Raw genomic sequence first — 183,121 nt, forward strand, 5'->3', positions numbered from 1 at the left:
GAGCCGTCCCGACGCGGCGGGGGCCGCGGACGCCCTCCCCTCGATCGTCGGCGCCGCGGCCGGGGCGGTGGTGCTGTACGTCCTCGCGGGCCGTCTCGTGCTCCGGGCCCGCGGCACGGCCGCCGTGGACGGTCCGCGACCGGCCGACGCCACCGTCGTACCGGACCCGGGCCCCTCGCGGACACCGGCGACGACCCACCGTCCCGCGCAGGCCCCCGCGCCCGGTTCCACGGGTGCGGCGGATCGCGGGCTGCCCGAGCCCGGTTCCACGGGCGCGGCGGATCCCGGGCTGCCGGGCCCGGAGCCGCGGACCGTGGCGGCCGCTGCCCCCGACCCCGGCCGCGCGTCGGTGCCCGAGCCTGGTTCCACAGGTGCGGCGGGTCCCGGGCTGCCCGGACCGGGGTCGCGGACCGTGGCGGACGGCGCCCCCGACCCCGGCCGCGCGTCGGTGCCCGAGCCCGGTTCCACGGGTGCGGCGGGTCGCGGGTTGCCCGGCCCGGGGTCGCGGACCGTGGCGGCCGGCGTCCCCGGCCGCGCGTCGGTGGCCGCCGGGGCGCGGGACTGGGACCGGCGTGGGTTCGTGCTCGCGGCGGGGGTCACCGCCGTGGCCTCGGCCGGGGCGGGCCTGCTCGGCCGGTCCCTGAGCGGTGCCGGGAGCCGGGACGCGGTCGCCTCCCGCAAGGCCGTGGTGCTTCCCCGGCCGGCCTCCCCGGCCCCGCCCGTCCCCAGGGGCGCCGCGCTGCGGATCCCCGGGGTCAGCCCGTTCGTCACCCCCGACGGCTCCTTCTACCGCGTCGACACCGCCCTCGTCGTGCCCAAGGTGGACGCCGGTTCCTGGCGGCTGCGCCTGCACGGCGAGGGAGTCGCCCGCCCGCTCACCCTCTCCTACGACGACCTGCTCCGCCGTGACCTGGTCGAGCGCGACATCACCCTCACCTGTGTCTCCAACGAGGTCGGCGGCCCCTACGTCGGCAACGCCCGCTGGACCGGCGTACGACTGGCCGGGCTGCTGGCCGAGTGCGGGGTCGAACCGCCGTCCCGGGGCGGCCCGGCCGACCAGATGGTCGCCCACTCGGTGGACGGCATGACGATCGGTACCCCGGTCGAGGAGGTCATGGACGGCCGCGACGCGCTCCTCGCCGTCGGCATGAACGGCGAGCCCCTGCCCTTCGCCCATGGCTTCCCGGTCCGCATGGTGGTGCCCGGCCTCTACGGCTTCGTCTCCGCCTGCAAGTGGATCGAGGACCTCGAACTCACCACCTTCGACGCCTACGACCCCTACTGGGTCAAGCGCGGCTGGGCCCGCGAGGCGCCGATCAAGACGCAGTCACGGATCGACACCCCCAAGCCGTTCGCCCGGCCGGAGGCCGGCACCGTCATGGTCGCCGGGGTCGCCTGGGCCCAGCACCGCGGCATCGGCAGGGTCGAGATACGCGTCGACGACGGCCCCTGGCAGCAGGCCCGGCTGGCGGCCGAGGACTCGCGCGACACCTGGCGCCAGTGGTCCTTCCCGTGGCGGGCGACCAAGGGCGGCCACACCCTCACCGTGCGCGCCACCGACCGCACCGGCGCGGTGCAGACGGACAGACGCGCCCGCACGATCCCCGACGGCGCCAGTGGCCGGCACTCCGTCGTGGTCACCGTCGAGTGACCTCCCCGAACCACCTTCCGCACACCGACACCACGCAGTTCGAACCCCTCAACAGGAGAACCGTCATGAACACCCGTATCCGCCGTACCGCCGTCACCCTCGCCGCCGCGGCCGTCCTGCCGCTCGCCCTGAGCGCCTGCTCCGACAGCGGCGACGACTCCACCAAGTCGGACTCCTCGTCGAAGTCCTCGGCGTCCGCCTCCGCGTCGGACGACAGCATGGCGGGCGCCGGCAGCACCGTCTCCGCCGACCAGCCCTTCGGCTCCGCCTGTTCCGCGGTGCCCGCGAGCGGTGCCGGCTCCTTCGACGGCATGGCCCAGGACCCGGTCGCCACGGCCGCGTCCAACAACCCCGCCCTGTCCACGCTGGTGACGGCGGTCAAGAAGGCCGGACTGGTCGACACCCTCAACAACGCCCAGAACATCACCGTGTTCGCGCCGACCAACGACGCCTTCGCGAAGATCCCGAAGGCCACGCTGGACAAGGTCCTCAACGACAAGGCCCAGCTCACGAAGATCCTGACCTACCACGTGGTCGGCCAGAAGCTCACGCCGCAGGACCTGGAGAACGGCTCCTTCGACACCCTGGAGAAGTCGAAGCTCACCACGTCCGGCTCGGGCGAGTCGTACACCGTCAACGACTCCGCCAAGGTCGTGTGCGGCAACGTGAAGACCGCCAACGCCACCGTGTACATCATCGACAGCGTGCTGATGCCGACCGGCTGACGTCAGCCGTCCTCCGGGCCCCACTGGTCGGGCCCGCCTCCCCGCCAGTCGATCCACGCCGACTGCGCCACCTCCGCCGGGTCGATCTCCAGTCCCGCCCGGCGGAGGAACTCGGCGACGTCGGTCAGGTTGTGGGCCAGGCCGAGGATCTCGCCGTCGACGCGGACGCGGCGGCCGCCGGTGGGGGACGGGGGGTGCACGATCACGCGGATCGGTCCGGACATGTCCTCAGGATCGTCCGCTGCGTACGGTCCCGCATGTCGGTCCGTCATCGGGAGGGCCGTTCGGTGTCGTCGAGGGGCGGGCGCAGGTCGCGCAGTTCCCGCCACTCGGCCGGACGGGGGCGCCCCCGCTGCCAGTGGGGATGGAAGAACACCTGCGCCGACAGCCGGTACAGGCGTCGGCGCAGGTCCGTACGGCCGGGGCACTCGGCGAGCTGCCGGTAGGCGGCACTCCACTCGCGCTGGGCCCGGGCGAGGTCGTCGGGGAACGATCGCATGCCCGGATTCAATCATGTGTTCGATTTTTAGGGCCATGGCGATGAGTTCCCGAGCCGTCGCCCGGCGCAAGCGGGAGTCGGAGGTGCCCTTGCGTTCGCACGGCAGCCTGGCGATGAACCGGGCGCTGATGGACGCGGGTCTGGTCGACCGCGTGCAGGTGACGGTCTTCCCCGTCATCACCGGCCGCATCGGGCTGGACCCGGTCTTCCCCGAGGACCGCCGCACCGAGGACCGGTGGGAAAACGCCGGAAGGCCGCCCGCACCGCGAACGGTGGGACGGCCCTCCAGGAGCGGATCAGGCGCGCGAGGCCTTGCGGCGACGCGTGGCGAGCACGATGCCCGCGCCACCCGCGAGCAGCACCGCGGCACCGCCCGCGATCAGCGGGGTGTTGCTGCTGGCGCCGGTCTCGGCGAGGTTGTCACCGCCGCCGCCGTTCGGCGTGGGGGCGGCCGGAGTCGTGGTGGACTCCGAGGCGGACGGGGTCGGGGTGTCCGTGCCCGGGGTCTCGGAGGCCGGGGGCGTGCTCTCGGACGCCAGCGGAGTGGACTCGGACGCCGGCGGCGTCGACTCCGAGGCCGGCGGAGTGCTCTCCTCGGCCGGCGGGGTCGCCGGGGGCGTGGTCTGCGTGGTCGTGCAGTCCTTCGTGCCGCCGTTCCAGGCCGCGATCAGCTTGTCCTTGATGACCGGGTGGTCCGGGCCCTTGGGCAGGTCGCCGTGGGGAAGGCCGTCCTTGGCGTCGAGCTTGCCGTCGAACTTGGTGTTGCCCCGGTAGAGGTCGATCTGCGCGTAGCAGCCGAGGTCCGGGATCGAGATGTCGAGGGAGTCGACGGCACCGGCCTTGACGGTCACGGTGTCGAAGTCGTGGAAGACCTGCTCGCCGGAGGTGGCGAACGTCGGGCCGTGCGCGAGGTAGGACGCGAGGGAGGCGGTGCAGGTGGACGCGTCGCCCGCCGCACGGACCTTGACGTGGACCTTGCCGTCGTCGGTCGGCTTCAGGTTCTGGTCGTCGACCTTGACCGAGGCGAAGAAGTTCTTGCCGTCGAGGGAGAACTCGCAGCGGTCGGTCTCGGTCTTCGAGCCGGCGCCCGTACCCGGCTTGTAGCTTCCGCCGTCCTGCCAGCCCTTGCCGCCGGGGCAGTCGGAGGCGGAGGCGACGGAGGCGAGGGCAGCGGAGAAGGCGAGCGTCGCGGCGCCCGTCCCCAACAGGCGCCGCATGGTGACACGTCTCGCTATGGACATACGTATCCCGTCAGGATGAGAGTGAGTGGTCTCAGAAACACTGGGCCCATAGGTCACATGCGCCACGGTGTTAGCACATCGTGGATCTCCTTGCGGAATGCTGTCAACCTGCGGTGATACAAGGCCCGTTCAAGGGTCATCACAATTTCGACACACAGGGAACGATCTGCTCCGGAAAACCCCAGGTTCATATTTCCGGTGAGGTGGACAGATATCCCCTTTGTCGCCTTCATGGACGGCACGTACCGCACCGGCATCGCAGAGGAGCCCGCGTGACCTCCCGCACCACCACGCCCGACCCCTCGCCCGACCTCTCCAGCAACGACCCGAACTGGTGGCGGCAGGCCGTCGTCTACCAGGTCTATCCGCGCAGTTTCGCCGACGCCGACGGTGACGGTCTCGGCGACCTCCGGGGCGTCACCCGGCGCCTCGCGCACCTGGCCGGCCTCGGCGCCGACGCCCTGTGGCTGAGCCCCTTCTACCCCTCCGAACTCGCCGACGGCGGCTACGACGTCGCCGACCACCGGGGCGTCGACCCCCGCCTGGGCACCCTCGACGACTTCGACGCCATGGTCGCCGAGGCCCACCGGCTCGGCCTGAAGGTGATCGTCGACCTCGTCCCCAACCACACCTCCCACCGGCACGCGTGGTTCCAGGAGGCCCTCGCCGCCGGACCCGGGTCGGCCGCCCGCGAGCGGTACGTCTTCCGGGACGGCCGCGGCGCGCACGGCGAACTGCCGCCCACCGACTGGCAGTCCGTGTTCGGCGGCAGCGCCTGGCAGCGGGTCGCCGACGGGCAGTGGTACCTGCATCTGTTCGCCCCCGAACAGCCCGACCTCGACTGGTCGCACCACGAGGTCCGCGAGGACTTCCGCACCACCCTGCGCTTCTGGTCCGACCGCGGGGTCGACGGCTTCCGGGTGGACGTGGCGCACGCGCTGGCCAAGGACCTCACCGAGCCGCTGCGCGACCTCGGCGGGCTGCCCGGCGTCGCGGAGGAGGCCCTGCACCACCTGCCGCCGGGCACCCACCCCTATTGGGACCGCGACGAGGTCCACGAGATCTACCGCGACTGGCGCACGATCCTCGACTCCTACTCCCCGCCCCGCATGGCCGTCGCCGAGGCCTGGGTGCCCGGCGCCCGCCGCGCCCGGTACGCCCGCGCGGACGAACTGGGCCAGGCCTTCAACTTCGAGTACCTCCAGACGGCGTGGGACGCCGGGGCGCTGCGCCGCGTCATCGCCGACTCCCTCGCCACCGCCCGCGCGGCCCACGCCTCGGCCACCTGGGTGCTCTCCAACCACGACGTCGTACGGCACGCCTCGCGCCTCGTCCTCCCGCCGGGCACCGACGAGAACGCCTGGCTGCTGTCCGGCGGCCGGGCCCCGGGGATCGACCCCGCCCGGGGGCTGCGGCGGGCGCGCGCGGCCACGCTGCTCATGCTCGCGCTGCCGGGGTCGTCGTACGTCTACCAGGGCGAGGAGCTCGGGCTGCCCGAGGTCGCCGACCTGCCCTTCGAGGTGCTCCAGGACCCGATCTGGGAACAGACGGGACGGGTCCGCAAGGGGCGCGACGGATGCCGGGTGCCGCTGCCGTGGACCCGGAGCGGTCCTTCGTACGGCTTCGGCGCGGGCGGGGCCTGGCTGCCGCAGCCGCAGTGGTTCGCCGAGTACGCCGTCGAGGCCCAGGACGGTGTCGAGGGCTCCACGCTGGAGCTGTACCGCACCGCCCTGCGCCTGCGCCGCAAGCTCCTCCAGGGGGAGGAGCTCACCTGGACGGACCCGGCTCCGGACGGCGTGCTGGACTTCGTCCGCCACGAGGGCTGGCGGTGTGTCGCCAACCTGTCCGAGGCCACCGTCCCGCTGCCGCCCGGAGAAGTGCTCCTGACCAGCGGCCCGTTGGAGGACGGGCTGCTGGGTCCGGACACGACGGCCTGGCTGGGCTAGCGCTATCCGACGGTCGGCGTCGGGGTCGCGCCCGCCGCCGGAGTGGCGCCGTTCGCGTTCTCGCCCGGGACCGCGAGCGGCGTCGACGTCGGGTTCGCCGGCGGGGTGAGCACGACCATCGGCGCGCCCGGCTGCGGGACCGGCGGCGTCAGGTCGCCGTCGGGCAGCTTCGGCGGTGTGGTCTGCATGAAGAGGGCCTGGTCGAAGTTGACGAAGCCGGTCTTCTCCATGACCGTCATGTGGTCGAGCACCGTGTCGTTGGCCATGTCGGCCAGCGACCGCACCAGCGAGTTCTTCGTGGTGGAGCGGACCTTCGAGATCGTGTTGAAGATCGAACCGTGCGTCACCCGCAGGATGTTGGCGAAGTTCGTGTCGAACTGCTGGCCGCTGCTCGACTCGATCTGGTTCACGAAACCGACCTGCTGCGGGCTCGCCACGTTCGGGATGGTGATGTTGAGCATCGGCGCGATCTTGCGGCACGCGGCGTCCAGGGCCGCGTGACCGTCGATGAGGTGGCGCCCGGCCTCCTTCACCTCCGGGGTCGTCCCCTTCTGCAGGGCGACCTGCCCCAGCGGGTACTCCCACAGACCGGCCGCCCGCACCTTGACGACGAAGTCACGGTCCAGTTCGGTCAGCGGGCCCCACTGCGTCTGCGCGATGACTCTGTCCTGCGCGCTGGAGACGGTGCTCACACCGAGCATCGACGGATACGCGAGAGCACCGAGGGTCAATGTCAGGGCTCCGCCCACAAACAGCGTTCCCATCGCGTTGCGCGAGAGTGGCACCGTGCCTCCTGCCCGGTCGGGGTCCCCGCCGGGAGGCGGGTCGGACGCACAGGAGTACGCACCGGGGGGCGCGGATGTTCATCGTCTCCCCACAGGATGACCGGGCTCACACCACGCCCCGTCAGAGCGGTGCCTCATGATGCCCGTTGACCGTTCGTTGACCGGTTCACGGGGAAGTCCGGGGGAAATCGCGGGAGAGACCTGACGGGCCCCGGACCTAGATTCGCAGCATGTCCATGCCACCACGGTCACAGCGGCCCCTGCCCGTCCTCCCGTACCGCAAGCCCACCAAGGGCCGCGACTACTGGGTGATCGACGACGTGCTCCCGGACGCCGACGCCGTACGGGAGCGCTGCCTCGCGAAGGACGACTGGGTGCGGGGACATCCGTACACCTCGGAGACCTGGCCGGGGCTGCGGGCCATGCCCGGGCTCGAACCCGCCGAACTCGCCGTGGTGGAGCGACTGGTGCGCAAGGCCACCGGGGCCGGCAGGCTCTGGGTGCAGCAGGTGCCCGGCGGCGGCACCCTCAACCACAACTGCGTCCAGGTCGTCGGGGAGGGCGAGAGCGAGCCCCGGCCGCACACCGACTCCCGGGCGCTGTGCCGGTACGCCGCCGTGCTGTACCTCAACCCCGGCGTGCCCAAGGACTGCGGCACCAGCTTCTACCGGCAGTCCCTGCCCGGCGGGCGGCTCGGCGGCAACGTCGTGCAGGCCCCGCACAACAACCTCGTCGAGGCCCTCGGCACCCGGTTCGTCGCGCCCGACGCCTTCGAGGAGGACGTACGGGTGCCGCACAGGCACAACCGGCTGCTCCTCTACCACGCCAACCTCCTGCACAGCGCGACCGGTTACTGCGGCGGCACCCTGGAGGAGAAGCGGATGACGGCCGTCTTCTTCTGGATGGCGTGACGCCCGCCGCGGGTCGCTGACGCCTCAGTGGCGCACCGCGCGGGACACCTTCGCCCGCACCTCACCCGACAGGTCGTGCGTACTGCGGGCGGTCGCCTTCCCGGAGCCGCCCGCCGGGACGTCCTGGACCGTCACCACCACGACGTCCAGCAGCTTGCCCGTCCCGTCGGTGAAGTCGACCTGCACGGCGAAGGACTTCGCCGAGCCCGCGCTGTTCGCCACGGTGACCGCCACCGTCGTACGGCCGTCGGAGGCGGTCGCGGGGCTGCCGAGCCGCACGTCGTCCTTGGCGTCGACGCCGTTCCTGATGTCGTCGAACCGCCTGCCCGCCTCCGCCGTCGCCGACGACACGGCGTCCCCGGCGCGCGAGGCGGCCGACGCGACCTTGCTCGCCACCGAGGACGGGCTGTCGTCGTCGGAGCAGCCGGTCAGGCCGGTGAGGGCCAGGGCCGTCAGCAGTGCGGCCGTCGTCCAGCGGGTCATCTCGCCTCCCGGGTGCGGATTACTCCAGTGAAGGTCCCCCGTGGCGCGGCCGCACGCCCCCTGTCACCCGTTCGGCCCACTCCCGTGGTGGCCGGACCCACCGCACCCGATGGTCGAAGCACATCGACCACGAAAGGTGGGACACGGCCATGACGCAGCAACCGCACGCCACCCAGCCGTCCGCCGGCACCACGCCGACGCCGACCCCGGGCCCCGGACCCACGCCGACCGAGGCCGCGTGGGCCTCCGGCGGAGTCGTCTTCGCCGGTGTGCTGATGCTGATGAACGGCATCCTGGCGATCTTCCAGGGGATCTCCCTGCTCGCGAAGGACGCCGTCTGGACCCGCGTCGGCGACTACGTCTACAAGATGAGCCTCACCGGCTGGGGCGTGGTCCTGCTCTGCCTGGGCGTCCTCGCAGCCGTCACGGGCGCGTTCATCCTCCGGGGCGCCGCCTGGGCGCGGATGACCGGTATCTTCCTCGCCTCGCTGAGCATGCTCGCCCAGTTCCTGTTCCTGCCCTACGCCCCGGTCTGGTCCGTCATCATGATCGGCCTCGACTTCTTCGTCATCTGGGCGCTGGCGGTGTACCGGCCGGGCATGCGGGCCTGACCCTCCGGGCGGGGGACCCGCCGGAGGACCCGGGGCCGGGGCGGCGGACGGCCGCCCCGGTCACACGTGCCCGAGGCCGCCGCTGCCGAAGCCGCCGCTGGAGCCGGGCAGCCAGCGTTTGCGGTGCTGGTCCTTTCCTCGTCTGCTTCCCGAGTGATGGAGCTGGTACGGCATCAGCCGTTCCTGCCCCTCCGCGGCGGCCGGCAGCTCGTCCGGCTCCCGCATCTCCCGGATCTCACGGATCGGTCCGGTCTCCGGGAGATGCGGCTGCTCGTCGCTGAGCGGCCGCGGCAGCTCCCGTTCCTGGACCCGCATGCCGAACTGCACGGCCCACACCAGCGCGCCGGCGATGAACAACCCACCGGCAAAGGCGGCGATCACGTTGAGTACCTCGCTCGACGTGGCCGCCAGGACATACGTCGCCGTACTCATGGACCGATTATCGCCGAATTTCACCGGAATGGCGCGAAGGAGTCGTCCCGGGGGACCACCGTGACCCGGTGGAAGTTGCATGCGGCCGGGCCGACCGGCGGGGGACCCGCCTGGTGGGCCTTGAGCGCCACGCTGACCAGGCTCATCAGCAGGTCGACGTCGGTCTCGCAGTCGAGGTGGACGGTGACCCAGCGGGAGCCCGGCAGCAGCCGCACCGCGGTCGACTCCCGCAGGTCGTCGTGGATTCTGCGGATGGCCGGCTCGGTGAGGTGCAGGTCCACGTCCCGCCCCGGGTGGAAGTGCACGATCTCGCTGTGCGCGGAGCGCAGTGCCAGGCCCGCTCCACAGCTCGGCAGGTCCGTACTGAGGTCGGACCACGCCTCCAGGCGCTCCAGGGCGCGCTCGGCCAGAGTCATGTGGCCATCGTCGCCCGCTCATCGTCCGGCAACCAGGGGTTGAGCGAAACGTAACCGGGGCGTGAGGTGGGCCGGCGCCCCGCAAGTGGCCGGTCCGCAACCGCACTTGCGGGCACCTCTGCGTGAACCGATCCCGGGGTTCGCGACGATGACGGGGTGCATCGGTTCTTTCGAAGGGGGACTCCGTGAGTGAGAACACCGTTCCGCCCGCCTTGTGCGGTGTGCGCGGCTCCGCTCGGCTCGCCGTCGCCGGGCTCGGGCTCGCCGGGGCCGCGTGGGCGTTGCGGGCCGTGTGGCACGTCCGGCTCGCGGTGGCGGGGGAGCCGGCCGCGGGGCCGCCGGACCAGGGGCAGGGCCGGCACCGGCCGCTGAATGCCCTGGAGGACTCGTACCACCTGGTCAGCACGGCTGGAAGCGTCCTCACCCTGCTGTGCGCGGCCCTGTTCGTCGGCTGGCTGGGGCGGATGCGGGACAACGCGCGGGCCCTGTCCGGCGAGCCCGCGCGCTACGCCGGGATCTGGGTCTACGCCTCCTGGGTCGTGCCCGTCGCCAACCTCTGGATCCCGCGCGGCCTCGTCGCCGACGTCCACCGCAAGAGCGCCCCGGGCCGGCGACTGCCCGCCGTCGTGAACGTGTGGTGGGCGCTGTGGCTGCTCGGCATGGTCACCGGGGTGGGGCTGATGTACGACGGCGACACCGACGACGTGATCGCCCGCGCCTACCACGGCGTGACCACGCTGCTGGTCGCCGACCTCGCCGTGGTCGGCGCGGCCGTGGCCGGGATCCTCATGGTGCGGGCCCTGACCGACGTACAACTTCTGCACATCGAGGGCCGGTTGCGTGCGCCGGGTGATGATCCCTTGAAGGAAGACGTCAGGGCGTTTGTTCGGGATTGAGGGCACTTACTGTTGCGCCTACGTGACAGCCCCCCACCCCCAGGATCGCCATGCGTACCGTCCCCTCCGTCATGGCCGTCTGTGTGTCGGCCCTTCTGCTCACCTCCTGCGGAGTGGGTGACAGCGACACCTCGGTGAGCCCCAGGAAGGGCGACGACATCACCCTGGGTCTGCTGCTGCCCGACCGGGACACCAGCCGCTTCGACCGGTTCGACCACCCCCTGATCAAGAAGGAGGTGGCGGCCCTCACCCACGGCAAGGGCAAGGTCAGCTACGCCAACGCCGGGGCCAGCGCGCAGCGGCAGAGCCGGCAGTTCCGGCAGATGATCGCCGACAAGGTGGACGTGATCGTGGTGGACGCGGTCGACGCCAAGGCGATCGGGCCGGACGTCCAGAAGGCGAAGGACGCGGGCATACCCGTCGTCGCCTACGACCGGCTCGCCCGGGGACCGGTCGACGCCTACGTCTCGCACGACAACGAACTCGTCGGCGAGGTGCAGGGCCGGGCCGTCGTGGAGGCACTCGGCACCAAGGCCGAGACCAGCAAGATCGTGATGATGAACGGCTCGCCCGCCGACCCCAACACCGCGCTGTTCAAGAAGGGCGCGCTGGACGAGCTGGACGGCAAGGTCGTCATCGCGAAGCAGTACGACACCCGGGAGTGGCTGCCGTCGGTCGCCAAGGCCAACATGAAGGCGGCGATCGCCTCCGTCGGGCTGAACCGCATCGCCGCCGTGTACTCGGCCAACGACGACATGGCGGGCGCGGTCATCGACGAGCTCAAGGAGGCCGGGGCCACCAAGATCCCGCCGGTGACCGGGCAGGACGCGAGCCTCGCCGCCGTGCAGCGGGTGGTCTCGGGCGAGCAGTACATGACCGTGTACAAGTCGTTCCTGCTGGAGGCGACCAACGCGGCGCAGATCGCGGTGTACAAGGTCCAGGGCCGCGACCTCCAGTTCGACGCGCTGATCCGAGACAAGGTCGACAGCCCCACCCAGCGGGACATTCCCTCGCTGCTGGTCCCGGTGGTCGCCCTGACCCGGGACAACATCGAGCAGACGGTGATCAAGGACGACGTCTACACGGTGGGGCAGATCTGCACGGCCGCCTACGCGGCGGACTGTGCGGCGATCGGCCTCGAGTGACGTTCCTCAAGGGCCGGTGCGCACCCGGCGTACGACGAGAGCGGTGGCCGTCAGCGCGGTGACCGTGCCGAAGGCCAGGTGGACGGTGGTGTCGGCCGGGGTGAAGGACGCCACCGCGTTGCCGAGCACGCTGAGGACGAGCAGGGGCCAGAGCAGAAGGTTCACGGGAACTCCCAGGACGGTCGGTCTCTCTTCGGTGGGAACGACGCTATGAGCCCCGTCCCGTGCGGACGATCCAGCTCTCAGCCCGGTCCGGGGTACAGCAGGCTGTACTTTCCGCCTCCCGGCCTGTCGGAGCACCCGGCCTCCGCCTAGGGTCGAAGTCCTCCGGCCCGAAGGAGGCACGCATGGCCACCGCCGACGTCAGGGGCCTCGTCGTGGGCACCGCGACGACCGCGGCCGCCGCACTCGGCCAGTTGGTCTCCGGACTCGGTACGGCCGTCCTCGCCCCGTTCGTGCTGCTGTGGCTGGTGCTGGCGCCCGGCGGGGTGCGCGTGCTGCACGCCCTGGCCGGCATGGAACGCGTCCGGCTCACCCGCCACGGCCCCGAGGTCATCGCCCCCGCGCCGCCGCCGGCCCGGCTGCGGGACGCCCTCGCCGACCCCGTGACCCGGCGCGAACTGCTGTGGCTGGTCCGGCACCTGGCGGTGGGCCTGCCACTGGGCCTGCTCGGCTTCGTGCTGCCGGTGCTCGCCCTGCGGGACACCCTGTTCCCGCTGTACTGGCGGTTCGCCCCCAAGGACGCGACCGCCACGTCCATCGGGATCGGGGTCGCGCACTCCTGGCCGGACGCCCTCGCGGTGTGCCTGCTCGGCGTCGGCTGGATCGCCATCATCCTGGGGCTCACGCCCGGCCTGGCCCGGCTCCAGGCGGACCCGGGGCGCCGGCTCCTGGCGGCCGGTCCCGACGCCGACCTCTCGCTGCGCGTCGCCGAGCTGACCGCGACCCGGGCCGCCGCCCTGGACGCCCACGCCACCGAACTGCGGCGCATCGAGCGGTCGTTGCACGACGGCACCCAGAACCGGATCGTCACGGTGACCGTGCTGCTCGGGGCCGCCCGCCGGATGGTCGCCCGCGACCCCGCGGGCGCCGACGAACTCCTGGAGCGGGCCCAGTCCGCGGCCGAACAGGCGCTGGCCGAACTGCGGACCGTCTCCCGCAGCATCCTGCCGCCGGTGCTCGCGGACCGTGGCCTCGCGGGCGCGCTCACGGGGCTCGCGGCGGAGAGCGCGGTGCCCTGCGCGGTCGACGTGGAGGTGCCACGGCGGTGTGCCGCCTCCGTCGAGGCGACCGCGTACTTCGTCGTCGCCGAGGCGCTCACCAACATCGCCAAGCACAGCGGGGCGTCCCGGGCCGCGGTCACCGTCCGCGCCCCCGGTCCCACGCTCCGGCTGCGGGTCACGGACGTCGGCCGGGGCGGGGCCGACGAGCACAGCGGATCCGGCCTCTCCGGCATCCGCCGCCGTGTCGCCGCCCACGACGGCACCCTCCGCCTGACGAGTCCGCCGGGCGGCCCCACGACCCTGGAGGTGGACCTGCCGTGCGGATCGTGATCGCCGAGGACGACCCCCTGCTGCGGGAGGGCCTCGCGCTGCTGCTGCGTGCCGAGGGGCTGGACGTGGTCGGCACGGCCGACTCCGCCGAGGGGGCGCTGGACGCCATCGACACGCACAAGCCCGACGTGGCCATCCTCGATGTGCGGATGCCGCCCACGCACACCGACGAAGGGGTCCGCGCGGCCGTCGAGGCCCGGCGGCGCAGGCCCGACCTCGCCGTCCTGGTGCTGTCCGCCTACGTCGAGCAGAGCTTCGCGACCGAGCTGCTGACCGGCGGGGTCGGCGGGCTGGGCTATCTGCTCAAGGAACGGGTCGGCCGGGTCGAGGAGTTCCTCGACGCACTGCGCCGGGTGGCGTCCGGCGGCACCGCCATCGACCCCGAGGTGGTCGCCCAGTTGTTCACGCGGTCCCGCAAGGACGTACGGCTGGAGCGGCTCAGCCCGCGCGAGAAGGACGTCCTCGCGCTGATGGCCGAGGGGCTCGGCAACAGCGCGATCGCGGAGCGGCTGTTCGTCACCGACGGGGCCGTCCACAAGCACATCCGCAGCATCTTCGCGAAGCTCGATCTCTCGCCGACGGACCAGGTCGACCGGCGCGTGGCGGCCGTACTGCACTACCTGGAGGACGCGCGGCGGCTGTCGTAGGGAGGCGATCCGCGGTCACCGCTCGCGAACGGGCTCCCGGGGCCTCCCTCGTCGTCCCGGGGGCCCGTCGCGGTGCCTCCCCTGGTGCTGTTCGTCGCCCGCCCCGGATCGGATGTCGTATCGCCGCGGAAAATCGTGAGGCTGCTCGCGGCTACTGCTGTGTGCCGCCCGCGAACCGCAGGGAGATGTGCCGCAGGACCTCCGCGGAGGTCTCGGCCCGGCCCTCGTCGTGGGCCTCGGCCAACTGGACGAAGGCGAACGCGAAGCAGTGGGCGATGCTCGCGATGGCGGGCCCCAGCTCCTCCACCACCGCGTCCGCCGCCGCGTGGCCGCTGGCGTCCGCCGGGAGCTGGATCCGTGGCAGGGTCTCCACGAGCAGCGCGGAGACGGCCCCGGTCAGGGAGACCTGCTGGTCGGGATGCTCGCGGACCTGCCGCCGCATCTCCAGTGCCTCGGTGAGGATGCCGACGACGTTCTGCATGACCTCGCGCTGTTCCATGGGACCGCAGCGTATGTGCTCCACGAAACCCGTCGTGTGATCCAGCGCACAGGAACTCGGTACAGGGGAGCGGAGCGTCACGGGTGTGAGGGAAACAGAGGCGGTGGAACCGTCACGCGCACGGATCCGGGACGGCGACCGGGCGGCCTTCGGGGAGTTGTACGACCTGTACGCGCGGGCCGTCCACAACCACGCCCTGCGGCTGACCGGGAACTGGGCGGACGCCGAGGAGGCCATGTCCGAGACCTTTCTGGCCGCCTGGCGGACCCGGGAGACCGTGGAGGCGGAGGGCGGCTCGCTCAAGCCCTGGCTGCTGGGGATCGCCACGCACAAGGCGTACAACGCCAACCGCGGGCTGCGCAGGCGGCTCGCCTTCCTGGCCCGCAGTCCGCAGCCGCGCCCGGTCGAGGACTTCGCGGAGGAGACCGCGGGCAGGATCGACGACGCCCGCCGACTGGCCCTCGTGCACCAGGCGCTGGGCCGGCTCAAGCGCCAGGACCGTGAGGTCCTCGCGCTGTGCGTGGCGGCCGGGCTCGACTACCGGCAGGCCGCCGAGGCCCTGGGCGTGCCCGTCGGCACCGTGCGCTCCCGGTTGTCCCGGGCCCGGGCCCGGCTGGCCCGGCTCAGCGCACAGGCGGAACCGCCGCCGTCCCACGGAGAGATGGAGAGCGAGGCCGCGCTCGCGGCCCTGTTCCTGAAGGAGGAGACCCCATGAACGAGGCCGAGGAACTCCTGGCCACAGCGGAGTGGGACCTCCCGCCGGAGCGTCACCGTCACTTCAAGGACGTACTGATGCAGCGCATCGACGACGACAACAACCGAGCCGCGAAGCCTTCCGTACGGCGTCGGCTCGCCCGGCCGGCCGTGCTGGTCCCGCTGGTCTCGGCGGCCCTCGCGGGAGCCCTGCTCACCACGCTGACCACGGGCGGACAGTCGCCGCAGGCCCCGGCCGCCGGCGCCTCCGGCACTCTGAACCGGATCGCCACGGCCGCGATGGCGAGCGACACGATCCGGGTGCGGGACGACCAGTTCGTGTACGTCAGGACCCTGGACCGCTCCAACACGGGCAGCTTCGGCGGCCCGGTGCGGCTCGGTGCCCTGCACACCGAGGAGAGCTGGACCGCCCAGGACCCCGGCCCGTTGAAGGTCACCGGCTGGCTCCGCGCCAGCGGCAAGGACGCGATCATGCCCGGCCAACTGATCCCGGTCGAGACCGCCGACGCCGTCCCGGCGGGCGTCTTCCATCCCACCTACCGGTGGCTGGCCTCGCTGCCCACCGACCCCGACGCGCTGCTGCACCGGCTCTACGAGGAGGCCAGGCCGGTCGAGGGCGAGTCGCGGGACCAGGCGGTGTTCTCCCTGATCGGCAACCTGATCAGCGGCACCGTCATGCCGCCCGCCAACACCGCCGCCTTCTACCGGGCGGCCGCCCGGCTGCCCGGGGTGCGGGAGATCCCGGACGCCGTCGACGCGGCCGGCCGGCACGGCATCGCCATCACCCTCGACGACACCGGCTTCGCGACCCGCGACGAGTGGATCTTCGACAAGGAGACCCTGGCACTGCTCGGCTCCCGCTTCTACATCACCGACCCGGACCGGGGCATCACGACCGAGACCCTCGCCGGGACCAGCGCCGTGATGGAGACCGCCGTCGTCGACAGGAAGGGCGAGGTGCCCGCCCGGGCCGCGTCCCGCTGACGTCCCGTTGATGCCCCGCGGCGCACAATGGCTGCCATGAGCATCGTCAAGATCAACGTACTCACGGTCCCCGAGGAGCAGCGCGAGACGCTGGAGCAGCGGTTCGCCTCCCGGGCGGGCAGCGTGGAGAACTCGGACGGCTTCGAGTGGTTCGAGCTGCTGCGTCCCGTCGAGGGCACCGACACCTACCTCGTCTACACGCGCTGGCGCAGCGAGGAGGACTTCCAGAAGTGGATGTCCGGGATGTCGCAGGCCGCGCACGGGGGCGGCGGCGAGCAGGGCCGTCCCAAGCCCGCCGCCACCGGCTCGACGCTGTGGAGCTTCGAGGTCGTGCAGCAGGCCGCGCCCAGGCAGTGAGCTGAGCGGACCCCGGGCACACCGCCCGGGGTCCCGCGTCCTACAGCGTGACCTGCTTGCCGCCGAAGGTGACCACCAGGCTGCCGTTCGAGGCGAAGGACCAGCCCAGGGCGCCCGAGTAGGAGGAGCAGCGCGATCCGTTGGTGCCGGACCAGAACTGGTTCGAGCTGTCGGAGTCGCCGATGATCCGGTCGTTCGTCCCGCTGCTGAAGCGGCACGAGGTGTTGTTGCGGAACACCGAGGTGCCGCCGTCGAAGTTGAAGTTGCGCTCGGTGTTGTCGACGGACACGTTGTTCGACACCGTCATGGTGCCCGGGTTGCTGTTCCACGTGAAACCGTGCTTGCCGTTGGCGTAGGCGATGCTGTTGCGCACCACGTGGTTGACCGCGATGTCGTCGCCGCCGAGCTTGTACCCGTTGCGGTCGCCGTTGCCGGCCTGCGAGCCGTCGCTGAGCGTGCCGTTGTCGTAGGACAGGGAGTACTCGACGGTCACCGGGCCGATCGCGCCGGTGTCGGTCTTGGTGTAGAGGTCCCAGCCGTCGTCGATGTTGTGGTGCGAGACGGTGTAGCGGAACACGTTCCCGGTGCCGGTGGTGAGCTTCGCGGCGAAGCCGTCGGCGTCCTCGCCGTCGGAGTCGGCGTTGTCGTGCGACTCGGAGCTGAGGATCAGGTTGTTGGCGGGCCACTGGGCGGCCGGCGTGGAGGAGGCCATCCGCCCGAGCTGGAGGCCGGTGTCCCGGTTGAAGCGGGTCACCGTGCGCTCGACGACGTTGTTGCTGCCGCCGATGTAGATGCCGTTGTCCCCGGCGTGCTCGACGACCAGGCCGTAGATCTTCCAGTGGTCCGCGTTGAGCTGGATTCCGCGGTTGGACGAACTCTCGCTCTGCGCGGCGAAGTTGAGCACCGGGGTCTCGCCCGGGTAGGCGGAGATCGTGGTGCGCGCGGCGGAGGTGCCGTTGCTGCCGGCCGGGACGGTCACCGTCGAGGAGTAGGCGTACGTCCCGCCGCGCAGGTAGATCGTGCCGCCGGCGGAGATGCGGCCGATCGCCGAGGTGAGCGTGGTGGGCGCGGTCACCGTACCGGCCGCGCTGTCGGTGCCGCTCGGTGAGACGTACAGGGCGCCGCTCGCCGGCGGGGTGGTGGTGCCGGACGTCTCGGCGTCCAGGTAGTCGACGTTGGGCAGGCCGTTCGCGCCGGTCGGGTTGAGCCGGACCGTGTTGCTGCCCGCGGTCAGCGGGACGGTGAGGGTCTTGGTGGTCCAGGCGGTCCAGGTGCCGGTGGACTCGAAGGATGCCGACGACACCGTCGACCCGTTCACGATGATGTCCGCGGGGCGTGCGGTGGTGGTGCCGTTGGCGAAGCGGACGCTCAGGGTCGCGGTCTGCGCGGCGGAGGCGGACACGGTGAACTGGGCGTAGGCGCCGGTGGCGTTGGTGCCGTTGCAGAATCCGCTGCCGGAGTAGCCGGCGTACTCCGTCTCGACGGCTCCGGTGCAGATGGCGGGGGGTGTCTCGGCCTCGATGGGGGTCCCCCCGCTCGAACGGAGTTGAGAGTGGGGGAGGGTTGTGGCGGCTTGGGCGGTGGTGCCGGACAGTGCGACGAGCGTGCCGGCGATGAGGCCGACGGATGCGATGACTGGTCTCAGGTGCATCGTTCGTCTCCATGGTGTGCGGCGACGGGGGCACGTATCGTTCGGAAGGTAAGCGCTTGCCATGGTCGCGTCAACGGTTGTGTATGTGATCGTTGTTCACACATACGAATTGGATACGGTGGGCGGCATGACGCTCTTCGTGAAGATCTGCGGCCTGAGGACCGAGCAGGACGTCGACACGGCCGTCGAGGCCGGCGCCGACGCCATCGGGTTCGTCTTCTCCGACAGTCCGCGCCGCATCGACCCCGCCACCGCGGCACGGCTGGCCGCCAGGGTCCCCGAGAGCGTCCTCACGGTCGGGGTGTTCCGCCGTGAACCCCTCGACCACGTCCGCTCCGCGGCCGTCGAGTCTGGCATCGGGGCGGTCCAGCTCCACGGGCCCGAGGACCGCGACTACTACGCCGAACTCGCCGGTGGCGGCTGGACGTTGATCCGCGCGGCCGCGTTCGGCGACTCCGTACCGCGGTGCGGGGAGCTGGGCGAGGACATGCTGCTCCTCGACGCGCCGGTGCCGGGCTCTGGCATCGCGTGGGACTGGTCGCGCAAGCAGGTCGCGGGGGCGGGCGAGAAGTGGCTGCTCGCGGGCGGGCTCACGCCGGAGAACGTGGGCGAGGCGGTGGATGTCACCCGGCCCTGGGGTGTCGACGTGTCGAGTGGCGTGGAGGCGAGCCGGGGTGTGAAGGACCCGGCCCTGATCACGGCGTTCGTGGAGGCGGCTCGGGCGGGTGCGGCGACGGGGTGAGTTGATCGCCGGGTGCCGGGTGCCGGGTGTGTTGTGGCTGGTCGCGCAGTTCCCCGCGCCCCTGAGGGCGGGACGTGGCAGGGCCCGGGCCTCCCCCAAGAGACCCGGGCCCTCTCACGCGGTCAGCGCAGCGAGCCGATGTGGTCGACCCGCTCGCTCACGCCGTTGCGGAGTTCCGTGAGCGTGGTGCCGGGCGGCGCCACCGTGGGCTCGGACGACGGCGGTTGGGTCTCGTCCGCGCAGGTCGTGCCGCGGGCCGGGACCTTCAGGTCCACCAGGTAGTCCGTGATCGCGTCCGTCGCGCACGCACTGCGGTTGAAGGCGGTGTGCCCCTCCGCGTCGAAGGTGAGCAGACGGCCGTTGTCGAGCTGACGGGAGAGCGCCACCGCGTCCTGGTACGGGGTGTCCGGGTCACCGGTGTTGCCGACGACGAGGATCGGCGCGGAGCCCTTCGCGTGGAAGTTCCCGGCGTAGCGGCTGGTGTGCTCGCCCTTCCACTGCACGCACGCGGTGGCGTGCTGGTGGTCGTAGGTGGGCGGGCCGTACGCCATGGCCGGGCCCAGCAGCGGGGCCAGCCTGGCGTTGGTGGTGACCTGGCGCTTCAGCAGGGCCGGGTCGGACGGGTACTTCTTGTCGACGCACTCGACCGCGACGTTCGGGTTGAGGAAGTCGAAGCTGGCCGGGGACGGCGGCCGCAGCAGGAACGAGGTGGTGTCGCGCTGTTGCGCCTTGCGCAGGGCCTCGCCGAAGGACGGCCAGATCACCTTGCCCTCGTTGATGTTGAACATCAGCCGGTAGACCAGCGTGTAGCCGTTCGCCTGCCCGCCGTTGGCCGTCGGCACCGGGTTGGCGTCCAGGTCGGCCTTCAGCTTCTCGAACGCCCCGCGCGGGTCGCCGTCGCCGAAGCCGCAGGTCGCCTGGTCGGCCTTGCACCAGTCCAGGAAGCGGCTCATCGCGCCGTCCAGGGCGAGGTACTGCGGCCGGTCGTAGGCGTAGGGCCGGTTCGTGTAGTGCTCCGGGTCGTACGCCCCGTCGAGCGCGAGCGCGCGGACCCGCTTGGGGAACATCGCGGCGTAGACCGTACCGATGTAGGAGCCGAACGAGCGCCCGTAGTAGGTCAGTTGCTTCTCGCCCAGGGCCTGGCGCAGCAGGTCGATGTCCCGGGCCACGTACTGGGTGCCGATGTACGGCAGCAGGTCGCCCGCGTTGTCCTGGCAGGCCTGGTCGAAGTCGGCGGCCTGCCGGACGGCCGGCTCGTAGGCGTCGGGGCCCGGGACGCCCCTGGCGGCGGTGACGGCCGCGGTGTAGGTCGGGTCGTCCCAGCACACGACCTGGGAGCTGCGGCCGACGCCGCGCACGTCGTAGCCGAACACATCGAAGTCGTCGCGGAGTTCGGCCGGGAGGTCGGCGTAGTTGTTGCGCACGAAGTCCACACCGGAGTTGCCGGGGCCGCCGGGCTGCAGGAACAGCGTTCCCTTGCGCCGGGAGGGGTCGGCCGCCGGCTTGCGTATCACGGGCAGGGTGAGGGTCCTGCCCTGCGGATCCCGGTAGTCCAGGGGCACTTGGGCGTTGGCGCACTCGAAGCCGCCCTGGCAGTCCGACCAGGTCAGGGTCGGCACGGTCGGGGGCGGCACGGTCGGGGTGTCCTGCGCGGCCGCCGACACCGGCGACGCGGTCCAGGCCACGGCGAGCGCGCTCACCACGGCTCCGGTGAGTCTGAGTCGTCTGAACTTCACTGCTCTTGTTCCCCCTTGGGCTGGTCAAGCCTCAGAGAATCGGTCGTCTCACTGAGAACACACAGAAAAACGACCGCCCCGGTTCCCGCCGGCCGGCGGTAGTCCCGGCGGCCTACCCGGGAGGCGCCGCGTACTGCGTTCTGAGTACGGGGATGTGTCGGCAGGCGCATGACGACATCGGCGCCCTCGTCCGGACAGCCTGGGGGGACCGTTCGGCACCAGATGTGGAGATCCCCCGCCGTGGCTACTTTCCTTTACCGCGTGGGCCGCCTGGCCTTCCGGCGACGCTGGTACGTCGCCCTGGTCTGGGCGGCCGTCCTGGCCGCCGTCGGCCTGGGTGCCCTGAAGGCGCCCGGCGCGGCCGACGAGGGGTTCTCGATGCCGGGCATCGAGTCGCAGAAGGCGTTCGACCTCATGGAGGAGCGCTTCCCCGGGGCCACGGCCGACGGCGCCACCGCCCGGGTCGTCTTCGTCGCGCCGAAGGGCGAGAAGGTCACCGCGGCCGGCCACAGGAAGGCCGTCGAGGAGACCGTCGCCGACCTCGCCGACGGCTCGCAGGTGGCGTCCGCCGTGAACCCGTTCCAGGCGAAGGCGGTGAGCGCGGACGGCACCACGGCGTACGCCACCGTCACCTACGACGTCGCCTCCAACGACCTGACCGACGCGAGCAGGCACCACCTGGAGCAGGCCCTCGACCGGGCCCGGGACAGCGGACTGACCGTCGACGCCGGCGGCACCGCCATGGACGACGGCGGGGGCGCGGGCGGCGCGGCCGAGGTGATCGGGGTCGCCATCGCCGCGGTCGTCCTCCTCGTCACCTTCGGCTCCCTGGCCGCCGCCGGACTCCCGCTGCTGACCGCGCTCATCGGCGTCGGCGTCAGCATGGCCACGATCCTCGCCCTGTCCGACGCCCTCGGACTGTCCACCACCACCGGCACCCTGGCGATGATGCTGGGCCTCGCGGTCGGCATCGACTACGCCCTGTTCGTCGTCTCCCGCTACCGCGAGGAGCGCGCCAACGGCCGGGCGCCCGGGGAGGCGACGGCCCTCGCGGTCGGCACGGCCGGCTCCGCGGTCGTCTTCGCCGGCCTGACCGTCGTCATCGCCCTGGCCGGGCTCTCGGTGGTCGGCATCCCGATGCTCACCAAGATGGGCCTGGCCGCGGCCGGCGCGGTCGTCGTCGCCGTACTCGTCGCGCTGACCCTGGTCCCGGCGGTCCTCGGCTTCTGGCCGAACGCGGTACTGCGTCGCAAGGACCGCAGGGAAGGCCGCCTCGGAGCGGAGGACAAGGACAACGGCGGCACCCGCTGGGCCCGGTTCGTGCTGCGTCGCCCGCTGCCCGTGCTGCTGCTCGGCGTGGTCGGCCTCGGCGCCCTCGCCCTGCCGATGACCTCCCTCCAGCTCGGCATGCCCGGCGACGAGGCCAAGCCGACCTCCACCACCGAACGCCGGGCCTACGACGCGCTCGCCGAGGGTTTCGGGCCGGGCTTCAACGGCCCGCTGACCGTCGTGGTGGACGCGAAGGGCGACGACGACGCCAAGGGCGCGGCCTCGACGATCGCGAAGGAGATAGGCGCGACCGAGGGGGTCGTGTCCGTCACCCCGGCGCGCTTCAACGCGACCGGGGACACCGCCGTCTTCTCCGTCGTGCCGTCCACCGCGCCGACCGACGAGAGGACCAAGGACCTGGTCACGACGATCCGCGGGGAGCGCCCCGGCGTCGAGTCCGCGACCGGCGCCACCTTCGAGGTCACCGGCACCACCGCCCTGAACATCGACATCTCCGAGAAGGTGCAGTCCGCGCTGGTGCCGTACCTGATCGTCGTGGTGGGCCTCGCGGTCGTACTGCTGCTGGTGGTCTTCCGCTCCCTGCTCGTCCCGCTGAAGGCGGCCCTCGGCTTCCTGCTCTCCGTCCTGGCCTCCCTCGGCGCGGTCGTCGTGGTCTTCCAGGAGGGGCACGGCGCCGGACTGCTGGGCGTGGAGACCACCGGCCCGATCATGAGCCTGATGCCGATCTTCCTGGTGGGCATCGTCTTCGGCCTCGCCATGGACTACGAGGTCTTCCTGGTCTCCCGGATGCGCGAGGCGTACGTCCACGGCGAGACCTCCCACCAGGCCGTCACCTCGGGATTCCGGCACAGCGCCCGGGTGGTCGTGGCCGCCGCCCTGATCATGATCGCGGTCTTCGCCGGCTTCATCGGCGAGAGCGACTCCATGATCAAGATGATCGGCTTCGGCCTGGCCGCGGCCGTCCTGCTCGACGCCTTCGTGGTCCGGATGGCCCTGGTGCCCGCCGTGCTCGCGCTGCTCGGCGACCGGGCCTGGTGGCTGCCCACGTGGCTGGACCGGATCCTGCCCCGGGTGGATGTCGAGGGCGAGGCGCTCACCCGGGCCGCCGACACCCCCGAGGCCGCGCCCGCCGGCCAGGAACCCGGGTCTGACCCACCCCCCACCAGGGGCCGCCCGTGTCGCCGTACGACACGGGCGGCCCCGTTCGCTCACCATGGGTCCCTGACACCACCCACCGGAGAACACCATGACCACCAGCCCGGAACGGCGCTACACGGACCGCCTGGAGGAGTTCTCGGAACGCCATCCCTTCCTCGTCGACCTCTCCCTGGTCCTCGCCCTGATGGGTTCCGCGACCCTCGGCGCCTCGCTCACGATCCCGGGCGCCGCACCACCGGACGACGACAAGGTCGCCGTGATCCTCATGGGGGTGTCCTGCCTCGCCCTGCTCAAGCACCGCACCCACCCGCGCAGCACGGTCGTGGTGAACGCGGTCTGCGCCACGGTCGTGATCGCGCAGGGGTACCTCCTCACCCCGCTGCTGCTGGGCCCCGTCATGGCGGCGCTCTACTGGCTGGCCACCCTCACCGAGCGCACCACCATCCGCGCCTACGGCCTGCCCACCATGGCGATGCTGACCCTCGCGGCCGCCTTCTCCGACTCCATGGACCACGTGTCGCTGATCCTGCGGACCATCGGCCCGGTCTTCTGGCTGCTGCTCCCGCTGGCCGCCGGCACCATGACCCGGCTGCGGCGCGCCTACCTGGAGGCCACCCAGGCCCGCGCCGAGCACGCCGAGCGCACCCGTGAGGAGGAGGCGCGGCTCAGGGTCACCGAGGAACGCATGCGGATCGCCCGCGAGCTGCACGACGTCGTCGCCCACCATCTGGCCCTCGCCAACGCCCAGGCTGGCACCGCCGAGCACCTCGCACTCGCCAACCCGCGGCAGACCCGGCAGATCCTGCACGACCTCACCGGTACGACGTCCTCCGCGCTCCGCGAGCTCAAGGCCACCGTCGGGCTGCTGCGGCGGACCGGCGACGAGGGCGCGGCCCCGCTGGAGCCGGCGCCCGGGCTCGCCCGGCTGCCCGAACTGGTCTCCGCGTGCGCGTCCGCGGGAATCACCGTCACCGTCGGCACCGAGGGGGAGCCGCAGCCGCTCTCCCCGGGCGTGGACCTGACCGCCTTCCGGATCGTGCAGGAGGCGCTCACCAACGTCACCAAGCACGCGGCCACCCAGACCGCGCACGTCCGCTTCGTCTACTCCGGTGCCCGGCTGCTCATCACGGTCACCGACGAGGGCCCGCCCGTCCCGCTCGTCGCCGGCCCCCCCAAGGGCTTCGGCGTGATCGGCATGTGCGAGCGCGCCTACTCCGTCGGCGGCGAGTTCCGGGCCGGGCCGCGGCCCGGGGGCGGCTTCGAGGTGCGTACGGCGCTGCCGCTCCAGCCTTCCGTGAGCGGGGACGAGCCGGAGTGAGGGGCGGCGCGGCGGGCCAGGGATCATCCGGGGTTCACCGGAAGGTCGCCGGACACCGGGCCCGGCGGCCGTAGGGTGGCCGGCATGGCTGACGTGGATCTCGACCGGGCACTGGAGGTCGCGACGGAACTCGCGGCCTGGGCGGCGGAGACGATCCGGCGCCCCCGCGACCCGGGTGCCGCGGTGCGGGAGAAGGACGGGCCCGCGGACATCGTGACCGCCACCGACGAGGCGGTCGAGACCCACACCCGCGAGGTGCTCCGGCGGGCCTTCCCCGACCACGGGATCGTCGGCGAGGAGTACGGCACCACGCAGGGCGCCCCGGGCGCCCCGCACTGGGTGGTCGACCCGGTCGACGGCACCACCAACTACGCCCACGCGCTGGGCTGGTGCTCCTACTCGCTGGGCCTGGCCGCCGCCGACGGCACCCCGCTGCTCGGTGTGGTGGCGGACCCCTGGCGGGGCGAGACGTTCACCGCGGTCCGGGGCGGCGGGGCGTATCTGAACGGCACCCGGGTGCACGCGGCCGCCCACACCACCCTCACCGGCCATGTCTTCCTCACCGAGTGGGCCGCGCACGCCCATTGGCCCGGCCTGGACGCCCTCCTCGCCGAACTCGCCGACCGGCACTGCACGGTGCGGGTGATGGGATCGACGGCCCTCTCCCTCGCGCAGGTCGCGGCCGGCCGGGCCACCGCGGCGGCGATCGGCGGGTTCCACGCGGTCGACGGACTCCCGGCGCTGCTCATCGCCCGGGAGGCGGGAGCGGTGGCGCTGCCCGAACTCCCCGCCCACAACCAGCCGTTGCTGCTGGTCGCACCGGGCGCCGCCGAGGAGACGGCCGACCTCTGGCGCCGGACGGGCGCGGAGGCGGGCTGACGACCTCCTGGACGAGACCTGACCAGGAGACAACCGTCGGCGAGGCATCATCGGGCCGATCGCGGCACATACTTCAGCAAGCGGGAGAGTCCCGGGGGGAACTCCGACGGGGAGCGGCTTGATGCATGGCGATGGCGCGGGTCTTGGCAGGGTCCAGGTACGGCTGAAGTGGGACCCCAGCCCCTACGGGGAACCGGCCCGGCACCTCGACATCATCGCCGCGACCTACGCGGCGGGCGACCCGTACGGGCCGCCGGAGTACGTCGTGCACACCGAGAGCCGCTCACCCGACGGCACCATCAACATGACCCGGCACAGCGAGACCGGCCTCGGCCTCGGCTACGTCGAGGTGATGGAGCTGGAGTTCGAGCGGCTGTCGTCCGCCTACGGCCGGGTGGTGGTCGGCGTCGCCATCCACCAGGACGGCGGGCCCCGCACCTTCGGCGACCTGTCCCACGCCGGGGTGCTCGTCGTCGAGGGCTACCGGCGACTGCTGAGCGACGACTTCACGGCCGTCGCGGACGCCACGGCCGCCACCGTCGCCGAGTTCACCAGGGACTCCTCCGGCGCCTGGCACCACGCGGCACTGATCCATGGCTTCGACAGCAACCCGGCGGGCTTCATGGCACAAATGGGCGCCCCACGACAATAAGACGCACCTGACACGGGCCCGCCCCGGGTGCCCGAGCCCTGTCGGCGGCCCTCAGTACGGGCGCCGGATCCCGTGGTCCGCGAGCGCCGCCTCGTAACCGGCCAGGAGATCGTCGAGGCCGCTCAGGAGCAGGCCGGCCGTGTCGGCGGCCTCTCCCGGCTCGCCCCGCTCGCACGCCGCGAGGATCTCGGCCACCTCGCCGCGCAGGACGCGCAGGGAGTCGCCCTGCACGAGGACCCCGGGGAAGTGACGGCCGGGCAGGCGGACCACGGCGTTGTTGCCGCCCGGCGTGAACAGTTCCGCTTCGACGCGCTCCATCGGGTCATCCAACCCCGGCACTCGCCTGCGCTCAAGAGCGAGGCTCGGCCGGGCCCCGAGGGCGGTCGTGGTGCCCCTGGCGCGGCCGTCCACGGTGATCTCCGGGGGGTGCGGCCCGTTGCGTGTTCGTATCGGTCCTGGGCGGACGGCGCGGGGCGGGCGGCCTTGGGCGCATACTGAGGAGGATGACAAAGCCTGCTGCACCGAAGCGTCACTTGCCCACCAGCCCCTTCAAGGCACCGGTCGCACCCGCTCCCAAGCACTTCGCCGTGGGCGACCAGGTCACACACGACATGTACGGTCTCGGCCGCGTGATCGGCGTCGAGGACGGAATCGCGGTTGTCGTCGATTTCGGCTCGTCGCAGATGCGGATCCTGAGCCCGTACTCGAAGATGACCAAGCTGTAGGAGAAAGGACTCCCTCTCATCGATCTGACCTCGCTGTTCTCCGCCCCCGAAGGGCAGCCCCAGCGCACCCCCGCGGCCCTGCCGCCCCCCACCACGAACCCCTTCCAGGCCCCGGACTTCGGGGACGACGAGGACGAGACCTTCCCCCGGCCGGAAGCGGCCTAGCTTCCCCTCGCCCGGGTACGACCCTCACCGATGGTGCGGTGAGGTTGGTCAGTGCTGCCTGATGAGCCCCTTTCCGTAGTCGTTTCCGTTCGTGCTTCCGGGTTCGCGCCGTCCCCCTGGCTCGCGCCGTACGCGCCGGCCAGGGGCCCGGACCCCGCCGGTGCCGCCGGGTCGTCGACCGACCCGCCCGCCCAGGTGACGCACCCGCCCGACAGACGGGACCGCACCTCCGCCGGCCGCCTCTTCGCCGCGCCCGCCTTCCCCCGCCCCATGCCCCGGCAGCACGCCTGTGCGCACCCTGTGACGAAGCCGTGCTCCGGCACAGCCGTTGCCCAGAGACGCATGCGAGCGTGATTTCCGGTTAGGCGCACCGGGATTACTCGATTCAGCGGGCAGGTGAGAAGAGATCTCTTTCATGGCGAAGGCACCGGACTCGACAGCCGTGGCGGAAACGGAGCAGGAAGGACAGGGGAAAGCGGACACCGCGGCAGGCGTCCGCAGACCTCCGGCCCCGGTCGCACCCCGTGCGAGCCGGGGTTTTCCGTCCGCGGTCTCCCGCACCGGCCGGGTGACCGGCCTGGACGGACTGCGCACCCTCGCGGTCGCGCTGGTCATCGTCCACCACGTCGAGCCCGACGTGCTGCCGGGCGGCGCGGTCGCCGTGGACGTCTTCTTCACCATCAGCGGCTTCGTCATCACCCGCCTGCTGATCGCCGAGTACGTCCGCCGCGGCGGCATCTCCCTCATGTCCTTCTACCGCCGCCGCTGGCTGCGGCTCGTGCCCGCCCTGCTCGCCCTGTGCGCGGTCTGCGCCCTGCTCGGCACGGTGACCACCCTGTGGGGCTTCGACGGCTCGCTCCAGGCGGCGGGCCTGTCCGCCCTCTTCCTCACCAACGTCGTACGGGCCACGGAGTCCGGCCCCTACTCCGACCTCACCAGCCCGCTCGCGCACACCTGGTCCCTGGGCGTGGAGGAGCAGTTCTACTTCCTGTGGCCGCTCGTCCTGCTCGTCCTGCTGCGGTGGGCGCGGGCCCGCACGGTCCTGCTGTGCACGGCGGCCCTGTGCGTGCTCCCCCTGCTCTGGCGCTGCGTCCTGTGGACCCCGGAGGCCGCCCACCGCATCTACAACGGCACCGACACCCGCGCCGACCAGCTCCTGGCCGGCGCCCTGGTCGCCGTGGCCCTCGCCCGACTGCGCTCCGACGACCCGCGCCTCGCCCTCCTGCGCACCTGGTCCGCCCGCCTCGCCTGGCCGGCCCTCGCCCTGCTGGGCCTGGTCGCCTGGCAGGTGCCGGTCACCGAGGACCTCGGCCCCTGGACGGCCGCGTGGTACACGGCCGGCTTCCTCGCGGTGGCGGCCCTCTCCGCCACCCTGGTCACGGCCCTGGAACTACGCCCCGACGACCGCCTGTCCCGCCTGCTGGCCCTGACCCCGCTGTCCTGGGTGGGCCGCAACCTGAGCTACGGCATCTATCTCTGGCACTACCCGGTCGTACGTCTCCTCGCCTCCCTCGGCGTCAAGGAAGGCCGCCTGAGCGCCACGGTGCTCCTGACCCTCCTCATGGCCCTCCTGTCCTACTACGCGATCGAAAGGCCGTTCCTGCGCAGGGCCCACGCGCCCCGAACCCGGGGCCCGGTACTGACGCCGACGACGGCGACGGCGACGTAGGGGCCGGACGCCGGGCGGAGTGCCGTAGCGCTCCTCACACGGCCACCGCGGCCCCGGCGGGAGCCGTCCGTCCCTCCCGCCACCAGGACGCGCCCCAGGCCAGCACCGCTCCGCCCACCGCGTACGCCACCAGGACCCACAGGGCCTTACCTGTCGCGTGGCCCGAGAAGTACACCGTGTTGCGGACCAGTGTCGTGCCGGCGCCCGGGGGCAGGGCCTGGCCGATCGCGCTCCAGAAGGGCGGGAGCAGCGGGGCCGGGTAGACGCCGCCGGAGCTCGGGTTGCCGAGGACGACGAAGAAGAGGATGACGAGGCCCGTGCCGAGCAGGCCCAGCAGGGTCTGCAGGGCCAGTGCCGTGGTCGCCGAGGCCAGGACGGTCAGCGTGCCGATCGCGCTCAGCGCCCAGAAGTGGCCGCCCAAAGCGTCGAACACCGGACCCACGATCACCGCTCCGGCCACGCCCGACACCACCGCGTACGGGATCAGGACGGCCAGGCGGATCAGGGTGCGGGGCCTGTTCGCAGGGCGGGAACCGGACGCCATGCCCATGATCGTCGCGGTGAGGTAGCCGCCGATCACCCAGCCCAGGACCAGGTAGAAGGACGTCATGCCGCGGCCGTCCCCGGAGTTGGGCGGGCGGAGGTCCGTCACCGTGATCCGGCGCTGCTGCGAGGCCTCGATCCGCTGGGCGATCTGCGTGGCCGTCTGGGACACCGACGGGCCGCCCGCCGACGCGACGAGCAGCGTGTCCTCGGTGCCCCCGGGGTCGAGGACGAAGGCCGCGTCCGTGCGGCGCGTCATCACCCACTCGCGCGCGACGGCCGTACTGGAGGCCGCCGTCGCCTTCACGGGATCACCGGCCAGCCCGTTGAGCTGCGCCACGATCTTCGCGGAGGCCTGTGCGGGAGCCACCACGGCCACCGGGATGCCCTGGGGCGTGGGGGAGTGGAAGGCGCCGACGTACGAGACGACGAAGGCCAGTTGGATCAGCAGGCCGCCGAGGACCAGGCCGAAGGCCCGCAACGTCACGGCGTCCTTGAACTCCGCCGCGAAACCGGGGGACTTGGGAGCCGGCTCGGTGGCGGGCCGGCCGGGGGAGGGGCTGGAGGGTGCGTTCACGGGCGCATCGTCGCACAGGCGGATTAATCCACCCTTCCATTTGCTGTCCCACGCAAACCGGACACCCCGAGCAACCTAAAGACCGGGCAACCCCAGCTCCGCCCAGATCGTCTTCCCCGTCGCCGTCTGCCTGCTCCCCCACCGCTCCGCCATCTGCGCGACCAGCAGCAGCCCCCGCCCGCCCTCGTCGAACACCCGCGCCCGGCGCAGGTGCGGAGCCGTACTGCTGCCGTCGGAGACCTCGCAGATCAGCGCCGAGTCCCGGATCAGCCGCAGGACGACGGGGTTGTCGCCGTAGCGGACGGCGTTGGTGACCAGCTCGCTGACGACGAGCTCCGTCGCGAAGGACGCCTCCCCGAGGCCCCAGGCCATGACCTGCTCGCTCGCCGCCTTCCGCGCCCGTGCCACCGCCGCCGGATCCCGCTCGAGGTGCCAGGTGCGGACCTTCCCCGCGTCCAGCGCCGAGGTGCGGGCCAGCATCAGGACGATGTCGTCGGCGGGACGCGTGGGCAGCACCGTCCGCAGGACCTGCTCGCAGGTCTCCTCCAGCGGGCCCCCCTTGTCGGCGAGGGCCCCGCGCAGCAGGTTCAGGCCGACCTCGATGTCCCGGTCGGCGGCCTCCACGAGGCCGTCGGTGTAGAGGGCGAGCAGGCTGCCCTCCGCCAGCTCCACCTCCACGGACTCGAAGGGCAGACCGCCGAGGCCGAGGGGCGGTCCGGCCGGGAGGTGCAGGAAGCGGACCTCGCCGTCGGGGGTGACCACGGCCGGTGGCGGATGGCCGGCCCGGGCCATCGTGCAGCGGCGCGAGACCGGGTCGTAGACGGCGTAGAGGCAGGTGGCCCCCACCTCGCTCGGGGTCGAGGCCTCCGCGGCCCGGTCGCGGGTGTCCGGCCCCTCCTCCCGGTCGAGCCTGACGACGAGGTCGTCGAGCTGGGTGAGGAGCTCGTCGGGGGCGAGGTCCACGTCCGCGAGGGTGCGTACGGCCGTGCGCAGGCGGCCCATCGTCGCCGAGGCGTGGATGCCGTGGCCCACCACGTCGCCCACGACCAGGGCGACCCGGGCGCCGGACAGCGGGATGACGTCGAACCAGTCCCCGCCCACGTCCGCGCCGGAGCCCGCCGGCAGATACCGGTACGCCACGTCCATGGCGGCGAGGTGCGGCGGCCGCTCGGGCAGGAGACTGCGCTGGAGGGTGAGGGCGGTACGCCGTTCGTGGGTGTAGCGGCGGGCGTTGTCCACGCTCACCGCGGCCCGCGCGACGATCTCCTCCGCGAGCAGCAGGTCGTCGTCGCTGAAGGGCTCCGCCGTCCGGTGCCGCAGGAAGTGCACCAGGCCCAGGGTGACCCCGCGGGCGCGCAGCGGCACCATCAGCACCGAGTGGATCAGGAACCTGGCCACGGACTCGGCGCGGGCCGGTGAGGAGTCGACCCACTCCCGCATCCCGGGGTCCCAGGCCACCGGCCGGGTGCCGCGGCCGGCGATCAGGGCCCGCATCGGGGGTGTGTCCAGCGGGTAGAACGTCGTCTCGCCGGTCGGCACCACCGACTCCGGGCAGCCGTCGAGGACGGACCGCTGGGCCGTACGGCGTACCGTGACCGGCCGGTCCGGCAGCACGGGCTCCGGTTCCTCGCCGAGGGCGACCGACTCCAGCAGGTCCACGGTGACGAAGTCCGCGAAGCCGGTCACGGCCACCTCGGCCAGTTCCTCGGCGGTCCGGGTCACGTCGAGGGTGCTGCCGATGCGGAGACTGGCGTCGTTGAGGACGGCGAGCCGGCGGCGGGCCCAGTACTGCTCGGTGGTGTCGAAGACGGCCGCGGACATGCCCCGCACCGCCCCGCTCCCGTCCTTCAGCGGGGAGAGGAACATCGACCAGGCATGGCCCCGGACCTCCCCGGGTGCCTGGCCGTAGTTCTCGTGGAAGATCGCCTCGCCGGTGCGCAGCACCTGTCGCTGGAGGCGGTCGTACTCGTCGAAGGGCGGGTTCGGCTCGATCTCCCACAGGGTCAGCCCGCGCATCTCGGCCACGCTGCGGCCCATGATCCGGGTCATGACCTCGTTGGCCGACACCAGCCGGGCCTCGGTGTCGTAGACCGCCACCGGGACGGGCAACTGCGCGAGCGTGAGGTCCCACAGGGCCTCCGCGTCCGGTTCGCCGGGGCCGGCCATGTGCTCGGGGGCGACGGCGGTCACCAGCCACGGCCGCGCGCCGGCGCCGTCCGCGAGCGGTGTCGCCTTCAGCCGTACGACGACCCGGCCGCCGCCCCGGTGCCGCAGCGCGACCTCGGTGGCCCAGCTCCGGCCCTCGGCGACATGGCGGCGCGCGGACTCGGGCAGGTCGGCGGCGAGCAGTCCGGCCGCCGGCCGCCCCACGACCTCTTCGGCCTCGTATCCGAGGAGCCGGCGGGCCCCGGCGCTCCACACCGTGATCGAGCCGTCGGCGTCGACGACGACCGCGAGGTCCTCGGGTACGCGCTCCTCCACGGTGCCTGCGGGCGTGCCGCCCCTGCTGTCCATGCTCCCAGCGTCGCGCCGCACGGCTCCCGGCTCAAGCGAGGGAGGGCACCGGCAGACACGGACACAGGCACGGACAGGCACCGACAGGCGGTACAGGGCGGGTCCGCGACCGCCGTGCCGTGCGCCCGGTGACGTCAGCCCAGCGGGGTGTCGGCCCAGGGAAGGGACGCGGCCGGGTCGTTGAAGGCCTCCTGGCGGGGCGGCTGGACCTCGTGGCAGGTGAAGCCGAGCCGGGTCAGGGCCCGGCCCACCTCACTGGCGGTGAAGTCGCGGCGGTCCTGGCGGGTGATCACCTGACCGACCTGCTTGACCGGGTAGACGTGGGGGCCGACGGTCACACACAGGCCGGTGGCGGGTTCGGGCTCGACGCCGTCCATCGACCTCTCGACCTCGCTCATGGTCAGGTCGAAGGGAAAACGTGCGATGACGATGCGCATGGTGCCTCCACGGGGAGCGGTCGGGACGTGACGGTGGGAACGGCCAGGGAGCGGCCCTGTTCGTCTCCTCCTCGACGGGGACGCCGGCGGCGCGGCCACCGGCCCCGTCAGTCGGTCGTACGGCTATCGGCTGGTGGGCGTGGAGCGGCGGCGGCCCCGCGCGGAGCGGCTGCTGCGGTTGCGGCCCGCGGACCCGGAGCGCTTCGGGGCCTCGGCGGGGGCGGGGGCCGGCAGGGTGACGGGCACGCCGGAGGGGGTGCGGGCGCCGGTGATGCGGTTCAGCTCCGCCTCGCCCGGGCGGACCCGGGTGGTCTGCGCGGTGACGCCGGCGTCGGACATCAGACGGTCCACCGAGCGCCGCTGGTGCGGCAGGACCAGGGTGACGACGGTGCCGGACTCGCCGGCGCGCGCGGTACGGCCGCCGCGGTGCAGGTAGTCCTTGTGGTCCGCGGGCGGGTCGAAGTTGACGACGAGGTCGACGTCGTCGACGTGGATGCCACGGGCCGCGACGTTGGTGGCCACCAGCACGGTCACCTGGCCGTCCTTGAACTGGCCGAGGGTGCGGGTGCGCTGGGGCTGGGACTTGCCGCCGTGCAGCGCAGAGGCCCGCACACCCACCGACAGCAGGTGCTTGGCGAGGCGCTCCGCCGCGTGCTTGGTGTCCAGGAACATGATCACGCGGCCGTCGCGGGCGGCGATCTCGGTGGCGGTGGCGTGCTTGTCGTCGTCCCGGACGTGCAGCAGGTGGTGGTCCATCGTGGTGACGGTGCCCGCGGAGGGGTCGACCGAGTGGACGACGGGGTCGTGCAGGTAGGTGCGCACCAGCCGGTCGATGTTGCGGTCGAGCGTGGCCGAGAACAGCATCCGCTGGCCGTCGGGGCGCACCTGGTCGAGCAGGGCGGTGACCTGGGGCATGAAGCCCATGTCGGTCATCTGGTCGGCCTCGTCGAGGACGGTCATGGTGACCTGGCTCAGGCTGCAGTCGCCGCGCTCGATGAGGTCCTTGAGCCGGCCGGGCGTCGCCACCAGGACCTCTGCGCCGGCCCGCAGCGCGGACGCCTGGCGGCCGATCGACATGCCGCCGACGACGGTGGCCGCGCGCAGGCGCAGCGCCCGCGCGTAGGGGGTGAGCGCGTCGGTGACCTGCTGGGCCAGCTCGCGGGTCGGTACGAGGACCAGGGCGAGCGGGTGCCGGGGCTCGGCGCGCTGTCCGTCCAGGCGGGCCAGCAGCGGCAGACCGAAGGCGAGGGTCTTGCCCGAGCCGGTGCGGCCGCGGCCGAGGACGTCACGGCCGGCCAGGGAGTTCGGCAGGGTCGCCGCCTGGATCGGGAAGGGCGTGGTCACTCCCTCGGCGACGAGGGCGGCCTGCAAACGCTCGGGCAGGTCGAGGTCGGCGAACGCCTCCACCGCGGGCAGGGCCTCGGTGACGGTGGTGGGGAGGGTGAACTCGCCGCGGGGTGCGGCGGCCGGGCGGGAGCGCTGGTGGCTCGCACCCCGGGAGCGGTGGCGGGACGTGTTGTTCCCGGTGTTCCCGGTACGGCGGGTGCGGTTCATGGGAGGGAACCCTTCCTCGATGCGTGCGGCACGTGTCGAGGAATTCCTCCGGGGCGCGGCGAAACCGCACGAGAATTCGCAAGAAAGAGCCGGGGAGAAACGAAGAAAATCAGATTCTTCGGGACTGTCAGATTCTTGGGTGCCGGCAGGTGCGTCGACCTGGCGGGTTCTTCGGGGCAATGGGACAGGGCCCGCACCCCAAGAGTGCGGGCCCCAGCCGTGAAGATACGCGTCAGCGTCAGGCGGGAACGATGTTCTCGGCCTGCGGGCCCTTCTGGCCCTGCGTGACGTCGAAGGTAACCTTCTGGCCTTCCTGAAGCTCGCGGAAGCCGGAGGTGGCGATGTTCGAGTAGTGCGCGAACACGTCGGCGCCGCCGCCGTCCTGCTCGATGAAGCCGAAGCCCTTTTCCGCGTTGAACCACTTCACGGTGCCAGATGCCATATTGAATCTCCCTAGGGGGCAGTGCCGGGACCCGCACTGTACGGACCCGAGTCGCCGCGATGGACTCCCCTCCGGAAGACCCGGAAAGACGCCGGAGAACTTCAGAAATTCTCCGGAAACCAAAACTGCAACTTTTATCACGGTAACACACGGTAGGTGGGCGGCTCTACGCCGTCGCGAATCCTGGTGGCGGCCGCCTCGAAAACTTCGCCGCGTCCCGCACGCGATTCTGTCGCGGTCGTGACAGTTATTCGTCCGCCTCCTCGGGGTGCCCCGGCCGCCGGGTGCGCGGACCGGGCGGAGACGGGCGGCCGGCCGGCAGGGCGGCAGCGGTGACCGCCCCGCGAGCACGGCAGGCGGATCACCGGGGTGTGCGCAATCCGACCTCCGACACATGAGGAAATCTCAGGCCACCGGATCAGACTTTCGTACTCGGTCGACGGCTCCCGAAAGGGCGCTCCAACGCCCATCGTGATCCACCACACGCTCGGACGCCCCGCGCCCGGGGAGGACAGCGGTCGACGCGCGGGGCCGGGGGAGCGGACCCCGCCACCCGCCCGCGACCGGTGCCGGATCGCGACGCCTGTGGGACGCACGGCTCGGTGTTCGATTACTGCCGCGATGTCATACCCTGCATCTTCGGTGAGCCGGGCTTCTCAGGGGGGACACAGGAACCCGGGCCGCGATCCTTCCCTCTTTCTCAGTCGGGCGGGCGGTTCTCTGACGAGCACTAGTGAAACTGGCTGGAATTGATACATATGCCACCGCAGATGCGTGCGCGGACGGGACTCTGGGCCGTGGCGGCCGTCGTGGGCCTGGGGTTCTTCGTCGCGATGGAGTGCGTCGCGCACCACTACGGTCTGCCCGGGCCGCTCACCACCCAGGCGCGGGAGTTCGTCCTCCCGCCCAAGTCGGGGCCCCTGCTGTACGCCGGCCTGGCCCTGATGATGGTGGTGCTGACCTGGCGGCAGCGGTTCCTCGCGCTCGGCGCCGCGATCGGTGTCGACCTCGTCCTCGCGGTGGCCCGGTGGGTGTTCGACATCAAGGTGGCCCACGGCCACCCCTTCGGCAGCGGTGCGCTGTGGGTGATCGTGGGCTGCGCGGTCGTCGCCCTCACCCGCCGCACCGGCCCGGAACGCGTCCTGCTGCTGAAGGGCGTCGGCCTGGGCCTGCTGCTGGTGGCCGGCCGCAAGACCGGTGACACCTGGCTCCTCATCACCGCGAAGAGCCGGCACCTGGTCCTCGACCCGTATCTGGCCAACGCCGACCACGCCCTGGGCAACCCCTCGTGGATCATGGGCCGGATCGTCACGGCCACTGGAGCGATCGGCTTCAACTTCCTCGACACCATCTACGGCCAGCTCGCGGTGGCCGCGGTGGTCGTGGCGCTGTACCAACTGCGCAACGTGGCGGCGGAACTCCGTTTCCCGCGCCACCACCTCGTGCGCACGTTCCTGCTGATCGGCCTCCTCGGACCGGCCATCTACATGATCTTCCCGGTGGTCGGACCGGTCTTCGCCTACGGCACCGGCACCGACCACTGGGCGTCGATCGCCCTGTGGTCCCCGCAGATACCCAGCGACGGGCACTGGGCGGTGGCGAACCTGTGGCCGCAGACCCCGCCGCCGATATCCACCCCGCACTCCATACCGTTCGACGGGATCACCCCGCGCAACTGCATGCCCAGCCTGCACACCGCGTGGGCCGTCGCGATCCTCATCCACTCCCGCCGGGGCCCCCGCCTCCTGCGGTACGCGGGCACCTTCTGGCTGGTCGCCACGCTCACCGCCACGCTGGGCTTCGGCTACCACTACGGCGTCGACCTCGTCGCCGGTGTGGTGTTCACCCTCACCATCGAGGCGGGACTGCGCTCGTTCGACCGCGGCTGGGACCGCTCCGGGCTCCGGCTGACCGCCTACGGGGCCACGGTCTTCGTCGCGCTCCTGGTGTCGTACCGCTTCCTGCCGGTGCGGATGGCCGAGTACCCCTGGCTGGCCGGACCGCTGCTCCTGCTGGCGATGGGCTCGGTGATCTACGGCTATCTGCGGACCGTCGCCCGCTGGGAACCGGCGCCCGCGCCCGCGCGAGCACCCCAGCCGCAGCCCGAACTGCTGTGAACGGCGGCCGGCGTCCCGGTCAGCCGCCGACCCGCTCGATCCACTCGCCGCCGCCCAGCGGATAGTCGTAGCCGGGGCGGCCCACGTCGGCGCTGGTGCGGAACGGCCGGCCGGTGTCGTCGATGTGCACGGTGCCGCTGCGGCCGCCGCTGGACCAGTCCAGGCTGAGGTCCCAGCGGACGTCGTGCGCCTCGGTGTGGGCGCTGATGTAGAAGACCTCCGGGTCGGACTCGCTCACCTTGTACGGGAAGTCGCGCTGGCCGTTCTTCACGGTGACCGTGGGACTGCCGTGGTCCAGATCGACGTCGAACGACTTGGTGCCGACCCCGCCCCCGCAGCCGACGCCCATCGAGTAGTCGTTCCAGGCGAGCGGCGCTCCCTTGGTGAGGAAGCGGACGTGCAGGGCGTTCAGTACGACGGTCTCGGCGCCGGTGCCCTGCACGGTGAGCGCGATCCGCTGCTCGCCCGAGGAGACCGCCCCGTACGCGCCGGCCCAGCGCCGCGCGTCCTGCTCGGTGGCCGGCGGACCGACCTGTTCGGGCTCGCTGTCGACGAGGAAGTGCTGGCTGCACGGGTTGTCGTAGACGTAGGGGCGCACGCCGACGGTCAGTGGGACGGCGTCGGTGGCGCCGGTGGACCGGGTCGCACCCGGTTCGTCGTCGCTATGGGAGGTGTCGGCCCCGGCGTGTCCGGAAGCGGCGGTCGCGGTCGGGGAGCCGGTGGCCGAGGGGGAGGGATCGTGTCCGCCGCCGTCGGCGGAGGGGGCCGCGGAGGGCCGCCCGGCGGCTCCGGCGCCCAGGGTGCCGCTGGATGTCGGCGCGGTGGTGTCCCCGGCCCCGAGGAACGTCGGACGCAGGGCGAACGCGACGGCACCCAGTGCGGCGGCCACCGCGACGGAGGCGAGCAGCGCGGTACGGCGACGGCGGAGCCAGGAGGGCCGGTCGGGCGGGGCGGCCCCGACCGCACTGCTGTCCTCGGGGGCGTCGGTCCGGTCCGGCCCCTCCGTGCTGTCCGCACTCGTCTCGCCCGCCGCCTCGTCCGCCGGAACCTTCGCCGCGGGCTGGTCCGTCCTGCGCCCCCGTTCGGCGTCCGCGAGGATCCAGTGCCGGTGCAGCTCCACCAGCTCCTGCGGAGTGGCCCGGCAGACCCGTGCGAGGCGCTCCACCGGGGCGTACTCGACCGGCACGGCGGTGCCGTTGCAGTAGCGGTGCAGCGTCGACGTACTCATGTGCAGACGCTTGGCGAGCGTCCCGTAACTCAGCCCCGACCGGTCCTTGAGCTCCCGCAGCCGCTGCGCGAACGCCTGGGTCCGCTCGGTCCCCGTTGCCCCTGACACCTGTTCCCCTCAACCCCGCGCATCCCGGTCACGCATTCCAGGGTGAGCGCGTTCCCCCTGGTCAGAGCCCGTTTCGGCGTTCCAGTGTCCCCAACTGCCCGCTGTGCGTGGCGGTCGGGACGGATCACCTCACAAGCTTCGGTCATCCAATCACCACCGCCACCCGAACTCCGAAGGGGCACAGCACCATGTCCAAGACCTCCCGCGCCCGTCTCGTCGCCGCCGCCGCGTCCACCGTCATCGCCGCGCTCTCGCTGACCGCGTGCAACGACGGGACGGGCACCCAGGACGAGGGGCGCGCGACCGGCCCGAGCTCTTCCTCCGCGGCTTCCTCTCCGGACGCGGACCCGGGCTCCCCGGCCCCTTCGACCGGCACGGACCAGTCGGACTCGACGGGCTCCACCGGCTCCTCGGGCACCACGGGCTCCTCGGGCGCCGGGTCCGCGGGCGGCACCGGGACGTCCACCGCGCGTACCCCCGCGACCAAGGCGCCCGCCGGCTCCGGGAAGCCGGTCACCTGCGAGGGTTCCACCACCAGGACGGTCGCCGCGCCGCTGACCCGTCCCGTGAACCACATGCTGCTCACGGTCACCAACACCGGCAGCAAGAGCTGCTACCTGTACGGCTACCCGGCCGTCCGCTTCGGCGAGGCCCAGTCCGTGCCCCCGGTCATCGAGGCCTCGCAGCCGCAGGCGGTCGTCACGCTCGCGCCGGGCGAGTCCGGCTACGCCTCGGTGAGTCTGTCCGCCACCGACGGCAGCGCCGCGAACGGCCGCACCGCCACGTCCCTGACCGTCTACTTCCAGGGCCGCTCCGGCAGCGGGAGCGTCGGCGGCGGTGCCCGTCCGGCACTGCCCGCGAAGGGCGTCTACGTCGACGACTCGCTGAAGGTCACGTACTGGCAGCAGTCGATGGACGACGCCGTGAACTGGTGACACCGGGCCTGCTCCGCCCCGCGTGTCCCCGCGGGTCCCGCGGTCAGCTCGCGCGCGACTCCGAGTTGTCGGATGCCGCCTTCGCGGCACGGCGGTACTCGGCGTTGATGCGCTGTGCTTCCTCTAGCTGGTCCTCGAGGATGACGATGCGGCAGGCGGCCTCGATCGGGGTCCCCCGGTCGACGAGTTCCCGGGCCCGGGCGGCGATCCGCAGTTGGTAGCGGGAGTACCGGCGGTGCCCCCCTTCCGAGCGCAGCGGCGTGATCAGACGGGCCTCGCCGATGGCACGGAGGAAACCCGGGGTGGTCCCGAGCATCTCCGCGGCACGGCCCATCGTGTACGCGGGGTAGTCGTCGTCGTCCAGGCGATCGCCGAGTGGGTTATCTGCTGCCATGTCACCTCGTTGTGCAACGCGTCGAGGGGCCCCGATGCCGTACGGCACCAGGGCCCCGAAGGGAATTCAACACCATCTGTCGGCCCTCATGCTGTGCCGACCTTCTGTTTCCGCTGCCCGGCCCGGTGACGGGCGGGGTGCGGGGATCGCGGCTGCGTGACCGGGGACCACCATCCAATCCGGGGTCTTGCGGTACCCGGGCCGAGTACATCGGGCCGGGCGATCCTGATGGCGTCTGCTCCTCCGTCCTTGCTTCGAACTTCGTCTACGAGAAGAACCGTAACTCTGCCAGGAGCCAATGTCTACTCTGGCAAGAGGAGATTTTGGTGTTCGAGAGCCGCAGAGATTTTTGGTCCCGGAGATACGACGAAGGGGCCCCGCCGACGCGCGTCGGCGGGGCCCCTTCGGGCCTGGGGCGCGGACCGCAAGGGGCCCGCGGGGGGACGGATCAGCAGGCGGGACTCATGACGTCCCGCAGTCGGAGGCGGTCCGTGTAGGCGGCGCTGTCCCGGAGGACGGCGAGCCCGGCCAGGGTGACCAGACCGGTGCGCTGCTCGTCCCCGTCACACAGGACGAGGTGGTCGACACGGGCGCCGGCCATGAGGGACAGGGCCACCTCGACCGTCATGTCGTCGCAGACCCGGGGTCCGGACCCCGGCCTGTCGAGGACCGCGTGCTGCGTCCGGGTCGGCGTCATGGGTGCCTCCTGCTGGGAAAGGGGGGTGGGTTCGTGGGCCGTCGGCACGGTCGCCTAGGCGGCGGAGCCGAAGCCGGTCCGGCGCGGCGCGCCACGGCGTGCCGCCTCGCCCGCGGGACGCCCCTGGCCCGCCTGGCCCCTTCGTCCCCGACGCCCCCGGGACGAGGACGAGGACCCGGAGGGCGCGCGGCGCGGACGTTCCGCCTGCGGGGTGGTGATGACGACGGGGACGCCGGACGGGGCCTGGGCGCCGGTGATGCGGCTCAACTCCGCCTCGCCGGACCGCACCTGGGCGATGTGCGGGGTGATGCCCGCCGAGGCCATCAGCCGGCTCATGCCGCGACGCTGGGCCGGGGTCACCAGGGTGACGACGCTCCCGGACTCGCCGGCGCGCGCGGTACGGCCGCCGCGGTGCAGGTAGTCCTTGTGGTCGGTGGGCGGATCGACGTTGACGACCAGGTCGAGGTTGTCGACGTGGATGCCGCGGGCCGCGACGTTGGTCGCCACCAGGACGGTCACGTGCCCGGTCTTGAACTGGGCGAGGGTGCGGGTGCGCTGGGGCTGGGACTTGCCGCCGTGCAGGGCCGCGGCCCGCACACCGCTGCTCAGCAGGTGCTTGGTCAGCCGGTCCACCGCGTGCTTGGTGTCCAGGAACATGATCACGCGGCCGTCGCGGGCCGCGATCTCGGTGGTCGTCCGGTGCTTGTCCGTGTCGTGCACGTGGAGGACGTGGTGCTCCATCGTGGTGACCGCGCCGGCGGACGGGTCGACCGAGTGGACGACGGGGTCGTGCAGGTAGGTGCGCACCAGCCGGTCCACGTTGCGGTCCAGGGTGGCCGAGAACAGCATCCGCTGCCCGTCGGGGCGCACCTGGTCCAGCAGGGCGGTGACCTGCGGCATGAAGCCCATGTCGGCCATCTGGTCGGCCTCGTCCAGGACCGTGATCGCCACCTCGTCCAGTCGGCAGTCGCCCCGGTCGATGAGGTCCTTGAGCCGTCCCGGCGTCGCGACGACCACCTCGACCCCGGCGCGCAGCGCACCGGCCTGGCGACCCAGCGACATGCCGCCGACGACGGTGGCCAGCCGCAGGTTCACGGAGCGGGCGTAGGGGGTGAGCGCGTCGGTGACCTGCTGGGCGAGCTCGCGGGTGGGGACGAGGACGAGGGCCAGCGGCTGCCTGGGCTCGGCACGGCGTCCCGCCGTACGGGCCAGCGTGGCGAGGCCGAAGGCGAGGGTCTTGCCCGAGCCGGTGCGGCCGCGGCCGAGGACGTCACGGCCGGCGAGGGAGTTCGGCAGGGTCGCCGCCTGGATCGGGAACGGCACGGTCACGCCCTCGCGGCCCAGCGTGGCCAGCAGCCCCGTCGGCATGGCGAGGTCGGCGAACGTCTCGACCGCGGGCAGCGCGGGTGTGAGCGTCCTGGGCGGTGCGAACTCGCCCGAGACGCTCTGCCGGCCGGTGCCGTGGGGCCGGGAAGCGCGGCGCGGACCGCCGGAGCGGCCTCGGGCGGGATTGGAGCGTGTGCGATTCATACGAGAGAAAACCTTCCTTGATGCGGCACGTATCAAGGAAGTCCCGCAGCCGGTGAGCGGCGCAGAGAATCGCGAGAACGAGCCGGAGGCGATGTGTGATGCGCCCGGAAAAACAGTGCCCGGCAGTTGCTGCCGGGAAAGAGGCGCCTGGAAAAGGTGCCCTGAAAAGCCGCGAGCTGGGGCCCGCACCCCAAGGTGCGGGCCCCAGCTACGAAAAGATGCGCGGCGGTGCCGGGGTCAGGCCGGAACGATGTTCTCGGCCGTGGGGCCCTTCTGGCCCTGCGCGATGTCGAACGACACCTTCTGGCCTTCCAGCAGCTCACGGAAGCCCTGGGTGGCGATGTTGGAGTAGTGGGCGAAGACGTCGGCGCCGCCGCCGTCCTGCTCGATGAAGCCGAAGCCCTTTTCCGCGTTGAACCACTTCACGGTGCCAGTAGCCATGTCATATCTCCTTCGGAGGCGTTTTCGGAACGCACCCTGCGTGCATTCCGTGTCGCCGTGCTGATTAGCCCGTCGGAAATAAACCTTGTGGCAACCACACCTGCAACTGAGATCGACAGTAGCACGGTGTCATCGGCCCGGCGTGGGCGTTGTTTTTCGATTCGACCGGTGTTCGGGGAATACGGGTCGCGCCCCGGTCCTGTATCTCATTTTGCGGGCACAGATATTGCGCGCCCCGGGGCGCGGCCTACCTCCCGTGCGGGTCCTCCGCACCCCTGTGACCTCCCGTGACGGGTGTTCCGCCACCGTCACGGGCGCCGGTGGCCGGCGTGGCGGTGGCGGCCCCGGAAATCCGCCGGCACGACGAACGTCACATCGTGGCGTCGCCCGCCGGACCGGTCAGCCCCTCCAGTTCGGCGGCGTAGTACCGCGCGGGGTCGAAGCCCATGCCGGTGAAGTGGCCGGCGAGCTCCAGGGACAGGGCGCCGTGCAGCCGGGTCCAGAAGGTCAGGGCCCGGTGGAGGACCGGAGCGGGGGCGGGGTGGCCGCCGGCCCAGTCCCGGTGCTCCTCCAGGTGGGCGTCGAACGGGGTCGCCGGGCCGCTCGACGGCAGCCGCGCGAAGGCGTCCAGGAGCGTCGCCATGATCTCGGACGCGATCACGGTGATGTCGTCGGGCGCGTGATAGCCGGGGACGGGGGTGCCGTAGACGAGGAAGTAGCGCTGGGGGTCCGCGAGAGCCCAGGACCGCAGGGCTTGCGCCAGTGCGGGCACGTCGGCGCCGGGCCGGGCGGCGACCGCGCGGAAGGCGTCGGCGAGGCTCCGGTACGCGTCCCTGACGAGTTCGGTGATCAGCTCGTCACGGCTCGCGTAGTACCGGTACAGCGCGGGTCCGCTCATGCCGAGCTGCTTGGCGATCGCGTTGAGGGAGAGCGCGGACGCGCCGGCGGTGGCGATCTGCTCCCACGCGCGTTCCTTGATCTCCGTGCGCACCTGGGCGCGGTAGCGCTCGCGGGGGGTCTTCGCTTCCGGGTTCACCATCGTTAGAGGGTATCACTGAAGTTATTGACACTTCCGTTCTCGTGCAGTTATAACTTCTAACGAACGCGAAGCCAAGTAACCAACCGCGTGCCAGCCGTCTGTGTGGAGGTCGTCATGAACACCGAAGAACTCGTCGAGGTCGTCCTGCCGGGCAAGGTCGAGCCCGAGGGGCTGCGGATCCGGCACGGGGCCGTCCCCGCCGCGGGCCCGGGCCAGGTCGTGGTCCGGATGGAGGCCACCGGCGTCTCCTTCGCCGAGCAGCAGATGCGCCGCGGTCGCTACTACGACCAGCCGCCGTTCCCCTTCGTCCCCGGCTACGACCTCGTCGGCACGGTGCTGACGACCGGCGAGGGCGTCGATCCGCATCTGGCCGGCACCCGTGTCGCCGCCCTGGTCAAGGTCGGCGGCTGGGCCAGCCACGTGCTCGTCGACGCCGCGGACGTGGTGCCGGTGCCGGACGGGATCGGTGCGGCGGAGGCCGAGACCCTCGTCGTCAACGGCGTCACCGCCTGGCAGATGCTGCACCGCAAGGCCCGCGTCCGCGCCGGGCAGACCGTCGTCGTGCACGGCGCGAACGGCGGGGTGGGCTCAGTCCTGGTCCAGCTCGCCCAGGCCGCGGGCGCCCGGGTGATCGGTACGGCGTCCCCGCGGCACCACGAAGCCCTACGCGAGAAGGGAGTCGCGCCCGTCGACTACCGCGCCGGCGACCTCGCCGCCCGGATCCGTGAACTCGCCCCGCGCGAGGGCGTCCACGCCGTCTTCGACCACGTCGGCGGGCGCGGCATCGTCGACTCCTGGCGGCTGCTCGCCCCCGGCGGCACGCTCGTCTCGTACGGCAGCGCCGCCACCCGCGACGCCGAGGGCTCCAAGCAGTGGCCGGTGCTCAAGCTCCTCGGCCGGGTGTGGCTGTGGAACGCCCTGCCCAACCGCCGCCGCGCGTACTTCTTCAACGTGTGGGCCGGAAAGGCCCTGGCCAGGAACCGCTTCCGGGCCCGCCTGCGCGCCGACCTCACCCAGGTCTTCGCCGCCCTCCAACGCGGCGAGGTCACCGCCCAGATCGCCGCCCAGCTCCCGCTGGCCCGCGTCGCCGACGCCCTGCGGCTTGCCGAGTCCGGCACCGTCGCCGGCAAGGTCGTCCTCAACCCGTAGCGAGCGGCGCAGACCCGAACCGACCGTCACCACGAGAGGAACCCCATGTCCCGCATCTCCCGCCGCCGCGCGCTCGCGGTCTCGCTCGCCGTCGCCGGCGTCCTCACGGGCACCGTCCCGGTCGCGCAGGCGGCCCACGACAGTGGACCGTCCCGGTGCGGAGGCCGTGGCGTCGACCCGGACGCCCGCATCCGCTACGCGTCCGACGTGCTGGTCAGGGCGCCGCTGAGCACCGTCTGGAAGCTCCAGACCGACGTGGAGCGCTGGCCGTCCTGGCAGCCCCCGGTCCGCACGGCCGAACGGCTCGATCCCGGCCGGCTCACGAAGGGGTCGCTGTTCCGCTGGACGACCCCCGCGCCGGCCACCCCGACGACCCCCGCCACCACCCTCGACATCACCTCCACGGTCCGGGAGTTGAGGGCCCGCGACTGCGTCCTGTGGAGCGGGCCCGCGGTCGGGCCGGGGCTGCGCATCGACGAGGGCGTGCACCTGTGGACCTTTCGGGAGGTCAGGGGCGGGGTGCGCGTCCACACCGAGGAGACCTGGACCGGCGCCCAGGTCGAGGCGGACGTCCCCACCGCGACGGCGGCCCTCGGCGCGGGCCTGGAGGCATGGCTGCGCGACCTCGCGACCGCCGCCGAGGACCGGCACCCGGCACGGTCGTAGCCTCCCGGCGGCCCGCACCCGTGACACGCCCCCGGACGGTCTATCCCAGACATTTGCGACCTTTCAGGCCGTACGGTACCGAATATGATGAGATTTCATATCTCCCGCCTGGCATGCACCGTGGCGATCATCGGGGCGGTGTTCGGGGCCGCCCCGCCCGTCGCCGCCGCCGACCAGATGACCCACGTGGTCTTTCCCGGAGAGTCGATCCAGCGGGCGGTGGACGCCGCCGAGCCGGGTGACACCGTCCTGCTGACCCCCGGCACCTACCGCGAGAGCGTCAAGGTGAGCACGCCCGGGATCACCCTGAGCGGCATGGGCCGCAGCACGGTCGTCGAGCCGGGCACGAAGAAGGCCGGCAACCCCTGCGCCGAGGCCGGCAACGGCATCTGCGTGCTCGGGACGAAGGACCACGACGTCGAGGGCGTCACCATCGCCTCCCTCACCGTGACCGGCTTCTCCGGGTCCGGGGTGTTCGCCATGGCGACCGACGGGCTGACCGTGCGGAACGTGACCGCCGTGAAGAACGGCGTGTGGGGGATCGCCCAGGAGCGCTCGGTGCGCGGGGTGTTCCGCAAGAACACCGCCAGGGACAACGGCGACGCCGGCCTGTTCCTCGCCAACACGATCAAGGAGGAGGCGGGCGCCGCGGACACCCGGGGAACCGTGGTCGCGCACAACCGCCTGGAGGGCAACCGGATCGGCATCACCGTCCGGCGCCTCAGGAACCTCACCGTCGCGGACAACCACCTCACCGGCAACTGCGCGGGCGTCTTCGTCGTGGGCGACGAGAACAAGCCGCGGGCCGGCGCGCTGACCGTGCGCGGCAACACCGTCGTGAAGAACAACAAGTCCTGCCCGAAGACCGCGCGGCTCGACGCGCTGCAGGGCTCCGGGATCGTGCTGACCGGCGCCGAGGACACCCTGGTGACGCACAACCGCGTCATCGGCAACACCGGCAAATCCTCGCTGTCGGGCGGCATCGTCCTGTTCAAGAGCTTCGTGGGCACCCTCAGCGAACGGAACCGGATCACCGACAACGTCCTGGAGGGCAACGCCCCGGCGGACCTCGTCAACGCGGCCGCCGGCCAGAACAACACCTTCGAGCACAACTCCTGCCGGGCCTCCAAGCCCGCCGGACTGTGCTGACCGGCCGTGGTCACCCGTGAAATCGACGCAGAAGGACGGCCCATGACGACCACCCCGCCCCTGACGACCGCTCAGTCCGCCCCGCCGCCGTCCATGCGGTTCAGGGAACTCGTGTTCGGCGCGGCCTGCGCCGCCGCCCTCCGCGCGGCCGCCCGGCTGGGTGTCGCCGACGCCCTCGACGACAGGCCCCTGGCGGTCGAGGACCTCGCGGCCGCGGTGAAGACCGAGCCCGGGACGCTGCGCCGGCTGCTGCGGGCGCTGTCCTGCTACGGCGTCTTCGCCGAGCAGCCGGACGGCACGTTCGCGCACACCGACATGTCCCGGCTGCTGCGCGAGGACGATCCGAACAGCCTGCGCGCCATCGCGCTGTGGTGCACCGAGCCGTGGACCTGGGCCGCCTGGCCGATGCTGGACGAGGCGGTGCGCACCGGCCACAACGTCGTGGAGGACCTCTACGGCAAGGAGTTCTTCCAGTACCTCAACGAGGACGCCCCGGCGTCGGCGGACGTCTTCAACCGCGCCATGACGACCTCCAGCGTGCAGTCCGCGCGGGACGTCGCGCAGTTCCTCGACCTGACGGGAAGCGCCTCGGTCGCCGACATCGGCGGCGGTCAGGGACACGTGGTGGCGAGCCTGCTGGAGAAGTACCCGACGCTCCACGGCACCCTGCTGGACCTGCCGCGGGTGGTGGAGAACGTCGACCCGAGGCTGCGTCCGGGAGGCGCGCTCGCGGACCGGGCCCGCCTGGTGCCCGGCGACTGCCGCGTGGCCGTCCCGGTCCGGGCCGACGTGTACGTCATCAAGAACATCCTGGAGTGGGACGACGACAGCACGACCCGCACCCTGCGCAACGTCATCGAGGCGGGCGGACCCGGGGCCCGGGTGGTGGTCATCGAGAACCTCGTCGACGACTCGCCGTCGATGCGGTTCAGCACCGCCATGGACCTGCTGCTCCTCCTCAACGTCGGAGGGGCCAAGCACACCACCGGGAGCCTGACCCGCAGGCTGACGGAGGCGGGCCTGGTCATCGACGACGTGCGGCCGGTCAACCCCTACCTGCACGCCTTCGACTGCACCGTCACCGGCTGACCGGGGCGGGCACCCGCGGACAGCCGCGCGCCGGGCACGCGATCACGTGCCCGGCGAGCGGCGGTCGTACGGCGGGCGTACGGCGGTTCAGGCGCCGGCGTCCCGCTCCCAGCGGTAGAAGCACCGCGCCATCGCGTCCTTCGGTGACCGCCAGGTCGCCGGGTCGTACGCGCTGACGTACGCCGCGAGGCGCTCGCTGATGTCCCGGAACTCGGGGTGTCCGGCCGCCTTTGCGATGGCGGGTCCGGGGTCCCGCTCGGACTCGATGAGGTGCAGGTACACGTCATCGAACTGGAAGAGGCTGCGCCGGGCGACCCCGACGAGGTGCGGCAGCTCCCCGCGGTCCGACTCCTCGAACACCTTGGCGATGTCCAGGGCCGACTCCGGGGCCATGCGGGCGACGATCAGGGACTGATGCATCCTCAGGTTCTCCGTCCCGCTCAGTCGGACAGCATCTGCACGGGCCGGCGCTCTTCGGCGGCCTTCTCGATGCGGTCCCGGATCAGCGCCATCTGGACCTTGGAGTTCCGGTTGATGTTGTCCGTCATCCAGGCGTCGTCGACCGGAGCGTCCGGACGCATCGCGAAGTCCTGCGTCCACACCATGCGGGTGCCCTCGGGCACCTCCTCGTACTGCCACACGATGTTCATGTAGGCGAAGGGCCCGGTCTCGACCCGGCGCGCCCGCACGGTGAGGGTGTCGCGGTCCGGCTCCCGCTCCGAGACCCAGCTCCACACCTTGCCGTCCTGGTCGGGGTGCATGGTGAGCCGGAACGTGGTCCGGTTGCCCTCGCGGGACAGGATCTCGGCGGAGGCGTACTCGCTGAACAGCTCGGGCCAGCTCGCGACGTCGTTGGTCATCTCCCAGACCAGGTCGAGCGGGGCCGCGATGGTGACCTCGTTCTGCGTGTGTCCGGTCATGTCAGGCTCCTGCCAGAAGTGCGCTGTTGGCGAGTTCGAGGAACTGCCGGGGACTCTTGCTCTTCTCCGCGTCGGGCGGCATCGGGGTGCCGTACCGGTTCTCGAGCTCGCCCACGATGCCGAGCAGACCGAGCGAGTCGAGGCCGAAGGTGTCGAAGCCGGAGTCGGCGCGCTGCCGGAGCTCCTCGGGGGCGACGGTGACTCCGGCGGCCTTCTTCATGAGCTCGGCCAGCTCTTCCACGGTGATGCGGTCACTCATGGGGTTCCTCTCCTTCAGTCGTGATGTTCTTCGTGACGGGTGGTCACGAGACCTCGCTACGAGGCGCCGACGGCACCGCGCCGCAGCACCAGCGCCGCGTTCGACCCCATGAGCCCCCGGCTGAGGACCAGCGCCGTGCGCACCTCGGCGGCCCGCGCGCGGACGGTGACGAGGTCGAGGTCGTGGCAGATGTCGAAGACGTTGGGCGTGGGCGGGATCAGCCCGTGCTCCATCGCGAGCACCGCGGCGGCCACGTCCAGCACGGGAGCTGCGCCGTAGGCCCGGCCGACGGCGGTCTTCGGCGCCGTGACCGGCACCCGGGTGCCGTGCGGGCCGAGGGCGTCCGCGATCGCCAGGGCCTCGGCGCGGTCCGCCTCCGGCACCCCGAGGGCGTCGGCGAAGACCACGTCGATCTCCTCCGGCGCGCACCCGGCCTCGTCCAGGGCACCCCGGATCGCCTGGGCCAGCCCCTGGCGGGACTCCTGCCAGCGGGAGGCGCCGGTGAAGGTCGCCGCGTGCCCCGCCAGGGTGGCCCGCACGGGCACCCCCCGTTCCCGGGCCGCGCCCTCGGCCTCCACGACGAGCATGGCACCGCCCTCGGCCGGCACGAATCCGCAGGCCGCGGAGGTGAACGGACGGTAGGCGCGGTCCGGTTCCCCGACCGTGCTCAGCTCCTCGTAACCGAGCTGGCAGACCATCGAGTAGGGGGCCAGCGGCGCCTCGGTCGCACCGGCCACCATCACGTCGGTGCCGCGCCGCACCGCCCGCGCCGCGTGCGCCAGGGCGTCCAGACCGCCCGCCTCGTCGGAGGCGACCACCCCGCAGGGCCCCTTGAGGCCGCGCCGGATGGAGATCTGGCCGGTGCTCGCGGCGTAGAACCAGGCGATGGACTGGTACGGCCCGACGAACCGGCTGCCCTTGCCCCACAGTTGCTGGAGCTCGCGCTGGCCGAACTCGCCGCCGCCGGAACCGGCCGCGGTGACCACGCCCACGGAGAAGGGGGCGGCGTCGGTGTCGGACCGGCCGAGCCCGGCGTCGTCCAGCGCCAGGTCGGCGGCGGCCATCGCGAAGTGCGTGAACCGGTCGGTCTGGACGAGGTAGCGCTCCTCGATCGCCGACGGCGGATCGAAGTCCCGGATCTGGCCGGCCACCCGCAGCGGCAGGTGCTCGCACCCGTCACGGGTGATCCGGTCCAGGACGGGAACGCCTTCCACGGTGGCCTTCCAGAAGGCCTCGGTGGTGGTTCCGTTGGGCGCGACCACGCCGATTCCGGTGACGGCCGCGCGCCGGGGCTGCGGTGCGCTCATTCGGTTCCCTCCCTCGGCAGGGTCATGATCACCGCGGACTGGAAGCCGCCGAACCCGCTGCCCACCGAGAGCACGCTGCGCAGTCGGCGCTCACGGGCGACGCGCGGCACGTAGTCCAGGTCGCACTCGGGGTCCGGGGTCTCGTAGTTCGCGGTGGGCGGGACCACCTGGTGGGCCAGGGCCAGCGTGCAGGCGACGACCTCGATCGCCCCGATCGCGCCGAGGGAGTGGCCCACCATGGACTTGATGGAGCTCATGGGCGTGTCGTAGGCGTGCGCACCGAGCGCCCGCTTGACCGCGGCCGTCTCGTGCCGGTCGTTCTGGACGGTGCCCGAGCCGTGCGCGTTGACGTAGTCGATCGCCGTGGCGTCGAGCCGGGCCTGGCCGAGGGCGTCCTCGATGGCCCGGGCCATCTCCAGGCCCTCACCGGTCAGACCGGTCATGTGGTAGGCGTTGCCGAAGGTGGCGTAGCCGCCGATCTCGCAGTACACGTGGGCGCCGCGGGCCCGGGCGTGCTCCAGTTCCTCCAGGACCAGCACCGCGCCGCCCTCGCCCATGACGAACCCGTTGCGCCCGGCGTCGAAGGGGCGGGACGCGTGGGCGGGGTCGTCGTTGCTCGGGGAGGTGGCCTTGATGGCGTCGAAGCAGGCCATGGTGATCGGGGAGATCGGCGAGTCCGAGGCGCCCGTGATGCACACGTCGGCCCGGCCCTCCTCGATCGTGTGGAAGGCGTACCCGACGGCGTCGAGCCCCGAGGTGCAGCCCGTGGAGACGGTCTGCACCGGCCCGCGCGCCTCGAACCGTTCCGCCACCGCCGAGGCGAGGGTGCTGGGCGAGAACGCCCGGTGCAGATGTGCGCCGGCCTCCCGCGGGTCCACGTCCCAGCGCTGGCCGCGGTGGCTGACCAGGACGTAGTCGTGCTCCAGCCGGGTGGTGCCGCCGACCGCGGTGCCGAGCGAGACCCCGACCCGCCACGGGTTCTCCGCGGCGAGGTCGAGGCCGGAGTCCCGGACCGCCTCCTCCCCGGCGACCAGGGCGAACTGCAGATACCGGTCGCACCGGGCGATGTCCTCGGCGTCCAGTCCGTGGGCCGCCGGGTCGAAGTCGCACTCGGCGGCGATCTGTGAACGCAGCTCCGACGGGTCGAAGAACGTGATGCCGCGGGTCGCCGTACGACCGCTGGTCAGCAGATCCCAGAACGCCGGGACACCGATGCCGCCCGGGGCGACGATTCCTATGCCAGTGACCGCCACGCGCCTCCTCATGAGCGCAACCCGGATCGTTCGGCCGCCCCGCCGGCGTGGACCGCCTCCGGGATCGGCACACCGTCGGCGTCCTCGGTGTCGACGTGCCCGAGCGGCGGGCTCGGGGCCAGCGGGCCGAGGTGGAAGACCATGCGGGCCTCCACGTTGCCGACGTTGCGGAAGCGGTGCCGCATGTGGGAGGGGATCAGGAGCCCCTGCTCGGGCCGCAGTTCATGGGGCTCGCCGTCCAGGTCCACCTCGAGCTGCCCGCACACCACGTAGATGAACTCCTCGGAGTACGGGTGGTAGTGCTCGGCGATGCGGTCGCCGGGCTGCACGATGGCCACGCCCATGAAACCGCTGGTGGAGCCGACCGTGGTGGGGGTGAGCATGGCGCGCAGGTCGCCCCCGCGCCGGGTGTTGGGCTCGACCTCGCTGAGATCCACTACTCCGGGATGACGTTTGATCACGACGTTCCTCCGAACATGTGCTGCTTCGACATGAGGGCGTGGCCGGTCAAGGCCCGGGCCGGTGGGTCAGGCGCCGGGCGCGCGGCGGTCGGTGACGAGGTCCATGCGGGAGACCGCGAGGAGGTGGGCGGGGGTGCTGTCCCGCAGCGCCGGACCCGCCACCCCGAGGGCCTCGCCGTCGAGGAGCGCCGTCAGTTCGGCGGTGGCGGCCCCGTCCGTGAGACCGAGCACCGGGCCGGCGTCGCCGTCGAGGGGGCCGCGCACGTCGACCAGCCGCATCACGATGTCGTCGCGCTGGAAGATCGTGCTGCGCAGCACCGGTCCGCGCGGGTCGTCGGCGGCCGCCTCGTCCTGCCGGGCGAGCAGCTCGGCCAGTTGCATCCCGTACCCCTCGCGGGCCGGGTAGTACAGCGCGTGCCGCACCGCGTCCGGGCTCTCCTCACCCGACGTCACATGGTGGACGGCGGGCAGCGCGGCGCGGGTGAAGAAGAGCCGGGCGGACTCGGGGTCGTCCAGGTCCCGGTCCTGCTCCAGATAGGGGTTGATGGCTTCCTCGACGGCCCGCACCTCGGGCTGCCGGGACACGTGGCGCAGGGCGGCGAGCAGGTCGCCGCGCACCTCGATGGCCCGCACGACCCGGTTGCCGTGCATGAAGAGGGAGGTGCGGCACAGCCGGGTGGCGTCGTCGACCCGCGGCTCCGGCGAGGTGTAGCCGGCGAGGATCTTGGCGACGGTCTCCTCGCTGCCCGGCTTGACCGTGAAGGTGAGCGCGTGCCGGATCAGCCCGTCACCGATCCGGGGGGCCGCCTGGAGCCGGCGCTCCTCCGGGCCGGTCTGCGTGAGCGGGCCGCCGGTCTCGCGGACGATGTGGAAGCGCAGCGACCTGGTGTCCCGGACGCAACTGTGCAGCGGCTGCACCATCCGCACGTGCTCCTCGCTGTTGACCCAGGTGAGGAACGGCGGGGCGCTCTCCCACTCGCTGGTGATGAGCCACTGGGAGGGGTTCTCGATGGACTGGCAGAGCTGGTCACTGACGTGTCCGGGGACGGACGCGACCTGGCTGCACAGGCTCTCGTACGCCTCGAGGAACTGCTGTTGGGCCCCGTCGTAGACGTCCACCAGCAGGACGACACGGAGCCTGGAGCCGTCGAACACGGACTGGGAGACTCGCTGCGACGCCTGTTGCACAGACGCTTTCGAAACACGGTCGGACGTGGTGGTCATCCTGCGCACATCTCCTTCGGGGGCTGGGGCGGACGAACGTCGGCCACGGGGTATGACGTCGGCGTTCCTCGATCGTCAGGCCGCCCCGGGAAGCGCGCGACTCGGATGCACCGTGGGGGTGACCGGCGGCCGGGAGCCGGGCGGGCGGACTCAGAGGAGGTGGGCGAAGACCACGAGGTTGTCGGTGTAGTCCCTGGCCGAGCGGTCGTAGTCGCCCGCACACGTGATCAGCCGCACCTCGGGCCGGGCGGTGTCGTCGTACACGCGCCGGCTGGGGAAGTCGTCCTTCTCGAACGTCTCGACGCTGTCGACCACGAAGGACGCCCGGCGCCCGTCGGCCCGGTCGACGTGGAAGACGTCCCCCTTCGCCAGTTCGCCGAGGTTCACGAACACGGCCGCCGACGTGGCCGTGTCGACGTGCCCGGCGATGATCGCGGTGCCCGGTTCACCGGGGGAGACGCCCTTGGCGTGCCAGCCGACGAGGTTGACGTCATGGGCGGGAGGCGGTTCGAGACGTCCCGTGGGACCGATGGCGAGGTCCGTGAAGGGCGCGTCGACCGAGATCTTCGGAATGAGCAGTCGTACGGGCCGTGACCGCGGGAGCTGGCGGCCCGCCGGCTGCCCGGCCGCCTGTCCGGGCGGGGTGGCCGGAGCCGACACGGAGGGTGCGGCCCGGGGCGGTGGGGCCGCCGCGGGCGACGACCCGTCGTTCCCGCCGAACAGGCTCACGGCCAGTACCAGGATCGCCGCGGCGCCCACCATCACCTTGGTGGGAGGGCCGTCCCCGGTCGGGGCGGGTTCGTCCTGGCCGGGAGTTTCTGCGGGGGGAGAAGGACTGACTGCCATCGGGGACCACCTCACCAGGACATGGCAGATATCAGGCGGACGGGGCACGGGACGGGCCGGCCGGACCGCCACGCGGCTCGCGCGTGGCGGCCACGGCGGCTATCGCGTCCGGCATGGATCAGGCCAGGCTTCCGGCGACCCTCTTACGGCGTGCCGCGTACAGGCCGGCTCCGGCGACCACCAGCATGGCGAGCCCACCTGTGGTCACCGTCGGGGAGGCCAGACCGCCGCCGCCGGTGTGCATGCCGCCGCTGGGCTTCTCGTGGCCGCTCCAGCCGCCCTCGTGCTTGCCGCCACCGGAGTCCCGGCCGTGCTCGCTGTCCTTGTCCTTGTAGGTCTCCGGGTCGTACTTCGGGTTGGTGTGCTCCTTGCTGTAGGAGGAGTCCGACGAGTCCCAGCCGTCCCCGGCCGCGTGGGCGCCGGGCGCGCCGAGAACGAGGACGGCCGAGGCCGCCGCCGTGGTCAGCAGGATGCGAGCAGAGCGCATGTGTCGTTCCTTCCGCCGGCGGCCGGGCTGCTGGTGCTTCGTCAGCTTGGGTGGCCCGCCCCCGACGTGATCCACCGTCAGTCACGCGGCCGTCGGCCACCACTCAAGGCGGTCAGCCGGGTGAACGGGCCCCGGTCGGACGGACGTCAGACCGACCCCAGCAGGGCGTTCAGGACCTCGCGCAGCGCCGACTCGGCGTCCGGCACGGGCCCCTGCGACCGCCAGGCCACGAACCCGTCGGGCCGTACGAGTACGGCGCCTTCGGGCGTCGTCCCGTGGGCGGCAGACCAGTCCGCGTCGCCCTCGGGGGCCAGTTCGGCGTCCGGGCCCTCGCCCACCCGGTACGACGTCAGCGGGACGGACGTCCGCCCGGCGAGGCGGACCGCGGCCTCGTGCCAGCCGCTCGCCGCCCCGGCGCCGCTGAGCAGGACGAGCGACCTCTCGTACAGGTCCAGGGTGGAGATCCGGTCGCCCCGGTGCCGTACCGCCAGGTGGGGGGCCCTGCTGCCGGGGGCACCGGACAGGTCGAGGCGGTCCGGGACGACCGGGGTGTCGGGGTCGGCGCCCACGACGGCGCCCTGCGGATAGCGGTAGCCGAGGGCCACGTTGAGGATGCCGCGCTGCGGACCGCCGCCGGTGCCGGGGGCCGGGGCGTACCCGGGGTGGCTGTGCTCGGCCGACCGGGCGGCGGCGCGGGCACTGGTCGCCTCCGCGACCGGGCGGCGCTCGGCGTCGTACGAGTCCAGCAGCGACTCCCCGGCCCAGCCGCCGAGGACCGCGGCGAGCTTCCAGGCGAGGTTGTGCGCGTCCTGGATCCCGGTGTTGGAGCCGAACGCCCCGGTGGGGGACATCTCGTGGGCCGAGTCGCCGGCCAGGAAGACCCGCCCCGACCGGTAGCTGCGGGCGACGCGCTGGGCGGCGTGCCAGGGGGCCCGGCCGGTGATCTGCACGTCGAGATCGGCGACGCCGACCGCGCGCCGGATGTGCTCCACGCACCGCTCGTCGGTGAACTCCTCCAGCGTCTCGCCGCGTTCGGGGTGCCAGGGCGCGTGGAACACCCAGTTCTCCCGGTTGTCCACGGGCAGCAGGGCACCGTCGGCCGCCGGGTCCGTCAGGTAGCAGACGATGAACCGGCGCTCGCCCACGACGTCGGCGAGACGACGCGAGCGGAAGGTGATGCTGACGTTGCTGAACAGGTCGCCCGGACCGCTCTGGCCGATGCCGAGCTGCTCGCGGACGGGACTGCGGGGGCCGTCGGCGGCGACGAGGTAGTCCGCGAGGACCGTGGTGTGCTCGCCGGTCTCTCGGCTCTTGAGGATCGCGGTGACGCCCGAGGGCCCGCTCTCGAAGGACAGCAGTTCGGTGCCGTACCGCAGATCGCCGCCGAGCCGGCCGGCGTGGTCGAGCAGTACCGGCTCCAGGTCGTTCTGGCTGCACAGACACCATGAGCTGGGGCTGAAGCGGGCCAGTCCGCCGCCTTCGTCGATCTCCTTGAACAGCCACTCGCCCGCGTCGCCGACCAGGGTGGGGGTCTGGAGGATGCCGTGGTTGCCGGCCAGCGTGGCGGCGGCCTGACGGATCGTCGGCTCGACGCCGGCCGTCCGGAACAGTTCCATGGTGCGGACGTTGTTGCCGCGTCCGCGGGGGTGGATGGAGGTCCCGGCGTGCCGCTCGACCAGCATGTGCGGTACGCCCAGCCGGCCCAGGAACACCGAGGTCGACAGGCCGACGAGGGAACCGCCGACGATGAGGACCGGTACCCGGTGGGTCGTGGGGTCTGCCTGGGCCGCTCTTTGGTTCATCACTCGCCTCCAGCGCGTCGTGTCCGCCGACTCGTCCGGGTACGGCGGAGACGTTCATGCATGCCCCGCCCCGCGAACCCGGGCCCAAGCTTCACCCGCTCAACACGCCCGGTTCCCCGAGTCGGCGGGCACGCGGCCCGACCCCCGCGCGCCGAGCACCGTCACCGCCGCCGGGACCCGGGCCCCGCCCGGCGCCGGGACTGCATAGGATCTGCTCTCATGTCGAACCCTGACGAGCTGCTTGTCGCCCTCTCCGCCGCGGTGGAGAGCGAGCGAAGCAATCAGATGTCGTTGACCGTGGTCGTCGGCGGTGCCGTCATCACCGGCCGGCTGGCTCCTGAGGCCGTGTGGAGGGAGCGCGTCGCGGAGGTCCTGAAGGACTCGGACCGGCTCGGACCGTTCTCCGACGTCTTCGCCGGCGAGCCGCGCGGGGACCGGCCCACCCCTGTCGAGACGCCCACCCACCTGCACTTCCACCTCGCCCGGATCCTCCAGGGCAGCCTCGGCATCCCGGAGACGGGGGGCATGTACCGGGTCGCGATCAAGGACGTCAGCGCCTGGACGGTGGGGGACCTCAGCTACATCGACCAATAGGCCGCCGTAGTTCGTGTGCAGCAGGACACGTACCCCTTTTGCACTAATTGGGGAACGCGGAGCAACCCAGAGCCCTCCTTCTGTGTGAAGCAATCCGCACAGGCAGGGAAACTGGGGATCAACCGGTATGGGTCTGACCAGCGAGACAACCGTGTACGTGATGGCGGGGCTCGCCGCCGTGTGTGTGGCACTGCTGGTCTGGTGGTGGCCACGGTTCGCCCGGCAGGGACTGCTGCAGGTGCTCGGCCGCCTGGTGGCCCTCGGCACCACCCAGGTGGTGATCATCGCCGCGTTCGCGTGCTGGCTCAACTCGTCGTACCAGTTCTTCGGCTCGTGGGGTGAGCTCTTCGGCCGCGTGGAGACGGCCCCCGTCGGCGTGACGCAGGCGGGGGACGTCGGCGGCACCGGCACGGTCAACGGCGTCGCCGTGAAGGGGGCGCTGGTCCAGCCCGCCACCGACGAACAGCTCAAGCGGGTCAGCGGACTGCCCACCGGGCCCGCCGCGGTGACCGGGCGGGTGGAGTCCGTCAAGGTCATCGGCCGCCGCACGGGCGTGGTCGACCCGGCGTTCGTCTACCTGCCGCCGCAGTACTTCCAGAAGGCGTACCAGCGGCAGCGCTTCCCGGTGATCGTCGCGCTCAGCGGCTACCCGGGCAGCATCTTCAACCTCGCGCAGCACCTGCGGGTCTCGCAGACGGCCGGCGCACTGCAGAAGAGCGGTCAGATGCAGCCGACCATCATGGTGATGATCCGGCCCACGATCGCCCCGCCGCGCGACACCGAGTGCGTGGACGTACCGGGCGGTCCGCAGACCGAGACCTTCCTGGCCAAGGACCTCCCGGACGCCCTGAAATCCGCCTACCGCGTCGGCCACGACGCCAGTGCCTGGGGCGTCATGGGCTACTCCTCCGGCGGAAGCTGCGCCCTGCAACTGACCATGCGTGATCCGCACGTGTACACGACGGCCGCCGCCCTGTCGCCCGACTACAGGGTCAAGGACGACCCGACGACCGGGAACCTCTTCGGCAACGGTCCGGACCGCACCGAGCGGATCAACGGTCACGACCTGATGTGGCGGCTCAAGCACCTGCCCGCCCCCCAGGTCTCCGTCCTGGTGGCCGAGAGCAAGCACGGCGAGCGCGGCTATCCGCAGACGCAGGCCTTCATCAAGGCCGTCAAGGCGCCCATGCGGGTCGTGTCGGTCCTGCCCGAGCACGGCAGCCACAACTTCCCGACCTGGGTGCAGGAGATGCCCCCGGCCCTGAAGTGGATGAACCAGCAGCTCACGTTCCCCCAGGACGTCGTGCCCCGGCGCCACAGGAAGGGCACGGTGGTCGCCGAACCCTCGAAGCCCGGCCACGACCCGCTGCGCGCGGACGGCCCGGAGCCGACACCTACGACGACCAGGTCCAGGCCGTAGACGCGCTGCGGTGGGGTTGCGGCTCGGGTGGAGGGGGCTCGGCCCTCGGTGACGCGGACGCCGGCCGGTACACCGGTGGCGTCCGTTCCGTCCCGTCCGTGGGGTCAGCGCACGCCCGCCGCGTCGAGGAGGGTGACCACGGTGGGGGCGACGAGCCCCGTCAGCGTGTCCGCTCCGACCCCCGCCCGGGCGCTGGCTCCGTCGAAGACCAGGCTGAGCTGCCGGGCCAGCAGACCGGGATCGCTCGCCCCGCCCCGCTCCGCCTCGGCGTGGAAAAAGGCGGTCAGGTCGTCCTTGACCCGAAGGGCCACCCGACTCGCGGGATGGTTCCGGTCCTTGAGCTCGATCTGCGCGGCCAGGTAGGGGCAGCCGTAGTACTCGGGCGCTCCCGACCATGCCTCCACCTGCTCGAAGACGTGCAGGATCCGCGCCCGAGGCGAACGGCCGTCGTCCGCCGGGGGCAATAGGGTGGCCGCGAAGTCGGCGTTGCGCTGCTCCAGGCTCGCGGCGAGCAGTTCGTCCTTGCTCTCGAAGAGCTGGTACATGGAGCGCTTGGACACCCCCGCCGCCTTGCACAGCGCCTCGACGCCGATGTTGACGCCGTCGCGGTAGGTCAGCGTGGCCGCAGCGTCCAGCAGCCGCTCTCGGGGGCTCGGCTTCGCCTCGGTGGTCATACAGCGAGGTTAACGCGATTCCGGCAGAAAGAAAACTGATCGGTTTCCCGGGGGGTGGGGGGAATCCTTCGCTGTGCCCCGACCCGACCTGGTCCGGTTCGGCCCGCCGGCCCCGCTCGCTTCCTGTGGATGTGTCCCCGAAAGCCACCGGCGGCCACCGAAAGTCACCGAAGCAACCGATTGCCGCCCGCCCCGCCCCCTCCGCTTTTGGCGAACCTGTGGAGATTCAAAGGTGATGGACGACAGGTGGGTCACGACCCCGCTCGACTCCCCGTAAACGTCCGGGAGTTGCCGTTTCGCACCGGGAACGGCGACACCGCGCCTTTGCCCGTACTTTAGTCTGGTGGCGCGCCGGCACCATGGCGAGAACTCCCGTTCCGCTCTCCATGCGTCCCGTGTCGCCTCGTTCGCAGTCCAAGAAGGGGGTCGCCTCATGGCGGATGAATTTAAGGTCGACCTGAGCCAATTGAACTCTTTTGGCCGGGTGTTGAAGCAGTCCGTGACCGATCTGGAGGAAGCACGCACAGCGCTCTCCGCTGTCAGTGCCGAACAGATCGGAACCCCGCGGCTGGACGAGGCGTGCGAGACCTTCCAGAACAGATGGAAGTACGGAACGGGTCAGTTGAAGGACATGATCAAAGCGGTGGACGAGGGCGTGGAAAAGACCGCGCTGAGCTACCAGCAGTTCGAGGACAATCTCTCCCAGGCCCTCAAGAAGATGGAAGAGACCAACGCCGCGAACACCGGGGGGAAGTGACCGGTGGCTGACAACCCGTACCCGAGCCTCGGCTGGAACCCCGTACCCGGAGTCCCCGAGCAGGTCACCTCCCTCTACCGCAAGGTGAAGGCCGCGGCGGACACGCTCAACAACTGCCACCGCCAGATCGAGTACCTGCTCGGAGCGAGCTCGAGCTGGCAGGGAGACGCGGCGAGCGCGTTCCGGGACACCCTGGACGGCGACCTCAAGACCGCCATGAGGAACGCCGGTCAGTCGCTCGACAAGGCCGCCGGGGCGCTGAGCACCTGGGAAGGCGACCTGACCTCCCACCGCGACCTGGCCAAGAAGTACGACGACGCCGCGCGCGAGAACAAGGCCGACGCCGACAAGGCGCGCACCCGCTACGACGAGGCCAAGGGGAACCCGGACCTCAAGCTCGCCGGCAAGGAGTACCCCAGCCAGGCGGAGGCGGACGCCGCGACGGAGCGCCTGCGCGCCGCCGAGCGCGAACTGAACGACGCCACCACCCACCTCAACAACGCCAACAGCGCCTACAACGACGTCATCGCGAAGGCGAAGGAGCTGGAGGGCACCCACACCCACGCGGCCGAGGGCGTCGCCCGCACCCTCGACGAGGCCGACGACAAGCTGGCCCCCAAGGAGCCGGGGTGGTTCGACAAGGCCCTGAGCGCCATCGGCGAGGGCCTCAAGGCGGTCGGCGAGTTCCTCGTGGAGCACGCCGGCACCATCGGGGCCATCGCGGGCCTGCTGGCCCTGCTCCCCACCCCGCTGGCCCCGGTCTTCGCGGGCATCGCGGTCGCGGCGAGCGCGGTGTCCATGGCGAAGAACCTCGCCAGCGAGGACTTCAGGGACGCGCTGATGGGCAAGTACGGCTTCAAGGAGGGCGCGTTCGCCGCTGCCGCGATGGTCGGTGACGGCCTTGGCATGGTGCCCGGCGTCGGCGCCCTCGCCCGGGCCGGCAGCGAGGCGGCCCTCGCGTCGGCGGTCGCCCGGGAGGGCGGCGAGGCCCTGTCCCTGGGCTCGAAGCTGGGGACGTTCGGCAGGGAGATCGTTCCCGCGTTCAACTTCAAGGCGCTGGACGTGGCCACCGACCCCGCCACCGGAGTCCTCCAGTACGGCATCAACGGCGTCAACGTGGCGGCCAACATGGCGTCCTCCCTGGAGAACCTGGGCGTCTTCCCGAAGAACGGCCCCGGACACGACGCTTCCGAGATCACCAAGGGCGCGGCCGCGTCGACCGGCCTCAAGGGCGGCGTGACGGCGATCGCGAGGGACATCGGCGAACTGATGGGCGGCATCCGACTGTGAGCACATTCCTCGACTCGGTGGAGACCGAGCCGAAGCCGGAGTTCTGGTACGGGCTGCCCTACGGCTACCTCCAGATGGACCTCCGGCCCACACCGGAGGGCATCCAGGAGGTGGCCCGCCGGCTCGACGCCCTCCCCGAGGGCCTACGGGACCGTGCCGACCAGGTGTTCCGGCTCTACTGCGTCGTCCTGACGCTGCTGCGCAGCCAGGCCGTGATGGGGTGCGCGCTCGGCATGCACCCCGGCGAGGACGGCGAGCCCACCCTGTCCGTCCTCACGGTCTCCACCGTCCCGACCTCGGGAGCGCACCCCGAGGCCGTGCTGATCCAGATGCTGGGCGACGGCGGCACCGGAGCGGACGACGGCCTCGTGCCCGTGGAACTTCCGGCGGGCACCGGGTACGTGTGGGAGACGGAACGGACCACGGCCGCACCCACCGCTCCACCCGAGGGTGCGGACGGCCCCGCGCAGGGGACCGTCTGGCAGGGCACCGTGGCGATCCCGGTCCCACGCTCCGGGTCGATCGTCACCGTGCAACTCGTCACCCCGTCGGTGGAGCTCGCCGACGACTACCGCGGTGTGCTGTTGGGCGTCGCGCGTACGGTGACGTTCGAGGACCCGGCCGAAGAGGACGCCGGGACCGGGCCGTCCCCGGATGCCGGCTCAGGGGCGGACGAGAGGAGCCCGTTCGGATGACAGTGCCAGAGCGATGGAAGGACGGCCTGGAGTCGGACACCCCGGCCGCGCCGTACCCGACCGACGGATCGGAATACCGGGGTGCGGTGCGACACCACTACGGGCTCGCACTGAAGAAGTTCCTCAAGTTCTTCCCGGTGTTCGTACTGCTGTGGGTCCAGCTCTACGTGTTCCAGCTCGACTATCTCCTGCCGGTGGGCATTGTCGGAATGCTGGGCGTCGTCTGGACGCTCGTCCTTCTCGCCGGCCGCGTGAGTTCGATCCGGAAGTGCGCGAAGGTGTTCCGGACCTACCCGCTCGAATTCCGCACTCCCGTCGAGAAGATCGGCATGGAGTCGACCCACACGCTCTACCTCCGCCTCGGAGATCAGAAGGGCACCCCCTTCACCCTGCGGGCGAAGGACGCCCTGGGGCGTGGCCGGTGGCCGGCAGGCATCACCGACGGCGTCTGGTTCGCGGGCGACGAGCCGTTCGGCGGCGCGATGATCGTGCCGGGCAGCGGCGAACTCCTCTTCCTCCAGCCCAGGGACTGGAACGCAAGGGAACAGGACCGCACCACGGCAGCCCCGGAGCGCATCGAAAAGGCGAACCGAGCAGGAATCAAACGCCCAGCCCGCCGCTGACGACCTCCGGGCGCCGGCTTCTTCCCTCGCTTGCTGAGCCCGGCCACCGCGACAGAGCGTGGCCGGGCGCGAGAAGTGGGTACACACGACCGGTGGAAGGTGTGCCGTGTACATCAACCCGGTCCATGGGCCACCTTTGGTACATGCAGGACATTCACCTTGCGGCCATGGCGAACCGGGTCTGGGACGAGCCGCTGTTCTCACGTACCTTCGATGGGCCGGGGCGCACGCTGACCGAGTCGGAGGTCCGCGACACGATCGCCGACGCCGCCCGGCGTGAGACCGGCCCGGACTCCGGATCCGCCACGTGATCATTGTCATCGCCGATACGTCCGGCCTGCTGGCCGTGGAGCACGTGAGGCTGCCCTCAGAGCGGTCGACGACCTGCCACGGTGGATGAGCCGGGGTCGTGTCGTCCTGCCGGAGATCACGGAGAACCGTCCGGCCGCCGCCCGGTCCGTCCGCGTCCGCTACCGCGCACAGGACCTCGACCTCGCCGACGCGGTCAACGTGGCGCTCGCCGCCGACTACGACACAGACGCGATTCTCACCCTGGACCGACAAGACTTCCGGGCCGTACGCCCGCTCGGCCGTCACAAGGCGTTCCGGGTGCTCCCCGACGACCTCCCGCTCTGACGGGGGCATCCTCGGCGGTCAAGTGCCGTCTCCCGTAAGGACGGAGACTCCCAAACGCCGCAACGGCTCCCCCAACGAAACAAGCCCCAGGCCACTGACCTGGGGCTTCAAGAAGAGCGGGTGACGAGAATCGAACTCGCGCTCTCAGCTTGGGAAGCTGCGGGCATTTGAGGGCGGTTCTGGACTGACCTGGGGGAACGGTCGAGCGCGGGCCTCGGTGGGCTCAGTTCTTTCACCGTGGTTCCCCGCTGTTCCCCGCTCGTTCTGGTGCGGTTGTGGTGCGAAGGACCGTCATTCCTCGGGCTTGGGTGCCGTGAGGTCGACCCATATCCACGGCCTCCTGTGCCAGTCGCGCACCTCGCCTATGACCAGGTCGACGGTTGCCCCCACTGGCGGCAGCTCCTGCACGAGTTGCTTCACTCGCGGCTCGCTTCTGCGGCGAATCGTGTCCAATGAGGCGCCCACCGGGTCGTACTCGTCGAGCCTGCCGTGAGGCCCCATGGCTGGTGGCTAGTGATCGTTGCTTGGACTCTCTCGCCTTGGCGAAGCTCGCTGAGAGGGCGTCTCGGTTCATCTGCCATGGCAGCATCCTCTACCTCAACCCACCCCTCACCCTCAGCATCCCGTTTGCCGTCGACCCACACGCTTTCCAACTGTGGGGGTGCCACGCAGGCATGCATGCAGGGCCGTTCACCTGCGTTCATGCTCGACCGGATGCGGGAGCGGCCACCGCCTTCGGTCTCGTCTGAACGACCGTGAACGGAGCTGAATGAGACGGAAACTGAGACGGGCCCTCGGTGTGTTGACCTGGAGAGAGGCCAACGGGCTACAGACCGCGCAGCGCCTCGTACAGGTCGCCGTAAGCGCTCCAGCAGTCGACACTGCCATCGTCGTTCAGACTGCCCATGTACCAGTCCTCATCGCTGACCGGCTTCACCAGACATAGCCCGTGGAACCCCAAGATGATCTCGGGGTGGAGCCGTTCGTCTTCACCCGGCCGGCCCACCCACGTCACGATGCGATCGGTGTCGAGAGCCACAGACTCCTGATCGCCGGAGACCTTGCGGATCTCCTCCAGAGTCCACCCTGCCGGTAGCTGCCCGTCTCCCATCCCATGATGATGAGAGTCACCGCAGCATCTGAGTCGAGGCCCGGATGCCTTCTCAGAGCACCGCTTTGGGAGAGCGGCTGGGGTGTCGTGCCGGTGACCTGGGCTTCGATAACTGCCGAGATGCCCAGCAACTCGACTGCCAGACGCCCTCGTTGACCGTGGCTGACCGCTACATCTGGCACGACAGTGGCACGAACCTCAGCCGACGAAAGCCAGCCACGATGGCGGGTGCGTCGGCCGACCAGGCGCGTGTATGCCTCGCTGCACCCCCGCCAGCCTCAGCCACGCTACTGGCTTGCGCCGTTAACCAGAGCAACCCGCGACGGCCAGCTCCGTGGAGACGGAGCCGAAGCATCAGCTTGCGAAGCCGGAGCCTTTGAGAGGAAATCCGCTGGTTAATCAGAGGGCATGTTGCGAATCGCATCCAAAAGGTCTGTGAGCTCTGGTGGCTGCAAATCATGCCAGCGAATATCGTTATTCCCGTCACCTATCATGTGGTTGTAGATCGCAGCGCATGTCTCAAGAGTTTTTTCGGCAACGAATAGGAGCCCATCCCAGTTTTTGACGTCGATCAGACCGTTTGAATAGTCTTCGGCCTGGTCTAGAGGCCGGTAGGGTACAGGCCATCTATGGAAACTCGCCGCCTCAAGAGAATTCTTCAAAGTGCTCAGGCATACTCCTACCGCAATCGGTTCCTTCCGGCCAAAAACCTCGGGCCCCATATATCGCGCGTGGACCCTACTTCGCTCGGCCGTATCAAGGTCCCAAATGGAATGAAATTTGTTCTCAAGCTCCGCGATCCTTTTAACCAGGTCGCTCACCTTGATTGAGGAAAGTTCGTCTGCCGAATTGTTGACGAAGTCAGTGAGGTTGGTAAGAGTTATGCTGCTGTTGCGGGATGCGCGCACTGCGCCGGCCTGAAATCCCCCTTCCGCAAAGATTAGGCCGCGGTCCGCTCCGACGTCGTCAATAATTGAGGCAAAGGCTAGGACGCGCTCTTTCGGAACAGCTCGCTTCCACTTCTTGCACTCAACAATCCAGAGTTGCTCAATCCCGGCATATCGTATTCGTGCTGTGACATCGACTTCATGCCTCCCCCTGGCTCCTTCGATTACCTCTTCAACCTCTGTGGCGAAGCCGAACTCGGACAATACTTCAGATACTTTGATCTGATACTTTTCCCACTCTTTCTTTTGATTCACGAGACTCCTGTGAAATTAATTGACCGGCGGTATCGCATCCTCACACTTCACGCTCTAGGTCTGGGCAAGCATGTGCACTGCTATTACGCTTCCCCTGCGAGCCTGGAATGCGAGTCGGGGAGCTAACTGAGGCGCTGGACATACAGAAGATTAAACCGGTACACCGGCTTTAAGCTTGATTCTTGATGAGTAATTCGCGGCCATGGGCGCTTTCTGATAATGCGGGATGTCATCTCGATGATCGGTTGCGCTTGAGCCGGAAAAGGTCAAGTCACGACGGCGACTCACCAGCCGGTCCGGCATGCGCGTATCCCGCTGCGCCCCTCAATTCGCGAGCTCCGGTCACGAAGGAATCGTTGCGAGAATCTCTTGGATAATCTCACCCCGATTAATCCTACTGTTTCGATCGTTGATTCCAGACCTCACCCGTCGATAGTACTCGGCCGCTTCAGGTGAGGGATTGGGCGCGTGTGTGACATCCTCAACTTCCTCATAGAAGGCGATAAGTTTAGTCGCCACATCGGCGGAAGGTAGCGATCTCTTGTCGTAAATGAGTGTGCGGTAGAGTTCGACAATCAACGTAAACAAATCAGCCTTCTGCCACACCCGGCTCTTGGCGGGAAATTGGCATTCGTCAATGAATGAGAATACTTCCTCAAGCCCTTCTTTAACCTCCCGGGCCATGGGGAAGTCATCGTTGTACTGATCGAGGTACTGCTCGTGTTCCTCATCGCGCCTGAAGTACCCACTCATGACGGTAATGGTCAAAGTGAGCACAAAACGAATATCGTTCATGCGTCGACCGTCGAGCGACGTGAAAATCTTCCTACTCTGAAAGAAGGCGTGATTCGCGACTTCTTCGGAAAATCGCTTCAAGGCTCCATCGAAACGAGAATTGTTTACCTCCATGGCATTAAGTGAATAGTTGGTGGAGTTGATGCGATGGAAAATCTGTCGCGTCTCTTCTTCGGTAAGGGGGCCGAGGTCTCTAATTACTACTTCGTATTCGAGAAACTCGCGTTTCTTTTCGTCGGTGAGTTCTTTGTATGTCGGGATCGCGTTGTTAGTGATACGCAAGTCGGTCGAGCCCGTAAAGTACTGATGTAGTGTTGTGATCCGCTGCTGCCCATCCACGATCAACTCGGTTCCGTCACCAGTGTCCGGGTTTACATCACCGGCAGAGATGAAGATTTCAGGGAACGGAAGTCCGTCTAGCACGGTGGCGACGAATGCGACTTTGTGTTCGTTCGACCATACGAGACGACGCTGGAAGTGAGGATTGGGGATAAGCGTCTTGTCGCGAATCCCAGTGAGCAACATCCGCAGCCTTTTGTTCGTTGCTGAAGTCTGCATCACAAAACCTCCATAGCCTCGCGGCAGGATTTAACTGCTCGCTGCTGATACTGGGTCAGGAAGCGCATGTCGTGATACAAGGCTCCGGCGATCTTATACGGGCCAAATTTCCGGCTTTGTTGTAGTTCTCTGAAAAACTGACGCCAATCCTCAGAGAAAGGGAATGATGGGGATCTCGGTAGCATGTCCGGACGAATCCATCCCCAGGAAATGTACTGCTCGAATCGGTTTCGCTTTGGCCAATCAGCTCCTGAGTCCGCATAGGTGTGTGCTTCGTGCCAGACCTTCTCGTACAGATCGTGACTCACGATAGCGACATCAATATCTGATACATCTCCGAAGCGGCGATACCTCTTATGGGGGGCGATGCTGAAACCAAGTCTCGCTGACCCTACTAGAAAAATGTCTTGATGGGGTGCAATGGAGAATCGCTCCGAAATCGCTTCTTTGAGCGCGAAGTGCTGGTCGTCAGAGAGTGCGTAGCAGGCTCCGTGGAGAAGCTTTGAATTGACTAGGCGTTCATCGCTCGGCTCAGCCAGGAGGAAACTCTCAAAATGTTTCTTTGGGTCTGTAGCGAACTGTTCGGAGCTATTAGGCCCCACGGTCCCCCCATGGCCGGTACGAGTATGCTGCCGAGAATATACAGCCAACTCCGGCTGCTTGTCAGGAGATGTGTAAGATGTCCCGCTCGCGGACGTAGGGTCGGAGTCAGATGCCCCTGGCTGGAGAGGCGTGGACCCCTCAGGGACATTCCTCGTTGGCAACAGTTGGCTATGCATTGCTGCGCGCGGCACGGGCGCCGGCCGGGCTGGAGCGGGGCGGAGACAGGAGCGCAGGCCCGGCCGGGGGCCGGGCCGCGCGCGGGGAGCGGAGCGAGCCGCCTTGAACCAGTAGAGAAAGTTGTAACTCAGTCGGCCTGCTGGGGTGTGTGAGGCGCTGTATACGGTTTGAAGTCCTGAGCGCAGGACGGAAGTTCGGCCTCTTGGCGGTGGGTCAGCGGTAGGAAGATCACGGGTCGGATCGTCCAGTTGATGCGAGTACGGGCCTGGGTGAGCGTCACCGTGCAGGGCTCGGCGCGTAGGAGTGCCTTCCTCGTGGTGATGCGGCCGTCGTACAGCCACTCCCACGCCTCCTGGGATGCGTCGGGATCCAGTGCCGGTGAGATCGTGCGCAGTGCGACCGCTACCCATCTGTCGGCCTGTGGTGCCGAGTACGCGTCGAAGGATGCCCAGAGAGTCGGCAGTGTCTCGGCGGTGAGGTCTTCGGTCCAGCACTCGCACCAGTAGCCGCGCTGCGGCTTGTCCATCAGCACGGGTGCCCTCCCACTGGCGGGCCCGTGAAGAGCTCCGCGGTGACCGTGTGCCCGCCGTCGCTCTCGTGGACCACGACTCGGTGAGCGATCACGCTGACCATGCCCAGGCCCCGGCCGTGCTCGGCGTCCTGGTCCTGGCGCTCGACCTTCGGGGCGGTGCCGGCACCTCCGTCGTCCGTGACCGACAGCGCGATGGCCTGCGCCGATACCGCCAGGGCCAGATGGAAGCTGCCCGAGTTTTGGCCGCTGGCCGTGTGAAGGATCGCGTTCGCGCTCAGCTCGCTCACGATCAGTTCCGCGTCCTCGGCCCATGGCGACCCGCTGAGGATGTCGCGGGTCCAGCGCCGCGCCCGGCTGACCTCTTCCGGGAAACCTGGGCAAGTGAGTCCCCAGACCCGGGCTGTACTCGTATACTCGTGCATACAAGTTCCTTTATGCTGGTAGGCCGCCATGTGCAGCGGGTTCGGGCTAGACGAGTTTCACGCCGTCGTGGGCGCGGATGGCAGGTGGAGACGCCGCGTCCATCGCGTCCAGGACGCGGATGGCGTATGCCTCGTCGGCAAGCTCGGAGACTTCTTCGCGGGTGGCCCAGCGCAGTGCGCGGGTCTCGTCGCCGGTGGTGGGCGTGCCGTCGGCGGCCTGGCAGCGAAAGACCAGGGAGACGATCAGGCCCGTCATGTTCTTGTAGACGCCGGTGAGAGTTGCCGGAAGGGCGATCTTGATGCCGGTCTCTTCGAGGACTTCGCGTTGCAGGGCCTCGGGGATGGTCTCCTCGCGTTCGAGGACGCCGCCCGGGGGTTCCCACTTGCCGTTGTCCCGGCGCTGGATCAGGAGGGCCCGGCCCAAGTCGTCGACGACGACTCCGGCCACGCTCACGGAGTGCGGGCGTTCTGTGCTCACGTTCCTCGGCCCTCTCGGATGGCTAGGCTCTCCACCGTAGCAACAACGCTCGCCCACACGTCTAGATACCTAAAGGAGTGCACTCGTGACCCCTGCTCTTCCCTCCGGCCAACTCGGTGATCTCGACCCCACGAGCGATCGTGCGGTCTTCCGGCAGATCGCCGACCAGCTGCGCGAGGCCATCGACCGCGGGCGGTTCCGAGAGGGGGAGAAGCTGCCCTCCGAGGCGGAGCTTGTGGACCACTACGGGGTATCCCGGATGACCGTCCGCAACTCCTTCTCCATCCTCCAGGGCGAAGGACTCGTCCACGCCGAGCACGGCAAGGGCGTCTTCGTCCGGCCCCGCCCGCCCGTGCGGCGGCTCGCCTCCGACCGGTTCGCCCGCCGGCACCGGGAGCAGGGCAAGTCCGCGTTCATCGTCGAGGCGGACACGGTCGGCAGTCACCCCCAGGTCGACAGCCTTGAGGTCAAGGAAGAGAAGGCCAGTCAGGACATCTCCACGCGCCTCGGGTCTGTGCGGCGGGTGCTCGCCCGACGTCGGCGCTATCTCCTCGACGGCCGGCCGGTCGAGTTCGCCACCTCCTACCTCCCCCTCGACATCGCCCGCGGTACGCAGATCGCCGAACCCAACCCCGGGCCCGGCGGCATCTACGCCCGCCTCGAAGAACTCGGTCACCGCCTGGACCACTTCGAGGAGGAGATCCGGGCCCGGATGCCCTCGCCGGACGAGGTCAAGACGCTCCGGCTGGCCTCCGGCGTGCCCGTCATCCATCTCGTCCGCACTGCCTTCGACACCGAGGGACGGGCCGTCGAGGTCTGCGACACGGTCATGGCGGCAGACGCCTACGTCCTGTCGTACCAGCTCCCGGCGACCTGATCGTGCCGGTTTGAGATGGTGCGCGGGGTGCCCTCCCGAACTCGTACACCTCACCATGCATACTCGTATAGACGAGTGGGCAAGTTGTGTGGCAGGGTGATCGTCGTGAGTCCGGGAGATCGGGTTCGCAGATCGCTACATGTATAGATGAGTAGATAGGAAAACTGCCTTGCGCACCATCCGTGTTGAGACCTCCGCCGCCACGATCCTCCTTACCGAGGCTCCTGAGCCCAAGGTCCGCGACCGTCAGACCGGCGAGATCGCCAAGGACGCCGTCAGCGGTGAGGCGCTGATGACGCTCGGCGTCGTCTACATCGAGGACGGGGAGTCCTCGCTGATCAAGGTCACCGTGCCCGAGGGCGGTGTCTCCGAGGGCCTGAACCTGGGCGCTCCGGTCTCGCTGCCGGGGCTCGTCGCCCGGCCGTGGGAGTCGGTGTTCAACGGGCAGCAGCGTCACGGCATCGCCTTCCGGGCCGCCGCCGTCACCCCGGCCGCGTTCCCGGCCGCCATGGGGGCCACCGCCTGATGACCGACCTGACGACACTCCTGGAGGTGGGTGGTCCCCTCGCCGCGCTCGGCGGCGGGACCGCCTACACCCGGGCCAAGCACCCGGCGCTCTACTGGTCCGCCGTCGGCGGCCCGATATCCACCGCGCGCCTGCTCAGCTCGTACAGCTCCGTCATGGAAGCGTGCGGCCTGACCGTCGCTCCGTCCCGGCTGCGGGTCCTCGCCATCAAGGCCACCACTCGGCGGGAGGTCCGGCCGGTCCCGCCCCGCCGGGGCATCATCCGGCCCACCTCGACCGGGCTGCGCATCCGGCTGCGGCTCGCCCCCGGCCAGGAGCCCGCCGACGTCGCAGCCCCGGCCGAACGGCTGCGGCACGCCTGGGGCGTTCACGCCGTCTACGTCACCACGATCAAGCCGGGTGTCGTGGAACTGCGGCTCGTCGGCTACGACGTTCTGCGGCGGGTGCGTATGCCCCGCAAGACCGGCTTCGGGTTCCTCAAGGTGCCGGTTGCTCTGCGGGAGGACGCGACTCCCTTCGTGCGGGACTACCGGGCCGTTCCTCACCAACTCACCCTCGGCGCAACCCTGTCCGGCAAGTCCATGTATCTGCGCCACCTCATCGCCAAACTGGCTCCACAGCCCGTCGCCCTCGTCGGGATCGACTGCAAGCGGGGCGTCGAGCTGGCGCCCTTCGCCGCCCGCCTGTCCGCCCTCGCCACCGACCCGGACGAAGCTGCAGAACTGCTGCCCGTACTGGTCAAGGAAATGGAGGATCGATACGACCTGATCAAGGCCCGGCAGGGCATCGCGCCCGACACCCCGGACGAGGAGATCACCTCCGACATCTGGGGCCTGCCCGACAGCGAACGACCCGCACCCGTCGTCCTGTTCGTCGACGAGGTAGCGGAACTCTTCCTCACCGCCACACGCAAAGACGAGGAACGCCGCGACGAGATGGTCACCCAGCTCATCCGCCTCGCCCAGCTCGGCCGCGCGGCCGGCATCTACCTGGAGGTCTGCGGGCAACGCTTCGGCGCCGAACTCGGCAAGGGCGCCACCATGCTCCGCGCCCAGCTCACCGGCCGGGTCTGCCACCGCGTCAACGACGAAGCCTCCGCCAAGATGGCGCTTGGCGACATCGCCCCGGAAGCGGTCTCCGCTGCCTGCGCCATCGCCCCCGAACTGCCCGGCCTGGCCGTCGCGGGCGACACCTCCGGCGGCTGGTCCCGCATCCGCACGCCGTATCTCTCCCTCGGTGACGCCGCCGAGATCTGCCGGGAATCGGCGCACCTGGTGCCCGACCTGCCCGCGCTCAAGCCCTTCCGGCCCGACGTCCCCGTACGCCCCGCCGAGACCCCGGCCCCGGCAGTCCTGCCGCACCCGGTGACCGACTGACGCACCCCCTCTTCACCCGGCCGACGTGACCGCCTCGCGCCACGTCCCTACCCCTGCCATGCCCGAAACCGAAAGGAGCCGGACCGTGCGCGCCCATCTGGCCCGTGTCGACGCGGTGTTGGTCCAGGCGCTCATCGCTGCAGCACTCTCCTTCGCCCACATCCACGACATCGCCATGGCGGCCGGACAGGACGGATGGAAAGCGTGGGCCTACCCGATCAGCGTTGACCTGCTGCTCGTCGCCGCATGGCGTCGACTCCGCACCGGTACGGCCAAAGCGGCGGCCTGGTGCTGGTTCGTCATCGCCCTCACCGCCTCCCTCGGCGCCAACGTCGCCACCGCCGGACTCCTCGACATGACCGACGTGCCGGCCTGGCTGCGCATCCTCGTCGCGGGCTGGCCCGCGGTCGCCTTCCTCGGCGGAACTCTCCTCGCCCACTCGGCGCCGAAAACGGCTACCGACGAGAAGGGCACGGAACTCATCGAGGAACAGGAGGAAGAGCCCGTAGCCACCCCCGAAACGCCCGCCCAACCCGCCGCCATCGAGCCAGCCCCGTCCACCCCGCCCGTTCCGGTGCCGACCGCCCTGGTCGACCACGCCCGCAAAGTCGCTGCCGAACACCACACCCGCACCGGCGTCCGGATCGATACCCCCACCCTCCGCGCTCGCCTCGGTGTCCCGGCGCCTCTCGCCGAAGCCATTGCCGCCCAACTCTGATGGGAGAGCTCGCACATGACCGCCAACCGCCGCTTCCGCAATGTCACCCGCATCGGCCCCGTTCAGGTCGCCACCGCCTACGACGGCCGGGGCCGCGAGAAGCACACCGCCGCCTGCACCGCCCCGCGCTGCAACTTCTCCGCCGACTACGACAGCCGCGCCGCCGCCGAACTGGCCGCCCGCACCCACCGCTGCCCCGTCCGCTGAAAGGACCCTCACCCCGTGACCGTCAGCCTGCCCCTCGTCGTCGTCCTCGGCTTCTTCGCCTGGGGAGCGGTCAAGTTCCTCGGCGTCCGCACCTGGATCGTCGTCCTGATCGCCCTCTTCGGCTTCTGGCTCTCCCACACCTTCCTCGCCCCCGCCATCGAATCCGGCACGCGCTCCGGCGTGACCGTCATAAACGGCTAACACATCTAGACGAGTAGATAAGAAGGGCTCCGCCGTGCTCCTGCCCAAGTACCCCGGCAACCCCACCCCGCCGCCCGCACACACCCACACCCCAACGACCGACCCGGCACCCGCCCGCCGCTCGCTGCCCTCGGTGTCCATCGATCAGAAGACGGTCGTCGCCCTGGTCGTCGGCGGAGTCGTCCTCACCGCGCTCCTGGCCGCCGTCGCCGTCACGGCCATCTCCGTCGCCGTGGCCGCCGTGGTCCTGCGCTCCCTGCTCCGCGACCAGCACCGCCGCTAGACCCCGCCCGGCCTCCGGGGCGACGGCACACGACCAAGCATTACGCCGCCCCGGGGCCTTCCTCCCGACCGAGCCAGTCAGAAGGGAAACGCCATCTTCACCCGCACCACCCCGGCCCCCGTGCCGGAACTCGCGAACCTGGCCGCCCAAGGCACCCTCCCCGGTATCCTCCGCCAGCTCTCCGGCCTCGGCGGCTGCACCCACCCCATCCGCCTCGACGGCCACCGCACCGAATACGACCTCGACACCACCACCGGCGAGATCGGCCGCATCCTCCACCACCTCGACTCGACCACCCTCCCCGCCGGCCAACTCCTCGTCCGCTGCAACAACCGCCGCACCACCCGCTGCCCGGCCTGCGCCGAGGTCTACCGCCGCGACACCTTCCACCTGATCACCGCCGGACTGCGCGGCGGCAAAGGCACCCCGGAACAGGTCGGCACCCACCCCCTTGTGTTCGCCACCTTCACCGCCCCCGGCTTCGGCCCGGTCCACAACCGCCGCACCGACGGCCGCCCCTGCCGCTGCGGCCTCCACCACGACCAAGACGACGACACCCTCGGCACCCCGCTCAACACCGACACCTACGACTACGAAGCCGCCGTCCTCTGGAACGCCCACGCAGGCGCCCTCTGGCGGCGCTTCTCGATCTACCTCCGCCGGGAGGTCGCCAAGCGCGCCGGCATCTCACAGCGCCGATTCCGCGACCATGCCCGCGTCTCCTTCGCCAAGGTCGCCGAATACCAGAAGCGCGGAGCCGTCCACTTCCACGCAGTCATCCGCATCGACGGCCCGGAAGGCGGCAACACCCCACCGCCCGCTTGGGCCACGCCCGAACTCCTCACCGACGCCATAGAAACCGCCGCCGCCAAGGTCCGCGTCGACGGCCCGGTCATCGACGGCCACACCCACACCTTCACTTTCGGCCGCCAACTCGACGTCCGCACCATCCGATCCGCCGACTTCGACGATAGCCAGGAACTGACCGAACGAGCCGTCGCCGCCTACATCGCCAAGTACGCCACCAAGGGTGCCGAAACAGCGACCGGCGCCCTCGACCGTCCCCTCAAGTTCGTCGCCGAACTCGCCCAGCTCGACATCAGCGACCACGCCCGCCGGCTCATCCGAACCGCCTGGACCCTCGGCGCCCGCAAGAGCCTCGAACACCTCCGCCTGCGCGCCTGGGCCCACATGCTCGGCTTCCGCGGCCACTTCTCCACCAAGTCCCGCCGCTACTCCACCACCCTCGGCGCACTCCGCAACGCCCGCGCCGAATGGCGACAAGCACAGGCAGCAGCAAACGAACCGGGCCCCGAGACGACGTACGTACTCGCCCACTGGGTCTTCGCCGGAACCGGCCTCTCCGACACCGAAGCCTGGCTGTCCGCATCCCTCGAACCCGCCCCCGGAACGGAAGGAGAACCCACCGCATGACCGACCGCTACCTGTCCGTCGACCAGGTCGCCGAGCTGCTCGGCACCACCGCCCGCTTCCCCCGGCGGCTCATCGAGGAACGGCGCATCCGGTACGTGAAGCTCGGCCGGCATGTGCGCATCCCGGAGAGCGCGGTCGAGGAGTTCATCCAGTCCCGCACAGTCGAGCCGATCAGGCTCCGGCGCACCGCACTTCGGAGGGTCGCCTGATGGCCAACAAGAAGGGGAGACGTCGCCGCTTCGGAGCCGTGCGGCAGTACAGGTCGGGTCGCTGGACCGCGTCGTACCTCGGTCCTGACGGTGAACGCATCCGCGCAGAGCAGACCTTCGAGACCAAGAAGGACGCGGAAGTCTGGCTGTCCCAGGTAGAGGCAGACCTCAGCCGAGGAGACTGGCGCGCTCCCGACGCCGGAGAGGTCAACTTCCGCGTCTACGCCGAGAAGTGGGTGGAGGAACGAGAGCTGGCCGTGCGTACCGAGGACCTGTACAAGCACCTGCTTCGCCTGTACATCCTGCCTACCTTCGGCGCCCTCGACCTGGATGAGATCACAGCGCCCCGCGTCCGCGAATGGCGTGCCGAACGTCTCCGCACCACCAAAGCCAAGACGACTGTCGCCAAGGCGTACCGCCTCCTCAAGTCCATCCTTGAGACAGCCGTTGACGACGACCTGATCACTCGCAACCCGTGCCGAATCAAGGGCGCAGGCAAGGAGTCAGCCACCGAACGTCGTATTGCCACGGTCGCCCAGGTCGACGCCCTCGCCAACGCCATCGGCATCCGCTGGCGCCTCATGGTCTACCTCGGCGCGTATGGCCCGATGCGGCCCGAGGAACTGGCTGGCCTCCGTCGCCGGGACGTGGACGCCGACAACCTAGTGATCCGCGTCCGCGTCGCCGAACCTGAGCGCACGAACGGCAAGCGGGCTCCTGGTGAGACCAAGTCTGACGCGGGGGTCCGCGCTGTCGTCCTCCCGGCCTTTCTCGACAAGGAGGTGAAGCAGCACCTCGCCTGGTTCGCGGAGAAGGGTGATGACGGGCTGGTGTTCGTCGGCGAGAAGGGGGCTCCGTTCCGGCGTACTTCCTTCGGCCGGAAGTGGAGGCGGGCCCGTGCCACCGCCGGTCTCCCGGACGGCTTCCGGTTCTACGACCTTCGTCACACCGGACACACGCTCTCGACCCGCTCGGGAGCCACCCTCAAAGACACGATGGTCCGTGCGGGGCAGTCCTCCGAGAAGGCGGCGCTCATCTATCAGCACTCCGACGAGGAGCGGCAGCGAGACCTTGCCTCCGGCCTCGACGACATGGTCCGTGCCGAGCGTGCGAAGCACCACAAGCAGCAGGGGGAGCGTCCCGCACACCACAAGGGGAAGTCCACCGGAAGCTAGCCGAGTGCTTATGGTGCGGTTGTGGTGCGCGACCCGCCCACCGGTCTAGACAACAAAGAACCCCCGGGCCTCTGGCCTGGGGGTTTCGCATGGAGCGGGTGACGAGAATCGAACTCGCGCTCTCAGCTTGGGAAGCTGATGTTCTACCATTAAACTACACCCGCGAGGGACGCCGGACGGAACCGGTGTCGAACGCAACGTTACCTTACCTCATCCCAGGCCCCCGGCGCTGAAGCCGTGGGGCCTGAGTGTGTTCGGGGGGTGGGACGGGGCTGCGGGGCGCGGGAGTTGGGGCGTACGGTGGAGACGTGGGAGAGGGTCCGGGCGGGACCGGAGTGCCGCCTGGAGGGCCGTCCCGTCCATCCCGTAATGTGGCTTTTGTCGTCAGGCAAGTAGCAGCCGGACGCGGCTCTTGGGGAAGGGACTCTAGGACTTGATGGAGCGCACCGTCGTCCGTTGTGCCGATGGGCACGTGTTCAGCACCGCTTCGTTCCCGATGCAGCAGGCCGAGCGCCTCGGCCCCGGACGGCTCGTCCGCTGTCCTCGCTGTGCCCGGCTTCGCAGCGTCGTGCAGGTGACCTTGGAGAAGCACTAGAGGGAAGCGTAGGAGACCGGTACCAGGCGCGCGGGTCCGTCCGATGACGGTCGGCCCGCGCGTCTTGCGTATCCTCGGGGCGTGCTTCTCTCAGACAAGGACATCCGGGCCGAGATCGACGCCGGGCGGGTACGGATCGATCCCTACGACGAATCCATGGTGCAGCCGTCCAGCATCGACGTGCGCCTCGACCGCTTCTTCCGGGTGTTCGAGAACCACCGCTACCCCCACATCGACCCCTCCGTGGAACAGGCCGACCTGACGCGGCTCGTGGAGCCGGAGGGCGACGAGCCGTTCATTCTGCACCCCGGGGAGTTCGTCCTCGCCTCGACGTACGAGGTCATCACGCTGCCCGACGATCTCGCCTCGCGCCTCGAGGGGAAGTCCTCCCTCGGCCGGCTCGGTCTCGTCACCCACTCCACCGCCGGGTTCATCGACCCCGGTTTCAGCGGCCACGTGACCCTGGAGCTCTCCAACCTGGCCACGCTGCCCATCAAGCTCTGGCCGGGCATGAAGATCGGCCAGTTGTGCATGTTCCGGCTCTCCTCGCCGGCCGACTTCCCCTACGGCAGCGAGCGCTACGGCTCCCGGTACCAGGGCCAGCGCGGCCCCACCGCCTCCCGCTCCTTCCTCAACTTCCACCGGACGCAGGTATGAGCGCCGTACGGGAGAACCTGACCTACGAGGGGTTCGGCACCGCGGTCCGTGAGCTCGCGCAGACCATCGCCGACGACGGCTACGAGCCCGACGTCGTGCTCTCCATCGCCCGCGGCGGGGTCTTCGTCGCCGGCGGTCTCGCGTACGCCCTCGACTGCAAGAACATCCACCTGGTGAACGTCGAGTTCTACACCGGCGTGGGGACCACCCTGGAGATGCCGGTCATGCTGGCCCCGGTCCCCAACGTGATCGACTTCTCCGACAAGAAGGTCCTCATCACCGACGACGTCGCCGACACCGGCAAGACCCTCAAGCTGGTGCGGGACTTCTGCCTCGACGCCGTCGCCGAGGTCCGCTCCGCGGTCATCTACGAGAAGTCGCAGTCCCTGGTGAAGTGCGAGTACGTCTGGAAGCGCACGGACGACTGGATCAACTTCCCGTGGTCGGTCGAACCCCCCGTAGTCCGGCGTCAGGGGCAGGTCCTCGACGCCTGAGGTCGCTGGACAGAGGTACGAGGAAGGGCCCCCGACCTGCGTCGGGGGCCCTTCGTTGTGGTGAGCGGTGGGTGGTTACCGTGCCGCGTAACCGAAGCGGTCGCCCGCTGCCGGGAGGCCGCCCGTGCCGGGCTGGTACGTGGTCACCGGGGCGACCGTGCCGCCGGCGGTGACGTTGGACAGGGGCAGGGCGTACAGGGTGCCGTAGGTGGACGGGCCCAGGGGCAGGCCGACGTACAGCTTGGTGCCCGTGTAGTGGATGCTCGTGCCGAGCTGCTGGCCGGCGCCGGGGGCCGTGGGGATGCCGTCGCCGTCGCCCGCCTCCAGCCAGCGGTCGTTGGCGCCGGGGGCGCCCAGGAGCGAGAACGTGTGCAGCGCGCCCGCGTTGTCCGCGGTGTCGATGGCCTCGTTCGGGACGCCCACGGCCAGCTTCATCGTCGCCGTGGTGCTCAGCGCGCGCGGTGCCGTGTTGATCGCGGTCAGGGCGGCGCCCATGCGGTCGCCGGCCTCCGCGGTGCCGGTCACGTCGTCGTCGCCGGTGCCCTGGGCGATGTAGTTGAGCTGGCTGGCGGCGCCCGCGGCGGTGATGCGGAAGGTCATCACGTTTCCCGCGTCGGCCTTGGCGACGCCGTCGACGTCGAGGTCCTCACCGGGGGCGCCGACCGCGAGGATCGAGTCGGTGGCGGCCGCGGCGCCCGAGGGGCGGTACGGGGCGAGGGCCAGGGAGTAGGCGAACTGGTCGCCCGCCTCGGCGCCGCCGGAGACGGTGTCGAGGTCCTGGTCGAGCCCGAACTTCGGGGTGGGCAGGCCCGCCGAGGTCAGGGTGTGGCTGAAGACCGCAAGGTTGCCCGCGTTCTCGTCGGCGCCGATGGCCTCGCCGGGCGCGCCGACGGCGAAGAAGTTGGTGTCGGCCGCGACCGAGCCCCCGAAGCCGTCGTTCGCCTCGGCCGCACCGGGCACGTCGGCGCTGTCCTGGTGGAAGACGATGTTGGTGGTGCCGTGGAGGTAGAAGGCCGCGCCGGCCTTCGCCAGGCCGCTGACGCTCTCGCCCGGCGCGCCGCTGACAGTGAACGGCTCACCGGAGGCGGTCACACCGGCCGCGACGGAGTCGCCGAACCGGTCGCCGGCCTGGGCGACGGCGGTGGCCAGGGAGCCGGTGCCGGAGCCCTCCTCGAAGTGGGTGTTCTTCAGCGAACCGGTGCCGAGGCCGCCGGGCGCGCCGTGCAGGACGTCCACCATGCCGGAGTCGGCGGCGTCGCCGATGTCCTCGGCCGGGGTGCCCACGACGAGGTCGGTGCAGCCGTCCTCGTTCCAGTCGACGGTGGCCAGGGACTCGCCGAACCAGTCGCTGGCCTCGGCGGCGCCGGGCACCCAGTCGAGGTTCTGGTTGATCTCGGCGGTGCCCTTGCCGCCGCCGTACACGATCCGGACCAGGCCGGCCGCGCCGACGCCGCCGACGGTGGCCCGCGGGTCCGAGATCGCGATGTCCTCGACGCCGTCGCAGTTGAAGTCGGTGACGCGCACGGTGCCGACGGTCGAGCTCACCCAGGAGGCGAGGTCGTCCACGCGCGTGACGACGCCGTCGGTACGGGTCTCGGTGCTGTCGATGCCGTAGCAGCCGCCCTGGTACGACTGGCTGGCGAGCGCGGCGAGCTGGGCGGTGCCGCCCGTTCCGCGGACCAGGGGGCCGCCGGTGTCGCCCATGCACGCGGCCGTGCCGTTCGTGCCGGTGACCGCGGCGTTCGTGGCGGCGGTGGAGTTCACCGAGAAGGTGCCGGTGTGCAGGCTGAGCGGGGCCCACTCGGTGGCGGTGCGGCCGTAGCCGGCCAGGGTGAGGGTCTCGCCGGTCGTGGGGGCCGCGGTGGCCAGGGCGACGGGGGTGACGTTGGTGACCGGGCGGTTGAGGCGGGCCAGGACGACGTCGCGGTCGGTGCGCGGCACGAGTTGCACGATCTGGCGGGCGGCGCCCGCGGTCCCGGTCAGGTCGGAGCGGCCGACGACGGCGGTGGTCCGGGTGGCGGGCTTGCCGGCGGGCACGCTCAGGCTGGTCGCCGGGTCGGCGGCGAAGCAACTGGCCGCGGTCAGCAGCCATTCGCGGTCGACGAGGACGCCGGAGCAGCCGCGGTCGTGGTCGCCGACGGTGATCTGCGCGGTGTACGCGTAGGTCGTGTCGGCGGCGCTGACGGCGGGGCCGGTGACGGCGGCGGTGGGGCCTGCCGCGAGCGCGGCGGAGCCGAGGGTCAGGGTGGCGGCCAGTGCGGCGAGGCGCACGGGTCTGGCGTAGGTCATGGAGTTCGGTTCCCTGGTGGGTGGTGGGGATCGGGCAAGAGGGCTCGGCGGAGCGCTACTTGGCGGTGCGGAGCTCCAGGAGGGTCCACTCGCGGGCCTGTTCGTCCGCGCTCTCGCCCACCGGGGTCCAGGTGTTCTTGGCGATGTCGTACGACTGCTGCTCGCTGCCCACCGTCATGTCGGCCTCGGTGGTGTAGTCGTTGCCGCGGATCAGGTAGACCGACGGCAGCTCCAGGGTGAGCCAGCCGGAGGTGCCCTTGACGTCGAAGCAGACCTTGCTCTTGTCGCGCGCCTGGACCTCCAACTGGCCGGTGCCGCTCGCGCAGTCGGCCAGCACGATGTGGCCGTCGCCGCGCTTGAGCAGGATGTTCTTCTCGGCCAGGATCTTGTCGGCCTGCGGGTAGTCGAAGTCCTCGACGGCGTACCCGGGGGCCTCGCCGGCCACCGACACCGCGTCGGCGGGAGTGCCGCCCGCGGTCATGGCGGTCCATGCCAGGGCCCCTGCGGCCAGGGCGCTCACAACGGTGCCCAGAAGTCTTTTGCGATACGGCCTCGACGGCATGGGAATACGTCCCTTCATCACATTCGTCGATCCGACGAGGAATGCCGGGAACGCTTTTCGCGCACGGGTGTGAAGGCACGAGGAATACAGGTGCAGCCCCCCACTCCCGGCGATGAAATAGCCCCCCTGGCCACCTGCCGGAAAACTGCTTGAACGGCTATGCAACCCCGCGCTCGCGAACCTGTCCACTTCGTGAACTCCCCCAAATAGGGCGAGCGTTGACAGACCCAGGTGACCTCTGTCACGTGCGCAAACGGTTGTACGGAGCCTCATTGAGAAAAGGTAACGAAAATGTCAGGAGGATGCGCCACGAGTCGGGCATAAGGGTCCGTAAGCGCGTTTGCGAGGCAAGAATTCGGTGGGGGAAATGTAAGGTGCCGTTAAAGATTTGGCAGTCCGCACGGGGGGTCATGTGATGGCGTACGCAAATTTGTCACCGTTCTTGCTCCCTGTGCTCGGCGAGGGAGAAGCACGTTGAGTGTCAGATTGCGAGTCGTGCCCGGACGGCGCGGCTTCGTGGTGATGCTGATAGCCCTGGTGATGGCCCTGGGCATCAATCCGCGCCCGGCGTCCGCCGAGGACGAGACGTGGGTCTACTACAGATCCGATGTGCTGGAGGCATGGGAGTACGGCGGTCCGGGCGTACGCGCTGCGGCCGAGGTGGCGCTGGCCGGTTCGGACGCCGACATCCAGACCTTCATGAGCGTGGACATGCCGCGGCTGGAGGTGGAGGACCTACGGGTGCAGACGGCCACCTTCCTGGCCTCCGGCGGCCCGGCCGTGCGCGGCGCGGCCGACACCGCGCTGAGCGGCGGCGAGGAGGAACTGCACGCCTTCCTGGACAACGACTTCACCGCCGCCTACGAGGAGGACCAGCGCGTCCAGGTCAGCCGGATCATGGCCTTCGGTGGTCCGGGTGTGAAGAAGGCAGGCAACACGGCCCTCAGCGGCACCGCGGACGACGTGAGCGCGTTCCTCGAGGAGGGCCAGTACAGGGCGCGGGCCGACGACAACCGGGTCCAGGTCGGGAAGCTGCTGTACACCGGCGGCCCGAACGTGAAGCTGCTCGCCGGACAGGCCCTGGACGGTACCGACGAGGACGTCCAGGATTTCCTGGACGACGGCTGGGCCGTCGCGGCCGCGCGTGACCAGGAGACGATCACTGTCGCGCAGTTGGCCGAGCTCGCCGACACGGCGCAGAAGCGGGCCAGGGAACTGACCGAGACCGCCAAGGAGGAGGCGGCCAAGGCGGCGAAGGCCACGCAGGAGGCCAAGGCGGCGGCACAGGTGGCCGCGGCGGAGGCGCAGGAGGCCAAGGACTCGGCGGGCCGGGCCGCTGCCGCCGCGTCCCGGGCCGCGGCGGCGGCCGACCGGGCGGCTCAGGCAGCCCGCACGGCGGTCTCCGCGGCCGCGGCGGCGAACGCGACCGCACGGGTGGCCGCGACCGCGGCCGCGCAGGCGGCCTACGCCGCCAGCCGGGCCGGCGGCGCGGCGTCCGCGGCCAGGTCTGCCGCGGCGGCGACGGCAAGCGATGCCGGCCGGGCCGAGCAGGCCCGTATCGCCGCGCAGAAGGCACGGGACGCCGCTGCCGGCGCGGACAAGGCGGCGGACGCCGCCGACCAGGCGGGCATCGCCGCCGACAACGCGGCGACGGCGGCCTCGGCCGCTGCCAGCGCGGGAGTCAACGCGGCCGCCGCTGCCGCCGCCGCTGCCGACGCGGGCCGCTGGGCCGGCGAGGCCGGAGCCAGGGGCGAGCAGGCCGCCGCCGCGGCCGCCAAGGCCAAGCGGCTCGCCGACCAGGCCACGCGGGCGGCCAACTCGGCGCAGTCCAACGCCAAGCAGGCCGCCACCGCGGCCCGCCAGTCGCGTGACGCGGCCAAGGACGCGGCCGCGCACGCCAGGGCCGCCGCGGTGGCTGCCGATGCGGCGGCTGACGCGGCGGGTGAGGCCGTGGACGCGGCGGCGGCGGCCACCGCGGCGGCCGACGCGGCCACCACGGCGGCCAATCAGGCCACGACGGCCGCGGAGCGGGCCGCCGGCGTCATCGAGCTGGCCCGTACGGCGGACGCCGAGCGGTTGGCCCAGCAGCAGGAGGAGGAGGTGCTGTCCGCCGAGGAGGCGAGCCTGGCCTATGACTCCCGCGTGACAGCCGCCCAGCACGAGATCGGCCGACGGCAGGAACTCCAGGCGCAGACACGCCAGTTGCTGACGGAGGCGGCAGCCGCGACGGACCCCGCGGTCAAGGCGGCCAAGGGCCGGCAGGCCGCGGTCAACCTGCTGCCCGGCGCCGGGACCTGGGTGAGGCAGGCGGCCGGGATGGCCCTGCGGGGCACTGACGAGGACGTCGCCGAATTCGTGGACACCACGCTCGCCGTGGCCCTGGAGCAGGACGACCGGGCCAGCGTCGGCCACATCGCCGCGACCACCGCCATCCCCGCGCAGCAGCAGGCCGCGCTGGACACGATGGACAAGCCTGTCGACCAGGTCCGTGCGTGGCTGGCCACGCGTGACTACCCGGGCAAGGCGGACGACGACCGGGTCGCGGTCGCCAAGATCGCGGCCGACGGTGGTCCGGGGGTGAAGGCGGCCGCGAGCGAGGCGCTGGACGGCACGGCTGCCGACCTGGCGGAGTTCCTGGAGACCGGGCAGTACGAGGCGCGGGAGGACGACGACCGCGTCGCCGTCAGTGCGGCCCTCGCCACCGGAGGGCCGGAGGTCAAGGCCGCGGCGCAGGCCGTGCTGTCGGGTCCGCCGACCGGGCTGCGTCCCTTCCTGGACTCCGGTCTGTACAAGGCCCGTCAGCGGGACGCCAACGCCGCCGCACACATCGCCGAGGTCAACACCCTGCTGCAGGCCGCCTACAAGTCGGCGGCGCTCGCGCAGAAGGACGCGGCCGACGCGCAGAAGGTCGCCGCGCAGGCCCGCAAGGATGCGGCCAAGGCCACCGAGTGGGCCAACAAGGCCAACGAGTCCTCCAAGCAGGCGAACGCGTACGCCGAGCAGGCCGACAAGTCCGCCGACCAGGCCGAGGACTCCGCCGCTGAGGCGGCCGAGTCGGCGAGGACGGCCAGGAACGCGGCCGCGTCCGCACAGCAGGCCGCCCGGTCGGCCGCCCGCTCGGCACAGGCCGCGCAGCACTCCGCCGGGGTGGCAAGGGGGTACGCCTCGCAGGCGGACCAGTCCGCGTACCAGGCGAAGCTGTCCGAGATCGCGGCCGGGAAGGACGCCGTCGCGGCGGCCAAGGCCTACGGCGACGCGCTGACCATCGCCGCGGAGAAGCTCGTCACCGAGCTGAAGGAGCAGATCGAGCAGGAGCTCCAGGAGGCCAGCAAGCCGATCACGGACCAGGAGCTGCGGGAGGAGCTGGAGAAGCGGCTGGTCACGTACCGGCACGCGAACTGGGGTGACATCAAACCGGGGGAGACGCTCCTGGTCTGCGGTACCGACGGAGCCGGCGGCATGGGCTGCATCACCAGCACCTACCTGGACCGCCTCATCGCCTGGTACGTCGGCGCGGACGAGATCGAGAAGTGTCTGACCAAGCCGGACGTCTCGTGCTTCGAGGGGCTCGCGATGTCGGCCCTGCACATGAAGCTGAAGGGCTTGAAGGCGCCCTGTCTGAAGAGCCTGAGCGGCATGTCGACCATGTCGGTGTCCGCGTCGTCCGACAAGTGCAAGGTGTGGGACAACCTCGAACCCGACGACAAGATCATCCCGTTGGAGAAGGTGCCGCTGGAGAAGCTGGACGACCTGCACGAGGCGACCGGACGGTTCGTGTACGTGGTTCTGCCGGGCGGTGAGCTGCGGGTCACCCGGCTCGGCAGCATCTACGGACACATCGATCTGGCACAGGGCCAGCAGGTCGTCGCCGCCGGTGAGCTGAAGCTCTACCAGGGCAGAATCAAGTCCATCGACAACAGGTCCGGTCACTACCAGCCGAAGGGCGCGGAGGCACGGGCCGCCGCCGAGCAGGCCTTCCGTGACGCCGGGTTCGATGTCGGCGACAAGAGCTACAAGGAACGGTGGTGACAGTGCCTCGACCGGAGCCGCAGCGGCTGGACGAACTGCTCGTCGACGGGTTCCGTCAGGTGTCCGTGATCCTCGACGAGCGGAAGTCGACGCTCGTCGCGGATCCGGTGCTCGCGGAGCTGGCCGACCGGGTGGCGGCGGCGCCTGATCCGGAGTCGGACGAGGTGAAGCAGGCCCTGCTGTACGTCGTCGACTCCCGGGAGTTGTCCGGGGCCGCCGAGGCCGTCCAGTACTTCGCCCACCGGTTCCGGTGGGTCTGGCTGCGCGACGAGGTGGAACGGCGTCATCGCGACAGCCTTGCCCGGGTGGACCACAGGCTGATCCGGCACTACGAGAGGATGCTGGAGGCGTTCTCCCCGGAGTGGGAGGACAGGGACCTGTTCCCGAGCCTGGTGAGCTGAACACAGGAGGGGGGGCCGCGCCCGGTCACGGAGATCGGGCGCGGCCCCCTCTTGTTCGCCCTCGTCCGGAGCGTCGTACCGCCGCGAGGCGCTAGAACGTGCCCAGCTTCACGATCGACAGCAGGGCGATGAGCTGGATCGCGGACGCGCCCAGGGCCTTGGGCCAGGGCAGGTCGTGGGAGCGGGAGACCATCAGGGTGAGCAGGGCGCCGGCCGCCACCCAGGTCGCCCAGCCCAGGAGCTGGACGAAGGACGCGTCGCCGCCGAAGAACATGGCCACGATCAGACGGGGGGCGTCGGTCAGGGACATGATGAGCATGGAGAGTCCGACCGTGGGCTGCCACGCGCCGTCGCCGCCGAGCTGGCGGGCCAGGGCGTGGGTGACGACGCCCAGCACGAACGCCGACAGGACCATCGCCACGGCGGTCGTGAGGACGATCGGGATCGCGTTCGACAGGGTGGCGTTGATCGCGTCCTGGCGGGCGTCCTCGAAGCCGAAGACCGCGAGCAGGCCGTAGAGGAAGGTCACGACGAGGGCCGGGCCCCACATCGTGTAGTCCCGCATCTGGAGGAAGGTCTGCTTGGGCGAGAGCAGGATGCCCTTCAGCAGCTCCTTCCAGTGCAGTCGGGGGCCCACGGGTCCGGCCGGGGCCGAGCCCGCGCGGTAGGTGCCGCCCGGGCTGTAGGGGTCCTCGTCGACCGAGAACGCCTGGGTGTGGCCCGGGTTGTTGGCCGCGTACGGGTCATGGCCGCCCTGCGGGTGCGGGGCGCCCGAGCCGTCGCCGAAGTACTCCGGCTCGTCGTAACCCCCGCCGCCGCCCTGGGTCCACTGGCCCGGGTGGGGCTGCGGCGCGGGAGGGTAGCCGTACGGCTGTCCCTGGGGCGCCTGCTGCCCGTACGGAGGTTGTTGCGGTCGCGCGTGAGGAGCGCCGTTGTCCCGGCCGCGTCCGATCCTGAATCCAGCCACGCCTTCGAACGTACCTGGTCCCGGGGAACCACGTGTGCGCCCGGGGTTTCGGGAACGGCTTTGCTGCCGAGCTGTGACATCCCCTAAGGGGGCTCTCAGTCGTCCCCTACGGGGCTTGTCAGGAAGGCCGAGGTGGAGAAGGTGACGGACGGCTCGGCGGCGACCAGACCCTTCTTCGCCCCGGCGAACACCGCCACGGTGTCCTTCGTCTCGCTCCGGTAGGTCCGTACCGCGAGGTCCGCGCGGCCGTCACCGTCGAAGTCGGCGACCGCGACGACCCGGGTGGTGCCAGTGGCGGGGGGTTCGACGGTCACCGTCGCCTCGGTGGACGGGCCCGTCGTACGGCCCTTGAAGACGCGCAGGCGCGAGCCGCTGGAGACCAGTTCGCTCAGGCCGTCGCCGTCGAGGTCGGCGGCGTCCAGGACCGATCCGGGGGAGGCCAGGGAGCCCTTCGCGGCGGTCGGGAGGTCGTAGCGCAGGGACGTTCCGCCCATCGCGCCGACCGCCGCGTCCAGGGCCCTGCCGCGGCCGAAGGAGCCGAGCGCCACGTCGATTCCGGACGGCAGCACGGCTCCGGTGCGGGTCGGTCCCGCCGGACCGCCGAGGACCACGGCGGCGGGGCCGGTGCCCTGGGTCGTACGGACGACGAGGTCGTCGTAGCCGTCGCGGTTCACGTCGGCGGCCGGGCCCGTGGGGACCTCGCCCGGTGACCGGACGGGGGCGTCGGCCTCGCGTGGGGCGCCCTTGCGGGTGAACGGGCCGCGCAGGTAGGTGAGATGACCGCCGGTGGCGTGCAGGACGAGGTCCTCGGCGTCGTCGCCGTCGAAGTCGCCGCAGACCGGCTGGTCGGGCCAGTCGTTGCCGACGCGGGCGGCGGGCGGGACGGTGAGGTGAACGGCCCTGCCGGTCAGGCCGGTCGGGGAGCCGAAGAGGATCTGGAGCGGGACCGGGGGCCGGCCCTGGCCGTCGTAGGGCGGGTCGGTGGAGACGACGAGGTCGGTGAAGCCGTCCTGGTCGAGGTCGCAGGTGGCCTCCGCGTCGAACAGGGCGGGGAGTTGGCCGTCGGTGGCCGCGCCCTGCCGGGCCGGGGTGATCAACTGCCGGGCGCCCGGGACGAGTCCGCGCTCGCTGCCGTAGACGATGCCGATGCCGGGGTCGTCGGCGTGGGCCTGCGCCTTGACCAGGTCGCCCAGGACGAGGTCGCGGTGGCCGTCGCCGTTGAAGTCGTCCGGGGTCCTGCTGCCGTCGCCCTTCGGGACGGGCAGGCGGGCCGGGGCGTCGGCGATCCGGACCGGGGTGCGCTCCGCGGAGCCGGCGTGGTGGGTGGGGCCGCACCCGACGACGAGGAGGAGGGCGGCGGCGAGGGCGGAGAGGGCGGTGGGGGCGGTGAGCAGGGTGCCGCCCGGACGCTTGGGAACCGTCACGCGTCTCCTCGCCTGACCTGTCCGGCCTGCTCGGCCTGTCCGGCCTGCTCGGCCCGCGCGATCCGCTCGGCCTGCCCGACCAGTTCGGCCCGTACGATCCGCTCGGCCCGCTCGGCCCGCTCGGCCCGCTCGCCCTGCCCAGTCCGCAAGATCCGCTCGACCTGCCCGACCTGCCCGACCTGCCCGACCTGCCCGGCCTGCCCGACCTGCCCGGCGCGCTCGACCTGCCCAGCCCACACGATCCGCTCGACCTGCCCGATCCGCTCGGCCTGCTCGGCCCGCCCGATCCGCCCGACCTGCCCGACCCACCCGACCCGCACGATCGGTTCGGCCCGCCCGACCCGTACCGTCCGCACCCGCACCGCTCACCTCGTCAGCATCATCGACAACGACCCGGGTAATGATGCACGTGTTCGACAGGTGACGACAGCCCCGTACAGCCCTGGAGTCAAGTGGTGGACGCGGACGCGGTGTTGCACGTCCTGGACGTGTTGCGGCGGGCCGGGACCGAGGTCTGGGTCGGTGGCGGCTGGGGGATCGACGCCCTGGTCGGCGAGCGGACCCGGGACCACCGGGACCTGGACCTGATGCACCGGCGGGAGCAGGAGCCCGCCGTGCTGGCGGCCCTGGCCGGCGCGGGCTTCGTGGAGAGCCTCGACCTGCGGCCGGTGCGGTTCGTGGTCACCGACGGCGGCGGACGGGAGGTCGATCTGCACCCGCTGGTCTTCGCCGGCGACGGTTCCGCCGTTCAGGCGTCCGGGGTGCCGGATCGCCCCTTCCGGTACCCGGCGTCCTGCTTCGTGACCGGGACCGTCGGCGGGACGGCCGTCCCGTGCCTCTCGGCCGAACAGCAGGTCTACTTCCACCAGGGCTACGAGCCGACGGAACGCGACCGGCACGACATGGCCCTGCTGCGGCGCGTCTTCGGCATCGCGACCCACTTCTGAGCGGAGCCCCGGAACGACGCGGCGCCCTCCGGTCCGGTGGGACCCGAGGGCGCCGAACGGCACGGTGGCGACCGCTACTTCACCGGCTCCGGCTCCGGTGTGCTCTCCGCCTCCGGGGCGTCCTCCGGGTCGACCGGGGTCTTCACCGACTGGAGCAGGAGCTGGGCGACGTCGACGACCTGGATCGACTCCTTCGCCTTGCCGTCGTTCTTCTTGCCGTTCACCGAGTCCGTGAGCATGACCAGGCAGAACGGGCAGGCCGTCGAGACGATGTCCGGGTTCAGGGACAGCGCCTCGTCCACGCGCTCGTTGTTGATGCGCTTGCCGATCCGCTCCTCCATCCACATCCGCGCACCACCGGCGCCGCAGCAGAAGCCGCGCTCCTTGTGGCGGTGCATCTCCTCGTTGCGCAGGCCGGGGACGCCGGCGATGATCTCGCGCGGAGGCGTGTAGATCTTGTTGTGGCGGCCCAGGTAGCAGGGGTCGTGGTAGGTGATGATGCCCTCGACCGGGGTGACCGGGACGAGCTTGCCCTCGTCGACGAGGTGCTGGAGCAGTTGGGTGTGGTGGATGACCTCGTAGTCGCCGCCGAGCTGCGGGTACTCGTTGCCGATGGTGTTCAGGCAGTGCGGGCAGGTCGCGACGATCTTCTTCGCGGACTTGGGCTTGGCGGACTCGGCGACCACCTTGCCGTCGTCGTCCAGCTCCTCGCCGAACGCCATGTTCAGCGCCATGACGTTCTCCATGCCGAGCTCCTGGAACAGGGGCTCGTTGCCGAGGCGGCGGGCGGAGTCACCGGTGCACTTCTCGTCGCCGCCCATGATCGCGAACTTGACGCCCGCGATGTGCAGCAGCTCGGCGAAGGCCTTGGTGGTCTTCTTCGCGCGGTCCTCCAGGGCGCCGGCGCAGCCGACCCAGTAGAGGTACTCGACCTCGGTGAGGTCCTCGATGTCCTGGCCGACGACCGGGACCTCGAACTCGACCTCCTTGAGCCACTCCAGGCGCTGCTTCTTCGCCAGGCCCCAGGGGTTGCCCTTCTTCTCCAGGTTCTTGAGCATCGTGCCCGCCTCGGACGGGAACGCGCTCTCGATCATCACCTGGTAGCGGCGCATGTCGACGATGTGGTCGACGTGCTCGATGTCCACGGGGCACTGCTCGACGCAGGCGCCGCAGGTGGTGCAGGACCACAGGACGTCCGGGTCGATGACGCCGTTCTCCTCGGCGGTGCCGATGAGGGGGCGCTCGGCCTCGGCGAGAGCCGCGGCGGGCACGTCCTTCAGAGCCTCGGCGGACGCCTTCTCCTCGCCCTCCATCGTCTTGCCGCCGCCGGCCAGCAGGTACGGGGCCTTGGCGTGCGCGTGGTCGCGCAGGGACATGATCAGGAGCTTGGGGGAGAGCGGCTTGCCGGTGTTCCAGGCGGGGCACTGCGACTGGCAGCGGCCGCACTCGGTGCAGGTGGAGAAGTCCAGCAGGCCCTTCCAGGAGAACTGCTCGACCTGGGAGACGCCGAAGACGTCGTCGTCACCGGGGTCGGTGAAGTCGATCGGCTTGCCGCCGGAGGTCATCGGGAGCAGGGCGCCGAGCGAGGTCTCACCCGTCGCGTTCCTCTTGAACCAGATGTTCGGGAAGGCCAGGAAGCGGTGCCAGGCCACACCCATGTTGGTGTTCAGCGAGACGACGATCATCCACACGAAGGACGTGCCGATCTTGATCATCGCGACGAGGTAGACGAGGTTCTGCAGCGTGGCGACGCTCAGGCCCTTGAAGGCCAGGACCAGCGGGTACGAGGCGAAGTACCCGGCCTCGTAGCCGTCCACGTGGTGCAGCGCGCCCTCGAGGCCGCGCAGCACGTAGATGGCGAGGCCGATGGTGAGGATGACGTACTCGACGAAGTACGCCTGGCCCGCCTTGGAGCCGGCGAAGCGGGACTTGCGGCCGGGGCGGGAGGGCAGGCTCAGCAGGCGGATGACGATCAGCGCGAGGATGCCGAGGATCGTCATCACACCGATGAACTCGATGTACAGCTCGAACGGCAGGAAGTCGCCGATGACCGGCAGCACCCAGTCGGCCTTGAAGAGCTGGCCGAACGCCTGCGCGAGGGTCGGCGGCAGGGTCAGGAAGCCGACGGCCACGAACCAGTGGGCGAAGCCGACGATGCCCCACCGGTTCATCCGGGTGTGGCCGAGGAACTCCTTCACCAGCGTCACGCTGCGGGCGTAGGGGTTGTCGGTCCTGCTTCCGGCGGGCACCGGCTGGCCCAGCTTGAAGTACCGGACGAACTGGCCGATGGCGCGCGCGAGCAGTGCCACGCCGACCACGGTCAGTACCAGCGACACGATGATCGCGGCGAGTTGCATTTCGGGGCTCCTCGGGCCTGCGAGGGTTCTACGAGCGAGATTACTAAGCGGTAACTTATGCAGTCCGTCTGAGAGTACCCCCATCCTCCGCCGCACTGTAGCCGGGCACGGGGTGATCTGAATCGCTGAGGGTTACCTTAAAACCCGATCGTGTTATTCGTGATGAATTGGTACATACGGCGCTAATTTAGGCTCGTGCTCTACGGGATCCTCGCCGCCACCTCCGCCCTGCTCCTCGCCGCCGTGCTCACCGCCGTGCTGCGGGTGGCCGCCCTGCGCCTCGGCATCGTCGACCGGCGATGGCGACGGCCCGTGCCGCTGTCCGGCGGCGTGGCGATGGTGGCCGCCACCTGCGGCGTGGCGTTCGTCGGGGACTGGCGGGGCGTCACCCCGCTCGGCCCCGACGTCGGACGCCTGCTCGTCGCGGGGGCCTGCGTGGCCCTCCTCGGCCTGGTTGCCGACGTGCGACGGGTCAAGGCACGGTTCCTCGTGGGCGGTACGGCCGTGGCGGCGGCCTGTGTCGTGCCGTACGAGGAGACGGGGGTGCTGGCCGGGATGTTCGCGGTCGGCTGGATCGTCTTCGTGGCGCTCGGGTTCAAGGCGCTCGACCACGCCGACGGGCTCGCCGGGACGGTCGGCGTGGTCACCGCCTTCGGGGCGGGGGCCTGCGCGGCGGCCGAGGTGATGGACGGCCTCGCCGTGCTGCTGAGCGTGCTGGCCGCCGCGCTGACCGGGTTCCTGATGCACAACTGGCATCCCGCGCGCGCGGGACTCGGCGCCTGTGGAGCCCTGTTCACCGGGTTCCTGCTCGCGTCCGCGGCCGTGACGACCCGCGCGGGACAGGAGCTGGGCTCCAGCGCCGGGGTGCTGTCCGCGCTGACGGCGGTGGTGAGCGCGGACGTCCTGCTCGTCGTCCTGGCCCGGGCGCTGTCCGGGCGGCCGTTGCTGCGCGCCGCCCCCGACCATCTCGCGCACCGGCTGCGCCGGCTCGGGCTGACTCCTCAAGGAGCGGCCGTGGTCCTCGGTGTCGCGGCCTTCGGCGGGGTACTCGTCGGCGTGCTGGTGCACCTCGGGTGGATCGCCGCGACCGGTGCCCTGTGGGTCGCCGGAGGGGCCTTGCTGGTCGTGCTGGCACTCCTTCGTGTCAAGTGCGGTAGCGCACACCGTCCGGTATCGACGCAGGTCAGAGCCCAGTTGCGTGTAAGGAACGGATAAGAGTTGAGCCCCCATGACTCAGGTCTGTTGACCGAGCCGGAACCGTCGTGCACACTTGAGCCTGTTCCACTCAAGTCAGCCTGGAGGAATTAACCATGGCACGTGCGGTCGGCATCGACCTGGGCACGACTAACTCCGTCGTCAGCGTTCTCGAAGGCGGCGAGCCCACCGTCATCACCAACGCCGAGGGTGCCAGGACCACGCCGTCCGTCGTCGCCTTCGCGAAGAACGGCGAAGTGCTGGTCGGCGAGGTGGCCAAGCGGCAGGCGGTCACCAACGTGGACCGGACCATCCGTTCGGTGAAGCGTCACATGGGCACCGACTGGAAGATGGAGCTGGACGGGAAGCCCTTCAACCCGCAGCAGATCTCCGCCTTCATCCTCCAGAAGCTGAAGCGGGACGCCGAGTCCTACCTGGGCGAGAAGGTGACCGACGCGGTCATCACCGTCCCGGCGTACTTCAACGACTCCGAGCGCCAGGCGACGAAGGAAGCCGGTGAGATCGCCGGCCTCAACGTCCTTCGTATCGTCAACGAGCCCACCGCGGCCGCGCTCGCGTACGGCCTCGACAAGGACGACCAGACGATCCTCGTCTTCGACCTCGGTGGCGGCACCTTCGACGTGTCCCTCCTGGAGATCGGCGACGGCGTCGTCGAGGTGAAGGCCACCAACGGTGACAACCACCTCGGTGGTGACGACTGGGACCAGCGGGTCGTCGACTACCTGGTGCAGCAGTTCAAGTCCGGTCACGGCGTGGACCTCGCCAAGGACAAGATGGCTCTCCAGCGCCTCCGTGAGGCCGCCGAGAAGGCCAAGATCGAGCTGTCCTCCTCCACCGAGACCTCGATCAACCTGCCCTACATCACCGCCTCCGCCGAGGGCCCGCTGCACCTGGACGAGAAGCTCACCCGGGCTCAGTTCCAGCAGCTCACCGCGGACCTCCTGGAGCGCTGCAAGACCCCGTTCTTCAACGTCATGAAGGACGCCGGCGTCTCCATCAACGAGATCGACCACGTCGTCCTCGTCGGTGGCTCCACCCGCATGCCCGCCGTCGCCGAGCTCGTCAAGGAGCTCACCGGCGGCAAGGACGCCAACAAGGGCGTCAACCCGGACGAGGTCGTCGCCATCGGCGCCGCCCTGCAGGCCGGTGTCCTCAAGGGTGAGGTCAAGGACGTCCTGCTCCTCGACGTGACCCCGCTGTCCCTCGGCATCGAGACCAAGGGCGGCATCATGACCAAGCTCATCGAGCGGAACACCACGATCCCGACCAAGCGGTCCGAGATCTTCACGACGGCCGAGGACAACCAGCCGTCCGTGCAGATCCAGGTCTACCAGGGCGAGCGCGAGATCGCGGCGTACAACAAGAAGCTCGGGATGTTCGAGCTGACCGGTCTGCCGCCGGCCCCGCGCGGGGTCCCGCAGATCGAGGTCGCCTTCGACATCGACGCCAACGGCATCATGCACGTGACCGCGAAGGACCTGGGCACGGGCAAGGAGCAGAAGATGACCGTCACCGGCGGCTCCTCGCTGCCGAAGGACGAGGTCGACCGGATGCGCCAGGAGGCCGAGCAGTACGCGGAGGAGGACCACCGCCGCCGCGAGGCCGCCGAGACCCGCAACCAGGGCGAGCAGCTCGTCTACCAGACGGAGAAGTTCCTCAAGGACAACGAGGAGAAGGTCCCCGCCGAGGTCAAGACCGAGGTCGAGGCCGCCGTCGAGGAGCTGAAGGCCGCGCTCAAGGGCGAGGACACCGCGGAGATCCGTACCGCCACCGAGAAGGTCGCCGCGGTCTCCCAGAAGGTCGGCCAGGCCATGTACGCCGACGCCCAGGCCGCCCAGGGCGCGGGTGACGGCGACGACGCCGGTGCCTCCCAGGCCAAGGCGGACGACGACGTCGTGGACGCCGAGATCGTGGACGACGAGCGCAAGGACGGTGCCGCGTGACGGAGGAGACCCCGGGTTTCGACGAGAAGCCCGACGTCCCCTCCGGCGCCACCCCCGACGACGCCGAGCCGAAGGCCGCCCCGCAGGAAGGGGCGGCCCCGGCCGGGGACGCAACAGCGCAGATCGCCGGTCTGACGGCCCAACTGGACCAGTCGCGCAAGGCGCTCGACGAGCGCACCGCCGACCTCCAGCGGCTCCAGGCCGAGTTCCAGAACTACCGCCGCCGCGTGGAGCGGGACCGGATCACGGTCAAGGAGATCGCCATCGCGAACCTCCTGACCGAACTCCTGCCCGTGCTCGACGACATCGGCCGCGCGCGGGAACACGGTGAGCTTCTCGGCGGGTTCAAGTCCGTCGCGGAGTCGCTGGAGACCGTCGCGGCGAAGATGGGTCTGCAGCAGTTCGGCAAGGAGGGCGAGCCCTTCGACCCGACGATCCACGAGGCCCTGATGCACAGTTACGCACCCGACGTCACCGAGACGACGTGCGTGGCGATTCTGCAGCCTGGGTATCGCATCGGCGAGCGCACCATCCGCCCCGCGCGGGTGGCCGTGGCCGAGCCGCAGCCGGGCGCGCAGGCGGTCAAGGCCGAGGACGGGTCCGAGGCCGGCGACGACAAGGACAACGGCCCTGAGGAGGGCTGAGGTCGAAGAGATTGATCGGGACACCGGAAAGGGGGCGCGTCGAGGATGAGCACCAAGGACTTCATCGAGAAGGACTACTACAAGGTCCTCGGCGTCCCCAAGGACGCCACCGAGGCCGAGATCAAGAAGGCGTACCGGAAGCTCGCCCGCGAGTTCCACCCGGACGCCAACAAGGGCAACACCAAGGCCGAGGAGCGCTTCAAGGAGATCTCCGAGGCGAACGACGTCCTCGGTGACCCCAAGAAGCGCAAGGAGTACGACGAGGCCCGCGCCCTCTTCGGCAACGGCGGCTTCCGTCCCGGGCCGGGCGGCGCGGGCGGCTCCTTCAACTTCGACCTGGGCGACCTCTTCGGAGGCGGCGCCCAGGGCGGGGGCCAGGGAGCCGGCGGCTTCGGCGGCGGTCTCGGAGACGTCTTCGGGGGCCTGTTCAACCGGGGCAGCTCCGGCACCACGCGCGTCCAGCCGCGGCGCGGGCAGGACATCGACACCGAGGTCACCCTCAGCTTCACCGAGGCGATCGAGGGCGCGACGGTCCCGCTCAGGATGTCCTCGCAGGCCCCCTGCAAGGCCTGTTCGGGCACCGGTGACGCCAACGGCAACCCGCGCGTGTGCCCGACGTGCGTGGGCACCGGCCAGGTGGCCCGGGGCTCCGGGGGAGGCTTCTCCCTCACCGACCCGTGCCCCGACTGCAAGGGCCGCGGCCTGATCGCGGAGAACCCCTGCGAGATCTGCAAGGGATCCGGACGGGCCAAGTCCTCCCGCACCATGCAGGTCCGCATCCCGGCGGGCGTCTCCGACGGGCAGCGGATCCGGCTGCGCGGGAAGGGGGCGCCGGGTGAACGCGGCGGCCCCGCGGGCGACCTGTACGTCACGGTGCACGTCGACACGCACCCCGTCTTCGGCCGCAAGGGCGACAACCTCACGGTGACGGTCCCGGTGACCTTCTCGGAGGCGGCGCTCGGCGGCGAGGTCAAGGTGCCGACGCTCGGCGGTCCCTCCGTGACGCTGAAACTGCCCCCGGGCACGCCCAACGGCCGCACCATGAGGGCGCGGGGCAAGGGCGCGGTCCGCAAGGACGGCACCCGGGGCGATCTGCTGGTCACCGTCGAGGTGAGTGTCCCGACCGAGCTGTCGGGGAAGGCTCGTGACGCGCTCGAGGCGTATCGCGAGGCGACCGTGGGTGAGGATCCACGGGCGGAGCTGTTCCAGGCCGCGAAGGGAGCTTGATCTGGATGGACGGCCGTCGACGCAACCCGTATGAACTGACCGAGGAGACCCCGGTCTACGTCATCTCGGTGGCGGCCCAGCTCTCCGGCCTGCACCCGCAGACGCTGCGCCAGTACGACCGCCTGGGGCTGGTGTCCCCGGACCGCACCGCGGGCCGGGGCCGGCGCTACTCGGCCAGGGACATCGAACTGCTGCGCACCGTCCAGCAGTTGTCGCAGGACGAGGGCATCAACCTCGCCGGCATCAAGCGCATCATCGAGCTGGAGAACCAGGTCGCCGCGCTCCAGTCGAGGGTGGCCGAACTCCAGTCCGCCGTCGAGGGCGCCGCGGCGGCCATGCAGCAGCGCGAGGCGGCGGTGCACGCGTCGTACCGCCGCGACCTGGTGCCGTACCAGGAGGTCCAGCAGACCAGCGCGCTGGTGGTGTGGCGGCCGAAGAAGGCCAAGGACTAGCCAGGACAGCGGAAAGGGCCCGGAGATCTCTCCGGGCCCTTTCCGCTGTGCGGGCGGGCTCAGTACCAGGACTCCCACATGCCGTACGCCGCCGAGCGGGCCACGGTCTCGGCGCCCGCGGAGTCCAGGAGGACGACGCGGTAGTAGTACAGACCCAGCAGGTCCTCGTTGACCGTCGTGTCCATGTAGGAGACGGCGTCGCCCGCCGCCCCCTCGGTCAGCGTGACGTAGGCGCCCGTGGCCGGGTCCCAGCGCTCCACGCGGTAGCCCGTGAACCGGGCGCAGTCGCCGAGGCCGGAGCTCTCGGAGCAGCCGACGTACAGGTCCGGGTAGCTGTCCTCACGGACCTCGGTCCCCGTCCAGCCCGGCGGCCGGGTGTCGGGCAGGGTGACCTGGACGTCGGCCGTGTGGAAGAACTCCGGGCCCTCGTCGTAAAGGGCGTCTACGGCGGCCACCCGGTAGACGTGGGTCGCGCCGTCGGGGACGGTCGGGCAGAGGATCTCGGTCTCGGCGAGCGAGTCCCCTGTCCAGCAGTTGCGCTCCCACGCCGTCTCGCCGGTGTCCGGGTCCGTGACGCCCTGCCACACGTAGTACGTGAAGACGTCGTCGTCGGCGGGCGGTGTCCAGGTCAGGCGTACGCCGAGCGGGATCTGTTCGGCGGTCAGGTTCTCCACCGGGGCCGGGCGCTCGGTGTCCGGGGTGGTCGCGGTGGCCGCCGGGCCGGGCTGCGAGGCGTGCCCGTAGGGGTCGACGGTCACGACCCGGTACTCGTACGTCGTCTCGGAGGCGCCGGAGACCTCGTGGCAGGTGCCGCGCAGCACCTGGCGTCCGGCGTAGGCCGGGGCGTCGTCGTCCGCCCACCACCAGCTCACCGAGGGGTCCGTCAGCGGCCCGCCGGAGGAACTGCCCGGCTTGCACTTGTCCACGACGACGGTCTCGCCGGTCGCCGGGTCGGTCCGCTCGATCCGGTAGGTGAGCAGCGGGGCGCTGTCGTGGGTCCACGGGTCGGCGCTCGCCCAGGAGACGTACACGCCGTCGCCGTATCGGGTCGCGGTGGTCTCGTACGGGGCGACGGCCTCCGGCCGGTCCGCCATGGCGAGGGCGATCTCCACCGGCGCGGAGGCGTTGCCCTTCGTGTCCTGGGCGCGCACCGCGTAGCGGTAGGAGTCGGCGACGGCGGCCAGTTGGCGCGGTACGACGTCGGTCTGCGTGGTGGTGCCGGCCGCGCCGGGCAGCGCGTCGAGCCAGCCGCCCGTGGCCGGGTCGTACTGCAGGACCTCGTACCGGGCGGCCCCGTCGACCGGCGACCACACCAGGTGCGGAACGCCCGAGCGGTACTCGGCACGGGCGTCGGCGGCGGTCGCCGGCGGGGTCATGTCGAACGTGGTGAACGGGGTGGCCGCCGAGTACGCGGACCAGTTGCCCACGGCGTCCCGGGCCCGGCCCCGGTAGGTGACCTTGCTGCCGTCGGCGGGCTGCCCGGTGTCGCATACCGCGCCCTTGGCGCCGGTGTACACGGTGGCCCAGGTGTTCGTGGCCGGGGCGAGCCGCTGGAGCTCGTACCAGGCGATGTCGGCCCGGTTCTCCGCGGTGGTGACGAGCTCCGGGGCCGCGTAGGGCTGCTCGTCCGGGCACGCGTCCATCTCCAGGAACGGCGCCGCGGGCGGAGTCGTGTCCACGGTGGTCACGGGCTGGTCGGCGGTGCCCCCCGAGGTGTTGCCGGCCTTGTCGCGGGCGCGCACCTCGTAGTAGTACGTGGCGCCGGTGGGCGGCGGGCTGTCGGTGTACGAGGTGGAGGTGGTCGTCGTGAGCGGCCTGGTGCCGTACGACGTCCCCTTGAGCCGCCGGTACACCTGGTACCCGGCGAGGTCCATCTCCTGGTTCCTCGCCCAGGCGACCTTCGTCCTGCGGGTCGCCTTGTCGTACGTGACCGAAGTGCCGGTCGGGACGAGGGGCTTGACCTTGTCGACGTCGGCCGAGGTCCGGGGCGTGTAGGTGACCTTGACCTTGGCGGCGCCGGTCCAGTTGGCGTAGTCGATGCGCAGGGTGTGCCTGCCGGACGGGACGGTGATGTTGGCGGTCCTGCTGACCGTCGTCGAGACGTTCTTCCAGAGGTCGATCCTGCGGACGCCGTCGAGGTAGACGCGGATGCCGTCCAGGCCGGTGGCGTTGAGGGCGAAGGGGCCGCCGGAGCCGAAGTCGCGGGTCAGGCTCCAGCGGACGCCGAAGTTGTCCTTGGGGAGCCCGGAGACGGGGGCGCCGGTCCAGGTCTGGTCGATCGCGTTGTCGCAGTCGGTCTTCTTCGGGGTGCCGGAGAAGGACGTGTTCGCGTAGAACTGCCGCTTGAACACGGGGGAGGCACACGTGACGGCGGCCGAGGCGGGGGCCGTGGTCAGGGTGAGCAGGGTGCCGGCGGTGGCGAGGACGACCGCGGCGGCGGTCGTCCCTCTGGCTGACTTCATTCGATCCTCTGGTCGGGCGTGGAACAGCAGTTGTGGGGCTGCTGTGATCACGACTCACGAGGTGTGAAGTTGGTTGTACCGGTGTTCGCGCCAAGTCTTCACACCATCGGCGGAGAGTGGTGTTGCGCACTCGTTAAGTGATTCCGCTTGACGCCGGTGGTCGCCGCCGCGTTGGCTTTTCAGTCACATGGGCCGCAATGCCGCGCCCGCGTCCGGAGAGCATCAGAAGTGAGCAGCCCCATGCGTCGTATCGCCATAGCCGTGGCCGCGTCCACGATGACCTTCTCGCTGGCCGCCTGCGGCGCGCTCGGCGCCGCGAGCGGGAGCGAGGCGAGTCCGACGAAGGGCAACGACATCACCGTGGGTGTGCTGATGCCGGAGAAGACGAACACCCGCTACGAGGAGTTCGACTACCCGATCATCCAGAAGAAGGTCGCCGAGCTCACCGACAAGCAGGGCAAGACCGTCTACGCCAACGGCGAGGCCAACGCCAAGAAGCAGGCCACGCAGATGCAGCAGATGATCGACCAGAAGGTCGACGTCATCCTGCTGGACGCCGTGGACTCGCACGCCATCGCGGGCATGGTGGAGAAGGCCAAGGAGGCGGGCATCCCGGTCATCGCCTACGACCGGCTCGCCGAGGGCCCGATCGACGGGTACGTCTCCTTCGACAACGAGCTCGTCGGCGAGGTGCAGGGCCGCTCCCTCCTGGAGGCGCTCGGCTCGGACATCGACACCTCCGACAAGATCGTGATGATCAACGGCTCGCCGTCCGACCCGAACGCCGGGCAGTTCAAGGCGGGCGCGATGTCCGAGCTCAACGGCAAGGTGACCATCGCCAAGACGTACGACGTCGACGGCTGGAAGCCGGAGATCGCGCAGAAGAACATGGCCGAGGCGGTCAACGCGATCGGCAAGGGCAACATCAAGGCCGTGTACTCCGCCAACGACGCCATGGCCGGCGCCGCCATCCAGGCGATGGAGGACGCGGGCCTGACCAAGATCCCGCCGATCACCGGCCAGGACGCGGAGCTGTCCGCGGTGCAGCGGATCGTCGCGGGCGAGCAGTACATGAGCGTCTACAAGCCGTACCCGGACGAGGCCGAGGCCGCCGCCGAGATGGCCGTGACGAAGATCCAGGGCAAGGGCATCCAGTTCGACGCCCTCGCCAAGGACAGCGTCGACAGCCCCACGAACAAGGACATCCCGGCCCAGCTCGTCCAGGTCGTCGCCCTGACGAAGGACAACATCAAGAGCACGGTCGTCAAGGACGGCATCTACACCGTCAAGGACATCTGCACCTCGCAGTACGCGAGCGCCTGCCAGACGGCCGGCCTCAAGTAAGCCCGCCGACAAGGGCCGGAGGGGTTCCCCTCCGGCCCTTCGTGCTGTCCCGGTCCCCTTCGCGCGTCGGGCGGCGCCGGGCGCGACACCGTCAGCTTGTTGCAAGGGGGCGGACGGAGGCCCGCACATACCCGTCAATACCCGTCCGTATCCCCGGCCATGGCCCGGGGAGCCGTGTTGCGGAGCCGGTCCGGGCCGCGCATAGTTGCGGAGCCGAGGGGGCTTCGAGGCTCCGCTGGGGAAACAGGACAAGAGGGCGGTAGACGCTGGAACCGGGGGTGGGATGGGCAATGGCCGGGCTCGGGGCGGACAACCATCCACACGGCGCTGACCGGCTGTGCGAGGCCGGGGACCGGGTGTACTCCCGGGCCGTACGACGCGGCCGTGTGCCGCGCGCCGACGCCGAACCGGTGCCCTGTCTGCTGGAACTGGCCCTGCTGCACCCGGACCCCGACGACATGGACTGGCTGGTGCCGACCGCCCCGCAGGAGGTCATGACCCGGCTGCTGCGCGGCGTCCACGACGAGGTCAGCGCGAGCCAGCGGCGGGTGGGGGAGGCGGTCGCGGCGGTCGAGCGGTACGCCGGCCTCGGACCCAGTGTCGTGCCGGGCGCCGGTGAGGGGACCGCGATCCGGGTCCTCGACGGACTCTCCCGGATCCAGGCCGCGATGGACGAGGCGACCGAGGCGTGCACGACGGAGGTCCTCACCGTCCAGCCCGGCGGCATCCGCCCCGAGCACGAGCTGACGGAGGGCCTGCACCGGGCGCTGGCGCTGCGCGGCCGGGGCGTGCGGATGCGGGACCTGTACACCCATGTCGCCCGGCACGGCCAGGGCCTGCTGAACTACCTGGAGCTGATGGGCGGTTCGGTGCAGGCGCGGACGCTGGACGAGGTCATCGACCGGCTGATCCTCTTCGACCGCAAGGTGGCCTTCATCCCCGCCAACGCCGACCGCACCCTCGCCCTGGAGCTGCGGCACCCGGCGCTGGTGGAGTACCTGGTGACGGTCTTCGAGCGGCTGTGGCGCCTGGCGATCCCCCTCACCGCCCCGCTGCCCGACACCGGCATCGAGGGCATCTCCCACCGCGAGCAGTCCATCGCCGCCCTGCTGGCCGAGGGCCACCAGGACGCGGTGATCGCGGAACGGCTGGGGATCAGCGTGCGCACCTGCCGCGCCCACATCGCGCGGCTGTCGGAGACGCTCGGGGCGGCCAGCCGTACGCAACTGGGCGTCCGGATCGCGCAGGTGGGCCTGGACGGCCCGACGGCGGTGTCCTCGATCACGCTCCCCGGTCAAGAATCCCGGACCGTCCGATGAGGTAGCCGAGCTGGGCGCGGCTGTCGCTGCCGAGGGTGGCGGCGAGCTTGGCGATGTGGACGCGGACGGTGCGGATGTTCATACCGAGCCGGTCGGCGACGACGGCGTCGGTGTGGCCCTCCACGAGCAGTCCGGCGATGGCCCGTTGGCGGGGCGTGACGCCGTTCAGGCTCGGCCGGTGGACGGTTTGCGGGTACATGGGCGTGGCCTGCCACCACAGCCGGTAGAAGGTGGTGGCGAGGAACTCGACCAGGGCCGGGTGCCGGACCTCCAGCGCGACCGTGCCGTCCCCGTCGGCGGGGATGAACGCCACGGTGCGGTCGGCGACGATGAGCCGGTCGGTGACCTCGTCCAGGGAGCGCGCCTCGGCGTCGCCGCGCAGTTGCTCGTAGCGGGCGAGGACGAGCGGCATGTGGCGCTGGGTGTGCTGGTACAGGGTGCGGATGCGGGCGCCGCGCTCCAGCAGCGCCTGGTCCCGGTCCATCGCCACCACCTGGGCGGCGGCGCCCCGGCTGTCGCTGTAGTGGACGTTGGGCTGCACGCACAGGAGTTCGTCCTCGACCGCGGTCATGGCCTCGGTGATGGCCTCGTTGATGGGGCCGTTGCCGCTGACGAGCCGGATCGCCGGGTTCTCCGCGACCGCCGCGGCGCGCCCCTCGGTCCGCATCAGCGGTGCGAACGCCTCGGCGAGCCGCTGCTCACGCCGCCGCTCGTGCGCCACACGGTCCGTGGTGGCGCGGAGCATGCGGTGCAGGGCGAGGGCGGGCGGTACGGGCTCCAGCCGGCCGGCGTCCCGGGCGTCGGGGCGCAGCAGCCCGTTCCCCAGGACGCAGGGGACGGGCCCGGCGTCCCGGCTGTCCACCCCGCCCTCGCGCAGGGCCCGTGCGTAGAGCTCGACGCCCTCCCGGCACGGGTCCTCCGGGCCGTGCTCCGCGTGGGCTGCCGGCGTGCTCACTCGACCGTGTCCTCCTGGCCGAGAAGGCCCGACTGCCCGATGAGGTAGCCGAGTTGGGCGCGGCTGTCGCTGCCGAGGGTGGCGGCGAGCTTGGCGATGTGGACGCGGGCGGTGCGGATGTTCATGCCGAGCCGGTCGGCGATGACGGCGTCGGTGTGGCCCTCGACGAGGAGGGCGGCGATGGCCCGCTGACGGGGCGTGATGCCGTCGCGGGTGGGCTGCTGCACCGCCTCGGGGTACATGGGGGTGGCCAGCCGCCACAGCCGGTCGAAGGCGGTGACGAAGAAGGCGATCAGCGCCGGGTGGCGGATCTCCAGGGCGAGGGTGCGGTCCTTGTTGGCGGGGATGAAGGCCACGGCCCGGTCCACGATGATCAGACGCTCCGTCACCTCGTCCAGACTGCGGGCCTCTACGTCGCCGTTCAGGCGCTCGTAGCGGGCCACGACACTCGGCGCGTGGCGCAGGGTGTGCTGGTACAGGGTGCGGATGCGGCCGCCGCGGTCCAGCAGGGCCTGGTCGCGGGCGAAGGCCTCCGCGTGCACGGGCGGGGGCGGCTGGGCGTGCCGGTCGCTGGTGCTCGGCTGGACGGCCAGCAGTTCGGAGCCCGCGGCCACGGCCTGGCCGATGACCCGGCTGATCAGGTCGACCCCGCTGAGGACGCTGATCATGGCGGAGTCGTCGGTGCCGGTGCGGCCGCCGTCGATCCGCATGAGGGGCTCGAACGTCTCGGTCAGCCTGGCCTCGCGCCGCCGTTCGTCCGCGATGCGCTCCTCCGCGATCCGCAGCATGCGGTGCAGGGCGACCGCGGGGGCGACCGGCTCCAGCCGCTCCGGGTCGGTGACGGCGGGGTGCAGGAGCCCGAAGTCGAGCAGACAGGGCGCCTGTCCGGCGTCGACGCCGGGTACGTACCCCTCGCGCAGGGCACGCGCGTACAGCTCCGTCCCTGCCGCGCACAGGTTCTCCACGCCGTGCTCGGGGTGGGGCACCGGGGTCACTCGGTCACTCCCTCCTGCTTGAGGATTCCCGACTCCGCGATGAGGTAGCCGAGTTGGGCGCGGCTGTCGCTGCCGAGGGTGGCGGCGAGCTTGGCGATGTGGACGCGCGCGGTGCGGATGTTCATGCCGAGCCGGTCGGCGACGACGGCGTCGGTGTGCCCCTCGACGAGGAGGGCGGCGATGGCCCGCTGCCGGGACGTGACGCCGTTGAGGGAGGGCGGGGGGACGGCCTCGGGGTACATGGGGGTGGCGAGCCGCCACAGGCGGTCGAAGGCGGTGGCGAGGAAGTCGACGACGACGGGGTGGCGGATCTCCAGGGCGAGGGTGCGGTCCTCGTTGGCGGGGACGAAGGCGACCTCGCGGTCCACCACGATCAGGCGCCGGGTGACCTCGTCGAGGGTGCGCGCCTCGACGTCGCCGTGCAGGTGCTCGTAGCGGGCCAGGATGCTGGGCGCGTGGCGCAGGGTGTGCTGGTAGAGGGTGCGGATCCGGCCACCGCGGTCCAGCAGGGCCTGGTCGCGGGCCAGGGCGTCGGCCTGGAGTCCGGCGGGGGAGTGGGTGTGCCGGGTGTGCGGCTGGATGGTGAGGACCTCGCCCGAGGTGTCCGACACGGCCCGGTGGATGGCCTGGCCGATGCGGTCGAGACCGCTGAGGACGCTGATCGTCGGGGTCTCCGCGGCAGCGTCGTACCGGCTGTCGATCCCCGTCAGCGAATCGAACGCCGCCGCCAGCCGCTCCTCCCGTCTGCGCTCGTCCGCGATGCGGTCCTCGACGCCGCGCAGCAGCCGGTGGAGGGCGAAGGCCGGGGCGACGGGCCGCAGCCACCGCGGGTCCCCCACGTCCGGCTGGAGCAGCCCCAGGTCGACCGGACACGGCGTCCCCTCCGCGTCCTCGGTGCTCACCCGTCCTTCGCGCAGGGCACGGGTGTACAGGTTCAGGCCCGCCTCGCACAGTTCCTCCGTCCCGTGCGTGTGAGCCCCGGTCACGGGTGGTCCTCTCCCCCCGATACGGGCTGGTCGGGCTTGAGGATGCCCGACTGCGCGATGAGGAAGCCGAGCTGGGCGCGGCTGCCGCTGCCGAGGGCGGTGGCGAGCTTGGCGATGTGGGCACGGCAGGTGCGGACGTTCATGCCCAGACGGCGGGCGATCGCCTCGTCGACGTGCCCCTCGACGAGGAGCTTGGCTATGGAGTGCTGGATGTCGGTGATGCCGTCGGGGGCCGTCTCGTAGGGCGCGCCGGCGTTCAGCGGGACGGCACGGGTCCACATGAACTCGAACACCTTGATGAGGTAGCGGACCAGGCCGGGGTGGCGCAGCTCCAGGGCGACCTGCCGGTCGTCGCGCGTGGGGATGAACGCGACGGTCTCGTCGAGGATGATCAGCCGCTCGACCAGTTCGTCGATGGTGCGGTACTCCGCCTTGCCGTCGGCGAAGTGGTCCACCCAGGCCAGCCGCTCCGGGCTGTACCTGGCCGTGTGCTGGTAGAGCGTCCGGATCCGCACCCCCCGCTCGATGAGCGGTCTGTCGCGCTCCAGGGCCTCCATGAGCCGGTTCTCGGAGCTGCGGCGGCCGCTCGGCTGGACCGTGAGCATCTCGGTCTGGCACTGGGCGGTGGCCAGGTCGAGCGCCGCGTTGATGCGGTCGAGGCCCTCCAGCACGGTGATCGAGTGCGTGGAGGTGGTGTCCTGCGCGCTGAGGGCCATGAACGGCTCGAAGACCTCGGTGAGCGCGATCGACAGCCGCCGGTTCTCGCTGATCTCGTGCTCTATGGGGTGCAGGCGCTGGGCCAGGGCAACGGCAGGTGAGACGGGGCGCAGCCAGTTCGCGTCGTCGGGGTCGGGGTGCAGGAGGGCGAATTCCATCAGGCAGGGGGCGGGTTCGATGTCCGCCCGGAGAATGCGTCCCGTGCGCAGCGCGTTCGCGTAGAGGCGACTTCCCTCTTCACACAACTCGGTCATCGCATGGGGATGTGTCGCCTTAATCCCATTTGTTGCCAAATCTCCACCCCCCAGGGTCCTGAACATGCAGGAACATGATGCACCGATCGTGTGGCCATGACGTGCCTGAATGAGCCATCGTCTTACTCGACGGGGGAAGAGGGGACCTTCAAGTGAGGACGAAGCCGACTATGCGTAAGAGAATGCTTCGCTCGGTGCTTGTCGCCGCCTTCTCCGCCGTTGTGGCCTTCGGAGCTCTGAGTGGCCTCTCCGGTGCGAAGAGCGATGCGCGCGAGACGGGTGGTGTGCAGTCTGTCGTCGTCGCGGACGACGAGCTGGTCGCGGTCCCGGCCGACAGCAAGTGGGACTGAGGCCGATGACCACGCCACCCGACGACCGCTCCTTCCGCAGGGAGATGGCCACCGCCTACCGCTCCGGATGGCACTTCATCGATCTTGTCACCGCGATCCCCCACCCCGGTGACTCGTTGATGGTGACCGTCTTCGGCGAACCGGTGGTCGTCACCCGGGACGAGGACGAGGACGTGCGGGCGTACCGGTGTCTGCGGCGGCCTCGGGGGGCGCCGCAGCCCGTTCGGTGTGCCATCCGGTACGGAATGATCTTTGTGAACCTGGACCAACGAGACCATCGGCTGGTGGAACCGGAAACCCCCACCCCGCGGACCATCTCAGCCACCCCCCGCAGTGCCTGACGCGATTCCCCCGTCGTAACAGATCGCGCAGGTGCTTCCCCCCGCAGCGGCGTCACCGTGACCTGAACACGGTGACGCCGCTGCAGTTTTGGGCGACATTTCGGCGTATCGGGTGATCACCCCATGGCTGAAAAATGTCCCATCGCTCCCGTGAGGGAGATCTCGATGACCACCCGCTGCGGGTTCGGCGCAGGGGTGCGTTCGTAGCGCTCGGCGTACCGCCGCACCGCCTCCGCCACCCGTTCCGGTTCCGTGCGGACGTGCGCCCGCCCCTCCAGCGTGGCCCAATACCGCCCCGCCACCTGGCACACCGCCACCGCCGCGCCCTCCTCGCCGGCCTCCAGCACGTGCCGCACCTTCGCGCTGGTCCGGTTGGTGATGACCCGGGCGAGCCGGGCCTCGGGGTCGTAGGTCACCCCGACGGGCACCACGTGCGGGGTGCCGTCCGGGCGCGGGGTCGTCAGTGTGCACAGATGCCGTTCGCGCCAGAAGCTGAGGAACGACGGGTCCGGGGCACCCGGATCCTGGGCGTAGGAGGTCATGCCGGGAAAGCTAGTCCCCCCATCCCTCCCGTGGACCGCCTTGAGTGGAATAGACTCAACTTTATGTACGCTGACTGAGTCAGTGCAGGAGCCGGTACCGGAGCGACACCAGGAGGAGTACGGACACGTGGATGCCGAGCTGACCAACCGGAGCCGGGACGCGATCAACGCGGCCAGCAACCGGGCCGTGACCGAGGGACACCCGGACCTCACCCCCGCCCACCTGCTCCTCGCTCTGCTCCAGGGGCAGGACAACGAGAACATCGTCGATCTGCTCGCGGCCGTCGACGCCGACCAGGCCGCCGTGCGGTCCGGCGCCGAGAAGGCGCTCGGCGCGCTGCCCAGCGTGGCCGGGTCCACCGTCGCGCCCCCGCAGCCCAACCGCGACCTGCTCACCGTCATCGCCGACGCGCAGGCCCGCGCCAAGGACCTCGGTGACGAGTACCTCTCCACCGAGCACCTGCTCATCGGCATCGCCGCCAAGGGCGGACCCGCCGCCGAGGTGCTGACCCGCCAGGGCGCCACCCCGAACAAGCTGATCGACGCCTTCCAGAAGGCCAGAGGAGGGCGCAGGGTGACCACCGCCGACCCCGAGGGGCAGTACAAGGCCCTGGAGAAGTTCGGGACCGACTTCACCGCCGCCGCACGGGAGGGCAAGCTCGACCCCGTCATCGGCCGCGACCAGGAGATCCGCCGGGTCGTCCAGGTGCTGTCCCGCCGTACGAAGAACAACCCCGTCCTCATCGGTGAGCCCGGCGTCGGCAAGACCGCCGTCGTCGAGGGGCTCGCCCAGCGGATCGTCAAGGGGGACGTGCCCGAGTCGCTCAAGGACAAGCGGCTCGTGTCGCTCGACCTGAGTGCCATGGTGGCCGGCGCCAAGTACCGCGGTGAGTTCGAGGAGCGGCTGAAGACCGTCCTCGCCGAGATCAGGGACTCCGACGGGCAGATCATCACCTTCATCGACGAGCTGCACACCGTCGTGGGCGCGGGCGCCGGCGGGGACTCCTCCATGGACGCCGGCAACATGCTCAAGCCCATGCTGGCCCGCGGTGAGCTGCGGATGGTGGGCGCCACCACCCTCGACGAGTACCGGGAGCGGATCGAGAAGGACCCCGCCCTGGAGCGCCGCTTCCAGCAGGTGCTGGTCGCCGAGCCCACCGTCGAGGACACCATCGCCATCCTGCGCGGCCTCAAGGGGCGCTACGAGGCCCACCACAAGGTCCAGATCGCCGACAGCGCGCTGGTCGCGGCGGCCACCCTGTCCGACCGGTACATCACCTCCCGCTTCCTGCCCGACAAGGCCATCGACCTCGTCGACGAGGCGGCCTCCCGGCTGCGCATGGAGATCGACTCCTCGCCCGTCGAGATCGACGAACTCCAGCGCGGGGTCGACCGGTTGAAGATGGAGGAGCTCGCGCTGGACAAGGAGACCGACCCGGCCTCCCGCGAGCGCCTGGAGCGGCTGCGCCGCGACCTCGCCGACAAGGAGGAGGAGCTGCGGGGCCTGACCGCCCGCTGGGAGAAGGAGAAGCAGTCCCTCAACCGGGTGGGTGAACTCAAGGAGAAGCTGGACGAGTTGCGCGGCACCGCCGAACGCGCCCAGCGCGACGGCGACTTCGACACCGCCAGCAAGTTGCTCTACGGCGAGATCCCCACCCTGGAGCGCGACCTGGAGGCCGCCTCCGAGGCCGAGGAGGAGGCCGCCAAGGACACCATGGTCAAGGAGGAGGTCGGCGCCGACGACATCGCCGACACCGTGGCCGCCTGGACCGGCATCCCGGCGGGACGGCTCATGGAGGGCGAGACGCAGAAACTCCTGCGCATGGAGGAGGAGTTGGGGCGCCGCCTCATCGGGCAGGCGGAGGCCGTGCAGGCGGTGTCCGACGCCGTACGGCGCACCCGCGCCGGCATCGCCGACCCGGACCGGCCCACCGGCTCCTTCCTCTTCCTCGGTCCCACCGGCGTCGGCAAGACCGAACTCGCCAAGGCCCTCGCCGACTTCCTCTTCGACGACGAGCGGGCCATGGTCCGCATCGACATGTCGGAGTACGGCGAGAAGCACACCGTCGCCCGGCTCGTCGGAGCGCCTCCCGGCTACGTCGGCTACGAGGAGGGCGGCCAGTTGACCGAGGCGGTGCGCAGGCGGCCGTACAGCGTGGTGCTCCTCGACGAGGTGGAGAAGGCCCACCCGGAGGTCTTCGACATCCTGCTCCAGGTGCTCGACGACGGGCGCCTGACCGACGGGCAGGGCCGTACGGTCGACTTCCGCAACACGATCCTGGTGCTGACGTCCAACCTGGGCAGCCAGTTCCTGGTCGACCCGATCACCAGCGAGGCCGAGAAGAAGGAACAGGTCCTGGAGGTGGTGCGGGCCTCCTTCAAGCCGGAGTTCCTCAACCGGCTCGACGACCTGGTCGTCTTCTCCGCCCTCACCAAGGACGAGCTCGGCCGGATCGCGCGGCTCCAGATCGACCGGCTCGCCCGGCGCCTCGCCGAGCGCCGGCTCACCCTGGAGGTTACCGACGCGGCGCTGGACTGGCTCGCCGTCGAGGGCCTGGACCCGGCCTACGGCGCCCGCCCGCTGCGCCGCCTCGTCCAGACCACCATCGGCGACCGGCTCGCCAAGGAGATCCTGTCCGGCGAGGTCAAGGACGGCGACACGGTCCGGGTGGACGCCTTCGGCGACGGCCTGATCGTGGGACCGGCGAGCGGCAAGACGCTCTGAGGGGCGCGGTGACGAGGGGGCGCCGCCCCCTCGTCACGGCGTGAAGGCCACGAACCGCACCTCGGACCACCTGCGGCTGTCGTGGGTGACCTCGATCTGCACGGACGCCCCTTCCCCGGCGACCGGCCCCGCGCTCAGGCACGCGTCCACCTGGGAGTCGCCGCACCGCGTGGTCCGCAGCTCCGGCCCCTGCGGGAAGGTCGCGGCCACCCAGGCGCCGACCTCGGCGCGCGGCATCCCGAAACGTGCCTCGTAGCGGGGCTGCGGCCCGGCCTGGATCCCGCACCAGGCGTCGTTCGCGCCCGCAGGCAGCTTCGCCCCGCCAAAGGCCAGGGCCTCGGCGCACGAGGTCTTCCTGACGTCCGCGGCGACCGAGTCGTCCGTGAACAGCCAGGCGACCAGCAGCGCGATCACGGCCGCCACCACCAGCGTGGGCACGGCCACGATGGTCAGGAAGACCCCCCATCTGGTCCTGCCCGGCCCGCGCTCTTCCGCCACCGTCGCGATGTCCGTCCGTGTCATGTCTTCCCCCTGTGGTCGAACCCGTTTCTACCTGGGCTGACCGGATCATGTCAGCCCTGGGAGGACAGGGTCCGTCCGGGCTTGCCACCCCCCTCCCCGCATGGGGGAGGATGGCAGAATCCGTACGAAGGGAAATTCACGGTGACCATCGACCCGTCCTCGATTCCGAACTTCGGGGGCCAGCCCGAGCCGCAGCCCCAAGGACCGGCGGGCCCCGTCGTCCCGGATCAGGATCTCGTGAAGCAGCTCCTCGACCAGATGGAGCTGAAGTATGTCGTCGACGACGAGGGTGACCTCGCGGCGCCGTGGGAGCAGTTCCGTACGTATTTCATGTTCCGCGGTGAGGGCGACCAGCAGGTCTTCTCGGTGCGGACGTTCTACGACCGGCCCCACCAGATCGACGAGAAGTCCACGCTGCTGGAGTCCATCGACGACTGGAACCGGCGCACCCTGTGGCCCAAGGTCTACAGCCACACCCACGACGACGGCACCGTCCGTCTGATCGGTGAGGCGCAGATGCTCATCGGCACCGGCGTCAGCCTGGAGCACTTCGTCTCCTCCACCGTGAGCTGGGTGCGCGCCGCCATCGAGTTCGACAAGTGGCTCGTCGAGCAGCTCGGTCTCGAGCAGGAGGTCAACGACGCGGAGAAGCCCGAGGACGACGAGTAGGCGTCCTCGCGCCACCCGAGAGCCCGGCCAGGGCACCGGCCAGCACGGCCGCGTGCCGGGGCCGGGCTCTCGCCGTTGTGCCACCGGCCGCAGAGCCGAGCTCCGCAGGCGCGGCGGCCCGTCCGTCCACAGCCTGTGGGTAACTTTTCCGGCGCGACGGCGCTTCTCGCCCTGGTCCTCGCCCTGGTCCTCGCCCGCGCCTGCGACTCCCGGGCCGCCGGTCAGCCCGCGAGCCCCTTCAGCCGCTGCACGGCCTCCTCCAGCACTCCCGTCCGCTTGCAGAACGCGAACCGAACGAACGGCGCGCCCGCCTCCCGGTGGTCGTAGAAGACCGCGTTCGGGATGGCGACGACGCCCGCGCGCTCGGGCAGGGCGCGGCAGAAGGCGAAGCCGTCGCCCTCCTCGGCGAGGACACCGCCGAGGGGACGGATGTCGGTGGTGACGAAGTAGGTCCCGGCGGGCCGGAACACCTTGAAGCCCGCCTCCGCAAGGCCCGCCGCCAGCAGGTCCCGCTTGCCCAGCATGTCCGCGCGGAACGCGGCGAAGTAGCTGTCGGGCAGGGCGAGCGCCTCGGCGACCGCGTACTGGAACGGCCCGGAGGACACGTACGTCAGGAACTGCTTCGCCGAGCGGACCGCCGAGACCAGTCCGGGCGCCGCCGTGATCCAGCCGACCTTCCAGCCGGTGAACGAGAAGGTCTTGCCGGCGGAGCCGATCGTGACCGTGCGCTCCCGCATCCCCGGGAAGGACGCGAGGGGCAGGTGCTCGGCCTCGTCGAAGACCAGGTGCTCGTAGACCTCGTCCGTGACCACCAGCAGGTCCCGCTCCACGGCCAGCTCGGCGATCGCCGTCAGCTCCTCGCGGGTGAGGACCGTGCCGGTGGGGTTGTGCGGGGTGTTGATCAGCAGGAGCCGGGTCCGGTCGGTGACGGCGGCGCGCAGCTCGTCGAGGTCGAGGCGGAAGCTGCTCTCGTGCGGCCGCAGGGTGACCGGGACCCTGGTCCCGCCCGCCATGGCGATACAGGCCGCGTAGGAGTCGTAGTACGGCTCGAACGCGACGACCTCGTCGCCCGGCTCCACCAGCGCGAGCAGGGCGGCGGCGATGGCCTCCGTGGCGCCGGCCGTGACCAGGACCTCGGTGTCGGGGTCGAAGGCCAGTCCGTAGCGGCGCTCCTGGTGCGCGGCGACCGCCGTGCGCAGCTCCGGGACGCCCGGGCCCGGCGGGTACTGGTTGCCGCGTCCGTCGCGCAGCGCCCGCACGGCCGCCTCCCTGACCTCCTCGGGCCCGTCCGTGTCGGGGAAGCCCTGCCCCAGGTTGATCGACCCGGTCCGCAGGGCCAGGGCGGACATCTCGGCGAAGATCGTCGTCCCGAACTCGGTGAGACGGCGGTTCAGCAGGGGGCGCGCGCTGGAGGTCATGCCGGTCATCCTGCGCCCAAGCTCTGGAGTTCCTCAACTCTGCTTTGGCCCGTGACGCGGAAGGGCATCTCCTGCTCACGCAACCGGCGAGGCGCCCACGGGGGGTCGCTTCGGGGGGTAACGGAAGGAGGGTGAGCCATGGTCTTCGGCATCATCCTGGCGGTGTTCCTGGTCCTGTTCGTCGGGACCCTCGTGTCGGCCGCGAACAGGAAGAAGCGTGTCCGGCTGGTCAAGCGGGGCCGCGGCTCCGGGTACCAGGGGCACCGGGAGAGCTGGTGGGCCGGCGGTACGGCGGGGTCCGGGTCGACGTGCGGTTCGTCGGGCGGGAGTTCCGGCGGCCACTCCGGTGGGCACCACGGCGGGCACTCGTGCGGTGGCGGTCACTCCTGCGGCGGTGGGTCGTCCTGTGGTGGCGGGTCGTCCTGCGGCGGCGGGGGCGGATGCGGGGGAGGTAGCTGACACGGGGCAGCTCACCTCCACCAGGGGGAACCGCATCCGTGACGGGGGGAACGGGGGAAGCGGGGGCGTGGGGTCCGGACCTGGGTCGGGCCGCACGCCCCCGCTTGTCGCTTTTTCACTCCGGTGCTCCGGCGCACGCTCCGGCCGCCGTGGCGCGCGCCGTGGTTGAACAGATGAGCTGGGGAGCCCACGCAGGGATGGAAACCCCACGAAGTTGGGTAAAAACGCTGTGGTGGCGCCACCGTTCATGATTCCCTCTAACTCACCAACGCAGCCCCTCGGACGTCCTCCGGACACGTCCTGACCTCCCACTGGGCTGACCGGGCCGATCCCCCCACAGTCGCCCGGGTGCGCCGGAACCCCACACCACCCTTTCTTTGCGTGCTTGCGGAGCCGATCCATGCTCACGACCCTGAACACCTCGTACACCGACACGCGCGCGGCCGACCTCGCCTGGGCCCTGGGGCGCGAGCCGCTGCCCGCCCTCGCCGAGCTCGACCTCGACATCGCCGGGGCGAAGCTTCAGTTGAGACTCCTCGGCGCCTCCCACCAAGTGCTCCTCGAGGAGGACCGGGGCACCTGCTCGGAGACGGTGGCGTGCATCCCCGGCAGCAGCACACCGCTGCCGCTGGGCGTGGCCAAGCGGGTGGGGGACTGGGAGTACGAGTTCGCCGCGCGCGTCGAGGCCCTGTCGCCGGGTCAGTTCGCGGGCCGGGCACAGGAGTTGCTCGCGCTGGTGTCCGACCACCCGCACGGTCTCGCCGGCGTCTTCCCCGGCAGCCCGCACGCGTTCACGGCCCTGCTCGCCCAGCGGTACGAGGGCCAGGTGCACTGGCGGACCTGGCACGCGTACCCGCAGGACGGGCAGTTGGTGGCCACCCGGACCCGTGTCGGGGTCAGGGTCCCGGTGGGGACGTCGGGTTGAGCCGGGCAAACCCCTGTCCCCGGGTTCACTCCCAGTTCCACACGTGTGGGTGACGAAGCGTGCCGTGGCCGTGACGTAACGTCGCACCGTGATCGAGCCGCACGCCCCCGCCCCGCCCGGCGCTCCGCCGCCCTGGGCCGGGCCCGCGCGGCTCCCGGTCCGCCCCGGCGTCGGCCGGTTCCTCGTCCTGGCCTGCGTCTTCGTCTGCGCGGCCTGCGGACTGGTGTACGAGCTCGAACTGGTCGCCCTCGCCTCGTACTTGACCGGTGACTCGGTCACCCAGGCCTCCGTGGTGCTGTCCGTCATGGTCTTCGCCATGGGCATCGGCTCGCTGGCCGCCAAACGGCTGCGCCGGCTCGCGGCGGCCGCCTTCGGCGCGCTGGAGGCGCTGCTCGCGCTGGTCGGCGGGTGCAGCGCGATGGCGCTGTACGCCGTGTTCGCGTGGACCGGGGACTGGGGCGGGCTGTGGGCGAGCGGCCCGCGCTGGCTCCTGGTCGCCTTCTCCCTCGCCATCGGTCTGCTCATCGGCGCCGAGGTCCCCCTGCTGATGGAGCTGATCCAGCGCATCCGCCGCCAGGACGCGGGCGGCGCGGTGGCCGACCTGTTCGCGGCGGACTACGTCGGCGCCCTGGTCGGCGGCCTGGCCTTCCCGTTCCTCCTGCTGCCCCTGCTGGGCCAGTTGACCGGCGCGATGCTCACCGGCGCGGTCAACGCGGTCGCGGGCGGCGCCCTGGTCCTCGGCCTGTTCCGCGGCGACCTGACCCGCCGGGCCCGCCGGCTGCTGCTGGTCGCCAACCTCGCCGTGCTCGGCGTCCTCGCCACCGCCACCGTCCTCGTCGACGACTTCGAGCGGGCCGCGCGGGAGGCGGTCTACGGCCAGGACGTGCGGGTCGCCCTGCAGACCGGTGTCCGGGAGGTCGCCCTCACCGGCGGCACCGACGGCCGCCCCCTCGACCTGTACGTCGACGGCCGCCTCCGGGTCAGCGGCAGTGCCGAGGACCGCTACCACGAGGCCCTCGTCCACCCCGCGATGAACGGCCCCCACGCGCGCGTGCTCGTCCTCGGCGGCGGCGACGGCCTCGCCGCCCGCGAGGTGCTCAGGCACGCCGGTGTCCGTCGGGTCGACGTCGTGGCCCTCGACCCGGCCGTGGTCGGCCTGGCCCGCCGCGACCCCGCGCTCTCCCGGCTCAACGACCACGTCTACGGCGACGCACGCGTCCACGTCAGCACGGTGGACGCGTTCCGCCGGCTGCGGACATCGGCGCCCGGACCGTCGTACGACGTGGTGATCGCCGATCTGCCCGACCCCGGCGCCACCGCCGGCGGCAAGCTGTACTCGCAGGAGTTCTACGGCCTCGTCCGCCGCGCCCTGGCCCCCGACGGCCGGATCGTCGTGCACGCGGGCCCGGTCTCCTCCCGCCCCCGGGTGTTCTGGACGGTGGACGCCACCCTGCGCGCGGCCGGCCTGCGCACCACGCCCTACCGCGTCGACGGTCCCGGCACCGGCCCCGACAGCACGGCCGGGGTGTCCCGCGCTCCCCGCGACTGGGGCTTCGTGCTGGCGTCACCGGGCCGGCGGCCGGCCCTGGCCCTGGACCCCCGGGGGCCCCGGCCGGCGACCCTGACGGCGGAGTCCCTGCGGGCGGCGCGCAGAGCGGCACAGGCGACCCGGGTGGGCGGCCTGGCGGCGTCCACGTTGGTGCATCCGCGCTACTGAACCGTGCCACCGGGGCGTAAGGGCGCTGTCACTTTCGACCAACGGGGGTGCAGGGACGGCGCCCCTGGGTAGGCTCGGCAACCATGGAGCATGAGGTGTTCGTTCCGGTTCCGGTCGAGCGGCTGCGGGACACGCTGGGGGACCCCGTCAGGGTGGCCCGGGCGGTTCCCGGGCTCCAGCAGGACGCCGGTGCCGAGCCCGTCGCCGGGCGCCTGAAGGTGCGGGTCGGCAGCCACTCCATCACCTACCGGGGCGCGGTCCGCGTCTCTGTCCGGGACGACGGTTCCTACGGCGTCGAGGGCGAGGCGGGCGAGACCCGCGGCACCGGTTCGGTCAAGCTCGCCCTCACGGTCCGTCTGCGCGACACCGAGGGCGGCACGACCCTGACCTTCGACGGCACGGCCTCGGCGGACGGCCGCGTCACCGAACTCCCCCAGGACGCGGTGGGCGCCGCGGTCGTCCGCCTGCTGAACCGTTTCGCGGAGGCACTGGGCGAGTCGAAGCAGGAGACGGCGGAGGCCGCGGAGACGGCGGACGCCCCGGAGGCGACCGAGGCGGCCGCGGAGAGCCCCGAGACGCCGGAGAACCCCGAGACTCCTGAGGCCGTCGCGGCGCAGGAGGCCGTGGAGACCCCTGAGGAGTCACCCGAGCAGCCCCCCACTCCCCTCGTCGACGACTACACGGAACCCACCGGCCCCCCGGCCGAGGCGGCGCACGCCCGGCGCACGATGATCGGCCGCAGCGCGGAAGAGGTCGACCACGCGCCCCCCAGGGGCCGCTACGCCCCCGTCCCCGCTCCCCAGACGGTCGCCTCGGGGGTGCCCCTGCGCTGGGCGGCGCCGGCGGCGGCGGTGGCCCTGGCGTCGGCGATCGTGGTGGGAAGGGCACTGCGGAAACGCCGTTGACCGGCTGCCCAGTAGGGTCGTCCCGTGAGCCATGAAGACATCACACTGACCGCGGGCGACGCGGAGGTGACCTTGCAGCCGGCAAACGGCGGACGGGTCGGGGGACTTCGAGTCGGGGGCGTCCAACTGCTGCGCCAGGGCGACCGGTTCGGCTGCTTCCCGATGGTCCCCTGGTGCGGCCGCATCCGGGACGGACGGTTCCGTGACGGCGCCGACGTCCACCAGATGCCGCTCAGCTCCCCGCCGCACGCCATCCACGGCACGGCCCGCGACGGCGCCTGGAACATCGCCCGCACGTCCACCGACGAGGCGGTCCTCACGTACGACCTCGTCGAGCCCTGGCCCTACCCGGGCCGGGTCACCCAGGTCGTGGCGCTCACCCCGGACGCCCTGACGCTCACGATGTCCGTGGAGACGTACGACGCCTCCTTCCCGGCCCAGATCGGCTGGCACCCCTGGTTCAACCGCACCCTCGACGGCGGCGAGCCCGCCCGGCTCGACTTCACCGCCGCCTGGCAGGAGGAGCGCGGCGACGACCACCTGCCCACCGGCAACCGCGTCGACCCGAAGCCCGGCCCCTGGGACGACTGCTTCGGCATGCCCGGCGGCGTCGACGTCACGCTCACCTGGCCCGGGCGACTGGAGCTGAAGGTCACGAGCCGCGAGGAATGGGTCGTGGTCTACGACGAGCAGGAGGCCGCCGTCTGCGTGGAGCCGCAGACCGGTCCACCCAACGGCCTCAACACCCTGCCGCGCCTGGTCACGCCCCTGGAGCCGCTGGAGGCCTCGACGACCTGGAGCTGGCGGCGCCTCTAAGCTGACAGACATGACTGACGCACGCGCCGCCCTCAAGCAGCAGATTCTCGACAAGGCCGTGGTGCACGGCAAGGTGACCCTGTCGTCCGGCCTGGAGGCCGACTACTACGTCGACCTGCGCCGGATCACGCTCGACGGCGAGGCGGCCCCGCTGGTCGGCCAGGTGCTCCTGGACCTGACCGCGGACCTGGAGTTCGACGCGGTCGGCGGCCTGACCATGGGCGCCGACCCGGTCGCCGGCGCCATGCTGCACGCGGCCGCCGCGCGCGGGAAGCGCCTGGACGCCTTCGTCGTCCGCAAGGCGGCCAAGGCGCACGGCATGCAGCGCCGGGTGGAGGGCCCCGACATCGCGGGCCGCCGGGTCGTGGTCGTCGAGGACACCTCCACCACCGGAGGCTCCCCGCTCGAAGCGGTCGCGGCGGTGCGCGAGGCGGGCGCGGAGGTCGTCGCAGTCGCGACGATCGTCGACCGTGCGACCGGTGCCGCCGAGAAGATCGAACAGGGTGCGGGCGTCCCGTACCTGTTCGCATTCGGCAAGGACGAGCTGGGTCTCGCCTGAGTCATCCACAGGCTGAGACGGCTCGGGCGAAGCATCCGGGTGAGTCTGGAAAGATGGGGCCGACGATGACGTCGAACCCCCACACAAGGTCTAGGTCAGGGCCGTAAGCACGCAGTACGCCAACCCGCGGACACAAGGAGCGGACAGATGCCCATCGCAACCCCCGAGGTCTACAACGAGATGCTCGACCGGGCGAAGGCAGGCAAGTTCGCCTACCCGGCCATCAACGTGACCTCGACCCAGACCCTGCACGCTGCCCTGCGCGGCTTCGCGGAGGCCGAGAGCGACGGCATCATCCAGATCTCGACCGGTGGCGCCGAGTTCCTGGGCGGCCAGTACAGCAAGGAGATGGTCACGGGTTCCGTGGCCCTCGCCGAGTTCGCGCACATCGTCGCCGAGAAGTACCCGGTCACCGTCGCCCTGCACACCGACCACTGCCCCAAGGACAAGCTCGACGGGTACGTACGCCCGCTGCTCGCCGTGTCCGAGGAGCGCGTCAAGGCCGGTGGCAACCCGCTGTTCCAGTCGCACATGTGGGACGGCTCGGCGGAGACCCTCGCCGACAACCTCTCCATCGCCCAGGAGCTCCTGGAGCGCGCCCGCGCCGCCAAGATCATCCTCGAGGTCGAGATCACCCCGACCGGTGGCGAGGAGGACGGCGTCACGCACGAGATCAACGACTCGCTGTACACCACCGTCGACGACGCGATCCGTACGGCGGAGGCGCTCGGCCTCGGCGAGAAGGGCCGCTACCTGCTGGCCGCCTCGTTCGGCAACGTCCACGGTGTGTACAAGCCGGGCAACGTCGTCCTGCGCCCCGACCTGCTGAAGGAGCTGAACGACGGCGTGGCCGCCAAGTTCGGCAAGCCGGCCGGCTCCCAGCCCTTCGACTTCGTCTTCCACGGCGGCTCCGGCTCCACGGAGGAGGAGATCCGCACCGCGCTGGAGAACGGCGTGGTCAAGATGAACATCGACACCGACACGCAGTACGCCTTCACGCGTCCGGTCGCCGACCACATGTTCCGCAACTACGACGGCGTCCTGAAGGTCGACGGCGAGGTCGGCTCCAAGAAGACCTACGACCCGCGCACCTGGGGCAAGCTCGCGGAGGCCTCCATGGCCGCCCGGGTCGTCGAGGCCACGCAGAACCTGCGTTCGGCGGGCACCCGGATCAAGTAAGTCCTGAGTTTCCTGTGAGCCCGGTGCCTTCGCGCCGGGCTCACGGTATATCTGGGCCCATGCCCGACGTCAGGCTGGCCTCCCCGCAGGGCAAGTGGATCCTGCTCACCACCGTCCTCGGCTCCAGCATGGCGATGCTGGACTCGACCGTCGTCAACGTCGCCCTGCCGCGCATCGGCCGCGACCTGGACGCCGACCTCGCCGCCCTCCAGTGGACGGTCAACGCGTACATGCTCACGCTGGCCGGGCTGATCCTGCTCGGCGGCTCCCTCGGGGACCGGTACGGCCGCCGCAAGGTCTTCGTGGTGGGGGTGGTGTGGTTCGCGGCCGCCTCCCTGCTGTGCGGCCTCGCGCCGAACGCCGGTGTCCTCGTCGCCGCCCGGGCCCTCCAGGGAGTGGGCGGCGCCCTGCTCACCCCCGGGTCCCTGGCCCTGATCCAGGCCTCCTTCCACCCCGACGACCGGGGCCGGGCCGTCGGCCTGTGGTCCGGGTTCGGGGGCATCGGGGCGGCCGTCGGCCCCTTCGTGGGCGGCTGGCTGGTGGACGGGCCGGGCTGGCGGTGGGTGTTCCTGCTCAACGTGCCACTCGCGCTGGTGTGCGCGCCGATCGCCCTGCGGCATGTCCCCGAGTCCGCGGACGGACGGTCCGACCACGGCCGGTTCGACGTGCTCGGCGCGGCCCTCGGCGCACTGGCGCTCGCGCTGGTGACGTACGCGCTGATCGAGGCACGCTCCGGCTCCCTGCTGGTCGCCGTCACGGCGGTCGCGGGGCTCGCCGCCGGGGTGGCCTTCGTCCTCGTGGAGAAACGCCGTCGCGACCCGATGATGCCGCTCGACATCTTCGCGTCCCGGCAGTTCACCGCGGTCAACCTGGTGACCCTGTGCGTGTACGCGGCCTTCGGTGGGTTCTTCTTCCTGGCCGCGCTCCAGCTCCAGGTGGTGGTCGGCTGGTCGGCCCTCCAGGCCGGTACGGCCCTGCTGCCGACGACCGCCCTCATGCTGCTGTTCTCGGCCCGCTCGGGCGCCCTCGCCGACCGCATCGGACCGCGCATCCCGCTCACCGCCGGACCGCTGCTGTGCGCGGCGGGGATGCTGCTGATGCTGCGGGTCGGCCCGGGCGCGTCCTACCTCCTGGACGTGGTCCCGGCCCTCCTGGTCCTCGGCACCGGCATGGTCACGCTGGTCGCCCCGCTGACGGCGACCGTGCTGGGGTCGGTGGACGCCTCGCGGGCCGGGCTGGCCAGCGGCATCAACAACGCGGCGGCCCGGGCGGCGGGCCTGATCGCGGTGGCCGCGCTGCCGCTGGTCGCGGGCATGGGGGAGGAGGCGTACCGGTCGCCGACGGCGTTCGACAGTGCGTTCGGGCGGGCGATGGTGGTGTGTGCGGGGGTGCTGGTCGTGGGGGCGGTGGTCGCCTTCGCGACGGTGCGGTCGCTGCCGCCGGGGTGCCGCCGGCCGGAGTGCCGGACGCATGGGGCGGTTCTCGCGCCGCCGCTGGAGGGGGAGCGGGCTCGGGGGCGGCTGTCGTAGGCCGGCCGCGGGTGCGGTCGTGGCCCTGGGCGGGTGCGGTGCAGGCTGGTCGAGCTGTACCCACCTGTCCGGGGGCGCGGGGGACTGCGCGACCAGCCCCCTCGGACCCGCAGCCGAAAACCTGCCGTCGGCGAGGGAGACTGGACCCATGTCCATTCACGAGAACCTTCTCGGGGGCCCGCCCCCGACCCACCTCCCCGACGACCCGGAGCCCCGTGAGCTCCTGGCCAACGGCACCCCGCCGGCGGACGTCGCCGCGAAGTACCCGACCTCCTCCCTGGCCTGGGCCCAGCTCGCCGACGAGGCGTTCGAGCGGGGCAGCGTCGTGGAGTCGTACGCCTATGCCCGTACGGGCTACCACCGCGGCCTGGACTCGCTGCGCCGCAACGGCTGGAAGGGCCACGGCCCCGTCCCGTGGGAGCACGAGCCCAACCGCGGCTTCCTGCGCGCCCTGCACGCCCTCGCCCGTGCCGCCGGTGCCATCGGCGAGCAGGCGGAGTACGAGCGCTGCTCGCAGTTCCTGAAGGACTCCTCGCTCACGGCGGCCGAGACGCTGGGCTGATCGCCACCGCTTTTCCGGGCCCGCCCGCGTGACCGGGCGGGCCTTGCCATTTCCGCGGACCATGGAAGAAGATGCCCGGCGGGGACCGGGGCCCCGTGTCGGTAACGGCAGGGCGGACCGCTACCCGGAGTAACAACAGGAGACAGCGATGTCGTCCCATGAGGCTCAGGAAACGCAGGAGCCCGAGACCCCGCATCTCGACTTCCAAGGCACGACGCCGTACGAGGACTACGTCAAGGCGGACGTGCTCACCCACCTCCAGCACACCCTCTCCGACGATCCCGGAGAGATGGTCTTCCTGGTCACGACCCAGGTCATGGAGCTGTGGTTCACCGTCATCGTGCACGAGTGGGAGACCGCGGCGGCCGCCCTGCGCTCCGACGACGTGCCCACCGCGGTCGCGGCGCTGAAACGATCCGTCCGAGAGCTGGAGGCGCTGAACGCCTCCTGGAAGCCGCTCGGCCAGCTCACGCCCGCACAGTTCAACTCCTACCGCTCGGCGCTCGGCGAGGGCTCCGGCTTCCAGTCGGCGATGTACCGCCGCATGGAGTTCCTGCTCGGCGACAAGTCCGCGTCCATGCTCGTGCCGCACCGGGGCGCGCCCCGTGTCCACGCCGAGCTGGAGAAGGCGCTGCACGAGCCGAGCCTGTACGACGAGGTGCTGCGGCTTCTGGCCCGCCGCGGGCACGCGATCCCGGCCTCCGTCCTGGAGCGAGACGTCTCGCGTCGCTACGAGCCGTCACCGGAGGTCGAGGCCGCCTGGACGGCCCTCTACTCCGGCCCCGAGGACGCCGAACTCGCCCGCCTGGGCGAGGCGTTGACGGATGTCGCCGAGCTGGTGTGGCGCTGGCGCAACGACCATCTCGTCGCCACCCGCCGCGCGATGGGCGCCAAGGCCGGCACCGGCGGCTCCGCCGGGGTGGCCTGGCTCGAGAAGCGCGCGCAGAAGAACGTGTTCCCCGAGCTGTGGACGGCGCGGTCCCATGTCTGATCTTGCCCTGCGAGCAGAGAAGTTGGACGGCGCCGACGAACTGGCGGGCCTGCGCGCGCAGTTCGTTCTCGACGACGTGGTGTACCTGGACGGCAACTCGCTGGGCGCCCTCCCGGCCGCCGTCCCGGAGCGCGTCGAGGACGTCGTACGCCGCCAGTGGGGATCCCTGCGGATCCGGTCCTGGGACGAGAGCGGCTGGTGGAACGCGCCCGAGCGGATCGGCGACCGGATCGCCCCGCTGGTCGGCGCGGCGGCCGGACAGATCGTGGTCGGCGACTCGACAAGTGTCAACGTCTTCAAGGCACTTGTGGGCGCGGTGCGGCTGGCGGGCGGTCCTGACGCCGGGCGGGACGAGGTGGTGGTCGACGCGACCACCTTCCCCACCGACGGGTACATCGCCGAGTCCGCGGCCCGGATGACGGGCTGCACCCTGCGCGCGGTGACCCCGGCCGAGGTGCCGGGCGTGGTGGGCGACCGTACGGCGGCCGTGCTGCTCAACCACGTCGACTACCGCACCGGGCGCCTGTACGACCTGCCCGGGCTCACGGCGGCCGTGCACGGCGCGGGCGCGATCGCCGTCTGGGACCTGTGCCACAGCGCGGGCGCCCTGCCGGTCGGTCTCGACGAGCACGGCGTCGACCTCGCGGTCGGCTGCACCTACAAGTACCTGAACGGCGGCCCCGGTTCACCGGCGTACCTCTACGTCCGCCGTGAGCACCAGGACCGCTTCGACTCCCCGCTGCCCGGGTGGAACTCCCATGCGGAGCCCTTCGGGATGCGGCCGTCGTACGAACCGGCGCCGGGCGCGCTGCGGGGCCGTGTCGGCACCCCCGACATCCTCTCCATGCTCGCCCTGGAGGCGGCCCTGGAGGTCTGGGACGGGGTGTCGGTCGAGGCCGTGCGCGCCAAGTCCCTCGCCCTGACGGACTTCTTCCTGGAGTGCGTCTCGTCGTACGTCGACGAGGGCCGCGTCGAGTGCGTGACCCCTTTGGCGCACGCCGAGCGCGGCAGCCAGGTCGCGCTGCGGTGCGCGGACGCGGGCGACGTGATGAAGCGGCTCATCGAGCGGGGCGTGGTGGGCGACTTCCGGCACCCTGACGTGCTGCGGTTCGGTTTCACGCCGTTGTACGTCGGGTTCGCGGACGTGGAGCGGGCGGCGCGGGTGCTGGCGGGGACGGTGGGCTGACGGGGTCTGTCGAAGTGGGGCGGGCCGGATGTTCCGCCGTTCCGGTCGGGCTGAGGGAGTCCGCGGCTCTCGGTCCGGCCGGTCGGTGCCGCCGGTCTCAGGCCGCTGCGGCGGTCTCTACGGCGGCCTCCGCGGCGGCCTCTACGGCGGTCTCTGCGGCGTACTCAGTCCTGTACGGCGTACACGCCCGCCCGGGCCGCCGCGACCGCCGCGTCCGCGGCGCGTTCGGCGGCGGCCGGGTCGGGGGTCGTGCCGGTGGTGAGGAGGCCGTAGTAGAGGGGGGCCGAGACCGCCCGTACGACGGTCGCCGGGTCCGTGCCGACGGGGAGTTCCCCGCGTGTGACGCCCTCCGTCACGCAGGGGGCCCACTCGGCGACCCGTACCGCGTAGAAGTGCCGCAGCGCCTCGGCGGTACGCGGGTCGCAGGCCGCCGCGGCGATGACCGCGCGGAACAGCGCCCCCTGCCGGGGGTCGGCGAGCGTGCGCTGGACCAGCAGGGCGTTGGCCCGCAGGTCCTCGCGGACCGAACCGGTGCGGGTGCGGGGCAGCGACTGCTCGGCCATGTCGGCGAGCAGGTCGGCGACCAGCGCGGTGACCGTCCCCCACCGCCGGTACACGGTCGTCTTGCCGACCTCCGCGCGCCGGGCGACCTCGGCGAGGTCCAGGCGGTCGAAACCCTGCTCGACGAGCACGTCCCCGGCCGCCCGCAGCACGGCCGCACGGACACGCGCGGTACGCCCGCCGGGACGTACGGTGCCGGGTTCGGCGGACATATCGGCCTCCTCGGTGTGCATCGGATCCGCGGGGGCGGACCCGTCGCCAGCGTAACGAAACAGCAGAACCGTTTAACCCTCACCGAGCGTGACATCCCCGTGTCCGCGCACGTCATGGGCCTGATACCGTCCCGGCCAACGGCCGAATTCTCTCCCAGGATGCTTCACGGTCCGTCAGATCCGTTTCGTAGCTGAGAGGTTGGAGCATGCCGGACGACGCCGTAGCCCGTGCCGCCGCGGAGGCCCGTGCCGCGGAAGACCGTGTCGTGGCCGAGGAGACGTCGGCCTTCTCGCACCCGGAGGTCGACCCCGACGCCACGGCGGCGTACGGCGACGACCCCGACCAGGTGATCGACTTCTACGCCCCGCGCGTGGCGGTGTCCCCCGGGGGCGGGCTCGCGCCCCTGGTCGTCGTCCTGCACGGCGGGGCATGGCGGGCGCCCTACGACCGGCGGCATGTGACACCGTTCGCGGACTTCCTGGCCCGGCGGGGGTTCGCGGTGGCCAATGTGGAGTACCGGCGGGGTGCGGGTGCCGGGGGTGTCGGTGCGGGGGGTGTTGACGCGGCCGGTGCCGGGTCGGTGGCCGGGCGTTGGCCCGAGACCTTCGACGACGTGGCCGCCGCGATGGACGCGCTGCCCGGGCTGGTGCGGGAGCACCTTCCGCAGGCCGACCCGCGCCGCATGGTGGTCACCGGTCACTCCGCCGGCGGCCACCTCGCGCTGTGGGCCGCGGCCCGGCACCTCCTGCCGGCCGACGCCGCGTGGCGCATCGACCGGCCGGCGCCCCTGCGCGGGGTCGTCGCCCTCGCCCCGATCGCCGACTTCACGGTCGCCGACAAACTGGACGTGTGCGGCGGCGCGTGTCGTCAACTCCTGGGTGGGGAGGAGGGGTTCACCGCGCGCGTGCCCTACGCCGACCCCGCCCTGCTGCTGCCCACGGGCATCGCGACCACCCTCGTGCAGGGCCGCAGCGACACGGTCGTACCGCAGGCGGTCGCCGAGGCCTACGCGGACGCGGCGGCCAAGGCGGGCGAGGTGGTGGGCCTGACCCTGCTGGAGGACGTCGGCCACTTCCCGCTGATCGACCCGGCGGCGGACGCGTGCGCGGTGGTGGCGGAAGAAATCGCGCAGTTGGCGTGGTGAGGCGGCCCCGGGAGCGTCTTGCGGCGCCTCCCGGTGATACCCGTAATACCTGAGAGCTACGACCGTGAAGAGCTCCCTGGCGTGACGCGGACGAGAGCCCCGGCTCCGTAACTTCCTTCCCTGACAGGCCCGATGGCCGGCCGGACGGGGAGGGACGGGGACTGTGGGGAGCAGCGGGAGGGACGGGCACGAGCGCCGCGGCGACGCGTGGCGGCGGAGGGGTGAGGGCCGGGACGAGTGGGTCGGCGACGGGACCGATCCGGCTGAGCTGCGGGCCGAGCGGGGCATCCGAGGCGACCTCGACGCCCAAGGCGGCCGGACCGACCAGCGCGGCCTCGACGACCAAGGCGGCCGGACCGACCAGCGCGGCCTCGACGACCAGGGCAGCCGGACCGTTCAGCGCGACGTCGATGCCCAACGCGGCCGGACTGCTCAGCGGGACCTCGACGACCAGGGCAGCCGGACCGTTCAGCGCGGCCTCGACGTCCAAGGCTGCGGGACCGTCCAGCGCGGCTTCGACGACCAGGGCAGCCGGACCGTTCAGCGCGACGTCGATGCCCGAGGCGGCCGGACTGCTCAGCGGGACCTCGACGACCAGGGCAGCCGGACCGTTCAGCGCGGCCTCGACGTCCAAGGCGGCTGGACTGCTCAGCGGGACCTCGACGACCAGGGCAGCCGGACCGTTCAGCGCGGCCTCGACGTCCAAGGCTGCGGGACCGTCCAGCGCGACCTCGATGCCCAAGACGAGCAGCACCTCCGCAACAAGCCCACCCCCCGTCGCGCCCCCGCGTGGCGTCGCGCTCTTCTCGCCGCCCTGGTCACCGCGGCGGTGGTGGCCCCCCTCTCCGCGGCCGCCCGCCCCGAGATCCCGTCGCCGCCTCCCGCCACGCTTCCGCAGGCCACCCCGGCCACCCTCGACGAGATCTACGCCGTCAACAGCGCCAACGCCGCCGAGGCCGCCCGCGCGGCCGAGGCCCACGGTGACACCCACCGCGCCGCGGCGGACCGGAAGTTGGCCGGCCCCGCCCGGCATCTCCTCACCTTCGACGGCAGGGGCCCCGGAAGAGCGACGGAGGTCCTCGGCGACCTCGCCCACGCCGACCACGTGGCCGTCCTGGTCCCCGGCTCCGACACCTCCCTGGACACCTACGACCGTTTCCGGGCGACGGCCGCTGCCCTGCAACGGCAGCTCACCGCCACCGCCCCGCGCGGCACCCGGACCGCGGTGGTCGCCTGGCTCGGCTACCGCACCCCCGACACCGTCAGCACCACGGTCCTCACCACAGGCAGGGCCGAGGAAGCGGCGCCCGACCTGCGCACCTTCATACGCCGACTCAGAGGCGTCGTCGGCAGCGCCGGCACCGTCTCCCTGGTCTGCCACTCCTACGGCTCGGTGGTCTGCGCCCGGGCCGCCGCCCACCTGGACGTCGACGACCTGGCCCTCGTCGGCAGCCCCGGCACCGGCGCCGACACCGCCGCGGCCCTGCACACCCCCGCCCGGGTGTGGGCGGCCAGGGGCGCGGACGACTGGGTCGCCGAGGTCCCGCACGTCAGGACCGACCTTTTCGGCGTCACCGTCGGATTCGGCACCGACCCGCTCTCCGCGGCCTTCGGCGCCCACGTCTTCGCCGCCGGTGAGGGCGGCCACAGCGACTACTTCAGCCCGGGTTCGGTCTCCCTGACCAACCTCGCCCGGATCGTCCTCGGAGACACCACGGAGGTGACCCGTGCCTGAGAACCACGCCCCCCGGGCCGGCATCGGCATACGCCAGGGCCCGGACCGCGTACTCCGGGCCGCCGACCGGATCGACGCCGCGACACCTCCCGGACGGGACCGTGCCGTCGACGCCCTGCGCGCCTTCGCGATCCTCGGGGTCGTCCTCGGCCACTGGCTGGTGACCGCCCTGGTCGCCGACGGGGGTGTCCTGCACACCGCGAGCCCGCTCCAGCACATGCCGTGGCTGGCCCCGATCTCCTGGGCCTTCCAGACCCTGGCCGTGTTCTTCCTGGTCGGCGGCCATGTGGCGACCCGCGGCTACACCTCGGCCCGCGCCCGCGGGACGACGTACCGGCAATGGCTGACGAGCCGTCTCGCGCGGCTGTTCAAGCCGGTGGCCGCCGTCCTCGCCCTGTGGACGGTGACCGCGACGGCCCTGCTGCTGACGGGCGCCCCGTACGAGACGGTCCGCACCCTGGTCAGACTCGCCCTGTCCCCGATGTGGTTCCTCCTGGTGTTCGGCGCCCTCACGGCCGCGACCCCGCTGCTGCTGCGGCTGCACCCGCTGTGGCCGCTGGCCGTCGTCCTGCACGTGGACCTCGTGCGCTTCGGACTGGGCGGCCCGGACTGGCTCGGCTGGGTGAACCTGGCGGCCGGCTGGCTGGTCCCGTACACCCTGGGCGCGGCCTGGACCCGGGGCGAGCTGGAGCGGCGGCGCGCGGGGTGGCTCCTGCTCGCGGGCGGTGCGACGGCGACCGCGGTGCTCGTCACGTGGGCGGGGTATCCGGCGTCGATGGTCGGGGTGCCGGGCGCCCCGGTGTCCAACCTGAACCCGCCGACGCTGGCCGCCGTCGCCTTCGGCCTGGCCCAGTGCGGGCTGGCCCTGCTGCTGCGCGACCGGTTGCGCGGCGCGATGCGGCGCCCTGTGATGTGGGCGGCGGTGGCCCTCGTCAACCTCTCCGCCATGACGATCTTCCTGTGGCACCAGACGGCACTGATGGCCACCACCGCCACCGGCCTCGCGCTCGGCAGGCTCCCCGGTCTGCACACCGTGCCCGACGGATGGGGCTGGGTGGCGGCCCGGACGGCCTGGCTCCCGGTGTTCGTCCTCGTCCTCGCCGTCTGCCGGTCGGCCTTCCGGTCCTTCGAGCAGGGGCCGCGCCGGGTCGGGGGCCGTCCGTCCCGGGTGGTCCGGGTGCACCGCCGGACCGATCGCGCGGCAACGCAGGAGGCGCGTCGTGCCTAGGGTGGTCGGCGTGAGGGAGACGGGGGTCGGGCAGGTGGTCAAGGACCGGGTGCGGCGCTGGCTGGGAGTGCTGCGCGCCGACCTGTGCACGCTGCGGGTCGACCCACTGCCCCCGTCCGTCTGGTTGCGCTGGCTGCCGCACGGCCTGGCGTGCCTGGTCGCCTTCGGGGTCACGGTCGGCGCCGTGGCGCAGCTCCAGGACAACGGCGGAGTGGGCGCCAGCCTCGCCTTCGCGATCGGTCTCGCCCAGGGGGCCGCCGTGGTGTGCGCGCTGTGGCGGCCCGTCCCGGCGTGGTGGCTCTCGACCGCGGCCATGGTGGTCGGCGCCGTCGAGGTGCGCAGACAACTGCTGGCCGGCGGCGCGCACGACTTCACCTGGCCCTGGTCCGCCGGTGGAATCGTCGGACACATGGTCGTCCTGCTGCTGCTCGCCCTGCGGGTGCCCGCGCGCGTGGCCGCCGAGGCGCTGGCGGTGACGCTGCTTCTCACGTACCTCGTCGAGGGCGTGCTGGGCGCGGCCGACTTCCAGCCCACCGGGGTCCTGGCGGCCACCCTGTTCACCGTGGTGGTGGTGCTCGGCACCGCCCTGCGGGGGCGGCGGGAGGCCAGCAGGGCGCTCGTCGCGCAGACCACGCTGACCGCCGAGGAGCGGGCCCGGCGCACCCTGCTGGAGGAGCGCAGCCGGATCGCGCGCGAGCTGCACGACGTCGTCGCCCACCACATGTCCGTCATCTCGATCCAGGCGCAGGTCGCCCCGCACCTCGTCGAGAACCCCTCCGCGGAACTCCGGGAGAACCTCGACGGCATCCGGCAGAACGCGCTGGAGGCGCTGACCGAGCTGCGCCGGGTCCTGGGCGTGCTGCGGGCCGAACACCCCGACAGCGCGCAGGAGTTCGCCGACCCCGTCACCGGCACCGCCCCGCACGCCCCGCAGCCCACCCTCGACCGGCTCGACGCGCTGGTGGAGAACACCCGGGCGGCCGGACTGAGCGTCGAGGTCGACGTGCGGGGCGTCCGGCGGCCCCTGCCGTCCGGTGTGGAGCTGTCGGCGTACCGCATCGTGCAGGAGGCGCTGAGCAACGTCCTGCGCCACGCGCCCGGCGCGACCGCCTCCGTCGCGCTCGTCCACTACCGGCACGGGGTGGACGTGCGCATCGCCAACTCCCGTCCCACCCGCAGCGTGGCCACCTCACCGGGCGCGGGACACGGACTGCTCGGCATGCGGGAGCGGGCCGCCATGCTGGGCGGGACACTGCGCGCCGGCCCCCGCCCCGACGGCGGCTACGAGGTGGCCGCGTATCTTCCGACGGCGCCCCCGGGCGACCCCGACCAGGTCAGCGAATCCAAGGACGGCACCGCATGACGAGCAGCCCCATCCGCGTACTCATCGCCGACGACCAGCAGATGGTCCGGCAGGGCTTCAGCGTGCTGCTGGCCGCCCAGCCCGGCATAGAGGTGGTCGGGCAGGCGGTCGACGGCCTGGACGCCGTCGCCAAGGTCGCCGAACTCGTCCCGGACGTCGTCCTGATGGACATCCGCATGCCCGAGCTGGGCGGCATCGAGGCCACCCGCCGCATCACCGGCGAGCGCCCGGAGATCAGGGTCCTGGTGCTGACCACCTTCGACCTCGACGAGTACGTCTACGAGGCGCTGCGGGCCGGCGCCTCCGGGTTCCTGCTGAAGGACGCCTCCGCGGAGCAGCTCGCCGAGGCCGTGCGTGTGGTGGCGGCCGGGGACGCGCTGCTCGCGCCCGGCATCACCCGGCGGCTGATCGCCGAGTTCTCCCGTCTCGACAAGCGGCCCCGCGCCCCGCTCAAGAGCCGGGTCGGCGAGCTGACCGAGCGCGAGACGGAGGTCCTCGCGCTGATCGCGCAGGGCCTGTCCAACGCCGAGATCGCCGAACGCCTCGTCGTGGCCGAGCAGACCGTGAAGACGCACGTGGGCCGCATCCTGGTGAAGCTGGGCCTCCGGGACCGCACGCAGGCCGCGGTGTTCGCGTACGAGTCGGGGCTGGTGCGACCTGCGGGCTACTGATCGGCCGCCCCCCGGTACCCGTAGTACCTGAGAGGGACGCCGGAGGACCCGTCTCGCTGGTGACGACGGGGACCGCGGTCCCCGCCTACCGTTCTGAACGTGACCGATACGACCGAGACGCACATGACACCGCCGCGCGGCGGCAGCGGCGGGTACGACACGTACAAGTCCCGCAGCCCGGAGTTCAGAGCAGCCGTGGAGGCCCTGCGCGGCCTGCGGCACGACCTGATCAGTGACGCCCTCCCCTACCGTCCGCTGCCTCCGACCCCCGTCTCCAGGGGCCTTCCCCGTCTGCTGCACGGCCGCCTGCGGGAGTACGCGGTCTGGACGCCGCACGCGCTGATCACCGCTGCCGGCCTGCTCGCGATGGTCATCGGGGCGGACAACAGCGGCCGCGGTGCGACCACCAACCTCTTCGTCGGCCTGTGCGCCCTGGTTCCGGTCCTGCTGACCATGGTGCGGCCGGTCATGGCCTTCTGGGTGTCGCTGGCCGCGACCGCGGTCGCCTATCCGGTGGCCTTCGTCAACTCCTGGCAGCAGGGCTGGCCGTGGCTGCCGGGCGGCTTCGCCTGCCACCTGGTGGTGCTCACCGTGGTGGCGATACGCACCAGGCCGCGTACGGCGGCCTGGATGTGGCTGCTGACCGGGGTCTACGGGGTGGTGTGGCAGGGTGCCCTCGGCGCCGGTCACTACTACCGCTCCAACACCGTGGAGGTGCTCTTCGTCTCCGCGCTGTGCCTGCTCGCCGTGACCGTCTGGCACATACGCCGGGACGCCCAGCAGACGGTGACCGCCCAGCAGACGGTGACCGCCCACGAGCGCTCCCGCCGCACCCTCCTGGAGGAGCGCACCACCATCGCCCGCGAGCTGCACGACGTGGTCGCCCACCACATGTCGGTCGTCGCCATCCAGGCGGAGGCGGCCCCCTACCGGGTGGAGAACCCGCCGCCCGAGCTGGAGAAGGCGTTCGCCACCATCCGGGAGAACGCGGTGGCGGCCCTCACCGAGCTGCGCCGGGTCCTCGGCGTGGTCCGCGCCGAGGACTACGAGGCCCCGGACGCCCCGCAGCCCACCCTCGCCGACCTCGACGCCCTCCTCGACAACGTGCGGGAGGCGGGCCTGAGCGTCGACAAGGCGGTCACCGGAGCGGTCCGCGAACTCCCGCAGGGCGTGGAGCTGTCGGCCTACCGGATCGTCCAGGAGGCACTGAGCAACACCCTGCGGCACGCCCCCGGGGCGAGCGCACGGGTCGAGATCGGATACGTCCTGGGCGGCCTGGGCCTGCGCATGGTCAACGGCCCGCGCCCCGAGCTGTCGCTGCTGAAGCCCTCGCCCGGAGCGGGCCACGGCATCACCGGCATGCGGGAGCGGGTCTCCATGCTGGGCGGCGAGATGACGGCCGGCGCCACGGACGACGGCGGGTACGAGGTCACGGTGTTCCTGCCGGTGCCGCTCAGGGACGAGGGGGAGGCATGACGATCCGGGTCCTGGTCGCGGACGACCAGATGATGGTCCGCGAGGGATTCTCGGTGCTGCTGAACGCGATGCCGGACATCGAGGTGGTCGGCGAGGCCGTCAACGGCCGCGAGGCGGTGGACCGGGTCCGTGAACTCGCCCCCGACGTGGTCCTGATGGACATCCGGATGCCGGAGCTGAACGGCATCGAGGCGACCAGGGAGATCGTCGCCGCCGACAGTACGGCGAAGGTCCTGGTCCTGACCACCTTCGACCTCGACGAGTACGTGTACCAGGCCCTGCGCGCGGGCGCCTCAGGCTTCCTCCTCAAGGACGCCTCGGCCCGTCAACTCGCCGAGGGGGTGCGGGTGGTGGCGTCCGGTGAGGCACTCCTGGCGCCCTCGGTCACCAGGCGTCTGATCACGGAGTTCTCCAAGCTGTCCCAGTCCCCGAGGCTCATGGCCTCGGCCCACACGGCCTACGGCGACCTCACCGACCGCGAGACGGAGGTGCTGATCCTCATCGCCCAGGGCCTGTCCAACTCGGAGATGGCCGAGCGCCTGGTGGTGGCCGAGTCCACGATCAAGACCCACGTCAGCCGCATCCTGGTGAAGCTGGGCCTCAGGGACCGCACCCAGGCAGCGGTGTTCGCGTACGAGGCACGGCTGGTGACACCGAGGTAGGGGCCGGGCAGGGGAGCGCGGTGCCGTGACGGGCCGTTTCCCGGCAGGTGTCAGTCCTCCAGGCGGACCGGCATCAGGATCGAGAAGCCGCTCTCGTCGTCGGGGCGGCGGATCGCGATCGGGGCGGTGGGAGCCGTGAGCTCCAGGACCAGCCGGTCCCGGCCGCCGGCGGCCAGCGCGTTCAGCAGGAACCCGCGGTTGACCGCGACACGGTCCGGGCCGCCGGCGTCGCCGTTACCGTCACCGTCGGAGGCACCCTCGCCCTCACCCTCGCCGTCGCCGCAGAGGGTCACCGTGCCCTCGTCCGTCACCCGGAGCACGCTGAGGTCGTGCGTTCCGCTCTCGTCGCGGCGGACAGGGCCCGTCTCAAGGGCCTCGCGGAAGTCCGCGACCTCGACGAGGGCGCTGCGGTCGCCGGTCCGGGGGAGGAGACGACGGTAGTCGGGGAAGTCGTGGTCGAGGCACCGGCCGGCCGCCTGCCGGTCCCCGGCCTCCAGGGTCACGCGGTCCCCGTCGAGCGCGAGCCGCACGACTCCCTCGTCGTGCAGGAGCGCCCGCATCGCGTCGGCGAGCGGGCTGGGCACGATGACCTGGACACGGCTCTCGACAGCTCCGTCGACGCCGGCCCGTGCGACGGCCATGCGGTACCGGTCGGTGGCCACGACGTGGAGGTTCCCGCCCTCGATGTCGAACAGGACCCCGCGGAGCATCGGCAGCTCCGGGTCGGTGCCCGCCGCGAAGCGGACGGTGTCCAGTGCGGCCGCCAGCGCGGGCGCGGCGACGGTCAACCGGAGGGTGGCGGTACGGAGCGGTGTCATGAGGTTCTCCCGTCGGTCGAGCAGTGTTCGGAGTGCGGAGAACTCGGCGCGGGCGTCGGACAGACCCCGTTCGAGACGGCGCAGGTGTGCCGAGAGCAGGTGCCGGACCAGCTCGGTGTCCGCGCCGGACCAGGTGGCCAGCACCAGCCGGATGTCCGCCAGTGCCATCCCGGACCGGCGCAGCCGGGCCAGCAGCCGGGCCTCGTCGAGCTGCCCCGGTGCGTACCAGCGGTATCCGCTCACCGGATCCACCCAGGCCGGTACGAGCACCCCGGCGCGGTCGTAGAACCGCAGGGCGCTCACGCCCAGTCCGCTGTCGCGAGCCATCCCGCCGATGCTGCGCATGTCGTTCTCCACGCCCCGAACTCTGGGCCCTGCACAAGGTCGAGGGTCAACCCGCGCCCCGGACCCGAGAGAACCCCCCTGGTCAGAAGCCCGCCTTCCGGGCTAGCGTCCCCGCATGGCAGCCTTCGATCCCTGGGACCCGGCGTTTCTCGCCGACCCGTACCCCGCCTACGCCGAGCTCCGCGCCAAGGGCCGTGTGCAGTACTACGAGCCCACGGACCAGTGGCTCGTCCCGCACCACGCGGACGTCTCCGCGCTGCTCAGGGACCGCAGGCTCGGGCGGACCTACCAGCACCGGTTCACGCACGAGGAGTTCGGCCGGACGGCACCTCCGGCGGAGCACGAGCCGTTCCACACGCTCAACGACCACGGGATGCTCGACCTGGAGCCGCCGGACCACACCCGGATCCGGCGGCTGGTGTCCAAGGCGTTCACCCCGCGCACGGTCGAGCGGCTCAAGCCGTACGTGACCGGCCTGGCCGGTGAACTGGTGGACCGCCTGGTCGCGGCGGGCGGCGGGGACCTGCTGACCGATGTCGCCGAGCCGCTCCCCGTGGCGGTGATCGCCGAGATGCTGGGCATCCCGGAGGCGGACCGGGCGCCGCTGCGGCCCTGGTCGGCGGACATCTGCGGGATGTACGAGCTGAACCCTGCGCAGGACGTGGCGGACAGGGCGGTGCGGGCCTCCGTCGAGTTCTCGGAGTATCTGCGGGAGCTGATCGCCGAGCGTCGCAAGGAGCCCGGCGACGACCTGATCTCGGGGCTGATCGCCGCGCACGACGAGGGCGACCGGCTCACCGAGCAGGAGATGATCTCCACCTGCGTCCTGCTGCTCAACGCGGGTCACGAGGCCACCGTGAACGCCACGGTCAACGGCTGGTGGGCGCTGTTCCGCAACCCCGGCGAGCTGAGCGCGCTCCGCGCCGACCACTCCCTCGTCCCGGGGGCCGTCGAGGAGCTCATGCGCTACGACACCCCGCTCCAGCTCTTCGAGCGCTGGGTGCTGGACGAGATCGAGATCGACGGGACGACCGTCCCGAGGGGCGCCGAGATCGCGCTGCTCTTCGGTTCCGCCAACCACGACCCCGAGGTGTTCCGGGAGCCCGAGCGCCTCGACCTGGCCCGCGCCGACAACCCGCACATCTCCTTCAGCGCCGGCATCCACTACTGCATCGGCGCGCCCCTGGCCCGGATCGAACTGGCCGCCTCCATGACCGCCCTGCTGGAGCGGGCCCCGACGCTGACCCTGGCGGCGGAGCCGGAACGCAAGCCGAACTTCGTGATCCGGGGTCTGGAGGGACTGCCCGTCCGCGTCGGCTAGGGCCGCCGACGGTCCCGCAGCCGCACCAGCAGGGTGAGCACGAGCAGCGGCAGGAAGGCTCCGCCCAGCGCCACGAGCGGCAGCTCCGTGAGCAGGACCGTGACGTCCATGCCCTCGTTCTCGAAGCCGCCGCCCAGGTGGCGCCGGGTGCGGGGCATGGACAGCCACAGCAGTGGGGCCGCCGTCGCGCCCAGTGCCGACAGCGCGCAGCCCCCGCAGGTCACCGCGTCCGTGCCCGGTCTCCGCATGCCGTGAGGGACGCGCCGCGCCCCTCGGGCGGTTCACGTGGTCAGGTCACGGCGCCGAAGGCCCGCGAGGCCCGTGGCGACGAGGGCCGCCGCCAGCGCGGTCAGGGCCAGCACCGGCCCCCACCGCATCCCGCCGCCCGGCAGCTTCGGCAGGTGGCCGAAGGGGGAGAGGTCCAGCACCGTCTGCGGGACGTCCAGCGCCGGGCCGACCCAGCCGATCAGCAGCACCGCCCCGGCGACACCCCAGGCCAGCGGAGCCAGGCGCGGGGCGAGGCCGTACAGCAGGACCGTGAGCCCTCCGATCACCCACACCGCCGGGATCTGGACCAGGCTCGCGCCCAGGACGGGGCCGACCCGCTCGCCGTAGCCGGCGGCGAGACCGAGGCCGGCGAGCAGCATGACGAGGGCCGAGCCACCGAAGGCGATCACCAGGTGGCCCGCGGCCCATCGCAGCCGGCCCACCGCGTTCGCCAGCACCGGTTCCGCCCGCATCGAGGTCTCCTCGCCGTGCAGCCGCAGCACCGACGCGACGACGTACAGCGCGGCCACCAGGCCCAGCATCCCGGTCATCGAGGCGAGGAACGCGTCCGTGATCCCGGACTGTCCGCCCATCCGCTCGAAGATCTCGCGGGCCTTGGCGTTGTCGCCGACCAGGTCGGCGACGCCGTCGGTCAGACCGCCGTAGACCACCCCGGCGAGGAGGAAGCCGATCGACCAGCCGAGCAGTGCGCCCCGCTGGAGCCGCCAGGCCAGCGCGCCCGCGGTGCCGAGGCGGCCGGACGCGGGGCCAGGGCGCGTCGGCACGAAGCTCATGCCCACGTCCCTGCGGCCCGCGAGGACGTAGGCCAGCGCGCCCTGGACCGCCACGGCCGCCGCGAACAGCAGCAGCACCCACCAGCGTTCGCCGGCGAAGGGGCGGAGCTGCGACAGCCAGCCGAGCGGCGACAGCCAGGTCAGCACCGAGGTCCCTCCCCCGGAGCCGGACGCCTGGGAGGCGTCCCCGGGCGTGGCCGCGTCGCCCGCCGCCCGCAGCACGAACGCGACGCCCAGCACCCCCGCCGTCACGCCCCGCGCCAGCCGCGCGCTCTCCGTCACCTGCGCGACGATCGCGGCCGTCGTGGCGAACAGCATGCCCACCGCGGCGAGGCCCAGCCCGAGCGCCAGCGCGCCCGCGACTCCCCGGTTCGCGAGGCCGGCCGTCACCAGCAGGGCCAGCACCCCGTTCGCCACGGCCGCCGCGAGCAGCGCGGCCGTCAGCGAGGCCCGCCGGCCCACCACGCCCGACGAGAGCATCTCCTGCCGGCCGCTCTCCTCCTCGTCGCGGGTGTGGCGTACGACGACCAGGAGGCCGGTCGCGGCGGCGAGCGCCCCGGCGTAGACGCCGACGCGCCAGGCGGTGAGGGCGCCGAGGGAGTCGTCGAAGACGGGGCCGATCAGCGCGCGCAGGGAGGAGTTGGCGGCCACCTGGTGCAGCAGGTCGGCGCGCTCGGCCTCGGTGCCGTACAGGCCCTTGAGGGTGTTCGGCATGGAGAGGACCATGAGGGCGTTCACCGCCACCCACACCGGGATCATCAGCCGGTCGCGGCGCAGGTTGAAGCGCAGGAGCACGCCGGTGCCCGTCAGGGAGGTCATGACGCCGTGGCCTCGTCCTGGTAGTGCCGCAGGAACAGTTCCTCCAGCGTCGGCGGTGTCGAGGTCAGCGAGCGCACCCCGGACTCGCTCAACTGCCGCAGCACGCCGTCCAGTCGGTCGGTGTCCACCTGGAGCCGGACCCGGTGGCCCTGGACGTCGAGGTCGTGGACGCCGGGCAGGTGGGCAAGTCCGTCGGGGGCGCCCGCCAGTTCAGCCGTGACGCTGGTGCGGGTGAGGTGGCGCAGCTCGGCCAGTGAACCCGACTCCACGGTGCGGCCGCGCCGGATGATGCTGACCCGGTCGCAGAGTTCCTCGACCTCGCTGAGGATGTGCGAGGACAGCAGGACCGTACGGCCGCGCTCGCGCTCCTCCTCCACGCAGCGCTGGAAGACCTCCTCCATCAGCGGGTCGAGGCCCGAGGTCGGCTCGTCCAGGATCAGCAGGTCCACGTCCGAGGCGAACGCGGCGACCAGGGCGACCTTCTGGCGGTTGCCCTTCGAGTAGGTGCGGCCCTTCTTGGTGGGGTCCAGCTCGAAGCGCTCGACGAGCTCGGCACGCCTGGCGGGATCGAGTCCGCCGCGCAGCCGGCCGTAGAGGTCGATGACCTCGCCGCCGGAGAGGTTGCGCCACAGGGTCACGTCGCCGGGGACGTAGGCGGTGCGGCGGTGCACCTCGACGGCGTCCGCCCACGGGTCGCGGCCCAGGACCTGCGCGGCCCCGGAGTCGGCGCGCAGCAGGCCGAGCAGGACGCGGATGGCGGTCGACTTGCCGGCGCCGTTGGGGCCGAGGAAGCCGTGCACCTCGCCGGTCTCGACGTCCAGGTCGAGGCCGTCGAGCGCGTGGGTCCTGCCGAACGACTTGTGCAGTCCGGAGACGGTGATGGCCTTGGTCATGTTTCAGAACGTACACTTACTTCAGAAATTTGTGAAGTTACGGAAGCCTATGAAGTCCGGCTAGGGTGGAGGCATGACGGAGCCGAAGGCGGTGGAACGGGACCCGGAAGCGGTCTCACGGTTCGTGGAGCGGTTCGCGGCCCACCTGGTCGAGGCCGGATTGCAGAGGATGCCGGCCCGGGTCTTCGCGGCCCTGCTCGCCTCCGACAGCGGCGCCCTGACCTCCGCCGAACTCAGCGAGCAGTTGCAGATCAGCCCGGCGGCCGTCTCCGGGGCCGTGCGCTATCTCGCGCAGGTGCACATGCTGTCGCGCGAGCGCGAGCCCGGATCGCGGCGGGAGCGCTACCGGGTCCACTCCGACCAGTGGTACCACGCGCTCACCAACCGCGAGGCGATCATCAAGCGGTGGGAGGACGCCCTGCGCGAGGGCGTCGCCAGCCTGGGCGCCGGCACACCGGCAGGACACCGCCTGGCCGAGACCCTGGCCTTCTTCGAGTTCATCGAGAAGGACGTGGCGCAGATGATGGACCGCTGGAGAACCCACCGCGCCAAGCTGTTCGGCGCCTGACGCTCCGTCTCACCGGTGCCCGGGACGGCTCTCCAGGAGACCAGTGGGCCCCGAGCGAAGTCTTAAGCGGAGGTTAGATCCGGCCGCCCTGTCTGGTTGAGTCCGTGGAGTTCGGTCACGCTGCTGTGACCTGCGGTGATGTGGCATCGCCGCAGCCGTGCACCCCTCTGACGGACAGGAGACACCTGTGTCCACGAGCCCTCGGAACGGCCCCTGGAAAGCGATCATCGGCGGCTCGATCGGCAACATGATCGAGTGGTACGACTGGTTCGTCTACTCGACGTTCTCCGTCTACTTCGCCTCGGCGTTCTTCCCCGAGGGTGATGCGACCTCCCAACTCCTGCACACCGCGGGCATCTTCGCGGTCGGCTTCTTCATGCGGCCCGTCGGCGGCTGGCTGCTCGGCCGGCTCGGTGACCGCAAGGGCCGCAAGGCCGCCCTCAACGTCACCGTGCTGCTGATGTCGGCCAGCGCCCTCCTCATCGCCCTCGCCCCCACCCACGCCCAGGCCGGGTACGGGGGCGCGGCCGTGCTGCTGCTCGCGCGGATGCTCCAGGGCATGTCGGTGGGCGGTGAGTACGCGGCCAGCGCGACCTATCTCGCCGAGGCCGCGCCGCCCGGCCGGCGCGGCTTCTTCTGCAGTTTCCAGATGGTGTCCATGAAAGTCGGCCAGCTCATCGGGCTCAGCCTCCAGATCCTGCTCCAGCAGACGATGTCCGAGCAGACGCTGTCCTCCTGGGGCTGGCGCGTCCCGTTCGTCATCGGCGCGCTCGGTGCCGCGGTCGTGTTCTACCTGCGCCGCAGCCTGGTGGAGACCGAGGCGTACGAGGAGGCCGTCGAGGAGGTCGGTGCGGCGAAGGAGCGCGGCACCCTGCGCGGGCTGTGGGAGTACCGGCGCACGGTCGCCCTCGTCATCGGCTTCAGCATGGGCGGCACCCTGGCCGACTACACGTACTCGACGTACATGACCAAGTACCTGTCCAACACCGCGGGGCTCAGCAGGACCGACGCCTCTCTCGTGAGCTTCGCCGCGATCCTCGTCTTCATCTGCGTACAGCCGCTGGCGGGCGCGCTGTCGGACCGCGTCGGCCGGCGTCCGCTGCTGATCTCCTTCGGCGTCGGCGCGATGCTGTTCACGGTGCCGCTGATGACGGCGATGGGGCATGTGTCGACGTTCGGCAGCGCCCTGCTGCTGATGATCGCCGGACTGCTGATCATCACCGGCTACACCTCGATGAGTGCCCTGGTGAAGACCGAGCTGTTCCCGGCCCGCATCCGCGCCCTCGGCGTGGCCCTGCCCTACGCCCTAGCCAACGCCCTGTTCGGCGGCACCGCGGAGTACGTCGCCCTGTGGTTCAAGGACGCCGGGCTCGAATCCGGCTTCTACTGGTACGTCAGCGGATGCGCCGCCGTCTCGCTCATCGTGTACCTGACCATGCGGGAGACCCGGGACGTCTCCCTCGCAGGTGCCGAGGCGGTCACGAAGCCGGCTCTCAGGGTCGGGGCCTAACCTGCCCCGCATGCGCGTGCTGCTGATCGAGGACGACGTCCGGCTGGCCGACGCCCTCGCCACGGCCCTCTTCGAGCGCGGACACCTGGTCGAGCGGGTGTCCCGCGCCGACGAGGGGCTGCGCCGCAAGGACCGCGCCGACTTCGTCCTCCTCGACCTCGGGCTGCCCGACATGGACGGTCTCGACATGCTGCGGCGGCTGCGCCGGGTCTCGTCCGTCCCCGTGATCGTCCTCACCGCGCGCTGCGACGAACGGGCGGTCCTCGCGGGGCTGCACGGTGGCGCCGACGACTACCTCACCAAGCCGTTCCGGATCAGGGAACTGCTGGCCCGGATGGAGGCCGTGCACCGGCGCAAGCCCTGGAGCCCGCGGGCCGGCGGCGACGCGGGACCGCGTGAGGTGGACGTCGGGGACGTGCACATCGACCTGTCGGCCCGGGGTGTGACGGTGGCGGGGGTCGCCGTGGTGCTGACGGCCCGCGAGTTCGACGTACTGGCGCTGCTCGCCCGCAGTCCCGGGGTGGTCAGGAGCCGCGAGGAGATCCTGGACGCCGTCTGGGGGGACGCCTTCCTCGCCGCGTCCCGGTCGCTAGACGTGCATGTGCGGGGGATCAGGGCGAAGACGGGCCGCCCGGAACTGATCCGCACCCACCGGGGCGTGGGCTACCGGCTGGGGATCTGATGAGCGTTCCTCGCGGGCCGGTTCTCTGATGCGGCGTCGGCTCCTCGTCACCTATCTCGCCCTGATCGGCGGTGTGCTGCTCGCGCTCGCCGTCCCCCTGGGGCTGGCCTACGCCCAGGAGCGCACCGCCGAGCTGCTGCTGGCCCGGCGGGCGGACGCCACCCGGCTCGCGGATCTCGCCGAGCAGGCGATCCAGGAGAGCGACACCGCCGTACTGCGCGCCGAGGCCACGCGGTACGCCTCCCTGTACGGGGCGCCCGTCCGGATCGTCCGTGGCAGCGGCACCGTGCTGGCCGAGGCGGGCGGTGCGGTGCGCGGCGGTGCGGGTCCGCTGCGGCGGGCGCTGGCGGGCCGGACCACCGCACGGCTCCCGCTGGTCACGGTGTTCGGGCCGGACCGTGTGGTGATCGCCGAGCCGGTGGGCAGCGACGCGCAGGTCACCGGCGTCGTGCTGCTCGCCGCTCCGACCACCGACGCCCGCGGGGACGTGACCGTCGTATGGCTGGCGCTGGCCGGGGCGGCCGCCGCCGCGTTCGTCCTCGCCGTCGAGGCCGCGCGACGCCTGGCCCGGTGGACCCTGCGACCGGTGGCCGAACTGGACGCGGTCACCGAGGCCATCGCCCGCGGCCGGATGAGCGCCCGGATCTCCGGCACCCGGGGCGGACCGTCCGAACTGCGGCGGCTGGAGGAGCGGTTCAACTCCATGGCCGACGCCGTGGCCGCCGCTCTCGACAGACAGCGCGCCTTCGTCTCCGACGCCTCCCACGAGCTGCGCACCCCGCTCGCCGTGCTGTCGCTCCGCCTGGAGAACCTGCGCCCGCACCTCAGGGCCTCCGGGGCGGAGCGGTACGGGCAGGCGATGGAGGAGATGGACCGGGTCGGCGTGCTCCTGGAGGACCTCCTCACCCTGGGCCGGATCGAGGCCCGGGGCGCGGTCCCGGCCCGCCCCGTCGATCTCGTGGCGGAACTCGCCCCCCGGCTGCGGGCGTGGGCCGAGGTGACGGCCGCGGCCGGACCGCGTCTGCGGACGACGCTGCCGGACGCCCTGGTGGTGTGGTGCCCACCGGACACGGTGGGCCGCGTCGCCGACATCGCCGTCGACAACGCGGTCAAGTTCGTACCGGCCGACGGGCACATCGACGTCAGCCTGCGCACCGGCGAGGGCGGAGCCGTGGTGCTGCGGGTCGCCGACGACGGCCCGGGCCTCGACCCCGCGGAACTCACCGCCGCCCGCGCCCGCTTCTGGCGCTCCCCGCGCCACGGCGGGGTGGAGGGCAGCGGCCTCGGACTCGCCATCGCCGACGAACTCGCGCACGCGGCGGGCGGCACGCTGGACCTGCGGTCGGCCGAACCGAGGGGACTGATCGTGGAGTTCCGGCTGGGGGCAGAGCGATAACGAACCGAGGGACACCGGCCATGGCCCACCGCGCGGCGGGGCGGGGAGCAGGAGAGCGGTGGACGCCGGCCGTGGCCCGACCCACTACCACCCGGGACGCCCCCGGTCCCGCCCCTGCTGACCGAGAGCCGGCCACCGCGCCCGGCGGCCCGGCGGTGGGACGGGGAGCGGGAGAGCGGGACGCCGGCCCGGGTGACGGGCCGTGGCCCGACCCACTACCACCCGGGACGCCCCCGGGCCCGCCCCTGCTGACCGAGAGCCGGTCACCGCGCACGGCGGCCCCACGGCGGGGCGGGGAGCGGTAGCGGCGCCGACAACACCGCCAGCCGGGGCGCGGCCGCACCGCTCGGCCGGCGGCCGGCCAGGCGGTCGTAGAGCCGTCGGTCGGCGGGCGAGAGGCGGCCGGGGATTCGCAGAGGCTGTCGGCCCCCCCACCGCCTGTCGGCCCCCCACCGACTGTCGCCCCCCGCACCCGTCAGCCGTACACGCTCCGGTAGTACCGCACCGCCCCCGGATGCAGCGGTACCGGGTCCGTGCCGATGGCGTAGCGCTCGTCCAGGTACGCGCCCGGCACCTCGGGGCCCGGCAGGGTCTGACGGGCCCCGAAGATCGCCCGGGTCACCTCGTACGCCGGCCCGGCCGGCAGACCGGAGCGGGCCATCAGGTACGTCGGCACCCCGACCGTGGGTGTCTCGGCGACCTGCCCGTAGGTGCCGGCCGGGATGGTGACATCGACGTAGGCCGGGCCGTGCCGCTCGCGCAGCGCCCCGGCGAGGCCGCCCAGCGGGATCATCCGCACGGCCAGGTCCTCGGCCAGCTCGGTGAGCGCGTCGGCCGGCACGCCGCTGGACGCGAAGAACGCGTCGATCTCGCGGCGCCGCAACGCCGTCACCGAGTCGTCGAGGCCCAGATGGCGGGGCCGTACCGGCCGGGTCAGCCCCGAGGCGGCCAGGACCCGCTCGGCCACGGTGACGGTGCCGGAACCTGTGACGCCCAGGGAGACCCGCCGCCCGGCCAGATCGGCGACGGCCCGTATCCCGGCATCGGGGTGGGCCACCAGATGCGTGTAGTTCAGGTACATGCGGGCCAGCGCCATGACCGGCTCCGGGGAGCCGAACTCGCCGGCCCCCTCGAACGCGTCCGCCGCGCTGTCACCCAGCGCCAGCGCGAGATCGGCGCCACCGGAGCCGAGCAGCCGCAGGTTGTCCACGCTCGCCGAGGTGTTCACGACGCGCACCATGAGGGACGGCACCCGCCGGTCGATCTCCCCGGCCAGCCGCCTGCCGAAGATCCCGTACGGCGCTCCCGCCACGCCGGTGGCCAGGACGAGCCGCCGCGCCCGTGCCCGCCCGGGCCCCGCGACGGGCACCGAGGCGGCGAGACCGGCCAGCACGGCGAGCACCGCGCGGCGCGGGAGGCGGCGGTCCGGGCGGGAGGCGACGGTCACCGGGCGAGAATACGGCGGCCACCTGTGCCCCCGTACGAAACGGACCCGCGACCCCTGGGCACCGCTCACATCCCCGGCAGCACCAACCGCAGTGCCCGCTCCCGGACCGTCCACGTGCGCCTTCGTACCGGTCCCACCACCCCCGTGTCGGCCCGGTACCGGAAGTCCGTGCCCGTGACGGTGACCGTGCGGCCGGTGGCCAGCAGGGGGGACGCCTCCGCGCCCACCGACAGGGGGCGGACCTCCACTGAGGCGAGACCCGCGCCCAGGCCGGCCCCCGGCGTCACCCACACCGCCTCCAAGGGCTGGTCCAGGTCCACCAGGGTCACCCCGTCGACCTGCACCCGCAGCCGTGAGGGCCCGGGGACGGCGGGCGCGGTCTCCCGGGCGGGCCGGGCCGGCACCAGGGTGCGGACGAGGGACTGGCAGGTCCGCAGCCAGGGCCGCGCGGCCTCCGCGGGCTCCTCCCGCGCGGCAGGGGCGGGGATCCGCAGCGCGCCGAGGACCACCCCGTCGCTGTCGTCCACCAGCATGTCCAGCCGCCGCTCGGCGCCCTCCAGGACCGCCCGGGCGGCCGCCACCGCCCCCGTGGGCACGCCCAGCGCGTGGGCGACGCCGAGGACCGGTCCGACCGGCACCACCGACAGCGGGCATCCGGCCAGCTCCCGCTGCCGGTGCAGCAGCACCACGGTCCGCATCAGCGCGCGGTCGTCCCCGACCACCACCGGCCGCCGCGAGCCGCGCCGGGCCAGCGCCCGGGCGAACTCCTCGGGGCTGTCCGGCAGACACACCTTCGTCGCCGCACCCGCGCTGAGCACGTCTTTCACGATCCGTACGGACTCGCCGTCCGTCTGCCGGGCGACCGGGTCGATGACCACCAGTAGCTGATCGGACGTCGCGGAAGTCGCCACCTCGGCCATGCCTCGCTTCCTCGGGTAGCATCTTTGTGCAAGAGCCCCTTGCGCTATTGCGCCAGGGGCTTCGTCTATTCCGGGGCATCCGGGTCCGACGGGCAGCGGCCGACGACGGCCGTGGTGCACGCGACGGAGGAACCGTACGCGTACGCCCCCGACCTTGGACATGCCCCGCCCGGAAGGGGTGTACGCGCGTGCCCGCACTTGTGCTGCTCGGTGCTCAGTGGGGTGACGAAGGCAAGGGAAAGGCGACCGACCTGCTCGGTGGCTCGGTGGACTATGTGGTGCGCTACCAGGGCGGCAACAACGCCGGCCACACGGTAGTCGTGGGCGATCAGAAGTACGCCCTCCACCTCCTCCCTTCCGGAATCCTGTCTCCGGGGTGCACCCCGGTCATCGGCAACGGTGTCGTCGTCGATCCGTCGGTCCTGTTCTCCGAGCTGAACGGACTGAACGACCGCGGCGTCGACACCTCCAAGCTCCTGATCAGCGGTAACGCCCACGTCATCACGCCGTACAACGTCACCGTGGACAAGGTGACGGAACGCTTCCTCGGAAAGCGCAAGATCGGCACGACGGGGCGCGGCATCGGACCGACCTACGCGGACAAGATCAACCGCGTGGGCATCCGGATCCAGGACCTGTACGACGAGTCGATCCTGACCCAGAAGGTCGAGGCGGCCCTCGACGGCAAGAACCAGCTCCTGACCAAGGTCTTCAACCGCCGGGCCATCGAGGTCGGCCAGGTCGTCGAGGAGCTGCTGGGCTACGCCGACAAGCTGAAGCCGTACGTCGCCGACACGGTCCTGGTCCTCAACCAGGCCCTGGAGCAGGACAAGGTCGTCCTGTTCGAGGGCGGCCAGGGCACGCTCCTGGACATCGACCACGGCACGTACCCGTTCGTCACGTCCAGCAACCCCACCGCGGGCGGGGCGTGCACGGGCGCGGGCGTGGGCCCGACGAAGATCAGCCGGGTCATCGGCATCCTCAAGGCGTACACGACCCGGGTCGGCTCGGGGCCGTTCCCGACCGAGCTGTTCGACGAGGACGGCGAGGCGCTGCGCCGCATCGGCGGTGAGCGGGGTGTCACCACCGGCCGTGACCGTCGCTGCGGCTGGTTCGACGCGGTGATCGCCCGCTACGCGACCCGCGTCAACGGCCTCACCGACTTCTTCCTCACCAAGCTCGACGTGCTCACCGGCTGGGAGCAGATCCCGGTCTGTGTCGCGTACGAGATCGACGGCGAGCGGGTCGAGGAACTGCCTTACTCCCAAACCGACTTCCACCACGCGAAGCCGGTCTACGAGTACCTGCCCGGCTGGAGCGAGGACATCACGAAGGCCAAGACCTTCGCGGACCTCCCGAAGAACGCCCAGGACTACGTGAAGGCGCTGGAGGAGATGTCCGGCGCCCCGATCTCCGCGATCGGCGTGGGCCCGGGCCGGGACGAGACGATCGAGATCAACTCGTTCCTGTAAATCCCTTCCGCACGGCGGTCGTCGGGCCGGTCAAGGACTTCCTTGACCGGCCCATGGCCTTTTCCTGGTTCCCGGGCGCACGGGTGGGAGACCAGCATCTACGCGTGTAGTGCCCTCTCCCGCCCGCCCCTTGCCCCAGGAGCCCCGCCATGCCCGTCCCTCCCCTCAACCGCCGGGAGTTCGTGAAGAAGTCGGCCGTCACCGGGGCGGCCGTCGCCGCCGCGGGGACCGCCGCCGCGACGCCCGCGCAGGCCGCCGCCGGGCACAAGCCCGGCAAGGCCCCGAGGACCTGGTCGTTCTCCGTCCTCGGCACCACCGACCTGCACAGCCACGTCTTCGACTGGGACTACTACCTCGACAAGGCGTACTCCGACAGCAAGGCCAACTCGGTCGGCGTCGCCCGGCTCGCCACCCTGATCAAGCAGCAGCGCGCGGCCAAGGGCGAGGAGCACGTCCTGCTCGTCGACGCCGGCGACATCATCCAGGGCACCTCCCTCGCCTACTACTTCGCGCGCGTGCAGCCCATCACCGACAAGGGCGCCCCGAAGCACCCGATGGCCGTCGCCATGAACCACATGCGCTACGACGCCGCCGCCCTCGGCAACCACGAGTTCAACTACGGCATCGAGGTGCTCCGCAAGTTCGAGAGCCAGTGCCGCTTCCCGCTGCTGGGCGCCAACGCCCTGGACGCGAAGACGCTGAAGCCCGCCTTCCGGCCGTACACCGTGAAGCGGATCCGCGTGCCGGGCGCCCCCGACATCAAGGTCGGCGTCCTCGGCCTCACCAACCCCGGCATCGCCCTGTGGGACAAGGACAACGTCAGCGGGAGGATGGTCTTCCCGGGCCTGGTCGAGCAGGCGAGGAAGTACGTGCCCCGGCTGCGCGCCCTCGGCTGTGACGTCGTCTTCCTGACCGACCACTCGGGCCTGGACGGCAGTTCGTCGTACGGCGACTCGCTCCCGTACGTCGAGAACGCCTCCAACCTCGTCGCCCAGCAGGTCCCCGGCATCGACGCGATCCTCGTCGGCCACACCCACGTCGAGGTGCCGTCGTACACCGTGCGGAACGACGAGAGCGGCGAGGACGTCCTGCTCTCCGAGCCGTACTGCTGGGGCTACCGGCTCAGCGTCTTCGACTTCGAGCTGGAGCTGGTGCGCGGCCAGTGGAAGGTCACCAAGAAGACCGCGCAGACCCTCAACCCGAACACCGTGGACGAGGACCCGGAGATCAAAAAGCTCCTGGAGGCCGACCACGAGCTGGTGGTGCGGTACGTCAACACGGCCGTCGGCACCTGCACCGAGGACCTGTCCGCGGCGGACTCCTGCTGGAAGGACGTCCCGATCATGGACTTCATCCACCAGGTCCAGATGGACACGGTGAAGGCGGGGCTCTCCACCGCCGACGCGGCCCTCCCGCTGATCTCGGTCGCCGCGCCCTTCTCCCGCACCGCCGACATCCCCGCGGGCAGCGTCACCATCAAGGACATCGCCGGGCTCTACATCTACGACAACACCCTCTACGGCAAGAAGCTCACCGGCGCCCAGCTCAGGGACTACCTGGAGTACGCGGCGAAGTACTACCACCAGGCCCCGGCGGGCACGGCCGTGGACACCGCGACGCTGACCAACGCCAACAGCTTCTGGGACTACATGTACGACACCGCCGCGGGTGTCTCCTACGACATCGACATCGCGGCGGCCGAGGGCTCCCGCATCAAGAACCTGACGTACAACGGGACCCCGGTCGCCGACGACCAGGTCTTCGTCGTCGCCGTCAACAACTACCGGGCCAACGGCGGCTCCGGCTACCCGCACATCGCGTCCGCCGACATCGCCTACAGCTCCACCAACGAGATCCGCCAGCTCATGATCGACTACGTGACCTCCAAGGGCGCGCTCGACCCGAAGGACTTCGCGGCCGCCAACTGGCGGCTGACGCAGGGCGGGACCCCGGTCTTCGCCTGAGACCGCGATAAGCGAAACCTGTCAACAGGCCCTGCTTATTTCTTGAATACCTGCCTCAGGCCGCCCAAAAGGGACGAGGTCCGAGAGCGCGCGCATTGAGTTGTCAACAATTTTGCTGGTAGTTCTCTCGGCAGCGCGCGCGTCCATCTCGGTCCTCGTCCTCAGGGAGTTGCTCGTGAGCAGGGAAAGAACCAGTCAGGCGCGTAGGCGACGGACCTGGCGGGGGGTCGCCGGCGTGGCCGCCGGTGTCGTCCTCGTCGGTGGTGGGTTCGTGGCGGCGAACGCCGCGACCACCACCGACAAGAAGGCGGCGGCCCACTTCGCGGTCGACAAGAAGGCCACCGGCACCGCGGCCGTGGTCAGCGCCGCCAACGCGTTCCTCAACACCCTCGACTCCGACCAGCAGGCGGCGACGGTCCTGGACTTCAGCCAGGCCAACGCGACCGCCTGGTCGAACCTGCCGTGCGCCGGCACCTGCCGTCCCGGCATCGACTTCGGTTCGCTGAGCGACGAGCAGTTGGCCGCCGCCGAGAGCGTGTTGAAGGTCGCCCTGGGGTCCGGCAAGGACACCGGCTACGACCACGTCATGCAGACCGTCCTCGCCGACGACGTGCTCGCCTCGGCGGAGTCCACCTCCTCCGCCGCCCCGGCGCCGAGCCCGACGGCCACCGACACGGCGACGAGCACGGCCGCCCCGACGGACGTTCCGACGGACGTTCCGACGGACGTCCCGACGGGCACCCCGCCCTCCGGCGGCACCGGCGGCGGCCCGGGCGGCTTCTCGTACGGCAGCGGCTACTACTACCTGGCCTTCCTCGGCACCCCGTCGAAGACCGGCACCTGGCAACTGCACTTCGGCGGCCACCACCTCGCCGTCAACATCACCTTCAAGAACGGCAAGGTCGCCGGCGCCAGCCCCTTCTTCAGCGGCATCGAGCCCACGAGCTGGACCGCCGACGACGGCACGACGTACGAGCCGATGGCCGAGTTCCGCGACGGCATGCTCGCCCTCACCGGCAGCCTGACGACCGGGCAGCTCGCCACGGCCCGACTGTCGCAGTCCTTCGGCGACGTGCTCCTCGGCCCGGGCTCCGACGGCGAGTTCCCGGAGACCAAGCAGAGCCTGAAGGTCAGCGAGCTGTCCGCCAAGCAGCAGAAGCTGGTCCTCGCCGCCATCCACCCCTGGGTCGCGGACGTCGACGACGCCACCGCGAAGGCGCTGATGAAGACGTACGCCAAGGAGCTGAAGGACACCTACATCAGCTACTCCGGCGGCACCGGCCTGGACACCAACGGCGACTACGTCCGGATCGACGGTCCGAGCGTGTGGGTCGAGTTCATCTGCCAGACCGGTGTGGTGTACCGCGACAAGATCCACTACCACACGGTGTACCGCGACCACACCCGCGACTACGGCAGCGAGTTCTCCTTCTCATGACCGGACCGCGAAACTGGCTGACCGCAGCGCTGCGCCGGGCGGCCGGGATCGCGATCGCGGCAACGGCGGCGCTCCTCGTCGGGGCGTCGCCGGCCGCCGCGCATCCGATGCCGCACTCGGTGGTCGTGCTCGACGTGTACGAGCACTCCGTCTCCGCCCGCCTGGAGCTGCCCGTCGACGAGTTCACCCGGGCCAGCGGGATCGAGGTGTCCGCGAAGACGCTGGCCGCCCGCACCGGCGCCGTCCGCGCCTACCTGGTGCAGCACATCCACCCGACCGCCACCGACGGCAGCACCTGGCAGGTCACCGTCGGCCGCCTGGCCCTGAGCCGGGCCGTCCAGACCGACACCGGCGAGTACCGCGAACTGGTCGCCCGGGCCGTGCTCACCCCGCCCGCCGGCGCCGACGTACGGCACTTCACCTTCGGCTACGACGCCGTCGTCCACCAGGTCGTCACGCACACCGTGCTGGTGACGGTCCGGCAGGACTGGGCGGCCGGGAAGGTGGACGGCGAGGGCACCACGCAGGTCGGCACGATCCGTGTCGACACCCGGACCATGAAGGTCCCGGCACTGAAGGTGGACCTCGGCGCGGGCAGCGCCTGGCGGGGCTTCGTCGCCATGCTGAGGCTCGGCGGCGACCACATCCTCACCGGCACCGACCATCTGCTGTTCCTGCTCATCCTGTTGCTGCCCGCACCGCTCGCGGCGAGCGGCGGCCGCTGGCGGGGACTGGTGGGTCCCCGGAAGGCCCTGGCCCGCATCGGCCGCATCACCCTCGCCTTCACCGCCGGGCACTCCGCCGCACTGGCCGTCACCGCGCTCGGCCGTCTCGAGATCCCCGCCTGGCCGGTGGAGGCGTTCATCGCGACCAGCATCCTGGTCGGCGCGGTCCACGCGGTCCGGCCGCTCTTCCCGGGCCGGGAGGCGCTCGTGGCCGGGGTGTTCGGACTCGGCCACGGCATGGCGTTCTCCTTCGTGCTCGCCGAGATGCGGCTGACCACCGGCCAGTTGGCGACCAGCCTCCTCGGCTTCAACCTCGGCATCGAACTGGTCCAGCTCCTGCTGGTCTGCCTCGCCCTGCCCTCGCTGCTGGTCCTGGCCCGGCTGCGGGTCCAGCCCGTGCTGCGGCTGACGGGCGCGGCCCTCACCGGCACGGCGGCGGTCGGCTGGCTGGCCGACCGCCTGGGCCTCGCCAACCCGGTCGCCCGGGCCGCCGACAGCGCAGGTGCCCACACCACGCTGCTGCTGGCGGTCCTCGCGACGACCGCGGCGACCGCCACGGCCTGGACCCTGCTCACCCGCCGGCGGGGTACTGCTCATGGATGGCTCGTGGCGTCGTCCAGCCTGCGCGCACGGGACGGGAGCGGCATCGCACCGGGGGAGGCGGTCCGGCTGCTCCCGCCGGAGTAGCCAGGGAGAAATGCCCCGTCGAGGCATATTCTGGGAGCGTGCAATTCTGCGTGTCGATCCGGAGAAGGTGAGTGCGATGCGCGTACTGCTCAAGGTGTCCATGGACACGGAGAAGGCGAACGAGGCCATCAGCAACGGCACCCTGCCGAAGCTGATCGAGGCGTCGCTGGAACAGATCAAGCCCGAGGCGGCCTACTTCACCTCCGAGAACGGTCAGCGCACGGCCTTCCTGTTCTTCGACATGGAGGACAGCTCACTGATGCCGGTGATCAGCGAGCCGTTCTTCATGAACCTGGGCGCCAAGGTCAGCTACACCCCGGTGATGAACCGCGACGACCTGCAGAAGGGGCTGTCCCAGCTCGGACGCTGAACCCCCGCGGTCCCCGGCGGTCTCAACTGAAGATGATCATCGAGCCCTGGGCGAGGCTCCGGGTCGCCGCCGCGTGCAGCCCCAGCCAGACATGGCGTTCGCGGGCGAAGGGGCTGGGGTCGTACGGCGCGGGGACGGCCGGCTCCTCCAGCTCCGTCGGGGCGCGCGGCGGCTCCGGGGGCGCCGGCGGATTGGCCGGATCGATGCCGATCACCGGGGCCACGAACTCCAGTTCCCGCAGCAGCGCCTGCGAGGACCCCAACGGGCCGCCGCCCGCGAGGAGTTCGTCGTTGGCGAGAGGGTGCGGGAAGTCGACGGGGACGTACGCGCCCGCGTGGTCGTAGTGCCAGACCAGATGCGACTGCTGGGCCGTCGTCTCGAACATCTCCAGCAACTGCTCGTAGTCACCGCCCAGTTCGTCCACCGGGGTGACCGGGAGCCCGCAGACCTGGAGCAGGTAGGCGCGCCGCAGGAAGTGCAGGGCGTCGTAGTCGAAACCGGCCACCGGGGCGACCTCGCCGGACAGTCCCGGCATGTACTGGTACACCGGCACCGGCGGCAACCCGGCCTCGGCGAGCACCTTGTTGTATTGCGCGAGTTCCTCGGCGAACGGGTTGTCCGGGGTGTGGCACAACACGTCGACGAGCGGGACCAGCCACAGGTCACAGGCCAAAAGACAGCTCCTCGGATACGCGCGGTACGCGGATGTCGTCACACGGTGGTCAGGGAAGGGTAGTCGCTGGGATCCCCGGACGGGGCCCCTTGTGCGGGTCGTGGTGGTCCCTTACCCGTGCCGGGGGCCGTCAGTCGGCGGTGAGGCCCTCGATGAGGGTCAGATAATGGCCGTTGTAGGCGGTGAGGAGCGCGCGGGCGGTCCGGGTGTCCCGGTCGTACAGGGCGTCGGCGACCTCGGGGTGCCCGGACCACAGGCTGCCGCGCAGATCGGTGAGCCGGCGCAGGTGCTGGACCGTGCACACCCAGGTCTGCACGCGCAGCCGGTGCAGGAAGTCGGCGAGGTAGGGATTGCCGAACAGGACGCTCAGTTCCCGCCAGAAGCGCAGGTCGTAGCCGATCAGCACGGTCAGGTCGCCCGCGGTGGCGGCCCGCTGGGCCTCCTCGCCACGCCGGCGTACGCCCGCCACGGCCGCGGCGGTACGGGGTTCGTCGAGCTCCTGGAAGATGCGGTGGCCGGCGTCGAGGGCCTGGAACATACCGTCCGTGACCAGGCTGCGGGCCTCGATCATGCCGCGGAAGTCGGCGAGGGAGTACTCGTGCACATGGAAGCCGCGGTGCTGGTCGGCCTCCAGGAGCCCCTGCGCGGACAGGTCGACGAGGGCCTCGCGGACCGGGGTCGCGGAGACGCCGTACTGCTCGGCGATCTCCTTGACGGTGAACTCCTGCCCCGGCTGGAGCCGTCCGGCCAGTACCTCGTCGCGCAGCGCGTCCGCGATCTGCTGCCGCAGCGTACTGCGGGTGACGGCACCGTTGCCGCTGCTGCCGGGCATGGTCGGGGCGCCTCCCTCGCGCAGGTGCAGATGGCGTGCTCGTACATATGTCTACGAGCACGCCACCTTACGCGTTCGAAGGCGCCGGGGGTTTACTCCGTGTACTCGTCGGCCACGGAGAGCGCGGTGTCCAGGGCCGCGAGTCCTTCCTTGAGTTCGGCCTCGCTGATGTTGCACGGCGGGACCACGTGCGTCCGGTTCATGTTGACGAACGGCCAGAGGCCCTGCTTCTTCGCGGCGGCCCCGAACGCGGCCATCGGGGCGTTCGCCTCGCCCGCCGCGTTGTAGGGCACGAGCGGCTCGCGGGTCTCCTTGTTCTTGACGAGCTCCAGGGCCCAGAACATGCCCACGCCCCGCACCTCGCCGACGCTCGGGTGCCGTTCGGCGAGCTCCGCCAGCGCCGGCTCCAGGACGGCCGTGCCGAGGTTCTTGGCGTTGTCGACGACGCCCTCGTCCGCCATGACCTTGATGGTGGCGACGGCGGCGGCGCAGGCGAGCGGGTGCCCGGAGTAGGTGAGCCCGCCGGGGTAGGGCCGCTTGCCGAACGTCTCGGCGACGGCCCCGGAGATGGCGACCCCGCCGAGCGGCACGTACCCGCTGTTGACGCCCTTGGCGAAGGTCATGAGGTCGGGTACGACCCCGAAGAGATCGGCGGCGAACCACTCACCGGTGCGCCCGAACCCGGCCATGACCTCGTCCAGGACGAAGACGATGCCGTACTTGTCGCAGATCTCGCGGACCCCGGCGAGGTAGCCGGGCGGCGGCACCATGATCCCGGCGGTGCCGGGGACGGTCTCCAGGACGATCGCGGCGACGGTGGCGGGACCCTCGAAGGTGATGGTCGTCTCCAGGTGCTCCAGCGCCCGCGCGGTCTCCTGCTCCTCCGTCTCGGCGTAGAAGCGGGACCGGTACAGGAAGGGGGCCCAGAAGTGCACGACGCCGGCGGAGGCGCTGTCGGAGGCCCAGCGCCGCGGGTCGCCGGTGAGGTTGACGGCCTGCTGCGTACCGCCGTGGTACGAGCGGTAGGCGGAGAGCACCTTGGGCCGCCCGGTGTGCAGCCGGGCCATCCGCACGGCGTGCTCCACGGCGTCCGCGCCGCCGTTGGTGAAGAAGATCTTGTCCAGGTCGCCGGGCGTCCGCTCGGCGATCAGCCGGGCCGCCTCCGACCGTGCCTCGATCGCGAAGGCGGGCGCGAAGGTGGTCAGGTGTGCGGCCTGCTCCTGTATCGCGGCGACGACCTTCGGGTGCTGGTACCCGATGTTGGTGTAGACGAGCCCGCTGGTGAAGTCGAGGTAGCGGTTCCCGTCGTAGTCCCAGAAGTACGAGCCCTCCGCACCGGCGACGGCGAGCGGGTCGATGAGCTCCTGTGCGGACCAGGAGTGGAACACATGAGCACGGTCCGCGGCCTTCACGGCGACGCCGACCTCGGGGTGTGGCTGAGGGGTCATGCGAGCGAGCGTAAATGTCCGCGATACGGAAACGGAATCGGCGTCCTGTCTGTGGACGGGGGCTTTCCGCGACAGGTTGTCCAGGTTCCAGGATTGACAGCCTGCTGTCGAAATGACAGGATACTGTCATGAATACCAAGCCTGTGCACCACGCCGTGTACGACACCTACGCCGACTGGGAGACGGGCCATGCCACGGCCTACCTCGCGCGTGCCGGGTACGGGATCCGGACGGTCGGGCCGTCGTGCGAGCCGGTGACGTCTATCGGGGGTCTGCGGGTGCAGCCCGCGTGCGCCCTGGGCGACGTACGGCCCTCCGAGAGCTCCCTGCTGATCCTGCCGGGCGCCGATCTCTGGGACGCGGGCGACGACCTCGCCCCCTTCGCCCGCAAGGCACGGGAGTTCCTCGACGCCGGGGTCCCCGTGGCCGCGATCTGCGGGGCCACCGCCGGGCTCGCCCGCGAGGGGCTGCTCGACGACCGGGAGCACACCAGCGCCGTGTCCTTCTACCTGGCGGCCACGGGCTACGGCGGCGGCGAGCGGTACGTCGACGCGGACGCCGTGACCGACGGCGTCCTGGTCACCGCAGGCCCCACCGAGCCCGTCGCCTTCGCCCGGGAGGTCTTCCGGCTGCTCGGGGTGTACGAGGGCGAGGTGCTCGACGCCTGGTACCGGCTGTTCCACGACTCCGACCCCGAGGCGTACGCCGTGCTGGAGAAGGCGGCCGCGCAGTGAGCCGGGAGCGGCAGGACCTGCTCAGCCGCAGCGCGCTCGGGGTGTTCCGGCTCAACGGCCAGTTCCTCGCCGTGGCCGAGGAGCTGGCGGCCCCCGCCGCGCTCACGGCCGCCTGGTGGCAGGTGCTCGGCGCGGTGCTCCCGCGGCCGCTCCCGGTCGCCGGGATCGCCCGCGAGATGGGCATCACCCGGCAGAGCGTGCAGCGGATCGCCGATCTGCTGGTGGAGCGGGGGCTGGCCGAGTACCGGCCCAACCCCGCCCACCGGCGGGCCAAGCTCCTCGCCGCGACCGGGGAGGGGCTGGCCGCCGTGCGCCGGATCGACCCGGGGCACGCGGCCTTCGCCGACCGGCTCGCCGAGGCCTTCGGGGAGGACGAACTCGCCGAGGCCGTGGGGGTGCTGGAGCGGCTGTCGAAGGTGCTCGACCAGCTCTCGACGGGCGGCGCACCGACGTAGACACTGGTCTTCTGTCGCGCAGGTGTGCGGGCGCGCGGTCTCGGGGGAGGGCCTGCGATGGAGGAACACGGCGCCGCCGACCCGGCGGACGGCGAGGGGCGGGGGCATGCCCGGGAGCGGCGGTCGCCCGGCACCTATCTGACGCCGTACCCGTCCGAGCCGGGACCGGCGGCGGGGGACCGCAGCCGGGCCGTCACCCTCGCGCTCCTCGCGGCCGCGCTCGTGGTGGCGCTGGGCGCCGGCGGCACGGTCTACGCCGTCCTGGACGACGAGGGCCCCGGCACGGCACCGACGGCCCCCGCGGTCTCGCCCTGAAACCCCCTTCCGCGTACGGCGGTTGAACGCCCGGCGAACTTCGCCCCGCCGGCCCGCCGGGTCCGCTCGCACAGCCGTACGGTGGTCGGACGAGCGAACTGCGGGAGTTGCGGGGGCACCCACAGTGGAGTGGCTGAGCGCGGAGAACTTCGTGGCGGTGGGGACCGCCGTCCTCGGTGTCGTCGCGTCCGGGGTCATGGTCTGGTACGAGCGCCGGGTCCCGCGCCGCAAGCGCATCGGGTACCGCGTGCAGATGGACAACCCGATCGGCGACGACGTCCGAAGTGGCCGGGCCAACGTGCGGCTCGGGCTCTTCGACGAGGCCCCGGACATGTCGGACGCCACCCTCGTCCTCCTGCGCATCGAGAACGACGGCTCGCAGGGCATCGACCGGGACGACTACACGGGCCCCGAACGGCACGGTCTGACCGCGGTGTTCAGCGACCGGACCGTCCGCGGGGTCTCGGTCACCCAGCCGGTCGACACCGACCACCTCATGGACCACTTCACCCCGGAACGGGGCTTCGGCTACGAGGGCAACCGGCTGCGCGTCCCCCGCGTCCCCCTCAACCGCGGCGAGCACTACAAGCTCCTCGTGCTGCTGTCCGGCGGTGACGTGGGCCGTCCGATCCGGATGACCGGCGGCCTCCGGGACGGCGAGGTGCACCCCAACCGCAGCGCCACCCCGGACGAGATCCCGCCCGTCCTCAGCCCCGCGGCCCGCATCTTCACCGGCCTGCTCACCCTCTCCGTCCTGGTGCTCGCCACCATCGTGGTCGCCCGCGACGACACCCCGCCCCCGCTGGGCTGCGAGACGGGACACCTCACGGTCACCGGCTCCACCGCCTTCGCCCCGGTCATCGAGACGCTCGCGAAGGAGTACGAGAAGGACTGCGCGGGGGCCGACATCACGGTCGAGGCCCGCGGCAGCGAGGCCGGGGTGGCCGGGCTCGCCGCCACCGGTGCCCGTTCGGCGAAGGAGGCGCGGTCCGTGATCGCCTTCTCGGACGGCCCGATGGGCGACCGGCTGGGCCTGCACGGCGAGAAGACCGCCCTGTCGGTCTTCACCCTCGTCGTCAACGACGGCATCGATCTCGGGGCGCGCGGACTGACCCGGGCCGAGGTGGAGCGCCTGTACCGGGGCGAGGTCAGACGCTGGAAGGACCTGAACGCCGGCCGCCCCGCCGGGCTCCCGCGCCTGCCCGACCTGCCGGTCGTGCTGGTGAGCCGGGACGCCTACTCGGGGACCCGGCAGATCTTCCAGGAACAGGTGCTGGCGGGGGCCTGGGAGATGACCCCCACGACGTCCCTGGACTGCGACCCGCTGAGCGACAGGGCGGTGGCCGCGGCCGCCCGCCCGGCCGTCACCCGCTGCGAACTCGCCTCCACCGAGGACGTGTTGGACAAGGTCGCGGCCCAGCCCGGTGCCCTCGGCTACAGCGAGCTCACCCTGGCCGCCGGCCACAAGGGTGTGCGCCGGGTGCCGCTGGGCGGCGCGGTGGCCTCCATCGAGCATCCGGAGCGGTACCCCTACCGGGGGGTCGAGTACGCCTACACCTACCGGTCCCCGGCCCCCGGTTCCCTCGCCGCGGGCTTCCTGGCCTACCTCGACGAGGGCACGAGCCAGGACGTGATCAGGGCGCAGGGGCATCTGCCGTGCGGGCGGGCGGCGGGGCTGTGCGACTGACGGGTCGCGTCCCGGGGGCGGGCCCGAGCCGGTTCAGCGGGGCTCCGGCGGACGCTGGCGGGGCATGTTCGGGCGGGCCGGCGGTCCCGGCGGGAGCGGGAAGCGGCCCTGGGCGCCCCCCGGGTCCTGACGCCCCCCGGACGTGACCGCGCCCTGGATGCCCATCGGCGCGGACCCGTTGCGGAACTCCACGATCCAGTCGGCCGTCTCCACCCGGATCAGCTCCGTCACGTCCTCCGAGAACCGGCGCAGCACACCCAGGCAGCGCTCGGTGGCCTCGGCGGCTGTGCCCTCGGTGGGGCCGAGCACCTCGCGGACGCTCTCCGAGGCCCAGTCGAACTGCAGGGCCTGGAGGCGGCGCTGCACGGCCTGCGCGGTGGCCACGTCCCTTATCCAGCCGGAGGTCACCCCGAAGAAGCGGTCGACGGCCACGCAGGCCACCGCGAGGAGCAGGGCGAGATAGCCCCAGGGCGCGGCCCCGGCCCCCACCACCCCCGTCAGCCCCAGCAACGGCAGCACGGCCCCGGTCACCGCCCCGGCCGCGGCCCCGGCCCGCAGGGCCCGGGCACAGCGTCGTTTCCCCACCCGGTCCGCGAGATACCAGGACGCCGTCGCCAGCGCCCCGTGCTCCACCCACCGGTACAACTCGTCCAGCCGTACGGCGGGCTCGCCCCAGTCGCCGAGCGGAAACGTCCGCCCGGCCAGATCGGCCCGTCCGTCCTGAGGCGGGCCCTCGGGCTGCATCTCCGGCTGACCCACCCGGCGCTCCCTACTGATCGGTCACCCTGCGTGACGCCTGATGCTGATGTGCGGGGATCCTTCCTACCGCCCAATGGGTGGCGAAGGGGGTGCTTTGCTCGCTTTTCCGCTCGGAAGAGGGCCTTGATCAGGTATAGGACTCCAGGTCGACTCACTCGAAAGAGTGCTGCGGCGACGCCCGTCCCGACCACGTAGGCTCGTGCCAGGGAGGAAAAACCTCGCCCACGAAGCTGTACGGACACAGGAGCTGATCGTGATCCCCGGTGGTGGCCAGCCCAACATGCAGCAGTTGCTCCAGCAGGCCCAGAAGATGCAGCAGGACCTGGCGAACGCGCAGGAGGAACTCGCCAGGACCGAGGTCGACGGCCAGGCGGGCGGCGGTCTGGTGCAGGCCACCGTCACCGGCGCCGGCGAGCTGCGCGCGCTGAAGATCGACCCGAAGGCGGTGGACCCGGAGGACACCGAGACCCTCGCCGACCTGATCGTGGCGGCCGTCCAGGCGGCGAACGAGAACGCCCAGACCCTCCAGCAGCAGAAGCTCGGCCCGCTCGCCCAGGGCCTCGGCGGCGGCGGCAGCGGCATCCCCGGCCTGCCCTTCTGAGGGCCCGTCTTCCGGAGTCGGGTGTCGGCCAACTAGCGTACGTATCGCAAGGAACCCCAGGAAGGACGGCAGTCCGTTGTACGAAGGCGTGGTCCAGGACCTCATCGACGAACTGGGGCGGCTGCCCGGCGTCGGTCCCAAGAGCGCCCAGCGGATCGCCTTCCACATCCTGCAGGCGGAGCCGACGGACGTACGCCGGCTCGCGCAGTGCCTGATGGAGGTCAAGGCCAAGGTCCGCTTCTGCGCCACCTGCGGCAACGTCGCGCAGGAAGAGCTGTGCAACATCTGCCGCGACCCCCGCCGCGACCTCTCCGTCATCTGCGTGGTGGAGGAGCCGAAGGACGTGGTCGCGATCGAGCGCACCCGGGAGTTCCGCGGCAAGTACCACGTCCTGGGCGGCGCGATCAGCCCGATCGAGGGTGTAGGACCCGATGATCTGCGCATAAGAGAACTGCTGGCCCGCCTGGCCGACGGGACGGTCACGGAGCTGATCCTGGCCACCGACCCGAACCTGGAGGGCGAGGCCACGGCGACGTACCTCGCCCGCATGATCAAGCCCATGGGCCTCAAGGTCACCCGCCTGGCCAGCGGCCTCCCGGTGGGTGGCGACCTGGAATACGCGGACGAGGTGACCCTCGGCCGCGCCTTCGAGGGGAGACGACTCCTAGATGTCTGACGCCACACTGCACGCGACCGCCCCGGACCCCGACGACTTCGCGGTCCAGATCGCCGACCAGGTCGAGAGCTTCCTGGTGGCCGTCATGGAGGTGGCCAAGGGCGACGAACCCGACTCGGCCGTCCCCTTCCTGCTCCTGGAGGTCTCCCAGCTCCTGCTGGCCGGCGGCCGGCTGGGCGCCCACGAGGACATCGTCCCGGACGAGCGCTACGAGCCCGACACGGGTCCGGACGCCGACGTGGACGAACTCCGGGAGAACCTGGCGCGGCTGCTGGACCCGATCGACGTCTACTCCGAGGTCTTCGACCCCTACGAGCCCCGCAAGGCGCCGGTCCCGGCCCGGATCTCCGACGACCTGACCGACGTCATCACCGACCTGCGCCACGGCATGGCCCACTACCGCGCGGGCCGCACCAGCGAGGCCCTGTGGTGGTGGCAGTTCTCGTACTTCTCCAACTGGGGCTCCACCGCGTCCGCGACCCTGCGCGCCCTCCAGTCGGTGGTGGCGCACGTGCGCCTGAACCAGCCGCTGGAGGAACTGGACGGTCTCGACACCGACCAGGCGATCGGCGACGAGACGCTGGAGTTCGAGGCGGGCAAGGTGATGGTGGAGGAGATCGCGGGCCCGCTCGGGCTGCACCCCTCCTGAGCGTCCCTGAGCAGGGGTTCCTCGCCGTCGTGTGACGCGAGTCATACAGGCGGGTTTCGAGAACGGCGTAATGCGCGGGCACCTGGGGTGGTCTCAGTGCTTGACGGCCACACCCGGCCCGCGCCCCCGCCCTCTTGGAGCCCCTCATGCACGTCACCCTCCAGCAGCCGACAGGTGCCCGCCTGATCACGGCCACGGACCAGGAGATCGCGATCCCGGCGACCCTGCGCTACACCTCCGCCGACCCGCTGGCCGTGCACATCGACTTCCCGCCCCATGTCACGGTCGACGGCGAGGTCACGACGTGGACCTTCGCGCGTGTCCTGCTCGGCGAGGGGCTGCGCACCTCGGCCGGCATCGGCAGCGTCCGCGTCCGTCCGGCCGGCCCCGTCCACACCTGCGTCGAGTTCCGCACCGACCAGGGCGTCGCCGTCCTCAGCTTCACCACCGCGGACCTGACCCGCTTCCTGGCCCGCACGTACACGGTCGTCGCCCCGGACGAGGAAACGGTCGGCGCGGAGCTGGACCAGGGGTTGGTGGCGCTGTTCGGGGGCCGGGTGTGACGGGTGCGGCGGGCTGTCACGCCGTAGGGCGTCGGGCGCTCACAATCCCGGCGCTCACAGTCCCCACAGCCCCTTGCCCACGGCTGTGATCCCGCCCGTCAGGGCCAGGAGCAGGACGAGCAGGCGGGACCGGTTCTCCGGGATGCGGGGGGCGAGCCATCTGCCGGTCAGAGAGCCCGTGGCCATCGCCGCGCAGACCAGGAGCCACTGGGTGCGGCTCAGCCCGGGCAGTCCGTTCGACGCCACCGAGAACGCGTTCACGATCACGCCGTAGAACATCGCGTTCGGGACGAACTCCCGTACCGTCCAACCGGCGTTGACGGCGTAGAGGGAGAACGGCGGGCCGCCCACCCCGGCCGCCGAGTTCATGAACCCGCCTGCCGCGCCCGCGAACACGGCACCCCGGGTGCCGTCCAGTGCCGCCGCCCGCGCGCCCCGCATGACGAGCAGGACCGCCACCGTCACCAGGGTGCCCATGACCAACAGCAGCCAGGGCTGGGGGAGTCGGCGGGTCACCCAGGTGCCCGCCGGGACCGTGCAGGCCGCCGCGAGGCAGAACGGGAGCATCGCCCGGGCTCGCACCCGACGCAGGCCGCCCGCCAGTCCGACCAGACAGATCACCCCGGCCGCGCAGTTGGCGAGGACCACCCCCTGCGCCGGGCCGAGGAGGAGCACCAGCGCGGGCACCGAGACCAGGGCGAACCCCATCCCGGTGAGCCACTGCACGCAGGAGCCGAGCAGCACGAGCCCGGCCAGCAGCACCTCGGCCGTCACCGTCATGCCCACCTCACTGTCAGCACTTCACAGCACAGCCTCTCACCGCACCGGGGCACCACAGGGCCGTGTGACGCGGTGCACTTTTCCCGAGGTGCGCAGTTGGGCATGCGCTGACCTGGGCGTCCGAATCTCACGATGCGATACCGCGGAGGTGGAATTCGGGCGCTCGGTAAACTGAGCCGACACACACGGACTGAGCGAGGAGCGCACGTGGGCCTTGTCGTGCAGAAGTACGGAGGCTCCTCCGTAGCCGATGCCGAAGGCATCAAGCGCGTCGCCAAGCGAATCGTCGAAGCGAAGAAGAACGGCCACCAGGTGGTCGTCGTCGTTTCCGCGATGGGCGACACGACGGACGAGCTGATCGATCTCGCCGAGCAGGTATCTCCCATGCCTGCCGGGCGTGAGTTCGACATGCTGCTGACCGCCGGGGAGCGGATCTCCATGGCGCTGCTGGCCATGGCGATCAAAAACCTGGGCCACGAGGCCCAGTCCTTCACCGGCAGCCAGGCCGGCGTCATCACCGACTCGGTCCACAACAAAGCCCGGATCATCGACGTCACGCCGGGCCGTATCCGTACGGCCCTCGACGAGGGCAACATCGCCATCGTCGCCGGCTTCCAGGGCGTCAGCCAGGACAAGAAGGACATCACCACGCTCGGCCGCGGTGGCTCCGACACCACCGCCGTGGCGCTCGCGGCCGCCCTCGACGCCGAGGTCTGCGAGATCTACACCGACGTCGACGGCGTGTTCACCGCCGACCCGCGCGTGGTGAAGAAGGCGAAGAAGATCGACTGGATCTCCTTCGAGGACATGCTGGAGCTCGCCGCCTCCGGTTCGAAGGTGCTGCTCCACCGCTGTGTGGAGTACGCCCGCCGCTACAACATCCCGATCCACGTCCGGTCGTCCTTCAGCGGACTCCAGGGCACATGGGTCAGCAGTGAGCCGATCGAGCAAGGGGACAAGAAGGTGGAGCAGGCCATCATCTCCGGTGTCGCGCACGACACCTCCGAGGCCAAGATCACGGTCGTCGGCGTGCCGGACAAGCCGGGTGAGGCCGCGGTGATCTTCCGCACGATCGCGGACGCCGAGATCAACATCGACATGATCGTGCAGAACGTCTCCGCCGCCTCCACCGGGCTGACCGACATCTCCTTCACGCTCCCCAAGGCCGAGGGCCGCAAGGCCATCGACGCCCTGGAGAAGAACAAGTCGGGCATCGGCTTCGACTCGCTGCGCTACGACGACCAGATCGGCAAGATCTCCCTGGTCGGCGCGGGCATGAAGACCAACCCGGGCGTCACGGCCGACTTCTTCACCGCCCTGTCCGACGCCGGTGTGAACATCGAGCTGATCTCGACCTCCGAGATCCGCATCTCGGTCGTCACGCGCGCCGACGACGTGGCCGAGGCCGTCCGCGCCGTGCACAGCGCCTTCGGGCTCGACTCCGACAGCGACGAGGCCGTGGTCTACGGAGGCACCGGCCGATGACCGTACGTCCGACGCTCGCGGTCGTGGGAGCGACCGGGGCCGTCGGCACGGTCATGCTCCAGATCCTGTCCCAGCACGCGGACATCTGGGGCGAGATCCGACTGATCGCCTCCCCCCGCTCGGCCGGCCGCAAGCTGGCCGTGCGCGGGGAGCAGGTCGAGGTCGTGGCCCTGTCGGAGGAGGCCTTCGACGGGGTCGACGTCGCCATGTTCGACGTACCGGACGAGGTGTCCGCACAGTGGGCGCCGGTCGCCGCCGCCCGGGGTGCCGTCGTCGTGGACAACTCCGGCGCGTTCCGGATGGACCCGGACGTGCCCCTCGTCGTCCCCGAGGTCAATCCGCACGCGGCCCGGATGCGGCCCCGCGGGATCATCGCCAACCCCAACTGCACGACCCTGTCCATGATCGTGGCCCTGGGCGCGCTGCACGCCGAGTTCGGGCTGCGGGAGCTGGTGGTGTCCTCGTACCAGGCGGTGAGCGGTGCGGGCCGGGCGGGCGTGGAGACCCTGCGCCAGCAGCTCTCCCTGGTCGCCGGCACCGAGCTCGGCACGCACCCCGGTGACGTGCGGCGGGCCGTGGGCGACAACACCGGGCCGTTCCCGGAGCCGGTCGCGCTGAACGTCGTGCCGTGGGCCGGTTCGCTGCGCGAGGACGGCTGGTCCTCGGAGGAGATGAAGGTGCGGGACGAGTCCCGCAAGATCCTCGGTCTGCCCGCACTGCCGGTCGCCGTGACCTGTGTGCGGGTGCCGGTGGTCACCGTGCACTCCCTCACCGTCCACGCCCGCTTCGAGGGCGAGGTCACCGTCCGCAAGGCGCGCGAGATCCTCGCGACCGCCCCCGGGGTCGTCCTCTTCGACGATCCGGCGGCCGGGGAGTTCCCCACCCCCGCCGATGTCGTCGGCACCGATCCCACCTGGGTCGGGCGGGTCCGGCGGGCCCTCGACGACCCCACCGCGCTGGAACTCTTCGTGTGCGGCGACAACCTGCGCAAGGGCGCCGCGCTCAACACCGCGCAGATCGCGGAGCTGGTGGCGGCCGAGTTCCGGTGACCCCGTCCCGCGGCGAATCTGCTGTACGCAGTTGTGCCTACGGGAAAACTCCTGGCCACGGCCGGAAGCCTTTGTAGGATCTGTGTGCGACATGTGGTGCGACTAATGGTCCGTACCACTTGATCCCGGCGCTCGGACGTCCGAAGATTTTCCTCCCCGCTCTCCGCAACCGCGCGAAGGGCGGGGAGCGTCTTTGCGAACGCCCTTTCAGGGGTGCGGGGATGCGTGCGAGGCGTGGGGACGCCTCGGTCATTCAGGACACAGGGGAAGAGCGGGTAGGCATGAGCGCGTTTGACGCACGGTCAGTTGTGCTGCCTGAGAGAAGATGGACGGCCGCGTACAACCCTCACCGGGGTGAGCGTGTCCAACTGTCGTGGCTCAGGTACTCGACTTCCCTGCCGCGCCGAGCGGCGCGGCCGTCCTCAGGCCCCGCAGGCCCGGGGCGCCCGGTGGCATGCCGGTGATCGCGCCCATGCCCGCAGCGCGGCCCGCCCGCATACCCAGTCAGCGTGACGGAGCCGAGTACGCCGAGGACGGGACGGCCGCCGGTACCACCGTCGACCACCTCACCGAGACCTACCGGGCGCACTACCGCTCCCTGCTGGGTCTCGCCGCCCTCCTGCTCGACGACACCGCCTCCTGCGAGGACGTCGTCCAGGAGGCCTTCATCCGGGTCCACTCGGCGCGCAAACGCGTCCGCGACCCGGAGAAGACCCTCGCCTACCTGCGTCAGACGGTCGTCAACCTCTCCCGCTCGGCCCTGCGCCGGCGCATCCTCGGACTCAAGCTGCTGTCCAAGCCGATGCCCGACATGGCGAGCGCCGAGGAGGGCGCGTACGACCAGCTCGAGCGCGACTCCCTCATCAAGGCCATGAAGGGCCTCCAGCGCCGCCAGCGCGAGGTCCTGGTCCTGCGCTACTTCGCGGACATGACGGAGGCCCAGGTCGCCGATACCCTCGGCATCTCGCTGGGCTCCGTGAAGGCGTACGGCTCGCGGGGGATCGCCGCGCTGCGGGTCGCGATGGAGGAACCGGTGTGAGCGGCGAGGGCAACTCCGATGGACGGCGCCACGAGCCTTACGCGTGGCATGAGCCGACCGGGGAAGGCGAGCACGAGCCGACCCGGACGGCGAGGCAAGAGCACAAGCAACCGCACGCTGGGAACGGAACTGTGAATCAGGGCCCCGATGATCTGAGCTCCACGGGGGAGTTCGACTCGGACGAGCTGGCACTGCGACGGATGCTGCACCAGGCGGTCCAGGAGATGGAACCGCGGGACGGCACCCTGGACCATCTGCGCAAGGCGGTGCCCGCGAGACGGGCGCGCAAGCGGCAGGCCGTGGTCGGCATGGCGGCCGCCGCCCTCTTCTTCGGCACCGCCATCCCCGCCGTCGTGCACGTCTCCTCCACCGGCACCAGTGCCAACACCTCCAACGCCGGGCACACCTCCCAGATGCAGGGCGGCGCGGGCCAGGGCAAGCAGGAGAACGGCGGCGAGTCCACCTCCGGCGGCTCCGCGGGCAAGACCGAGGACAAGGACAAGGGCGAGCCGAAGGGCGACGACAAGGGCAGGACGGCGGGCGCCAGCACCGGCGCCGGCAGCGGCAGCGACCCCTCCGCCACGACCTCCGAGAACGCCCAGGTGTGCACGGCCGCACAGCTCGGCGCCCCCACGGCGAGCACCGCGGTGCCCGACGCCTCCGGGACGGTCTACGGCACCTTCCGCGTCACCAACAGCTCCTCCGCCGCCTGCACGGTCGCCGGTCCCGGCATCGTGACGCCGAGCGCGCAGGGCGCGGCCGACAGCAGCAAGATCGGCGGGCTCCGGCACACGTCCGGCGACGCGGCCTCGGCCGGGCTGCCCGACCCGTCCCAGGAGGTCTCCCAGCTCGTGCTCCAGCCGGGGTCCGCCTACGACGTGCGGTTCGCCTGGGTGCCGTCCGGGACCTGTCCCACCTCGGAACCCTCGACCGACCCGACCCCCGACCCGTCGACCTCCCCGGACACCTCCACCGGCGAGGGCTCCTCGACCGGCGGCGACACCGGCACCTCCACCCAGCTCGTCACGGAGGACGGCGCGGCCGACGGCAGCGTCCTGGTGACGTACACGACGGAGGGCGGCGGAGCGTCGGCGTCCACGACGGTGACCAACGCCTGTGCGGGGACCGTGTACTGGACGGGTGTGCTCACCTCGGCGTGACGGCGTGACGGCGTGACGGCGTGACGGCGTGACGGCCTGACAGGGTGCAGGGCCCCCGGTGGGGCGTGCGGGCGTCGGGGGACGCCCGGCTTCAGGCGGTCGCCTTCTCCTGCGCCTGCTCCGGGGACGGCTGCGCGTCGTCGTCCGGCAGGATGCCCAGCGCCGCGTCCCGGGCGAACTCCACCTCGCGGCGCAGCAGCCGGAACCACATGAAGACCACGAAGCCGGCGAAGACGAACCACTCGCCGGTGTAGCCGAGGTTCTGGAATGCCTTGAGGTCCAGCCCGCTGTCGGCGGGCGCGGTCGCCGGTACGGCCTTCATCCCCGCGTCACCGGCGTTGAGGGTGACCCACGCGTCGTACACGTCGTACGGCACCAGGTTGATCAGCGAGGCCGCGCTGATCGCCGCGGTCTGTCCGGCCGGGAGCCCGCCCCGCGCGCTGACGCCGTTGTCCCCCGGGGTCTCCGACGCCTGGAGCGCGCCGGTGACGGTGACCTCGCCCTTCGGCGCGGCCGGGACCTTCGCCGGATCGGGGGTGCCCGGCAGCCAGCCCCGGACGACGGGCAGGGCCCTGCCGCCGTCGACGCGCAGCAGCGTCAGGACGTAGTAGCCCTCGCGGTCGTCCAGTTGCCGGTCGGGGACCAGGAGCTGCTTGTCGTAGCGGCCGGTGGCGGTGACCTGCTTGCCGGAGGTCGCCTTGTCCACCGGCAGCAGCTCGGCCAGCGGCCGCGCGGCCTCCCGCCCGTCGGTGACGACCGACTGCTCGGCGTCCCGGCTCTCCGCCATCCGGTCCTCGAACCGGCTGAGCTGCCACGACCCCATGAAGAGGCAGAACGGGATGGCGAGCAGCACGAAGACGTTGATGCCGAACCAGCGGGGCGTCAGCAGAAACCGGTACACACCCCCACGGTACGGGGCCGTCCCCGTCGGGCCGGGAGCGGGGTCAGTACCGCTCGGTCCGCAGGTGCCGGTCGCCCGGGTACGCGCGGCGGAACCGGAAACTCTCCACGGTCCTGCGCGGATCGGTCATGCGGACGAGTCTGCACCCCGCCACTGACAACGGGTCCGCAACGGCCTCCCCGCCCTGGTCGCGGGGGGTTCGGGCAAGTGGCGGGCAGAAGTTGTCCACAGGCTGGGGACCTCGTCTGCGGATTGTCTGTGAGGGCAGGCAGTATGGGGTCATGACTGAGAGCAACGGGTCCGCCGCGGCCGAGCGGAACAACGAGATGCCGGACTGGGAGAAGCGCTTCCGGGCGCCCCGGGTGTCGCTGCCCGACTGGGCGGAGGACGCCCCCGACCGCTCCCTGTTCGTGTCCAACGCCACGGGGACGTACGAGCTGTACGCCTGGGACCGGGCCACCGGCGCCCAGCGTCAGGTCACGGACCGGCCCAACGGCACCACGGACGGCCTGCTCTCCCCGGACGGCGCGTGGATCTGGTGGTTCGACGACAAGGACGGCGACGAGTTCGGCGTCTGGCGCCGCCAGCCCTTCGAGGGCGGCCCCGACGAACTCGCCGCACCGGGCCTGGACGCCTCCTACCCGGCGGGCGTGGCCCTGGGCCGGGACGGCCGGACGGCGGTCGTGGGCCGCTCGACCGACGACGAGGGCACCTCCGTCCACCTCGTGCGCACCGGCGAGGAGCCGGTGGAGATCTACCGGCACCGTGAGTCGGCGGGCGTCGGCGACCTCTCCCACGACGGCTCGCTGATCGCGATCGAGCACACCGAGCACGGCGACGCCATGCACTCGGCGCTGCGCGTGCTGCGTCCCGACGGCAGGGCGGTCGCCGAGCTCGACGACACCCGGGACGGCACCGAGGAGCTGGGCCTGGAGGTCCTCGGCTTCGCCCCGGTGGACGGCGACACCCGGCTGCTCGTCGGCCATCAGCGGCGGGGCCGCTGGGAGCCGCTGGTGTGGGACGTGGCCACCGGCGAGGAGACCGACCTCGCCCTGGACCTGCCCGGTGACGTGGGCGCCGAGTGGTACCCGGACGGCACGGGCCTGCTCATCGCGCACAGCTTCGAGGCCCGCAGCGAGCTCTTCCGGTACGACCTGGACAGCGGCAAGCTCGAGAAGGTCCCGACCCCGCCCGGCTCGGTCTCCGGGGCGACGGCCCGCCCCGACGGCAGCGTGGAGTACCTGTGGTCCTCCGCCGCCGAGCCGTCGGCGGTGCGCTCGACGACGGGCGAGGTCGTCCTGGACCCGCCGGGTCTGAAGTCCCCCGGCTCGGTGCCGGTGGAGGACGTGTGGGTGCAGGGTCCGGGCGGCCGGATCCACGCCCTGGTGCAGAAGCCAGCGGGGGCGACGGGACCGCTGCCGACGGTCTTCGACATCCACGGCGGCCCCACCTGGCACGACAGCGACTCCTTCGCGGCGGGCCCGGCGGCCTGGGTGGACCACGGGTACGCGGTCGTCCGGGTCAACTACCGCGGTTCCACGGGGTACGGCCGCGAGTGGACCGACGCGCTCAAGCACCGGGTCGGTCTGATCGAGCTGGAGGACATCGCGGCGGTCCGGGAGTGGGCGATCGGCTCCGGCCTCGCCGACCCCGCCCGGCTGATCCTCACGGGCGGCTCCTGGGGCGGCTACCTCACGCTGCTCGGCCTGGGCACCCAGCCCGACGCGTGGGCCCTCGGGATCGCGGCGGTGCCGGTCGCCGACTACGTCACGGCGTACCACGACGAGATGGAGGCGCTGAAGGCGATGGACCGGACGCTGCTGGGCGGCACGCCGGAGGAGGTGCCGGAGCGCTTCGAGGCGTCGTCGCCCCTGACGTACGTCGACGAGGTCAAGGCCCCGGTGTACATCTCGGCGGGGGTCAACGACCCCCGGTGCCCGATCCGGCAGATCGACAACTACGTGAAGCGGCTGGAGTCCAGGGGGGCGGTGCACGAGGTGTACCGGTACGACGCCGGGCACGGCTCGCTGGTGGTGGACGAGCGGATCAAGCAGGTGAGGCTGGAGCTGGACTTCGCGGCGAGGTATTTGGGGTAGCGGGGAGGACTTCGGCTGCGGGTGCGTGGGGGGCCGGTCGCGCAGTTCCCCGCGCCCCCAGGTGGGTGCAGCCGAAGTCGGCCCAGCCGTACCCGTCCGAGGGGCGCGGGGAACTGCGCGATCAGCCCCCACCCGGTCGCAGCCCGCGACGAACGGCTATGTCCCCGTCCGCTCCCGTCCCCTGCGCCCCAGCAACTCCGCGAGCCCCCGCCGCGTGGCCGCCAGCACCACCCGGTCCGAGGCCTGAAGCAGATACGTGTCCGGCAGGTCCCACATCAGCCCCGGGGAGTCCCCGGACTCCTCCCGGGCCAGTACCCGCCAGGACCCCGCCCGGAACGCCTCGCCCACCGTTCTCCCCTCCAGTTGGGGATGCCCGGCCACGTCCACCGCGGCGAACAGCAGCACCCGCCGCTCCACCGGGAACGCCCCGAGGATCTGTCGTCCCATCATCGCCCCGGCGAAGGCGGGAGCCGCCAGGTGGGAGACGCTCCGGCTGCGCGTGGAGGCCCGGGGGTGCGCGGCCCGGAGGGTCCGGTACACGGCGGTCGCGAAGTCGTCGTCGTACAGCCGCAGCACCACCCGCAGGTCGGGCCGCACGGCCCGGGCGTACAGCACGGCCTCCAGGTTGGTGGTGTCCGCGCTGGTCACCGCGAGCAGGGCGTGCGCGCGGTGGATCTTGGCGGCCTCCAGGACCCCCTCCTGGGTGACGTCCCCGAGCACCACCGGCACCCGCAGCCGCCGCGCGGTGGCCAGGCCGCGGGCCTCGGGGTCGGACTCGACGCACACCACGGGGATGTTCAGCTCCCGCAGCCGGGTCAGCACCCGGGTGCCGATCTTGCCCAGACCGAGGAGCACGACGTGCCCGCCGAGGCCCCGGGGCGGTCTGCGCAGGGAGGACGTGGTGCGGAAGGTGCCGAGGGCCTCCAGGACCGCCGCGAGGAGGACCGGGAGGAGCAGCAGTCCGGCGAGCCCGGACAGGAGTTGGAGGATCTGCCGTCCGACGGACTCACCGATCGCGGGGTCGTCGATCGCGAACAGGTCGAGCAGGGTCAGGTAGAAGGCGCGCAGCGGATGGATGCCGGTCACCAGCCACAGGGCGACGGCGAGCGCGACCACGCACCCCACCATCCCGGCCAGCGACCAGCGCAGCCGGCGTGAGAACAGCGACGCGAACCAGGGCATCACACCACGCCCGTCGGGCAGCGCGGGTCCGGCGTACGACACCTGCTCCAGCACCACGGTCGCGCGTCCGCCGCCGTCCCGTACCGCCGCCGCGTCCGGCAGCAGGGTCGGGCCCTGGTCGCCGCCGGGCCCGGAGGTGTCGGTCGGCGAGAGGAGGGCGAGCGTGGCGAGGCTCGGATCGGCGCTCGCCCCGGCGCCGGCCGGCGGCCGTTCGACCGCCCGCAGCAGCAGGCCGCCGGTCTGGAGCACCTTGCTGGTGCCGGTCAGGGCGGTGGCGGCCAGTGCGGGGGCGGCGGTGTCGGCGTCGGAGAGCACGGTCGTGGAGGCGTCGAAGCCGCTCCCGTCGGCCGGGCCGCCGGCGGCCAACGCGGCGGCCTGGTCGAGGAGTTCCTCGATGTGCTGGCCGAGGCGCCGGTTGTAGAGGCGCAGGACGAGCCGCAGTCGGGGGTTGAGGCGGCGGGCGGTGAGGGCGGCGCGGATGTTGGTCTCGTCGTCGTCGTACACGAGCGCGAGGGCGTCCGCCCGTTCCACGCCGGCCTCGGCGAGCGCCGTCTCGTTCGGTTCGGCGGCCTCCATCAGCCGTATGCCGCCCGGGGGTTCGCCGGCGGCGGTGACAGCGGCGGCGCCGCTGCCGTTGCCGGTCAGCCCTGCCGCGGCGGTCACCACCCGGTCGAGGAGGGCGGAGGCGGCGCGGGCCCGTACCACCACCGGTGGCCGCACGGATCGTTCGGAGGCCGGGACGACCAGGGTGACCTGTTCGCCGTAGACCCCTCTGAGCTCGGCCGCCAGCCGGTGCGCGAGCCCGTCGTCCCCGCACACCACCATGTGCGCTGCTGCCGTGTCGCCCGGCAGTCCGGGACCCTGGTTCGGAACGCTCCCCACGAGGGAGAAGACTGCCCTACCGGGGCGGGTGGTGCCACGGCGCACCCACCGTCAAGAAATCCCCAAACCGCCGCGCACGCTGAGCAATCGGACCCTCCCGGCCGTACGCACCGGCAGGGAGACCAGCACCCCACCTCGGAGGGACCCCGGCCGTGGCCGTGACCAAAGCACCCCCGCCCACGCGGGACACCGGCGAGGAGCGCCCCCCGGACGTGCGGGGCGGGGCCGAGCGGCGCCTGAACTCGCCCCTCGTGCTGACCCTGTTGATGCTGCTCGTGGTGCTGCTCCAGGGGCCGATCCGCGGGGCGCTGGGCGCGCCCGTCATGCAGAGCTGGATGACGGTGTTCGTCGCCGTGCTCGTGCAGGCGCTGCCCTTCCTGGTGCTCGGGGTGCTGCTGTCGGCGGCGATCGCGGTGTTCGTGCCGCCGTCGTTCTTCGCCCGCGCCCTGCCGAAGAACCCCGCCCTCGCGGTGCCGGTGGCCGGGGTGGCGGGTGCGGTGCTGCCGGGGTGCGAGTGCGCGTCGGTGCCGGTGGCGGGCGCGTTGGTGCGCCGCGGGGTCACCCCGGCGGCGGCCCTCGCCTTCCTGCTCTCCGCTCCCGCGATCAACCCGATCGTGCTGACGGCGACCGCCGTGGCCTTCCCGCGCGACCCGGAGATGGTGGTGGCGCGGCTCGTCGCGAGCCTGCTGGTGGCGTGCGCGATGGGCTGGCTGTGGCTGCGTCTCGGCCGCACGGACCTGCTGAAGCCGCCGGCCCGGCACGCGTACGAGGGGCAGGGCCGGGGTGCCGCCTTCTGGGGTTCGGTCCGGCACGACGTGACGCACGCGGGCGGCTTCCTGGTGGTGGGTGCGATGGCGGCGGCGACCCTGAAGGCCGTCGTCCCGCAGACCTGGTTGCGTACGGCGGCGGAGAACCCGGTGATCGCGGTGCTGGCGCTCGCCGCGCTCGCGGTGGTGCTGTCGATCTGCTCGGAGGCGGACGCGTTCGTGGCCGCCTCGCTGACCCAGTTCTCGCTGACCGCGCGGCTGACCTTCCTGGTCGTCGGCCCGATGATCGACCTCAAGCTGTTCGCGATGCAGACGGGCACCTTCGGGCGGGCCTTCGCCCTGCGCTTCGCGCCCGCGACCCTCGTCCTGGCGATCGTGGTCTCGGTGCTGACCGGGTGGGTGATGCTGTGAACCGGCAGGCGCAGTCGGCGGTCCTGTTCGTGCTCGGCGCGGCCCTCCTGCACGCGGGCCTCACCGACCTCTATCTGCGGTACGTCAAGGCGGGCCTGCGCCCGCTGGTCCTCGCGGCCGGTGTCGTCCTCATCGCGACGGCACTCGCGACGGCCTGGTACGAGTGGCGGGCGGCGCCCGGGGAACAGGGGCACGCCCACCGCGAGCCCCGCGTCTCCTGGCTCCTCGTGCTGCCCCTGTTCGCCCTGATCCTGGTGGCCCCGCCGGCCCTCGGCTCCTACAGCGCGATGCGCACGGGGACGGCCCTGCAGCAGTCGTACGGCTACGCGCGGCTCCCGGAGAGCGGGCCGCTGCGGCTCGGCCTCGCCGACTACGCGGGCCGGGCCGTCTACGAGCACGGCAAGGGTCTGTCAGGGCGGCGGATCACCGTCACCGGGTTCGTCGCCCTGGACCGCTCGGGGGCGCCCTACCTGGTCCGGATGGCCCTCAACTGCTGCGCGGCGGACGCCCAGCCGGTCAAGGTCGGCCTGACCGGGCGGATCCCGCCGGTCCTCAAGCCGGACGGCTGGCTCCAGGTCACCGGCACGTACACGGCGAAGCGGACCAGGGACCCGGTGAACGGCGGCCCGATCCCCTACCTCGACATCACGGAGGCCCGGCCGGTCCCGACGCCGACCGATCCGTACGACGAGACCTGGAACAACTGACGTCCGGCCCTTCTGGTGCGCCGGGCCGACCCGTCCGGCCCTTGCCGATGCCGGTGGCTCCCCCTAGCCTTCGATCTGACGACCCATCAGATACCGGCTAGGGGGCAGGCAATGGCCGTCACCACCGAGAGCGGAACCCGGGACATCCCCAGAGTCATCAGCGTCGACGATCACGTGATCGAGCCCGCGCACCTCTTCGAGACCTGGCTTCCGGCGAAGTACCGGGACCGGGGGCCGAAGCCGCTCACCGCCGGCATCGGGGACCTCGCGTACGTGGGCGGGAAGTACCGGTTCAGCACCGATCCGGAAGGCCAGCTCACGGACTGGTGGGAGTACGAGGGCGAGCTCTTCCCGTACAAGCGGATCATCGCGGCCGTCGGTTTCTCGCGGGACGAGATGACCCTCGACGGGATCACCCGAGAGCAGATGCGGCGGGGCTGCTGGGACCCCAAGGCCCGGATCGAGGACATGGAGATGAACCATGTCGAGGCCTCCCTGTGCTTCCCGACCTTCCCGCGGTTCTGCGGGCAGACCTTCGCCGAGGCCAAGGACAAGGAGGTCGGGCTCGCCTGTGTGCGCGCCTACAACGACTGGATGGTCGAGGAGTGGTGCGGGGACAGCGGCGGCCGGCTGATCCCGCTGTGCCTGATCCCGCTGTGGGACGTCGAGCTCGCGGTCGCGGAGATCCGCCGCAACGCCGAACGGGGCGTCAGGGCCGTCACGTTCAGCGAGATCCCGACCTACCTGGGGCTGCCGTCGATCCACTCCGGCTACTGGGACCCGTTCTTCGCGGCCTGCGAGGACACCGGGACGGTCGTCAACATGCACATCGGCAGCAGCTCCCAGATGCCGGCCGCCTCTCCCGACGCCCCGCCCGCGGTCCAGGCATCCCTGTCCTTCAACAACGCCATGGCCTCGATGATGGACTTCCTCTTCTCCGGGGTCCTGGTGAAGTTCCCCCGGCTCAAACTGGCGTACAGCGAGGGCCAGATGGGCTGGATCCCGTACGCCCTGGAGCGCGCCGACGACGTATGGGAGGAGCACCGGGCCTGGGGCGGGGTCCGGGACCTGATCCCGGAGCCGCCCTCCACGTACTACTACCGGCAGATCTTCTGCTGCTTCTTCCGCGACCGGCACGGCATCGAGGCCATCGAGACCGTCGGTGTGGACAACGCGACCTTCGAGACCGACTACCCGCACGTCGACTCGACCTGGCCGCACACCGAGCAGGTCGCCCGGGAGCACGTGGCGGGACTGTCGGAGGACGTGACCTACAAGCTGCTGCGGGGCAACGCGATCCGGATGCTGCAACTCGACCTCGACCGGTAGGTGGGCGGTTCGGTCACCCGGCCTCTCACCCGCGGTGGAGAAGGCGGCAAAAGACCCGACCGCTGGCGACGGGGGATGCACCAGCGGTCGGGCTGTGGCCAACACTAACAAGGCCGCAGGAACAGCGGGAGCGGACTGCTCGGCTGCGGGGAGAAGTTGTGATCGGGATCACGTAATACGCTTCAGTCGCACGGAGGATCGTACGAGAGCCGCGGCAGGTACTCCTTCCAGGCCTCGCGCGTCAGAACGTTCGCGGTGGTGGCGCAGACGCGGTCGATGGCCTTGTCGACGTCCAGGTCCCACAGCCGGATGGTGTCCGCGCCGCTGGAGACCCCGAGCATGCGTCGGTCGGGGCTGAAGGAGAGGAAGCCGCCGGTCTTGGCGCTGGGGCTCATCGACCGTCCGATGGGGCCGGCCGCGGACGGGTCGGCCACGTCCCAGAGCCGGACCGTGTTGTCGTGGCCACCGCTGGCCAGCGTGGCGCCGTCGCGGCTGTAGGTCAGCGACACGACGGCCTCACTGTGCCCGGTGAGCGCCGCTCCCGTCTGCTCGGCGTGCCGGGGGTCGCTCACGTCCCACAGCCGGACCGCGGCGTCGTCGCCGCCGCTGGCCAGGGTGTGCCCGTCCGGACTGAAGACGAGCACGTTGACCGGCCCGGTGTGCCCGGTGAGCGGCGTGCGGAGCGGGGTCGGACGGGCCGGGTCCGTCACCTTCCACAGCCGGATCGTGCCGTCCGCGCTGCCGCTGGCCAGGGTCCGGCCGTCCGGGCTGAAGACGAGGCTGTCGATGTACCCCCGATGGCCGGCGATCGGGCCGTGCGAGACCGGGTGGGCCGGGTCGGTGACGTCCCACAACTGGAGGCGGCGGCTGTCGTAGGCGGTGGCCAGGGTGCGTCCGTCCGGGCTGAACGCCAGGGCGTCCGGACCCATGAACCGGGAGTGCAGGACGAGCGACGGACCGTAGGGGACGGGGTGGGCGGGGTCGGTGACGTTCCACAACTGGACCCGGCCGGTGGTGAGCACCGCGAGCGTGCGGCCGTCGGGGGAGAACAGCACCTGGGAGAACGGGTCGCGCACCACGGGGGTGAACGGCTTGCCCAGGGCCACGGGCCGGTCCGGGTCCGCCACGTTCCACAGCCGGATCCGCCCGTCCCGCCCGGCCGTGGCGAGCACGTCGCCGTCGCGTCGGAACGCCCCGCTGCTGCCCACCAGGTCCCCGGCCGGGATCGACCACAGGCGCACCTTGCTGTCGCCGCTGCCGGTCGCGAGCGTACGGCCGTCGGGGCTGAACCCCAGCGCGTACATCTCACCGCTGCTCCCGGCGAGGGGCTCGCCGACCTGTGAGGGGTACTCCGGGTCGCTCACGTTCCACAGGCTCGCCGTGCTGTCCGCGCTGGCGGCGGCGAGCGTGCTCCCGTCCGGGCTGAAGGCCACCGACCAGATGGGTCCGGTGTGGCCGGTGAGCGGCGAGCCGACCGGAGCCGGGTCGGCCGGGTCCCGCACGTCCCACAGCCGGACGCCGGCGTCCGCGCTGCCGCTGGCCAGTTCGGTGCCGTCCGGACTGAAGGCGACCGAGTGCACCAGCCCGGTGTGCCCGGCCAGCACCTTGTCGTACGCCGTCGGCCGCCGCGCGTCGGCGGTGTTCCACAGGCGGATCGTGTTGTCGTCGCCACCGGCGGCCAGCGTGCGCCCGTCGGGGCTCCACGCCACGGACCGCACGGCGGCCCCGGCCCCGGTCAGGACGACGGGCGCCTTCTTCGACCCGTCCGTGTTCCACAGCCGTACGGTGCGGTCCTCGCCGGCGGAGGCCAGCGTGCGCCCGTCCGGGCTGAACGCGATCAGATAGATGGTGCCCCGGTGACCGGTCAGGGGAGCGCCCAGCGGTTTCGGCCGGCGGGGGTCGGAAAGGTCCCACCGCCGGATCCTGCCGTCGTCGCCGGCACTGGCCAGGGTCCGGCCGTCCGGGCTGAAGACCGCACTGCTCACCCAGCTCGTGCCGCCGGTGAGGGGGGCGCCCAGCGCTTTGGGGTGCCGGCGGTCGCTGACGTCCCACAGCCGGACCGTCCGGTCGTAGCTGGCGGTGGCGAGGAGCTTGCCGTCCGGGCTGAACGACGTCAGGTAGACGGCCCCGGTGTGACCGGTGAGAGGGGTGGCCAGCGGCGCGTTGACGATGGAGATCAGCCGGGTGTTGGTGCCCTCGTCGTGGGGCCGGAGGCGATGTGCGACCAGGTCGATCCGGGCGGACAGCGACGGGTCCGTGTACTGGACGCGGTCCGCCTCCGCGACGACCTGCTCGAACACGGCGTCGTTGCGCTGCTGCCAGGCCACCACCGCCGAGCCGACGGCCACCAGCGCGAGGACGACCAGCGCCGACACCGCGCCCCGGGCGATCAGGACGGTACGCCGGCGCAGTCGGACCGAGGCGGCCAGGAACTCCACCGCGCTGCGGGTCAGATAGGTGTCCCCGGCGGACTTCGCCCAGCTCCGTGCCTGTTCCAGCCGCGAGCCGCGGTACAGCAGCGAGGAGTCCCGGTTCGAGCCCTCCCAGGAGCGGCCGTCCTCCTCGATGCGCTGGCGCAGCAGATGGTCGCTGCGGTCCTCGTCGATCCACTCGCGCAGCCGCGGCCACGCCGTCAGCAGCGCCTCGTGGGTGATCTCCACGGTCTCCGCGTCCAGCGTCACCAGGCGGGCCCGGACCAGGGCCTCCAGCGACTCCTCCGTCTTCCCCGGGTCGGCCGACTCCGCGGCGAGCTGGCGCCGGGTGCCGCGCCGGCGGGTGGCCTGGGTGTCCTCGTTGAGCCGCACCAGACGCAGCAGCAGCAGGCGGGCCGCCGTACGCGCGGCCGGGTCCAGCCGGGACCAGGCGCGCTCGGCGGTCGCCGCGACCGCGCCCTGGATACCGCCGGCCGCCCGGTAGCCGGCCACGGTCAGCCGCCCCGCCTTGCGGCGCTGCCAGGTGGCCAGCAGGGCGTGCGAGAGCAACGGCAGTACGCCCGCGTCATGCGCCCCTCGCGGGCCGTCGGCGCTCACCTCGCGCACGATCAGCTCCGCGAGCCCCGGCTCCAGCTCCAGGCCCACGGCCCGGGCCGGACCCGTCACGGCCTCGCGCAGTTCCCCGCCGGTGAGCGGGCCGAGCACCATGTGCCGGTGCTGGAGTGCGTCGGCCAGCTCGGGGTGGTCGAGACAGCGCTCGTAGAAGTCGGCGCGGATGCCGAGCAGGACCAGGGCGGGCGCCGGCGCGTCCGGGCCGGCGGGCGTGCACGCGGCGTGCAGCAGGCGGACGAAGGTACGCCGGACCGTCTCGTCCGAGCAGAGGGTGAACGCCTCCTCGAACTGGTCGACGATCACCACGGGCGGGGCGGTGGCGGCCTCGCGCTGAGCCCACGAGGCGACCGCGTCCCGGACGGTGTGCGCGAATTCGGGAGGGTGATCGATGTCCGGTCCGCCGGTCCGCGCGGCGGCGACGACCGGTTCCAGTTCGGGTATCCGGCCGGTCAGTTCGGTGAGCGGGTCGGCGCCCGGCACGAGCTGCAGGACCGGGCGGCCGCCGTCCTCGTCGGCACCGCCGAGCGCGCCCTCCTCCAGGGCGGTCACCAGACCCGCGTTGAGCAGCGAGGACTTGCCCGCGCCCGAGGCGCCGACGAGCATCACCAGGCCGCCGGTGCCGGTCTCGGCCGCCGAGCCGAGCAGGTGGACGAGGGCCGCCGTGCTCCGTTCCCGGCCGAAGAACCAGCGGGCGTCCTCCTGCCGGTAGGAGGCGAGGCCCCGGTACGGGCAGACCCCGGCGGGGGGTTCAGGCTGCGGGCTCTCGTCCTCGTCCGGCGCCAGCGCGCGCTCCCACAGCTTCTGCCACTGGCCGAGGTCGTACAGACCGGCCGAGACGGGGGTGGGACTGATCCGCCGGGCTTCGGGAATGAGGATGTGCAGCACGGCCGCGAGGGCGGTGAACTGAGCGGGTACGTTGCGGGCCCGCCGCCAGTCGCTGATGCGCTGCGCGGACACCCGGACCGGGCGCCCCCGCTCGTCCACGCGCTGGAGCCGGCCGACTCCCTCGGACACGCGCTTGAGGGGCGGATTCCCTGCCTCCCTGTACAACAGTGCGAGACGCTCCGCGAAGGCCGTGCGTGCTCCTGAGTCGGAGCTCAAGGTCTTCCACCCCTTACTTCCCTCGCCTGTCGAATCCGGACCGGAAAACTCACTTTATACGGCTGACCTGCGGCAACGCACTGTCTCCGGCACCGGAACCTCCTCTGTCGAGCCCCTGGCTGGCAGGATCACGACCCTGCGGCCCAGCCATCGGGCGACGCCATGACAGGCCACCAGCCCAGCGCCCCGCATGCCACTCAGCGCGCCGCATGTTCTCGGCCACATTCCGCCCACGGTCACCCGCTTCCTCCGGTACCGGTCCCCACGAGGGGAGGGACCGGTACCGGACGAAGCGGGACGATCACCGGCCGCCCCTACACTGGGTCCGGCGGTTGACCCCAGAGGACGGGAGAGGGCTGTGGCGAAGATCGTCGGCGGTTTCCAGGACCCGTCGTCGGAGGTGCTCGCCGAGGCGGCCGCCGTCTTCGGGCTCCTCGCCTCCTCCGCCCGGCTGCACATCATGTGGGCGCTGTCCCAGGGCGAGAGCGACGTCTCCCACCTCGCCGACCGGGTCGGGGGTGCGCTGCCCGCCGTCAGCCAGCACCTCGCGAAGCTGAAACTCGCCGGCCTCGTGCGCTCCCGCCGCGACGGCCGCCGGCAGATCTACTACGTCGACGACCCCGACATCGTGACCGTGGTCCGTGTCATGGTCGGCCAACTGACCGCCCGCGAGACCTCCTCCGCACCCTCGGACCGCCTGCGCGAGGCCGGTGTCTGAGCGGTTGGGGGCGCGGGGGGAGAACGCGGGCGCCTCCTCTGCCGGGGCGGGAGGTGCGTCCAGGGACGGCACTCCGTCGGTGGGAGTCGATCCGATTGCTCCTGCCGGGCCGGTGCCGTCGGAGTCCGGGGTGCTCGCCGGGGCTGCGTCCGTTCCTTCGGGCGAGGCCGCCGACCCTTCGTCGCCCTCGCCGGGACCTCCCGTTCTGCGGGTCGTCCCGTCCGTCGGCTCCGGCGCCGGGCGGGGCACGGATCCCGGAGGCGGGTCGGACGGGAGTCTTCTCGAGGTGCTGCGGGGGCTCGGGGTCGGGCCGCGCGGGCTGACCGAGGCGCAGGCCGAGGAGCGGTCGGCGCGGTTCGGGGCCAACGCGCTGCCGGACGGCCGGGACCCCTCCTGGCCCCGTCTGTTCGCCCGGAGCGCGCGGGACCCCTTCACCGCGGTGCTGCTCTGCCTGGGACTGGTGTCGGCCGCCGTCCTCGCCTGGGGCACCGCCTCGGTGATCCTCCTGCTCGTCGTCGTGAGCTGTGTCCTGCGGGCTTCCGGCGAACACCGCGCCGGTCGCTCCACGGCGGCACTGCGCCACCTGGTGGCGACCACCGTCACGGTCCAACGCCGGGCCTCCGAGGACAGCGCCCCGGCCACCCGCGAGATCCCGGTGGCGGAACTCGTCCCCGGCGACGTCGTACGGCTCGGCCCCGGCGACCTGGTCCCCGCGGACGTACGACTGCTGCGCTCGACCGGGCTCACCGTCCACCAGGCCGCACTGACCGGGGAGTCCGCGCCGGTGGCGAAGTCCGCGGACGGGGAGCCGGGGGAGGGCGGTGTCCTCCAGGACCCCCGGCACTGCTTCCAGGGCAGCAGCGTCGCCTCCGGCAGCGCCACCGCAGTGGTCACCGCGACCGGCGGCGACACCCGTCTCGCCGCCGCCCACCGCCGTACCGGCAAACCCCCGGCGACCGCGTTCGAGCGTTCCGTGCGGGGGGTCTCCTGGATCCTGATCCGGTTCGCGCTGCTGACCCCGCCGCTGGTCCTCATGGCCAACGCCGCCCTGCGCGGCCGCGGCCTGGAGACCCTCCCCTTCGCCGTCGCGGTGGCGGTCGGGCTGACCCCGGAGATGCTGCCGGTCCTCGTCACCACCTGCCTGGCCCGCGGCGCCGCCCTGCTGGCCCGCACCCACGGTGTGATCGTGCGACGGCTGCCCGCCCTGCACGACATCGGCGCCATGGACGTCCTGTGCGTCGACAAGACCGGCACCCTCACCCGGGACCGCCCGGTCGTCCACCGCGCGCTGGACGCGGACGGCCACGACGACTCCGAGGTACTGCGCACGGCGGCGGCCGCCGCCTGGTGGTCGCTCCAGCTCGCCGACCTCCCCGCCGCCGACGCCCTCGACGAGGCCCTGCTCGCCGCCGCCGACGAGGACGCCCTCACGGCGTACGACGGCGTCACAGCCCTCCCCTTCGACCCCGCCCGGCGCCTCGCCACCGTGGTCGTCCGCACCCCCGGCCGGCTCGGCGCGCACACCCTGATCACCAAGGGCGCCCCGGAGGCCGTACTGCGACGCTGTGCGCTCTCCGACGACGAGCGCTCCCGTCTGCGCGAACTGGCCGACGCACAGGCGGCGGACGGACTGCGCGTCCTCGCCGTCGCCACCGCCGAACGGCCCGCCGGAGACCGCCCCCGCGAACACGGCCTCACCTTCCGCGGCCTGGTCACCCTCCGGGACGAGCTCGCCCCCACCGCCGCCGCGGCCCTCGCCGGACTCGCCGCGCGGGGCGTCACCGTCAAGGTCCTCACCGGCGACCACCCGGGCACCGCGGCCCGGGCCTGCCGTGACCTCGGGATCCCGGCGGCCGGGGTCCGCACCGCCGACCGCCTCGACACCCTCACCGACCCCGAACTCACCGAACTCGCCCGCCGTACGACCGTCTTCGCCCGCTGCACCCCCGAGGACAAGACCCGCATCGTGCGCGCCCTGCGGGCCGGCGGCCACACGGTCGGCTTCCTCGGCGACGGCGTCAACGACCTGCCCGCCCTGCGCACCGCCGACGTGGGCGTCGCCCCCCGCGACGCGGCCGGGGTGACCCGCGAGAACGCGGACCTCGTCCTCGCCGGGAAGGACCTCACCGCGGTCGGCCACGCGGTCGCCGCCGGCCGTCACGCGGGCGGCAACATCGCCACGTACCTGCGCATCACGCTCTCCTCCAACCTCGGCAACGTGATCGCGATGCTCTCGGCGGGCCTCCTGCTGCCCTTCCTGCCGATGCTCCCGGCGCAGGTCCTCGTGCAGAACCTGTGCTTCGACGCGGCCCAACTGGCCTTCGCCCACGACCGTCCCGACCCGTCCGCCCTGCGCCGGCCGAGCGTCCTGGACCCCCGGCGACTGCTCCGGTTCATCGTCGGGTTCGGTGCCCTGAACGCCGTGGCGGACCTGGCGACCTTCGGTGTCCTGGCCCTGGCGCTGCGCGGCCCGGGCGACGACGAGGCGATGTTCCACTCGGGCTGGTTCACGGAGAACCTGCTGACGCAGGCCGTGGTGATGGTGCTGCTGTCCCTGGGCTCAGCGGGCCGTGGCGGCCGCCGGCCGGGCCCGGTGACCTGGTCCGCCGCGGCGCTGGCCGCGACCGGTCTGCTCCTGCCCATGTCCCCGCCCGGCGCTGCCCTCGGCATGAGCGCACTGCCCGGCGTGTACTACGCGCTGCTCGCGGCCGTCCTCGCCCTGTACGCCGTGGGCCTGCTGGCGGCACGGCGCCGCACCGGTGACCGCCCCGGCGGCTGACCGTCTCAGGGGCAGGCGATGTCGAAGCCGTACCGCAGGGGTTCCTCGGTCACGCCGTGGTCGAGCCGGTAGACGTAGACGCCATCGACCCGCACCCCCGACGGCGCGCCCTCCGTGCGGCAGGGGTACGACACCTGCACGACCCGGGGCCGGTCGGTGACCTTGACCCGCATCCCGTGGGCCGGTCCGCCGTCGAGGACGGCGACTTCCCAGCCGGTCACGCCGGCCGTCTCCACTGTCTCCGCTGCGTCCACGGCGACAGTTTAGAGGTCGCGCAACCGTCCGGGGAGGCCGATGTCCTCAGCGCGGGGCCGCCGGCCGGTCCCCGGGCTCGCCGGAGGTCATCCCGCGTTGTTCAGGGCCGGGTGACGGCGGGCGGACGGGGGGTCGGTGGGCGTGTCCTCCGCGTCGGCGTGGGGTGAGTCCGGGGCCGCGGCCGGGGCCGCTTTCGCGCCGGGCCGGTCCGCCGCCGTGACCGTCGTGTCCGCCGGATCCGTCGTGTCCGCCGTGACCGTCGTGTTCTTGCGCCTGGTCAGTCCGACGCCTGCCAGGACCACGGCCATGCCCAGCACGACCCGGACGCTCAGGCCCTCGCCGAGGACGACCGCGCCGAGGAGCACGGAGACCACCGGCAGCAGATAGCCGACCACGGCGGCGTTCGTGGCGCCCTCGTCGTTGATGATCCGGTAGGTGAGGTGGAAGGTGATCGCGGTGCAGAAGACGCTGAGGACCAGGGCCGCGACCACGACCGCCGGGCCGGGGTCGATCGCCTCCAGGCCGCCGACCGGCAGCGCCACGGCGGTCAGCCCGCTCGCGGCGACGAGCTGCGCGGCGGACAGCGAGATGGTCGGGGTGCCCCGGCGGACCAGGGTGCGGCCCATGTAGGTGAAGGCGACGGCGTAGCTGGCGGCCGCGCCGAGGATGGCGAGGGCTCCCCAGCTCGTGGCCCCGGCCGACTGCCAGGGGGCGAGGATGAGGATCGTGCCGGCGAAGCCGAGGAGCAGGCCGGCCAGGCGGGCCGGGCGCAGTCCGCGTTCCGAGCCGAGGGCCAGGCCGAGGGCGATCGACCACAGCGGGGTCGTGGCGTTCAGGACACCCGCGAGCCCGGAGTCGACGGTCTGCTGGCCCAGGCTGAACAGGGCGAACGGCAGCGCGTTGCAGAAGAAGGCCGCGACGGCGATGTGCCGCCAGACGGTCCGCCCACGGGGCAGGCGCCGGCCCGACGCGTAGCAGGCGACGGTGAGGACGAGCGCGCCGAGCAGGCAGCGGACGAACGTGACCTGGAGCGGGGAGAGACCGCGCAGCGCCAGTTCGATCCAGAGGAAGGTCGAGCCCCACAGCAGGGCGAGCACGGCCACCCGCACTCCGCCCCGCAGACTCCGTGTACCGCTGTTCACGATGCTTCCCTCCGTTCGGCCGCCGTACGACTCGGTCGACGGTCCGGTCCGTTCCGTCCCGTTCTTCGACGATGCCCCAGTCGAACTGTGAGGACAAGCAAATGGTTCTACCTAGTCTGTTAAGCTGTGCTACATGCTTGACGTGAGGCGCCTCCAGGTCCTGCGCGCGGTCGTCACCAGCGGGACGGTCACCGCGGCCGCGGCCCACCTCGGCTACACCCCGTCCGCTGTCAGCCAGCAGGTCGCGGCGCTGGAGAAGCAGGCGGGCACGGCCCTGCTCGAACGGGTGGGGCGGGGAGTGCGGCCGACCCCGGCGGGCCTGCTGCTCACCGAGCACGCGGCGCTGATCAGCTCGGCGGTCGCGCAGGCGGAGACCGCTCTCGCCGACCTCCGCGCCGGGCGCATCGGCACCCTGTCGGTCCGCTACTTCGCCACGGCGGGCTCCACGCTCGTGGCCCCGGCCCTCGCCCGGCTCCGCGCGGAACACCCGGGTGTACGGGTCGACCTCGAACTCGCCGACCCGGACGACCCGTTCGAGGAGGTGGCCCGGGGCCGGGCCGACCTGGCCGTGGTCGTGCAGGCGCGGGGCCGGGTGGGGGACGGGTTCCGCCTGGTCCACCTGCTCGACGACCCGTACGCCGCCGTCCTGCCGCTGGGGCATCCGCTGGCGGACCGGGAGGTCGTCGACCTGCACGAGCTGTCCGGGGAGCAGTGGGTCGGCAGCGAACCGCCCGGCCCCTGCCTGGAGCCGGTGATCGACTCCTGCGCGGCGGCCGGTTTCAGCCCCGACTTCGTCATTCGCAGCGAGGACTACGCCACCGCGCAGGGGTTCGTCGCGGCCGGCCTCGGTGTCGGCCTGATGCCACGACTGGGCCTGCGCGGCCGCCACCCCGGGGTCGTCGTCCGCCCGGTCCGCAACCCCGAACCGGTCCGCGTGATCTCGGCGGTGGCCCGCGAGACCGCCCTCGACCAGCCGGCCCTCCGCGACCTCCTGACAGCCCTCCGGGACGCGGCGACGAACGACCCCGCTGCACGGTGACCTCCGGCGGGTGGAGGGTCCGGGGCGTGCCCACCACCCGACCTGCGCCGCTGTCCCCTCCGCGGGGGCGGTGCCGGGGGTGTGCTGCTGGGGTGCCGGCTTGGGTTTCTCGGCCGGGTTCTTCGTAGCGCTTGTCCGCTCATCCCGCCTGCGCGGCGCCGGCCTGTGAGTGGGCGGGGGCAGTCGCGCAGGTCAGGTGGTGGGACTGGGCTCCTCGGGTGCCGGCCGGGGCCCTCGTGGCGCCTGCCTGCCCTGCCCTCCGGTGCTGTCGGGGTTCTCGGCTTGGGCTTCTCGGTCGGGTTCTTCGTAGCCCTTGCCCGCCCGGCCCGTCCGTGCGCCTGGGTGGCGGCGCCCGCCAGTCGGCGGGACAGCACCGCAGGTCAGATGGTGGGGCCGGATGCGTGCCGTCGGGGTTCTCGGCTTGGGTTTCTCGGTCGGGTTCTTCGTAGCCCTTGCCCGCCCGGCCCGTCCGTGCGCCTGGGTGGCGGCGCCCGCCAGTCGGCGGGACAGCACCGCAGGTCAG

Annotated in this window: 175 protein-coding genes, 1 tRNA gene and 2 pseudogenes (1 of these 178 only partly in view); 106 read left to right on the forward strand and 72 right to left on the reverse strand. The window is 71.6% G+C overall.

Annotated features, from left to right (window positions below):
* Nucleotides 1-1,651, forward strand: partial view of a molybdopterin-dependent oxidoreductase gene (locus ACZ66S_RS19320; RefSeq protein WP_469902714.1) — the 3' portion only. It extends 365 nt beyond the left edge of the window; only the last 1,651 of its 2,016 coding nucleotides appear in the window; its start codon lies beyond the left edge, outside the window; the stop codon is at nt 1,649-1,651.
* Between the two features lie 65 nt (nt 1,652-1,716).
* Nucleotides 1,717-2,376, forward strand: a complete 660-nt coding sequence (locus tag ACZ66S_RS19325; RefSeq protein WP_469902715.1) for a fasciclin domain-containing protein — start codon at nt 1,717-1,719, stop codon at nt 2,374-2,376.
* A 2-nt stretch (nt 2,377-2,378) separates the two neighbouring features.
* Here ACZ66S_RS19325 and ACZ66S_RS19330 read toward each other — a convergent pair whose 3' ends face one another.
* Together ACZ66S_RS19330 and ACZ66S_RS19335 are read right to left on the reverse strand one after the other, a co-directional pair.
* Nucleotides 2,379-2,600 (reverse strand): hypothetical protein, encoded by a 222-nt coding sequence (locus ACZ66S_RS19330; protein WP_469902716.1) that lies wholly within the window; start codon nt 2,598-2,600, stop codon nt 2,379-2,381.
* A gap of 44 nt (nt 2,601-2,644) precedes the next feature.
* Nucleotides 2,645-2,875 (reverse strand): hypothetical protein, encoded by a 231-nt coding sequence (locus ACZ66S_RS19335; RefSeq protein WP_469902717.1) that lies wholly within the window; start codon nt 2,873-2,875, stop codon nt 2,645-2,647.
* 56 nt (nt 2,876-2,931) lie between these two features.
* Here ACZ66S_RS19335 and ACZ66S_RS19340 point away from each other — a divergent pair.
* A pseudogene (locus ACZ66S_RS19340) lies at nt 2,932-3,084 on the forward strand (dihydrofolate reductase family protein); the annotation flags it as partial.
* Nucleotides 3,085-3,171: 87 nt separating this feature from the next.
* Here the strand turns inward: ACZ66S_RS19340 and ACZ66S_RS19345 are convergent.
* Nucleotides 3,172-4,116 carry an LAETG motif-containing sortase-dependent surface protein gene (locus ACZ66S_RS19345; RefSeq protein ID WP_469902718.1) on the reverse strand — a complete coding sequence of 315 codons (945 nt, stop codon included), beginning with the start codon at nt 4,114-4,116 and terminating at the stop codon, nt 3,172-3,174.
* 272 nt (nt 4,117-4,388) lie between these two features.
* On the opposite strand from ACZ66S_RS19345, the gene ACZ66S_RS19350 reads away from it, so the two are divergent.
* Nucleotides 4,389-6,062 (forward strand): glycoside hydrolase family 13 protein, encoded by a 1,674-nt coding sequence (locus ACZ66S_RS19350; protein ID WP_469902719.1) that lies wholly within the window; start codon nt 4,389-4,391, stop codon nt 6,060-6,062.
* 2 nt (nt 6,063-6,064) lie between these two features.
* Here the strand turns inward: ACZ66S_RS19350 and ACZ66S_RS19355 are convergent, their stop codons facing one another.
* On the reverse strand, nt 6,065-6,826 hold the full coding sequence (locus ACZ66S_RS19355) for a DUF4142 domain-containing protein (RefSeq protein WP_469903026.1): 762 nt from the start codon (nt 6,824-6,826) through the stop codon (nt 6,065-6,067).
* Between the two features lie 251 nt (nt 6,827-7,077).
* Here ACZ66S_RS19355 and ACZ66S_RS19360 point away from each other — a divergent pair, with 251 nt between their 5' ends.
* Nucleotides 7,078-7,758, forward strand: a complete 681-nt coding sequence (locus ACZ66S_RS19360) for a DUF6445 family protein (RefSeq protein ID WP_469902720.1) — start codon at nt 7,078-7,080, stop codon at nt 7,756-7,758.
* Nucleotides 7,759-7,782: 24 nt separating this feature from the next.
* Here the strand turns inward: ACZ66S_RS19360 and ACZ66S_RS19365 are convergent, their stop codons facing one another.
* Nucleotides 7,783-8,241, reverse strand: a complete 459-nt coding sequence (locus ACZ66S_RS19365) for a hypothetical protein (RefSeq protein WP_469902721.1) — start codon at nt 8,239-8,241, stop codon at nt 7,783-7,785.
* Nucleotides 8,242-8,390: 149 nt separating this feature from the next.
* On the opposite strand from ACZ66S_RS19365, the gene ACZ66S_RS19370 reads away from it, so the two are divergent.
* Nucleotides 8,391-8,852, forward strand: a complete 462-nt coding sequence (locus tag ACZ66S_RS19370) for a DUF7144 family membrane protein (RefSeq protein ID WP_469902722.1) — start codon at nt 8,391-8,393, stop codon at nt 8,850-8,852.
* 60 nt (nt 8,853-8,912) lie between these two features.
* Here the strand turns inward: ACZ66S_RS19370 and ACZ66S_RS19375 are convergent, their stop codons facing one another.
* Entirely contained in the window at nt 8,913-9,284 is a 372-nt protein-coding gene (locus ACZ66S_RS19375; RefSeq protein WP_469902723.1) for a DUF6479 family protein, read from the reverse strand.
* A 20-nt stretch (nt 9,285-9,304) separates the two neighbouring features.
* Complete coding sequence (locus tag ACZ66S_RS19380; protein WP_469902724.1) at nt 9,305-9,700, reverse strand: luciferase domain-containing protein; 396 nt, start codon at nt 9,698-9,700, stop codon at nt 9,305-9,307.
* Between the two features lie 185 nt (nt 9,701-9,885).
* On the opposite strand from ACZ66S_RS19380, the gene ACZ66S_RS19385 reads away from it, so the two are divergent.
* The gene (locus ACZ66S_RS19385; RefSeq protein WP_469902725.1) at nt 9,886-10,596 is read left to right on the forward strand and encodes a DUF4328 domain-containing protein; all 711 of its coding nucleotides are present in this window, start codon (nt 9,886-9,888) and stop codon (nt 10,594-10,596) included.
* A gap of 50 nt (nt 10,597-10,646) precedes the next feature.
* Nucleotides 10,647-11,741: a sugar ABC transporter substrate-binding protein gene (locus ACZ66S_RS19390; RefSeq protein WP_469902726.1), complete on the forward strand. Its 1,095-nt coding sequence runs from the start codon at nt 10,647-10,649 to the stop codon at nt 11,739-11,741.
* Between the two features lie 6 nt (nt 11,742-11,747).
* Here ACZ66S_RS19390 and ACZ66S_RS19395 read toward each other — a convergent pair whose 3' ends face one another.
* Nucleotides 11,748-11,906 carry a hypothetical protein gene (locus ACZ66S_RS19395; RefSeq protein WP_469902727.1) on the reverse strand — a complete coding sequence of 53 codons (159 nt, stop codon included), beginning with the start codon at nt 11,904-11,906 and terminating at the stop codon, nt 11,748-11,750.
* 182 nt (nt 11,907-12,088) lie between these two features.
* On the opposite strand from ACZ66S_RS19395, the gene ACZ66S_RS19400 reads away from it, so the two are divergent.
* Entirely contained in the window at nt 12,089-13,294 is a 1,206-nt protein-coding gene (locus tag ACZ66S_RS19400; protein ID WP_469902728.1) for a sensor histidine kinase, read from the forward strand.
* The gene (locus tag ACZ66S_RS19405) at nt 13,282-13,941 is read left to right on the forward strand and encodes a response regulator transcription factor (RefSeq protein ID WP_053851547.1); all 660 of its coding nucleotides are present in this window, start codon (nt 13,282-13,284) and stop codon (nt 13,939-13,941) included. Before ACZ66S_RS19400 ends, ACZ66S_RS19405 begins: the two co-directional genes overlap by 13 nt.
* Before the next feature lie 151 nt (nt 13,942-14,092).
* On the opposite strand, the gene ACZ66S_RS19410 is transcribed toward ACZ66S_RS19405, so the two are convergent.
* Complete coding sequence (locus tag ACZ66S_RS19410; protein ID WP_469902729.1) at nt 14,093-14,440, reverse strand: hypothetical protein; 348 nt, start codon at nt 14,438-14,440, stop codon at nt 14,093-14,095.
* 85 nt (nt 14,441-14,525) lie between these two features.
* On the opposite strand from ACZ66S_RS19410, the gene ACZ66S_RS19415 reads away from it, so the two are divergent.
* The 3 genes from ACZ66S_RS19415 to ACZ66S_RS19425 are packed head-to-tail and all read left to right on the forward strand — an operon-like array spanning nt 14,526 to nt 16,495.
* Entirely contained in the window at nt 14,526-15,155 is a 630-nt protein-coding gene (locus ACZ66S_RS19415; protein ID WP_469902730.1) for an RNA polymerase sigma factor, read from the forward strand.
* Nucleotides 15,152-16,138 carry a CU044_5270 family protein gene (locus tag ACZ66S_RS19420; RefSeq protein WP_469902731.1) on the forward strand — a complete coding sequence of 329 codons (987 nt, stop codon included), beginning with the start codon at nt 15,152-15,154 and terminating at the stop codon, nt 16,136-16,138. The genes ACZ66S_RS19415 and ACZ66S_RS19420 overlap by 4 nt, the downstream gene beginning before the upstream one ends.
* A 36-nt stretch (nt 16,139-16,174) precedes the next feature.
* On the forward strand, nt 16,175-16,495 hold the full coding sequence (locus tag ACZ66S_RS19425) for an antibiotic biosynthesis monooxygenase family protein (RefSeq protein WP_469902732.1): 321 nt from the start codon (nt 16,175-16,177) through the stop codon (nt 16,493-16,495).
* A gap of 40 nt (nt 16,496-16,535) precedes the next feature.
* Here the strand turns inward: ACZ66S_RS19425 and ACZ66S_RS19430 are convergent, their stop codons facing one another.
* Entirely contained in the window at nt 16,536-18,146 is a 1,611-nt protein-coding gene (locus tag ACZ66S_RS19430) for a carbohydrate-binding protein (protein ID WP_469902733.1), read from the reverse strand.
* 127 nt (nt 18,147-18,273) lie between these two features.
* On the opposite strand from ACZ66S_RS19430, the gene ACZ66S_RS19435 reads away from it, so the two are divergent.
* Nucleotides 18,274-18,888 (forward strand): phosphoribosylanthranilate isomerase, encoded by a 615-nt coding sequence (locus ACZ66S_RS19435; protein ID WP_469902734.1) that lies wholly within the window; start codon nt 18,274-18,276, stop codon nt 18,886-18,888.
* Between the two features lie 122 nt (nt 18,889-19,010).
* On the opposite strand, the gene ACZ66S_RS19440 is transcribed toward ACZ66S_RS19435, so the two are convergent.
* Nucleotides 19,011-20,624 (reverse strand): alpha/beta hydrolase, encoded by a 1,614-nt coding sequence (locus tag ACZ66S_RS19440; RefSeq protein ID WP_469902735.1) that lies wholly within the window; start codon nt 20,622-20,624, stop codon nt 19,011-19,013.
* Nucleotides 20,625-20,864: 240 nt separating this feature from the next.
* Here ACZ66S_RS19440 and ACZ66S_RS19445 point away from each other — a divergent pair.
* The 4 genes and pseudogenes from ACZ66S_RS19445 to ACZ66S_RS19460 form a co-directional block, all read left to right on the forward strand.
* Nucleotides 20,865-23,048: pseudogene (locus ACZ66S_RS19445) on the forward strand (MMPL family transporter); the annotation flags it as partial.
* Between the two features lie 112 nt (nt 23,049-23,160).
* Nucleotides 23,161-24,390, forward strand: coding sequence for a sensor histidine kinase (locus ACZ66S_RS19450; protein WP_469902736.1), 1,230 nt, complete (start codon nt 23,161-23,163; stop codon nt 24,388-24,390).
* Nucleotides 24,391-24,465: 75 nt separating this feature from the next.
* Nucleotides 24,466-25,269 carry an inositol monophosphatase family protein gene (locus tag ACZ66S_RS19455; protein WP_469902737.1) on the forward strand — a complete coding sequence of 268 codons (804 nt, stop codon included), beginning with the start codon at nt 24,466-24,468 and terminating at the stop codon, nt 25,267-25,269.
* A gap of 121 nt (nt 25,270-25,390) precedes the next feature.
* Nucleotides 25,391-25,921, forward strand: coding sequence for a TerD family protein (locus ACZ66S_RS19460; protein ID WP_469902738.1), 531 nt, complete (start codon nt 25,391-25,393; stop codon nt 25,919-25,921).
* A 51-nt stretch (nt 25,922-25,972) separates the two neighbouring features.
* Here ACZ66S_RS19460 and ACZ66S_RS19465 read toward each other — a convergent pair whose 3' ends face one another.
* Nucleotides 25,973-26,239 (reverse strand): DUF6959 family protein, encoded by a 267-nt coding sequence (locus tag ACZ66S_RS19465; RefSeq protein ID WP_469902739.1) that lies wholly within the window; start codon nt 26,237-26,239, stop codon nt 25,973-25,975.
* Nucleotides 26,240-26,424: 185 nt separating this feature from the next.
* Between ACZ66S_RS19465 and ACZ66S_RS19470 the strand changes: the two genes are divergently transcribed.
* Nucleotides 26,425-26,646 carry a hypothetical protein gene (locus ACZ66S_RS19470; protein ID WP_469902740.1) on the forward strand — a complete coding sequence of 74 codons (222 nt, stop codon included), beginning with the start codon at nt 26,425-26,427 and terminating at the stop codon, nt 26,644-26,646.
* 580 nt (nt 26,647-27,226) lie between these two features.
* On the forward strand, nt 27,227-28,480 hold the full coding sequence (locus ACZ66S_RS19475; RefSeq protein ID WP_469902741.1) for an acyltransferase family protein: 1,254 nt from the start codon (nt 27,227-27,229) through the stop codon (nt 28,478-28,480).
* A gap of 34 nt (nt 28,481-28,514) precedes the next feature.
* Here the strand turns inward: ACZ66S_RS19475 and ACZ66S_RS19480 are convergent, their stop codons facing one another.
* From ACZ66S_RS19480 to ACZ66S_RS19500, 5 genes are all read right to left on the reverse strand, one after another.
* On the reverse strand, nt 28,515-29,600 hold the full coding sequence (locus ACZ66S_RS19480; protein ID WP_469902742.1) for a DUF3533 domain-containing protein: 1,086 nt from the start codon (nt 29,598-29,600) through the stop codon (nt 28,515-28,517).
* Nucleotides 29,601-29,675: 75 nt separating this feature from the next.
* On the reverse strand, nt 29,676-32,114 hold the full coding sequence (locus ACZ66S_RS19485; protein WP_469902743.1) for a SpoIIE family protein phosphatase: 2,439 nt from the start codon (nt 32,112-32,114) through the stop codon (nt 29,676-29,678).
* Between the two features lie 134 nt (nt 32,115-32,248).
* Nucleotides 32,249-32,551 (reverse strand): SCO5918 family protein, encoded by a 303-nt coding sequence (locus ACZ66S_RS19490; protein ID WP_469902744.1) that lies wholly within the window; start codon nt 32,549-32,551, stop codon nt 32,249-32,251.
* 123 nt (nt 32,552-32,674) lie between these two features.
* On the reverse strand, nt 32,675-34,105 hold the full coding sequence (locus ACZ66S_RS19495) for a DEAD/DEAH box helicase (RefSeq protein WP_469902745.1): 1,431 nt from the start codon (nt 34,103-34,105) through the stop codon (nt 32,675-32,677).
* Nucleotides 34,106-34,343: 238 nt separating this feature from the next.
* Nucleotides 34,344-34,547 carry a cold-shock protein gene (locus ACZ66S_RS19500; protein WP_007383480.1) on the reverse strand — a complete coding sequence of 68 codons (204 nt, stop codon included), beginning with the start codon at nt 34,545-34,547 and terminating at the stop codon, nt 34,344-34,346.
* Nucleotides 34,548-35,317: 770 nt separating this feature from the next.
* Here ACZ66S_RS19500 and ACZ66S_RS19505 point away from each other — a divergent pair.
* The gene (locus ACZ66S_RS19505) at nt 35,318-36,664 is read left to right on the forward strand and encodes a DUF5933 domain-containing protein (RefSeq protein ID WP_469902746.1); all 1,347 of its coding nucleotides are present in this window, start codon (nt 35,318-35,320) and stop codon (nt 36,662-36,664) included.
* A gap of 19 nt (nt 36,665-36,683) precedes the next feature.
* Here ACZ66S_RS19505 and ACZ66S_RS19510 read toward each other — a convergent pair whose 3' ends face one another.
* Nucleotides 36,684-38,000: a helix-turn-helix domain-containing protein gene (locus tag ACZ66S_RS19510; protein WP_469902747.1), complete on the reverse strand. Its 1,317-nt coding sequence runs from the start codon at nt 37,998-38,000 to the stop codon at nt 36,684-36,686.
* Between the two features lie 188 nt (nt 38,001-38,188).
* Between ACZ66S_RS19510 and ACZ66S_RS19515 the strand changes: the two genes are divergently transcribed.
* Nucleotides 38,189-38,935 carry a DUF4232 domain-containing protein gene (locus ACZ66S_RS19515; RefSeq protein WP_469902748.1) on the forward strand — a complete coding sequence of 249 codons (747 nt, stop codon included), beginning with the start codon at nt 38,189-38,191 and terminating at the stop codon, nt 38,933-38,935.
* 43 nt (nt 38,936-38,978) lie between these two features.
* Here ACZ66S_RS19515 and ACZ66S_RS19520 read toward each other — a convergent pair whose 3' ends face one another.
* From ACZ66S_RS19520 to ACZ66S_RS19540, 5 genes are all read right to left on the reverse strand, one after another.
* Nucleotides 38,979-39,329, reverse strand: a complete 351-nt coding sequence (locus ACZ66S_RS19520) for a MerR family transcriptional regulator (RefSeq protein WP_469902749.1) — start codon at nt 39,327-39,329, stop codon at nt 38,979-38,981.
* A gap of 448 nt (nt 39,330-39,777) precedes the next feature.
* Nucleotides 39,778-40,026, reverse strand: coding sequence for a CBS domain-containing protein (locus ACZ66S_RS19525; protein ID WP_469902750.1), 249 nt, complete (start codon nt 40,024-40,026; stop codon nt 39,778-39,780).
* Nucleotides 40,027-40,080: 54 nt separating this feature from the next.
* Nucleotides 40,081-41,556: a DEAD/DEAH box helicase gene (locus ACZ66S_RS19530; RefSeq protein WP_469902751.1), complete on the reverse strand. Its 1,476-nt coding sequence runs from the start codon at nt 41,554-41,556 to the stop codon at nt 40,081-40,083.
* Between the two features lie 237 nt (nt 41,557-41,793).
* Nucleotides 41,794-41,997, reverse strand: a complete 204-nt coding sequence (locus tag ACZ66S_RS19535) for a cold-shock protein (RefSeq protein ID WP_028799214.1) — start codon at nt 41,995-41,997, stop codon at nt 41,794-41,796.
* Nucleotides 41,998-42,367: 370 nt separating this feature from the next.
* A complete protein-coding gene (locus ACZ66S_RS19540; RefSeq protein WP_469902752.1) occupies nt 42,368-43,036 on the reverse strand; it encodes a TetR/AcrR family transcriptional regulator in 669 nt (222 codons plus the stop codon).
* A 114-nt stretch (nt 43,037-43,150) separates the two neighbouring features.
* Between ACZ66S_RS19540 and ACZ66S_RS19545 the strand changes: the two genes are divergently transcribed.
* The 4 genes from ACZ66S_RS19545 (at nt 43,151) to ACZ66S_RS19560 (ending at nt 47,089) form a co-directional block, all read left to right on the forward strand.
* On the forward strand, nt 43,151-44,185 hold the full coding sequence (locus ACZ66S_RS19545) for a medium chain dehydrogenase/reductase family protein (RefSeq protein ID WP_469902753.1): 1,035 nt from the start codon (nt 43,151-43,153) through the stop codon (nt 44,183-44,185).
* A 45-nt stretch (nt 44,186-44,230) separates the two neighbouring features.
* Nucleotides 44,231-44,851 carry an SRPBCC family protein gene (locus ACZ66S_RS19550; protein ID WP_469902754.1) on the forward strand — a complete coding sequence of 207 codons (621 nt, stop codon included), beginning with the start codon at nt 44,231-44,233 and terminating at the stop codon, nt 44,849-44,851.
* Between the two features lie 84 nt (nt 44,852-44,935).
* Nucleotides 44,936-46,000 carry a right-handed parallel beta-helix repeat-containing protein gene (locus tag ACZ66S_RS19555; protein WP_469902755.1) on the forward strand — a complete coding sequence of 355 codons (1,065 nt, stop codon included), beginning with the start codon at nt 44,936-44,938 and terminating at the stop codon, nt 45,998-46,000.
* A 60-nt stretch (nt 46,001-46,060) separates the two neighbouring features.
* Entirely contained in the window at nt 46,061-47,089 is a 1,029-nt protein-coding gene (locus tag ACZ66S_RS19560; protein WP_469903027.1) for a methyltransferase, read from the forward strand.
* An 87-nt stretch (nt 47,090-47,176) separates the two neighbouring features.
* On the opposite strand, the gene ACZ66S_RS19565 is transcribed toward ACZ66S_RS19560, so the two are convergent.
* The 10 genes from ACZ66S_RS19565 to ACZ66S_RS19610 all read right to left on the reverse strand — a co-directional run bounded on the left by ACZ66S_RS19565 (nt 47,177) and on the right by ACZ66S_RS19610 (nt 55,648).
* On the reverse strand, nt 47,177-47,509 hold the full coding sequence (locus tag ACZ66S_RS19565; protein ID WP_469902756.1) for a TcmI family type II polyketide cyclase: 333 nt from the start codon (nt 47,507-47,509) through the stop codon (nt 47,177-47,179).
* 20 nt (nt 47,510-47,529) lie between these two features.
* Complete coding sequence (locus tag ACZ66S_RS19570) at nt 47,530-48,009, reverse strand: SRPBCC family protein (RefSeq protein ID WP_053847568.1); 480 nt, start codon at nt 48,007-48,009, stop codon at nt 47,530-47,532.
* 1 nt (nt 48,010) lies between these two features.
* Complete coding sequence (locus ACZ66S_RS19575) at nt 48,011-48,268, reverse strand: acyl carrier protein (RefSeq protein ID WP_469902757.1); 258 nt, start codon at nt 48,266-48,268, stop codon at nt 48,011-48,013.
* Nucleotides 48,269-48,324: 56 nt separating this feature from the next.
* Nucleotides 48,325-49,575, reverse strand: a complete 1,251-nt coding sequence (locus ACZ66S_RS19580) for a ketosynthase chain-length factor (protein WP_469902758.1) — start codon at nt 49,573-49,575, stop codon at nt 48,325-48,327.
* Nucleotides 49,572-50,840 (reverse strand): beta-ketoacyl-[acyl-carrier-protein] synthase family protein, encoded by a 1,269-nt coding sequence (locus ACZ66S_RS19585; protein ID WP_469902759.1) that lies wholly within the window; start codon nt 50,838-50,840, stop codon nt 49,572-49,574. Before ACZ66S_RS19585 ends, ACZ66S_RS19580 begins: the two co-directional genes overlap by 4 nt.
* Nucleotides 50,837-51,289: a cupin domain-containing protein gene (locus ACZ66S_RS19590; protein WP_469902760.1), complete on the reverse strand. Its 453-nt coding sequence runs from the start codon at nt 51,287-51,289 to the stop codon at nt 50,837-50,839. Before ACZ66S_RS19590 ends, ACZ66S_RS19585 begins: the two co-directional genes overlap by 4 nt.
* 66 nt (nt 51,290-51,355) lie before the next feature.
* On the reverse strand, nt 51,356-52,513 hold the full coding sequence (locus tag ACZ66S_RS19595) for a SchA/CurD-like domain-containing protein (RefSeq protein WP_469902761.1): 1,158 nt from the start codon (nt 52,511-52,513) through the stop codon (nt 51,356-51,358).
* Nucleotides 52,514-52,663: 150 nt separating this feature from the next.
* Entirely contained in the window at nt 52,664-53,359 is a 696-nt protein-coding gene (locus tag ACZ66S_RS19600) for a class F sortase (RefSeq protein WP_469902762.1), read from the reverse strand.
* A 118-nt stretch (nt 53,360-53,477) separates the two neighbouring features.
* Nucleotides 53,478-53,846, reverse strand: coding sequence for a hypothetical protein (locus ACZ66S_RS19605; RefSeq protein WP_469902763.1), 369 nt, complete (start codon nt 53,844-53,846; stop codon nt 53,478-53,480).
* Nucleotides 53,847-53,992: 146 nt separating this feature from the next.
* The gene (locus ACZ66S_RS19610) at nt 53,993-55,648 is read right to left on the reverse strand and encodes an FAD-dependent oxidoreductase (RefSeq protein ID WP_469902764.1); all 1,656 of its coding nucleotides are present in this window, start codon (nt 55,646-55,648) and stop codon (nt 53,993-53,995) included.
* Nucleotides 55,649-55,867: 219 nt separating this feature from the next.
* On the opposite strand from ACZ66S_RS19610, the gene ACZ66S_RS19615 reads away from it, so the two are divergent.
* Both ACZ66S_RS19615 and ACZ66S_RS19620 read left to right on the forward strand, forming a co-directional pair.
* On the forward strand, nt 55,868-56,242 hold the full coding sequence (locus ACZ66S_RS19615) for a hypothetical protein (RefSeq protein WP_469902765.1): 375 nt from the start codon (nt 55,868-55,870) through the stop codon (nt 56,240-56,242).
* Between the two features lie 127 nt (nt 56,243-56,369).
* On the forward strand, nt 56,370-57,662 hold the full coding sequence (locus ACZ66S_RS19620; protein WP_469902766.1) for an alpha/beta hydrolase: 1,293 nt from the start codon (nt 56,370-56,372) through the stop codon (nt 57,660-57,662).
* 104 nt (nt 57,663-57,766) lie between these two features.
* Here the strand turns inward: ACZ66S_RS19620 and ACZ66S_RS19625 are convergent, their stop codons facing one another.
* Nucleotides 57,767-58,336: a TetR/AcrR family transcriptional regulator gene (locus tag ACZ66S_RS19625; RefSeq protein WP_469902767.1), complete on the reverse strand. Its 570-nt coding sequence runs from the start codon at nt 58,334-58,336 to the stop codon at nt 57,767-57,769.
* A 433-nt stretch (nt 58,337-58,769) separates the two neighbouring features.
* Here ACZ66S_RS19625 and ACZ66S_RS19630 point away from each other — a divergent pair, with 433 nt between their 5' ends.
* The 6 genes from ACZ66S_RS19630 to ACZ66S_RS19655 all read left to right on the forward strand — a co-directional run bounded on the left by ACZ66S_RS19630 (nt 58,770) and on the right by ACZ66S_RS19655 (nt 62,337).
* Nucleotides 58,770-59,093, forward strand: a complete 324-nt coding sequence (locus ACZ66S_RS19630; RefSeq protein ID WP_469902768.1) for a hypothetical protein — start codon at nt 58,770-58,772, stop codon at nt 59,091-59,093.
* A gap of 3 nt (nt 59,094-59,096) precedes the next feature.
* Nucleotides 59,097-60,383 carry a putative T7SS-secreted protein gene (locus tag ACZ66S_RS19635; RefSeq protein WP_469902769.1) on the forward strand — a complete coding sequence of 429 codons (1,287 nt, stop codon included), beginning with the start codon at nt 59,097-59,099 and terminating at the stop codon, nt 60,381-60,383.
* Nucleotides 60,380-61,078 (forward strand): hypothetical protein, encoded by a 699-nt coding sequence (locus ACZ66S_RS19640; RefSeq protein WP_469902770.1) that lies wholly within the window; start codon nt 60,380-60,382, stop codon nt 61,076-61,078. Before ACZ66S_RS19635 ends, ACZ66S_RS19640 begins: the two co-directional genes overlap by 4 nt.
* Nucleotides 61,075-61,701 (forward strand): hypothetical protein, encoded by a 627-nt coding sequence (locus tag ACZ66S_RS19645; protein WP_469902771.1) that lies wholly within the window; start codon nt 61,075-61,077, stop codon nt 61,699-61,701. The genes ACZ66S_RS19640 and ACZ66S_RS19645 overlap by 4 nt, the downstream gene beginning before the upstream one ends.
* A 125-nt stretch (nt 61,702-61,826) precedes the next feature.
* Nucleotides 61,827-62,012: a hypothetical protein gene (locus tag ACZ66S_RS19650; RefSeq protein WP_469902772.1), complete on the forward strand. Its 186-nt coding sequence runs from the start codon at nt 61,827-61,829 to the stop codon at nt 62,010-62,012.
* Entirely contained in the window at nt 61,978-62,337 is a 360-nt protein-coding gene (locus ACZ66S_RS19655; protein ID WP_469902773.1) for a PIN domain-containing protein, read from the forward strand. Before ACZ66S_RS19650 ends, ACZ66S_RS19655 begins: the two co-directional genes overlap by 35 nt.
* 826 nt (nt 62,338-63,163) lie before the next feature.
* On the opposite strand, the gene ACZ66S_RS19660 is transcribed toward ACZ66S_RS19655, so the two are convergent.
* The 6 genes from ACZ66S_RS19660 to ACZ66S_RS19685 form a co-directional block, all read right to left on the reverse strand.
* Nucleotides 63,164-63,448 (reverse strand): hypothetical protein, encoded by a 285-nt coding sequence (locus ACZ66S_RS19660; RefSeq protein WP_469902774.1) that lies wholly within the window; start codon nt 63,446-63,448, stop codon nt 63,164-63,166.
* 395 nt (nt 63,449-63,843) lie between these two features.
* Nucleotides 63,844-64,650: a restriction endonuclease gene (locus tag ACZ66S_RS19665; RefSeq protein WP_469902775.1), complete on the reverse strand. Its 807-nt coding sequence runs from the start codon at nt 64,648-64,650 to the stop codon at nt 63,844-63,846.
* A gap of 342 nt (nt 64,651-64,992) precedes the next feature.
* Entirely contained in the window at nt 64,993-66,003 is a 1,011-nt protein-coding gene (locus ACZ66S_RS19670; RefSeq protein WP_469902776.1) for a DUF262 domain-containing protein, read from the reverse strand.
* A 907-nt stretch (nt 66,004-66,910) separates the two neighbouring features.
* Nucleotides 66,911-67,309 carry a hypothetical protein gene (locus ACZ66S_RS19675; protein WP_469903028.1) on the reverse strand — a complete coding sequence of 133 codons (399 nt, stop codon included), beginning with the start codon at nt 67,307-67,309 and terminating at the stop codon, nt 66,911-66,913.
* Complete coding sequence (locus ACZ66S_RS19680; protein WP_469903029.1) at nt 67,309-67,737, reverse strand: ATP-binding protein; 429 nt, start codon at nt 67,735-67,737, stop codon at nt 67,309-67,311. The genes ACZ66S_RS19675 and ACZ66S_RS19680 overlap by 1 nt, the downstream gene beginning before the upstream one ends.
* Before the next feature lie 46 nt (nt 67,738-67,783).
* Nucleotides 67,784-68,191: an NUDIX hydrolase gene (locus ACZ66S_RS19685; RefSeq protein ID WP_266394235.1), complete on the reverse strand. Its 408-nt coding sequence runs from the start codon at nt 68,189-68,191 to the stop codon at nt 67,784-67,786.
* A 109-nt stretch (nt 68,192-68,300) separates the two neighbouring features.
* On the opposite strand from ACZ66S_RS19685, the gene ACZ66S_RS19690 reads away from it, so the two are divergent.
* From ACZ66S_RS19690 to ACZ66S_RS19735, 10 genes are all read left to right on the forward strand, one after another.
* Nucleotides 68,301-69,092: a GntR family transcriptional regulator gene (locus tag ACZ66S_RS19690; RefSeq protein ID WP_062244632.1), complete on the forward strand. Its 792-nt coding sequence runs from the start codon at nt 68,301-68,303 to the stop codon at nt 69,090-69,092.
* A 169-nt stretch (nt 69,093-69,261) separates the two neighbouring features.
* Nucleotides 69,262-69,618 carry an SCO3933 family regulatory protein gene (locus ACZ66S_RS19695; protein ID WP_062244627.1) on the forward strand — a complete coding sequence of 119 codons (357 nt, stop codon included), beginning with the start codon at nt 69,262-69,264 and terminating at the stop codon, nt 69,616-69,618.
* Nucleotides 69,618-70,994: an FtsK/SpoIIIE domain-containing protein gene (locus tag ACZ66S_RS19700; protein ID WP_469902777.1), complete on the forward strand. Its 1,377-nt coding sequence runs from the start codon at nt 69,618-69,620 to the stop codon at nt 70,992-70,994. Before ACZ66S_RS19695 ends, ACZ66S_RS19700 begins: the two co-directional genes overlap by 1 nt.
* 85 nt (nt 70,995-71,079) lie before the next feature.
* A complete protein-coding gene (locus ACZ66S_RS19705) occupies nt 71,080-71,712 on the forward strand; it encodes a DUF2637 domain-containing protein (protein WP_469902778.1) in 633 nt (210 codons plus the stop codon).
* 15 nt (nt 71,713-71,727) lie between these two features.
* Entirely contained in the window at nt 71,728-71,919 is a 192-nt protein-coding gene (locus ACZ66S_RS19710) for a mobile element transfer protein (protein ID WP_354937343.1), read from the forward strand.
* 15 nt (nt 71,920-71,934) lie between these two features.
* On the forward strand, nt 71,935-72,120 hold the full coding sequence (locus ACZ66S_RS19715; RefSeq protein ID WP_062025415.1) for a hypothetical protein: 186 nt from the start codon (nt 71,935-71,937) through the stop codon (nt 72,118-72,120).
* Between the two features lie 34 nt (nt 72,121-72,154).
* Nucleotides 72,155-72,403: a SpdD protein gene (locus tag ACZ66S_RS19720; protein WP_469902779.1), complete on the forward strand. Its 249-nt coding sequence runs from the start codon at nt 72,155-72,157 to the stop codon at nt 72,401-72,403.
* A gap of 120 nt (nt 72,404-72,523) precedes the next feature.
* Complete coding sequence (locus tag ACZ66S_RS19725) at nt 72,524-73,837, forward strand: replication initiator (protein ID WP_469902780.1); 1,314 nt, start codon at nt 72,524-72,526, stop codon at nt 73,835-73,837.
* Nucleotides 73,834-74,046 (forward strand): excisionase family DNA-binding protein, encoded by a 213-nt coding sequence (locus ACZ66S_RS19730; RefSeq protein ID WP_356253848.1) that lies wholly within the window; start codon nt 73,834-73,836, stop codon nt 74,044-74,046. Before ACZ66S_RS19725 ends, ACZ66S_RS19730 begins: the two co-directional genes overlap by 4 nt.
* Nucleotides 74,046-75,221, forward strand: a complete 1,176-nt coding sequence (locus ACZ66S_RS19735) for a tyrosine-type recombinase/integrase (RefSeq protein WP_469902781.1) — start codon at nt 74,046-74,048, stop codon at nt 75,219-75,221. The genes ACZ66S_RS19730 and ACZ66S_RS19735 overlap by 1 nt, the downstream gene beginning before the upstream one ends.
* Before the next feature lie 90 nt (nt 75,222-75,311).
* On the opposite strand, the gene ACZ66S_RS19740 is transcribed toward ACZ66S_RS19735, so the two are convergent.
* Nucleotides 75,312-75,385, reverse strand: a tRNA-Gly gene (locus ACZ66S_RS19740).
* Between the two features lie 512 nt (nt 75,386-75,897).
* On the opposite strand from ACZ66S_RS19740, the gene dcd reads away from it, so the two are divergent.
* Nucleotides 75,898-76,473 carry a dCTP deaminase gene (gene dcd, locus ACZ66S_RS19745; RefSeq protein ID WP_053847548.1) on the forward strand — a complete coding sequence of 192 codons (576 nt, stop codon included), beginning with the start codon at nt 75,898-75,900 and terminating at the stop codon, nt 76,471-76,473.
* Nucleotides 76,470-76,967 carry a phosphoribosyltransferase gene (locus ACZ66S_RS19750; protein WP_469902782.1) on the forward strand — a complete coding sequence of 166 codons (498 nt, stop codon included), beginning with the start codon at nt 76,470-76,472 and terminating at the stop codon, nt 76,965-76,967. The genes dcd and ACZ66S_RS19750 overlap by 4 nt, the downstream gene beginning before the upstream one ends.
* 75 nt (nt 76,968-77,042) lie before the next feature.
* Here the strand turns inward: ACZ66S_RS19750 and ACZ66S_RS19755 are convergent, their stop codons facing one another.
* Both ACZ66S_RS19755 and ACZ66S_RS19760 read right to left on the reverse strand, forming a co-directional pair.
* Nucleotides 77,043-79,256: a S1 family peptidase gene (locus ACZ66S_RS19755; protein WP_469902783.1), complete on the reverse strand. Its 2,214-nt coding sequence runs from the start codon at nt 79,254-79,256 to the stop codon at nt 77,043-77,045.
* 55 nt (nt 79,257-79,311) lie between these two features.
* The gene (locus ACZ66S_RS19760) at nt 79,312-79,818 is read right to left on the reverse strand and encodes a hypothetical protein (protein ID WP_469903030.1); all 507 of its coding nucleotides are present in this window, start codon (nt 79,816-79,818) and stop codon (nt 79,312-79,314) included.
* Nucleotides 79,819-80,313: 495 nt separating this feature from the next.
* Here ACZ66S_RS19760 and ACZ66S_RS19765 point away from each other — a divergent pair, with 495 nt between their 5' ends.
* Both ACZ66S_RS19765 and ACZ66S_RS19770 read left to right on the forward strand, forming a co-directional pair.
* Complete coding sequence (locus ACZ66S_RS19765; protein ID WP_469902784.1) at nt 80,314-83,847, forward strand: polymorphic toxin-type HINT domain-containing protein; 3,534 nt, start codon at nt 80,314-80,316, stop codon at nt 83,845-83,847.
* Nucleotides 83,844-84,248 carry a hypothetical protein gene (locus tag ACZ66S_RS19770; protein ID WP_469902785.1) on the forward strand — a complete coding sequence of 135 codons (405 nt, stop codon included), beginning with the start codon at nt 83,844-83,846 and terminating at the stop codon, nt 84,246-84,248. The genes ACZ66S_RS19765 and ACZ66S_RS19770 overlap by 4 nt, the downstream gene beginning before the upstream one ends.
* 91 nt (nt 84,249-84,339) lie before the next feature.
* Here the strand turns inward: ACZ66S_RS19770 and ACZ66S_RS19775 are convergent, their stop codons facing one another.
* The 3 genes from ACZ66S_RS19775 to ACZ66S_RS19785 form a co-directional block, all read right to left on the reverse strand.
* Nucleotides 84,340-85,215 carry a Yip1 family protein gene (locus ACZ66S_RS19775; protein WP_469902786.1) on the reverse strand — a complete coding sequence of 292 codons (876 nt, stop codon included), beginning with the start codon at nt 85,213-85,215 and terminating at the stop codon, nt 84,340-84,342.
* A gap of 95 nt (nt 85,216-85,310) precedes the next feature.
* Entirely contained in the window at nt 85,311-86,609 is a 1,299-nt protein-coding gene (locus ACZ66S_RS19780; protein WP_469903031.1) for an FG-GAP repeat domain-containing protein, read from the reverse strand.
* 26 nt (nt 86,610-86,635) lie between these two features.
* On the reverse strand, nt 86,636-86,995 hold the full coding sequence (locus ACZ66S_RS19785; protein WP_469902787.1) for a hypothetical protein: 360 nt from the start codon (nt 86,993-86,995) through the stop codon (nt 86,636-86,638).
* Nucleotides 86,996-87,094: 99 nt separating this feature from the next.
* Between ACZ66S_RS19785 and ACZ66S_RS19790 the strand changes: the two genes are divergently transcribed.
* On the forward strand, nt 87,095-87,586 hold the full coding sequence (locus ACZ66S_RS19790; protein WP_469902788.1) for a nucleotidyltransferase domain-containing protein: 492 nt from the start codon (nt 87,095-87,097) through the stop codon (nt 87,584-87,586).
* A 74-nt stretch (nt 87,587-87,660) separates the two neighbouring features.
* Here ACZ66S_RS19790 and ACZ66S_RS19795 read toward each other — a convergent pair whose 3' ends face one another.
* Nucleotides 87,661-89,943, reverse strand: a complete 2,283-nt coding sequence (locus ACZ66S_RS19795) for a (Fe-S)-binding protein (protein WP_469902789.1) — start codon at nt 89,941-89,943, stop codon at nt 87,661-87,663.
* A gap of 195 nt (nt 89,944-90,138) precedes the next feature.
* Here ACZ66S_RS19795 and ACZ66S_RS19800 point away from each other — a divergent pair, with 195 nt between their 5' ends.
* The 5 genes from ACZ66S_RS19800 to ACZ66S_RS19820 all read left to right on the forward strand — a co-directional run bounded on the left by ACZ66S_RS19800 (nt 90,139) and on the right by ACZ66S_RS19820 (nt 95,424).
* Nucleotides 90,139-91,158: an MraY family glycosyltransferase gene (locus tag ACZ66S_RS19800; RefSeq protein WP_469902790.1), complete on the forward strand. Its 1,020-nt coding sequence runs from the start codon at nt 90,139-90,141 to the stop codon at nt 91,156-91,158.
* Between the two features lie 95 nt (nt 91,159-91,253).
* On the forward strand, nt 91,254-93,101 hold the full coding sequence (dnaK, locus tag ACZ66S_RS19805) for a molecular chaperone DnaK (RefSeq protein ID WP_469902791.1): 1,848 nt from the start codon (nt 91,254-91,256) through the stop codon (nt 93,099-93,101).
* Complete coding sequence (grpE, locus tag ACZ66S_RS19810; protein WP_469902792.1) at nt 93,098-93,745, forward strand: nucleotide exchange factor GrpE; 648 nt, start codon at nt 93,098-93,100, stop codon at nt 93,743-93,745. Before dnaK ends, grpE begins: the two co-directional genes overlap by 4 nt.
* 45 nt (nt 93,746-93,790) lie before the next feature.
* Nucleotides 93,791-94,972: a molecular chaperone DnaJ gene (gene dnaJ, locus ACZ66S_RS19815; protein WP_469902793.1), complete on the forward strand. Its 1,182-nt coding sequence runs from the start codon at nt 93,791-93,793 to the stop codon at nt 94,970-94,972.
* 5 nt (nt 94,973-94,977) lie between these two features.
* Nucleotides 94,978-95,424, forward strand: coding sequence for a heat shock protein transcriptional repressor HspR (locus ACZ66S_RS19820; RefSeq protein WP_469902794.1), 447 nt, complete (start codon nt 94,978-94,980; stop codon nt 95,422-95,424).
* A 59-nt stretch (nt 95,425-95,483) separates the two neighbouring features.
* On the opposite strand, the gene ACZ66S_RS19825 is transcribed toward ACZ66S_RS19820, so the two are convergent.
* A complete protein-coding gene (locus ACZ66S_RS19825; protein ID WP_469902795.1) occupies nt 95,484-97,886 on the reverse strand; it encodes a PA14 domain-containing protein in 2,403 nt (800 codons plus the stop codon).
* A 240-nt stretch (nt 97,887-98,126) separates the two neighbouring features.
* Between ACZ66S_RS19825 and ACZ66S_RS19830 the strand changes: the two genes are divergently transcribed.
* Together ACZ66S_RS19830 and ACZ66S_RS19835 are read left to right on the forward strand one after the other, a co-directional pair.
* Nucleotides 98,127-99,230 carry a sugar ABC transporter substrate-binding protein gene (locus ACZ66S_RS19830; RefSeq protein WP_469902796.1) on the forward strand — a complete coding sequence of 368 codons (1,104 nt, stop codon included), beginning with the start codon at nt 98,127-98,129 and terminating at the stop codon, nt 99,228-99,230.
* A 290-nt stretch (nt 99,231-99,520) separates the two neighbouring features.
* Nucleotides 99,521-100,549 carry a helix-turn-helix transcriptional regulator gene (locus ACZ66S_RS19835; RefSeq protein WP_469902797.1) on the forward strand — a complete coding sequence of 343 codons (1,029 nt, stop codon included), beginning with the start codon at nt 99,521-99,523 and terminating at the stop codon, nt 100,547-100,549.
* On the opposite strand, the gene ACZ66S_RS19840 is transcribed toward ACZ66S_RS19835, so the two are convergent.
* The 4 genes from ACZ66S_RS19840 to ACZ66S_RS19855 are packed head-to-tail and all read right to left on the reverse strand — an operon-like array spanning nt 100,512 to nt 104,456.
* A complete protein-coding gene (locus ACZ66S_RS19840; protein ID WP_469902798.1) occupies nt 100,512-101,504 on the reverse strand; it encodes a helix-turn-helix transcriptional regulator in 993 nt (330 codons plus the stop codon). The two genes, ACZ66S_RS19835 and ACZ66S_RS19840, sit on opposite strands and share 38 nt — an antisense overlap.
* Nucleotides 101,501-102,499, reverse strand: coding sequence for a LuxR C-terminal-related transcriptional regulator (locus ACZ66S_RS19845; RefSeq protein WP_469902799.1), 999 nt, complete (start codon nt 102,497-102,499; stop codon nt 101,501-101,503). The genes ACZ66S_RS19840 and ACZ66S_RS19845 overlap by 4 nt, the downstream gene beginning before the upstream one ends.
* A complete protein-coding gene (locus tag ACZ66S_RS19850) occupies nt 102,496-103,485 on the reverse strand; it encodes a helix-turn-helix transcriptional regulator (RefSeq protein ID WP_469902800.1) in 990 nt (329 codons plus the stop codon). The genes ACZ66S_RS19845 and ACZ66S_RS19850 overlap by 4 nt, the downstream gene beginning before the upstream one ends.
* On the reverse strand, nt 103,482-104,456 hold the full coding sequence (locus ACZ66S_RS19855) for a helix-turn-helix transcriptional regulator (protein ID WP_469902801.1): 975 nt from the start codon (nt 104,454-104,456) through the stop codon (nt 103,482-103,484). Before ACZ66S_RS19855 ends, ACZ66S_RS19850 begins: the two co-directional genes overlap by 4 nt.
* Before the next feature lie 170 nt (nt 104,457-104,626).
* Between ACZ66S_RS19855 and ACZ66S_RS19860 the strand changes: the two genes are divergently transcribed.
* Nucleotides 104,627-104,806, forward strand: a complete 180-nt coding sequence (locus ACZ66S_RS19860; RefSeq protein WP_469902802.1) for a hypothetical protein — start codon at nt 104,627-104,629, stop codon at nt 104,804-104,806.
* Between the two features lie 5 nt (nt 104,807-104,811).
* A complete protein-coding gene (locus tag ACZ66S_RS19865; protein WP_028809089.1) occupies nt 104,812-105,147 on the forward strand; it encodes a Rieske (2Fe-2S) protein in 336 nt (111 codons plus the stop codon).
* A gap of 116 nt (nt 105,148-105,263) precedes the next feature.
* On the opposite strand, the gene ACZ66S_RS19870 is transcribed toward ACZ66S_RS19865, so the two are convergent.
* A complete protein-coding gene (locus ACZ66S_RS19870) occupies nt 105,264-105,689 on the reverse strand; it encodes a pyridoxamine 5'-phosphate oxidase family protein (protein WP_469902803.1) in 426 nt (141 codons plus the stop codon).
* Between the two features lie 127 nt (nt 105,690-105,816).
* On the opposite strand from ACZ66S_RS19870, the gene clpB reads away from it, so the two are divergent.
* The gene (gene clpB / locus ACZ66S_RS19875) at nt 105,817-108,414 is read left to right on the forward strand and encodes an ATP-dependent chaperone ClpB (protein WP_469902804.1); all 2,598 of its coding nucleotides are present in this window, start codon (nt 105,817-105,819) and stop codon (nt 108,412-108,414) included.
* A 33-nt stretch (nt 108,415-108,447) separates the two neighbouring features.
* Here the strand turns inward: clpB and ACZ66S_RS19880 are convergent, their stop codons facing one another.
* Nucleotides 108,448-108,936, reverse strand: coding sequence for a hypothetical protein (locus ACZ66S_RS19880; protein WP_469902805.1), 489 nt, complete (start codon nt 108,934-108,936; stop codon nt 108,448-108,450).
* 141 nt (nt 108,937-109,077) lie between these two features.
* Here ACZ66S_RS19880 and ACZ66S_RS19885 point away from each other — a divergent pair, with 141 nt between their 5' ends.
* The gene (locus tag ACZ66S_RS19885) at nt 109,078-109,605 is read left to right on the forward strand and encodes a YbjN domain-containing protein (RefSeq protein ID WP_469902806.1); all 528 of its coding nucleotides are present in this window, start codon (nt 109,078-109,080) and stop codon (nt 109,603-109,605) included.
* Between the two features lie 221 nt (nt 109,606-109,826).
* On the opposite strand, the gene ACZ66S_RS19890 is transcribed toward ACZ66S_RS19885, so the two are convergent.
* A complete protein-coding gene (locus tag ACZ66S_RS19890; RefSeq protein ID WP_469902807.1) occupies nt 109,827-111,032 on the reverse strand; it encodes a pyridoxal phosphate-dependent aminotransferase in 1,206 nt (401 codons plus the stop codon).
* An 850-nt stretch (nt 111,033-111,882) separates the two neighbouring features.
* Here ACZ66S_RS19890 and ACZ66S_RS19895 point away from each other — a divergent pair.
* The 10 genes from ACZ66S_RS19895 to kynU all read left to right on the forward strand — a co-directional run bounded on the left by ACZ66S_RS19895 (nt 111,883) and on the right by kynU (nt 121,851).
* Nucleotides 111,883-112,407, forward strand: a complete 525-nt coding sequence (locus ACZ66S_RS19895) for a DUF2617 family protein (protein ID WP_469902808.1) — start codon at nt 111,883-111,885, stop codon at nt 112,405-112,407.
* Between the two features lie 88 nt (nt 112,408-112,495).
* Nucleotides 112,496-114,124 (forward strand): polyamine aminopropyltransferase, encoded by a 1,629-nt coding sequence (locus ACZ66S_RS19900; protein WP_469902809.1) that lies wholly within the window; start codon nt 112,496-112,498, stop codon nt 114,122-114,124.
* A gap of 83 nt (nt 114,125-114,207) precedes the next feature.
* The gene (locus ACZ66S_RS19905; protein WP_469902810.1) at nt 114,208-115,029 is read left to right on the forward strand and encodes an SRPBCC domain-containing protein; all 822 of its coding nucleotides are present in this window, start codon (nt 114,208-114,210) and stop codon (nt 115,027-115,029) included.
* A 24-nt stretch (nt 115,030-115,053) separates the two neighbouring features.
* Nucleotides 115,054-115,845 carry an aldose epimerase family protein gene (locus ACZ66S_RS19910; RefSeq protein WP_469902811.1) on the forward strand — a complete coding sequence of 264 codons (792 nt, stop codon included), beginning with the start codon at nt 115,054-115,056 and terminating at the stop codon, nt 115,843-115,845.
* Nucleotides 115,846-115,855: 10 nt separating this feature from the next.
* The gene (pyrE, locus tag ACZ66S_RS19915; protein ID WP_466622636.1) at nt 115,856-116,404 is read left to right on the forward strand and encodes an orotate phosphoribosyltransferase; all 549 of its coding nucleotides are present in this window, start codon (nt 115,856-115,858) and stop codon (nt 116,402-116,404) included.
* A gap of 147 nt (nt 116,405-116,551) precedes the next feature.
* Nucleotides 116,552-117,583 (forward strand): class II fructose-bisphosphate aldolase, encoded by a 1,032-nt coding sequence (gene fbaA, locus ACZ66S_RS19920; protein WP_469902812.1) that lies wholly within the window; start codon nt 116,552-116,554, stop codon nt 117,581-117,583.
* Nucleotides 117,584-117,642: 59 nt separating this feature from the next.
* On the forward strand, nt 117,643-119,112 hold the full coding sequence (locus ACZ66S_RS19925; RefSeq protein WP_469902813.1) for an MFS transporter: 1,470 nt from the start codon (nt 117,643-117,645) through the stop codon (nt 119,110-119,112).
* A gap of 148 nt (nt 119,113-119,260) precedes the next feature.
* A complete protein-coding gene (locus ACZ66S_RS19930) occupies nt 119,261-119,674 on the forward strand; it encodes a DUF3151 domain-containing protein (RefSeq protein ID WP_469902814.1) in 414 nt (137 codons plus the stop codon).
* A 148-nt stretch (nt 119,675-119,822) separates the two neighbouring features.
* Entirely contained in the window at nt 119,823-120,665 is an 843-nt protein-coding gene (locus ACZ66S_RS19935) for a tryptophan 2,3-dioxygenase family protein (protein WP_469902815.1), read from the forward strand.
* Nucleotides 120,658-121,851 (forward strand): kynureninase, encoded by a 1,194-nt coding sequence (kynU, locus tag ACZ66S_RS19940; protein WP_469902816.1) that lies wholly within the window; start codon nt 120,658-120,660, stop codon nt 121,849-121,851. The genes ACZ66S_RS19935 and kynU overlap by 8 nt, the downstream gene beginning before the upstream one ends.
* Before the next feature lie 164 nt (nt 121,852-122,015).
* On the opposite strand, the gene ACZ66S_RS19945 is transcribed toward kynU, so the two are convergent.
* A complete protein-coding gene (locus tag ACZ66S_RS19945; RefSeq protein ID WP_469902817.1) occupies nt 122,016-122,624 on the reverse strand; it encodes a TetR/AcrR family transcriptional regulator in 609 nt (202 codons plus the stop codon).
* A 206-nt stretch (nt 122,625-122,830) separates the two neighbouring features.
* Here ACZ66S_RS19945 and ACZ66S_RS19950 point away from each other — a divergent pair, with 206 nt between their 5' ends.
* The 7 genes from ACZ66S_RS19950 (at nt 122,831) to ACZ66S_RS19980 (ending at nt 130,904) form a co-directional block, all read left to right on the forward strand.
* Nucleotides 122,831-123,769, forward strand: coding sequence for an alpha/beta hydrolase (locus ACZ66S_RS19950; protein WP_469902818.1), 939 nt, complete (start codon nt 122,831-122,833; stop codon nt 123,767-123,769).
* Nucleotides 123,770-124,583: 814 nt separating this feature from the next.
* Complete coding sequence (locus ACZ66S_RS19955) at nt 124,584-125,504, forward strand: alpha/beta hydrolase (RefSeq protein WP_469903032.1); 921 nt, start codon at nt 124,584-124,586, stop codon at nt 125,502-125,504.
* Nucleotides 125,505-125,526: 22 nt separating this feature from the next.
* Nucleotides 125,527-126,732, forward strand: a complete 1,206-nt coding sequence (locus ACZ66S_RS19960; RefSeq protein WP_469903033.1) for an acyltransferase family protein — start codon at nt 125,527-125,529, stop codon at nt 126,730-126,732.
* A 10-nt stretch (nt 126,733-126,742) separates the two neighbouring features.
* The gene (locus ACZ66S_RS19965; RefSeq protein ID WP_469902819.1) at nt 126,743-128,095 is read left to right on the forward strand and encodes a sensor histidine kinase; all 1,353 of its coding nucleotides are present in this window, start codon (nt 126,743-126,745) and stop codon (nt 128,093-128,095) included.
* Nucleotides 128,092-128,766 carry a response regulator gene (locus ACZ66S_RS19970; RefSeq protein WP_469902820.1) on the forward strand — a complete coding sequence of 225 codons (675 nt, stop codon included), beginning with the start codon at nt 128,092-128,094 and terminating at the stop codon, nt 128,764-128,766. The genes ACZ66S_RS19965 and ACZ66S_RS19970 overlap by 4 nt, the downstream gene beginning before the upstream one ends.
* Nucleotides 128,767-128,865: 99 nt before the next feature.
* Nucleotides 128,866-130,242, forward strand: a complete 1,377-nt coding sequence (locus tag ACZ66S_RS19975) for a sensor histidine kinase (protein ID WP_469902821.1) — start codon at nt 128,866-128,868, stop codon at nt 130,240-130,242.
* Entirely contained in the window at nt 130,239-130,904 is a 666-nt protein-coding gene (locus tag ACZ66S_RS19980) for a response regulator transcription factor (protein ID WP_469902822.1), read from the forward strand. Before ACZ66S_RS19975 ends, ACZ66S_RS19980 begins: the two co-directional genes overlap by 4 nt.
* 50 nt (nt 130,905-130,954) lie before the next feature.
* Here ACZ66S_RS19980 and ACZ66S_RS19985 read toward each other — a convergent pair whose 3' ends face one another.
* Complete coding sequence (locus tag ACZ66S_RS19985) at nt 130,955-132,079, reverse strand: DNA polymerase III subunit beta family protein (RefSeq protein WP_469902823.1); 1,125 nt, start codon at nt 132,077-132,079, stop codon at nt 130,955-130,957.
* 103 nt (nt 132,080-132,182) lie between these two features.
* Between ACZ66S_RS19985 and ACZ66S_RS19990 the strand changes: the two genes are divergently transcribed.
* Nucleotides 132,183-133,388 carry a cytochrome P450 gene (locus tag ACZ66S_RS19990; protein ID WP_469902824.1) on the forward strand — a complete coding sequence of 402 codons (1,206 nt, stop codon included), beginning with the start codon at nt 132,183-132,185 and terminating at the stop codon, nt 133,386-133,388.
* Here the strand turns inward: ACZ66S_RS19990 and ACZ66S_RS19995 are convergent.
* The 3 genes from ACZ66S_RS19995 to ACZ66S_RS20005 are packed head-to-tail and all read right to left on the reverse strand — an operon-like array spanning nt 133,385 to nt 136,161.
* Nucleotides 133,385-133,636, reverse strand: coding sequence for a hypothetical protein (locus tag ACZ66S_RS19995; protein WP_469902825.1), 252 nt, complete (start codon nt 133,634-133,636; stop codon nt 133,385-133,387). The two genes, ACZ66S_RS19990 and ACZ66S_RS19995, sit on opposite strands and share 4 nt — an antisense overlap.
* 33 nt (nt 133,637-133,669) lie before the next feature.
* On the reverse strand, nt 133,670-135,268 hold the full coding sequence (locus tag ACZ66S_RS20000; RefSeq protein ID WP_469902826.1) for an ABC transporter permease: 1,599 nt from the start codon (nt 135,266-135,268) through the stop codon (nt 133,670-133,672).
* Nucleotides 135,265-136,161 (reverse strand): ABC transporter ATP-binding protein, encoded by an 897-nt coding sequence (locus ACZ66S_RS20005; protein WP_469902827.1) that lies wholly within the window; start codon nt 136,159-136,161, stop codon nt 135,265-135,267. Before ACZ66S_RS20005 ends, ACZ66S_RS20000 begins: the two co-directional genes overlap by 4 nt.
* A 73-nt stretch (nt 136,162-136,234) precedes the next feature.
* On the opposite strand from ACZ66S_RS20005, the gene ACZ66S_RS20010 reads away from it, so the two are divergent.
* From ACZ66S_RS20010 to ACZ66S_RS20025, 4 genes are all read left to right on the forward strand, one after another.
* Nucleotides 136,235-136,729: a GbsR/MarR family transcriptional regulator gene (locus ACZ66S_RS20010; RefSeq protein ID WP_469902828.1), complete on the forward strand. Its 495-nt coding sequence runs from the start codon at nt 136,235-136,237 to the stop codon at nt 136,727-136,729.
* A 247-nt stretch (nt 136,730-136,976) separates the two neighbouring features.
* Nucleotides 136,977-138,239: an MFS transporter gene (locus ACZ66S_RS20015; protein WP_469903034.1), complete on the forward strand. Its 1,263-nt coding sequence runs from the start codon at nt 136,977-136,979 to the stop codon at nt 138,237-138,239.
* Nucleotides 138,240-138,249: 10 nt separating this feature from the next.
* Nucleotides 138,250-138,921 (forward strand): response regulator transcription factor, encoded by a 672-nt coding sequence (locus ACZ66S_RS20020; RefSeq protein ID WP_469902829.1) that lies wholly within the window; start codon nt 138,250-138,252, stop codon nt 138,919-138,921.
* 28 nt (nt 138,922-138,949) lie between these two features.
* Nucleotides 138,950-140,317 (forward strand): sensor histidine kinase, encoded by a 1,368-nt coding sequence (locus tag ACZ66S_RS20025; protein WP_469902830.1) that lies wholly within the window; start codon nt 138,950-138,952, stop codon nt 140,315-140,317.
* Between the two features lie 475 nt (nt 140,318-140,792).
* On the opposite strand, the gene ACZ66S_RS20030 is transcribed toward ACZ66S_RS20025, so the two are convergent.
* Both ACZ66S_RS20030 and ACZ66S_RS20035 read right to left on the reverse strand, forming a co-directional pair.
* A complete protein-coding gene (locus tag ACZ66S_RS20030; RefSeq protein WP_469902831.1) occupies nt 140,793-141,764 on the reverse strand; it encodes a TAXI family TRAP transporter solute-binding subunit in 972 nt (323 codons plus the stop codon).
* A 65-nt stretch (nt 141,765-141,829) separates the two neighbouring features.
* Complete coding sequence (locus tag ACZ66S_RS20035) at nt 141,830-142,684, reverse strand: diacylglycerol kinase (protein WP_469902832.1); 855 nt, start codon at nt 142,682-142,684, stop codon at nt 141,830-141,832.
* Nucleotides 142,685-142,872: 188 nt separating this feature from the next.
* Between ACZ66S_RS20035 and ACZ66S_RS20040 the strand changes: the two genes are divergently transcribed.
* The 5 genes from ACZ66S_RS20040 (at nt 142,873) to ACZ66S_RS20060 (ending at nt 149,340) form a co-directional block, all read left to right on the forward strand.
* Nucleotides 142,873-144,156, forward strand: coding sequence for an adenylosuccinate synthase (locus tag ACZ66S_RS20040; RefSeq protein WP_469902833.1), 1,284 nt, complete (start codon nt 142,873-142,875; stop codon nt 144,154-144,156).
* A 149-nt stretch (nt 144,157-144,305) separates the two neighbouring features.
* Nucleotides 144,306-146,120: a bifunctional metallophosphatase/5'-nucleotidase gene (locus tag ACZ66S_RS20045; protein ID WP_469902834.1), complete on the forward strand. Its 1,815-nt coding sequence runs from the start codon at nt 144,306-144,308 to the stop codon at nt 146,118-146,120.
* Nucleotides 146,121-146,295: 175 nt separating this feature from the next.
* Nucleotides 146,296-147,558, forward strand: a complete 1,263-nt coding sequence (locus tag ACZ66S_RS20050) for a DUF3500 domain-containing protein (protein ID WP_469902835.1) — start codon at nt 146,296-146,298, stop codon at nt 147,556-147,558.
* On the forward strand, nt 147,555-148,970 hold the full coding sequence (locus tag ACZ66S_RS20055; RefSeq protein WP_469902836.1) for a HupE/UreJ family protein: 1,416 nt from the start codon (nt 147,555-147,557) through the stop codon (nt 148,968-148,970). Before ACZ66S_RS20050 ends, ACZ66S_RS20055 begins: the two co-directional genes overlap by 4 nt.
* Nucleotides 148,971-149,046: 76 nt before the next feature.
* A complete protein-coding gene (locus ACZ66S_RS20060) occupies nt 149,047-149,340 on the forward strand; it encodes a hypothetical protein (RefSeq protein ID WP_469902837.1) in 294 nt (97 codons plus the stop codon).
* A 22-nt stretch (nt 149,341-149,362) separates the two neighbouring features.
* Here the strand turns inward: ACZ66S_RS20060 and ACZ66S_RS20065 are convergent, their stop codons facing one another.
* The 3 genes from ACZ66S_RS20065 to ACZ66S_RS20075 form a co-directional block, all read right to left on the reverse strand.
* Nucleotides 149,363-150,013, reverse strand: coding sequence for a hypothetical protein (locus tag ACZ66S_RS20065; RefSeq protein ID WP_053849031.1), 651 nt, complete (start codon nt 150,011-150,013; stop codon nt 149,363-149,365).
* Nucleotides 150,014-150,143: 130 nt separating this feature from the next.
* Entirely contained in the window at nt 150,144-150,845 is a 702-nt protein-coding gene (locus tag ACZ66S_RS20070; RefSeq protein WP_469902838.1) for a GntR family transcriptional regulator, read from the reverse strand.
* A 92-nt stretch (nt 150,846-150,937) separates the two neighbouring features.
* Nucleotides 150,938-152,293, reverse strand: a complete 1,356-nt coding sequence (locus ACZ66S_RS20075) for an aminotransferase class III-fold pyridoxal phosphate-dependent enzyme (protein ID WP_469902839.1) — start codon at nt 152,291-152,293, stop codon at nt 150,938-150,940.
* 128 nt (nt 152,294-152,421) lie between these two features.
* Here ACZ66S_RS20075 and ACZ66S_RS20080 point away from each other — a divergent pair, with 128 nt between their 5' ends.
* From ACZ66S_RS20080 to ACZ66S_RS20095, 4 genes are all read left to right on the forward strand, one after another.
* Nucleotides 152,422-153,027 carry a type 1 glutamine amidotransferase family protein gene (locus tag ACZ66S_RS20080; RefSeq protein WP_469902840.1) on the forward strand — a complete coding sequence of 202 codons (606 nt, stop codon included), beginning with the start codon at nt 152,422-152,424 and terminating at the stop codon, nt 153,025-153,027.
* Nucleotides 153,024-153,482: a MarR family winged helix-turn-helix transcriptional regulator gene (locus ACZ66S_RS20085; protein WP_469902841.1), complete on the forward strand. Its 459-nt coding sequence runs from the start codon at nt 153,024-153,026 to the stop codon at nt 153,480-153,482. Before ACZ66S_RS20080 ends, ACZ66S_RS20085 begins: the two co-directional genes overlap by 4 nt.
* A 57-nt stretch (nt 153,483-153,539) precedes the next feature.
* Nucleotides 153,540-153,797, forward strand: a complete 258-nt coding sequence (locus ACZ66S_RS20090; RefSeq protein ID WP_469902842.1) for a hypothetical protein — start codon at nt 153,540-153,542, stop codon at nt 153,795-153,797.
* Nucleotides 153,798-153,921: 124 nt separating this feature from the next.
* Nucleotides 153,922-155,484: a PstS family phosphate ABC transporter substrate-binding protein gene (locus tag ACZ66S_RS20095; RefSeq protein WP_469902843.1), complete on the forward strand. Its 1,563-nt coding sequence runs from the start codon at nt 153,922-153,924 to the stop codon at nt 155,482-155,484.
* Nucleotides 155,485-155,517: 33 nt separating this feature from the next.
* Here the strand turns inward: ACZ66S_RS20095 and ACZ66S_RS20100 are convergent, their stop codons facing one another.
* Nucleotides 155,518-156,243, reverse strand: coding sequence for an SLATT domain-containing protein (locus ACZ66S_RS20100; protein ID WP_469902844.1), 726 nt, complete (start codon nt 156,241-156,243; stop codon nt 155,518-155,520).
* Between the two features lie 253 nt (nt 156,244-156,496).
* Between ACZ66S_RS20100 and ACZ66S_RS20105 the strand changes: the two genes are divergently transcribed.
* The 4 genes from ACZ66S_RS20105 (at nt 156,497) to ACZ66S_RS20120 (ending at nt 158,732) form a co-directional block, all read left to right on the forward strand.
* Nucleotides 156,497-156,844 carry a YbaB/EbfC family nucleoid-associated protein gene (locus ACZ66S_RS20105; RefSeq protein WP_030667858.1) on the forward strand — a complete coding sequence of 116 codons (348 nt, stop codon included), beginning with the start codon at nt 156,497-156,499 and terminating at the stop codon, nt 156,842-156,844.
* Between the two features lie 76 nt (nt 156,845-156,920).
* The gene (gene recR / locus ACZ66S_RS20110) at nt 156,921-157,520 is read left to right on the forward strand and encodes a recombination mediator RecR (protein WP_007383602.1); all 600 of its coding nucleotides are present in this window, start codon (nt 156,921-156,923) and stop codon (nt 157,518-157,520) included.
* The gene (locus ACZ66S_RS20115) at nt 157,513-158,169 is read left to right on the forward strand and encodes a DUF5063 domain-containing protein (RefSeq protein ID WP_469902845.1); all 657 of its coding nucleotides are present in this window, start codon (nt 157,513-157,515) and stop codon (nt 158,167-158,169) included. The genes recR and ACZ66S_RS20115 overlap by 8 nt, the downstream gene beginning before the upstream one ends.
* Nucleotides 158,170-158,315: 146 nt before the next feature.
* Nucleotides 158,316-158,732 carry an SsgA family sporulation/cell division regulator gene (locus ACZ66S_RS20120; RefSeq protein WP_469902846.1) on the forward strand — a complete coding sequence of 139 codons (417 nt, stop codon included), beginning with the start codon at nt 158,316-158,318 and terminating at the stop codon, nt 158,730-158,732.
* Between the two features lie 54 nt (nt 158,733-158,786).
* On the opposite strand, the gene ACZ66S_RS20125 is transcribed toward ACZ66S_RS20120, so the two are convergent.
* Nucleotides 158,787-159,512 (reverse strand): sulfite exporter TauE/SafE family protein, encoded by a 726-nt coding sequence (locus ACZ66S_RS20125; protein WP_469902847.1) that lies wholly within the window; start codon nt 159,510-159,512, stop codon nt 158,787-158,789.
* Nucleotides 159,513-159,719: 207 nt separating this feature from the next.
* Here ACZ66S_RS20125 and ACZ66S_RS20130 point away from each other — a divergent pair, with 207 nt between their 5' ends.
* The 4 genes from ACZ66S_RS20130 to ACZ66S_RS20145 all read left to right on the forward strand — a co-directional run bounded on the left by ACZ66S_RS20130 (nt 159,720) and on the right by ACZ66S_RS20145 (nt 164,245).
* Nucleotides 159,720-160,997: an aspartate kinase gene (locus ACZ66S_RS20130; protein ID WP_037717902.1), complete on the forward strand. Its 1,278-nt coding sequence runs from the start codon at nt 159,720-159,722 to the stop codon at nt 160,995-160,997.
* Complete coding sequence (locus ACZ66S_RS20135; RefSeq protein WP_469902848.1) at nt 160,994-162,046, forward strand: aspartate-semialdehyde dehydrogenase; 1,053 nt, start codon at nt 160,994-160,996, stop codon at nt 162,044-162,046. Before ACZ66S_RS20130 ends, ACZ66S_RS20135 begins: the two co-directional genes overlap by 4 nt.
* Before the next feature lie 373 nt (nt 162,047-162,419).
* Complete coding sequence (locus ACZ66S_RS20140; RefSeq protein ID WP_469902849.1) at nt 162,420-163,085, forward strand: SigE family RNA polymerase sigma factor; 666 nt, start codon at nt 162,420-162,422, stop codon at nt 163,083-163,085.
* A gap of 131 nt (nt 163,086-163,216) precedes the next feature.
* On the forward strand, nt 163,217-164,245 hold the full coding sequence (locus tag ACZ66S_RS20145) for a hypothetical protein (RefSeq protein WP_469902850.1): 1,029 nt from the start codon (nt 163,217-163,219) through the stop codon (nt 164,243-164,245).
* Between the two features lie 91 nt (nt 164,246-164,336).
* On the opposite strand, the gene ACZ66S_RS20150 is transcribed toward ACZ66S_RS20145, so the two are convergent.
* Nucleotides 164,337-165,146 (reverse strand): SURF1 family protein, encoded by an 810-nt coding sequence (locus ACZ66S_RS20150; RefSeq protein ID WP_469902851.1) that lies wholly within the window; start codon nt 165,144-165,146, stop codon nt 164,337-164,339.
* A gap of 281 nt (nt 165,147-165,427) precedes the next feature.
* On the opposite strand from ACZ66S_RS20150, the gene ACZ66S_RS20155 reads away from it, so the two are divergent.
* Nucleotides 165,428-167,242, forward strand: a complete 1,815-nt coding sequence (locus tag ACZ66S_RS20155) for a S9 family peptidase (RefSeq protein ID WP_469902852.1) — start codon at nt 165,428-165,430, stop codon at nt 167,240-167,242.
* Nucleotides 167,243-167,398: 156 nt separating this feature from the next.
* On the opposite strand, the gene ACZ66S_RS20160 is transcribed toward ACZ66S_RS20155, so the two are convergent.
* Nucleotides 167,399-169,249, reverse strand: a complete 1,851-nt coding sequence (locus ACZ66S_RS20160) for an NAD-binding protein (RefSeq protein ID WP_469903035.1) — start codon at nt 169,247-169,249, stop codon at nt 167,399-167,401.
* 209 nt (nt 169,250-169,458) lie between these two features.
* Between ACZ66S_RS20160 and ACZ66S_RS20165 the strand changes: the two genes are divergently transcribed.
* The 3 genes from ACZ66S_RS20165 to ACZ66S_RS20175 all read left to right on the forward strand — a co-directional run bounded on the left by ACZ66S_RS20165 (nt 169,459) and on the right by ACZ66S_RS20175 (nt 172,520).
* On the forward strand, nt 169,459-170,484 hold the full coding sequence (locus tag ACZ66S_RS20165) for a permease (RefSeq protein ID WP_469902853.1): 1,026 nt from the start codon (nt 169,459-169,461) through the stop codon (nt 170,482-170,484).
* On the forward strand, nt 170,481-171,191 hold the full coding sequence (locus ACZ66S_RS20170) for a TIGR03943 family putative permease subunit (RefSeq protein ID WP_469903036.1): 711 nt from the start codon (nt 170,481-170,483) through the stop codon (nt 171,189-171,191). Before ACZ66S_RS20165 ends, ACZ66S_RS20170 begins: the two co-directional genes overlap by 4 nt.
* A 111-nt stretch (nt 171,192-171,302) precedes the next feature.
* The gene (locus ACZ66S_RS20175; protein WP_469902854.1) at nt 171,303-172,520 is read left to right on the forward strand and encodes an amidohydrolase family protein; all 1,218 of its coding nucleotides are present in this window, start codon (nt 171,303-171,305) and stop codon (nt 172,518-172,520) included.
* 182 nt (nt 172,521-172,702) lie between these two features.
* Here ACZ66S_RS20175 and ACZ66S_RS20180 read toward each other — a convergent pair whose 3' ends face one another.
* On the reverse strand, nt 172,703-176,665 hold the full coding sequence (locus ACZ66S_RS20180; protein WP_469902855.1) for an nSTAND1 domain-containing NTPase: 3,963 nt from the start codon (nt 176,663-176,665) through the stop codon (nt 172,703-172,705).
* Between the two features lie 358 nt (nt 176,666-177,023).
* Here ACZ66S_RS20180 and ACZ66S_RS20185 point away from each other — a divergent pair, with 358 nt between their 5' ends.
* Nucleotides 177,024-177,383 carry an ArsR/SmtB family transcription factor gene (locus ACZ66S_RS20185; RefSeq protein WP_469902856.1) on the forward strand — a complete coding sequence of 120 codons (360 nt, stop codon included), beginning with the start codon at nt 177,024-177,026 and terminating at the stop codon, nt 177,381-177,383.
* Nucleotides 177,384-177,513: 130 nt separating this feature from the next.
* Nucleotides 177,514-180,162: a magnesium-translocating P-type ATPase gene (gene mgtA / locus ACZ66S_RS20190; RefSeq protein WP_469902857.1), complete on the forward strand. Its 2,649-nt coding sequence runs from the start codon at nt 177,514-177,516 to the stop codon at nt 180,160-180,162.
* Nucleotides 180,163-180,167: 5 nt separating this feature from the next.
* Here the strand turns inward: mgtA and ACZ66S_RS20195 are convergent, their stop codons facing one another.
* Nucleotides 180,168-180,398 (reverse strand): hypothetical protein, encoded by a 231-nt coding sequence (locus ACZ66S_RS20195; protein ID WP_469903037.1) that lies wholly within the window; start codon nt 180,396-180,398, stop codon nt 180,168-180,170.
* Nucleotides 180,399-180,503: 105 nt separating this feature from the next.
* Entirely contained in the window at nt 180,504-181,559 is a 1,056-nt protein-coding gene (locus ACZ66S_RS20200) for a DMT family transporter (protein ID WP_469902858.1), read from the reverse strand.
* Between the two features lie 133 nt (nt 181,560-181,692).
* On the opposite strand from ACZ66S_RS20200, the gene ACZ66S_RS20205 reads away from it, so the two are divergent.
* Complete coding sequence (locus tag ACZ66S_RS20205; RefSeq protein ID WP_469902859.1) at nt 181,693-182,598, forward strand: LysR family transcriptional regulator; 906 nt, start codon at nt 181,693-181,695, stop codon at nt 182,596-182,598.
* Nucleotides 182,599-183,121 lie beyond the last annotated feature (523 nt).

The organism is Streptomyces sp. NPDC107471 (assembly GCF_055582845.1).

Excerpts from the sequence above, each read along its gene's own strand:
- ACZ66S_RS19325 (WP_469902715.1), top strand. The coding sequence starts at position 1,717 with ATGAACACCCGTATCCGCCGTACCGCCGTCACCCTCGCCGCCGCGGCC.
- ACZ66S_RS19330 (WP_469902716.1), bottom strand. The coding sequence starts at position 2,600 with ATGTCCGGACCGATCCGCGTGATCGTGCACCCCCCGTCCCCCACCGGC.
- ACZ66S_RS19335 (WP_469902717.1), bottom strand. The coding sequence starts at position 2,875 with ATGCGATCGTTCCCCGACGACCTCGCCCGGGCCCAGCGCGAGTGGAGT.
- ACZ66S_RS19345 (WP_469902718.1), bottom strand. The coding sequence starts at position 4,116 with ATGTCCATAGCGAGACGTGTCACCATGCGGCGCCTGTTGGGGACGGGC.
- ACZ66S_RS19355 (WP_469903026.1), bottom strand. The coding sequence starts at position 6,826 with ATGGGAACGCTGTTTGTGGGCGGAGCCCTGACATTGACCCTCGGTGCT.
- ACZ66S_RS19360 (WP_469902720.1), top strand. The coding sequence starts at position 7,078 with ATGTCCATGCCACCACGGTCACAGCGGCCCCTGCCCGTCCTCCCGTAC.
- ACZ66S_RS19365 (WP_469902721.1), bottom strand. The coding sequence starts at position 8,241 with ATGACCCGCTGGACGACGGCCGCACTGCTGACGGCCCTGGCCCTCACC.
- ACZ66S_RS19370 (WP_469902722.1), top strand. The coding sequence starts at position 8,391 with ATGACGCAGCAACCGCACGCCACCCAGCCGTCCGCCGGCACCACGCCG.
- ACZ66S_RS19375 (WP_469902723.1), bottom strand. The coding sequence starts at position 9,284 with ATGAGTACGGCGACGTATGTCCTGGCGGCCACGTCGAGCGAGGTACTC.
- ACZ66S_RS19380 (WP_469902724.1), bottom strand. The coding sequence starts at position 9,700 with ATGACTCTGGCCGAGCGCGCCCTGGAGCGCCTGGAGGCGTGGTCCGAC.
- ACZ66S_RS19390 (WP_469902726.1), top strand. The coding sequence starts at position 10,647 with ATGCGTACCGTCCCCTCCGTCATGGCCGTCTGTGTGTCGGCCCTTCTG.
- ACZ66S_RS19400 (WP_469902728.1), top strand. The coding sequence starts at position 12,089 with ATGGCCACCGCCGACGTCAGGGGCCTCGTCGTGGGCACCGCGACGACC.
- ACZ66S_RS19410 (WP_469902729.1), bottom strand. The coding sequence starts at position 14,440 with ATGGAACAGCGCGAGGTCATGCAGAACGTCGTCGGCATCCTCACCGAG.
- ACZ66S_RS19420 (WP_469902731.1), top strand. The coding sequence starts at position 15,152 with ATGAACGAGGCCGAGGAACTCCTGGCCACAGCGGAGTGGGACCTCCCG.
- ACZ66S_RS19425 (WP_469902732.1), top strand. The coding sequence starts at position 16,175 with ATGAGCATCGTCAAGATCAACGTACTCACGGTCCCCGAGGAGCAGCGC.
- ACZ66S_RS19430 (WP_469902733.1), bottom strand. The coding sequence starts at position 18,146 with ATGCACCTGAGACCAGTCATCGCATCCGTCGGCCTCATCGCCGGCACG.
- ACZ66S_RS19435 (WP_469902734.1), top strand. The coding sequence starts at position 18,274 with ATGACGCTCTTCGTGAAGATCTGCGGCCTGAGGACCGAGCAGGACGTC.
- ACZ66S_RS19450 (WP_469902736.1), top strand. The coding sequence starts at position 23,161 with ATGACCACCAGCCCGGAACGGCGCTACACGGACCGCCTGGAGGAGTTC.
- ACZ66S_RS19460 (WP_469902738.1), top strand. The coding sequence starts at position 25,391 with ATGCATGGCGATGGCGCGGGTCTTGGCAGGGTCCAGGTACGGCTGAAG.
- ACZ66S_RS19465 (WP_469902739.1), bottom strand. The coding sequence starts at position 26,239 with ATGGAGCGCGTCGAAGCGGAACTGTTCACGCCGGGCGGCAACAACGCC.
- ACZ66S_RS19470 (WP_469902740.1), top strand. The coding sequence starts at position 26,425 with ATGACAAAGCCTGCTGCACCGAAGCGTCACTTGCCCACCAGCCCCTTC.
- ACZ66S_RS19475 (WP_469902741.1), top strand. The coding sequence starts at position 27,227 with ATGGCGAAGGCACCGGACTCGACAGCCGTGGCGGAAACGGAGCAGGAA.
- ACZ66S_RS19485 (WP_469902743.1), bottom strand. The coding sequence starts at position 32,114 with ATGGACAGCAGGGGCGGCACGCCCGCAGGCACCGTGGAGGAGCGCGTA.
- ACZ66S_RS19490 (WP_469902744.1), bottom strand. The coding sequence starts at position 32,551 with ATGCGCATCGTCATCGCACGTTTTCCCTTCGACCTGACCATGAGCGAG.
- ACZ66S_RS19495 (WP_469902745.1), bottom strand. The coding sequence starts at position 34,105 with ATGAACCGCACCCGCCGTACCGGGAACACCGGGAACAACACGTCCCGC.
- ACZ66S_RS19500 (WP_007383480.1), bottom strand. The coding sequence starts at position 34,547 with ATGGCATCTGGCACCGTGAAGTGGTTCAACGCGGAAAAGGGCTTCGGC.
- ACZ66S_RS19505 (WP_469902746.1), top strand. The coding sequence starts at position 35,318 with ATGCGTGCGCGGACGGGACTCTGGGCCGTGGCGGCCGTCGTGGGCCTG.
- ACZ66S_RS19515 (WP_469902748.1), top strand. The coding sequence starts at position 38,189 with ATGTCCAAGACCTCCCGCGCCCGTCTCGTCGCCGCCGCCGCGTCCACC.
- ACZ66S_RS19520 (WP_469902749.1), bottom strand. The coding sequence starts at position 39,329 with ATGGCAGCAGATAACCCACTCGGCGATCGCCTGGACGACGACGACTAC.
- ACZ66S_RS19525 (WP_469902750.1), bottom strand. The coding sequence starts at position 40,026 with ATGACGCCGACCCGGACGCAGCACGCGGTCCTCGACAGGCCGGGGTCC.
- ACZ66S_RS19530 (WP_469902751.1), bottom strand. The coding sequence starts at position 41,556 with ATGAATCGCACACGCTCCAATCCCGCCCGAGGCCGCTCCGGCGGTCCG.
- ACZ66S_RS19535 (WP_028799214.1), bottom strand. The coding sequence starts at position 41,997 with ATGGCTACTGGCACCGTGAAGTGGTTCAACGCGGAAAAGGGCTTCGGC.
- ACZ66S_RS19540 (WP_469902752.1), bottom strand. The coding sequence starts at position 43,036 with ATGGTGAACCCGGAAGCGAAGACCCCCCGCGAGCGCTACCGCGCCCAG.
- ACZ66S_RS19545 (WP_469902753.1), top strand. The coding sequence starts at position 43,151 with ATGAACACCGAAGAACTCGTCGAGGTCGTCCTGCCGGGCAAGGTCGAG.
- ACZ66S_RS19550 (WP_469902754.1), top strand. The coding sequence starts at position 44,231 with ATGTCCCGCATCTCCCGCCGCCGCGCGCTCGCGGTCTCGCTCGCCGTC.
- ACZ66S_RS19555 (WP_469902755.1), top strand. The coding sequence starts at position 44,936 with ATGATGAGATTTCATATCTCCCGCCTGGCATGCACCGTGGCGATCATC.
- ACZ66S_RS19565 (WP_469902756.1), bottom strand. The coding sequence starts at position 47,509 with ATGCATCAGTCCCTGATCGTCGCCCGCATGGCCCCGGAGTCGGCCCTG.
- ACZ66S_RS19570 (WP_053847568.1), bottom strand. The coding sequence starts at position 48,009 with ATGACCGGACACACGCAGAACGAGGTCACCATCGCGGCCCCGCTCGAC.
- ACZ66S_RS19575 (WP_469902757.1), bottom strand. The coding sequence starts at position 48,268 with ATGAGTGACCGCATCACCGTGGAAGAGCTGGCCGAGCTCATGAAGAAG.
- ACZ66S_RS19580 (WP_469902758.1), bottom strand. The coding sequence starts at position 49,575 with ATGAGCGCACCGCAGCCCCGGCGCGCGGCCGTCACCGGAATCGGCGTG.
- ACZ66S_RS19585 (WP_469902759.1), bottom strand. The coding sequence starts at position 50,840 with ATGAGGAGGCGCGTGGCGGTCACTGGCATAGGAATCGTCGCCCCGGGC.
- ACZ66S_RS19595 (WP_469902761.1), bottom strand. The coding sequence starts at position 52,513 with ATGACCACCACGTCCGACCGTGTTTCGAAAGCGTCTGTGCAACAGGCG.
- ACZ66S_RS19600 (WP_469902762.1), bottom strand. The coding sequence starts at position 53,359 with ATGGCAGTCAGTCCTTCTCCCCCCGCAGAAACTCCCGGCCAGGACGAA.
- ACZ66S_RS19605 (WP_469902763.1), bottom strand. The coding sequence starts at position 53,846 with ATGCGCTCTGCTCGCATCCTGCTGACCACGGCGGCGGCCTCGGCCGTC.
- ACZ66S_RS19610 (WP_469902764.1), bottom strand. The coding sequence starts at position 55,648 with ATGAACCAAAGAGCGGCCCAGGCAGACCCCACGACCCACCGGGTACCG.
- ACZ66S_RS19615 (WP_469902765.1), top strand. The coding sequence starts at position 55,868 with ATGTCGAACCCTGACGAGCTGCTTGTCGCCCTCTCCGCCGCGGTGGAG.
- ACZ66S_RS19620 (WP_469902766.1), top strand. The coding sequence starts at position 56,370 with ATGGGTCTGACCAGCGAGACAACCGTGTACGTGATGGCGGGGCTCGCC.
- ACZ66S_RS19625 (WP_469902767.1), bottom strand. The coding sequence starts at position 58,336 with ATGACCACCGAGGCGAAGCCGAGCCCCCGAGAGCGGCTGCTGGACGCT.
- ACZ66S_RS19630 (WP_469902768.1), top strand. The coding sequence starts at position 58,770 with ATGGCGGATGAATTTAAGGTCGACCTGAGCCAATTGAACTCTTTTGGC.
- ACZ66S_RS19645 (WP_469902771.1), top strand. The coding sequence starts at position 61,075 with ATGACAGTGCCAGAGCGATGGAAGGACGGCCTGGAGTCGGACACCCCG.
- ACZ66S_RS19650 (WP_469902772.1), top strand. The coding sequence starts at position 61,827 with ATGGGCCACCTTTGGTACATGCAGGACATTCACCTTGCGGCCATGGCG.
- ACZ66S_RS19660 (WP_469902774.1), bottom strand. The coding sequence starts at position 63,448 with ATGGGAGACGGGCAGCTACCGGCAGGGTGGACTCTGGAGGAGATCCGC.
- ACZ66S_RS19670 (WP_469902776.1), bottom strand. The coding sequence starts at position 66,003 with ATGCAGACTTCAGCAACGAACAAAAGGCTGCGGATGTTGCTCACTGGG.
- ACZ66S_RS19675 (WP_469903028.1), bottom strand. The coding sequence starts at position 67,309 with ATGGACAAGCCGCAGCGCGGCTACTGGTGCGAGTGCTGGACCGAAGAC.
- ACZ66S_RS19680 (WP_469903029.1), bottom strand. The coding sequence starts at position 67,737 with ATGCACGAGTATACGAGTACAGCCCGGGTCTGGGGACTCACTTGCCCA.
- ACZ66S_RS19700 (WP_469902777.1), top strand. The coding sequence starts at position 69,618 with ATGACCGACCTGACGACACTCCTGGAGGTGGGTGGTCCCCTCGCCGCG.
- ACZ66S_RS19710 (WP_354937343.1), top strand. The coding sequence starts at position 71,728 with ATGACCGCCAACCGCCGCTTCCGCAATGTCACCCGCATCGGCCCCGTT.
- ACZ66S_RS19730 (WP_356253848.1), top strand. The coding sequence starts at position 73,834 with ATGACCGACCGCTACCTGTCCGTCGACCAGGTCGCCGAGCTGCTCGGC.
- ACZ66S_RS19735 (WP_469902781.1), top strand. The coding sequence starts at position 74,046 with ATGGCCAACAAGAAGGGGAGACGTCGCCGCTTCGGAGCCGTGCGGCAG.
- ACZ66S_RS19750 (WP_469902782.1), top strand. The coding sequence starts at position 76,470 with ATGAGCGCCGTACGGGAGAACCTGACCTACGAGGGGTTCGGCACCGCG.
- ACZ66S_RS19755 (WP_469902783.1), bottom strand. The coding sequence starts at position 79,256 with ATGACCTACGCCAGACCCGTGCGCCTCGCCGCACTGGCCGCCACCCTG.
- ACZ66S_RS19760 (WP_469903030.1), bottom strand. The coding sequence starts at position 79,818 with ATGCCGTCGAGGCCGTATCGCAAAAGACTTCTGGGCACCGTTGTGAGC.
- ACZ66S_RS19795 (WP_469902789.1), bottom strand. The coding sequence starts at position 89,943 with ATGCAACTCGCCGCGATCATCGTGTCGCTGGTACTGACCGTGGTCGGC.
- dnaK (WP_469902791.1), top strand. The coding sequence starts at position 91,254 with ATGGCACGTGCGGTCGGCATCGACCTGGGCACGACTAACTCCGTCGTC.
- dnaJ (WP_469902793.1), top strand. The coding sequence starts at position 93,791 with ATGAGCACCAAGGACTTCATCGAGAAGGACTACTACAAGGTCCTCGGC.
- ACZ66S_RS19820 (WP_469902794.1), top strand. The coding sequence starts at position 94,978 with ATGGACGGCCGTCGACGCAACCCGTATGAACTGACCGAGGAGACCCCG.
- ACZ66S_RS19825 (WP_469902795.1), bottom strand. The coding sequence starts at position 97,886 with ATGAAGTCAGCCAGAGGGACGACCGCCGCCGCGGTCGTCCTCGCCACC.
- ACZ66S_RS19830 (WP_469902796.1), top strand. The coding sequence starts at position 98,127 with ATGCGTCGTATCGCCATAGCCGTGGCCGCGTCCACGATGACCTTCTCG.
- ACZ66S_RS19835 (WP_469902797.1), top strand. The coding sequence starts at position 99,521 with ATGGCCGGGCTCGGGGCGGACAACCATCCACACGGCGCTGACCGGCTG.
- ACZ66S_RS19855 (WP_469902801.1), bottom strand. The coding sequence starts at position 104,456 with ATGACCGAGTTGTGTGAAGAGGGAAGTCGCCTCTACGCGAACGCGCTG.
- ACZ66S_RS19860 (WP_469902802.1), top strand. The coding sequence starts at position 104,627 with ATGCGTAAGAGAATGCTTCGCTCGGTGCTTGTCGCCGCCTTCTCCGCC.
- ACZ66S_RS19865 (WP_028809089.1), top strand. The coding sequence starts at position 104,812 with ATGACCACGCCACCCGACGACCGCTCCTTCCGCAGGGAGATGGCCACC.
- ACZ66S_RS19870 (WP_469902803.1), bottom strand. The coding sequence starts at position 105,689 with ATGACCTCCTACGCCCAGGATCCGGGTGCCCCGGACCCGTCGTTCCTC.
- ACZ66S_RS19880 (WP_469902805.1), bottom strand. The coding sequence starts at position 108,936 with ATGACACGGACGGACATCGCGACGGTGGCGGAAGAGCGCGGGCCGGGC.
- ACZ66S_RS19890 (WP_469902807.1), bottom strand. The coding sequence starts at position 111,032 with ATGACCGGCATGACCTCCAGCGCGCGCCCCCTGCTGAACCGCCGTCTC.
- ACZ66S_RS19895 (WP_469902808.1), top strand. The coding sequence starts at position 111,883 with ATGCTCACGACCCTGAACACCTCGTACACCGACACGCGCGCGGCCGAC.
- ACZ66S_RS19905 (WP_469902810.1), top strand. The coding sequence starts at position 114,208 with ATGGAGCATGAGGTGTTCGTTCCGGTTCCGGTCGAGCGGCTGCGGGAC.
- pyrE (WP_466622636.1), top strand. The coding sequence starts at position 115,856 with ATGACTGACGCACGCGCCGCCCTCAAGCAGCAGATTCTCGACAAGGCC.
- fbaA (WP_469902812.1), top strand. The coding sequence starts at position 116,552 with ATGCCCATCGCAACCCCCGAGGTCTACAACGAGATGCTCGACCGGGCG.
- ACZ66S_RS19925 (WP_469902813.1), top strand. The coding sequence starts at position 117,643 with ATGCCCGACGTCAGGCTGGCCTCCCCGCAGGGCAAGTGGATCCTGCTC.
- ACZ66S_RS19930 (WP_469902814.1), top strand. The coding sequence starts at position 119,261 with ATGTCCATTCACGAGAACCTTCTCGGGGGCCCGCCCCCGACCCACCTC.
- ACZ66S_RS19935 (WP_469902815.1), top strand. The coding sequence starts at position 119,823 with ATGTCGTCCCATGAGGCTCAGGAAACGCAGGAGCCCGAGACCCCGCAT.
- kynU (WP_469902816.1), top strand. The coding sequence starts at position 120,658 with ATGTCTGATCTTGCCCTGCGAGCAGAGAAGTTGGACGGCGCCGACGAA.
- ACZ66S_RS19945 (WP_469902817.1), bottom strand. The coding sequence starts at position 122,624 with ATGTCCGCCGAACCCGGCACCGTACGTCCCGGCGGGCGTACCGCGCGT.
- ACZ66S_RS19950 (WP_469902818.1), top strand. The coding sequence starts at position 122,831 with ATGCCGGACGACGCCGTAGCCCGTGCCGCCGCGGAGGCCCGTGCCGCG.
- ACZ66S_RS19970 (WP_469902820.1), top strand. The coding sequence starts at position 128,092 with ATGACGAGCAGCCCCATCCGCGTACTCATCGCCGACGACCAGCAGATG.
- ACZ66S_RS19980 (WP_469902822.1), top strand. The coding sequence starts at position 130,239 with ATGACGATCCGGGTCCTGGTCGCGGACGACCAGATGATGGTCCGCGAG.
- ACZ66S_RS19990 (WP_469902824.1), top strand. The coding sequence starts at position 132,183 with ATGGCAGCCTTCGATCCCTGGGACCCGGCGTTTCTCGCCGACCCGTAC.
- ACZ66S_RS19995 (WP_469902825.1), bottom strand. The coding sequence starts at position 133,636 with ATGCGGAGACCGGGCACGGACGCGGTGACCTGCGGGGGCTGCGCGCTG.
- ACZ66S_RS20000 (WP_469902826.1), bottom strand. The coding sequence starts at position 135,268 with ATGACCTCCCTGACGGGCACCGGCGTGCTCCTGCGCTTCAACCTGCGC.
- ACZ66S_RS20005 (WP_469902827.1), bottom strand. The coding sequence starts at position 136,161 with ATGACCAAGGCCATCACCGTCTCCGGACTGCACAAGTCGTTCGGCAGG.
- ACZ66S_RS20010 (WP_469902828.1), top strand. The coding sequence starts at position 136,235 with ATGACGGAGCCGAAGGCGGTGGAACGGGACCCGGAAGCGGTCTCACGG.
- ACZ66S_RS20015 (WP_469903034.1), top strand. The coding sequence starts at position 136,977 with ATGATCGAGTGGTACGACTGGTTCGTCTACTCGACGTTCTCCGTCTAC.
- ACZ66S_RS20020 (WP_469902829.1), top strand. The coding sequence starts at position 138,250 with ATGCGCGTGCTGCTGATCGAGGACGACGTCCGGCTGGCCGACGCCCTC.
- ACZ66S_RS20025 (WP_469902830.1), top strand. The coding sequence starts at position 138,950 with ATGCGGCGTCGGCTCCTCGTCACCTATCTCGCCCTGATCGGCGGTGTG.
- ACZ66S_RS20035 (WP_469902832.1), bottom strand. The coding sequence starts at position 142,684 with ATGGCCGAGGTGGCGACTTCCGCGACGTCCGATCAGCTACTGGTGGTC.
- ACZ66S_RS20045 (WP_469902834.1), top strand. The coding sequence starts at position 144,306 with ATGCCCGTCCCTCCCCTCAACCGCCGGGAGTTCGTGAAGAAGTCGGCC.
- ACZ66S_RS20055 (WP_469902836.1), top strand. The coding sequence starts at position 147,555 with ATGACCGGACCGCGAAACTGGCTGACCGCAGCGCTGCGCCGGGCGGCC.
- ACZ66S_RS20060 (WP_469902837.1), top strand. The coding sequence starts at position 149,047 with ATGCGCGTACTGCTCAAGGTGTCCATGGACACGGAGAAGGCGAACGAG.
- ACZ66S_RS20070 (WP_469902838.1), bottom strand. The coding sequence starts at position 150,845 with ATGCCCGGCAGCAGCGGCAACGGTGCCGTCACCCGCAGTACGCTGCGG.
- ACZ66S_RS20075 (WP_469902839.1), bottom strand. The coding sequence starts at position 152,293 with ATGACCCCTCAGCCACACCCCGAGGTCGGCGTCGCCGTGAAGGCCGCG.
- ACZ66S_RS20080 (WP_469902840.1), top strand. The coding sequence starts at position 152,422 with ATGAATACCAAGCCTGTGCACCACGCCGTGTACGACACCTACGCCGAC.
- ACZ66S_RS20090 (WP_469902842.1), top strand. The coding sequence starts at position 153,540 with ATGGAGGAACACGGCGCCGCCGACCCGGCGGACGGCGAGGGGCGGGGG.
- ACZ66S_RS20115 (WP_469902845.1), top strand. The coding sequence starts at position 157,513 with ATGTCTGACGCCACACTGCACGCGACCGCCCCGGACCCCGACGACTTC.
- ACZ66S_RS20120 (WP_469902846.1), top strand. The coding sequence starts at position 158,316 with ATGCACGTCACCCTCCAGCAGCCGACAGGTGCCCGCCTGATCACGGCC.
- ACZ66S_RS20125 (WP_469902847.1), bottom strand. The coding sequence starts at position 159,512 with ATGACGGTGACGGCCGAGGTGCTGCTGGCCGGGCTCGTGCTGCTCGGC.
- ACZ66S_RS20135 (WP_469902848.1), top strand. The coding sequence starts at position 160,994 with ATGACCGTACGTCCGACGCTCGCGGTCGTGGGAGCGACCGGGGCCGTC.
- ACZ66S_RS20155 (WP_469902852.1), top strand. The coding sequence starts at position 165,428 with ATGACTGAGAGCAACGGGTCCGCCGCGGCCGAGCGGAACAACGAGATG.
- ACZ66S_RS20160 (WP_469903035.1), bottom strand. The coding sequence starts at position 169,249 with ATGGTGGTGTGCGGGGACGACGGGCTCGCGCACCGGCTGGCGGCCGAG.
- ACZ66S_RS20175 (WP_469902854.1), top strand. The coding sequence starts at position 171,303 with ATGGCCGTCACCACCGAGAGCGGAACCCGGGACATCCCCAGAGTCATC.
- ACZ66S_RS20205 (WP_469902859.1), top strand. The coding sequence starts at position 181,693 with ATGCTTGACGTGAGGCGCCTCCAGGTCCTGCGCGCGGTCGTCACCAGC.